The 222,922-nt window shown below is 41.8% G+C and carries 174 protein-coding genes and 1 tRNA gene (1 of these 175 only partly in view); 105 read left to right on the top strand and 70 right to left on the bottom strand.

Annotation, left to right across the window (positions count from 1 at the left end; all coding sequences use genetic code 11):
* The 4 genes in view from Q4574_RS07235 to Q4574_RS07250 are tightly spaced (at most 30 nt apart) and all read left to right on the top strand, a layout consistent with a single transcriptional unit that may run on beyond the window.
* Nucleotides 1-419, top strand: partial view of an NAD(P)/FAD-dependent oxidoreductase gene (locus Q4574_RS07235; protein WP_303473048.1) — the final stretch only. The gene continues 775 nt to the left of window position 1, outside the view; only the last 419 of its 1,194 coding nucleotides appear in the window; its start codon lies beyond the left edge, outside the window; the stop codon is at nucleotides 417-419.
* A gap of 8 nt (nucleotides 420-427) precedes the next feature.
* Complete coding sequence (locus Q4574_RS07240) at nucleotides 428-1,174, top strand: hypothetical protein (RefSeq protein WP_303473050.1); 747 nt, start codon at nucleotides 428-430, stop codon at nucleotides 1,172-1,174.
* 1 nt (nucleotide 1,175) lies between these two features.
* The gene (locus Q4574_RS07245; protein ID WP_303473052.1) at nucleotides 1,176-2,090 is read left to right on the top strand and encodes a polysaccharide deacetylase family protein; all 915 of its coding nucleotides are present in this window, start codon (nucleotides 1,176-1,178) and stop codon (nucleotides 2,088-2,090) included.
* Nucleotides 2,091-2,120: 30 nt separating this feature from the next.
* Nucleotides 2,121-3,647, top strand: coding sequence for an aldehyde dehydrogenase (locus Q4574_RS07250; protein ID WP_303473054.1), 1,527 nt, complete (start codon nucleotides 2,121-2,123; stop codon nucleotides 3,645-3,647).
* Nucleotides 3,648-3,756: 109 nt separating this feature from the next.
* On the opposite strand, the gene leuD is transcribed toward Q4574_RS07250, so the two are convergent.
* The 5 genes from leuD to Q4574_RS07275 form a co-directional block, all read right to left on the bottom strand.
* A complete protein-coding gene (gene leuD / locus Q4574_RS07255; protein ID WP_303473055.1) occupies nucleotides 3,757-4,398 on the bottom strand; it encodes a 3-isopropylmalate dehydratase small subunit in 642 nt (213 codons plus the stop codon).
* Nucleotides 4,398-5,825: a 3-isopropylmalate dehydratase large subunit gene (leuC, locus tag Q4574_RS07260; protein ID WP_303473057.1), complete on the bottom strand. Its 1,428-nt coding sequence runs from the start codon at nucleotides 5,823-5,825 to the stop codon at nucleotides 4,398-4,400. The genes leuD and leuC overlap by 1 nt, the downstream gene beginning before the upstream one ends.
* Nucleotides 5,826-5,932: 107 nt before the next feature.
* Nucleotides 5,933-7,801: a hydantoinase B/oxoprolinase family protein gene (locus Q4574_RS07265; protein WP_303473059.1), complete on the bottom strand. Its 1,869-nt coding sequence runs from the start codon at nucleotides 7,799-7,801 to the stop codon at nucleotides 5,933-5,935.
* Nucleotides 7,802-7,814: 13 nt separating this feature from the next.
* Entirely contained in the window at nucleotides 7,815-9,875 is a 2,061-nt protein-coding gene (locus Q4574_RS07270) for a hydantoinase/oxoprolinase family protein (RefSeq protein WP_303473061.1), read from the bottom strand.
* A gap of 338 nt (nucleotides 9,876-10,213) precedes the next feature.
* Entirely contained in the window at nucleotides 10,214-11,101 is an 888-nt protein-coding gene (locus Q4574_RS07275) for a hypothetical protein (RefSeq protein WP_303473063.1), read from the bottom strand.
* 241 nt (nucleotides 11,102-11,342) lie between these two features.
* Here Q4574_RS07275 and Q4574_RS07280 point away from each other — a divergent pair, with 241 nt between their 5' ends.
* Nucleotides 11,343-12,347, top strand: a complete 1,005-nt coding sequence (locus Q4574_RS07280; protein ID WP_303473065.1) for an alpha/beta fold hydrolase — start codon at nucleotides 11,343-11,345, stop codon at nucleotides 12,345-12,347.
* Between the two features lie 62 nt (nucleotides 12,348-12,409).
* Here Q4574_RS07280 and Q4574_RS07285 read toward each other — a convergent pair whose 3' ends face one another.
* From Q4574_RS07285 to Q4574_RS07295, 3 genes are all read right to left on the bottom strand, one after another.
* Nucleotides 12,410-14,320 carry a PHB depolymerase family esterase gene (locus Q4574_RS07285; protein ID WP_303473067.1) on the bottom strand — a complete coding sequence of 637 codons (1,911 nt, stop codon included), beginning with the start codon at nucleotides 14,318-14,320 and terminating at the stop codon, nucleotides 12,410-12,412.
* A gap of 139 nt (nucleotides 14,321-14,459) precedes the next feature.
* Nucleotides 14,460-15,491, bottom strand: coding sequence for an MBL fold metallo-hydrolase (locus Q4574_RS07290; RefSeq protein WP_303473069.1), 1,032 nt, complete (start codon nucleotides 15,489-15,491; stop codon nucleotides 14,460-14,462).
* 2 nt (nucleotides 15,492-15,493) lie between these two features.
* The gene (locus tag Q4574_RS07295) at nucleotides 15,494-16,123 is read right to left on the bottom strand and encodes a TetR/AcrR family transcriptional regulator (protein ID WP_303473071.1); all 630 of its coding nucleotides are present in this window, start codon (nucleotides 16,121-16,123) and stop codon (nucleotides 15,494-15,496) included.
* Between the two features lie 166 nt (nucleotides 16,124-16,289).
* Between Q4574_RS07295 and Q4574_RS07300 the strand changes: the two genes are divergently transcribed.
* Both Q4574_RS07300 and Q4574_RS07305 read left to right on the top strand, forming a co-directional pair.
* On the top strand, nucleotides 16,290-17,366 hold the full coding sequence (locus Q4574_RS07300) for an efflux RND transporter periplasmic adaptor subunit (RefSeq protein WP_303473073.1): 1,077 nt from the start codon (nucleotides 16,290-16,292) through the stop codon (nucleotides 17,364-17,366).
* A 1-nt stretch (nucleotide 17,367) separates the two neighbouring features.
* Nucleotides 17,368-20,418: an efflux RND transporter permease subunit gene (locus tag Q4574_RS07305; protein WP_303473075.1), complete on the top strand. Its 3,051-nt coding sequence runs from the start codon at nucleotides 17,368-17,370 to the stop codon at nucleotides 20,416-20,418.
* A gap of 78 nt (nucleotides 20,419-20,496) precedes the next feature.
* Here Q4574_RS07305 and Q4574_RS07310 read toward each other — a convergent pair whose 3' ends face one another.
* On the bottom strand, nucleotides 20,497-22,119 hold the full coding sequence (locus Q4574_RS07310; protein WP_303473077.1) for an L-lactate permease: 1,623 nt from the start codon (nucleotides 22,117-22,119) through the stop codon (nucleotides 20,497-20,499).
* 294 nt (nucleotides 22,120-22,413) lie between these two features.
* Here Q4574_RS07310 and Q4574_RS07315 point away from each other — a divergent pair, with 294 nt between their 5' ends.
* A complete protein-coding gene (locus Q4574_RS07315) occupies nucleotides 22,414-24,015 on the top strand; it encodes an ABC-F family ATPase (RefSeq protein ID WP_303473078.1) in 1,602 nt (533 codons plus the stop codon).
* Between the two features lie 87 nt (nucleotides 24,016-24,102).
* On the opposite strand, the gene Q4574_RS07320 is transcribed toward Q4574_RS07315, so the two are convergent.
* Nucleotides 24,103-25,020 (bottom strand): ABC transporter substrate-binding protein, encoded by a 918-nt coding sequence (locus Q4574_RS07320; protein WP_303473080.1) that lies wholly within the window; start codon nucleotides 25,018-25,020, stop codon nucleotides 24,103-24,105.
* 160 nt (nucleotides 25,021-25,180) lie between these two features.
* On the opposite strand from Q4574_RS07320, the gene Q4574_RS07325 reads away from it, so the two are divergent.
* Genes Q4574_RS07325 through Q4574_RS07335 form a run of 3 tightly spaced genes read left to right on the top strand, consistent with a single transcriptional unit; the run spans nucleotide 25,181 to nucleotide 30,965 of the window.
* A complete protein-coding gene (locus Q4574_RS07325) occupies nucleotides 25,181-26,584 on the top strand; it encodes a TolC family protein (RefSeq protein ID WP_303473082.1) in 1,404 nt (467 codons plus the stop codon).
* 4 nt (nucleotides 26,585-26,588) lie between these two features.
* Nucleotides 26,589-27,863 carry an efflux RND transporter periplasmic adaptor subunit gene (locus tag Q4574_RS07330; protein WP_303473083.1) on the top strand — a complete coding sequence of 425 codons (1,275 nt, stop codon included), beginning with the start codon at nucleotides 26,589-26,591 and terminating at the stop codon, nucleotides 27,861-27,863.
* Nucleotides 27,864-30,965, top strand: a complete 3,102-nt coding sequence (locus tag Q4574_RS07335) for an efflux RND transporter permease subunit (protein WP_303473085.1) — start codon at nucleotides 27,864-27,866, stop codon at nucleotides 30,963-30,965.
* Between the two features lie 56 nt (nucleotides 30,966-31,021).
* Here the strand turns inward: Q4574_RS07335 and Q4574_RS07340 are convergent, their stop codons facing one another.
* The 3 genes from Q4574_RS07340 to Q4574_RS07350 all read right to left on the bottom strand — a co-directional run bounded on the left by Q4574_RS07340 (nucleotide 31,022) and on the right by Q4574_RS07350 (nucleotide 35,301).
* A complete protein-coding gene (locus Q4574_RS07340) occupies nucleotides 31,022-32,026 on the bottom strand; it encodes a DUF1838 family protein (RefSeq protein WP_303473087.1) in 1,005 nt (334 codons plus the stop codon).
* An 888-nt stretch (nucleotides 32,027-32,914) separates the two neighbouring features.
* A complete protein-coding gene (locus tag Q4574_RS07345) occupies nucleotides 32,915-33,610 on the bottom strand; it encodes a Crp/Fnr family transcriptional regulator (protein ID WP_303473088.1) in 696 nt (231 codons plus the stop codon).
* Between the two features lie 173 nt (nucleotides 33,611-33,783).
* A complete protein-coding gene (locus Q4574_RS07350; protein ID WP_303473090.1) occupies nucleotides 33,784-35,301 on the bottom strand; it encodes an aldehyde dehydrogenase in 1,518 nt (505 codons plus the stop codon).
* 421 nt (nucleotides 35,302-35,722) lie between these two features.
* On the opposite strand from Q4574_RS07350, the gene Q4574_RS07355 reads away from it, so the two are divergent.
* Entirely contained in the window at nucleotides 35,723-36,226 is a 504-nt protein-coding gene (locus tag Q4574_RS07355; RefSeq protein ID WP_303473093.1) for a VOC family protein, read from the top strand.
* Nucleotides 36,227-36,934, top strand: a complete 708-nt coding sequence (locus tag Q4574_RS07360; RefSeq protein WP_303473095.1) for a hypothetical protein — start codon at nucleotides 36,227-36,229, stop codon at nucleotides 36,932-36,934.
* Nucleotides 36,935-36,984: 50 nt separating this feature from the next.
* Here Q4574_RS07360 and Q4574_RS07365 read toward each other — a convergent pair whose 3' ends face one another.
* The 3 genes from Q4574_RS07365 to Q4574_RS07375 form a co-directional block, all read right to left on the bottom strand.
* On the bottom strand, nucleotides 36,985-38,634 hold the full coding sequence (locus tag Q4574_RS07365; RefSeq protein WP_303473097.1) for an alpha/beta hydrolase: 1,650 nt from the start codon (nucleotides 38,632-38,634) through the stop codon (nucleotides 36,985-36,987).
* 28 nt (nucleotides 38,635-38,662) lie between these two features.
* Complete coding sequence (locus tag Q4574_RS07370) at nucleotides 38,663-40,261, bottom strand: FAD-binding oxidoreductase (RefSeq protein ID WP_303473099.1); 1,599 nt, start codon at nucleotides 40,259-40,261, stop codon at nucleotides 38,663-38,665.
* A 342-nt stretch (nucleotides 40,262-40,603) separates the two neighbouring features.
* Entirely contained in the window at nucleotides 40,604-41,269 is a 666-nt protein-coding gene (locus Q4574_RS07375) for a hypothetical protein (RefSeq protein WP_303473101.1), read from the bottom strand.
* A 318-nt stretch (nucleotides 41,270-41,587) separates the two neighbouring features.
* On the opposite strand from Q4574_RS07375, the gene Q4574_RS07380 reads away from it, so the two are divergent.
* The 6 genes from Q4574_RS07380 to Q4574_RS07405 all read left to right on the top strand — a co-directional run bounded on the left by Q4574_RS07380 (nucleotide 41,588) and on the right by Q4574_RS07405 (nucleotide 49,991).
* Complete coding sequence (locus tag Q4574_RS07380; RefSeq protein ID WP_303473103.1) at nucleotides 41,588-42,229, top strand: glutathione S-transferase family protein; 642 nt, start codon at nucleotides 41,588-41,590, stop codon at nucleotides 42,227-42,229.
* 505 nt (nucleotides 42,230-42,734) lie between these two features.
* Complete coding sequence (locus tag Q4574_RS07385; protein WP_303473106.1) at nucleotides 42,735-43,856, top strand: LLM class flavin-dependent oxidoreductase; 1,122 nt, start codon at nucleotides 42,735-42,737, stop codon at nucleotides 43,854-43,856.
* Between the two features lie 94 nt (nucleotides 43,857-43,950).
* Nucleotides 43,951-44,811: an SDR family oxidoreductase gene (locus Q4574_RS07390; protein ID WP_303473108.1), complete on the top strand. Its 861-nt coding sequence runs from the start codon at nucleotides 43,951-43,953 to the stop codon at nucleotides 44,809-44,811.
* Between the two features lie 278 nt (nucleotides 44,812-45,089).
* Nucleotides 45,090-47,456 (top strand): TonB-dependent receptor, encoded by a 2,367-nt coding sequence (locus tag Q4574_RS07395; protein ID WP_303473111.1) that lies wholly within the window; start codon nucleotides 45,090-45,092, stop codon nucleotides 47,454-47,456.
* 140 nt (nucleotides 47,457-47,596) lie between these two features.
* Nucleotides 47,597-48,979, top strand: coding sequence for an MFS transporter (locus tag Q4574_RS07400; RefSeq protein ID WP_303473113.1), 1,383 nt, complete (start codon nucleotides 47,597-47,599; stop codon nucleotides 48,977-48,979).
* A 40-nt stretch (nucleotides 48,980-49,019) separates the two neighbouring features.
* On the top strand, nucleotides 49,020-49,991 hold the full coding sequence (locus tag Q4574_RS07405) for an alpha/beta fold hydrolase (RefSeq protein ID WP_303473115.1): 972 nt from the start codon (nucleotides 49,020-49,022) through the stop codon (nucleotides 49,989-49,991).
* Nucleotides 49,992-50,036: 45 nt separating this feature from the next.
* On the opposite strand, the gene Q4574_RS07410 is transcribed toward Q4574_RS07405, so the two are convergent.
* Entirely contained in the window at nucleotides 50,037-50,927 is an 891-nt protein-coding gene (locus tag Q4574_RS07410; RefSeq protein WP_303473117.1) for a LysR family transcriptional regulator, read from the bottom strand.
* A 446-nt stretch (nucleotides 50,928-51,373) separates the two neighbouring features.
* Between Q4574_RS07410 and Q4574_RS07415 the strand changes: the two genes are divergently transcribed.
* Both Q4574_RS07415 and Q4574_RS07420 read left to right on the top strand, forming a co-directional pair.
* A complete protein-coding gene (locus Q4574_RS07415; RefSeq protein WP_303473119.1) occupies nucleotides 51,374-52,480 on the top strand; it encodes an LLM class flavin-dependent oxidoreductase in 1,107 nt (368 codons plus the stop codon).
* Between the two features lie 33 nt (nucleotides 52,481-52,513).
* Nucleotides 52,514-53,092 carry an NADPH-dependent FMN reductase gene (locus Q4574_RS07420; RefSeq protein WP_303473121.1) on the top strand — a complete coding sequence of 193 codons (579 nt, stop codon included), beginning with the start codon at nucleotides 52,514-52,516 and terminating at the stop codon, nucleotides 53,090-53,092.
* Between the two features lie 101 nt (nucleotides 53,093-53,193).
* Here Q4574_RS07420 and Q4574_RS07425 read toward each other — a convergent pair whose 3' ends face one another.
* A complete protein-coding gene (locus Q4574_RS07425; protein ID WP_368411637.1) occupies nucleotides 53,194-53,697 on the bottom strand; it encodes a phosphotransferase in 504 nt (167 codons plus the stop codon).
* Nucleotides 53,698-53,911: 214 nt separating this feature from the next.
* Between Q4574_RS07425 and Q4574_RS07430 the strand changes: the two genes are divergently transcribed.
* Nucleotides 53,912-54,688: a FadR/GntR family transcriptional regulator gene (locus tag Q4574_RS07430; protein ID WP_303473123.1), complete on the top strand. Its 777-nt coding sequence runs from the start codon at nucleotides 53,912-53,914 to the stop codon at nucleotides 54,686-54,688.
* 324 nt (nucleotides 54,689-55,012) lie between these two features.
* On the opposite strand, the gene Q4574_RS07435 is transcribed toward Q4574_RS07430, so the two are convergent.
* Nucleotides 55,013-56,089, bottom strand: a complete 1,077-nt coding sequence (locus Q4574_RS07435) for an enoyl-CoA hydratase/isomerase family protein (RefSeq protein ID WP_303473125.1) — start codon at nucleotides 56,087-56,089, stop codon at nucleotides 55,013-55,015.
* A gap of 270 nt (nucleotides 56,090-56,359) precedes the next feature.
* On the opposite strand from Q4574_RS07435, the gene Q4574_RS07440 reads away from it, so the two are divergent.
* Nucleotides 56,360-57,253 (top strand): AraC family transcriptional regulator, encoded by an 894-nt coding sequence (locus tag Q4574_RS07440; protein WP_303473127.1) that lies wholly within the window; start codon nucleotides 56,360-56,362, stop codon nucleotides 57,251-57,253.
* Between the two features lie 39 nt (nucleotides 57,254-57,292).
* Here Q4574_RS07440 and Q4574_RS07445 read toward each other — a convergent pair whose 3' ends face one another.
* From Q4574_RS07445 to Q4574_RS07485, 9 genes are all read right to left on the bottom strand, one after another.
* A complete protein-coding gene (locus Q4574_RS07445) occupies nucleotides 57,293-57,724 on the bottom strand; it encodes a hotdog fold thioesterase (protein WP_303473129.1) in 432 nt (143 codons plus the stop codon).
* Nucleotides 57,725-57,832: 108 nt separating this feature from the next.
* Entirely contained in the window at nucleotides 57,833-58,723 is an 891-nt protein-coding gene (gene mmsB / locus Q4574_RS07450; RefSeq protein ID WP_303473131.1) for a 3-hydroxyisobutyrate dehydrogenase, read from the bottom strand.
* Nucleotides 58,724-58,752: 29 nt separating this feature from the next.
* Nucleotides 58,753-60,255 carry a CoA-acylating methylmalonate-semialdehyde dehydrogenase gene (locus tag Q4574_RS07455; RefSeq protein WP_303473133.1) on the bottom strand — a complete coding sequence of 501 codons (1,503 nt, stop codon included), beginning with the start codon at nucleotides 60,253-60,255 and terminating at the stop codon, nucleotides 58,753-58,755.
* A 312-nt stretch (nucleotides 60,256-60,567) separates the two neighbouring features.
* A complete protein-coding gene (locus Q4574_RS07460) occupies nucleotides 60,568-61,419 on the bottom strand; it encodes a fumarylacetoacetate hydrolase family protein (RefSeq protein ID WP_303473136.1) in 852 nt (283 codons plus the stop codon).
* A 128-nt stretch (nucleotides 61,420-61,547) separates the two neighbouring features.
* Nucleotides 61,548-62,324 (bottom strand): SDR family NAD(P)-dependent oxidoreductase, encoded by a 777-nt coding sequence (locus Q4574_RS07465; protein WP_303473137.1) that lies wholly within the window; start codon nucleotides 62,322-62,324, stop codon nucleotides 61,548-61,550.
* Nucleotides 62,325-62,360: 36 nt separating this feature from the next.
* Nucleotides 62,361-63,224, bottom strand: a complete 864-nt coding sequence (locus tag Q4574_RS07470) for an amidohydrolase (protein ID WP_303473138.1) — start codon at nucleotides 63,222-63,224, stop codon at nucleotides 62,361-62,363.
* A gap of 18 nt (nucleotides 63,225-63,242) precedes the next feature.
* Nucleotides 63,243-64,274: an aldo/keto reductase gene (locus Q4574_RS07475; protein WP_303473139.1), complete on the bottom strand. Its 1,032-nt coding sequence runs from the start codon at nucleotides 64,272-64,274 to the stop codon at nucleotides 63,243-63,245.
* Entirely contained in the window at nucleotides 64,264-65,439 is a 1,176-nt protein-coding gene (locus Q4574_RS07480) for an alpha-hydroxy acid oxidase (protein ID WP_303473140.1), read from the bottom strand. Before Q4574_RS07480 ends, Q4574_RS07475 begins: the two co-directional genes overlap by 11 nt.
* Nucleotides 65,439-66,770 (bottom strand): L-fuconate dehydratase, encoded by a 1,332-nt coding sequence (locus Q4574_RS07485; RefSeq protein WP_303473141.1) that lies wholly within the window; start codon nucleotides 66,768-66,770, stop codon nucleotides 65,439-65,441. The genes Q4574_RS07480 and Q4574_RS07485 overlap by 1 nt, the downstream gene beginning before the upstream one ends.
* 209 nt (nucleotides 66,771-66,979) lie before the next feature.
* On the opposite strand from Q4574_RS07485, the gene Q4574_RS07490 reads away from it, so the two are divergent.
* The 9 genes from Q4574_RS07490 to Q4574_RS07530 all read left to right on the top strand — a co-directional run bounded on the left by Q4574_RS07490 (nucleotide 66,980) and on the right by Q4574_RS07530 (nucleotide 82,265).
* Entirely contained in the window at nucleotides 66,980-67,777 is a 798-nt protein-coding gene (locus Q4574_RS07490; RefSeq protein ID WP_303473142.1) for an IclR family transcriptional regulator, read from the top strand.
* A gap of 229 nt (nucleotides 67,778-68,006) precedes the next feature.
* Nucleotides 68,007-70,763, top strand: coding sequence for a TonB-dependent receptor (locus Q4574_RS07495; RefSeq protein ID WP_303473143.1), 2,757 nt, complete (start codon nucleotides 68,007-68,009; stop codon nucleotides 70,761-70,763).
* A gap of 82 nt (nucleotides 70,764-70,845) precedes the next feature.
* Complete coding sequence (locus Q4574_RS07500) at nucleotides 70,846-73,236, top strand: PDZ domain-containing protein (protein ID WP_303473144.1); 2,391 nt, start codon at nucleotides 70,846-70,848, stop codon at nucleotides 73,234-73,236.
* A gap of 81 nt (nucleotides 73,237-73,317) precedes the next feature.
* Nucleotides 73,318-74,799: a sulfatase-like hydrolase/transferase gene (locus Q4574_RS07505; protein WP_303473145.1), complete on the top strand. Its 1,482-nt coding sequence runs from the start codon at nucleotides 73,318-73,320 to the stop codon at nucleotides 74,797-74,799.
* Entirely contained in the window at nucleotides 74,792-76,765 is a 1,974-nt protein-coding gene (locus Q4574_RS07510) for an arylsulfatase (RefSeq protein ID WP_303473146.1), read from the top strand. Before Q4574_RS07505 ends, Q4574_RS07510 begins: the two co-directional genes overlap by 8 nt.
* Nucleotides 76,766-76,800: 35 nt before the next feature.
* Nucleotides 76,801-78,204 (top strand): L-fucose:H+ symporter permease, encoded by a 1,404-nt coding sequence (fucP, locus tag Q4574_RS07515; protein ID WP_303473147.1) that lies wholly within the window; start codon nucleotides 76,801-76,803, stop codon nucleotides 78,202-78,204.
* Nucleotides 78,205-78,240: 36 nt separating this feature from the next.
* A complete protein-coding gene (locus Q4574_RS07520; RefSeq protein WP_303473148.1) occupies nucleotides 78,241-78,591 on the top strand; it encodes an L-rhamnose mutarotase in 351 nt (116 codons plus the stop codon).
* 262 nt (nucleotides 78,592-78,853) lie between these two features.
* On the top strand, nucleotides 78,854-81,640 hold the full coding sequence (locus tag Q4574_RS07525; protein WP_303473150.1) for a carbohydrate-binding domain-containing protein: 2,787 nt from the start codon (nucleotides 78,854-78,856) through the stop codon (nucleotides 81,638-81,640).
* A gap of 70 nt (nucleotides 81,641-81,710) precedes the next feature.
* Nucleotides 81,711-82,265, top strand: coding sequence for a hypothetical protein (locus tag Q4574_RS07530; RefSeq protein ID WP_303473152.1), 555 nt, complete (start codon nucleotides 81,711-81,713; stop codon nucleotides 82,263-82,265).
* A gap of 104 nt (nucleotides 82,266-82,369) precedes the next feature.
* Here Q4574_RS07530 and Q4574_RS07535 read toward each other — a convergent pair whose 3' ends face one another.
* Nucleotides 82,370-84,532: an ammonia-forming cytochrome c nitrite reductase subunit c552 gene (locus Q4574_RS07535; protein WP_303473154.1), complete on the bottom strand. Its 2,163-nt coding sequence runs from the start codon at nucleotides 84,530-84,532 to the stop codon at nucleotides 82,370-82,372.
* A gap of 219 nt (nucleotides 84,533-84,751) precedes the next feature.
* Nucleotides 84,752-85,759: a substrate-binding domain-containing protein gene (locus Q4574_RS07540; RefSeq protein ID WP_303473156.1), complete on the bottom strand. Its 1,008-nt coding sequence runs from the start codon at nucleotides 85,757-85,759 to the stop codon at nucleotides 84,752-84,754.
* 186 nt (nucleotides 85,760-85,945) lie between these two features.
* On the opposite strand from Q4574_RS07540, the gene galE reads away from it, so the two are divergent.
* The 3 genes from galE to galK all read left to right on the top strand — a co-directional run bounded on the left by galE (nucleotide 85,946) and on the right by galK (nucleotide 89,342).
* On the top strand, nucleotides 85,946-86,956 hold the full coding sequence (gene galE, locus Q4574_RS07545; RefSeq protein WP_216049255.1) for a UDP-glucose 4-epimerase GalE: 1,011 nt from the start codon (nucleotides 85,946-85,948) through the stop codon (nucleotides 86,954-86,956).
* 183 nt (nucleotides 86,957-87,139) lie between these two features.
* Nucleotides 87,140-88,195 carry a UDP-glucose--hexose-1-phosphate uridylyltransferase gene (locus tag Q4574_RS07550; RefSeq protein WP_216049406.1) on the top strand — a complete coding sequence of 352 codons (1,056 nt, stop codon included), beginning with the start codon at nucleotides 87,140-87,142 and terminating at the stop codon, nucleotides 88,193-88,195.
* A complete protein-coding gene (gene galK, locus Q4574_RS07555) occupies nucleotides 88,182-89,342 on the top strand; it encodes a galactokinase (RefSeq protein ID WP_303473159.1) in 1,161 nt (386 codons plus the stop codon). Before Q4574_RS07550 ends, galK begins: the two co-directional genes overlap by 14 nt.
* Before the next feature lie 112 nt (nucleotides 89,343-89,454).
* On the opposite strand, the gene Q4574_RS07560 is transcribed toward galK, so the two are convergent.
* Nucleotides 89,455-91,443, bottom strand: coding sequence for a glycoside hydrolase family 127 protein (locus tag Q4574_RS07560; protein WP_303473160.1), 1,989 nt, complete (start codon nucleotides 91,441-91,443; stop codon nucleotides 89,455-89,457).
* Between the two features lie 151 nt (nucleotides 91,444-91,594).
* On the opposite strand from Q4574_RS07560, the gene Q4574_RS07565 reads away from it, so the two are divergent.
* The 5 genes from Q4574_RS07565 to Q4574_RS07585 all read left to right on the top strand — a co-directional run bounded on the left by Q4574_RS07565 (nucleotide 91,595) and on the right by Q4574_RS07585 (nucleotide 96,970).
* A complete protein-coding gene (locus tag Q4574_RS07565; protein ID WP_216049252.1) occupies nucleotides 91,595-93,163 on the top strand; it encodes an MFS transporter in 1,569 nt (522 codons plus the stop codon).
* A 10-nt stretch (nucleotides 93,164-93,173) separates the two neighbouring features.
* The gene (locus Q4574_RS07570; RefSeq protein ID WP_216049251.1) at nucleotides 93,174-94,073 is read left to right on the top strand and encodes a 2-dehydro-3-deoxygalactonokinase; all 900 of its coding nucleotides are present in this window, start codon (nucleotides 93,174-93,176) and stop codon (nucleotides 94,071-94,073) included.
* Nucleotides 94,074-94,085: 12 nt separating this feature from the next.
* Nucleotides 94,086-94,727 (top strand): 2-dehydro-3-deoxy-6-phosphogalactonate aldolase, encoded by a 642-nt coding sequence (locus Q4574_RS07575; protein ID WP_303473164.1) that lies wholly within the window; start codon nucleotides 94,086-94,088, stop codon nucleotides 94,725-94,727.
* A gap of 111 nt (nucleotides 94,728-94,838) precedes the next feature.
* Entirely contained in the window at nucleotides 94,839-95,594 is a 756-nt protein-coding gene (locus Q4574_RS07580) for a FadR/GntR family transcriptional regulator (protein ID WP_216049249.1), read from the top strand.
* A gap of 374 nt (nucleotides 95,595-95,968) precedes the next feature.
* Nucleotides 95,969-96,970 (top strand): family 16 glycosylhydrolase, encoded by a 1,002-nt coding sequence (locus tag Q4574_RS07585; protein WP_303473167.1) that lies wholly within the window; start codon nucleotides 95,969-95,971, stop codon nucleotides 96,968-96,970.
* 84 nt (nucleotides 96,971-97,054) lie between these two features.
* On the opposite strand, the gene Q4574_RS07590 is transcribed toward Q4574_RS07585, so the two are convergent.
* The gene (locus tag Q4574_RS07590; protein WP_303473169.1) at nucleotides 97,055-99,478 is read right to left on the bottom strand and encodes a glycoside hydrolase family 42; all 2,424 of its coding nucleotides are present in this window, start codon (nucleotides 99,476-99,478) and stop codon (nucleotides 97,055-97,057) included.
* Between the two features lie 268 nt (nucleotides 99,479-99,746).
* Between Q4574_RS07590 and Q4574_RS07595 the strand changes: the two genes are divergently transcribed.
* From Q4574_RS07595 to Q4574_RS07625, 7 genes are all read left to right on the top strand, one after another.
* On the top strand, nucleotides 99,747-101,273 hold the full coding sequence (locus Q4574_RS07595; protein ID WP_303473171.1) for a sulfatase-like hydrolase/transferase: 1,527 nt from the start codon (nucleotides 99,747-99,749) through the stop codon (nucleotides 101,271-101,273).
* A gap of 27 nt (nucleotides 101,274-101,300) precedes the next feature.
* A complete protein-coding gene (locus tag Q4574_RS07600) occupies nucleotides 101,301-102,749 on the top strand; it encodes a sulfatase-like hydrolase/transferase (RefSeq protein WP_303473173.1) in 1,449 nt (482 codons plus the stop codon).
* 110 nt (nucleotides 102,750-102,859) lie between these two features.
* Nucleotides 102,860-104,770 (top strand): CRTAC1 family protein, encoded by a 1,911-nt coding sequence (locus tag Q4574_RS07605; protein ID WP_303473174.1) that lies wholly within the window; start codon nucleotides 102,860-102,862, stop codon nucleotides 104,768-104,770.
* 299 nt (nucleotides 104,771-105,069) lie between these two features.
* On the top strand, nucleotides 105,070-106,233 hold the full coding sequence (locus Q4574_RS07610) for a mandelate racemase/muconate lactonizing enzyme family protein (RefSeq protein WP_303473380.1): 1,164 nt from the start codon (nucleotides 105,070-105,072) through the stop codon (nucleotides 106,231-106,233).
* A gap of 68 nt (nucleotides 106,234-106,301) precedes the next feature.
* Nucleotides 106,302-110,000, top strand: a complete 3,699-nt coding sequence (locus Q4574_RS07615) for a TonB-dependent receptor (RefSeq protein ID WP_303473177.1) — start codon at nucleotides 106,302-106,304, stop codon at nucleotides 109,998-110,000.
* A gap of 77 nt (nucleotides 110,001-110,077) precedes the next feature.
* Nucleotides 110,078-111,841 carry an Ig-like domain-containing protein gene (locus tag Q4574_RS07620; RefSeq protein WP_216049242.1) on the top strand — a complete coding sequence of 588 codons (1,764 nt, stop codon included), beginning with the start codon at nucleotides 110,078-110,080 and terminating at the stop codon, nucleotides 111,839-111,841.
* Nucleotides 111,842-112,134: 293 nt separating this feature from the next.
* Nucleotides 112,135-114,012, top strand: coding sequence for a VCBS repeat-containing protein (locus Q4574_RS07625; protein WP_216049241.1), 1,878 nt, complete (start codon nucleotides 112,135-112,137; stop codon nucleotides 114,010-114,012).
* 9 nt (nucleotides 114,013-114,021) lie between these two features.
* On the opposite strand, the gene Q4574_RS07630 is transcribed toward Q4574_RS07625, so the two are convergent.
* Nucleotides 114,022-114,996 (bottom strand): family 16 glycosylhydrolase, encoded by a 975-nt coding sequence (locus Q4574_RS07630; RefSeq protein WP_303473187.1) that lies wholly within the window; start codon nucleotides 114,994-114,996, stop codon nucleotides 114,022-114,024.
* Between the two features lie 368 nt (nucleotides 114,997-115,364).
* Between Q4574_RS07630 and Q4574_RS07635 the strand changes: the two genes are divergently transcribed.
* Both Q4574_RS07635 and Q4574_RS07640 read left to right on the top strand, forming a co-directional pair.
* Nucleotides 115,365-116,813 carry a sulfatase gene (locus Q4574_RS07635; RefSeq protein ID WP_216049239.1) on the top strand — a complete coding sequence of 483 codons (1,449 nt, stop codon included), beginning with the start codon at nucleotides 115,365-115,367 and terminating at the stop codon, nucleotides 116,811-116,813.
* 53 nt (nucleotides 116,814-116,866) lie between these two features.
* Nucleotides 116,867-118,297 carry an aldehyde dehydrogenase family protein gene (locus tag Q4574_RS07640; RefSeq protein ID WP_252729294.1) on the top strand — a complete coding sequence of 477 codons (1,431 nt, stop codon included), beginning with the start codon at nucleotides 116,867-116,869 and terminating at the stop codon, nucleotides 118,295-118,297.
* A 266-nt stretch (nucleotides 118,298-118,563) separates the two neighbouring features.
* Here the strand turns inward: Q4574_RS07640 and Q4574_RS21490 are convergent, their stop codons facing one another.
* Both Q4574_RS21490 and Q4574_RS21495 read right to left on the bottom strand, forming a co-directional pair.
* A complete protein-coding gene (locus Q4574_RS21490; protein WP_368411638.1) occupies nucleotides 118,564-119,082 on the bottom strand; it encodes an MFS transporter in 519 nt (172 codons plus the stop codon).
* Entirely contained in the window at nucleotides 119,083-119,232 is a 150-nt protein-coding gene (locus Q4574_RS21495; protein ID WP_354667880.1) for a multiheme c-type cytochrome, read from the bottom strand.
* A gap of 237 nt (nucleotides 119,233-119,469) precedes the next feature.
* Here Q4574_RS21495 and Q4574_RS07650 point away from each other — a divergent pair, with 237 nt between their 5' ends.
* Nucleotides 119,470-121,023, top strand: a complete 1,554-nt coding sequence (locus Q4574_RS07650; protein WP_303473195.1) for an amidase — start codon at nucleotides 119,470-119,472, stop codon at nucleotides 121,021-121,023.
* Between the two features lie 28 nt (nucleotides 121,024-121,051).
* On the opposite strand, the gene Q4574_RS07655 is transcribed toward Q4574_RS07650, so the two are convergent.
* From Q4574_RS07655 to Q4574_RS07670, 4 genes are read right to left on the bottom strand one after another with little or no spacing between them, the layout of a single operon-like run.
* Nucleotides 121,052-121,828 carry an alpha/beta fold hydrolase gene (locus Q4574_RS07655; RefSeq protein ID WP_303473197.1) on the bottom strand — a complete coding sequence of 259 codons (777 nt, stop codon included), beginning with the start codon at nucleotides 121,826-121,828 and terminating at the stop codon, nucleotides 121,052-121,054.
* A 7-nt stretch (nucleotides 121,829-121,835) separates the two neighbouring features.
* Nucleotides 121,836-123,041, bottom strand: coding sequence for a 3-oxoadipyl-CoA thiolase (pcaF, locus tag Q4574_RS07660; RefSeq protein ID WP_368411639.1), 1,206 nt, complete (start codon nucleotides 123,039-123,041; stop codon nucleotides 121,836-121,838).
* Nucleotides 123,038-123,856, bottom strand: coding sequence for a CoA-transferase subunit beta (locus Q4574_RS07665; RefSeq protein WP_303473200.1), 819 nt, complete (start codon nucleotides 123,854-123,856; stop codon nucleotides 123,038-123,040). Before Q4574_RS07665 ends, pcaF begins: the two co-directional genes overlap by 4 nt.
* A 1-nt stretch (nucleotide 123,857) precedes the next feature.
* Complete coding sequence (locus tag Q4574_RS07670) at nucleotides 123,858-124,736, bottom strand: CoA transferase subunit A (RefSeq protein WP_303473202.1); 879 nt, start codon at nucleotides 124,734-124,736, stop codon at nucleotides 123,858-123,860.
* A 147-nt stretch (nucleotides 124,737-124,883) separates the two neighbouring features.
* On the opposite strand from Q4574_RS07670, the gene Q4574_RS07675 reads away from it, so the two are divergent.
* A complete protein-coding gene (locus Q4574_RS07675) occupies nucleotides 124,884-125,663 on the top strand; it encodes an IclR family transcriptional regulator C-terminal domain-containing protein (RefSeq protein WP_303473204.1) in 780 nt (259 codons plus the stop codon).
* 50 nt (nucleotides 125,664-125,713) lie between these two features.
* On the opposite strand, the gene Q4574_RS07680 is transcribed toward Q4574_RS07675, so the two are convergent.
* Nucleotides 125,714-126,613: a LysR family transcriptional regulator gene (locus Q4574_RS07680; protein WP_303473206.1), complete on the bottom strand. Its 900-nt coding sequence runs from the start codon at nucleotides 126,611-126,613 to the stop codon at nucleotides 125,714-125,716.
* A 102-nt stretch (nucleotides 126,614-126,715) separates the two neighbouring features.
* Here Q4574_RS07680 and Q4574_RS07685 point away from each other — a divergent pair, with 102 nt between their 5' ends.
* The 4 genes from Q4574_RS07685 (at nucleotide 126,716) to Q4574_RS07700 (ending at nucleotide 130,150) form a co-directional block, all read left to right on the top strand.
* Nucleotides 126,716-127,831, top strand: a complete 1,116-nt coding sequence (locus Q4574_RS07685; protein WP_303473208.1) for a muconate/chloromuconate family cycloisomerase — start codon at nucleotides 126,716-126,718, stop codon at nucleotides 127,829-127,831.
* A 15-nt stretch (nucleotides 127,832-127,846) separates the two neighbouring features.
* Nucleotides 127,847-128,125, top strand: a complete 279-nt coding sequence (gene catC / locus Q4574_RS07690) for a muconolactone Delta-isomerase (RefSeq protein WP_303473210.1) — start codon at nucleotides 127,847-127,849, stop codon at nucleotides 128,123-128,125.
* A gap of 30 nt (nucleotides 128,126-128,155) precedes the next feature.
* The gene (gene catA, locus Q4574_RS07695) at nucleotides 128,156-129,091 is read left to right on the top strand and encodes a catechol 1,2-dioxygenase (protein WP_303473212.1); all 936 of its coding nucleotides are present in this window, start codon (nucleotides 128,156-128,158) and stop codon (nucleotides 129,089-129,091) included.
* Between the two features lie 303 nt (nucleotides 129,092-129,394).
* Entirely contained in the window at nucleotides 129,395-130,150 is a 756-nt protein-coding gene (locus Q4574_RS07700; RefSeq protein WP_303473214.1) for a nidogen-like domain-containing protein, read from the top strand.
* A gap of 339 nt (nucleotides 130,151-130,489) precedes the next feature.
* Here the strand turns inward: Q4574_RS07700 and Q4574_RS07705 are convergent, their stop codons facing one another.
* The gene (locus tag Q4574_RS07705) at nucleotides 130,490-130,981 is read right to left on the bottom strand and encodes a hypothetical protein (protein ID WP_303473216.1); all 492 of its coding nucleotides are present in this window, start codon (nucleotides 130,979-130,981) and stop codon (nucleotides 130,490-130,492) included.
* A gap of 146 nt (nucleotides 130,982-131,127) precedes the next feature.
* Complete coding sequence (locus Q4574_RS07710; protein WP_303473218.1) at nucleotides 131,128-131,349, bottom strand: hypothetical protein; 222 nt, start codon at nucleotides 131,347-131,349, stop codon at nucleotides 131,128-131,130.
* A gap of 268 nt (nucleotides 131,350-131,617) precedes the next feature.
* On the opposite strand from Q4574_RS07710, the gene Q4574_RS07715 reads away from it, so the two are divergent.
* Nucleotides 131,618-133,252 carry a hypothetical protein gene (locus tag Q4574_RS07715; RefSeq protein WP_303473219.1) on the top strand — a complete coding sequence of 545 codons (1,635 nt, stop codon included), beginning with the start codon at nucleotides 131,618-131,620 and terminating at the stop codon, nucleotides 133,250-133,252.
* 93 nt (nucleotides 133,253-133,345) lie between these two features.
* On the opposite strand, the gene Q4574_RS07720 is transcribed toward Q4574_RS07715, so the two are convergent.
* Nucleotides 133,346-134,527, bottom strand: coding sequence for a hypothetical protein (locus Q4574_RS07720; protein WP_303473221.1), 1,182 nt, complete (start codon nucleotides 134,525-134,527; stop codon nucleotides 133,346-133,348).
* Between the two features lie 464 nt (nucleotides 134,528-134,991).
* Here Q4574_RS07720 and Q4574_RS07725 point away from each other — a divergent pair, with 464 nt between their 5' ends.
* Nucleotides 134,992-136,422, top strand: a complete 1,431-nt coding sequence (locus Q4574_RS07725) for an IS1182 family transposase (RefSeq protein WP_303473223.1) — start codon at nucleotides 134,992-134,994, stop codon at nucleotides 136,420-136,422.
* Nucleotides 136,423-136,661: 239 nt separating this feature from the next.
* Here Q4574_RS07725 and Q4574_RS07730 read toward each other — a convergent pair whose 3' ends face one another.
* Nucleotides 136,662-137,111: a hypothetical protein gene (locus tag Q4574_RS07730; RefSeq protein WP_303473225.1), complete on the bottom strand. Its 450-nt coding sequence runs from the start codon at nucleotides 137,109-137,111 to the stop codon at nucleotides 136,662-136,664.
* Between the two features lie 451 nt (nucleotides 137,112-137,562).
* Here Q4574_RS07730 and Q4574_RS07735 point away from each other — a divergent pair, with 451 nt between their 5' ends.
* Entirely contained in the window at nucleotides 137,563-137,859 is a 297-nt protein-coding gene (locus Q4574_RS07735) for a hypothetical protein (protein WP_303473227.1), read from the top strand.
* A gap of 94 nt (nucleotides 137,860-137,953) precedes the next feature.
* Here Q4574_RS07735 and Q4574_RS07740 read toward each other — a convergent pair.
* From Q4574_RS07740 to cyaY, 10 genes are all read right to left on the bottom strand, one after another.
* A tRNA-Arg gene (locus tag Q4574_RS07740) sits at nucleotides 137,954-138,030 on the bottom strand.
* A gap of 261 nt (nucleotides 138,031-138,291) precedes the next feature.
* Nucleotides 138,292-138,876 carry a TetR/AcrR family transcriptional regulator gene (locus Q4574_RS07745; RefSeq protein ID WP_303473229.1) on the bottom strand — a complete coding sequence of 195 codons (585 nt, stop codon included), beginning with the start codon at nucleotides 138,874-138,876 and terminating at the stop codon, nucleotides 138,292-138,294.
* Between the two features lie 228 nt (nucleotides 138,877-139,104).
* On the bottom strand, nucleotides 139,105-140,277 hold the full coding sequence (locus Q4574_RS07750) for a heme biosynthesis HemY N-terminal domain-containing protein (RefSeq protein WP_303473231.1): 1,173 nt from the start codon (nucleotides 140,275-140,277) through the stop codon (nucleotides 139,105-139,107).
* The gene (locus Q4574_RS07755) at nucleotides 140,274-141,503 is read right to left on the bottom strand and encodes a uroporphyrinogen-III C-methyltransferase (protein ID WP_303473232.1); all 1,230 of its coding nucleotides are present in this window, start codon (nucleotides 141,501-141,503) and stop codon (nucleotides 140,274-140,276) included. Before Q4574_RS07755 ends, Q4574_RS07750 begins: the two co-directional genes overlap by 4 nt.
* Nucleotide 141,504: 1 nt before the next feature.
* Entirely contained in the window at nucleotides 141,505-142,239 is a 735-nt protein-coding gene (locus tag Q4574_RS07760; RefSeq protein WP_303473234.1) for a uroporphyrinogen-III synthase, read from the bottom strand.
* 5 nt (nucleotides 142,240-142,244) lie between these two features.
* On the bottom strand, nucleotides 142,245-143,171 hold the full coding sequence (hemC, locus tag Q4574_RS07765) for a hydroxymethylbilane synthase (RefSeq protein ID WP_303473236.1): 927 nt from the start codon (nucleotides 143,169-143,171) through the stop codon (nucleotides 142,245-142,247).
* Nucleotides 143,172-143,288: 117 nt separating this feature from the next.
* The gene (locus tag Q4574_RS07770) at nucleotides 143,289-143,735 is read right to left on the bottom strand and encodes a YHS domain-containing (seleno)protein (protein ID WP_303473237.1); all 447 of its coding nucleotides are present in this window, start codon (nucleotides 143,733-143,735) and stop codon (nucleotides 143,289-143,291) included.
* A 215-nt stretch (nucleotides 143,736-143,950) separates the two neighbouring features.
* The gene (locus tag Q4574_RS07775) at nucleotides 143,951-145,432 is read right to left on the bottom strand and encodes a DASS family sodium-coupled anion symporter (RefSeq protein WP_303473239.1); all 1,482 of its coding nucleotides are present in this window, start codon (nucleotides 145,430-145,432) and stop codon (nucleotides 143,951-143,953) included.
* Between the two features lie 564 nt (nucleotides 145,433-145,996).
* A complete protein-coding gene (locus Q4574_RS07780) occupies nucleotides 145,997-146,668 on the bottom strand; it encodes an alpha/beta hydrolase (protein WP_303473240.1) in 672 nt (223 codons plus the stop codon).
* 24 nt (nucleotides 146,669-146,692) lie between these two features.
* The gene (gene cyaY, locus Q4574_RS07785) at nucleotides 146,693-147,007 is read right to left on the bottom strand and encodes an iron donor protein CyaY (protein WP_303473242.1); all 315 of its coding nucleotides are present in this window, start codon (nucleotides 147,005-147,007) and stop codon (nucleotides 146,693-146,695) included.
* An 80-nt stretch (nucleotides 147,008-147,087) separates the two neighbouring features.
* Here cyaY and gmk point away from each other — a divergent pair, with 80 nt between their 5' ends.
* The 6 genes from gmk to Q4574_RS07815 all read left to right on the top strand — a co-directional run bounded on the left by gmk (nucleotide 147,088) and on the right by Q4574_RS07815 (nucleotide 152,799).
* Nucleotides 147,088-147,732: a guanylate kinase gene (gene gmk / locus Q4574_RS07790; protein WP_303473244.1), complete on the top strand. Its 645-nt coding sequence runs from the start codon at nucleotides 147,088-147,090 to the stop codon at nucleotides 147,730-147,732.
* A gap of 106 nt (nucleotides 147,733-147,838) precedes the next feature.
* On the top strand, nucleotides 147,839-148,108 hold the full coding sequence (gene rpoZ, locus Q4574_RS07795; RefSeq protein WP_303473246.1) for a DNA-directed RNA polymerase subunit omega: 270 nt from the start codon (nucleotides 147,839-147,841) through the stop codon (nucleotides 148,106-148,108).
* A gap of 108 nt (nucleotides 148,109-148,216) precedes the next feature.
* Nucleotides 148,217-150,334, top strand: coding sequence for a bifunctional GTP diphosphokinase/guanosine-3',5'-bis pyrophosphate 3'-pyrophosphohydrolase (gene spoT, locus Q4574_RS07800; protein WP_303473248.1), 2,118 nt, complete (start codon nucleotides 148,217-148,219; stop codon nucleotides 150,332-150,334).
* Nucleotides 150,335-150,345: 11 nt separating this feature from the next.
* Entirely contained in the window at nucleotides 150,346-150,732 is a 387-nt protein-coding gene (locus Q4574_RS07805; protein WP_303473250.1) for a RidA family protein, read from the top strand.
* Nucleotides 150,733-150,779: 47 nt separating this feature from the next.
* A complete protein-coding gene (gene trmH / locus Q4574_RS07810; RefSeq protein ID WP_303473382.1) occupies nucleotides 150,780-151,469 on the top strand; it encodes a tRNA (guanosine(18)-2'-O)-methyltransferase TrmH in 690 nt (229 codons plus the stop codon).
* A gap of 700 nt (nucleotides 151,470-152,169) precedes the next feature.
* The gene (locus Q4574_RS07815; protein WP_303473252.1) at nucleotides 152,170-152,799 is read left to right on the top strand and encodes a peroxiredoxin-like family protein; all 630 of its coding nucleotides are present in this window, start codon (nucleotides 152,170-152,172) and stop codon (nucleotides 152,797-152,799) included.
* Nucleotides 152,800-152,869: 70 nt separating this feature from the next.
* On the opposite strand, the gene Q4574_RS07820 is transcribed toward Q4574_RS07815, so the two are convergent.
* Entirely contained in the window at nucleotides 152,870-154,192 is a 1,323-nt protein-coding gene (locus Q4574_RS07820) for a mechanosensitive ion channel family protein (RefSeq protein WP_303473253.1), read from the bottom strand.
* A gap of 655 nt (nucleotides 154,193-154,847) precedes the next feature.
* Here Q4574_RS07820 and recG point away from each other — a divergent pair.
* The 8 genes from recG to Q4574_RS07860 all read left to right on the top strand — a co-directional run bounded on the left by recG (nucleotide 154,848) and on the right by Q4574_RS07860 (nucleotide 166,543).
* Nucleotides 154,848-156,923, top strand: coding sequence for an ATP-dependent DNA helicase RecG (gene recG / locus Q4574_RS07825; RefSeq protein ID WP_303473256.1), 2,076 nt, complete (start codon nucleotides 154,848-154,850; stop codon nucleotides 156,921-156,923).
* Nucleotides 156,916-157,680, top strand: a complete 765-nt coding sequence (locus Q4574_RS07830) for a class I SAM-dependent methyltransferase (protein WP_303473258.1) — start codon at nucleotides 156,916-156,918, stop codon at nucleotides 157,678-157,680. The genes recG and Q4574_RS07830 overlap by 8 nt, the downstream gene beginning before the upstream one ends.
* Before the next feature lie 18 nt (nucleotides 157,681-157,698).
* Nucleotides 157,699-158,172: a peroxiredoxin gene (locus Q4574_RS07835; RefSeq protein WP_303473260.1), complete on the top strand. Its 474-nt coding sequence runs from the start codon at nucleotides 157,699-157,701 to the stop codon at nucleotides 158,170-158,172.
* A 584-nt stretch (nucleotides 158,173-158,756) separates the two neighbouring features.
* Nucleotides 158,757-159,320: an RNA polymerase sigma factor gene (locus Q4574_RS07840; protein ID WP_303473262.1), complete on the top strand. Its 564-nt coding sequence runs from the start codon at nucleotides 158,757-158,759 to the stop codon at nucleotides 159,318-159,320.
* Entirely contained in the window at nucleotides 159,320-160,309 is a 990-nt protein-coding gene (locus tag Q4574_RS07845) for a FecR domain-containing protein (protein WP_303473263.1), read from the top strand. The genes Q4574_RS07840 and Q4574_RS07845 overlap by 1 nt, the downstream gene beginning before the upstream one ends.
* A gap of 66 nt (nucleotides 160,310-160,375) precedes the next feature.
* Nucleotides 160,376-163,498: a TonB-dependent receptor gene (locus Q4574_RS07850; RefSeq protein ID WP_303473265.1), complete on the top strand. Its 3,123-nt coding sequence runs from the start codon at nucleotides 160,376-160,378 to the stop codon at nucleotides 163,496-163,498.
* Nucleotides 163,499-163,576: 78 nt separating this feature from the next.
* Entirely contained in the window at nucleotides 163,577-164,725 is a 1,149-nt protein-coding gene (locus Q4574_RS07855) for a M14 family metallopeptidase (RefSeq protein ID WP_303473267.1), read from the top strand.
* 636 nt (nucleotides 164,726-165,361) lie between these two features.
* Nucleotides 165,362-166,543, top strand: coding sequence for an NAD(P)/FAD-dependent oxidoreductase (locus Q4574_RS07860; protein ID WP_303473269.1), 1,182 nt, complete (start codon nucleotides 165,362-165,364; stop codon nucleotides 166,541-166,543).
* Between the two features lie 124 nt (nucleotides 166,544-166,667).
* Here the strand turns inward: Q4574_RS07860 and Q4574_RS07865 are convergent, their stop codons facing one another.
* Both Q4574_RS07865 and Q4574_RS07870 read right to left on the bottom strand, forming a co-directional pair.
* On the bottom strand, nucleotides 166,668-168,404 hold the full coding sequence (locus Q4574_RS07865; RefSeq protein ID WP_303473271.1) for an EAL domain-containing protein: 1,737 nt from the start codon (nucleotides 168,402-168,404) through the stop codon (nucleotides 166,668-166,670).
* 22 nt (nucleotides 168,405-168,426) lie between these two features.
* Nucleotides 168,427-169,458: a hypothetical protein gene (locus tag Q4574_RS07870; protein WP_303473273.1), complete on the bottom strand. Its 1,032-nt coding sequence runs from the start codon at nucleotides 169,456-169,458 to the stop codon at nucleotides 168,427-168,429.
* A 190-nt stretch (nucleotides 169,459-169,648) separates the two neighbouring features.
* Between Q4574_RS07870 and Q4574_RS07875 the strand changes: the two genes are divergently transcribed.
* The 4 genes from Q4574_RS07875 to Q4574_RS07890 are packed head-to-tail and all read left to right on the top strand — an operon-like array spanning nucleotide 169,649 to nucleotide 174,022.
* Nucleotides 169,649-170,212, top strand: coding sequence for a response regulator (locus tag Q4574_RS07875; protein ID WP_303473275.1), 564 nt, complete (start codon nucleotides 169,649-169,651; stop codon nucleotides 170,210-170,212).
* 24 nt (nucleotides 170,213-170,236) lie between these two features.
* Nucleotides 170,237-171,073, top strand: coding sequence for a phosphate/phosphite/phosphonate ABC transporter substrate-binding protein (locus Q4574_RS07880; RefSeq protein WP_303473277.1), 837 nt, complete (start codon nucleotides 170,237-170,239; stop codon nucleotides 171,071-171,073).
* Nucleotides 171,073-172,734 carry an ATP-binding protein gene (locus Q4574_RS07885; protein ID WP_303473279.1) on the top strand — a complete coding sequence of 554 codons (1,662 nt, stop codon included), beginning with the start codon at nucleotides 171,073-171,075 and terminating at the stop codon, nucleotides 172,732-172,734. Before Q4574_RS07880 ends, Q4574_RS07885 begins: the two co-directional genes overlap by 1 nt.
* A complete protein-coding gene (locus Q4574_RS07890; RefSeq protein WP_303473281.1) occupies nucleotides 172,727-174,022 on the top strand; it encodes a response regulator in 1,296 nt (431 codons plus the stop codon). The genes Q4574_RS07885 and Q4574_RS07890 overlap by 8 nt, the downstream gene beginning before the upstream one ends.
* On the opposite strand, the gene Q4574_RS07895 is transcribed toward Q4574_RS07890, so the two are convergent.
* Together Q4574_RS07895 and Q4574_RS07900 are read right to left on the bottom strand one after the other, a co-directional pair.
* Entirely contained in the window at nucleotides 174,019-175,512 is a 1,494-nt protein-coding gene (locus Q4574_RS07895) for a sensor histidine kinase (RefSeq protein ID WP_303473283.1), read from the bottom strand. The two genes, Q4574_RS07890 and Q4574_RS07895, sit on opposite strands and share 4 nt — an antisense overlap.
* Nucleotides 175,509-176,057 carry a heme NO-binding domain-containing protein gene (locus Q4574_RS07900; RefSeq protein WP_303473285.1) on the bottom strand — a complete coding sequence of 183 codons (549 nt, stop codon included), beginning with the start codon at nucleotides 176,055-176,057 and terminating at the stop codon, nucleotides 175,509-175,511. Before Q4574_RS07900 ends, Q4574_RS07895 begins: the two co-directional genes overlap by 4 nt.
* A 453-nt stretch (nucleotides 176,058-176,510) precedes the next feature.
* Here Q4574_RS07900 and Q4574_RS07905 point away from each other — a divergent pair, with 453 nt between their 5' ends.
* From Q4574_RS07905 to Q4574_RS07925, 5 genes are all read left to right on the top strand, one after another.
* Nucleotides 176,511-177,257 carry an SDR family NAD(P)-dependent oxidoreductase gene (locus Q4574_RS07905; protein WP_303473287.1) on the top strand — a complete coding sequence of 249 codons (747 nt, stop codon included), beginning with the start codon at nucleotides 176,511-176,513 and terminating at the stop codon, nucleotides 177,255-177,257.
* A gap of 438 nt (nucleotides 177,258-177,695) precedes the next feature.
* Nucleotides 177,696-180,020 carry a chondroitinase-B domain-containing protein gene (locus Q4574_RS07910; protein WP_303473289.1) on the top strand — a complete coding sequence of 775 codons (2,325 nt, stop codon included), beginning with the start codon at nucleotides 177,696-177,698 and terminating at the stop codon, nucleotides 180,018-180,020.
* Nucleotides 180,017-180,262, top strand: coding sequence for a hypothetical protein (locus Q4574_RS07915; protein ID WP_303473291.1), 246 nt, complete (start codon nucleotides 180,017-180,019; stop codon nucleotides 180,260-180,262). The genes Q4574_RS07910 and Q4574_RS07915 overlap by 4 nt, the downstream gene beginning before the upstream one ends.
* 51 nt (nucleotides 180,263-180,313) lie before the next feature.
* Nucleotides 180,314-181,606 (top strand): MFS transporter, encoded by a 1,293-nt coding sequence (locus tag Q4574_RS07920; protein WP_303473293.1) that lies wholly within the window; start codon nucleotides 180,314-180,316, stop codon nucleotides 181,604-181,606.
* A gap of 111 nt (nucleotides 181,607-181,717) precedes the next feature.
* Complete coding sequence (locus Q4574_RS07925; protein WP_303473295.1) at nucleotides 181,718-182,749, top strand: polysaccharide lyase family 7 protein; 1,032 nt, start codon at nucleotides 181,718-181,720, stop codon at nucleotides 182,747-182,749.
* Nucleotides 182,750-183,064: 315 nt separating this feature from the next.
* On the opposite strand, the gene Q4574_RS07930 is transcribed toward Q4574_RS07925, so the two are convergent.
* The 3 genes from Q4574_RS07930 to Q4574_RS07940 form a co-directional block, all read right to left on the bottom strand.
* Nucleotides 183,065-184,540 carry a polysaccharide lyase family 7 protein gene (locus tag Q4574_RS07930; RefSeq protein WP_303473297.1) on the bottom strand — a complete coding sequence of 492 codons (1,476 nt, stop codon included), beginning with the start codon at nucleotides 184,538-184,540 and terminating at the stop codon, nucleotides 183,065-183,067.
* Between the two features lie 372 nt (nucleotides 184,541-184,912).
* Nucleotides 184,913-185,914 (bottom strand): sugar kinase, encoded by a 1,002-nt coding sequence (locus Q4574_RS07935; RefSeq protein ID WP_303473299.1) that lies wholly within the window; start codon nucleotides 185,912-185,914, stop codon nucleotides 184,913-184,915.
* Between the two features lie 25 nt (nucleotides 185,915-185,939).
* A complete protein-coding gene (locus Q4574_RS07940) occupies nucleotides 185,940-186,275 on the bottom strand; it encodes a cupin domain-containing protein (RefSeq protein ID WP_216050586.1) in 336 nt (111 codons plus the stop codon).
* Between the two features lie 272 nt (nucleotides 186,276-186,547).
* Between Q4574_RS07940 and Q4574_RS07945 the strand changes: the two genes are divergently transcribed.
* The 5 genes from Q4574_RS07945 (at nucleotide 186,548) to Q4574_RS07965 (ending at nucleotide 191,430) form a co-directional block, all read left to right on the top strand.
* Entirely contained in the window at nucleotides 186,548-187,279 is a 732-nt protein-coding gene (locus tag Q4574_RS07945; RefSeq protein WP_303473306.1) for a FadR/GntR family transcriptional regulator, read from the top strand.
* 595 nt (nucleotides 187,280-187,874) lie between these two features.
* Entirely contained in the window at nucleotides 187,875-189,527 is a 1,653-nt protein-coding gene (locus Q4574_RS07950) for an ABC transporter ATP-binding protein (RefSeq protein ID WP_303473308.1), read from the top strand.
* A gap of 67 nt (nucleotides 189,528-189,594) precedes the next feature.
* A complete protein-coding gene (locus Q4574_RS07955) occupies nucleotides 189,595-189,870 on the top strand; it encodes a PqqD family protein (RefSeq protein WP_303473309.1) in 276 nt (91 codons plus the stop codon).
* A 50-nt stretch (nucleotides 189,871-189,920) separates the two neighbouring features.
* Nucleotides 189,921-190,400: a lasso peptide biosynthesis B2 protein gene (locus Q4574_RS07960; RefSeq protein ID WP_303473310.1), complete on the top strand. Its 480-nt coding sequence runs from the start codon at nucleotides 189,921-189,923 to the stop codon at nucleotides 190,398-190,400.
* 583 nt (nucleotides 190,401-190,983) lie between these two features.
* Nucleotides 190,984-191,430, top strand: coding sequence for a transposase (locus Q4574_RS07965; RefSeq protein WP_303473312.1), 447 nt, complete (start codon nucleotides 190,984-190,986; stop codon nucleotides 191,428-191,430).
* 76 nt (nucleotides 191,431-191,506) lie between these two features.
* Here Q4574_RS07965 and Q4574_RS07970 read toward each other — a convergent pair whose 3' ends face one another.
* Complete coding sequence (locus tag Q4574_RS07970; RefSeq protein ID WP_303473314.1) at nucleotides 191,507-193,360, bottom strand: asparagine synthetase B family protein; 1,854 nt, start codon at nucleotides 193,358-193,360, stop codon at nucleotides 191,507-191,509.
* 306 nt (nucleotides 193,361-193,666) lie between these two features.
* Between Q4574_RS07970 and Q4574_RS07975 the strand changes: the two genes are divergently transcribed.
* From Q4574_RS07975 to Q4574_RS08050, 16 genes are all read left to right on the top strand, one after another.
* Entirely contained in the window at nucleotides 193,667-194,338 is a 672-nt protein-coding gene (locus tag Q4574_RS07975; RefSeq protein WP_303473316.1) for a PEP-CTERM sorting domain-containing protein, read from the top strand.
* A 30-nt stretch (nucleotides 194,339-194,368) separates the two neighbouring features.
* The gene (locus tag Q4574_RS07980) at nucleotides 194,369-194,530 is read left to right on the top strand and encodes a putative RiPP precursor (protein ID WP_303473318.1); all 162 of its coding nucleotides are present in this window, start codon (nucleotides 194,369-194,371) and stop codon (nucleotides 194,528-194,530) included.
* 66 nt (nucleotides 194,531-194,596) lie between these two features.
* Nucleotides 194,597-195,676, top strand: coding sequence for a hypothetical protein (locus Q4574_RS07985; protein WP_303473320.1), 1,080 nt, complete (start codon nucleotides 194,597-194,599; stop codon nucleotides 195,674-195,676).
* Nucleotides 195,677-195,696: 20 nt separating this feature from the next.
* Nucleotides 195,697-197,100 (top strand): undecaprenyl-phosphate glucose phosphotransferase, encoded by a 1,404-nt coding sequence (locus Q4574_RS07990; RefSeq protein WP_303473322.1) that lies wholly within the window; start codon nucleotides 195,697-195,699, stop codon nucleotides 197,098-197,100.
* Between the two features lie 17 nt (nucleotides 197,101-197,117).
* Entirely contained in the window at nucleotides 197,118-198,122 is a 1,005-nt protein-coding gene (locus Q4574_RS07995) for an NAD-dependent epimerase (RefSeq protein ID WP_303473324.1), read from the top strand.
* 82 nt (nucleotides 198,123-198,204) lie between these two features.
* Nucleotides 198,205-199,719 (top strand): hypothetical protein, encoded by a 1,515-nt coding sequence (locus Q4574_RS08000; protein WP_303473325.1) that lies wholly within the window; start codon nucleotides 198,205-198,207, stop codon nucleotides 199,717-199,719.
* 3 nt (nucleotides 199,720-199,722) lie between these two features.
* The gene (gene wzy, locus Q4574_RS08005; protein ID WP_303473327.1) at nucleotides 199,723-201,096 is read left to right on the top strand and encodes an O-antigen polysaccharide polymerase Wzy; all 1,374 of its coding nucleotides are present in this window, start codon (nucleotides 199,723-199,725) and stop codon (nucleotides 201,094-201,096) included.
* Nucleotides 201,093-201,593 (top strand): DapH/DapD/GlmU-related protein, encoded by a 501-nt coding sequence (locus tag Q4574_RS08010; RefSeq protein WP_303473329.1) that lies wholly within the window; start codon nucleotides 201,093-201,095, stop codon nucleotides 201,591-201,593. The genes wzy and Q4574_RS08010 overlap by 4 nt, the downstream gene beginning before the upstream one ends.
* Nucleotides 201,590-202,660, top strand: a complete 1,071-nt coding sequence (locus Q4574_RS08015; protein ID WP_303473332.1) for a glycosyltransferase — start codon at nucleotides 201,590-201,592, stop codon at nucleotides 202,658-202,660. The genes Q4574_RS08010 and Q4574_RS08015 overlap by 4 nt, the downstream gene beginning before the upstream one ends.
* A complete protein-coding gene (locus Q4574_RS08020; RefSeq protein WP_303473334.1) occupies nucleotides 202,650-203,450 on the top strand; it encodes a sulfotransferase domain-containing protein in 801 nt (266 codons plus the stop codon). The genes Q4574_RS08015 and Q4574_RS08020 overlap by 11 nt, the downstream gene beginning before the upstream one ends.
* Nucleotides 203,447-204,544, top strand: a complete 1,098-nt coding sequence (locus tag Q4574_RS08025) for a glycosyltransferase family 4 protein (protein ID WP_303473336.1) — start codon at nucleotides 203,447-203,449, stop codon at nucleotides 204,542-204,544. The genes Q4574_RS08020 and Q4574_RS08025 overlap by 4 nt, the downstream gene beginning before the upstream one ends.
* On the top strand, nucleotides 204,525-205,094 hold the full coding sequence (locus Q4574_RS08030) for a putative colanic acid biosynthesis acetyltransferase (RefSeq protein ID WP_303473338.1): 570 nt from the start codon (nucleotides 204,525-204,527) through the stop codon (nucleotides 205,092-205,094). The genes Q4574_RS08025 and Q4574_RS08030 overlap by 20 nt, the downstream gene beginning before the upstream one ends.
* 430 nt (nucleotides 205,095-205,524) lie before the next feature.
* The gene (locus tag Q4574_RS08035) at nucleotides 205,525-206,772 is read left to right on the top strand and encodes a WcaI family glycosyltransferase (RefSeq protein ID WP_303473340.1); all 1,248 of its coding nucleotides are present in this window, start codon (nucleotides 205,525-205,527) and stop codon (nucleotides 206,770-206,772) included.
* Nucleotides 206,769-207,890 carry a GDP-mannose 4,6-dehydratase gene (gmd, locus tag Q4574_RS08040; protein ID WP_303473342.1) on the top strand — a complete coding sequence of 374 codons (1,122 nt, stop codon included), beginning with the start codon at nucleotides 206,769-206,771 and terminating at the stop codon, nucleotides 207,888-207,890. The genes Q4574_RS08035 and gmd overlap by 4 nt, the downstream gene beginning before the upstream one ends.
* A gap of 781 nt (nucleotides 207,891-208,671) precedes the next feature.
* A complete protein-coding gene (locus tag Q4574_RS08045; protein WP_303473344.1) occupies nucleotides 208,672-209,631 on the top strand; it encodes a GDP-L-fucose synthase in 960 nt (319 codons plus the stop codon).
* 25 nt (nucleotides 209,632-209,656) lie between these two features.
* On the top strand, nucleotides 209,657-210,109 hold the full coding sequence (locus Q4574_RS08050) for a GDP-mannose mannosyl hydrolase (protein WP_303473346.1): 453 nt from the start codon (nucleotides 209,657-209,659) through the stop codon (nucleotides 210,107-210,109).
* Between the two features lie 282 nt (nucleotides 210,110-210,391).
* Here the strand turns inward: Q4574_RS08050 and Q4574_RS08055 are convergent, their stop codons facing one another.
* The 7 genes from Q4574_RS08055 to Q4574_RS08085 all read right to left on the bottom strand — a co-directional run bounded on the left by Q4574_RS08055 (nucleotide 210,392) and on the right by Q4574_RS08085 (nucleotide 218,581).
* Nucleotides 210,392-211,504: a nucleotidyltransferase family protein gene (locus Q4574_RS08055; RefSeq protein ID WP_303473349.1), complete on the bottom strand. Its 1,113-nt coding sequence runs from the start codon at nucleotides 211,502-211,504 to the stop codon at nucleotides 210,392-210,394.
* A complete protein-coding gene (locus Q4574_RS08060) occupies nucleotides 211,497-212,897 on the bottom strand; it encodes an O-antigen ligase (RefSeq protein ID WP_303473352.1) in 1,401 nt (466 codons plus the stop codon). Before Q4574_RS08060 ends, Q4574_RS08055 begins: the two co-directional genes overlap by 8 nt.
* The gene (locus Q4574_RS08065) at nucleotides 212,894-213,607 is read right to left on the bottom strand and encodes a hypothetical protein (protein WP_303473354.1); all 714 of its coding nucleotides are present in this window, start codon (nucleotides 213,605-213,607) and stop codon (nucleotides 212,894-212,896) included. The genes Q4574_RS08060 and Q4574_RS08065 overlap by 4 nt, the downstream gene beginning before the upstream one ends.
* Before the next feature lie 53 nt (nucleotides 213,608-213,660).
* Entirely contained in the window at nucleotides 213,661-214,413 is a 753-nt protein-coding gene (locus Q4574_RS08070; RefSeq protein WP_303473356.1) for a tyrosine-protein phosphatase, read from the bottom strand.
* Between the two features lie 27 nt (nucleotides 214,414-214,440).
* Nucleotides 214,441-216,681, bottom strand: a complete 2,241-nt coding sequence (locus tag Q4574_RS08075; RefSeq protein WP_303473358.1) for a polysaccharide biosynthesis tyrosine autokinase — start codon at nucleotides 216,679-216,681, stop codon at nucleotides 214,441-214,443.
* A gap of 125 nt (nucleotides 216,682-216,806) precedes the next feature.
* A complete protein-coding gene (locus Q4574_RS08080; RefSeq protein ID WP_303473360.1) occupies nucleotides 216,807-217,361 on the bottom strand; it encodes a polysaccharide biosynthesis/export family protein in 555 nt (184 codons plus the stop codon).
* A 32-nt stretch (nucleotides 217,362-217,393) separates the two neighbouring features.
* Nucleotides 217,394-218,581, bottom strand: coding sequence for an outer membrane beta-barrel protein (locus Q4574_RS08085; RefSeq protein WP_303473361.1), 1,188 nt, complete (start codon nucleotides 218,579-218,581; stop codon nucleotides 217,394-217,396).
* 322 nt (nucleotides 218,582-218,903) lie between these two features.
* Here Q4574_RS08085 and Q4574_RS08090 point away from each other — a divergent pair, with 322 nt between their 5' ends.
* From Q4574_RS08090 to Q4574_RS08100, 3 genes are all read left to right on the top strand, one after another.
* The gene (locus tag Q4574_RS08090) at nucleotides 218,904-219,326 is read left to right on the top strand and encodes a hypothetical protein (protein ID WP_303473364.1); all 423 of its coding nucleotides are present in this window, start codon (nucleotides 218,904-218,906) and stop codon (nucleotides 219,324-219,326) included.
* A 465-nt stretch (nucleotides 219,327-219,791) separates the two neighbouring features.
* Nucleotides 219,792-221,198 (top strand): TolC family protein, encoded by a 1,407-nt coding sequence (locus Q4574_RS08095; RefSeq protein ID WP_303473366.1) that lies wholly within the window; start codon nucleotides 219,792-219,794, stop codon nucleotides 221,196-221,198.
* Nucleotides 221,198-222,922: efflux RND transporter periplasmic adaptor subunit (locus tag Q4574_RS08100; RefSeq protein WP_303473369.1), on the top strand; the 1,725-nt coding region annotated here is incomplete at its 3' end. The genes Q4574_RS08095 and Q4574_RS08100, both read left to right, overlap by 1 nt.

Below are 222,922 nucleotides of genomic sequence, written 5' to 3' on the forward strand. Positions count from 1 at the left end.
AAACTGAACACCGAACGATTTATCGGGTACATCAGCGCGTTGCCAAGAAATTTAATCATGGTCGAGTTTGTTTAGTGGGTGACGCTTGTCACATGAATAACCCATTAGGTGGCTTTGGCATGAACAGCGGTATTCATGACGGTTGGAATTTAGCAGATAAAATTAAGTTAAACCTTACCGAAGGTCACGATGACGCTAATTTTGAATTGTATGACGCCCAACGTCGTCCAGTTACCCATAGTTTTATTCAGGCGCAAACCATGCAGAACAAAAAGTTGTTAGAGCATAGCCCTGAAGAAAACCATGCTATGCGTTTACAAGAAATGCACGATATCTGTAATGATGACGAAAAACGTTTAGCTTTCCTTAGACGACAAGCCATGTTTACCAGCCTTGAAGAAGCAAACAAAATCAAATAGGAATAATTATGAAAGACGCACTCGGATATCGAGCTAAATTTGGTGTGTTAGGTCCATCAACTAATACTATTGTACAACCTGAATTTGATGATATGCGCCCAGCAGGAGTGACAAATCACTACAGTCGTATCGTGATTGAAAACGCCAATGCGGTCTCTAATGAGAGTTTTATGGCGGGCACAAATTTAATCGACCAAGGTACAGAAGAAGCTGTAAGAGGCGTACTTACCTGTGCCCCTGACTACCTTGTAATGGGAATGTCGGCTGTAACATTTTACGGCGGAGCAAAAGGCGCAGAGGCTTGGAAAAATCGTATCGAATCTTTCTCGGGCTTAAGAATATCTATGGGCTCTGAGTCAGTTGTTGCTGCTATGCAAGCAATTGGTGGGATTAAAAAAGTTGCCTTTTTATCGCCATACTTCCCCGTTGCAAATAAAGAGGTAGCAAATTACCTGAGTGATCATGGATTCGAAACGGTACGTGATATCCCATTAGAAAGACCTAGCTGGTTGAGCATTGCGGAAACTCCGTTTTCATTAACCCGGGAAACTGTGGCAAAACTAAATGGGGATGATGTAGACGCTATTGTGCAAGTTGGAACCAATTTATGTATGGCCAGTCTTGCTCCTAAATTAGAGCTTGAGCTCGGTAAACCTGTTATTGCAATTAATACTGCTACTTATTGGCATGCACTACGCACCTTCGGGATCACGGATAAAGTGACTGGTTTTGGTCGCTTGTTAGAGGAATTTTAAGATGGAATATAATTACGTCCCCATTAGTGAACGTGGCCAATTGAAATGGCCAGATGGTAAAAAAGTCGCGTTAATCCTAACCTTTAATCTTGAAACTTGGGATTTAACCAAAGACACTGATGAGCCATATTATGCGGGTGGCCCTGCAGTATTACCCGACATCCTTCCCGGTAACACCCCAGACTTCCCCAATTATACGTGGCGCGAATACGGTCAACGAGTAGGTATCTGGCGTTTATACGAATTATTTGATGAGTTAAAGGTGAAAGCTAGTTGCACGACTAACGCGGTTACGTTTGAGCGTCGTGGGGCAATGGTACAAGCCTGCCTGGACCGCGGATGGGAACTGATTACCCACAATTACGAACAAGGCGAACTGCTGACTAACTTCGCCCATGAACCCGAAAAAGAACAAGAAGTGATTTCCCGTTCAATCAGTATGTTTGAAGAGTATGTAGGACGTCGTCCTGTTGGATGGTTGTCATCATCTCTACGGGGTACACTTAATACGCCGGCGATACTCGCTAAAGAAGGTTATAAGTTCTATTGCGACATTATGAATGATGATCAACCCTTCATGATCCGCACAGATAATGGGCCTATAGTGTCGGTGCCTTATTCAAATGAAATCAACGATTTTACTATCATCACCCGACGTGGCCACACCACTGATGAATACCGAGATATTTTAATTGAAGAGTTGAATGTATTGTATAAAGAAGGTGCGACTCAGGCGCGTATTATGAACGTAGGCTTACATCCACATGTTACAGGACGAGCCTATCGCATTAGAGCTATCCGTGAGTTTATAGAATACGCAAAAACGTTACCCGATGTGTGGTGGACTACGCGAGAAGAGATTGCTGATTGGTACTTAGAACATCAGCAAGCCCATCATATTCCTGGCCAAATATAAGTCGATTTGACATCCAATAAGGAGCCTTTTATGACTACTGCAACATTAAACGACGACGTGATTCCAGAGCCGCAAACCCAAGCTGTTCGCGATTTGCTTGCGACAACACCGGATAAACAACTGTTCATTAACGGTGAGTATTGCGCTCCCAAAAGTGGCCAGTATTTAGAAACCAGCGACCCTGCTACAGGTAAGGTGATCGCGCGTATCGCCAATGCAAATCAGGCTGATGTGGATCATGCCGTCGCCGCAGCGCAACAAGCATTAAAAGGTCCTTGGGCAACCATGACACCCATGGAACGGAGTATGATTTTAAATCGTATTGCGGATCTGGTTGATCAACATATGGATGAATTGTGCGAATTAGAAGTACTTGACCAAGGTAAACCTTGGTTTGTAGCTCGTTGGGCAGAAGTGCCTGCAGTTGCTGGACAGTTTCGATTTTTCGCCGGACAAGCACTTACCTTAGACGGCAATACGTTAAATCCGTCAGTTAATTATCAACCTGAAGGTAAACAAGTTCATGCTTGGACCGTTCGTGAACCTGTCGGTGTGGTTGCTGCAATCACGCCATGGAATTCACCCTTAATTCTAACTGCCATGAAGCTAGCACCTGCCCTTGCTGCAGGCTGTACCATTGTACATAAACCCGCTGAATTAACCTCCCTAACTGCGTTGCGTTTAGCTGAGTTAATTACCGAAGCGGGCGTACCGCCAGGTGTGATGAACGTAGTAACAGGGGATGGCGCTCAGTGTGGAAGCGTACTAGCTAGCCATTCAGGTGTTGATAAAGTGGCGTTTACAGGTTCAACGACCACAGGTCGTGCAATTGTTGAAGCCAGTAAACAAAACCTAACCCGTGTCACTTTGGAGCTGGGGGGAAAATCGCCCGCCATAGTGCTACCAGATGCTGACTTAGATCTAGCTATCCCGGGAATTGCCAATGGTATCTTTTTCAATGGTGGTCAAGTATGCGTAGCCAATTCCCGTACCTATATTCACCGCTCTATTTTTGACCAAGTGGTTGAGGGTATTGCAGCGTATGGTGCTGGATTGAAAGTGGGTCATGGTTTAAACCAAGAAACCCAAATGGGACCGGTTGTGTCATCCCAGCAAGGGGAGAAAATTGAACAGTACATTCAAGGTGCGAAGGCTGAAGGTGCCACTATTCTAACCGGTGGGGAACGTTTTGGTCGTGCAGGTACTTTTATTCAACCCACAGTAGTAACAGGTACGAAAACCACCAGTCCCATCCATTGCCAGGAAGTTTTTGGACCTGTGCTAGTGGCAGAACCGTATGACGATATTAATGAAGCGTTGCAATGGAGTAACGATAACGAATATGGTTTGGCGGCCAGTGTTTGGACGCAAGATTTATCCAGTGCTCATCGATTGTCTCGACAAATTGAAGCTGGCACTGTGTGGATTAATACCCATTCCATGTTTGACCCTGCCATGCCCATTGGTGGCATGAAGAGTTCTGGTTATGGCCGTGATAGTGGAAAGCAAGCGATGGATAACTATCTTGAATGGAAAACCATCTGCGCAGTGTTGTAGCGCTATTTAGAGCCGCTGGGCTAATAAAAAACGGATATTGACTAGTCAATATCCGTTTTTTTTTGCTTGCCTTAACCTCATGTTTTGTGGCTAAGGCAGTAATTGCAGTTTACTGGCTGAACAACCACTCTTCGGAGGATTTCAAGTTGTTTTCAAAATCTTGAATGGCCGCTGTTTGTAATAAAGTAATTGAAATCTCATCATGACCTTGCAACAAATTTTGGCGTCTCGATTCATCTACTGTAAATGACCAACTTTGTTCATTTCCATAGCTAACTTTACAATTCTCTAAATCAACAGTCAGCTGAATACTTTCATGTTGGGCCGTTAACTTGAATAAGCTATCCACCACATTGGCCGGCAATACAACGGGTAAAACACCGTTTTTGAAGCAGTTGTTGTAAAATATATCCGCAAAGCTAGGGGCAATGACTACCCTAATCCCATAACCCTTTAACGCCCAAACAGCGTGTTCTCTGCTCGAACCACAGCCAAAGTTCTCACGGGCAAGTAATATATTGGCATTTTCAAATTGGGGTTTGTTTAGCACAAAGTCTGGGTTAATTTTGCGGGTTGTGCAGTCTGTTCTAACATCACCCGGATCCAAATAACGCAAGTCATCAAATAGCCAATCGCCAAAGCCAAATTTGCTTATGGATTTCAAATATTGTTTTGGCAAAATCGCATCAGTATCAACGTTACTACGATCAAAAGGTAACACTTTTCCAGTGTGAGATAAGAATTTTTTCATTACAGAACTCCGTCTTGAGTGATATCGACAAAGTGACCAGCAATGGCGGCAGCGGCTGCCATTGAAGGACTGACTAGATGAGTACGTCCACCACTACCTTGGCGGCCTTCAAAATTACGATTGGAGGTGGAAGCACAGTGTTCACCTGACATTAAACGGTCGGCGTTCATTGCTAAGCACATGGAACAGCCGGGTTCCCGCCACTCGAAACCTGCATCTAAAATAATCTTATCCAGACCCTCATCTTCAGCTTGTTGTTTCACTAAACCTGATCCGGGTACCACTAATGCTTGTTTGATTGTTTTAGCAACTGTTTTGCCTTCTACCATTTGTGCAACGGCGCGAATGTCTTCGATGCGGGAATTGGTGCAAGAGCCAATGAACACCCGATCTAGGGTGACATCTGTGATGGCTTGACCAGCGGTTAAACCCATGTAGTTAAGGGCTTTTTGATAATCTTCTGATTTTTGTTCAAATAATGCCGGGTTAGGAATGAGTTTATCCACTGACATCACCATCTCTGGCGACGTGCCCCAACTCACTTGTGGTTTAATATCTTCTGCTCTAAATTGATACTGCAGATCGAACTGGGCTCCCTGATCACTATGCAGGTCCTTCCACATGGCGGTCGCTTTATCCCATAACGCGTTTTTAGGAGCGAAAGGACGACCCTTAATATAATCTTCAGTTACTTGATCATAGGCTACTAGTCCCGCTCGCGCGCCCGCTTCAATGGCCATGTTACAGACTGTCATACGACCTTCCATAGTCAATCCGCGGATAGTTGAACCGGCAAACTCAATGGTGCAGCCAGTACCCGCAGCAGTGCCAATTTGGCCAATTACGTAAAGGACGACATCTTTGGCTGTCACCCCTGGGTGCAACTCACCGTTTACTTCAATCAGCATGTTTTTTGCTTTACGTTGCAGTAAACATTGGGTGGCTAATACGTGTTCAACTTCTGAGGTACCTATGCCAACGCCTAAGGCTGCAAATGCTCCATGGGTGGCAGTATGTGAATCACCGCAGACGATGGTCATGCCTGGTAAGGTGAGACCTTGTTCGGGAGAGATAACATGTACGATCCCCTGACGTTTATCCTTCAGATCAAATTGACGAATATTAAAGTCATGGCAGTTATCATCGAGAGTTTTCACTTGAATTCGCGATATATCATCAGCGATCCCTTCTATGCCTGACTCGCGGTCGGTGGTAGGGACATTGTGATCTGGCGTGGCGATAACTGAATCGCGGCGCCAAGGTTGTCGATTTGCCGCGCGTAAACCTTCAAAGGCTTGTGCTGATGACACTTCATGGACAATGTGTCGGTCGATATATATTAACGACATTCCATCTTCCGATGTACTGATACAACGGCGTTCCCAGAGTTTGTCATAAAGGGTTTTAGGGCTATTTTGAGTAACCATGTAATCTGTTCTCCAAATTTCGTGTTTTGGTTATAATTCAGATACATGCCTGAAATGTACCGCCAGCTATAAGCTGGCGGCGTATCTGAATTTAAACTGTTGTTAGGTTAATTCTTCATTTGTTGAAATGATGGTGTTATGGGGGCTGGAAGATGAGTTTCTTGTAAGCAACGGGCTTTAATTTCTTCGATACTGCCACCATGGTTGAACAGCGGAATTTCCCCACGCTGATCACGAAGTTTACTTCTAAGTGCACTAGTCCCTTGTTCATCAACTTGGTTATGGCTGATCACAACGCCATAACGTAGTGCACCTTCAACCGTAACTAAATCGCGGTTTACATCATCAAGGACCTTTTGTGGATCACGGGCGTAAGGGTCTCCCCAGCCGCCGCCACCCCAAGTGTTGAAGTGCAATACATCACCAGCTTTCACTTTAATGTTTTCACATTTCGCTGGCAGCCACTCTTCACTACCGTCAACGCGAACAATACGTTTAGTAGAGCGCATCCCTGGCTCGCCACCGTTTACTCCCCAGGGATGGACCAACCAACGGTCATCATGGATGGCGATTTGCCCATCGCATAAAAAGCGGTAAGCTACCGTTAAACCGTTGCCGCCGCGGTTCAATCCAGCCCCCCCTGAATCGGCGATGGTCTCGTATTTTTCAATACGCATGGGAAAGTAAGATTCAATAAATTCATTAGGAACATTGGTGAATCCTGGCCACAATGAGTGCCCATCGGGTCCATCTCCAACGGGGCGCCCTGGTATACCACCAAAACCAATTTGAAATAACTGGAACCATTCATCTTGGTCGTCATAACCCGAATAAAATAAATGGGGAGAGTCTGAGAAACCGGCAGCATTTAGCAGCTCTTGTGGGGCTCCCATACCCAATAAAGCGCCAAGAATATCAAAAATACGACCTAGAGCATGGGTTCGACCTGAAAGAGCCGCAGGATATTTAGGTTTCAGTAAGGTGCCTTCTGGGATCCGAACATCCACTAAATCGTAGAATCCATCGTTGAAAATAATTTGTGGATCGACAACGTTAATGGTGAATGAACCAAAAAACATTTTGAACATTTCTTCATTCAAATAGAAGTTTACTGAACTTTGCGCTTGGGGATCAGTACCAGCAAAGTCGAAAATGACTTTCTCGCCTTCACGCCACATTTTGCAGTTAATTTTGTACGGCCCCATTCCCATGCCGTCATCACATAAATAATCGGCAAACTCGCGTGGCTCCTCGGGTATAAACATCTTAATAATTTGACCCATTGCCATCTTATTGCGTTCAAGCATGATCTGCATTGTGGAATCAAAGATGTCATCGCTGAATCGTTCGGCTAATTCGTTACAACGCTTGGATGCCGTTTTGCAGGCGGCAACCAGGGCATTTAAGTCGAAACGGTTCCATTGTGGCGTGCGTACGTTGTGTAAAATAAGCTCTAAGATTTCCTCTTGTAGCACCCCTTTTTTATATAGTTTAACCGGCGGGATACGCACCCCTTCTTGAAATATTGAGGTGGCTTCAATTGGCATCGAGCCGGGTACCATACCGCCATTATCAGACATGTGTCCAAACATCGCTGCCCAAGCTATGTGACGCCCCTCTTTAAACACTGGCACTAAAACCAACCAGTCATTTAAGTGGGAAACAGCGGCATTACACATGTAAGGGTCATTGGTTAAAATAATATCGCCTTCTTCCAGCGTTCCGTCGTAGGCATCGGTAAAACCCGTAATAAATGAGCCCATTTGGCCCACTACCATTTTACCTTCGCGATTTGCTATTAGGGGAAAACAGTCTCCTTGTTCTCGTATTCCCGGCGACATGGCGGTTCTAAACAAAACCGCATCCATTTCTTCGCGGGCATTTCGTAAGGCATTTTCAATAATATCGACAGTCACACCGTCAACATCAACTCGTTGTAACGGGGTTTTGTTGGTTTCTAAAATAATTGCGCTCATAAGAATATTCCCCTTAAACAGCCGGATTGATTAATAGGTTGCCTACACCATCAATGCTGGCTTGATAACCTGGTAAAATGACAGTGGTAGAGTCCATTTCGTTAACAATGGCGGGACCTGCCACAACTAATTCTTGATGTAGCTTTTTGCGGTCATAAATCACCCCGTCATGCCATTGACCATCGTAGAAAAAGCGGGTGTCTTGAATTTTGCAGTCACTCAGAGCAAAATCAGCTTGACCGATATTACGCTCTGCAATTGGGCTGGATTGGGCTTTTACCACGGCGCGGATCATCAATATCTCATGACCATTTTCGAGCTTGAAGGTAAATAACTTTTCATGTTCTTTGTCGAAAAACCCGGTTAAAACATCTAGACCCTGATCTTTCAATTGTTGTTCGCTAAACTCCACACTGATTTCAAATGCCTGTCCTGCATAACGTAAGTCAGCCTGATAGATCACTTCTAAATCGTCTTTGCTTATGCCATCGGCAATTAACGACTCTGAAGCACGGTCTTTTAAATCATTGAGGTCAGACAAAAGGGTCTTAGCGTCTGTATCCTGAGCTAAAGTCAAATAGGTGCGAGCAGCTTCATCTTGTACTTGCGTAGTTGCATCACCATAGGCACAGAGTACCCCTGGACCGGGTGGCACAATGACCGGCCAAGCTTCAGTCAGAATTCCTAAGGCATTAGCGTGTAAAGGACCTGCACCACCAAAACCAACCAAGGCAAAATCTCGCGGATCATAACCTTGCTCCACAGACACTAAACGCAAGGCTCCAAACATGGCTTCATTAACAATTTTGATGATACCTTCAGCGGCGTCCATTAAATCGATGCCCATACCATCAGCCACCTTTTGAACCGCTTTAACCGCAGCTTCGCGATCAATGGCCATGGCCCCACCTAGCTGTACGTCTGCTGGTAGGTAACCAAGCACCACATTGGCATCACATACTGTAGGTTCTTCCCCTCCTTTCATATAGGCTGCAGGACCAGGCACTGCACCGGCGGACTCTGGGCCTACCCGAAGAGCTTTGGTGAGTTCAGGAACAAACGCAATTGAACCTCCACCGGCTCCAACCGTACGAACATCTACCGAGGGCGCACGTACTCGAACATCCCCAACGATAGTCTCGCGACGTACTTTGGCTTTTGCGTTTTGAATGAGTGCGACGTCAGTAGAAGTACCCCCCATGTCGAACGTTAGTATGTCGTTATATCCAGCTCGACTACAAAAATAAATGGCACCGGAAACACCACCGGCAGGGCCAGACATTAGCAGATTTACGGGGGAATCAGCAGATGCTCGCCCTGATGCAAGGCCACCATCTGAGCGTAGGATCGATAACTGAACATCTTCGCCCATGCGGTCGATTAACGCATTTTGTAAGTTATTAACGTATTTAGCGACTTCTGGACGAACATAGGAGTTAACAACTGTGGTTTCTGTACGCTCATATTCCTGCATTTCAGGTACCACTTCACTGGAAATGGAAATAGGCATGTCAGCAAAAACTTGTTGAGCGATTTCTTTGGCTTGTTTTTCATGTTCATTATTCAAATAGGAGTTTATAAAGCAAATTGTGATGGCTTCCACTTCTCCTTTATCTGCCAATTTTTGCATGCTTGAACGTAAGGCTTCTTTATCTAATTTGGTTACTACTTTACCGTCTGCGCCGATGCGCTCATTTGCCCCAATAGTGAGCTCTAAAGGCGCTAAAAGGGCTTTTTTCACAAAACTCACCCAGCCACCTAAACCGCCGGGACAAAACGAGCGGGCCACTTGCAAGGTTTGTTCGTAACCTTGTGTTGTGACCAATCCCACCTTCGCGCCTTTTTCCGTTAATACCGCATTGGTTGCTACTGTGGTTCCGTGCATCACCCTATGAATTTGTTTAGGGTCAACGCCGGATTCTTGGCAGATGCGGGCTATACCGTTTAATACCCCCTCTGACGAATCATGGGGTGTGGAAGGTACTTTGGCTGTGTAGGTTTGTCCTGATATTTCATTGATGAGAAGCAAATCAGTGAATGTGCCCCCGACATCAACGCCTAAACGATAACTCATAATTTTTCCCCTTAGGTTTACTCAACTCAGGTGCTTAACTTGTGCGACTAGTGAGTGTTAACTAACTACTGGCTCTATCAGTCTTAATAGCCGTGAAGATTTGAAAACCAGAATAGCGAGGGGGGGGATTCACGCAATGACAAATATCAATGTTGGAACATTTTAATGGCACTGATATGCAGTGCACCCTAAGAATAGGAACCTAACTGAGCAGTTTGTGCTGCTCAAATTAGAGTTCAAATTTAGCAGAGTGTATTTAAGGGGGACACCTGGCCCCGATACTTTGGGAAATTATTGTTTGAGGTGATTGTTAAAACCATCAGATTTTCAGTTATGCACTATTTTCTGCTCAGCATCGTAGGCCCTTCAGAGGAAAGTAAAGAGTTAAGCTGGTTGATTGCGTCTTGCTCAGTGAAAAAATAACCGTTGATAATAAGTTCAGAAATATCACTGACTTGTTTAAGTTCGTCGAGTTGTTTGGGACCTGGTAATTCAGGACGACAAATTGCCCCGCCAAAATAGTGGTCTACATCATCCAACACCAAAGCATAATGATCCATTGTCGCTGGTGCCATCTCATAAGCATCAAGATGTGCCGACCAATCTAATGAAGCGCCCATGGGAATATCATTAGTGCCTGTTTGAATCAAAGCGGGTACCGCTAATCCTGAAAAACCTTGTTTATCAATCAACCCGGGCATTGCAGGGGGGGGAGAATATGCTAACACCATGACAACACGGGGATCTGCTTGGGAAGGCTTCATACCTTCAGGAATCGTTGCCTTTACTCCTCCTTTTACGAGAGCCGTTAGTGCACCATAGCTATGGCCCGCAGCGATATAATGTTCGCCACCGAAGGTGTCTGCTAATAATTGCATGTCTTCCAATCTCGCCTGCCACGACATATTGCGAGAGTATTTATGATTTTCAGGGTGGTCAGTTGAGTCAATATGTAAAGGTGCATAAACGGTCAAACCTTGCTCAATCCATGGTTGGATTAAAGGATCGTACTTCCAAGGTGCAGATAGGGCGCCGTGGGAAAATAGTATGACGCCTTTTTCTTCACCTTTCGCTTGCCATTTCCACACAGAAATATTGCGGTCATTAGCCGTCAGGGTTAGGGTTTCTGAGTCTAATCCAAAACAATGAATTGAAACTGAAAAGATAAGAACTAGACCCAGTATAAACTTGTTGAATAATGGCTGTATGCAAGATGAAAAAAGCAAAGTGTGTATTCCTGATGTTGTTCAATAAAGAGTTTCAGCGACTGGTTTAGGTATAGCACTATTCCGGTCAAAATAATTTGATAACAATCAAAAAAGCGTTTAGTGGACTCGACTAAATAGGGTAGGCCAAGAAATTGTATAAAATTAGTAGAAAAAACTTCTGATAGTTGACATTTGTTAATGCCAGAGAAGATTTTTATCGTTATGTTGAAGGATTAATATCATAAAAAAGGACTAGCAAATGCAAATTAAAAATAGGTTACTCGCCGCAATAGTCAGTATCGGTCTATATGTGATAAATGTTCCTTCCGCTTTTAGTGATACTGAAGTGCCTGAGGTTAAAACCACTCGCGTTCACTCCATGGAAGAAATTCGAGCTAAATATGCTGTTAGTCAGTCTCAGTTTGTTGACTTAGATGGGGTCAACGTACATTACAAAGATGAAGGTAAAGGGCCCGTTATTTTGCTTGTTCATGGAACACTAGGTGATCTATATGATTGGGATGTGTGGACACAAGAACTGTTGAAATCTGGTTTTAGGGTAGTGCGTTTTGATATTCCTGGATTTGGTATGTCTGGCAACATTGCCAATAATAACTATTCCGTTGACCGCACACACACCCTTATCGATAGCTTAATGGATCATGTTGGCGTTGAAAAATTTGGCATTGTTGGCATCTCTTACGGTGGTATGGTCGTTTTTCGTTATGCGGCCACACGTACTGAAAGAGTGACCTCTATGGTATTAATTAATTCTGCAGGTATACAAACTGCGAATGCCGTTAAAAAAGCGCCTAAAAAAGAGGGTGCCTCGCGTAAACGTACTAGCAGCTTTTTGTACTCCCCGGTCGTTACCAAAGACGATCTGGTGTTCTTTTATGACAGCTATATCAATGACAAAACTAAAGTTACGCCTGAATTTCTGCAGCGTAAATTGGATTTTTTAAATATTCAAGATCGTGATAAAACCTCTATTACAACGTTTAAGTTGTATGAAAAGGGTGATCCTCAAAGAGTATTGGCTCATGTCAAAGCGCCAAGCTTGGTTTTATGGGGAACCGCCAATAAAGCCCTCGATACAAGCACAGCGGATGCATTTATTGATGCCTTACCCAATGCCTGTTTAACCAAGCTAGTGACATTTGAAAGTGGCGGTCACTATATTAATATTGAACGTCCGCTGGAAACCGTAAAAGTGGCGCAGTCTTTTTTGTTAGATTTGAAAAACCATAAAAACTGTCATTAGAGTGACTAACAGGAACAAATTGTCAGCGAGCTAAAGGCTCACTGACAATGTTTCAACTAACACTATTGCGGACAAGTGCCAATCGCCCAGTTTTGCGTATCTGTACTGAATAAACTAGTACTTCCCCAAGTCGAGCCTGACATGGCTTCATCACTACCTTGCGCAAAATAATTTGGGGAATATGGATTACCAGAGCTATAAGCGCGTCCAGCGGTTTTATGATAATAATTGTAAGTGCTGTGTTGCTCGCAACTTGCGCTATCGTCATCACCATCGTCATCACCGCCGCCACCATCTGATGTGCTGCATGCCTGAACGGGTCCTGTACAACTGGCGTCGTCATCTTGCCACTGACACTGCTGTGCTGAAGTGCCTATTTCATTAAGTTTAAATGGGTTTGTACTGTATTCTAAATAACAATTTGCATAGTTTGTGTAGTTTAATCTGCCCGCGTTTATGTGTTGGTCTAATGTGGCTGTTTGGCCAGCGTCGATATTGAAGGTTACAGTGTCTGTTGATTGCAAGTTTGTAGCGTCGCTGGCCACAATAGTTGCACTTTGTTGACCTCCAGCTAAATTGCATGCTTGAGCACTGAAGGTATTCCCTTGCAATTGAGCAGTTTCATTGCCGGTTGAAAAGTTAACTATCACGTTGCTTAAGTTTTGATTAATGTCTACGACTTTGCCAGAAACCGTGGCACATTGGTTATTCACCGTGGCTATGATATCCGTTAAGAAAGGGGCTGTAGCTGGAGGTGGTGGCCCAATTCTGACGGTACTTGAAGACACTTCTGATAATGCCCCAAGATCATCAGTAGCAACGGCAGAAACGTTATATAGCTCATCAGGAAGACTGGCACTGGAAATAGAAAAACTGTTATTGGAAAAAGTTTGGGTGGTAAGCGAGTAGGTATTCCCAACCGAGTCTTCTATTTCGAAGTCTATCTGCATTACTTGACCATCAATGTCACTAACTGTGCCACTAATCAAAATGGTTCCGCTATTTTCTTGAGTATTTAGGGTCTCTACCACAGGCGCTTCATTGCGACTTACTCGCTGATTGTTGTCAGCGAAATATTGACCTAAATACATTGCGTAGTTAATGCCTGCGCCGCTAATATAAGAACCGCTTGCACCTTGACCTCCAGACCAAGAATGGTCAACACCATTTAACCAAAGCATGGATACACGGTTATCTTGCCAAAGTGTTTCATCGGCGGTTCTGCCCGCTAGGGTTATCTGTTGACTGCCAGGTATTTGTGATACGCCATAAACAGCGGCCATTCCCTGCGCATTTTGTTGATTGTAGCAGCTGTCTACAGTGGTATCTGCATCGCCATGGGCTATCGATGCAATCTGTGTATCGAATTGAGAAGCAAAAGAACCTGCATAAGTTTGGCATCGACTGGCGACGTTAGCCGATTCGCAACTACCCAAGGCCCCACTCGAGCTCGTTCCGATACTAGGTCCTGCGCTTATTCCCATACCAGCAAAAATATCTGGTGCTAAACAAGCTGTTGTATTAGCGAAAGAAGCACCTGAGGAAAGGCCAGAAATGTACACTTGATCATCATCAATGTTATAACTTGAATCACTGCGCAGGGCAGTGGCTAGGTTGATAAGGTTTTGATAATCCCCAGCGCTTCTGGATTTCGTTCCTTGCCAATACGACCAACATCCAAAGCCGGCTTTATTCATGGCGTTGGGCACCGCAATGACCATTCCGTAAGCTTCGGCAGCTTGTTCAAGTTGTGCATTTAAATAGGCATCAATCGATTGGGTGCAACCGTGCAAAACTAACAACAGTGCCCGTCCCTGACCTACAGAAGAGACGCTATCTGGGGTATATATATGTACTTGGCTAAAGCCACCTACAGATTGATTGTTCTGCCAACTACCGGCATATACCGTTGAGGATAGGATAAAAAACAGGCCAAATAAGCTACTTAAGACTCGATTATTAGCAAATAACATAGGTTTACCTTTTTTGTTAAAAAAATGTAAACGTAGCTTAGGGGGTTGTTGAAAATTTCGCCTTAGTACTTTAGTACAGCGTCAAAAATTTCATTTAATACGAATAAGTGTAGCGACTCGACCTTTTATTTATATCACCTTAAAAGACCCATTTTTGACCTTGTTCTGGAATGATAATCTGCAAGCCTAAATCGTTGGCTTCATCTAATTGACGTTTGATTGTAAGTCGAGGGTTGGTGTTTTCTGCCAAGGTGTATTTTATATGGCTTATGACCACTTTAAGGTTCTGTAGAGGCGTTTCACCACCGATTTTAGAGGCAAAATTATGTAGCTCTTGGAGCAACAACTTTGGTGTAAGGTGACCAAATAAGAGATTGTGCGGGCGTTCATTTTCAAATGAAGCTTCAATAACGATACCGCGTAATTGTTTATGTTTTGCTTGCCCTGCTAGATAAGTCCAAATTGCGTCGAGCTTCCCTTGTTTTTCGACAATATCTGGTCCCGTATCTCCAAAATACACAAACATATCGCTGCCATTCTCAATCACAAAAGCAGTGGACTCCACGGGGTGACTGAGGCTAAAAGCGGTTACTTTTAGTTGCGTGTCGGTAATGCTAACGGGTTCAGCAATGGGAAGATCAACAACGTGATATTTATTCAGGGTCGGTGGGATGCCTCGGTCGGTGAAATTCGCCCATGCTTTACCATTAAAGTAGGTCTCACCAATCATGTTATTTACCGATGCCAATGCATAGATATTTTTATTTGTGTCTTCGGGTGAGGCCACTATCATTCCGTTTATGTGATCAAGGTGGGCATGGCTGATTAGATAGCCTTTAACATGCTCTCTTAAAATGGTTCCTGCTGTTGACCAGCTTTCATTTTTAACAATAGGTAAGTCAGCAAAAGCATTATGTTGCACGCTTTGATTTATACCATTCACTAATGTTCCTGCATCTAAGGCGACATAGTTGCGACTGTTAAGTGAGCGCAGTAAAAATGCACTTAAATTACCATCTTCGATGCCACCACTATCGCCTAAAACGATGAGTTCAAATGCGGCAGTTTGGGAAGTCTCTGTTATGGCAGTATTTTGATTTGCAAAAGTGTTGAGTGAAATTATTAGTGTTAAGGCTAATAAGTGCTTAAAAAGGTATGCAAAATTTTTCATTGTTATTTAGCTTGTTTTCGCGAACTTGAATAATGATCTAGAAAAATATCGACGGATTGCTCTATTACAAACCGTTTTTCATCTTCAGTAAGTTGTGATTGTAACTTAAACACTAAGGGCCAGAAACAACGTCCTTTGACTAAGTCATTTAATTGATCAACCGCAAAATTTACGTCTTTGATTATCAGTGCATTGTCTTTTACTGCGGCTTTAATAAAGCGATGGGCAGCAGTTTCTAAACTAATAAGTCGGTCGATTCCCTTTCTTAGGGTGTCTTGCTCATAAAAAAAGCTGCCTATGGCAACACGAACTAATTCTATGTGTTGTTCATCGCTCATTGAAGTTACTTGCTCTTCCACTAAATTGACAAATTGCTCGTATAGCGGCTTATCGGGATCATAAACCACAGCACTTTTGAGCAATGACGTTTCCCAATTGTCAGTTAACAGATACAAGACTAATTCGGCTTTAGTTGCAAAATGATTATATACAGTTCGCTTTGACACACCCGCAATCTCAGCAAGTCGATCCATGCTGGTGGCTTGCACACCGAACTCTTGAAACGCGCTTTTGGCGGCTTCCACTATTGCTTCGTGCTTTATTTCACTGCGACTCTTTTTTACTTCTGTCATAAACCTACGTAATTAATATTATGATAGCTAAAATTTATGGGAATGGGCACGATTTTGTAGTTTACTTTCAACTAAATGATAATGTAAACTACACCGAGTAGTTTACTTTTAAGCTAAATATTTATCAATAGCTTTATTCGCTTTAAACAATAGAGAAGTACCTCCAATGAAAATATCAATTCGTACGCTGGTTAGCAGTATAGTTTTAACTGCTTCAGTGAGCTTACTTAGTGCTTGTGGCGAAGAAAGCCAAAAACTAGTCGAAGTTGCATCGCCTCGAATGGTAAAGCTAAGCCCTGTAATGTCTTCTGCTATTCAAAATCAATCGACTTTTCCGGCGGTAGTTTCCCCAGTAAAAACTATCGATTTAAGTTTTGAAGTGACAGGGCGTCTTATTTACACTGATATTGTTACCGGAGAAAACGTTAAGAAAGGGCACTTACTGGCCAGCTTAGATCCTAAGCCTTTTGAAAGAAACGTGAAAGAACAGCAAACCAGGCTGCAACAAGCTCAACGGGAGCTAGACCGTATACAATCAATGTTTAGTAAAAAGTTAGTGTCACAAAGTAATTTGGATGATGCTAAAACAGAGTATGAACTAGCTGAAATCGATTTATCCAACGCTCAACAAGACCTTGAATACACCCAACTGCGAGCGCCGTTCGATGCTCTTGTTGCAAATCGTTTAGTTGATAACAATAGTTTCGTTGCCACAGGGCAATCCATAGCACAACTACAAGATGTTTCGCGGATCTATTTTAATATCAATGTACCTGAGCGTGTATTGTCAGCAAATGCAGGCCGTAAGATTATCAAAGCGCAAGGGTCGATTTTAGGCAATCCAGATAGATGGTACGACTTAGTTTATATTGAACACTCCACTCAGCCAGATGCCGTTACCCAAACCTATCAAGCGGTATTTGCACTAGAAAGCAATAGCCAACTTCAAGTTACTCCGGGAGCCCGCGCCGTTGTCAATGTCACTGTAGAAACGCCGAGCAATAATGGCGAGATGTTAATTCCGTTTCGTGCCTTGGTTGGCAATGATGGTGATGGCTTTTTTGTTTGGCGATATGTTGCTGAGAGACAAACTGTTGAGAAAGTACAAGTCAATGTGCTTAGCGTGGAAGAGTCCTTCGTGGTCGTCGATGGTCAACTAAGTGAGCAAGATTTTGTTATCTCCGCAGGCGCAGCTCAAGTCTACGCGGGCATGAAAGTCGAACCTTATCACGGAGAAAAATAAAATGGATATAGCGCGCTATGCCATGCGTACGCCAGTGAATATCTGGTTGCTTATTTTAGTCTTTTCCATCGGTGGTTTAATTGCACTTTCTGAGATTGGGCGTTTGGAAAACCCAGCGTTTACCATCAAACAAGTAAAGGTCATTACCGCGTTTCCTGGTGCAAGTGCTAAGAAGGTGGAAGAGCAGGTTACAGAACCTCTGGAAATCGCCATCCAGCAAATGTCACAACTTTATCGTTTAACGTCTATTTCGTCACCAGGGCAGTCTGAGATTACCGTTGAAGTGCAACCTCACTACGATGGCGATATGTTGCCACAGATTTGGGATGAACTAAGAAAGCGGCTAGGTGATATGAGTGGCTCTTTACCTGTTGGCGCCCAAGAACCTGCGGTCTATGATGACTTTGGTGACGTTTACGGTTTGTACTTTGCGTTGGTTGCCCCCGACTTTAGCCCTTATGAAATGCGAGAATTTGCGCGGATCATTCGCAGACAATTATTAACCACTGAAGGGGTGGCGAAAGTTGAAGTGAGCGGCGTATTGCAAGAGCAAGTTGTAGCCTATATTGATCCTTATTTAATTGCTGGATTAGGTATGAGCTTTCCAGATATTGTGGGGTTATTTGAAGACAATTTAAATCCATTTAATAGCGGTCGGATCCAAGTCGATGGCAAAAAAATCAGATTACTTGTAGAAGAGTCTCCAAATCAATTGGAGGAAATCGGTAATCTAGCATTAGTCATACCTGGTACCAGTCGCTCCGTACGTATTAAAGATATTGCCAGGCTCGAACTCGAACCTGCTGAAATTCAGTCTTCTCTTATTCGCTATCAAGGCAGTGAAGCTATCACCTTAGCGGTATCCGCTATCGATGGCGTGAATATCGTGGAAGTGGGTGAGCACGTTCGTCAAACAGTTGATAGCTTGCTAGATGATTTGCCACTGGGGATGAAGCTGACTCCAATTTATGACCAAGCCAAAATTGTCGATGATTCTGTTGGCGGATTCATTATGAACCTTATTATGTCCGTGGTGGTGGTCACCCTAACACTTTGGTTATTTATGGGCTGGCGATCTTCCGTCATCGTTGGCGCTGTGCTGGTTATTACTGTGCTTGGCACTGTCATGATCATGTGGTTAATGGGAGTGCAGCTGCAACGGATTTCTCTAGGGGCCATGGTGATAGCTATGGGTATGTTGGTTGACAACGCTATTGTTGTTGCAGAAGGTATGATGTTAAAAATTCGTGGCGGAACTAAACCAGTGGATGCCGCTAGTTTTGTGGTAAAACGCACTCAATGGCCTTTACTCGGCGCTACGATTATTGGTATTGCTGCATTTTCCGGTATTGGGTTGTCTGATGACGCCACAGGTGAATTTCTGTATTCACTGTTTTTTGTTGTTTTAGTCTCACTGATGCTGAGTTGGGTGTTAGCCGTAACTGTTGTGCCTGTATTGGGTGGTTATGTGTATAAATCACAAAAGTTTGCTGGAGACCTGGAAAGTATTGGTAAAACGCAAAAAGTATTTTTACATATTTTGCATAAAGCTTTGCGGTTTAGGTGGGTGACACTCACCTCGTTAGTTGTGATCACCGGTATTGCTTTGGCTGGCTTTGGTTATGTGAAGCAAGGGTTCTTCCCTTCATCAAATGCACCTATTTTCTTTATTCATTACTGGGGACCGCAAGATCAAGATATACGCTATACCGAAGATAAAATTGAACAAGCTGAAAAACGAATCTTAACCTTTGACGGCGTGGAATCAGTAACCAGTTTTGTCGGGCGAGGAGCTGACCGTTTTACGCTGACATACGCTCCTGAAGCGAATAATGAAAGCTACGGTTTGTTGTTTATTCGCGTACACGATAAAGACGCAATCGAAGAGTTGGCTCCAGCTATTTTGGCCAAGCTAAAGGATGTTGATCTCGATGCTGATTTTTATATGGAGCGAATGCAGTTTGGTCCAGGTGGTGGTGCTAAACTGCAGGCTCGTTTCTCTGGTCCTGACCCGTTAATTTTGCGGCAGCTAGCAGAACAAGCACAACAGGTATTCAATCAAGACGGGAGTATCCGAGATATTCGTCATGATTGGCGTGAAAAAGGTCTTGCTCTGAATGCTCATTATGATGAGTTTAATGCCGGTATGTCAGGAATATCCCGCTCCGATTTTAATGACGCAATTCAGTATGCCAGTGATGGATTATCTTTAGGGGTAGTGCGCGATGGTGATTATTCATATCCCATCAAAGCGAAGATGGCTACTGTTGGTCAAACTCCCATTGAAGCCATTGAAAATAACCGCGTATGGAGCTCCCAGCAACGGGTATACGTACCATTCCAACAAGTGTCGAAAGAGCTAGAGTTGGTGAATGAAGATGTGCTAATTCAACGTCGAAATAGAATTAGAACAATTACCATTTCAGCCGAGCCTGGTTTTAATGAGACCGCAGGTGAAGCCTTCACGCGTCTTCGACCTAAGGTGGAAGCCATTGATTTACCAGATGGTTATAAACTTGAATGGGGTGGCGAGTATGAAAATGCCAATGAAGCGCAAGAAGCACTAGGCAAAGGCCTACCTGTCGGATTTTTGGTGATGTTTTTAATTTCGGTATTGTTGTTTGGTCGAGTGAAACAACCATTGATCATCTGGATGGTAGTACCCATGGCAGTCGTGGGAGTAGTTGCCGGACTATTAGCGACAGACATGCCCTTTGGTTTTATGTCGCTGTTAGGCTTTTTAAGCCTGTTTGGTATGTTAATTAAAAACGCCATTGTTCTAATTGAAGAAATCGATTTGCTTCTCGAGGAAGGACAAACGCCAAGACTCGCCATTACCAATGCCAGTTTAAGTCGTCTCAGACCTGTCTCATTGGCTGCTATTACCACTATATTAGGCATGGCTCCACTTTTGTTTGATGCATTCTTTGCTGATATGGCTGTGACTATTATGGGAGGGTTAGCCTTCGCCACAGTACTGACATTGATTGCCGTACCTGTTCTGTATAGCGTGTTCTTTAGGATCAGCTTTAGAAAAGCTGAGTCAGCCTAACGGGCAATGGGAGCTTGCTGAATCCCTAACTCGTTATACAATTCGCCTGTTTTAACTAGCCTCAATTCTAAATTGGGGTTAGTTAACAACACTTAACCAAATAAGCGACACTGCACCTGCGAGAAGACAATAAAGCATCATTGGCACGAGTGTCAGCCTGATAACAGAACCTTCCTGGTTGTTCAGACCTACCACCGAACAAGCCGCTACTACGTTTACAACACAAATCATATTCCCTGCATTTGAACCCAACATCTGTAACCCTAAAATCACATTGGGGGCGATTTCTAGCGTTAATGCAGTAGTTTGTTGCAGCTCAGCAAACATCATATTTGAAAAGGTCGCGGATCCAGAAATAAATGCACCTAACGCACCGACGAAAGCGGCAGCCATTGGCCAAGACTGACCAAAAAATTCTGACATCATCATCGCCAACTCTTTAGGCATACTTGTCAATGGGCTGGTGGCAACATCGGAATTAATAAAAACTCTGACTAGGGGGACGGCTGTGGCTAGGGTCAAAAGAGATGGCACTAGCGACTTCACAGATAAGCGAAATGATGTGCTAATTTGCTGTAAGGACATTTTGTGTAAGAAGAAGGTGAGCACACATACCAAAACAAATATAACCCCAGGTAAATACAACGGACTAGCAGAATGGGATATTGAGGTCCCTAAAATATGGTTAAATTCGATTTTTACACCAGTCAATAGGGGTTTAAGTGGTAAGGAGTCTAGTCGAGTGAGTACCAATAAAACTGCGACTACGACATAGGGCATCCAAGCACAGTATATTGACATTTCGGATGCTTTTTTAGGGGGGGGAACCGCTGGTTCAGGCTGCTTATTTGTTGCTTCTTCACCTGCAAATAGCCATACTTTTTTAGGAACTAAAAAATTCAGTTTGACTGCGCCAATAACGATGATTAAGCCTAAAAGCCCACCGAGAATCGACGGGAAATCGGGGCCTAGGATATTGGCTACAAGCCAGGCGGGTAGCAAAAATGCAAGACCGGCAAATACCGCGAAAGGCCAAAGTGCTAACCCTTCTTTGAATGAGCGATTTTCACCCCAGAAACGCGTTAGAATACTTACCATCATCAAAGGGATAAACACACCGACAAACAAATCAATACTAATTGCTGCAGTGGCAATGTGTTGCAGCCTGTCATTGCTAATATGCCCAAGACCTTGATTAATGCCGACCAAAATAGGTGTGCCCACAGCGCCAAAAGAAACCGCCGATGAATCAGCAATGAGTGCTAGGGCAACTGCAGCAAGAGGGTGGAATCCCAGGGCCATAAGAAGCGGAGCGCAGATTGCGGCTGGTGTTCCAAATCCTGAAGCGCCCTCTAAAAAGCCACCAAACAACCAAGCAATAATGATTAATTGAATTCGTCGATCAGGGCTGATGCCAATAAACCCCTGCCGAATAACTGAAATTGCGCCACTCTGTGTAAGTGTATTGAGTAAAAAAATTGCGCCAAAAATAATAACTAAGATAGTGGCAGCTATAATCCAGCCTTCAAGTATAGACGCAAAAATCTGCACATAAGGTACCTGCCAAATTAGCACCGCTAAACTCGCTGTTATCACTAAGCTCACGGCCATTGCCTGCATGGCCGGCCAACGTAATATAACTAAAAATACCAGTACAGATAAGATTGGCATGAGAGATGTAACGGTTTGCAGTAATGTCATTTCAAACCCGAGCTGTTTTCGTTTTACACTTCAGGTTTCATAGTGAGGTAATTTTGCCGTGTTTACTATGCGACTAAGGTAAAAAGTTAAAAATTTGCGCAAGTTTAACTGCAAAGTATTCTTTTCGTTTCGACTCATGTCAGTATGATTTATAATCAAATCCCCTCGACTTTTCCGCTAAATTTATATATAGTGCGCGCCGTTTTGAACTAAGTAGTATTGCGCAGCGACATTGGGCTTTTATTGTGAACCTTGGTTTGTTTTTGTTGCTTTTTTACTATTTGGAATTCCATTTTGATATCTACCGCAAACATCACTATGCAGTTTGGCGCTGAGCCACTGTTCGAAAATATCTCGGCTAAATTTGGCAATGGCAACCGCTACGGCTTAATCGGTGCAAATGGCTGTGGTAAATCCACTTTAATGAAAATTCTCAGTGGTGACTTAGCACCTACTTCAGGTAATGTTTCCATCTCTCCGGGTCAAAAGCTGGGTAAACTAAGCCAAGATCAGTTTGCTTTCGAAAAATACTCTGTTGTTGACACCGTTATTATGGGTGACATGGAGTTGTGGAAAGTAAAACAAGAGCGTGATGAAATTTATGCTAAGCCTGAAATGAGTGAAGCAGACGGTATGCACGTGGCCGAATTAGAAACCCTTTATGCGGAGATGGATGGTTATACAGCTGAATCTCGCGCTGGGGAAATATTGTTAGAAGCGGGTATCGAAGAGCATTACCATTTTGGTTTGATGTCACAAGTCTCTCCAGGTTGGAAAGTAAGGGTATTACTTGCCCAAGCGTTATTTGCCAACCCAGATATATTGTTACTCGACGAACCAACCAACAACTTGGATATTTATACCATTAACTGGCTTGCTGAGGTGTTGAATCAACGTAAGTCCACCATGATCATTATTTCCCACGATAGACACTTTTTAAACTCTGTTTGTACGCATATGGCAGACATTGATTATGGTGAGTTACGTATCTATCCGGGGAACTATGAAAAGTACCAAGAAGCCGCGGCATTAATTCAAGAGCAGTTGTTGCGAGAAAATGCTAAAAAGAGCGAAGAAATAGAAGAACTGCAAGCCTTTGTCGCACGTTTTTCTGCCAATGCATCTAAAGCTAAGCTTGCCACCTCCCGGGCTAAAAAGATGGATAAAATTCAACTAGACGAAGTGAAAAGTTCTAGTCGAAGAACGCCGCGTATTCAACTTAAACAGCATCAGAAGTTGCACAGGCAAGCACTAACCTTAGAAGATATGAGTTTTGGTTTTGAAGATGAACCCTTATTCAAAGGCGCTAACCTGCTACTTGAAGCCGGCGCAAAATTAGCCATCATTGGTGAAAACGGGGTGGGCAAAACCAGCTTCTTGCGTTGTTTGATGGATGACTTGCAAGCCGAAGGTATGGTGAAATGGTCTGAAAACGCCAGCGTGGGTTACTGCCCGCAAGACAGTTCTGCCGATTTTGATTGTGATTTGAGTCTTTTTGATTGGATGTCTCAATGGCGCACACCTAAACATAACGATTTGATGGTCAGAGGTTTGTTAGGAAGTCTGTTATTTAGTGCCGATGACTTCAATAAAAAAGCTAAGGTATGTTCGGGTGGTGAAAAGAACCGTCTATTATTCGGTAAGTTAATGATGGCTGACTTGAATGTTTTGGTGATGGACGAGCCCACCAACCACATGGATATGGAAGCGATTCAAGCACTAAATGATGCTTTGGCGGATTTTGATGGCACACTGATTTTTGTCAGCCACGATCGTGAATTTGTTTCTTCTTTGGCCACTCGGATTATTGAAATTAAAGATCAAGAAGTCATTGATTTTCAGGGAACTTACGAAGAATATCTTGCTCACCAAGGACTCCAACAAGCCGTTGCTTAGCAGCTTATAAAGGGAAAATTAAAATAGTGGTGTTAATCGATAAAGAGCGAGCAAGCTTTGACGCTCTTTATTTCACTGCTTTATTCATTATATTTTCATATTGTTTAGCAGCACATTATAACGCTGAAAAATTTTCTCTATTTCCCCTTCTTTTTTGATTTTTCTAATGGCGGTATTCAATTCGGGTATTAGGTGATCAAATTCGCGGCGCACTCTAAGTACGATGTCGCCACGGGAGTGAATACTAGCTAAGGTAATTTCCAAATTATAATGATTAGCCCAGTGCTGAGCGGTTAAACCTTCAAGGATAGCCACTTCGAATCGACCTTTACTCAAACCCTTAATTAATACATTTTCTGAACTGAAGTCAACTCTCGTGAACATGTCATCATTAAAATAGCTATAGCCTCTGATTGTCCCTACTTGATTGCCATAAATACTATGCGGCGTAGAATATTTCTTAGCGTTTTTAGGTAAAGTAACGTTATATTCAGTTAATTCAAAAATGCCGATGGTTTGCACATAGTCGTCTCCCAGATCGCCATTTTTAAACCAGCTAAGGCTCATAAAGTCGATATCGAGTTGGTCTTTTTCGAATTCTTGAATTGCTCGTTTAGGCGGGTAATAAAAAAATTTATAGGAGAAGTTTGCTTTATTCAAAATTACGTCAATCAGTTCTGCAAAGATGCCTGGGTTTTTGTCATCTCTTGAGTACCCGAAAGGAATCCAAAATTCAGTTCCGCTTAAATTGTATCTTAGAACAATTGGTTTTTTATCGATTGCTTGAGAAGTCGAGATGAAAGCGAAATAAAAAAGTACAAATAAGAGTATCCGAGGGATCATATCGGCGCGAAGAAAAGCTATTTTTATTCTATTGCAACCTGGCATAAAACTTACTCTTGTTACAGATGAATCAGCTGAATAAGTATGACCTTTTAATTTATCTTGTCTTAATAATAGGACACAAGATGTGAAATATCTCTTCGATTTGTCGTTTATTTGCAATAAACTTTCAGGTTGATTCGAAATTTTAAAGGTTCAATAGACGATATTTTGAGTTGAATTGCAAACTTCGTAAAGTTTACGTAAATTCAATTTTTTGTTACTGCATAACCTCTAGACTCACTGTATTATTTTAGACAATATGCCTAATCCACGTAGTTTTATGCTGTCAAAATTCTTTTTATATAACAAAAAAATAGAGCTGTTTTCCTTAACCTTGGTGTTATTTTTTTTGCACGGTTGTAGCTCCGTTGAATTGGATCAAAATAAGGAAGTTCCAGCTTTACCTGAAGAGTGGCAGTTCCAGCATAATGCCAAACAAGTTGACGATAACTGGTTAGCTAATTTTACCTCTAAATCCGATAATCAACATTTAACTGTTCTACTCAATGAAGCCATTGAGGCAAATCAAAGTATTCGTTCACAAGCCTATTTACTAGATATTGCGCAACAGAATTTAATTATCGCAAAAAGTAATTTTTGGCCTTCTCTCGATGCCTCATTTGATGCATCACGCAGCAGCAGTAGTGGAAACAGTTTTAGTCTAGAAGCTCAACTATCTTATGAACTGGATATTTGGGGAGCGTTGTCAGATGCTGAGCGTCAAGCAAAGCTCAGTTATTTACAAACAAAAGCAGAGTTAGAAGAGGCCAGATTGCAATTAGCTGGTGATGTCATCATTGCTTATGCGAATGCTTCTAGGGCGTTTCAGCGCACAGAATTAGCAGCCCAGCAAGTACAGAATTCATCCAATAGTCTAGACATTATTGAACGTGGTTATCAAGCGGGTTTGAACGAATCCTTAGACGTTTATCTTGCTCGAAATGAACTCAACTCAGATAAGTCAACACTGGCAACCAACCAACAAACGTTGTTAGAGAGTGTTAGAGCCTTGGAACGGTTACTGGGTCGCTATCCTAATGGACAACTAGAGGTTGCACAGGTTTTAAACCTGCCTGATGTTGATGTTGCCGTTGGTTTACCCTCGGAACTAGTCACCCGAAAACCTGCTTTACAAGCCAGTTGGTTAGAATTGATGGCGCAAGATGCAGCTTTAGCCATAGCGCACAAAGCACGCTTCCCTTCAGTTAACCTAGCTGCCAGTGGAGGGCCGTCAAGTGACTCGCTATCAGATTTGCTATCCACTTCTGCAGCCTGGTCTTTGGTTGGCGGTATTTCAGCGCCAATTTTTAATGCTGGAAAGCTTAAGGCCAATGAAGAGATTGAATTGTTAACCTTGAAACGTCTTGAAGAAAGTTATTTGGATACGGTATTAAACGCTCTTTTGGAGGTGGAGAATACCCTTTCTGCAGAAGCGAGTTTAATTGAGCGATATGAAGCCACCGTAAAGGCCGAAGAAAACGCTAAATTTGCCAATAAACTGTCTTTTGAGCAATACCAAGCAGGCCTAGTAACTTACACCACTGTGTTAGAGGCTCAGGCGAGGCTTATTGCCGCTCAAAATAACCTCATCGATATTAAAACTGACTTAATTGCGAATCGAGTTCAACTGCATGTTGCTCTCGGAGGAGGAATCAACCTCTACGCCCCAATTCAAGAGCTTTGATTAAATGGTAATTTCTAAAAAAATTGTATTGCCCATCGTTGTTATGCTTATTGCTGCTGTCGCGGTGTGGGTTATCTATAACAATCCTCCTGAAGCCAAACGTCAGCGGCCAAATAATGCTGCGGTGTTGAGCGTGGAAACGCAATTATTGCAACCTGAAAAGTTTCAGATCACTCTAGACAGTTATGGTGTGGTTACCCCACGTACCCAAAGCTCGTTAATGTCTCAGGTTGCGGGGCAAATCGTGTTTGTAGATGATGCCTTTCGTACCGGCGGATTTTTTCAAAAAGGCGACTTGTTACTAGCAATTGACGATAGCGATTACTTAGCTGAAGTCAATATTGCCAAGGCTAACCTTATTACTGCGCAGCAAAGTTTAGCTGAAGAAATGGCGCGCTCTGAGCAAGCAAAAATAGACTGGCAGCGGTTAGGGGGTAAGCAAAAACCCAGTGATTTGGTGTTGAGAATACCCCAACAAGAAAGTGCACAAGCTAATTTAATTTCTGCAAAAGCACAACTGACAAAAGCAGAGTTATCATTAAAACGCACCAAAATAATTGCACCTTATAGTGGCCGAGTGGTAACCCAAAATGTAGATATTGGGACAGTCGTCTCAAACAATACCGAGTTAGCCAGCATTTATGCTACTGACTATTTGGAGGTTCGCTTAGCAATTAATAACAATGATTTGGGCTTCGTAGATCTACCCGAAACCAATATTGACAATTCCCTCGCCACGCCCCCCATAAACGTGACTTTTACGTCTGATCTCATCGGTCAGCAAACCTGGACGGGTAAAATAATACGCACCGAAAGCTCCATAGATTCTGCATCGCGACAATTATATGTGGTGGCGCAAATTGATGATCCCTTTAATCAAGCTATTGAGCGTGGCGTATCGATTAAAATTGGTGAGTATTTAACCGCCGAAATAGAAGGGCAGACTATTGATAACGCTATCGTTATACCTGTTACTGCAATCTATCAAGGTAGTTACGTATATATTGAACAAGACGGTGTACTGCTGAGAAAAGAAGTCGAAGTTGCTTGGCAAAACGATAGCCAGGCGTTAATTAAATCCGGTTTAGAAAGTGGACAAGCCTTAGTGGTAACTCCGTTGGGCCAAGTAAGCTCAGGTACCGCAGTATCTGTCATCAACAATGCCAGTCATTCTCAGAAGCAGAGCAAAGGTGCTGGTAAAAAACGAGACCCCAATTCAAGGCCTGAGCGTCCCAACAGCGAAAGAGGTGCTAATCGACCTCCACGTAAGGAAGGGTAAATGATAGCTTGGTTTGCAAAAAACTCAGTCGCTGCCAACTTGTTAATGATTACCATAGTCGCAGCAGGCTTGTTGAGTTTAAATGGTCGTATTCCTCTAGAAGTTTTTCCATCTTTTGAAATTGATATGGTAACCGTCAGCGTTACCCTTGATGGCGCAACACCTGAAGACATTGAGCAAGGTGTTACTATTCGTATAGAAGAGGCAGTGCAAGATCTCGAAGGTATCACTAAGATTATTAGCCAATCTTCGGAGGGTGGGGGCAGTGTTACCTTTGAACTCGATAGTGACTACGATCGCCGAGATTTACTGGCTGATATTAAAAGTAGAGTCGATGCAATCAATACCTTTCCTGCCAACGCTGAAAACCCAGTCGTTGCCCTTGGGGATCGTAAAAGAGAAGTCATTACCGTGGCTGTTACAGCCCCATATAGCGAGAAAGAGGTAAGGGAATATGCCGAAAATGTGCGTGATGATTTACTAGCTATTGATGGTATAACCCAAGTAGAAATGGATGGTATTCGTGATTACGAAATTGCCATCGAGCTTAGCTTAGACAAAATCCGCGAGCTAGAATTAACCATCAATCAAGTGTCCAATATTATTGACAATAACAGCGTCGATGTGTCCGCGGGTAACTTAAGAACGGAAAGTGGGGACATTCTAATTCGTTCTAAAGGACAAGCTTATCGAAAAGACGAATTTGCTGCCATTCCTATCAAAACCAATCCTGATGGTTCCATTATCCGTCTTGATGATATAGCTAATATACTTGATGGGTTTGAAGAAACCCCAGTTCGCACTCGCTTCAATGGCCAGCAAGGTGCTTTTATTGAGGTATATCGCATTGGTCAACAAAGTGCTATTGAAGTAGCGGATAAAGTAAAAGAATATGTTGATGAGCATCAACAAGGATTACCTCAAGGTTTCAATTTAACCTACTGGGATGATGATTCTGTCATTGTTAAAAGCCGCATATCAAGTCTAACCTCTAATGCAATACAAGGGGGAATTCTCGTCCTTGTACTATTAACCCTATTTTTGCGTCCATCTATCGCCTTTTGGGTATTCATTGGTATCCCAGTCGCCTTCATGGGCGCCTTTATTTTAATGCCATTTTTCGGCGTGACCTTAAATATGATGAGCGTATTTGGCTTCATTTTAGTGTTAGGTATAGTTGTCGATGATGCCATAGTCACCGGAGAAAACATTTACACCCATTTAGGTAAGGCTAAGTCAGGAGAACAAGCTGCTATTCAAGGCACCCTAGAAGTGGCTAAGCCGGTTACTTTTGGCATTCTTACAACCGTTGCTGCGTTTTTACCTTTGGCTTTTATTGAAGGTCGTAGAGGAGATATTTTTGCGCAGATACCCTACGTGGTCATTCCTGTTTTACTATTATCTTTGATTGAATCTAAGTTTATTTTGCCTTCCCATTTGAAGCACCTGAAATTGCGTTCTGAAAAAACTAAGCAAAGTAAGTTTTCCATGTATCAGCAAAAGTTTGCGGATGGTTTTGAACGGGCTATTCTGCGTTTTTACCGACCAACTCTTATCACGACTCTGAGATACAAATGGACAACTATCATGGTTTTCTGTGGTGTATTTGCCGTGATACTGACATTAATCGTAAGCGGTTGGACTCGATTTGTGTTTTTTCCAAGAATTCCCAGTGAAACAGTTCGGGTGTCTCTGAGTATGCCCACAGGAACCGCGTTTGAGATTACAAATAAGTACATCATACAAATTGCTCAGCATGCCCGCGATTTACAAGAGAAATATGTCGACGAAGATACCGGTGAAAGTGTTATTTTAAATGTACTTGCCACTACCGGTGGGAGAGGCGGTTCGACAAATTCAGGTAGTGTTCGTTTTGAGATAAGTCCACCAGAATCGAGAACCTCATCCATTACTTCTGCTCAGCTATTAAATGAGTGGCGTAAGCTTATTGGTGATATACCAGGTGCTGAATCACTGAGTTATCGAGCAGAGTTAGGCCGTTCGTCGGATCCCATAGATGTGCGCTTGAGTTCGAATAGTGTGGCGACCTTAGAAAAGGTTGCTGACAAAGTGATTGAGCGACTCAATACCTATCCTACGGTTTATGATATTGCTGATAGTCTTTCCGATGGTAAGCAAGAATTACAAATCGAATTGAACAAACAAGGGGAGGCTTTAGGTCTTTCCAGAGCTGACGTAACTGGTCAAATACGCAGTGCATTTTTCGGTTCACAAGTGCAGCGTATTCAGCGCGGGCGAGACGACGTGAAAGTGATGTTGAGGCTGCCGCTGAGTGAACGTCAGTCGTTATCCAGTCTAACTAATTTACTTATCGATGTGGGGAATAATGAAACGGTTCCACTTTCCAGTATTGCTACTCTTACACCAGGTCAAAGTCCGTCTACTATTCGTCGGATTGACCGATTAAGAACCATTAGCGTAACCGCAGATGTAGATAAAAATAATACTAATATGACAGTACTACAGGATGATTTGAATAACTACATATCGGAATTACTCTCCCAATACCCGGGGGTGTCTTATGAACTCGAAGGTGAAGCAGAAGAACAGCGAGATTCATTCGGCTCTTTAGGTATCGGCTTGATAATTGTGCTTTTTGTGATTTATGCATTACTTGCCATTCCATTTAAGTCCTATACCCAACCTTTAGTGGTAATGAGTGTAATCCCCTTTGGCGCAATTGGTGCCGTGGTCGGTCACTGGATCATGGGAATGGATTTGACCATTTTTAGTTTATTGGGCTTATTAGCCTTGGTGGGTATAGTGGTAAATGACTCCTTAGTACTTGTAGACTATATCAATACTAAGCGGGAGCAAGGAATGGAGCTGTTAAAAGCAATTCTAACCGCTGGTGCTTCACGATTTAGGCCAGTAATGTTAACCAGTTTAACCACCTTTATAGGACTGATGCCCCTGTTATTCGAAAAATCTACCCAAGCACAATTCTTGATCCCAATGGCTGTTTCTTTAGGTTTCGGTATTTTATTTGCGACTTTTATCACGCTTATTCTAGTGCCAATTAATTATATGCTATTGGAAGGGTCCTTGGAGAAACTCAGGAAAGGGCGACTAGCTAGTTAAAAGATAAAAAAAGCGGCTTGTTAGCCGCTTTTTACTTGTAGGGGTAGGTTCTTATTTTATTTTTTAACTGGGGCTGGTGTTTGTTCACGAGCATAGTGCTCTAGACTCGACAAACTGGGTCCATACCACTCTTTTGGTGCTTCGAAATACTCTGGGAAATGTTTTTCGGCATACGCGCGGATTTTTGGCGACAATATTTCCGAACTGTTATACGCACCCATACTACAGTCGTAGAAACAATGTCCTTCTGCTTGACCCATTAACATCCACGGCAGCCAAGGGGTAATTCGGCTCCACGCCCCAGAATATTCAATACTAGTGACGTCTGGGTTGGCCAAATCGTCTTTATTGATGACATAGTTAAACATCTCAGAAACACGGTTCATTGGGCCGGAAGATTCTCTTGGCCATTCATCTGGCTGCAACGCATTTGGATAAAACAAATGAATATGTGAATTTAACGTCACCGTATTGTTTGGGGTTTCTTTCCATGGGTACAGCATGGGGATTTTTTTCTTTTCGGTTTTATTTAAACCGCCGTAAGAGGGCCCTTGTGGAACATAAGGTGTTAACTTGTAGTTAAAGGGGTCGTTAGCTACAGGCACTACTTTGACTGTTTCGTTGGTATAGGGGTTAGTCCATTCCTCTAAGATATCGCCAGTTCTTAAATCAGTATAAAACCCAACTTCTTTAAGCACTTTTCCATATACGCCATTGCCTTCGTCGATTAATCGAGCGTAAGAAAAACCTTCAAAACCTACTAAAGGTTTTACTTTTTCATTAGGGCGTACGCCGTTTACAATACCTGAAAAGTAACCAAATTTTTGCTTACCGAAATCAAGATCGCCTTGTAAACGAGCCATGGCATCACGGTTCCACTCTGGGTCATTGTAACGCAAGACTTCTGTCGCTTTGGATGCTGATGTACTACTTTCCGTTGCACAACCCGCTAATGCCAAAGTGCCTGACGCTGCGATTCCGCCACCGATTAATAATTTACTAGAATTAACTAGGAAGTTTCTGCGGTCAGAATTTTCAGTATCTTTATTTTGGGGATTCATTTTATTCTCTCTTTCTACTATTTTTACGTTGATACATGACCTATTCCGAGTTAATTCTATGCTATTGGGCTGATTCTTAATCGGAACAACGATATGCCTATTTCGGTAACAGTAGATTAGAAGGAGAAATATTCCAGTTCCTTAACAAATATCAAAAAGTGCATTGATTATTTATTAACTTCAATATTTACAATGAGTTAAGGGTGGAACTATATGTAACAAGTTATTAATGAACAAGTTTTAAGCGGTTGAGTTGATGCAAATCCCCCAAAAAAACCTGTCGTAAACTGAATTTGTTAATTGCAGTTAGGCTAGGCACTGAATATAAGATAAAAAACTAAGAAAAATAACCCGAAAAAGACGATTCCTTTCTTATATCCATTGTTTCGTGCTTTTATCCAAAAGTTTCTTTGGGCTTGTTGCTCAACATGGTTTAACAGATGATTACAATGAGGGCACCTATTTCCTAGATACATAATCAATTGGCAATTGGGGCATCTCGCAGAAGGCGAGAATTCAGCCATTCCCATTATCGTAGGTTTTTTAGGTTTCATGAACGTTAGGATGTATTAGGTTAATAAGCAATGTTGAGTTAGCGAACATCATAAATAGAGTAATCGCTGAATTCAATCTGTTATCTACCTGCAAAACCTACACAAAACAACTATGTGCCAGCATATTTAATCTGGCTGCCAATATCGGACCTGCATCACTGTGGTTGATTTGTTTAGGTGAAAATGTGTTCGAGTTGCGCAATGAATGATCTCTAATAATAGGGTAACTTCAGGATTCAATTGATTCGTTTTAGTATACAAATCAAAGGGTCTAAAAAAATATCGTCAACGATGGAAAGGAGGGCAATTTAGTTGAGTTTATAAGAAGGGGAAATTACGCTGTACTCGCTAAGTCTTCTATTGATTCAAGGTTGAGAATACTAATTGTATTATTTGACGTGATTGAAATCAGTCCATCCCGTTTAAGTTGGCTAAATGTACGACTCACCGTTTCTACTGTAAGTCCTAAATAATCGGCTATATCTGTACGTGTCATGGGCAAATCTATTTTATCAGGTTTGGCGCCAGGCAGACGATTAAGCAATTGAATTAACATAAAGCAAACACGCTCGTATGCTTTTAGTTGGCCCAAAAGGTAGACATGTTCGAAGGTGTGTGTCGTGACGTCAGAACGGATTTCTCTTAAATTCGCACCTAAGGTAGGGAGTTCTTCAGCGAGTGCTAACAGGTTTTGGCGTTTGAATTCATAAACAGTTAAATTGCTAAGACTCTTCACCCCATAACTATATTTCTCAGTGTTAGATAATCCAATCAAATCGCCAGGATAAACAAATGTAAATATTTGGCGACGTCCATTTTCGGATACCTTTTCCATAATGCCAACACCAGAGACAATATTATATAATCTGTCAGAAGGAGCATGCTGGGTAAAAAGATACTGTTGTTTGGTAAGCACTCTCAACCTTGCGCTTTTAGATAAACGATCCAACTCGCACTTACTCATTTGCTTGAATAATAAACAGTCGTCTCCAAAACTAATACTCTTGTACGGACTACTTAATTGCACCATTGTTGAGTCTCTCTATTATTTGACAAGCAAATAAGCCACATCACCATGTAGAACTTATTTTTGACTATATCTAAACTCCTTTTTTCCTGAAATTCCTTGTTAAAAGTTGTAGCAATAAACCATTCAATCTTTGTGAAAATAGGTCAAACTTGTAAAGTTGATGCCTAGGTTAATTAATATTTACCCAGTTGGGCGGTAACTGCCTTAGTTTCTAAAAACGCATCTAGACCCTCTTGACCAAATTCACGTCCCCATCCTGATTGTCCATAACCACCTGAAGGAATATTTGTACCGACTGCGCCATGACAATTAATTGAAACATGACCTGCTCGTATGCGCGCAACTAGTGAATGGGCAGTAGATAGGTTTTGTGTCCAGACGCTACCTGATAAGCCGTAAATAGTGTCATTTGCCAATCGAGCAATCTCGTCTAAGTCCAGAGTGGAAAAACGTTGAACAGTCATGACCGGGCCGAATATTTCGTCTTGTACTATGCTCATATCGGGTGTGCAATCGATGAAAATTGTTGGTTCCACAAAGTGTCCATCGCCTTCGAGTCTTTTTCCTCCGGCAAGCAGCGTTGCCCCTTCATTTAAACCCGCTTCAATATATTTCATCACCTGATCACACTGCTTTTCAGAAATAAGTGGACCCAAGGTTGTCGCTGGATTGATACCGTGCCCTATTACCAATTGCTCCGTGAATAACTTAACTCGTTCGATTAATTCATCATGAACAGAGTCATGAATGAAGATACGAGTTCCGGCCTTGCGATTTTGACCTTGCAGGAAAAATGTCGCCATTGCTATGCCTTTAGTCGCCAGTTCGAGATCTGCATCAGGCATGATTACCACAGGGGATTTGCCTCCCAGTTCAAGGGACACTTTCTTCAGGTTGCTTGTAGCTGCATTGATCACTTCTCGACCGATTTTCGTGGAACCAGTAAAAGAAACCGTATCCACATCGGTATGATGGGAAATAGCTGCCCCCACTTCGCTGCCATAACCATTTACAATGTTTACTACACCTGCTGGGATCCCCGCCTCTAAACAAAGCTGACCAATTAATAATGCGGACAAAGGGGTTTCTTCTGATGGTTTCATTACCACGGTACAACCGGCAGCAAGTGCTGGAGCAAGTTTTAGTACGGCAGTAAACGCTGGTACATTCCAAGGTACAATTAATCCGGCAACACCTATTGGTTCTCGCAACGTATAGGTAAGGGCCTCTGCATGGTCGGTTATATGCCGCGGAGGAGGCGTCGTTGTACCTTCAATCCGTTGTGCGGCTGCGCCGTAATAGTCAAACATCTCTGCGATATTATGAATCGTTAGACGCGCAATATTGGTTGGCATCCCATTGTCTAACACTTCAATTTCAGTCAACAAATCAGTATTGGATTCAACTAATCTTGCTATTCGTGAAAGCAACTTAGCACGTTCAAAATTAGTTAATTTAGACCAAGGACCTTCAAGTGCGTTGCGTGCAGCAATCACCGCCTCGTCAATGTCCTTTTTGCCACCAATGGAAACTTGAGCGATAACTTTATTGGTGGCTGGATCTCTGGTTTCAATGGTTTTACCTTCAATACCATCAACCCATTTTCCATCAATTAATAATTTGTGAGGTTGTTCCAAAAATTGTTCTGTGGCAGCTAAAATATTGATATTTTTGATCGTACTTTTAATCATGTTTTGCATCGTTACCTACTCATCCGCTCAAATTAGTCTTGTTTGCTAGTTTCCATGTCGATGAGGTCAGGAAAGTCGCGTCCAATCACAAGGAGTTTGCCAGTCATTCAAAGTTGAATATGCTTTAAACACGGAGTGAAAGTTTCAACATAGGACTAATTTATAACGAACAATTTCTATTCACTATGATAAATGTCATGGGTAAGCTTATCATTTTTGATTTAAGGTACTCTGTTTTTTAATCATCGATTTTGTTCAATTGTGTATTTGTTAGAGAAACAATACTGGTCACTGGGAAAATTGGACGTGTGAGACAGATTTACCGGCAAGTAAATTGTATACAGGGATTGATTAATATCATGGAGACCTTTTGCACAATTGTCGTAGAGTGTGAGTATCCAGTTTTACGTGATATCCGTTTATGCCAAACCCCAATGTTTCTGCGTTAATACGTGCGACCATCTTTGTTCGTGACTTGCAAATCGCGACTCAGTTCTACCGAGCTTTAGGCTTGTCTGAACGTTATTATCAAGGTGAACTTGACCATCCTTCCGCCAATGCAGTATTGGGCTTCGAGCAGCATCATCCTTATCCAATCAATATTCTCAAAGTTGCAGGCCCGAATTTCGGCATGCTTGGTCTGTTCCAATTATCAAAGGAGCATCAGGCTGAACAGCTTCAAATCGCGACTGGGGCAGCACGCATTGGTGAAGTCGCATTGGTTTTTTACGTGTCTTCTTTGGATGATGTTTTACCAAAATTGAAGGCGCTAGGAGCGGCTTGGGTGCCCGAGCCTGAACTGTTTGAAATGGGACATATATCTCAGCGTGAAATATGCATTAGAGATGCCGATGGTACTTTACTTAATTTGGTTGAGCGAAGCCCTGAGTTTCAAAATTTGGATTCACCAGAGATAGATTTTTAAATGATGCAAACTGACCTCAAGCCCGCGTTACAAAAATATATAAGTGGACGTATAGCCTATTGGAGTGCTGATAAGGTTCTGTTAGGGCAAGAGCGTTTTAATCTTGTTCGTCATGCTCATGGTTATTCATTTCGCGCATTTTGCGAAATGGATGACCTAGCACTATTGCGAGATGTCACAATGTCTCTTAATCAATATTGGCTACCCATTGATGGGTTCTGTCGCCTAACTTCGGCAGGGAAGGTTGTTGCGGCTAACTGGTTCTCTTTCCATAAAGATAATGTGGTTGTTGAAAGTGAAATTGATGGGTTAGGTCGAGTTTCGCAAAAATTTGATAATCAACCGGCCTACACCTATTTAGGCTTACATCCTTTACAAGGAGATGCTTTAGTCACGACACAGGTAGATACGTCTATGCCCGGCGAATATGTACCTGTTCAAGGCTTAACCAATTCTATATCTGAAAATGGTGATCAAGGATTAATTGCGACGCCAGTAACCATTGAAGTGGCTTATTTAGGCAATGAAGAACTCACTGTTACTGCTGGTACCTTTGATGCGCGAAAATACGCTTTGCGCTGGCAACCCGATTGGCCCCCCGCATACGTTTGGGTTAAAGAAGGTGATTATATTTTTCTAAAAATGAAGTGGCAGAAAATTGAAAATTGGTACGAACTCATCGAATTAGAAGAGCCTGAGGCTATCTAATTCGTGGTCTGTTCTTATGTATGGATTTACTCTGTGGGTAGTCTCTCCCGCTACTCAGCTTTTAACAGTTGTGGCCAACGATACATTTCATCTGCAAGTAGAATATAATCGCAAAATAGTATTCGACAAGGAGCGGTGTTGGTAAAAGCAACCTGGGAATCTGGACAGTGAATATAATCTTCGGCATTGAATTGAGAAGCGAGTTTTAGACAAGTTTCTATACATTTGCGAGCTTTTAGTAAGCCTAATAATTCGACTTGTAAAGTATTCGCATCGGGTATTTGAGCATGCTGAATTTGACTGTCTTGGGTTCGTTTATACCAAGGATAATATAAGCGACGATCGCGCAAATAGTGCCACGCTCGGGTTAAATGAGATCCGGCTGAATCCACATTTAAATCAGGTATTTTGATAGCAATAGGTGACGCTGGTTCAGCGCATTGTGGGTTACAAAAAGTGACTTTATCTATTAATTCTGGAAACTGCGTTTTAAGCGCTAACGCGTATGCACTGGCGTTAGCAATGGCAAGAACATCAATTTGCTCTATGTTCATTGTGGTGATCAGTTCAGCAAGCGCTACTGCCATATCAGCGGGGCTAGTGACGTCTGGCCAATCACTTTCACCATGCCCGGGTAAATCTGGCGCTATTACCTTTCTATGTTCGGCCATTGTCATTAATAAGCTATGCAAGGTTTCATTATTAAAACCAATTTCATGTAATACCAACAAGGGGGTGGGATTGGCATTTTGGGGGCTGCAATGGTTTAGCAGTATATGAAAAACTCCATTTGGGGTAGCTAGAAAGCGTTTACTGAGACCAATAGTTTTTAGTAGCGGTTGGCAGTTAAACGCTCCAGATGTTGGGAAATGTTGTTGTTGCGCATAATTTGCCATTGCCTCGGGAATATCATTGAAATCAGGGACAATTTGGGTGACAACACCATTTGGTAAAGGGGGATAATGTTCAACATAGCGAGATAAGGTATCTGCCTTAGCGGCTAATAATAAACTGGGAATCGATAGTCTCACTAAATCATCAACAATGGCATAATCTACAGCTGCCCTATAAGCCAACCGGTAATCGTTACCGGCTTCTAAATAATTCAGCAAATTAGCGTCTATTTCTGTATCTGTAGCAGGCCAGTAGTTAATGTTCTTTGAGGCACGTACATACCAAGGAAAAAAGCTGTGTTGATCCCGTAGTCTTGACCATAAAGAGGTTAAATGTGTACCGTTCCATTTCGTGACATAAGGAGGGAAGTAGTGGTCGCACAAATCTTTACGTTCATCGGCGCTGTTTATAAGCACACCGTTTGCCACTAAGGCTGCGAGCTTTTGCGGATAGCGAGCGGCTAAACGCACGCCTATTATTGCACCTGTATGGCTGCCGTATAACACCGGTTTGTGCAAATTTAAGACCTCAAAAAAGTTCACCAAGGCATCCACAAAATTATCTATCGACGGCTGTTCACCTTTATAGCATAGTGGGTCCGACTGCCCGTATCCCGGTGTGTCTGGTGCAACTACGGTGAAATTTGGAGCTAAATATTCGATAAGCGGAATTAACTCTTTGCTGTTATTCGGAGATTGATGGATTAATACAATTAGCGGTCCATTACCTGCATACCGATAGTGCACTTGTCGTTCCCCAATTAATGCATACTGGCGGGATATTTTGCAATTTGTATTAGTCATCATCTTTTACTCTTTAGAATATAAACACTGATTAAATACCTAAAGTACCAGGCGAAAGTTTATTCTTCGGATCTGTTACTTGTTTTATATTTTTTATCAGATTTAATGTTTGCGGAGAGACCCTTGATGCATAGGGATAAGCTTTGCCGAGCTGGAAGTTGGTGCCGTCGTGTTTAATATAAAGCGCGACAATGTCCTCTTTTAATTGCTGGATATACTCCCTTGCTTCTAGGTTAGCTGGATGCTTCGGTAAATTGGCTAGATAGTCTTGGGGTACAACCTCCCGATGATAAGCCGTGATTTCGTCTGGCCAATATAATGCTATTTCATATAAAAAACCTGAAGAGGCAACAGTGGCAAACATGCCGCCATGCCAAATACCTAAGCGTTGCATATCAGCTGAGCGTTGCCCATAGAATTGCTCAAGCTCTTGATGAAATTTAGCGACCTTCGAGTGGGGAATAATAGCGTGTAAAGGTACCCAACGTTCACCCGCTGGGCCTAACGTATTGAAAAAAGGTGCGAAGGGCATACCGCGTACTATGGCTGGAACTGTCGCGGGTATTTCAGAACCCAAATCAGAGGTCAGCTCTCGGATGCGGTGTAGTCGACTTTTCACTTCAGCATCATGGGTGCCTTCAACAATATAGTGAGTCATGTAAGGTGAGGAGCTAATCACTTTGCGAGCTGAAAATGCAGATTTAATTAGTTGCTTAATGCCGGCTAAGTAGGATGGAGAGCTCGTCAGAATGGATAAGGCTATTTTCATGGTTTGCCCCGCACTATCCTGACGCGCAATTTGCCCTTGAGACAATGCGCCATCCAAAGCAAAGTGGGTATCTTCTAATCGTTCTAAGCTAATTCGGCGCATGGATTCATGCATGCTATTAAAATCTGGAAAAGCAAAGGAAATAACGCGGTGGGCAGGACGACACTTAATCAGCGGGAGTGTAATGCGAGCTTTTATTCCCAGCGCGCCACAATCTCCGGTAAAAAGCCCAGTTAAATCAGGGCCAAAATGACGCATAAAGGGACTTGCACCTGTACTTGCTGAGCCAGTCTGTAATAAGGAGCCATCTCCTAAAACAATGTCCACGGACTGTACAGATTGCGCTGAAATTCCGTATAAGCCTGAACCATGGCTGATGGTGTTTTGTGATACAGAGCCTCCAATAGTCGCTTTCATTCCAGAAAATGGCCCCCAGAATGGGGTTCTGAGATTGCGTTTCCCCAGTTCTTCTTTAAGTTGTGACCAAGTCACTCCTGCTTCAACAGTCACGTAGCCATCTATTTCGTTAATCTCTACTATTTTGTTCAACAAACTTAAATCTATAATTACGACACCCTTTATTGGCGGCAAGTAACCGTCAGTATAGGATGCTCCCCCGCCTCTAATGGTTACACGAATGCCTTGCTCATGGGTAAAGGCGACCAATTGTTGTAATTGTTCAACTGTAGAAGGGCGAACTACTGCATCAGGAACTTCAAGCTGACGATAAACATCGGTGTAAAAAGCGGCGCTTGCAGTACCCGTTAAACACTGAGCGGCTCCAACAATTTCACAAAGTTTATTTTTGATTGTTGGTGCAAGGGAGTCTTGCTGATCTTTTGTCTGAAGTATATTTGTCATGCTTTAACCTATTACCTGTAAGAGTAGGACCTGTTGTGGAATCTTAGCCAAGGTGTTAGTTATCAGTTCAATTCTTAACAGTACGTAAATATTCTGGATTCGAAATTGACGGTATAGCCAGAGTACCCTCCATGTTAAATTCCGTCTTTGATAATTGTCATGCTGACAAAATAGAATCTAGCTTCCCGTAATTTGCGCTTGTCAACCCAACACTCGCAACCCAAGTTTAGCGAGTCAAAATAGTGTTTTAGAAAAGAAGAGGTGAGTCGGGAGAAGTATCCGACTTTTTCGCTGGGTAAATTTAGCTTAGGATGTGAAGTGCAATAGTAGGTATATGCTGTATTAAAGCAGCGGTTTTGCTATGCCTATTGCTGCTGCACCAATCAAACCGGCCCAAATGGTATATACCCATGGTTTAGCCTTGTTCATGGCTTTTAGCATCGCTTTGTTGTCGTAGGCCGTATGTATATCCTGAATAAGGTTAGAATACGCTGGGCCGAAGTCTTTTAATGCGAGCCGAATCATAAGCCCACAAAATACCAGCAAATAAAATATGCAAAGTTTAGCCGCTATCCAAGTATTACCCATTAAGTTGCCATTAATTAGGGCATAAGAGACAGATATTAAACCGATGACTATCAAGGCGCAGCGAAACATAAAATCAAATTTTACTAGTTGATTAATATAAGAAGCATGATGTTTGTAATGTTGCAATAAGACTAAGGCAAGCCAAAAAGGTCCGAGTAACACAATAGCTGCCAGTTGCCACACTGGATGTTCGACATTAAAAAATGTCGTTAATAAGCCACCTGTAGTTAACATTAAGGTCATGCATAGTTTAGGCACTAAATCACACGCAACCATTATTTTACCTGCGACTATTCTCGCTTCGCGGCTGGCTTTTTCATCCACCACTATATTACTGGAATAAAACACGCCAATGTCACCGCCTAGCCAATAACAAAACAGCAAAATATGTATCAGTAAAAGCAGTTCATGTGCGGTCATGGTGAAATTTCCATTATCAATATTATTGTTGAAATTCTGATGCTCAAAGCTGTTTTGTCACCCTAAGGGATATGTGTGGGAAGATATAATAAACAAATTGCCACTAGCTCCAAAAGAGATGTTAGCATAATATTATATCATTGTGATGTAAAGTTCAGCTGTTTAGGAACTGACGTGTTTATGTATTCTGACATCAAGCTTGTTAGATAAGCCGATGTTGAAACAACGGAAGTTGATAAAGACTTATGTATTACTTCGCAAATAACTAATTGAGCGAAAATGTTTTAATCCTCTCACCATCTAGGAAGCTAACAACATATGAAATTATATAGCCTACCTCACTCACCTTATTCTGCTAGAGTGCGAATGCAAATTTATAGCAAACAACTTAATATCGACATATTGCCGCCAGAAATTCCGTTAAAAACAACTGAGTTTAAAGACGCTTATCCTATGGGGAAGGTGCCTATACTTGAGATTTCTGAAACTGAATTAATCCCTGAGGCAACGGCTATCGCTGAGTATTTAGAGGACGAGTTTCCTGAAAATCCATGCCGTCCCAAGTCTTCTTCAAAACTAGCCATGACGAGAGCAACGGTTAGTTTTGCAAATTCTCACTTTGGACCATCTTTATTTCCGCTATTTAAAAACATGGCGGAGAAAGATGCTCACCCCGACAAAAGTACCTTTACACAGCCTCTTTGTACTGAGCTGGAAAAGCTAGATCGTTGGATGGCCATCCATACGTCGGATGCATATGATATTGGTGATTTTGCGTTAGCCACTAACCTTTGGTATGCCACCACGCTAGCTCCTGCCTATGATCAACCAGATATATTAATGCAATATCCCAGAGTGAAAGCTTGGTGGGAAGCAATTAAAAAACAACCTCATGTAGAAAAAGTATTGGATGAAATGGCTGCTGGTTTCGCTGCTTTCGTGAAAAAAAATAAGCAGTAGCCATTTAGGTTGATGCTTTCAGTTAATATCAATTAACTGTCAGCATCTTAATCATTTCATACTTTACCCTGGTCAGATCAAAACAGCCTATTATTTACTCCCTTTCAACCTGATTCTGAGTTGATGCTTCAAATACACCCTTGGCAACTCGCCCTTTCTTTGCTAATTCCCAATCTTTTTTTCAGCCCTCAATTACATTTAAAAAAAGCAATTTAATTTGTATTTATATTATGTCTATATAACATTTATTTTGCGAAAACAGGCTGAAAATCGAAACAGTTGAACACTGAATAAACACCCCTCAAAACGCTAATTTTAAATGTTTTAAATTTTTAACCTTTTGAAAATACTAGATATTATTGAATTACTCAGTTTTAAAAGCTAAGAAAATTGCGTATTTAGCTATACAGAATGTGTATAGCGTATGCGTAAATTCATTTAGGAAAACTATCTTATAAGGCCTAGTATCAAATCAACGAAAAGATACTAATTCACAGGAATTACCATGAATTTTGGAACTTCAGATGACCTAGAAATTATCGGTCTTGTTAATCATCATCCTGGTGGGGTTGGTGATCCGCCTTCTCAGTTAGATTTCGATGCAGAACATATACGCAAGTCTGCAACATCACAAGAAAGTGCAGGGTATGACAGGGTGCTCATTGCCAATGCTGCGGTTATGCCAGAGAGTTTTTCAATTGGCGCATATCTATCCGCTGTGACCTCCTCACTTGGCTTTCTACTTGCCCACCGACCCGGTGTTATTCCCCCTACCGCTGCGGCACGCAACCTAGCGACCTTAGATAGGTTAAGTGGTGGCAGAGCAGCCGTCCACATTATCGCAGGAGCAGATGATAGGGAAGTACAAGCAGACGGACTATTCAATACTAAAGAAGAGCGTTACCACATCGCAGCAGAGTACGTAGAAGTTATGCGCAAAATGTGGTCTTCGCCAGAACCTTTCGATTTTGATGGCGAATTTTATAAATTCCGTGGTGCTTACGCCATGGTTAAACCTGCTAGTGGAGCGGTTCCTGTTTATTGGGCCGGTACATCTGATTTGGCCATCGATCTGTGTGGCAAAGTGGCAGATGTTTACGCCCTAGGAGGCGATACGTTCGAACGTGCAGGAATGTTAGCAAACAAAGCCTATGCAGCCGCAGAAAAGTATGGGCGTGAAATAAAAGTACTGATGACGATGGTAATTATCGTTGGAGATACCGAAGAAGATGCTTGGGCTAAAGCGCAGATGTTGTATGAAAAAGTTGAACTTCAAGTGGCTAATGGTAACGGCGCTATATTGGCCAAGCATGAAAAAATTGGTGATAAGCCAGCGGCAGGTGCTTTTCGGCGAATGATGGACCAATCCAAAGAAGGCGATAGATTAGACCGCTGTTTATGGACAGGCCTGAATAAAGCTTACCAAGGTCGCGGTAATAACAGTGTGTTGGTTGGCAGCGCAGAGCAAATTGCGGATAGCCTTATGGAATACAGACGCTTAGGTGTCACTCGATTTTTACTTCGTGCACCGGATCAGGATACAGATGCGGCAAAAATTGGAAGTACTTTAGTACCCGAGTTACGTGAAAAAATTGCTCAAGCAATGGCACAGAATAAAAGCGCATAGCTGCAATTATTTTGAGCACCTTTAGTTAATAATTCTAATCGTCGCTTAATCAAACTTGAGTGACTGAATTAATTGTAAATATATGGATTCAAATATGATTTTGGTAATCGGCGCCACTGGCAAAACAGGTAGTAATGTTGTTAAAAACTTACTCGACAAAAACTGTTCAGTTCGGGCACTTGTTCGCAGTGAAGAAAAAGCAAGGGCACTCAGGGATGCGGGCGTAGATGTGATTATTGGCGATGTTTCTAGTAAAGACCTTGTCCATAAAGCTATGGACAAGGTGACAAAAGTCTTCTTATTACTGCCAAATGGTCAAGATCAATTAACCTTGGAAAAGAATGTTATTGATGCCGCGGTAGAGGCTAAAGTTTCGCTATTTGTTAAGCAATCTTCTTTAGAATCTGTGGAAGGTACCACTAAACCCATACCAAAAATGCATCTTGCCTCGGAAGCCTATCTAAAGTCCTGCGGTTTAAATTGGGTAATGATACGCCCCACTTTTTTTGCGCAAATGTTACTTACCTGTGCGCCGGCAATTCGAGCTCGTGATGCGCTTACATTTCCAATGGGGCTGGGTAAAGTTGCTGCCACTGATGCCCGAGATGTCGCTGAAGTAGTTGCCAAAGTACTCACTGAAGATGGTCACGAAAACAAAAGTTATGATTTGACTGGGCCAGAACTACTCTCGTTTGAAGAAATTGCGCATATCTTTACTGAAGTGCTTGGACGCAAAATTAGTTACGTTGATCAGCCATTGGCAGATTATCGAGGGATTCTAGAAAAATTCATTCCAGATGCATGGCGAGTGTCTGCGGTATGTGAAGAGTTAAAAGGTTTGGCGGATGGTAGTACCCAGCACACGACTCAAGTAATACAAATCTTGCTCGGTCGTGAGCCGCGTTCTGTTAGGCAATTTTTAACCGAATATGCCAAGGCATTTAGTCCAGATTAGCCTTAAACCAAATGGATAGTTTCAATTGTTTTATTGTTGTGCAAAACAAATTGAAAAATGAATGAGAGCATGTAGCAACAACATTAGTTGTTTCTCGTTCGCAAGTTTCTTGCCTTGTCTGTACCGATAAATATTACGTAATAGGGTAACTTCGACTTGTAAGCTTTATTGTTATTTCATTATAAAGTTATGTATATATGTATTGGCAAGGTTTGAGCGTTTATTCAGAGATTGGAAAATAATCATTAATTAAAAACAATAAAGATGGCGGAAAACTGATGAAAAAAACTAAAACCTTTAAACGAACGCTACTTGCTCAAGCGATGTTGACTCTCGCAAGTGTTGGAGTTTTGACAACAACTTCTGCAGCTCAGGATGTTAATAATACAACAGATGCTGATGTTGAACGAGTCGTAGTAACAGCAAAAAATCGAGTCGAGCCGCTGCAAGAAGTTCCCCTTGCGATTAACGTATTATCGTCTGATGATTTGAAAAATGGTCAAGTTAACGGTTTACGTGACTTGCAAGATGCCGTACCTAATCTTTACTTATCAGCGTCAAACCGTAATGATCCTACTGCCGTTGGTATGCGAGGACTTACACCTAATACCTCTGATGAGCGTTATCAAGGTGTGTCTTTTTTCCTTGATGGTGTTCCTCTTAGTGGACAGTTAGCTTCTTTGGGCTTAAACGGCATAGAACGCGTAGAGGTTATCAAGGGCCCGCAAGCTGCGAGTTTTGGTCGTGCAACATACAGTGGTGCCGTTAACTTTATAACACAAGAGTTAGGTAGTGACGTTGTTACTGGAAGCTTTCGCGCTAAACTTGGCCAAGTGACTGGCGGTCCAGATACCAGCTATTTACTTGAAGGTTCTGTGGAAATGCCATTGATTGAGGATAAACTTTGGTTAAATGTAGCTGGCAGTGTATTCCAAAATGGTGGAGTGGCAGAAGCGACTGACGATGGTACCTCTATCGGTCAAGAACGTTCACAAATTGCCTCATTAGATTTGTTATATAAGCCATCAGACACCCTTTCTATTAAGTTAAAGGGGATGTTTTCACATGATAAAGATCATAGTTCACTTGCTGTTATTCAGCATCCTAGAGAGTGGGTTGAAGCTGGTGTAGATTTGGTTACCTTGCCTCGAGCTTCAGGATCATTTTACCCTTCAGTATTACCCGATCCTGATGTAGACCTAATTGCTAACTTAGGCGCTGATAGTTTTCTTCGTGACCGCTACTTTGCATCTTTGATTGTCAATAAAGAAATTGGTGATTATGAGTTAACCTATAGTGCTGGGTATTACTACAGTGAAGATGACAGAGAGTTTTCTTTTTCTGCTCGTGCTTATTTGCCTGGTCAAGATCCAGTATTTGGTGATTTAGTGGGTACTGATGAAATTGACCTTGGATTTTTTGCTGGATTTACAATTCCTGCTAGTGAAATCTTTGAGAACTACAGCCAACAATTAGTGTTATTGTCGCCTGGTGATTCAGATTTCAGATGGCGTGCTGGGCTTTATTACTTTTATGAATTTGATGAAACTCAATTCACCTCTTTCGCTAGCGACGCAAATCCAGATGGTACGGCTCGTAAAGAAAAACTAGAAAACTATGCCGTTTTTGGTGGCTTCGATTATGATTTGACCGAACAGCTAACGTTAAGTGTTGAAGGTCGAATTGCAGACGAAAAAGTGACTTACATGGCATGCCCAAATTGTACTTCGCCAATTGATACCGCTGGTAGTAATTCTTCTACCGATTTCTCTCCTCGTGTAACCCTTAGTTATAAACTCTCTGAAGATAATATGCTCTACGGTTTGTATTCTTCTGGTGTGAAAAGTGCTCGTCAGAGTCTTGTTCAGGTTAATGGCGAACCTCTAATTGTGGTGGCTGATCCAGAAGAGTTAGATAACTTTGAGCTTGGTTCTAAAAATGAGTTCAACGACGGTCTTATTACCCTAAACATGGCGGCTTTTTATCAACACGTTGAAAATCAACAGTTGGTAAGTTCAATTAATCTACCTATAGGCGACCAACTGATTCCAGTGACTTACGTTAATAACGTTGGTGAGTCAGAAGTGTACGGGTTTGAGTTAGAATCTAGAGTCGCAGTTACGGAAGCCTTTACATTAACAGGCTCGCTTGGTTATGCAGATCATGAATTTGTGAATGATGAACCCTTTGTTATGTCGGCAACCTCGGCTTGGGGATTTGAAGGAGAAGTGGGTGACCCAGTTTCTCTTGATGGTAAAACCCAGACTAACATACCTAAATGGAACGGTACTATTGGCAGTGAATATTATGTTGATGATTTTTATAAAAACATGAGCCTGTCTGTTCGTTTAGATGCCAAATATCGTGGTGAATTCTACGCTGACTTGTCCAATTTGGTTACGGTTAAAAGTGCGTGGACATTTAATGGTCGCATCAGCTTAACAGGCGATGACTTAGAAGTTGCTCTTTATGGTAAGAACATCTTCAATCAAGACCGAGCCATTGGTGCTGGTTTAGCGGGTGCTTCTTCTGGTTGCGCTTTTGTTGAAACAGATACTGCGACTTACGGCAGCAATCAACAATGTTTACAAGCAACAGCACAAAGACCTGCTGAATTTGGTGTTGAAATAGGTTACAAGTTCTAGTTTTTGACTCCCGCTGCTCTGCCAACAGTTCCCAGTTGGTAGGGCTTTTTTGAGTTAAAAATGAATTTTGCACTTCAGGCGGCTGCCAGACAAATAGTAGCGTCTAACAAATAATAACTATAAAACATTGGAGGCTTTACGTGCCTAGTGAAAGTACAATTGACACTCTGCCCGATCCATCGCTAGTGGATAGCGTTCCTGATAAGATAAAGTTTGCTACCTTCTACTCTCTAGGTGGCCGCGTTACTATCATGGCGTTAATTCTAACCGCTGCCCTGTGTACTATGGATCGCATGGTACTTTCAATGGTGGTCGAGCCGTTGCGAGCAGATTTATCCCTTACAGAGACCCAAATTGGCGTGCTGCAAGGTTTTTCCTTTTCGTTACTCTACGCCTTTGCCGGTATTCCATTAGGCTTAATGGCAGATAGATTAAATCGCAACAAACTACTCGCTATGGCAGTTCTTACCTGGAGTGGCGGCACTATTGCTTGCGGTATGGCCAATAGTTTTGAAACCTTGTTTATTTTTCGAATGTTAGTCGGTGCTGGTGAAGCGGCACTGTGGCCCGTAGCCATTTCATTAATTGGCGATATTGCCCCTCAGCGCAATCGTGGATTTTTAATCGGTGGCATTATTCTTGGTCAATTGTTTGGTGCTAGCCTGTCACTTATTATCGGCGGGCAATTATTACAAGCGGCAATGGGGGGAGGCTTAGCTCATTTACCGGTGATTGGTGATATGGAAGCTTGGCGCATGTTATTTATAGTTTATGGCATCGCGGGTTCGTTAGCCATTGTAATGTTATTAATGGGAAAAGAGCCGCCAAGAGAGCGCACCGGTGGAAGTCAATCATCCCACCCTTTAGCGGGATTGGGGGAGTTTTATGAGTTCTTCAAAGTCAATTGGAAGTCTGTCGGTTCACTATATTTGCTGACTATGGTGGTCGCCATTGTTCAATATTCCGGTTTAGCTTGGAATGTGCCTTTATTTCTACGTCGATTCGAATTAGGGCCTCAACAAGTAGGCTTGATTATGGGCGTAGTGATGTTTGCAGCTGGTGGTATTGGTTCATTAGCTGGTGGTTTCGCCTCTAAACTCACAGGTAAGAGTCCTGTAAAACGCCTCAATGTAATGATTTGCGCATACTGTTTGTGTGTGGGTTACGGGCTTATTGCCTTCAATCCTAGTCTTAACGTCAGTATCTTTTTAGTTTCATTCCCAGGTGTACTGTTAGCCATGGCTGGCGTGATGTCGTTAGTGATTATGCAGGACATTGTGCCTTCCCATATGCGCGGTGTAGCCACTTCCGTTAATACTCTTTTTGCTAGTTTGATTGGCGCATCAATGGGACCAATGCTAGTTGCCATGTTAACTCAATATGTATTTGAACAAGACAATATGGTGGGTGTGTCACTTGGTTTAGTTGTTGGGCCGGCTATGGTAATTGCGGTTATTTTAGCTTTCGTACTTAAACGACAAGTCGTCAAAAAATATGCTGGGATGGAAGCAGAAAAAGCATAACTTGCCAGGTTGATAGCTGTAAAATAATTAGGGGTTAATGATGATAAAAAGTGTATTGAAATGGACAAGTAGCGTACTTGCTGTTGGACTGATAGTGTGTGTCGGAATTATTGCAAGTATGCGTGCCGGTTGGTGGAACCCTAGCTTTGAAGATGTGCAGAAAAAGCATGCAACAGCGCCATCTAAGTTTGTTATGGTTGAAGACGTTGAGCTGCACGTGCGGGACGAAGGGCAGGGACCTGTCATTATAATGTTACATAGTTCTATGACGAACTTGCGAATCTATGACGAATGGGCAGATCGGTTAAAAACAGACTACCGTGTTATTCGTATCGATTGGCCTCCGTATGGCTTGTCCACTGATCCTAAACCATCCCAAGGGATGCCAAGTATTGTTAAATTACTAGAAAAATTCGTCGCACAAGAGGGATTAGACAAATTTACCTTAGTGGGAAGCTCCAGTGGTTCGACGATTTCAGTACTGTATACTGCATCCCATCCTGAACAGGTTCGAGCACTTGCTTTGTCAACGTTACCGCTGTCATCGCCACCTACCTCTGAACCACCTGCTACCGTAAAAATAGTACAGTATATTAATCAAAATTGGGTACCTAACTATCTACCGAAATTTTATTACAAATCATCACTGGGATGGCTTTATGGGGTTTCCTCTCGGCTTACACCAGAAACATTAGATTGGTATTACGAAACGAATAATATCGATGGTAAGTTTGCACTGGTTAAACAATATTATGAAGCAAATTTGAAGGCGGTATGGTCTAAAGGTGCAGGAGATGAGGCAGCTCAAATTAAAGTGCCGATTTTACTCCAGTGGGGAGATATTGACCCAGTTTTGCCCATAGACTTAGTTCCAGGTGCGGTAGCCGAATTTAAGAATACTAAAGTAGAAGTGATTCATTACCCAGATGTAGGTCACTATCCAATGCTAGAGTTACCGGATGAAACGGGTCAAGATTTAAAAACTTTTATCGATAAAATTCATGCAATTTAGTAAATCATTCAAAATATTATGATTAGTTGAAACTCTTCGTAAATTCTAAACGCAGACTTTACGAAGAGTCGCAATTACCGACTTTTCACTGTATGAAAGACGTGCTTCGGAGCGCCAGAATATACCTGCAGGGCGGGTATAACTTGATTGTCCAAAGTCCATTTCTTTCAGTTGTCCAGAATTGATTTCTTCGGCATATTCTCTATGATTTCCCATAGAAATCAGATCACTATTAAGTAAGCACCCTTTCATTAGCAGCAAGGATGATGTGCGCAAACCTATTTCTGGCACGGGTAAATCATTATCGAGAAACATTTGCTTCCAGCCCTGTGTAACAACTGCATCGTCAGGAACGATCCAGCGAGCATTAACAATATCTTTTAGCTTCGGTTTCGCTTTTTTTAATAAAGGGTGGCCGGTACGCATGAGCACACTTGCGCCCTCAACAGAGAGTTGTTCGAACGTAAGCCCAGTCAGGTCAATACTTGGAGGTCGGGCACCAAACGCCATGCGGATACTGCCTTCGCGGACATGTTCCAGTAATTCGTGTGTATTATTTTCTACAACTTTAATTTGTAAATGAGGAGCGCTAACCGCCAAACGCGACAAAGCAAGTGGTAGGCGATGCATTATAAACATGGGTTCGGTGCCAATAGTGATCACTTCTTCTCGCCTACCTCTTAGTGAGTTAATGGTCTCTAATGCTCTGTCTCTTTCGGTCATTATAATATGGGCGTGGGGCAGAAGCTCTCTTCCGTTCGCTGTTAAACTAATCCCTTTAGAGCCGCGTTCGAAAAGTTTTATATCAAGTGAGTCTTCGAGTTGTTGGATACTGCGACTCAATGAAGGTTGCGAAACCGCTAATATATCGGACGCTTTATTGAAACTGCCATGTTCAGCAACTGCTACAAAACGTCTTAATTGGCGAATGTCCAAAATATACTCTCCTTGGTAAAAATGACCATGAAACAAGTTTCGGTAAAACCTAAGGTTGCTACTGTATATTCTGTTATAGATTTAATGCATAGGCAATCCATAAATTGATTTAGATATTTTATAATTAAATCGTTATGGTTGAACCTTAATACATTAATGATATAACTCTATAACAATTCTGCTGAGAGGATGCTCAAAGAACGGAACTGGACTTTAGGAAGATAAATATGGAATTTGTTGAATTAAGTTGTGAAGTTACGATAAATGAAGGGTTGCCTAGTATTCCACATCTATTTTTTGGTTATAGAGATCGAAACAATCGCAAGGGCTATCGATGCGCCATTGCCTGTCGGCTTGATTAAGTTCTAGGCCTAATTTTAAACAGTAAAGTATCAGTCCTGATAATAATTAAGGAACTGAAAGTTCCGACCTTTGGAGGTTATCAAATGCCATGTGAAATTGTTGGATTACACTTTCATGCAGACTCTTCAGAATTACACCCTGTTGATAATGTTTTGGATACGGATTTTATTCGCGATTATGCCATTGCTCATGAAGAAGCTGGATTCGATAGAGTATTAATAGGACAAACCGCTACCTGGCCTGACGGATTGACTATTGCCAGTCACATTGCGGCAGTCACTAGCAAGCTCAAGTTTATGGTCGCTCATCGACCAGGGTTTATTGCACCGACCATGGCGGCGCGCATGTTCGCTACGCTAGATCAACTTTCCAATGGTCGGGTCGGTGTACATATTATTACCGGTGCAAGTGATGTTGAAATGCAATGTGATGGTGATTTCCATACAAAAGATGAACGTTATAGACGCAGCCGCGAATATGTTGATGTGCTACGACAAATTTGGCAAAGCGATGGGCCAACCGACTTTGAAGGCGATTGGTATCGTTTTAATCAAGGCTTTTCAAAGATAAAACCTAAACAAACCGCTATTCCGGTTTATTGGGGTGGGGGATCTGAGCTTGCAGTGAAGTTGGGTGCAGAGTGCGCTGACGTATATGCAATCGGTCCAGGTACCGTTGAGCAGACAGCAAAAGTGATTGATGGATTTAAATCTGCTGCAGCAGTGCACGGTCGCAACCCGGGGATCTCAATGTCGATTCGCGTGATTATTGGTGAAACCGAAAAAGAAGCGTGGGACAAAGCCCAGCATGTGCTTGATGTGGTCACTAAAATACAATCTTCAGGCACCAAAATTGGCCGTGATAAAGGCCCTGATGACCAAGGTGCGAAACAAATGTTAGCCATAGCTGAGCAAGGTGACTGCTTAGATGAAAGATTGTGGACTGGGATTACCAAAGCAACGGAAGGTCGTTTACACGCAATGGCCTTGGTGGGGACTGCTGAACAGGTCTCTGACTCATTGATGGCATACTACGAGGTTGGCGTTGACAGATTCCTTATCAACGGATTTGAAACCTTGAGTGACGTTCGACTACTTGGCAAAGGTCTTATTCCGTTAATTCGCGAAAAGGTAGCCATTGCTGACAAAAAATTAAGAATAGTAACCAATATAAATGGCAACCAAGAATAAGTGTTATGCACCATGCAAGCTGAGGAAAAATGAATGACTAAAGGTATCTCTATTGTGGGAATCGGCGGCACGACTTCGCCAAGTTCATCCACCGAAAATGCAATGAAAATAGCATTGCAATCTGCAGAATCTGCAGGCGCATCTGTAACCCATTTTGATGGCGCATTTCTATCCGCGCTGCCCCATTATTCATATGGCGCTCTTGAGTCTTCGCCTGAAGCCCGTGAGTTAGTGGCAAAAATTCGTGAAGCCGATGGCATCATTTTGGCTACGCCTAGTTATCATGGTTCGATTTCTGGCTTGATGAAAAATGCCATCGATTATTTTGAGGAAACATCCAAAGATTCTCGGGTGTATATGGATGGCGTTCCCGTTGGCATAGTGGTGACCGCTTATGGGTGGCAAGCAATTGGCTCAACATTGGGATCTATGCGCTCGATCGTGCATGCATTGCGTGGTTGGCCAACACCGTTTGGTGCAGGTATCCGAGCTGTGCCAGGCATGTTTAAAGAGGGTAAAGTGGACGACGAAAATGTCCAGATGCAACTGAATTTAGTGGGTAAACAAGTGTATGACTTTGCTAAACTCCACTGTATTCCAACATCAGTCTAAATGATTTGATAAGCGTTTAATTGAGATCAAATTGACAGCGTTTTTGGCGGCTATCAGCCATCAGAAGCTGCTGTCACTTAGTTTGTTTTAGTAACTAGATTTCAAGGTTTAACTGCAGCCTGCGCAATCAACTGGTGAGCCCGTTCTAATAACCTAAAGTTGGTTTCATGGAGCATTTCAGCCACATCTTTTGGCGCTTTTCCAGCGCAATATCTCACATAGGTGCCTTCAAGAATTACAGTTAGTTTGAAGCAGCCTAGGACGCCGTACCAAGCTATATTGCTTAAGTCACGTGTCGAATGTTTCCCATAGTGTTTTATAAGCTCTTCGATTGTCGGGAAACCATCGATATCCAGTTCCGAAAAATCAAGGGTTTCTTTACCCTTTGATTCTGGCCAAGTTGCCATTACCCAACCCAAATCAATTAATGGATCGCCAATTGTGGCCAACTCCCAGTCAATTAAAGCGGCAATTTCCGGGCTGTCATTTTCAAACATAACGTTGCCGATATGTGCGTCGCCGTGAATAATTCCGGGTATGAAATTTTCGGGGCAATTGTCTTCCAACCATTTGGCAATAGAGTCAATTCCAGTTGCCTTATCTATGCCCGAGTGCGCTCAAACATCAAGCTTTTCAAGAACATTTTTGGGGGGACTTTAAATCTGTTAATCATTTTAGCCCTAGGATAATATACTCCAATTCGCTTATAGTAAGTCAATCAGTCAGTCTAACAATATTAATTTTAAGCTACAGTAAATGGTATAGGCTCATAATCAATGGCCTAAAAAGGCACTACACCTATTCAGGAGAAAGTTTTAGGTGATTAAAAACGAAAAGCTCACTTCACTTAAACGAGCAACTGCATATCAATTGGTGGAAGAAGCGTTACGCGAGAAAATCATGGATGGGTCATTAGCACCTGGTGATTTACTTCCAGTGGAACATGATCTCGCCGAGCAATTAGGTGTAACCCGTCCAACAGTCCGTGAAGCATTACGTAAGCTGGAGAGTTCAGGCTTGGTGGTTAGGGGGCCACGAAGAAGAATGATGGTATCGGCACCCTGTCCTAGTATTTCTTCCACTGCAATGCAACAAGCTATTGTGCTTCATGGGATCACATATCGTGAACTGTGGGAAGCCAATATGATGATTGAGCCAGTAATTGCGGCTCTGGCGGCTAAACGGATCACTAAAGAACAGTTACAAAAAATTGAAAATAACCTTCAAAAAACCGCTGCTACACTTGATGACCCTATTGAAATGGTAAAAGCTGTTATTGAATTTCACGACCTTGTTGCTGAGGCTGCTGGGAACAAGGCTGTATTGTTAGTGGGAGAACCGATTAGCGGTTTCCTTTTGCCAGCTTTTGGAAAAGTAGTTTCAAAAATGGGGCAGGGTAAACGGCTACTTGAAGTTCACACAAAAATATATAATGCCCTAAAAGAAGGAAATTCAGAACTCGCCAAAGAATGGATGGAAAAGCATTGTCGCGACTTCATTGATTGGGGGACAAAGTCAGGAATTTCGCTAGATGAGCCAATTCGCGAGGTAAACGTTGAGATGGAAATTTTTAAATTTGAACGAAATTACGATTAATACCCTTTCCATTTGGTTTTTCACGCAAAAGCTCCTATTCTAAAATCAATAAAATACCAAATATTTTAGGCAGTATGACTTTGTTTTTATTTGCATTCTAGTTAGCCGAGTTGGTGTTTAAAAACCGAGAATTTAAGTTGATTTATGGTCAATCGACTAGCTCAATACTGAATTGAAGCTCTGATTGGGCAAGGGGCCATGGGGTGGCAGTATTAATGTTCTTTAATTAAGAGTTTTACTCTGCAAATTTCATCATGGCTATTTAAAAGCTCATTAAAATCACAATTCTTCCTGGATTAACAGTATCTAGCCCCTTTTAAGGCGTCATAAATCCGCCAATGGGTTAGTTGGCCATGGTGGGGTTATTAGCTTCTGAAGTACTTGAGAGGGCACTGCTCTGACTGAGTCATATTGCCAGGTAGGTGACTTATCTTTATCAATCAGTAGAGCTCTTACTCCTTCAACAAAATCTGAATTACGAACAATGTTGGTAACTAATATAAGTTCAAACTGAAACACTTCAGCTAAAGACATATGCAAGGTTTTGTTTAATGTTTTATAAATACTGCAAGCACTAATGGGGGAGCCATGAGCGAGTGCCGAAGCCGCCGCTGTCATCCAAGAATCATCAGATTGATAACCAGTTATAGCGTCAACAATGTCATAAAAGTTATTTTGGTCGGTTAGTTGCTGAATTGTCTCATAGTGCACCGCTATATTGTCGGCAGGTCTCGCGTCATGATTTTGTTGCTCGAAATGTCGTAACACTTCAGTGATCTGCTCTTTATGCTGCAGCGCGTCTGGCTGCCAATCAATGGCCACTAATTCAGCTAAAACCGTGTCTTTTTGGGCATTTTCGATAAAACGATCGGCTAATCCAGTGTAAATGCAATCAGCGGCATTCATGTGGGCTGCCGTGAGCCCTAAAAATAAACCAATGCGCCCGGGCATACGATTTAAAAACCAGCTACCGCCAACGTCGGGAAATAGGCCAATGGTTATTTCAGGCATGGCCATGCGAGTTCTTTCGGTCACGATTCTATGGCTGCAACCCGCCATAAGGCCAAGACCACCGCCCATTACTATCCCATGCCCCCAGCAAATAATCGGTTTTGCAAAGGTATGAAGTAAATAATCTAAACGGTATTCATGCTCGAAAAACGTTTCAGCATATTCGCAAGGACCACCGGGTTGACTCAAAGCAGAATGGTAAAGTTGCTGAACGTCACCTCCTGCACAGAAGGCTTTGGGACCGGCTCCGTGCAAAAATACGCAGCTAATTGAATCGTCTTGTTGCCACTCCAAAAGTTGCTTAAACAACAAATCAACCATTTCTAGGGTGAGAGAATTTAAGGTTTTCTCAACATTTAGCGTCGCAATGGCAATTTTTTTGTTTGCCATTGAAGCTCTTTCTTCAAATAATACAGACGCAGTCATCATTTTAAATATTCTTCCATTTGGGTGCTAGTGATATTGATTGTTGCCGGTTATTGTTTTGAGCGACGGCTAAGTTGATCCACTAACATTGTAAAACTGAACTACCTGATAATAGCAGTCTATATCTTTATGGCTAATTGTTTATCTTGTTGTTGATATGGACTATATTGCGTTATGCAGTATGCTTGCGAATTTACACGGGCAAGTAGCTAGAGTTTTAAGGGATATAGTGACATGAGCAAGACTTCAAATTGGCCATTAAGTAGCGATAGCGAACGTATGGTCTCGCCGGTTGTGATCCGTCAGCAATTACAACAGCACCCCCTTACCAAAGATTGTTACCCTTTGGCTGTAGGTCGCTATGAAAAAGCCCTTTCCCATGAAATGTCACGAAATCGACATGACGATAATATTCTGATCTACTGTTTTTCGGGAAAAGGTTTTTTACACACTCATGACTGGAGTGGAGAAATTCAAAGTGGTGAATTAGTATTATTACCAAGGGGGGTAAATCATCGCTATTGGGCCAATGTTGACGATCCCTGGTCCATTTATTGGTGTCACTTTTCCGGTCATCAAGCCCAGGAATATGTCTATAATATGGACTATAAAAAAGAACTTCCCATACTGAAAGTAGGCCATTCACCTGTGCTAATGGCGCAATTTCGTTCTGTATTGGCTGAGTCTAGCACCGGTTATAATACACCAGCGATGGTCTATGCTGCCAATATGCTTAAGCAGTTACTAGCGTATATTGGAATGTTGGCCCAACAAATTAAGACCCCGGAAAGACAGCAATTTAATCTCGATATTTTACAAGCCTACATGCTTCAAAACCTGAATAAATCTATTGATTTAGATGCGCTGTCTTCGCAGGTCAATTTATCTAAGTTTCACTTTAGTAAAAAATACAAAGAGGCAACGGGTTTCTCACCCGTGCAGCACTTTTTAAAAATGAAAGTTGAATATGCTAGTTATTTATTGGAAACCAGTGAGTTAGCGATACAAGGTATCGCTTCAAGGGTAGGTTACGATGATAGTTTGTACTTTTCGAGGTTGTTTAAGAAGCACACTGGGTTATCTCCATCGGCTTATCGCAAGCGGCAATATAACCAAAGAGCTGTTTAACTAAACCTATCGCAATTACAGCAGTATTAGGCTTTGTGGTTAACGCCTAATTGGTACAACGGCCATGGTTAGTTTCGACAAACAGCTGAGTTTACCTAGGTCATTGTGCATATGGATCTCCCAAATTTGAGAACGTGATCCTAAGTGCACCGCGCGAGCGGTTGCTGTTACTATACCTGTCGATATTGAACGTATATGGCTGGCGCTAACTTCTTGTCCAAACACCTGAAATTTGTTTTTATCTACACATAAATAGCCAGCGATACTTCCCAAGGTTTCTGCTAACACCACATTTGCGCCGCCATGAACTACGCCAAAGGGTTGAAAAGTGCGCTCATCGGCAGGCATGGTTCCTCGAATAAAATCGTCACCTATTTCTGTTATTTCTAACCCAAGGGAACGGTGTATCTGAATGTTTTCCATCAACAGATTTAGATCTTCTAGCTTTGGTGTTTCAAACCAGATACTCATTGGCTTACCTCTACAATCATATCAAAACCTGAATTCCATCATACTAGTCAATTGCTGGTCAAATTGGCGTCACTTATGACTGACTATTACTGTTCTAAGTATTTGAGTTTATTCGTTCCGATATAATGTCATAATACTGGAAAAATCTAACGGACCATTGCCCTTTGATTTGTGCATCGTATACAGGGATTTAGCTTGAGCTCCCATAGGTGTAGCAGCACCACTTTGGTGACTAATATCCATTGCTAAACCCAAATCTTTATACATTAGGTCAACCTGAAATCCACCCTGGTAGTCGTTGGAGGACGGAACCCCTTCCATTACGTTTGGATAAGGGTTGTATTTTTGTAATGCCCAATTATTACCAGAGCTTTGCAGCATTATTTCTGATAGCACAGCAGGATCTAATCCATTTTCGACACCCATGTTGAGTGCTTCGGCTGTACCGGCCATCAATACTGACAACAGCATGTTATTACAGCATTTTGCGATTTGACCTGCACCGCTAGGGCCTGCGTGAAAAATATTCAACCCCATGTTGTCTAAAATGGGTTTAGCTTGGTCAAATTGGTCTTTAGTGCCGCCTACCATAAAGGCTAGGGTACCTGCGGCTGCGCCAGCTACTCCACCGGACACAGGAGCATCAACAAAACTCAATCCCTGCTCAGCTGCAATAGCGGATACTTTTTTTGCTGTTGCTGCATCTATGGTGGATGAATCTATAATTAATACATCTTTTTTTACCACATCAAACAATGGCTGATCTGAGGAAACATATAGACTTTCAACATGTTTTCCTGAAGGTAGCATGGTTATAACAACGTCAGATTCCTGAGCCGCATCTACTGCGCTACCTGCAGCTGTTGCGCCTTGTGTCACAACCTTATCAACCGCTTCTGGAAATAAATCAAACACTTTTACGGTGTGGCCTGCTTTGACTAAGTTGATAGCCATTGGGCCACCCATATTGCCTAAACCTATAAAACCGATAACAGCCATTGCTTTGTCCTTTAATTTACTAAGAAAAATTACTTCAATTCAATTGTGGTATTTACACCAGTATCAATATCATCTTCAAACCAACGTGCAGTGATGGTCTTAGTCTCGGTGTAAAACTTAACAGCTTGTTTACCGTAAGCATGCTGATCACCGTAAAACGATTTCCGCCAGCCGGTAAAAGAGAACATCGGTAGTGGTACCGGAACAGGCACATTGATGCCCACCTGACCCACTTTAATCTCGTGTTGATATTTACGTGCTACTGCACCAGATGAGGTATAGATAGATGTGCCATTGCCGTAAGGGTTTTCATTGATTAGGTTAATGGCTTGCTCTAATGTATCCACTTCCAACACGATTAATACCGGTCCGAAGATTTCTTGCTGATAAATTGACATGTCACGGGTAACATCGGTAAACATGGTTGGTCCCACCCAGTTTCCGTCAGGATATCCAGCTACTTCATAGTCACTACCATCGAGCAGGCAAGTTGCCCCAGCATCTTTTCCTTCTTGAATGAGGCTTAGAACTCGTTGTTTGGCTTGGGGATTAATTAATGGGCCATAACCTGCTTCTGGATCATCCCATACGCCAGGTTTAACTTTTGCCAATGCATCACGCATCTCGCCCACCCATTGTTTGGTTTCGCCCACCAAAACCACCACTGAAATGGCCATACAGCGCTGTCCTGCGGCACCAACGGACGCACCGGCGATGGCATTAATTACTTGGTTTTTAGAAGCATCAGGCATGACAACCATATGGTTTTTTGCCCCTGCAAAGGCTTGCACGCGTTTTAGGTGGTCGGTACCGGTACGATAAATATGCTCTCCCACGGCAACAGAACCAACAAAGGATATGGCTGGCGTATCTTTGTGAGCTAGTAATTGATTTACCACGTCTTTGCCGCCGTGCACTATTTGCAATAGGCCGTCTGGTGCACCCGCTTCTTTGAACAGCGCAGCTAAACGCATTGGCGTTAGAGGGTCTTGTTCTGAAGGTTTCAATACGAAAGTATTTCCGCAAACAATCGCCATAGGGAACATCCACAAGGGGATCATTGCCGGGAAATTAAAGGGAGTAATACCAACGCACACACCTAGCGGTTGGGTAATGCTGTAACAGTCGATTTTGTTTGCCACGTTTTCAAGGATCTCACCCATGCTAAGCGAAGCGATATTACAAGCATGTTCTACTACTTCAATGCCACGCCACACATCCCCTTTGGCGTCCGCAAAGGTTTTACCGGTTTCTTTTGCGAGTAAGCTGGCAAGTTCATCATGATTTTCTTTCAACAAAGCCTGGTAGCGCAACATAAGTCGCGCTCTTTCACCTACAGGAACATCTTTCCAAGACTCAAACGCCACCTTGGCAGCGCTAACAGCGTCTTCGACTTCCTGAGATGTTGCTAAAGGAACTTCCGCTATCACTTGTTGGTCGGCCGGATTGGTAACATCAATCCATTGATCGCTTGCACTTTGCACTAGGCCACCATTAATTAGTAGCGGGACTTTTTGTATTTGTTCAGACATAAATGTTCTCAAGTATGGTTTCAATAACTTAAGACTAGCATAGCTATTGAAATTATAAGATTGATATTATTGTGAACATTATGGACTTTATTGCGATGAAAAATGTAAGTTTGCTGGTTGTCCTAGTCGGTTCTATATTCTTTAATGCTGATTTAGCCTTTGTATTTTAAGGTTAACAGAGGTTTATTAGGCATGTTGTAAAGGAGTTAGACATACCCTGAAGCACGATTTAACTTCATGGATTTTTATCGATACACCATGTGTTTATTCGAAGTGTCTAAACACATGGTAAAACAATTAAAATAATAAAGATTATTTAGCTTGGTAATCAACCACCGTTTGCTGCTGTTTCCCTAGTTTTTCTATGCCTAAACTAATCTTGTCACCGGCATTAAGGTAAATCGGTGGTTTTTGACCTAAGCCGACGCCTGGCGGTGTACCCGTTGAAATAATATCTCCAGGCTGCAAACTCATGAATTGGCTCAAGTAGCTGACAATAAAGGCCGGCTTGAAGACCATCGTACGAGTACTACCATTTTGATAACGGTGGCCGTTTACTTCTAACCACATGTCTAATTGTGTGGGATCGCTTACTTCATCGCTGGTCACTAACCAAGGCCCAATAGGGCCAAAAGTATCGCATCCTTTTCCTTTATCCCATTGATTACCACGCTCAAGTTGGAAAGCGCGCTCAGAGACATCATTACAAACGCAATAGCCTGCAATATAGTCTTCAGCTTCCTCTTCACTAACATATTTTGCTTCTTTGCCGATGACCAGCGCGAGTTCTACTTCCCAGTCTAATTTGGTGCTATTTTTAGGCTTTATGATGTCATCGTCAGGTCCGCAAATAGCGCTGGTAGCTTTGGTAAATACTTCAGGCTCTGTGGGCAATGGCATTCCCGATTCGGCAGCATGGTCACTGTAATTTAAGCCGATACAAATGAACTTACCCACATTACCTACACATGGGCCAATTCTTGTATCCGCTGAGACTAACTTTAGGGAAGTTAAGTCTAGGTCTTTGAGTTTATTTAAACTACTCTTCGCAAGTGTACTATTGGCTATATCATCTACAATACCTTCCAAACTGCGTACATCTCCATTGTCGTCAACAATACCTGGTTGCTCATGACCACTTTTACCAAAGCGTACTAATTTCATTTTTTGATCCTATAAGTTTAGATTTTAGTCTTAGCACTACGAAGTTGCGCAGATTAAATTGCGCCTTGATAGCTAAAACAATAAATTCCCCGTTAGATTTAATTGAAGCTCGCTAAATTTTGCGGCTTCTAGTTGTTTAACGTTACAAAACCTCCATCAATTGGAAAATTTGATCCGGTTATAAATGCCGCTTCATCAGAGCACAAATAGGCAATCAAGCCTGCGATTTCGTCTGCTTTCCCCATTCGTCCAATAGGTTGGCTTTTTGAAAGTTTTTCAAACATCTCATCACGATTGTCAGGGTAGTTTTTAGCTAAAAAATTATCTACAAAAGGAGTGTGCACCCTACCTGGTGCAATACAATTACACCGAATACCTTCGTTTATATAGTCTTTGGCGACGGAATAAGTCATGGTTAATACAGCCCCTTTAGTCATCGAGTAGGCAAATCTGTCAGCGATACCAACAGATGAAGCAACAGATGCTAGGTTAACAATGACCCCACTTTGACGTGCTTTCATAGCCGGTATAACCGCTGATATAGTGTTATAAATTCCTTTTACATTCACTTCATAAAGACGATCTAAGTCTGCCTCAGTGGTATTTTCTATATTACCAACATGGGCGATGCCCGCATTATTAATAAGAATGTCTATGTTGGCTTCTTGGCTGATCTGAGCAACGACTTGTTGAACGCTAGAATTGTCGGCAATATTGCATTGGTAAGCGCTAGCTTGATCTTCTGCTTGGTGAATCAAGCTCACTGTTTCTGACGCTGCTTTTTTATCTAAATCGAGCACTAATACGTGCGCACCAGCAGAGGCCAGACGTAAACAGATGCTTCTGCCAATGCCACTGCCACCACCTGTGACTAGGGCTGTTTTATTCACTAAGTTATTGCTCATTACTTTCCTTGCTTAATCGGTGATAGAAATTGAGAATTAATCTACAATGGTTAAATTATAAAATTTAATGGCGTTTTTAGACCAAATTTGAGCTTGCTGATTTTCCTCGACGTTAGATAGAAATGCCTTAGTTAAACTAACCCATTGTTGATAGTCAGTGGCTAAATTCAACACGGGCCAATCGCTGCCCCACATTAGACGACCAGTGCCGAAGGTATCCAACAAATGCTGCATGTAAGGAATCAAGTTATTGAAATCTGGATTGTGGCCGGCTTCGGTTACTAAACCTGATAATTTACAATACACGTTATCTAAGCCGGAGAATGCTTGTATATCTTCTGCCCATTGTTCTGCTTTATTGCCGGCAATATCTGGCTTAGCGGCGTGATCTATGACTATTTTTAATTTCGGATAGCGTTTTGCTACGGTCAAGAGCGCCTTTAAATGCCGAGGTTTCACTAAGGCATCAAAACACAGGCCAAGTTGCATCAGACAATTAAATGCTGGTTCTAGCTCTTTTTTGAGCATCCAGTTGTCATCATGAATATCCTGAATCATGGGGCGAATACCCTTAAAATAGGAATGTCGAGACAGTTTTGCCAATTGGCTGGGAGCGTCAGTACTTTGCATATCAATCCAGCCGATTACCGCCACAATAAAGTCAGTACTTTGCGCCAAAGACAACATGTACTCTGTTTCCGCGGTATCCGCGGCGGCTTGGATTAAAATAGTTTTATCGATCCCTGACTTCTTCAGGCTTGGACGCAGATCTTCAGGCGAAAAGTCCTTATAGATAGCCCCCATATCCTCAGTAAGCCAGTTGTAATAACCTAATTCCCGCTTCCAAAAATGCTGGTGGCTATCAATACGCATTGTTTTGTTTACTGTTGGCGTTCTCATAATGTTAAATCGTCATGGTTATTGTTTTGGAATAGGCGCATTTTCATCTAATAATCCTGCTTGCTGTAGACTTTGCCAAAACTCACTGGGAATCGTTTGCTGAAATAACTCTATGGTTTTTTGAATTCGCGATATATTGCCAAGGCCTGGAATTACCGACGCAACTGCTGGATGGGCGAGGGGAAACTGCAAAGCCGCCGCCGCTAAAGTCACATCATATTGCTGACAAATGTCTTCAATTTTTGCCACACGGTCGATAATCGCTGGTGACGCTGGTGCATAGTTATAGTAAGGGGTGTTAGTACCATTAACACCAGTAGCTAAAATACCTGAATTATAAGGGCCACCAATAATGATCGAACAATTTTGTTGTTCACATTTAGGTAAGAAGGTTTGTAACGACTGTTGTTCGAGTAAGCTATAGCGCCCAGCCAATAAGAAGCAATCCCAATCACCGTAGTCCAACGCTTGTTCGCAGACTTGGTATTCATTTACCCCTAAACCAATTGCTTTTACCAGGCCTTGGGAACGTAATTCATTCATGGCCTTATAACCACCTTGCATGGCGATAGGGAAGTGTTTGTCATTGGCATCGCCATGGGTGTCACGGCCAATATCATGCATATATAAGATGTCGATACGATCTATACCTAACCGTTGAATACTATCTTCAAAGGACCGCATAATACCGTCGTAGCTATAGTCGTAGTGGATATCGAAAGGCATAGGCGATACGAAACCATGTCGAGTATGGGCATAACCAGCAGGCTTAAGTAGACGACCCACCTTAGTCGATAGTATGTAGTCTTTACCCTGAAGAGGGCGCAACATATCTCCGGTACGACGTTCACTGAGCCCTTGCCCATAATGAGGGGCAGTATCGAAGTGCCGAAAGCCAGCTTGCCATGCTGCAGTTAGAATTGACTTGGCGTCTTCATCGCTGATGGCTTGGTATAAATTACCCATAGGAGCACAACCAAATCCAAGGGTGTCGATTTGTAGCTGAGTCGTGCCTATCTGTTTTTTTGCTATAACTGGTTTATTTGACATAACTATCAGCCTTTACTGGATTGACTAAAAACTGAGGCAAATCATCCACTTTTGCGCAACCAAGTTGATTCATCACTTGTTCAAGCTGAATTTTTAGGCAATTAATCATATGCTCGCCACCTTTTTTGCCTAAAGCGCCGACACTGTATACAAAAGGACGACCTAAGAACGTGAAGTTTGCACCACAGGCTAATGCCGAGGCGATGTTAGTACCTGAACGCAGGCCGCTATCCATAAAAATTTTGATATCTTGGCCATAGTTAGCCGCAGCTAATTGCAAAGGTTTTACGGGGGACTCGCCCACATCTAATTGGCGCGCACCATGATTCGACATAATCACTGCGTCAGCCCCAAGGGAAATAGCCGCAGCCACATCTTCTTGGTTTATTAAACCTTTAATGACTAGCGGGCCTTGCCAAAATTCACGTATAGGTTTGAGCCCTTCAAGATCAACTCGCCCCATTACCGTTTTATTCATAAACGCGGCCAACTGATCTGTGGGCATGTTAGGAGGCATATAGGGCTTTAATGTTTTCATTTCTGGCTTGCCTGCCAATGCGGTTTCGTAAAACCAACGAGGTCGTGAAAGCATTTGTACTATATTTGAAATGGTCATTTTAGGGGGCATAGCCAGACCATTTTTCATGTCACGAGGTCGATAACCAAAGGTAGGTACATCTACAGTGACTACCAATACTTTATAGCCAGCCGTTTTAATTCGATTGAGTAAATCTGTTCGGATAGTGCTATCTGTAGGGTTATAAAGTTGATACCAAGCTTTACCTTCAGAAATCTCGGCAATATTTTCCAAGCTGGCAGAGGAGACCGTGCTGAGTATATATGGCACGTTTAAATCCGCTGCCGCCTTGGCTAAAATTTCTGGGGCTTTAGGCCACATCAAACCCTGCAAGCCGATGGGAGCTATGCCAAAAGGAGCATCATATTTATGACCAAATAACTCCACTGACATATCAGACTTATCGAAAGGCTTGAGCAACTGACTGCGCAACTGAATATTTTGAATATCCTGGCGGTTGCGCTGTAGGCCAAACTCTTCGTGACATCCACCTTCAAGGTAATCAAAGGCAAACCGAGGAATGCGCTTTTTTGCTCGCTGCTTCAATGACGAGGTATCCGGTAATTTATGGTCAAAAAAATTGTTCATTAAGAGGCTAATTTATCTGCTGTTTTAAGACGTTTTTGCCATTCGCTACCACTTGGATAAGTATAATCTGCAAGACTTTCTTCGTACATCTCGATACTGTAACCTGGTGCCGTCGGGGCCACATAAGCGCCATCTTTAATCACGCATGGATCAATGAAATGCTCGTGCAAATGATCCACAAACTCCACAACTCGATCGGTTAAATCGGCAGAAATATGCACATAGTCAATCATAGACAAATGCTGCACATATTCACATAAACCTACGCCGCCAGCATGGGGGCAAACAGGTTTACCAAACTTCGCTGCTAACATATAAACCGCTAGAATTTCGTTTACACTGGCTAGGCGACAAGAGTCGATTTGGACAACGTCGATAGCATCGTTTGCGATAAGCTGTTTGAACATAATTCTGTTATGACAATGTTCTCCGGTGGCGACTTTTATCTCGCCTATATTCTCTTTAATTTTCTTATGACCAAAAATATCGTCTGGACTGGTGGGTTCTTCAATAAACCAAGGCTTTACGTCAGCAAGTTTATTGACCCAATCTATGGCTTCATCTACTTCCCAAATTTGATTGGCATCAATCATGAGTTTTACATCTTCACCAATCACGTCGCGAGCGATTTGACAACGGCGAATATCACTTTGTAAATCCTGGCCAACTTTTAACTTGATATGTTTGAATCCTTGATCCAACGATTCTTTACATAAGCGCGCTAATTTCTCATCGCTATACCCTAACCAACCCGCTGAGGTGGTATACGATGGATAACCATTTTTTTCTAAATAGGCAATGCGCCCTTGCTTACTCGCTTGATTAGCCGTAACCATTTTTAAGGCTTCGTCTTTAGTTAGCGCATCACTAAGATAACGGAAATCGATGCAATTAACGAATTCTTCAGGAGACATATCAGCTAGTAGACGCCATAAAGGCTTACCTTCAAAACGTGCCCACATATCCCATATCGCATTCATAACGCCACCAATTGCCATGTGGATTACGCCTTTTTCTGGGCCCAACCAGCGAAGCTGGCTATCAGAGCGTAAGGCGTCGTAAAACCCGCCAATATCCTGAATAATTTCCTTAAAGTCTTTGCCAACCACTAAAAACTCTAGTGCTTCAATGGCTTTGCAACATATGTCATTACCACGGCCTATTGTGAAAATCAGGCCGTGGCCCTCGTTTCCTTGTTCCGTTTTAATGGTTAAGTAGGCTGCAGAATAGTCAGGATCTTTATTAATAGCATCTGAGCCATCTAAGGATTCTGATGTAGGAAACCGAATATCTCGGGTGACAAGGGATACTATTGAGTCTGATTGGGTCATTATTTTTACTCTATTTCATATTTAAAATTAAATCTCTTATATGAAAATTAATATTTTATTAACATAATGTCAATGCATTCATGGATATTTTTAAATTTATCGCCATATCCTTAGTAGAAGGCATGTTCTTGCTCTAATAATAAATGTAACGCATTATAAGTAACACGCGGCTTTCTGGTGTTTAGCTGGCCCAAACTGGAGAATTTAGAATGACGAAACGGACAATTAGCGAAACGAGTCCTAAGCGAAAAACTTACACCGCACCTGCTTTAGAGAAGGGGTTAGATATCCTAGAGCTGTTGGCTGCTCAAGCAGACGGCATGAATATTGGAGCAATAACCAAAAAATTAGATCGCTCAGTGGGTGAGTTATTTCGTATGTTAGCGGTGTTACAACAGCGGGGTTATGTGTCTGTAGAACCAGGAAGTGATAGATACCGGTTAACATTAAAGATGTTCGGCTTAGCCCATCGCTTTCCACCAGTGAAACGCCTAACCAGTGCGTCAGCTCCTATCCTCCAACGGTTATCATATGATATAGAGCAATCCTGCCATTTAGTTATTTATTATGAAGGTAGGGGACATGTAGTAGTTCAGCAAGATTCTCCTTCAGAGCGCGTATTCAGCGTTAGGTTAGGGGCCGAAGCACCATTGATGAATACATGTTCTGGCCATTTGCTGCTTGCGTTTGCAGATGAAAATACCCGAAGCCAAATGTTAAGTCGAATTCCTGCACATCACCCAGATGTAGATGGTGTAGACATAGATAAGATGGTTAGAAAAGTACTGAGCCAAGGTTATGAAAGTATTCACAGTGCACAAGCACAGGGTATTCAAGATATTGGATATCCTGTATTTGACTACCGTGATCAGGCTGTTGCAGCGCTTATTGTTCCTTTTTTCGATTACTTAGATGGTTCTCATCAGACTACTGCACAAGACGCCCATCAGCTAATTAAACAAGCAGCATTAGATATATCTACCGCTTTAGGTTACGAGCCCAGTTAGGGCTCAATTAAGTCACAGAACAAAAAAAACCTCGCTAACCTGCATCCATCCCTGCAAATATCTTTAAAAATTCTCAAAACAAATATAAAAAATGTTTCCATATGTAAAATAAGCTTGCGGATGTTAATTTAATGTGAGATTCTCCCTTTAGTTTTGTAAATGTAATTACTTTTTACTGATGAAAAAGTTCGTCGGTTGATGAATGACATAACTAATTGGACACATATAGATGAAAACGACTCTTACAAAAAACCCATACAAAAAAAATAAATTAGCTAACATCATTGGTTCGGTATTCAGTGGTTTAGCATTAACTTCCATGGTTTTTGCAACAACGGCTAACGCACAAGAAGCTGACGTTGAAGTGATTCAGGTTGCAGGTATTCGAGGTAGCTTGGAAAAAGCAACGGAAGTGAAGCGTTCCCTAGATGTTGTTGCAGATGTTATATCTGCTGAAGACATTGGTAAATTTCCCGATCAAAATTTAGCTGAATCACTACAACGCGTATCCGGTGTACAGATTTCTCGAAATCGAGGTGAAGGTTCGGATGTGACTATTCGCGGCTTGAGTCCTGACTTTACTAGAGTTAAGTTCAATGGTCGCACACTACCTTCCGCAACGGGCGGACGTAGTTTTGATTTCACTATATTACCTTCAGATTTTGTGAGTGCTTTAGAAGTTTATAAAACGCCTTCTGCCGATATGGAAGAAGGTGCGTTGTCAGCTACTATTAATGTGCGTACCCCTCGACCTCTATCTGCAGGTGAAACGTCCCTAGTCACAAGTGTTAAAGCTGTCTATGAAGATAACTCTGGGGATACTAATCCTGATGTGTCTGCTTTATATACTTTTGTAAATGAAGATAAGTCTTTTGGTCTGACGCTAGGCGCACATTATGATAGCCGTTCGGTTGAGTCACATATATATGAAGCCTTTGGTTTAGAACCTGGGAGTGAAGGAAGTCGAGCTCCAACGTCTACTTTGGATTACAACTTAGATGGGGACACAAATGATTCGTTTCGGTTCAATCACGCAACTAACTTCTCCCAGTTAACAGAAGACAGAGAACGCACCACACTATTAGCAACGTTACAATTTCGCCCCACTGCCGATACAGATATTTGGCTTGAAACCATGTATTCAGAGTTTGACGTGGCGGGCGCAATGCCACTTAACTCATTTCGCTGGACGAATGTTTTGGGTTCGGTGGTTGATAGCAGCATTACAACTGACACTTTAGGTTCAGATGGTTTAATTGAACGATTAGAAATTGCTGGGGTAGATAACCGTAATAATGCGCGCACAACAGACTCAAACGACAAGTTAACCAGCTTTTCGTTAGGTACGAAACATACCATTGATGAAAACTGGGTGATTGAAGCCGAGCTATCTTATGCTAAATCAGAAAATAAAATTTCGACTTTATCCCATGAAGTCATTGGTCGAGCGAATGCATATTATGACTTTAGTAATGATTACGACGGCCTTCCAGAACTAGGTTATACCGACGGTTACGATCCACTAAATGGTAGTAGTTTCCGTTCGCTGGGTTTTAACGGTAGTTTTGATCAACCCACAGAAGATACCAGTACTGATTTTAGAATAGATGTGGATCATGTTGTTGACTGGAAAATAGGTATCTATAGCGTTGAATTTGGTGCCAAGTACAGTGCCCGTGAAAAATACAATGGTTTTAGAAGTATTGGTGTGAGTTCAGAAGTATTAGCAGGCCTGTTAGGTGAGACCTATGATGCGGATATCGAAGGTGGCAGTTTTGATGCTGGCGATTATATGACGGCATACAATCCAAGTGACTTTTTTGATGGATATGGTGGCTCGACGACCTATCCAACTCAATGGTTGTCTTCTGATGTTGGTCTTTTGTTAGATGCGGTTCCGCTATCTACATTGGTGGCCAATGGCACCCTGACTGAAGGTGGCGCTAGTGAAATTAACGTTAAAGAGGATGTCATCGCAGCCTATGCTAAGTTCAACTTTGAAGGAATGGATGACAGGCTAACCGGTAACTTCGGTATTCGTATTGTATCAACTGACCAAGAATCTGACGGAAATATTCCTGATTTTAGTACTATTCGTTTTGACCAAGGCGGGGCCGAAACTTTTGTTGATACCAGCGAAAGCTCAGTAAGTAGAAGCTACACAGAAGTGCTACCTAGTTTAAACCTCAAATATGAACTCACTGATGATGTGGTGCTACGATTTGGCGCAGCAAGAGTTATGTCTCGCCCTGATTTAACCGTGTTATCTCCTGCCACAACAATCAATGTCAATGTTAGAACTATCAATTCAAGTAACCCTGATGTTGACCCTTTCTTAGCCGATCAGCTGGATTTCTCGGTTGAATGGTATTTTGAAGATGGTGGTATGTTCTCGGTGGCTCCTTTTGTTAAGTTTATCGACTCTTTTGTTGTGTCTTCAACTAACCAAGAAGAAGTTACCTATAGTGATTTAGATGGTAGCAATTCGGTTACCACCACCTTCACCCGTTTCTTACCTGACAATGGTAAAGGAAGTGATTTGACAGGGATTGAGTTTAATTGGCAGCAGCCGTTAGATGTAATCATCGAGGGGTTAGGTTTTTCTGCAAACTATACCATAGTCGATGCGGATGAAATTCAGGCCTCAGAAGATGGCCCATTACTTACCCTAGATGGTCTATCTGAGACTAGTTATAACCTAGTGGCATATTACGAAAATGATACTTTCGGTGCCCGCTTTGCCTACAACTATCGAGATGAATTTGTTAACAACGGGACTAACTACTTTGGTGATGGGTCGTTTACAGGTGACTATAGTCAACTAGACTTTTCAGCTAGCTATAACGTGACCGAAAATGTGTCCATTGATTTTGAAGCGTTAAATATTACTGATGAAGTCTTGGTTCAAACTAACTCTTTAGGTATTAACCGTGGCTTAGAAGATGTGGGCAAACGCTTTACATTAGGTGTGCGAGCTAAGTTTTAAATAAAGCTAAACGATGGGCAAAGTGCCGTTAAGCACTTTGCCCATTTTGATATTTTGAGTAAACAGTATGAAAGGGGTATACATGAGATTAGTGCTATTAGCTGTGTTTGCATTGTTAGTCGGATGTTCCGCGAACATTGATGAGCAATCGACAAAAGCAACAGAAATTGAGCGTACTGCACAGCTATTAAAAGTCGGTGAGAATGCCCCTTTTAAAAATCTTCAATCGGCTTTACTAGAAGCTAAACAGCAACTTAACAACAACCAGGCTGTGACAATTGAGCTAGCCGAAGGTAAATATTACCTAGATAGTACGCTTATCCTGGGGTCAGAATTTTCAGGTACTGAGCAATTTCCTTTTGTGATCAAAGGGGCTGCAGGCAAAAAAGTTGTGATTAGTGGTGGTAAACCGTTAATGCTAAATTGGCAGCCGTACGACGACAATATCTATCAAGCGAAAGTTAACCAAGGTGAGTTTTCAAGCCTATTCTTAGAGGGCAAGCGTCAGCCGCTAGCGCGCTATCCAAATTTTGACTCTGAAGTAGTTATTTTTAATGGCTATGCTGCAGATGCTGTTTCTCCTGAACGTGTGGTTACTTGGACTAACCCAGAAGGCGGATACGTACATGCTTTACATGAAGCCAGATGGGGTGACATGCATTACCTTATTACTGGTGTTAACCCCGATCATTCATTGGAGTTGGAAGGTGGATACCAAAATAATCGCCGCTCTCCCATGCACCTTAAATATCGCTTTGTTGAAAATATATTTAGCGAATTAGACACCCCTGGCGAATGGTTTCTCGATAAAAAAACGCAAACTGTCTATTTTTACCCACCACAAGGCACCGATATTCATTCTGCGAATATTGAAGTATCTCATCTAGATAATCTTATCGAGATGCGTGGAACAGAAAATAATCCAGTCAAAAATATCCAAATTCAAGGCATTAAGTTTCAACACACCCAACCTACTTTTATGCAAACTAAAGAACCTTTGCTGCGCAGCGATTGGGCAATTTACCGAGGTGGTGCAGTGATTATTGATGGTGCAGAAAATGTATCACTGAAAGATAGCGAATTTCATATGCTTGGTGGTAACGCGATCTTTATAAGTAACTACAATCGTAACATTATTATTAGCGGTAACCACATTCATGATATCGGAGCCAGTGCTGTGAGTTTTGTTGGAAGCCCGAAAGCTGTGCGCTCGCCTAGTTTTGAATATCATGAATTTGTACCCGAAGCTGAATTGGATTTTGAAGTTGGACCCAAAACCAATGACTATCCAAGTCAATCGTTAGTTTATAACAACCTTATCCACGATATTGGTTTAGTCGAAAAGCAAGTAGTGGGTGTGCAGTTGTCTATGGCTGCTGATATTACCGTTAGTCACAATTCAATTTATCGCGTACCAAGAGCGGGTATCAACGTCAGCGAAGGCACTTGGGGCGGGCATATTATTGAGTTTAATGATGTCTTTGATACGGTGCTAGAAACCGGTGATCACGGGGCATTTAACTCTTGGGGACGTGACCGTTTTTGGCATCCTGATCGCGCTGAAATGGACCGTTTAGCGGCTAAATATCCACAGATGTTTCTACTAGATGCAATACGTCCCACTATTTTACGCAACAACCGTTTCCAATGTGACCATGGTTGGGATATCGACTTAGATGATGGTTCATCCAACTATCAAATTACCAATAACCTGATGTTAAGTGGCGGGTTAAAGCTCCGTGAAGGATTTAAACGCATCGCCACTAATAACATCATTTTGAACAATTCATTTCATCCTCATGTGTGGTTTGAAGGCAGTCAGGATGTGGTTGAACACAATATTTTGTTAAGTGGCCACAAACCTATTCTAAACAACCATTGGGGAACTAGCGTAAATCATAACTTCTTCGTCAATGAAAGTGATTTGCAAGCGGCGCAAGCTCTAGGGTTAGATGAACAATCAAACTATGGTGATCCGCAGTTCGTTAATCCTGAACAGGGTAATTATCAAGTCAAAGAAAGCTCTGCTGCATTAGCAGTTGGATTTAAAAACTTTCCCATGGATCAGTTTGGAGTGATGACGCCAGAACTGAAAGCACTAGCTGAACAACCTGCAATTCGCCCTTTATATTTGAACTCGACACAAGGTCAATCAGGACAAAAGTATGCGCTTCTTGGTGCGACCCTAAAGTCAGTGGAAACCTTGGGTGAACAGTCTGCCTTGGGCATATCTGATATTGCCGGTGCCATGGTCTTAAGTGTGGATAAAGGAAGCAAAATGGACCTCAGTGGATTGCAAACCGGGGATGTGGTGTTACAAGTCCTCGACACCCAGTTTGGTGGCGCGGATGAAATTATTAGTGCTGCTGATTTACTAGCTTCCTATCAGTCAAGGAAGTGGCGGGGTGTATTAGAGGTAGTAATTTCACGTAACCAACAGCAACAGACAATCTCGATTAATTTGATTGATTAGAGTGCTATTCGTCAAGCCCTGTTGGTTACTCACCAGGCATTAACAAACAGTATGGTAAATATCACGATATTTGGAGTTACTATGAGCGATTTATTTAATCGAAATACTAGAAAATATATATTAAGATCAATGGGTTTCTTGCTGTTTTCTGTGGGCTTAACTGCTAGTGCAGTAGCTAAACATGGAAAACCTAATATTTTGTTTATTTTAACCGATGACCAAAGTTACTCTGCAATGGGTGCCGCTGGAAATACCGTCTTAGAAACGCCTAACATTGATCGTTTAGCCCAACAGGGCACGCAAATCACCCACGCATTTAATCAGGGCTCATGGTCACCTGCCGTTTGTGCGCCAAGTCGCGCAATGATTAACACAGGAAGAAACCTATACAGTACCGGCATTACTGACGGTACCTTAAAACTTCAGAAAAAGACGTCATATCCATTGTGGGGTGAAACTTTTAAACAAGCGGGTTATGAAACATTCTTAACTGGAAAATGGCATGTCTCAAAAGAAGCTCTGCTGCGTAGTTTTGATCTAGGCACAGCCATTCACGAAGGTGGAATGACTTATGATCAATACAACGCCAGCATGGTTGACCTGGATAGAGAAACTCACCAATTATCGGCGGTATATCCATCTAAAAAACATAGTAGCGAAATTATTGCCGACGCAGCTGTTGGGTATTTGGAGAAAAAACCGGACATTAACGATAAACCATTTCTAATGTACGTGGGTTTCTTAGCGCCACATGATGCAAGACAGTCTCCACAAAGTTACGTTGATAAATATCCACAAGACGCCATTCCTCTACCAAAGGCATTTAAAAAGCAAAACTCAGTAGATCAGGGGGATTTTTGGGTACGGGATGAAGTGCTATTGGATATTCCGCGCAAACCAGACGAAGTGAAACAGTTTATTGGTGAATATTACGCCATGATCGATCATATGGATACGCAGATAGGGCGCATCCTGGATTCATTGGAAAAGTCTCCCTATGCCGAAAATACCATCATTATCTTTACCTCAGACCACGGACTGGCCGTCGGCAAACATGGTTTGTTAGGTAAACAAAATCAATATGATCATTCTATTCGTGCTCCTTTTATTATTGCAGGTAAAGGGATAGATAAGGGGCAAAAAATTAAAGGCAATATTTATCTAAACAGTATATTTCCAACCACCGCGGAATTGGCTGGTATTGAAGTACCAAACACTGTTCAAGCCTCAAGTTTTATGCCTTTGTTAAGGAAAGAAAAAGATTCTATGAATGAGTTCATATATGGAGCTTACCGTCACTACCAACGCATGGTGAGAAGTGACAACTTTAAACTCATATATTATCCCGTCATAGGTCAAACACAGTTATTTGACCTTAAAAATGATCCTGATGAATTACACAACTTGAGTGCAAAACCTGCGTACAGAAAGCAACTGGCGAGCTTGCAAGATGAACTCCTAAAATTAATGGCCGACCTTGATGATCCAATTGACTTGGATCATCCAGTAATTAGCTTTGAAAGCGTCGGGTATTCCACAGATATATGGAGAAAAGGTGTTTAAAAATTTATCAGTAGTTAGTGTTGCCATTTGGTTGTCATTAATTGGCACACTATTTTGTTTCAGTGGTTGTAGTAAAGTTGTTGAAAACTCACCTACTACTCTAATTGAATCACTCACTTCGACTGAAGTAATAAACAAAGATAATGAGCTACAAAGTGTAAAACCCAATATCATTTTAATTATGACCGATGATCAAGGTTATGGTGATATAGGTGCTCATCAAAATCCGGTGGTTAAAACACCCAATATCGATGAGCTTGCGAAACGAAGTATTCGTTTAACCAACTTCCATGCAGATCCCACCTGCTCTCCAACCCGTGCTGCACTCATGACCGGTAAACACTCTATGCGTGCTGGAGTGTGGCATACCGTAATGGGACGTTCGAATTTAGCCGCTGAACATAAAACGATGGCTGACGTATTGTCGGAAGCTGGATATAACACGGCTATTTTTGGTAAATGGCACCTAGGTGAGAATTATCCATTTCGTCCTCAGGATCACGGCTTTGACAAGTCGGTTATCCATGGTGGAGGAGGAGTCGGACAATCAGGTGATTATTGGGGCAATACACAATTTGACGATACCTATTTTCGTAATGGCGAGCCTGAAAATTTTAAAGGTTATGCGACAGAAAATTGGTTCGATGAGTCTATTCGTTATATTCGTGAACAGGCAGCTTCTTCAACACCGTTTTTTGCTTATATTTCAACAAATGCGCCTCACACGCCTTGGCGAGCACCAGAAACTGAAGTGCAGGCGTATCGTGACCTAGGGCTTCCAGAGCCTATGGCTCGATTTTATGCAATGATTTCCAATATAGACAAAGGCGTTGGCGAAATAAGGTCTGAACTTAATAATTTGGGTATTGATGACAACACTATCCTGATATTTATGACAGACAATGGGACGTCATCTTTAAGGCCTGAGTCATCGATGTATGGTGATCGAGATCCTGAAGAATTTTTGCAGAAGTTTAAATTAAATCCACGTTATGCAAATTGGGTCATTAACGCTGGGATGCGTGGCTATAAAAATGAAGTTTATGAAGGTGGCCATCGAGTACCTTTCTTCATTCATTATCCTAAAGGTAACTTTGGTAAACCCCGAGATATTGCCAGCTTGACCGCCCATTTTGATGTGTTGCCAACCCTGATAGATTTGCTCGACATTGATCCGAAAAAGAGTGAGCTAATAAACATGGATGGTGTGAGTTTATTACCACTTTTGGAAAATGACTCTAATGCAACTGCTAGGTCAGTTTTTGATGATCGAAAAATTGTCATCACTAATCAGCGTGTAAATATTCCCCGAATTGGTCGTCCTATGGCGGTGCTTAGTCGTGATTGGCGTTTTATATCCGAACGTGAGTCAGGAATTGAAGAGCTGTACAATATTACCGACGATCCAGGGCAAATTAATAATGTCATATCCAAACATCTAGACGTTGCCCAACAACACAGAGAGTATTTAAATCGTTGGTGGAAAAGTATCTCTCTGAATATAGGAGAACAAGCCCTGCCGATTGTCGGTAGTTCATTTGAAAACCCAGTACGATTAAATTCAAATGATTGGGCTGATGCTGAATCTACCAGTCAGATTGCTTGGGATCCGGGCTTTAAAACACCCTTATCAAATGAAACTAACACAGGCTGGATAGCCCAACCGGACCAATATGAACCGTTACCTTGGAATGTCCAAGCCGAGAACGCAGGTGATTACCGTATTCGCCTATTTATGTATGACGAGCCTGCTCATTACGCCATAGGTAAGCAATATGCTTATTTAAATATCAATGGTAAAGAATATCGCGCAGAAATGGGCACTGAAGCATCAGGAGCTGAGTTCAATATCCACCTGAAGAAAGGACCAATAAAGTTATTGGGCTGGTTTACAGATAGTGCAGATGCCGGCTCAAAAACAAATCGGTTGCCGAGTTTCTACGCTTATCTCGAATATCTCAACTAAAACATATTTCATATTAATTATTAGGATTAACCATAATGGTAAACAAGCACAATGGGCAGCAAAATTTAATGACTAAGCCGCCAATAATAGCAAAAGAAATGTTAATACCTTTTATTATGGTCGCGTTGCTTTTCCCGTTGTGGGGGTTTGCCAACGATGTAACTAATCCATTAGTTAAAGCGTTTAAAGATATTTTTTTAATAACCAATGCACAAAGCAGTTTGGTGCAATTTGCTTTCTATTTAGGTTATGGCGTAATGGCAATTCCTGCTGCTATATTTATTCGTAAATATTCTTATAAATCAGGAATTCTACTGGGGTTAGGTTTGTACGCTGTTGGCGCGTTGTTATTCATTCCAGCCAGTATAGAGCAAGAATTTAATTTCTTTTTAGCTGCTCTTTGTATTTTAACTTGTGGCTTAGCATTGCTTGAAACCACCGCGAATCCTTACATCCTGTCAATGGGTGATCCCGCTACTGCAACCAGAAGACTAAATTTAGCTCAAGCATTTAATCCTATTGGTTCTTTAACCGGGATGTTTGTGGCGTCCACCCTAATTCTGAATAAGTTACAAGTAGAGGCGTTTCGAGAATCTGAGCGTCTTGCACACCCAGAGTACGCCGGAATGTTGCCTAGTGTAGTGGATGGTAAGTTAACGGCGGCACTAAATAATTTTTCAATAAGCGATCCTGTTGCTCATCAGGCTATGCAAACCGCTGATCTTATTACTGTTAGAGGACCGTATATTGCCATTGCTGTGGTTGTAACCATTCTGTTCCTATTATTTTTAACTGCAAAGCTCCCCCGTACTATTTCTCAAGATACTCCCTTCACCACTCGTGAATTAGGTGCAACTTTTAGTCGACTTTTTCGAAATGGTCGATATGTGGAAGGGGTTATTGCGCAAGCCTTTTATGTTGGGGCGCAGATCATGTGCTGGACATTTGTGATTCATTACGGCATGACCTCTGTTGGTTTAACCGCTGGCGAAGCGCAAGGCTACAATATGGTTGCCATGGCTATTTTCTTAGCCAATCGATTTATATGTACATTTTTACTCGGTTACTTTCGTCCTGGGCAATTGTTAATGTTATTGGCCCTCGGTGGTATGTTGTTGGCTATTGGGACAATATTTTTCGGCGGAATGCTGGGCCTATATTGTTTAATTGGTATTTCAGCCTGTATGTCACTTATGTTTCCAACTATTTATGGTATTGCACTAAAAGATCTCGGCGATGATGCAAGTTTAGGTTCTGCTGGGTTGGTAATGGCCATCGTTGGTGGTGCATTAATGCCGCCTCTGCAAGCAACAATGATTGATGGGCCGAGTATTATCGGCTCAATTCCATCGGTACAAACTTCTTTTTTATTACCTCTCATTTGTTTCGTTGTGATTACGCTTTATGGTTACCGTGCTCACTATAAATACAACGCTTAAATTGATGTAGGTATGAATCCATTGGAATCAAATAATATGACAACGACACACCATGTTTTAACGCTGAGCTTAAATGATGATCCAGAATTAATAAGGTTATATGAACAGTATCATCAACCAGGAAATGTCTGGCCTGAAGTCCTGGCTAGTATTAGAGCTGCGGGAATCGAAAATATGCAGATTTTTCGATTGGAAACGTTGTTAGTCATGGTGTTATCTACCTGCAACGATTTTAGCTTTGAAAAAAAAGCCGAATTAGATAGTAGCAATGCAAAAGTGCAGGAATGGGAGCGTTTGATGGAACGTTTCCAAAAGGTCGATGTTAGTAAAACTGACAGCGCAAAATGGCAATCAATGCCATCCATTTTTAACCTTCTCGATCATTAAAGCCGGCGAGTGTTCTGAATGAAATGATTTTTAACTAGCTGACATATATTAACTAAGTGTTGTAACTAATTTCATACACAGGGTGAATACCATGTGTAGGGAAAGGTGCGTCTTGAATTTGATGATGCGCAAGTAAATGTGTGGTGCTTCGAGCTCATAGTAGTCGCTCATAAAGTACTGACACAAAAGGTTTCCCAGTCAACTTAACGGGATAGTGGCGGGAAAATAAATTTAAGTGAATGACCCTATGAGGTAGAGACAAATGTTTGGATTTTCAGACGTTCTAAGGCGTAAAAAATTACTATTATTGATGTGCGGTCTGTTCCCACTCTCTGTGGTTGCAGATACCAATATTGCACAATCAGGAGATAACCCTATCGTTGTTGATCAAAGTGCTGAAACTGACAATATTGTCTATTTGATGGCAGCCGGTTCAGAACATAATTCAGGTTTATCGGTAAGAAAGGCCTATCCGAAGCACTATTATGTGACTAATTTTGATGATAACACTAATGACTATATGCAATGGACGGTTAACGTTCCCACTGCTGCATTATATTCCGTGAGGGCGTTGCTAAATACCACTGCAAATGTCCCTCTACGATTCTCAGTTGAAGGTACATTTATATCTCTAAATGCAACAACAAAAGATATTGGATGGGACCGTTTTGAAATGGGCAACATATACTTACCAGCGGGTACTCACACATTAAAACTAATTAGAAATGCAGATATTGAAGGTAATATTGAATTTAAATCACTAGAACTTATTCGCGCCTCTGATCTTGCGGCCTATGAAACACGCGTTGCCAACTATAAGAAAGACATGACTTGGCTTTCCGATTCAACTTTTGGGCTTATGTTTCAATACGGTGCTTGGGGATATCCTGAAACTGGTGATCGCAAAAGCTTGGATGATGGTGCGGCGGATTTTGATGTTGATAAGTTCGTCAATATGGTTAAAGAAACTGGCGCTGGATATGTCATTTGGTCAATGACCTGGTGGCAATATTGGGTACAAGCACCAATTGACGCGATTGATAACATTATGGGTGATTCAAGTCTAACCGCTCAAAGAGACCTGATTGGAGAGGTTGCTCAAGGTCTGCAAGATAATGGTATTCGTTTTATGATTTATTATCATCAAGGCTTGCAACAAGAGCCTTCTTGGGCTGCAAAACAGAATTTTCCTGGTCAATTTGATGACACTGGAACCGGTGATCGAACTACGTTTTTCAACAATTGGAAAGCCGTGGTGGCTGATGTTGGCGCACGTTATGGTGAAAATCTAGATGGCTGGTTCTTTGACGATGGTGCCGCTTATTATCCAGCTCCTTTTGAGAGTATGGCGGAGGCTGCCCGTACCGGCAATCCTAATCGCTTGATTTCATATAACAACATTAATGCTGTGCGTTATACCGATTTTCAAGATATGACGTTTGGTGAATCTGAACATGGTGATGTTAAGTATGGAAGTGCTGAAGAAGGTGGGGATGGTATTTATACGGATGGTCCATTAAAAGGATTGTTGCAGCACTCTATGTTTAAAATGGAAAATGGTTGGGGAATTAACGATCGAGATCAAGAAATCAATACATCAATCAGTACATCTTATGCAGTGGCAATTGCCCAAGAAGCCGACGCTAGAAACATTCCACTAAGTTTTAATATGAAGATGTATGAAGACGGTACAGTTTCTCAAGATTCGTTAGATGTCTTGTATGCGGTTAGGGATCGTCCTGAATCGAGTATAAATAATATCATTAATGATACAGATGATGAAATCGTCTACGTTGGCACCTGGTTATATTCCTCAGGTCGCTCTGCAGATGACTATAGACAAGACTTACATTACACCAAAAATGACGGCGACTATTTTGAGTTTACTTTTGAAGGTGAAGCAATCCAATACTTAGCCCCAATGTATCTTAACTATGGTGAAGCAGATGTCTATCTGGATGGTGAGTTTCAAGAAACCGTGAGTGCTTATTCTGATATTTACCTTTCGCAACAAACTTTATTCAGCGCTTCAGATTTAATCCCAGGTACGCACACTCTCAAAGTCGTTAAGAAGAATGGTGCCTACATGCAACTAGATGGTTTAATTGTTGATGGTGAATTATTGGTAGGCCAGTCCGCATATGTGTTAACAACCATTCCCGGCATTATAGAAGCTGAAAATTATGATGAAGGTGGCCCTGATGTTGCCTACCTAGATACAACATTAGGTAATAGCGGTGATGTGTATCGCCTAGATGGCGTAGATATTCAAGTATCGGAAGATGTGGGCGGTGGCTATAACGTTGGTTGGACAGCAGACGGAGAATGGTTGGAATACACCATCTACGATGTTATCGCCGGTACCTATAAAATTGATTTAAGAATTGGTGTTAATACCGATGTTACTGATAAGTCCATTGTGGTTATTCTTGATGGAAAACCCCTGGGTACAGTTGATTTAGTTCATACAGGTGGATGGCAGAACTGGCAAACCGTTTCACTTGAAAATGTCGATATTGAAGCCGGATCCGACCAAATATTACGTTTAGAGTTTGTCGGAGGCGGAGTAAATCTAAATTCAATTGAATTTATTGCTGAGGCGACTGAATCTGCAAACGCCGCATTAGGTAAAGAAGCAACCCAATCTTCAACGGGTTATGATAGCCCTGCAAGTCTTGCTGTAGATGGGAATACCAATGGTATTTGGGTTAATGGTTCAGTGACTCATACTTTAACTAATGAGCAAGCTTGGTGGCAAGTTGACTTAGGTAGCTTGACCGATATCGACACAGTGAATGTTTGGGGGCGAACAGATTCTTGCTGTGCTAGTCGGTTAACTAATTTTTACGTCTTTGTTTCAGATGAACCGTTTATTTCTAATGATCTAGATGAAACATTAGGGCAAGACGATGTTAGTGCTTATTTAACAACTGCTACAGCCGGGAGCCCAACAATAATCGATGTAGACAGGTCAGGTCGTTATGTTCGAGTGCAACTGGTAGGAACCGAGGCATTAAGCTTGGCTGAAGTTGAAGTCATGAAGCAATAGTCAATATTCACAAATGGACAGGGTGTATTGCTTTTTACACCCTGAACTTTAAATACCCAAGGAGTTACAAATGTTTTTTAAAAAAATAGTGTTAAGTTTGGTTTTAGTTACCGTTTCATGCCTTTCACAAGCGACCATCATTGACTTTGATGACATTGCTACTAATGGCATGGTAGACGATTATTATCTATCTAATGGTGTTCAATTTCAAACCTATGATTGGTTAGCTACGACGGGGTTTGGTGAAACATCAAGCCCTAACTTCGCCACATCGGTATCTGGCGTTGGGTTTATTAATTTCATTGAAGGTTTCAATAATCAGCTTAATTTTAGTTATGGCGCTTTCGCTAATACTGTCATCAACATTTATGATGATTTAGATGGAACAGGAAACCTGTTAGATAGTGTGGTTTTAAACGCAAATGATATAAGTAACTTTGAGTTTGTTTCTATTGATTTTGCCGGACTAGCTCATTCCGTCGTTTTACAGGGTACACCGGGCACATTTGCTATGGATGACCTTGAGTTTTCCTATGCTCAACAAGTTTCTTCGCCACCTATGTTCGCTTTATTAACTTTAGGGGTAATCTTGCTATTTGCTCGCCGTTGTAGTTCAAAACGCTAGAGTTACCGTCTTAAATACAATGGAAGTAAGGCATAACAACTTTGTCGCCTTACTTCTATATTCAAGATCTGGGCATAGACTGTTTTTTGCTTGCCGTTAATAGTTTACTGCAACTCTTGGAAATAACGGTAAGCAGCTTGATTATTTAGCTTTTGTGAAAAGTTGTACCCCAACTGAATAAGTTGTGGAGCATTGTTGTACTGCCGAATTACCTTTTTCAATTCACTAAGAGCACGCTTTGTCTGGTTAACGCTGTCTAGGGCAATAAAGTAAACATAGGCATATTGCACATTTTGTGCGTCCCATTTTATTGCCTGCTTAAATGAGTTTATGGACTGAACCTTTTGTTGCTGACGAATTAAATGCAATCCTTTGGCATAGTGTAATACTGCTGATTTAGGGTTGGCTGTTAGCCCTTGCTGAAGGGTTTGTTCAACTTTATCGATTTGTTGTGTTGCCCGATACATTTCCACTAAATTAACGTAGTTAATATCAAAGTAAGGATCCACTTCAATGCCATGCACCACTGCATCTATGGCTTTCTGATTTTGTTGGAGTTTCATATACACCTGGCTTTGATTCAGATTTCCTTCACCGCGCCACTGGGTTTGTGCATTGCTGGTAAGCAGTATGTCTAACGCTTGTTTGAATACCGCAGTGGTGTCCAATCCTAAGCCAATTAAATCACTTGCAGCAAACGCTCTTACGGCTTTATATTTATCGTTTAACAGCGTTTGATAGCTTTTTAAACGCTCTGCTGGTGGCAGTAAATGGCCTATTCTGGCGGTAGCCAAGCGAATTAAATCATGTTCTGAGTTTACCCATTTTTGAATATCTGCATCACTCAATTGTTGCACAGAATTTGGTAACATAGAGATGGCACTGGCGCGTTTTATCACGCTCAGCTGTTCATCATTAATCAATCTGAAATGCGCTTGCTGGGGCAAATAGCCTTGATGCATTAAGTCAATATAAGCCTGTTCTCCTTGCGGTAACGACTTAGGTTTGCCGTGCCAGAGTTCGACATTTTTGGCTGCCCATTGGGCTGACTGATCTTGATGGCACTGGTTACACGCATTCGGTGTGTCATAGGTTACCGACAAATCAGGGCGAGGGACGGTTAAGTTGTGGTCGCGCCTATCATCTACACCCATATATGTGGTCTCCGGCATATGACAATTAACGCATTGAGCACCAGCAGAATCCATTGGGTGACGAATATGTTCAGGCTGTTGGTATTCTTGAGGATTGTGGCATTGCAGACATAATCCGTTGCCTTGCACCTTAATCTTCATACTGTGTTGATTATGACAGTCAAGGCAGTTGACTCCAGCTGCAAACATTTTACTTTGTAAAAATGAGCCATAAACATAGACCTCTTCCTTAATATGGCCATCAGCATGATACAAGGGAGGTGATAATAACGTGGGTGAAAATTGATCTAAAAATGCCGTTTCGGAATCGATTCCATCTGTCAGTGGAGCGCGTAACGAGTGGCATGCAAAGCAAGTATCCATAAATTTGTTGTCGCGGGGAGGCCCTTGCCAATGGGCGACCTTATCATCTTTTGTACGCAACCAATTGCCAAACTCCTGCTGTTCTTCTTTGCTTAATAGGGGCTCAGAGCTTGTGGTTTGAGTGGAGTCAGTTTTTGGGTGCTCGGTCATTTTCCCGTGACATGATTGACAGCCAACATTGATGTTGTCCCAATGTGTATCGAAACTGTTGTCAGCCACATTGTAATTACGTTTCAGACCATCAGAATGACAGTCCGCACACATGCCATTCCAGTTCTGCAAAGGTTGTTGCCAATGTAAGCGGTCATTGGGTTTGATGTCTTCTTCGGGATAAATGGGGTACCAACGCTGCCCACCGTTTTGTTCTGTTCTAGAGTCCCAGGCAAAGGGAAAAACCTGCAATCGGCCACCGTCTTTTTCGATGAGGTATTGCTGCAATGGGTAATGGCCAAAGGTGAATTTTACTTCATAATCATTGGTGCTTGCGTTTTCAGTAAAGCGAATACGATAGGTATCATTTTTTGTATAAAATTTGGCGTTTTGTGAATAATGCTCTGCCTCAACGCCGGAAAAGTCACCCAACACACTATGTTTGTTGGCGATGGCCATCGCCTTTGCATGGTCTGACTGATTCCAATCTGACACTGCTTGTTGGTGGCAAGAGACACAATCTGTCGCATTAATCGAGGCGCTAATCTCACCAATATTAGAAAACCACAGCAACAACAAAAGCAAAGGAACAAACTTCATGGATTAAACTCACAATTTACTTATATAAAAATACCTAGACGATGCAGCTAAATTTAAAAACGGCAAACATCTTAAATTAGGGGCTTAAAATACAGGAATTAGTAGTGATTAACACCCTCATATTGCATATTAGTAATTAGGCCATGATCAGACTTTGGTTAGCTAGGTCAAAAACTTTTTTTAGGTATTTATACAAACCTGTCTGGATGGGGTCATAGTTTATTGGTTTGCTTTGGAAACCGATTCTCTTTTTACTATAGTCGGTGCGTACTTAAAAGTTTTTCCTGGCTCAGGCTGAATCCCTGCTGCATATTGCAGCGCAAGTTCGGTCGCTTTGACTGCCATCATTTCTATAGGGTATCGAAGTGTAGTCAATTTAGGTCGACAATATTTGGCAAGTAAAACATCATCGTAACCGATGACTGAGACTTCGTTGGGTATATCAATACTGTGATCTAGTAGCATGGTCATTGCACCTGAAGCCATCGCATCGTTATAGGCTAACACTGCGGTAAATTCTGCTCCCTTAGCGAGAAAATTTTGCATCGCTACTTCGCCACCTTCTTGATCTGGCGTGCTGTACTCAATCATATTAGGTGATAAATCAATACCGTTTGCGTTCAGCTCTTGTTCAATACCTGCAATTCGGTCTACTGGATCGTTTATCTGATATTTACTACTTACAACAACAAGCTTTTTGTGTCCTTGCTTTAGTATGTATCGAGCCATAGTTTCCCCCCCCGCAATATTGTCCAACCAAACGCAACGATTGGCGATTTCTTCGATATAACGATTGATTAATACAAATCCGGGAATGGTATTTGCGAAATCTATCAAAGTGGCATCATCTAGTGCCTTACTATGCACCACCATAGCGTTACAGCGGTGCTCTAAAAGGGTTTCAATTGCTTTTAATTCTGTGGCCTTTTCAATTGATCCTGTGCTCATCAATATTTGAACATTCTTCTTACGGGTTACCGATTCAATGCCATGTGCCATAGTCGCAAAAAATGGATCTGATAATTCTGGTAGTACGATGCCAAAAGAGGCACTTCGCTGGGTAACAAGCGCGCGTGCATTGGCATTTGGCCGATATCCAAGGTCGGCCATGATCTTTTTTACTCTATTGCGTGTTGCCTCTCCCACCTTAGGGCCATTATTGATCACACGAGATACCGTGGCAGACGAAACGCCCGCTTCTTGTGCAATATCTTTAATTGTAGCCATAGCTGGAAGTACCTCTCAAATCCGAAGTTGTTGTGAGCATTAACGCTACTGATAGTAAACTAACTATTGCTACCATCCTAGCTGTTTTTGTGAAAGTTTAACCTGTTTTTCATTTATCTCCATTATATCCCTTTATTTATGTAGGGAAAACGTATAACCTTTATGTTTACCTTAAGGAGTCATAATATGAATATATTGGTTACCGGTGGAGCAGGTTACATTGGCACACATACGCTGATTTCGCTTATCGCGAGCGGTCATGATGTTGTGGTGGTAGACAATCTAATTAACAGTAAAGCTGCAGCTTTGAAGCGCGTCGAAAAAATTACGCAAACAAAAATTCCATTTTATAATGTCGACATTCGAGATGAAAACGGTTTGGATGAAGTTTTTGTTCAACATGATTTTGATGCGGTAATTCATTTCGCTGGATTAAAAGCGGTTGGTGAGTCAGTACAAAAGCCCTTGGCATATTATGACGTTAATATTAGTGGCACTAGGGTGATTTTAGATGTGATGCAAAAACATGGCGTCAATAGTATTGTGTTTAGCTCTTCAGCCACAGTTTATGGTGATCCGCATCAAGTTCCCATTGACGAAGGCTTTCCGCTAAAAGCGACTAACCCCTATGGCCGCACAAAGCTGTTTGTTGAAGAAATGCTAAAAGATGCGGCTATAGCGAATGCAAATCTTAACGCTATTATTCTAAGATACTTCAACCCTGTTGGCGCTCATCACAGCGGTTTGATTGGTGAGGATCCCAATGGCATCCCAAACAACTTGGTACCTTTTATCGCGCAAGTGGCGGTGGGTAAACGTGAGTCGCTGGCAGTATTTGGTAGTGACTATCCAACGGCAGATGGTACTGGAGTACGTGATTATATTCATGTGGTGGATTTGGCTGAGGGTCACGTATCTGCGTTAGAGAAAAAGCACGAACAAGCAGGGGTACATATATATAACTTGGGTACAGGCAATGGCAACAGTGTCCTACAAGTGATTAATGCATTCGAGCAAGCCAGTGGTCAACAGATCAAATATACTATTTGTGACAGACGAGCAGGAGATATCGCTCAATGCTTTGCCTTAGCAAACAAGGCACAGCAGGAACTTGACTGGCAAGCAACAAGAGATATCAACACCATGATGGAAGATGTATGGCGATGGCAGTCTGCTAATCCAGATGGGTATGAATAGATAACTAGGTCTACTCCTATTTGCTAATAAATGTAGATGTATTTATATATTTTCAACGTTAATTTTGTCGTATTTCATTTGCTTAAAAAATAATCTATAGCGACATGTTGCGATCTGTAGGGTAATCGTTTACCCTCCATGGGTTGATAAAATTTACACTAACTATCAAGGTAGAAAAATATGATGGATACCGAATTCGATCCTACTGAACATCCACATCGTCGTTTGAATCCGATGACTGGAGATTGGGTGCTTGTTTCACCTCACAGAGCGAAGCGTCCTTGGCAGGGGCAGTCTGAAGCCGTTGATAACAAACAAAATCCAAGTTATGACGCAGATTGTTACTTGTGTGCTTCTAACACGCGAATAAACGGTGAAGTCAATCCTGATTATAAAAATACCTTTGTATTTGAGAATGATTTTGCTGCATTAAAAGAAGACGTCCCTACTTTTGCAACTGAAGATCCACTTTTTACTATGCAAGTAGAGAAGGGCCGCAGTCGTGTTATTTGTTTTTCTGAAGATCACAGCAAAACTCTACCAGAGCTTTCATTAAACGAACTTGTAGCAGTCGTTGCGACTTGGCAACAACAAGCACTAGAGTTGGGCCGCGAGTATCAGTGGGTCCAGGTGTTTGAAAACAAAGGGGCGATAATGGGGTGTTCTAATCCTCATCCCCATGGTCAAGTGTGGGCTCAATCTCATCTACCGACTCTTGCAATGCGCAAGCGCGATAATTTTACGACTTATTTTGAAAAGTATGGTAACTCACTGTTAAATGATTATGTACAAAAAGAACTAACGCTTAAAGAGCGTATAGTTTGTGAAAATGATGACTGGTTAGTTGTAGTTCCTTATTGGGCTGCATGGCCTTTTGAAACTTTGCTATTACCGAAGTTCTCAATCTCGAGTTTAACTGAATTGAACGAGGTAACTAGCAAAAGCTTGGCAGATATTATTCGCCAAATAACTATCCGATACGATAATTTGTTTAGTACCTCCTTTCCATACTCTATGGGTTGGCATGGTGCTCCATTTGACCAAGAGACACATCCGGAGTGGACGTTGCATGCGCACTTTTTCCCGCCCTTATTGCGCTCTGCTACAGTGAAAAAATTCATGGTGGGATATGAAATGATGGCTGAATCACAACGGGACCTTACCCCAGAGCAAGCCGCACAGCGATTGCGCGATGTTAGTGCAATACATTATAAGGAGTCTCAACATGACGATAAATAATATCTCAGAAAACCTATTTTCAGAACATTTTAATGGCTCTTTAGAGGCCGATATAGTGGCTCCTGGACGCGTAAATTTAATTGGTGAGCATACAGATTATAATCAAGGCTTCGTATTCCCAGTGGCGATAAACTTTGGCACACAAATTCAAGGTGCTAAACGTGATGATAATATTGTTGAAATCGTTGCGCTGGACTACGATTCCGAAAAATCACAGTTTGCTTTGGATGATATTCGGCACGTTGAAACGGCTACGTGGAGCAATTATGTTCGCGGTGTAGTGAGGATCCTTAAAGCTAAATATCCGCAAATTAAAGGTGCAAGCTTGCTGGTAAAAGGCAACGTACCGCAAGGAGCGGGGTTGAGCTCTTCTGCTTCGTTTGAAGTGGCAGTGGTAAAGATATTTAGTGAGTTATATAACTTAGATATTGATGGTGTAAATGCAGCGCTGATTGGGCAAAAAGCAGAGAACGAGTTTGTGGGTTGTGCCTGCGGAATTATGGATCAGCTTATTTCAGCGATGGGAGCTAAAGGCAAAGCAATGTTGCTTGATTGTCAGTCATTATCATTTCGCCATACTCACGTATCAGATGACTTTAAACTGTTGATCATTAATTCCAACGTAAAACGAGGACTAGTTGATAGCGAATATAATCTGCGACGAGAGCAATGCGAAGCTGCTGCACACATCATGGGTGTAGCCTCTTTGCGAGAAGCAAACGTTGCTTTGCTCGAAGCCAACAAAGTCGAACTGGGTGATGTGAATTACAGACGTGCAAAGCACATTATTACTGACAATCAACGCACCTTAGATATGTTTACAGCATTACAACAAAATGACTATAAGACTATCAATAAGCTAATGCGTAACAGCCATAATTCTATGCGTGACGATTTTGAAATTACCACAAGTGAAATAGACTATTTGGTATCTTTAGTTGATCAAAATCTAGGTGAGCTGGGTGGTGTAAGAATGACCGGTGGTGGTTTTGGCGGTTGTGTAGTGGCACTCGTACCAAATGATAAATTAGACGAAATAGTTGACATAATTGATGCCAATTACCAAGTTCAAACAGGTATAAAAGAAAGTGTTTATGTGTGCACTGCTGAACAAGGTGCTTTCTATCAAGAAAGTGCGTCAAGCTAAAATTGTGATAAAAAAACTAACTCTATCAGCTCCTCAAATTTCAATATAGTTAATCAGATTTTTTATGTCAAAGTGGCAACAGTACAAGCACTATTGCCACATACTTGATAGTTTATCTCCACACTATAGGCATAAACACCGTCATTTCAGCCGTGCCTCGATTGCTCCACGAAAAGTACGGTACTAATTGTACTTTATGTCGAAGAAATGTAGGTTTTGTTGATATTGAATGATACATATTTTCTGACGGTTGTTTGCGCATCAACATAGTCGCTTCAATTGTTGTAATACCGCCTAGAAAATCAGTCTTGTGCTCGATTTTAAAATCGGTTTCGCCATCAATGTACGCATCTAAAATTGTTGCATTTTCGGGTAAGTCAGGTGATTCAACACAATAAACGATAGGCCCACGTTTAACTGCCACTTGATTGCGCACTTCTTCTATTCGCGGGTGACCTTCTATAAAAGTCGCTTCCATAGGTAGGTCTATTGTAATGGTGTCGCCTTTCTTCCAGTTCCGCATAATTATGGCATAGGTTCCGGGCTTGGCGGTTACCTCTGCGCTGTGTCCATTCACTTTTATATCTGCACTTTTAGTCCAACCTGGGATGCGAAGCGCAATTTCGAAAGAGTCTGATTTACACTCTTCAATAGTCAGGTTGATAACGCCTTGCCATGGATAATTCGTTTCCTGAACAATCTTAATCGCAGTTCCATCTCGCATATTCGTTGCTAGCTTGTTACCACCGTATAAATTTACATAGATTCCGTTTTCGGACAAGCTGTAAGCCCAGCCTGATAAGTTTGCAATAGTACGAACAAGGTTGGGAGGGCAACAAAAACATGCAAGGTAGCCTTCACGGTTGGGTGTTTCAGTAACATCAGCATGGGAATGATAGTCGCGAGCGTTATGCAGCATTCTAAGTGGATTAGCATAGAAGTAATCTTTACCTTCGATACTAATCCCCGATAATCCACTGTTGTGCATCACCAGCTCGATAATATCCGCATATTTTGCTTGGCCATGGATACCCAGCATTCTGAAGCTAAACATAGCATTACACAAGTTCGCGCAGGTTTCGTTATATGCGGTAAGGTTAGGCATCATATAGTCATCAATAAAGCCTTCTTCTATCATGTCCCGGTTAGCAGAAGCTCCATAATGAGTTTGACCAACCGCGCCTGTTGCGTACATTTTCTTTTGAGTAACACTTTCCCATAAACGATCCAGTGCAGTTAGTAGGGCTTTTTCACCTGTCTCAGCGTACACATCTGCAGCACCTGCGTAATAATATAACGCTAACACAGCGTGACCTACAGGATCAGTCTCTTCGCGCAGCGGAGTGCGCTCTTGCACCATGTCTCCGATTGGGTAGCCTACTGTGGTTGAATCATGCACGATGTTGTATGTACCGCGGCGGTCGATAAATTTTTTCGCAAGGTCCAAATATTTTTTGTCACCTACCGTGCGATATAACTCAACCAAACCCATAATTTGAGTTTGGTTAAAACCAAAGCGTTGGTAATGTTTCGTGTCGGGGAAAAAAATGGTGTACAACAATTCAGCGTGTTTAATCGCAATATCGAGAAAGTTGCGTTTCTCAGTTAAACGAAAATGAGCACAGGCGCTTATGAACAAATGACCCGTATTGTACATTTCATGATATTTGCGGTTCTCGTATCTATCTGCATCTGGGTTTAATTGAATTTGAGTTTGCAAGTAACCGTCCGGTTCTTGCGCTTTTGCAAAAATCTCAATGTATTCATCTATTTCGTTTAATAATGCAGTGTTTTTTGATAACGCATAAGCGTAAGTTTTTGCTTCCACGAATTTATAGAAATCACCGTCATGCCAATACATGCCCTGATGTTTACCTTCTTTCATTCCAGCAGCAATTTTAAAGTTATTGAGTGCGTGACCTATGTCTCCGCATAACACATCGCCCATGTATGGGAGCATTACATCAATTGCTTTTTGGGTTTTGTCTGCCCAAAATCCAGTAGTCCATTGACAGTCAGCAAAATTAGTGGCTTTAAGCTTAACGTGTGGACTATTTGAATTGGCGATAATTGCTTTATTTTGTGAATTAATCGCGCTCATGATTTTACCTCTTTGTCTTTTGGTCTTAACTTTAATTTTGAATAGTGTTCAATTTATTCACACTTTCGATCAGTAATTAAACATTGTATTTTACATCTTTTAAACATACTATGTTTAAATTAGTCTTATGTATAGTGTGTAGTGAAAATTTATGCAAAAAAATCCAGATAGCTTAGTAACCCAGTATTCATTGATTGCTGCATTTGGCGGATTTATATTCGGTTTGGATGCTGCCAATATCTCAGGAGCGATCCGCTTTGTTAGCTCGTTGTTCGAACTAGATAGCATTCAACAAGGTACCGTAGTGGGGTGCGCATTGCTGGGTGTGATTGTAGCACTGCTATTTACTGGCACCCTATGCGACAAGTATGGACGCTACCGCGTATTACTGGGAATTGGTTTTACCTATTCTTTATCGTCCCTTATATCAGCTACAGCGGTGAATTATGAAATGCTGGTTGTTGGCCGCTTTATTGGAGGCGTTGCATTTGCTTCAATAACCGTTTCAGCAATGTATATCGGTGAAATCGCACCTGCTAAAAAGCGTGGAAAGTTTGTTTCCGTTAATCAATTTATGATTGGTTTAGGGTTGCTAGTAGCCTTTGTAGTTAATTATTTCTTGCTAAGCGCTATGGATGATATTAGTTGGATTAACAAAGACAATGTTTGGCGGGTAATGTTAGGAGCCGAGCTAATTGCTAATGCGGTTTGGGTGACTTTATTGTTTCGTGTACCTGAATCGCCACGCTGGCTTATTAAACAAGGCCGGGATACTGAAGCTAGAACAGTTTTTAGCAAAATTGCTTTGCCTGAAAAAATTGAACAATTGATCAACGAAATTAAACACAGTCTCAAGGAAGATGTAAAACTGAATACCCAAGGCCAGCTAAAGCTATTGTTCAGTCCTCGACTACGATTTGTACTCTTGATCGCAGTTTGTTATGCCATCGTGCAAGGAGCAACTGGTATGAATGCGGTGTTATTTTTTGCGCCTATGGTATTTGAGCAAATAGGGATGAGTGTTGAAGATACATTTATGCAAACCATTACTATAGGTGTTGTTGGTTTGGTAGCAACACTTATTGCTATTGGCTTTGTAGAAAAGCTTGGTCGACGTATTTTGACTGTAGCTGGCTTGCTTTTAGTTGTTGTCGCGCATGGTTCCACTTGGTTCGGTTTTAGTCAGGCTAACTATGTTTTTGATGAGACAGCAGTGGGTAGCATAACTAGTCAATTACAACAGCAAGGAATCGAAACAGACAAAATTGAACAACTTCATGGTGAAACTTTTGCCAACGACGTAGCGCTAAAAAGCAAACTAGCTGAACTGTTCAATAATAAAGACCTCCCTATGGTGAGTGGAATTATCATCAAAGCCACCATAAAAGGCGTAAACGCACCTCTTGTTTTGTTTGGTATTTTTGCCTTTTTAGCTGCATTCAATTTGTCAATCGGTCCCATAATGTGGGTCATATTTTCTGAAGTTTTTCCCAATGCGGTACGCAGTGTCGCGCTACCTTTCGCCGCATTAGTGCAAACTATTTCATCTTGGTCTATTCAACAATTCTTCCCTTGGCAGCTAAACAACATGGGAGTCGCAAACATCTTCATGTTATATGCGGTCATTGGCTTTATTGGATTGATAATAATGTATTTCTTTCTGCCAGAAACGAAGGGCAAAACGATCGAAGAAATTGAACGCGAATTAGCAAAAGTCTAAAGGAAAGAACGTGCAAAAAATTGACTGTTTAATTATAGATTGGGGAACCACAAACTTTCGCGCATTTGCTATGTCAGCCAATTATCAACTTGTCGAAACCAAAGAGTTGAACCTTGGGCTATTACAAGTAGAACAAGGTAAATTTGCTGAAACCTTAAAGCTAATGTTGTCACAATGGCTACCTGAGTATCAATCGCTACCGATTTACATGGCAGGCATGGTGGGTTCAGCAAAGGGATGGGTTAACGTTGATTACGCTCACACTGCGGCAGGTTCAAATGAAATCGCAACTAAGGCTCATTGTTTTCATTTACCTTGGGGCCCCGAAGCCGTTATCTTTCCGGGAGTTTGCCATCAATATGAAAAAGAAAAATTTGATGTGATGCGTGGGGAAGAAGTGCAGTTACTCGGTTTGGCAAAACTCCTAAAAAAGGGCAGTTTTACTTCGGTTCTACCTGGTACTCACAGTAAACATGCAGTGGTAGAACAGGGTAAATTGAGCCATTTTTCTAGTTATCTAACTGGTGAGTTTTATGCCTTGCTGTTAAAGCACAGTTTATTAGGCAAAGGCCTCTCACAAAGTCCAGCTTTCGATGAGCGCGCTTTTTATGAAGGGGTTGCAGACGCCAAGGATGCCACGTTGGTTAATCGCGTGTTTTTGGCCTGGACCCATCGTCTTTTTGGTCACTTAAGTGACCAACAGGTTCCCGATTACCTATCAGGACTACTAATAGCACATGAACTTGAAGCCTTATCCACTAAACAACCGATTTATTTAATTGGGGGCGGCAATTTATGTGACCGTTATCAATTGGTTTGCAATAAATTGAATATTAACAACGAAGTTATATCTGGCAACGAATGTTTCCTCGCTGGAATGATCAATCTAATTGAGCTAATTAAAAACTAAACGAGTTTACTTATGACCAAACAAATTGATTTAACAAAGCAATTACCGTTAATTGCAATAATCCGCGGTGTTACACCTGACAACGTCATTGACGTGGCAGGAATACTTATTGAAGAAGGCTTTACAATGATAGAAGTCCCTCTTAATAGCCCCGATCCTCTCACCAGTATTCGCGCTTTGGTAAAGGAATTTGGCTCTGAGTATTTAATTGGTGCAGGAACGGTTACTACGCCAGAGTTAGCCGCTAAAGTTATTGATACTGGGGCTAACCTTGTTGTCACACCTAACTGTGATCCTAAAGTGATCAGCATGTGTGTGAATGCTGGATGTGCTACTTTTCCAGGTGTAGCGACACCAACCGAAGCGTTTACAGCAATCTCAGCCGGTGCCACTGATTTAAAATTGTTTCCAGTTTCTATGTTTGGAATTGAAGGGATGAAAGCGTTAAAATCTGTACTACCTAACGATATCAAGCTTTATCCGGTTGGAGGCATTAACCCTAGTATTGAAAGTATGCAACCTTATATAAAAGCTGGAGCCGCTGGATTCGGGTTAGGCTCAGCCCTATTTAAATCAAGCATGTCTTTGGATGAAATTCGCAAAAGCGCGAGAAGTTTTGTGCATAACTTTCGAGAATGTGTAAATAATCACTGAAATGTCACCAAAAATAAGGATATTTTGTAATATAGAATTATTTATTACTGGAAAGTTAGCGGCTACACAAACATAATATGTTTATTATTTTAAAATAAAAAAGTACAAAATATGAGTGAACTAGTTTATTACGACTTAAAACGTACCGCTAAAATGACACCCAGCTTGTCAATTCAAGTAGCTCGAGAGCTTGGCAGAAGAATTGTCGCTGGTACTTTTGAAACTGGTAGTTTAATCGAAGACGAAAATGCCTTGGCGGAACGTTTTCAGGTGAGTCGAGTGGTGGTGCGTGATGCGGTTAAAATATTGGTCGGCAAAGGGTTGTTGGACGTCCGCCGAGGTATTGGCACTAAAGTACGCCCACGCAATGAGTGGACCTTATTAGACGATGATGTTTTAGCATGGCACATTACTGCCACGCCAAGATTAGATTTTATAAGTCAACTGATGGACATCCGTTTAGCTTTTGAACCCAAATCTTCTCGCTGGGCTGCTGAACGTGCTACCAAAGAAGATATCGCAGAAATTGAAAAGGCCTGTGAGCGAATGGAAGAAGAATCAGGCTCATTAGAGAAGTTTGTTGTTGCCGATGCACTTTTTCATAAAGCAGTATTGCACGCCGCTCACAACGAGTTTTTAACTGCTATGGAAGGTGTGATTTATTCTGCTTTATTGGTCAGTGTTCGTATTACAAATAAGGATCCACGTAAGAACAGTGATTCAGTTGCATTTCATCGTGAAGTTTGTGATGCCATTGCTAGAGGTGATGGGGATAAAGCTGAAAAGCTGACAGAAAAACTATTAAGAGACGCGATTCGTCGACTTAAAGAAGCTTTTGGTAATGATCAGTTTAAAGAATCACTCTAATTCGTCATTCATCCTACTGAATAAACTTATTTGAGCCCTGTTTAGCACATAACGTCAAATCTTCCTTGTGCTGCCTAAAGGGGCTCTAAACTCCCATAAAAGTAAATGCACCTTCAATAAAGTTGCTTTTATCTGTTATTGTTTTTATTTTTAACATCATACCTATGCTATAGTATGATGTTATAGTAGATCTTTATAGTTATTAACCTATTTGACGGTAAGTTACCAGCAAGTATATGAGTAACGATGGTTACGCAAGTAGATAGCAGAATAGAGGTTTAGCATACCTAGAATTTAATTATGGGTTGGTAGGCGGCTGATAAATCGAGTGCCAAATCACTGAAACTGAACTAAAACCTAAAAGCAGGTCAACGATGAGTAATAAACAATATTTTAAAAGAACACTTATTTTCAGCGGTCTAACGTTCACTTCAATGCTGGTTGACGCAAGCGCGTTACTGCCGTTATCAGATCAAAACAATACTGGTGGATGGGTACTAAATACCGATGTAAGTGATGAGTTCGACCATGAAACATTAGACGAAAACCGCTGGTTTATCGTCGGAAAGTTTAAAAACGGCAAGCCGCAATACATTCATCCAGATAAACCTGACAAATGGGTATGGAAAGGCCGAGCACCCTCACAGTTTTCCGGCCGAAATTACCGCCTAGAAGAGGGGATGTTAATGTTGGAAGCGCGCTGGGAGCCGGAATTTCCGTTTACAGAAGAGGTCAGAAAGCCAGTATTCGGTAAGCCAATGAAACATGAAAATATTACAGTCCCGTGCTTAATAAATCGACGCGCTTTTACCTATGGATATATTGAGATTAAAAGTAAATCGGCGGATGCTGAAATTACTAGTGGTTTTTGGTCAATGGGACCCGGCTTAGAAATCGACTTTTTTGAGTCTTTTGGTGATAGTCGAGAAGATCCTAAAAAAGACCATCTAGATAGTCAGTTGTGGTGGTCAATTCGTGATTGGAAAAAACCCCTTGGCGGCAAGCCAAGTTACACAGAAAGAAAAGATCTTGGTTTTAGAATGGCGGATGATTTTCATGTCTACGGTATCGAATGGGATGAAAATGGTATGAAATATTATGTAGATGGAAAGTTACTATCAAGTGTAACTGCAGAGCAAGTCACGCAATGGGCCAAAGAAAACAGAGATGACTTACCCGAGAACTATAATGGTTATGTGGCTACTCAACCAATAAACCTTTGGTTAGACATGGAAACATTTGCTTGGCATGGCTATCCGAATAGCAAAGAAGATTTAGAATTGAATAGTCCTGAAGGTGAAAAAGATGATGGGGTTGTTGATTTTGCCGTTGAATATATTCGTGTCTGGCAAAAACCATCTCATTTAGGTAAATAGTACAAAAGCCTTTTTTAAAAAATTGGCAGCGGATATTCTATTGTATTTCTACATGATATCCGCTGCCAAAGACTTCATTCAATATTACTGCGCCTTTACTTCCAATAACAACACGCCCTCTGAAGGTAATTCAAAAGTAGCGTCCATTGAATTGCCAGTCATCATATTCTGAACCGATACCGGTTGGTTATTATGCAATGACAGCTTTAGTTTGGCGGTATTGTGACCGACATTGAGTATATTAACCAGGTAACTTCCATCCGGCTGAGAAATAGTGCGCCACATGGTTGTTTTGTGACCTAGTTGATTGTCTTCCTTAATAATTACATCCGGCTTACTGCTATCTTTAATTTCGGCAAGTGCAGCTTGTTTTATTTCTGCAATGTCTGTCGTGCCTATAGTAATCAGTTTACCTTTACCCGAATCTAAACGTTTAGTGCGTTTCTGGCCATATTCGTTTAAAGATAATGCTTTTTGAGTATCAAGAATAATTGTTCCACCACTATCTAGGTATGACTGTAATGTTTCAAATTCCGCATCGGTAACAAAATTATTTCTGTAGACAACGATCACGTCCCAACTACTATTATCTTGTTTTTGAATAATGTTCTTGGTGGCAAAACCTAGAGGAAAGCCTTCGAAAAACATGGACTCATACAGTTTGTAGCTTTGTGACATATAATCGTCGATGTTAATTGCAGTCGTTTCTGAATAGAAAAAACGTAAAGGGCGACGTTGTTCGCGCAAAGCCACAATCTCTTCTGAAAAACTATTTAAGTCATACATAACCTGCGTAACTTCGTTAGTAACATGAGGTTGCATATTGTTTGAACCTGCATAAGCTCCCCCAAGACCTGGGTCGAAAAAGTTTAGTTCTCCTTCTAAACGGTCCTCGGGCGACCCATCGGGATCGCGAGCCCAGAACCATCCCATATTTGCATCCATTCCAAGTAAAGTGGCTAACCAATACACACTTCTAACATAGCTCGTACGCGTATCTAAATCACGCCATTGACCAGAGGATAAAAAGTGAGATTCAGAGTTAACGTTTATTTTGTCAGGAGCCACTGATTCCATAAAGTCATGGAACATGGCGACGAGTCCCCAGTGGTAAGAGTATTTTTCCAACCATTCCGATGATTTGCCTGGACGGATATTTTTGCTGCCAAAGGATTTGGCATCATGGCCAACCATTGTCGTAAGTTCCGCTAAAGCTTCGGTATCTATACCTCCTGAGCGTGCATTATCCATGAACATCCGCGGCATAATTTTAATATGGGTATCGGCGTCAGGGTTAACAGCATGAAGCTCACTTTGCATAAATGTAAACCAGTCAGTACTTCTGTCCATATTATAACGGGTCCAGTCATACCAAATAGGCTTCCCCTGCAAAGCGGGATCAATGGGAATTTCAATCTCGACTTCATCAAAATTCTTAAATTCACTTTGCCAATTCCCGTTAAGCTTGGCTATATCATTCGCGTATTTTCTATCTAACCAACTACGAAATTTATTTAAAGTGTAAGATGAAATAGAAGTCATTTCTTGGAAGTTATGTGTCCAATGGTTTTTTTCAGCATACCAGTGAGGTTCATTGGCCAAAACAAATCCCAATTCTGTTACTTTCTTGCCTTTCGTTAACTCGCCAGTGCGGCGAATAATTTTACTCCATAATTTGCGTGCAAGTGGATTGTCGATATCAAATCCGGTAAATAGTGACCTACCCTTTCGTACCTCAGGTTCTTTTTCCTCAACCCACTCAGGAATACCCATTATCCAATAGACTAAAAAGCCAATATTGGTATCCGGTATATTTGTTAGCTCCTGCATTAACTCCTGATCAAAAGTCCCATCTTCTTTGAGTAAGAACGAATTGATAGCGCGATCATGGTCAACCGGATATAAATTCTCACCGCCATGATAAAGTGCGCCTAAATGATCGTTGTAAACATCAGTATTGGTGAGAGGTTGCCCCACTGTTTTTGAAAAGTAGTCATAGGGAAATATTGGTTTACCATTACTAACAAACATATTGTCACCGGACTTAGTACCTTGCCAGTCGACCTTATTAACCGGGCGACGTTTAATTTCACCACGTAATTCCTGACCAAGTATGTTAATACCCTTGTCCAAAATTTGAATAACCTTTTTACGTTCGAAATCTGGCAACTCGGCAGCAAGCCTCACCTTGTCTTTTGCATAGTAACGTTCGTAACCAAATGCCTTTTCTAAGGTCTCTGGGTTGGCTTCATCCCAGTTAGCAAATTTCAAAAATTGTTCAGAAAACCAGACGATGGTTTCCTCTCTAGTGACATCTATTCCTTTAGCACGAGCGTCGTTCATCATTGTTTCAAGTTGCTTTAGTCTCACTCGTGCTTGCTGCTCTAAGGAACTTATTTGTTGTTCTGCTACTTGTGCTGTATTCGATTTTGATTCAATGGACTTAGTGCAGCCAGCAGTTAGTAGTAATGCTGAAGCTATCGATGCTGCCAAAAGGTGACGTGTCATGACTTTCCCCCAAATTAAAAATATCAATTTATTCTTTCATGTTAATTTTATGTTTCTTATTTAAACATATCATGTTTAAATAAGTCTCACTAATAAAATTTATTGTTAATCTGTTTATTTTTGTAAAAGTGGCGTAACAACGACGTACCTAGTGAGTTTTATAGTAAGCACACTGATATCGCTGTGAATGTTAAGAATATGTGCCACTAGGTTGCAATGGAATTAGTGAAGTTATCTGAATAAAAATAGTTTAAAAGGTTGGTGGATAATGTTTAGTAAAATTACAAAATTATTGTTGGTTTCTTTTGTGCTGGCGTCTACGTCTTCAAGTATCGTTGCCGCAGAGCCTACATCAGACAGTAATAACATGAAAAAACCCAATGTTTTGATATTGATGTTTGATGACATGCGTTTTGATACTTTTTCCTATCGTGGAGGACCTGTTAATACACCAAATATAGATGCGTTAGCTGCTGAATCAACGCGCTTTGACAATGCTATGACAACAACAGGTTTATGCTCTCCGTCGCGAGCAGCACTTTACACGGGGCGCTGGGGACATAAAACTGGATTAGATGACAATGTTGAATTGTATTCAACCCGTTTAGCTGAGCTTGATCTCAAAGAGGGAGGGGTATTGCGCCGCGCGTCTGATGCTGGCTACTTAGTCGGTCATGTTGGGAAATGGCATTTGGGCGCGCGCGGAACAGAGTTACGTGGTGCAGAAATAGACTTAGCGCACGGACATGAGGCTCGAGAACGTTTTGCACGAGTTTATACCCCATATAGTAAAGTGCCTAAAATAGAGGGATATTATCAAGGAAAATTGGATAGCCGCGGGGAAAAGCACGAGTACTATATGACCTTAGACGGAGGATATGAGGACACTGCGGCCTATCAAAAAGTAGTTGCAGGAAAAAAAATGCTCAAACAAATGGCAGAAGATGATAGACCATTTTTTGGCGTAATTAGTTTTAATCAACCTCACCCAGCCTATCGTGTACCTGAACCTTACGCAAGCATGTACGACCCCGCGTTAGTTGAACTACCTGCAAATCATTTATCAAAGCGTGTATTTAAGCCGCTAGCGCAGGATGGTATTTGGTGGCCTTGGCATGACGTTGGTCATATGTCAGAAACAGACTGGCGCAAAGCTCGTGCTTTTTATTATGGGGCCATGGCGATGGTAGACAGAATTGTAGGGGAATTACTGCAAGCTGCAAAAGATGAGGGTGTTTATGACGATTTGCACATCGTTCTTTGGGGCGACCAGGGCAGTATGTTGGGGGAACACACTTTATATGACAAAGGACCGTATGCATACGATGAACTTATGCGTATGCCGCTGTTAATTAAAGACCCTGAATTACAGCCCAGAATAGTTAAACGTCAAGTATCGGTCTTGGATATTACTGCCACACTTGCTGATTGGATGACATTAGAGGCAGATGGTGACGAAGACGGACATACGTTGATTCCCCTAATGGAACAAGGAGATAAAGCGGAAGAAGGTGAAGTTGACTTATCTTTGTATGCTTATGAATGGTACAACGGCAACTGGTTTGGAATACGTGCAGTACGTACACCTGACTTCAAATTTGTTTGGAATCCTGGGGATAGTCGAGATGAATTTTATGATCTCAAGAATGATCCTGGGGAAGTACACAATCTAATCAAAGATCCTAAGTACAAAAAGCAACGGGCTGACATGGTCAAACTGCTGATATCTGAACTGGAAAGAGTTGCCGATCCCTCATTAGAAAAATTAAATTACCACGCGAAAGCGTATTTATAAGTTAAACCTATTTTAAAGAAGATAAGTATGAAAACTAAATTAAGTAAATACCTTTTCTCTGCCTCAATACTCCTAACTAGCTTTGTTGTGGCTGCTGAGCAAGCACCACGGCCTAACATTCTATTGGTATTAACAGATGATCAAGGTTATGCAGATGTTGGGTTTAGCCAATACGCGAGTAAGGATATTCAAACACCGAATTTAGATGCGCTAGCCAACTCAGGCGTCACATTTGATTCCGCCTATGTAGCACATCCTTTTTGTGGCCCAAGCCGTGCGGCATTAATGACTGGGCGATATCCGCATAAAATAGGTTCTCAATTTAATCTTCCAGTTAACGGTTCCGATACGGGTATAGATACCAATGAAGAGTTTATCAGTAAATCTCTTCAAAAAGCGGGCTACTTTACTGGGGCAATAGGTAAGTGGCATCTAGGTGAGCAGCCACAATATCACCCGAATGTTCGTGGATTCGATGAATTTTACGGTTTTTTAGGGGGCGGGCATAAGTTTTTTCCGGCTGATTATCAACCTAGATATGAACACGTAAAAAGCCAGGGAGTAAAATTTATAAATGACTATATTACACCGCTTGTACACAATGATGTTGAGGTACGTGAAACCGAATATCTAACCGATGCTTTCTCTCGTGAAGCTGTAAATTTTATTACTAAAGCAGCTGATGATAAATCTCAGCCATTCTTTTTGTATCTTGCCTACAATGCACCTCATGTTCCTTTGGAGGCAAAGGAAGAAGATTTAGCTAGGTTTAAACATATAAAAGATAAGAAGCGTCGTACTTATGCTGCAATGGTGTATGCCGTTGATAGAGGCATTAGTGAGATTGTTAAAACCTTGAAAGATACCGGTCAGTATGACAATACCTTTATTGTTTTTCTAAGTGATAACGGTGGAAAAGTTGAATTTGGCGGGGTGAATAAACCATTAAGAGAAGGTAAAGGAAGTGCGCGCGAAGGCGGACACCGAGTACCTATGATGATGCACTGGCCGGCAAAACTGAAACCTGGAAAACGTTATCCTCACCCGGTTTCTTCATTAGATTTTTATCCAACCTTCATGGCGTTAGCTGGGGCTAAAATACCGGAAGATAAAACACTTGATGGCAAAGACATCTGGTCACATATCGAACAGGGTTCCAGTGCGCGGAAGGGGGAGAGCTTATATGTATTGAGGCATAGAAAGGCTGCCCACGATGTGTCGGTAAGACGAGACCAATGGAAAGCAGTTCGAACAAAAGTAACTGGAAAGTGGCAGCTATTTAATATTGAGTTAGATATTGCTGAAAAAAATGATTTAGCCAAACAACACCCCGAAATATTACAAGATTTAGTCAATGATATCGCCCATTGGAGTTGGTCTAACGTCCCACCTAAGTGGTTTCATCAGCATTGGGAAGGAGATCAATGGCGTAAAGACAATATGCCCAAATTTGGTGAAACTTTCACGGTCGACTAATTAATAAAAATAATCGTTATGGAGTTTAGTTTGAACTGACTTTAGTCGTCTATAAGTTGGTGTGAGCTACGGTAATTACGATATTACGTCACTTCAAATGGGAAACTATTATGGTAAATAACTTAGGTGTAAAAAACAGTTTGGCTATGGTTATTTCTGCTGTGTTAATGATAACAGGTTGCGAAAACACAACTATTGAATCAAATATGTCAGAGACAAAACCTTTAAATAATGATTCCGCTTCGCTTTTTACAGAATCAGAATCAATCATGCAACTTGAACAAAATTCACGTAGAAAGTGGGACAACCCCCAAATAGTTGACCTTGATAACGATGGATATTTAGATGTAATAATTACCGAGCATGCTCATGCGGCGAAAATTTTGTGGAATGACGGGGGCAGGTATTCGGAATCAAAACTGCTAATAAGTGGGGATACGCACGGTATAGCTGTTGCTGATTACGATGGCGATGGGCGCATAGATATCATTGTTTCGCAAGGTGGTGGTGGCGGCACAAATCCACGTTTACCGATTAGATTTCAAGTCAATCCAGACCGCACCTTGGAATCACTAGGGGTTTATTCACATTTTGAACGCAGCCGTGGAAGAGCCGTGAAGTTTGTTGATACTAATAATAACGGAGAATTAGATCTAATCACTTCAGCCTTTCCGCTTAAGTCGCAGAAGCAAGGGGGAAATTTTCAATACAGCAAAAATGATAGCAACGAATTCGACTTTATCAATTATCTTCCGCATGCCCAATGGTTGGGATATAAACTTTTAGTCGCTGATCTGAATAACGACAATGATACTGACCTCGTATTTTACGGTGGCAAAAATATGATTGCACTCTTAGGTGCTAATGGTTTGGAATATCAAAATGCCACAAAAGAGCTCTTTGGTGACCTAACCAATATCTCTCATACAAGCAGCATTTCTGCGTTCGATTTTGATAATGATGGTGATCTTGATCTGTTGCTTACCCGTGCAAAACACCAATTTGAGGGGCAAACCTACTTCGATGATAAACGGCGACGCTTCGCTTTTTTTGCTCGCGGAAATAAAATGGATTACGAAGATTTGTTGATAGAGGGTGATCTTATTATTGAAAATTTACAAATGGCCTATCCTGATTTTAGTGTTTTCGTTGGTGCTAATAAATCAAAACTAACATTTGGTGACTCTGATAAACATGGACAAAAAGATTTTCAGTTAACTTCCCTAGAAGCCGCTGGTTTTCCTGAAGATACGACTGAAAGGGGCCTTTATATTGGGTACATTGGCGATGGGTATTGGCGCATAGGTGGGCTGACAAAATCGCCAACGTCCGCGGTAATTCATAATGTGAAATCCACGCCAAAATCTACACAGCAAGAACAACTACCGGTTAAATTATTAGAGAATAAACAGGGTGTCTTTTTAGATGTAACTGAACAATTTGGTATCGACGTCTCTGAACAAACTAGCAGTGCGGCCGTTGCTGATTTTGACAACGACGGATGGTCAGATATTCTAATTATCCGCAATGGTGACTCTTCTCAAGCCAATCAACAAATATTCTATAAGAATATTAATGGTAAGTATTTCGAACTTACTGACAACCACGGTGTTATATCTGCTGAGTTGGGAGCGACAGGGCAAGGCGCTGAAACCTTTGATTTTGATGATGACGGAGATATGGACATTCTCTTTGGAAATCAACGCGGCCGTTGGCATTTATTCGTTAACAATAGTAACGCACTGTCGAAAAACAATTTTCTAAAAATTCGTGTGGGGAATTCGCCGCGTCAAAACAGCTCTGCACAAAATGCAGTCTTACGTTTAGAGGCTTGTGGGAAAAAGTTCATACGCTATGTTGGTGCAAGTTCTGCGGCATTTTCCCAAAGCTTTGACACTAATTTGCACATAGGTCTTGGAAGTTGCAGCACTATTGATAAAGCGACTATTACGTGGAGCAACGGCGAATTGCTTAACTTAACAAGTTTAACTGTTAATCATTCAAACAAAGTGGGTAGCTAATAAACCCAAAAGCCGTCTAACCAATTATTGAGGCAGCGCTACACGTGGTTATGAAACAATGACCATGCTCAGTGTTGCTTTCCCACACCATATTACGTTTTTAGGGTTCTAAAAACGTCCACAATATCAAAAAATCAGACTCAAATTACAAATATGCAACCTTTGAGTAACAATTTGTTGCTAATATAAACATCATATGTTTATATTAATAGCATGGAATCCATTTGTTAATAAATGCTTTAGTAAACGTAGATTTATCTACTGGGTACTTACCACTAAGAAGACAGGCCAAACTAAAAATGAATATAAAGTGCATAAGAACACACCACGTAAGATGCAACTTGGACAACCCTTTTGGATTTTCCCAATGGTACTACGACCAACGTAATGTGTTGATAGTAGAAATCATCGCCGATAATGGCGTGACAGGTTGGGGGGAGTGCTACGGTCCCGCAGCTGTGATTGAAGCGGCAATCGAAAAATTCTATGCGTCAAAAATACTAGGTATGAATATTCTGTCGACCGAAGCAATTTGGCATTTCATGTGGCGCGCTTCATTAGATTTTTCACGTTCAGGAATCATGATGGCTGCAATGTCGGGTATTGACATGGCACTTTGGGATGCAAAAGGGAAAGCTCTAAATCAAAGCGTTGGTCAACTAATGGGTGGCTCAAGTAGAGATAAAGTACCTTGTTACGCGACAGGTATGTATTTCCGAGATTTACCTGAAGATAATCTGCTAGAAGTTTTGGTAGACGAAGCCGTTTCTTATGCAAAACAAGGCTTCAAAGCAATGAAAATCAAAATAGGTAAAAACCCTAATTTTGATGAAAAGCTAATTGTTGCTATGCGTAAAGCGTTACCTAAGACGATCTTAGCTGCTGATTCGAATCACGCCTATGACCTACCAGAAGCAATAAAAATAGCTCGCATATTAGATGATAATGATTATGCGTGGTTTGAAGAACCATTATCGCCAGAACATCCAGATTTGTTTACGAAGTTACATGAAAAATCCAATATTGCTATTGCGACCGGTGAGTGTGAACAAACACGTTATGGTTTCCAGCGACTTATTAGTGCCGGAGGCGTGCAGCTGATTCAGGCTGATTTGGGATATTGCGGTGGTATTAGTGAAGCACTAAAAATTCGCGCTATTGCTTCTTCTAATGGACTCAACATGATCCCACATGTTTGGGGTACTCAATTAAATTTAGCTGCTGCTACCCATTTTTTATCGACTTCTTACAGTGAACCTGGCCGAGCGGAGGAAAAGCCTCTATTCCTTGAATATGACCGAACAGAAAACCCATTGAGAGATGAGCTATACACAACCAATGTGGAAGTGCTGAATGGACACGCGATCGTACCAAAAGGGGTGGGGCTTGGAGTAGAGATTGATGCTAAAAGGTTGAAAGAATTCACTGTTAAGCAAACAGAAAAGGTGTTAGCTGAGGGCTAAAAACCTCTAAACCGTTAAATAGTATTTTGAATATTGAACACGACGATAAACAAACGTGGAGAGACCACATGACACACAATTTTAAACTCAACGCAATATCAGCTGCTGTTATAGCTACTTGCTTTAATCTTCCGGTGTTAGCTCAAGAGCTAGAAGATGATGTAGAAAAAAAAGAACTCGAAAATGAAATAGAAATCATAGAAGTTACTGGATTTAAGGGGAGTATTCAAAAAGCGTTGAACGCCAAGCGCTTTAGTGAAAACGTCAGTGACTCTATACATGCAGAGGATGTAGGAAAGTCAACAGACCAAAATATTGCTGATGCTTTGTCAAGAATTACCGGTGTAACCGTTCAAGAGGATTCCGGTGAAGGAACAAGGATTTCAGTGCGAGGTGCTGGTCCTTCTATGAACCAAATTTCGATTAATGGAGTAGCTCTCACCGGTGGTATAAGTGATCCCTCTGGCAATGGTAGCAACGACAACAGTATAGATTTAAGCTCCTTCTCAGCGGATATCCTTTCTTCCGTTGATGTAGTAAAAACAGCCGCAGCAGATCAAGACGAAGGCTCTTTAGGGGCTAACGTAAACTTGAAAACAGTTCGCCCTTTGAATTTAAACAAACCACGTCGTTCATTTACTGTTGAAGGTCGTCATAACGAGTTTGCAGATGATCAAGACTTTCGGATCAATGCGAGTTTTTCTGACAAGTATTTTGATGATAAGTTTGGATTTATTATTACGGCTTCAAAAGACACTCAGAACACTCGTCAAGACAGAATAAATACTGGTTATGAGCAGGGGGCAATCCCCATTGCCGATTTAGCCGATGCCACTAATTTGCGCAAAGCGACAGATTTGGAATCTGGAATGCCTATACGTGTTTTGGGCTATCAGCGAGATGCAAATGGCGAACTATTACTCGATGCTCAGGGGCAACGACAACTCAATCCTATTGAAAGTTTATTAGATTATGATCCTGCGACACAAAAATTGGTCGAAGGCGATTTATTCGTTTTGGCCAGAGACAGCGTAAATTTTAGTTTAAGTAATAATAAGCGAGAGAGATTTTCAGTCTCTAGCGGTTTTCAGTACCGTCCAACAGACACAACAGATATTCAGCTTGACTTGACCTACAGTAAGCAACAGGTCTACACAGATTATCAAAGTTTGGTTATGAACATTTCACCCGATAATTTAATACACCCAGGAGATGATAATGTTGCGTTGAACGTTGTTGATTTAAATACAAATACGCTCCAACGCTCTACCAGTCGCTCGATTTCGGGGGGCTTTAATCGTACAACAGGGTTACGAGAAATAGATACAAAAGTAGCGACCCTTGATATCAATCATGAACTTACCAACGATTTATCAATGAGCTTTCTAGTAGGTTATTCAAAAACTACTGACGAAACCCCAGATGATAATGAGGCAGATAGATGGTTATCAATTGGAACTGCTACATGGGGTACTGCGGGCAGAACTATTGTTGAAGCTCAACCTAGCGAACGTTTAGAACTTGTGGGTTACGACTGTACTCAGGGAAGCACGAGAGATTGTAATTACTTTACTGGAACTCAAAACGCTATCTTTGATGCTCTTGATGGTTCAACTAACTATGTTACGAGCAGGTTTAACCCTTATGACCTAGAACACAATCATCTTGGAAATCTTAATTTCCGTAAGAATGAATTAGTTGATGAGAATAAATCTGTCTTTTTAGATTTCGATTGGGTTTTGGATTTCGAACACGTAACTAAAGTTGAATTTGGTGTGAAGTGGGCGGATAGGTCACGCTCTGTAAGCATAAACAATACTAATGTAACAAATGGCGCTGAACTGATTGATGTTGATGATCCTTCCGCAAATTTTGAGGTCAGAGGATTAGGGACAATTCGTGTTGCTGATTTTGTTTCAGGAGAGGCTTTCCCATACAACAATTTCGCAGAAGATATTCAAGGCAATCGCAGTAATGCCTTTTTTGGTGGTTGGGCGCAATTAGATGCAGAAAAAGCCTTAGAGCTGGTGGGTGGTAAAGATGCCGGTGAGTTAGGGGTTCGACATTCTAGGGCCGGTACACGAGAGATTGCGACAGAGACTGTAGCCGCATATTTCAAAACTAATTTTGAATTTATGGACGGAAAACTAACAGGTAATATCGGTGTTCGCTATGTTGAGGATAATACTGATGCAACAGGGTTAGGTGGTATAAATTATATTCGCTTCCCACAAATGCTTGACCCCTATGATTTGATTGTAAATAGAGGTTTGGCGAACATGGATAATCCTGCCTGCCCAGAGGCAGTTATTGCAGAAGGAAGTGATACTCGTTATACCCCTGCTAATGATGATCAACTGCGTAATTGTTGGTCATACACTATTACCCACGCTTACAACTTTAATAATGCAGCGACGATTCCGTTTGAATCATCCACTGGTGAATTTGTTATTCCAGGAGCTGATGGTATTCCAGGGCCGGATGTAAACCGAATGCTGTTTGTCGATGCCTCAGGCAATATTATTATGAGTAACGAATTGCCGTCACAGATATACGACCGCAGTGGTAATTTGGTGCCAACCAGTGCTTCAGATTGGGCTCGTTTTAATTCCAACGGATTAATATGGCCATTCCTTGACAGAAGCACAGCGTTTACTGGTCCTAATGGAGATGGACAAGAAGTGCAACAAAGAGAGGCTGCGGTATCTGACAAAGCGAAAAACAAACAATGGTTACCTAGTCTTAATCTAAATTACGCTTTGAATGAAGACACGATTGTTCGTTTTGCGTTAACAAAAACAATGACACGTCCCAATTTTGATTCATTAAATCCAGCTAATACTATTCGCGAAAGTCAATTTAACGCGAGTAATGGTAGAGCCGGAAATACCGGTTTGAAAAATTTAACGTCTAAAAACGTAGACTTTTCCTATGAGTGGTATTTCGACGAATCTGGTTTGTTATCAGCCGCTCTATTTTATAAAGATATGAGTAACTTTGAAGAGAATATTGTGACTCCTTTCCATTATAAGGACGTGCGAGATCAAATACCGCTGGAAAATGCCAATTTGTTGTTAGATTTCGATGCTAATCGCACACCTGGAGATGCGGATAAATGTCACCCTCATCGTTTACCTGCTGGCTTTTTCAATCAATGGACGATTGAATGTGATGTGGCCAATATTAATTTTGTTAAGAATGGTAAAGGTGCCACCATAAAAGGTATTGAAATTGGTTACACACAGAACTACAACGAGCTACCTGGTTTACTTTCTGGATTAGGAGTTAGTGCAAACTATACCTATCAAGATTCAGAACGTGATGTTGAATTAATCGGCACAACTGGTCGAACTTTGCGTCCACTCCCTCAGCCATTTACGCCCAAACACTCAGCTAATTTTACTTTATTTTGGGAAAAAGACGGAACGCAAATGCGTTTAGCACATCGTTACAATGGTGTCCAAGCAGTCTCGCAAAGTGGTTTTGGTGCAGTATGGCAAGATGCAACTAATCGTCTGGATTTTAGTGCTAGCTATAGAATTAATAAGAACTTTTCTCTGACCTTCAACGCATTAAATTTAACTGATGACACAATACGCAATTTCTTTACTGCAAGCGGCACAACCGATGTGACTAACGCGAATTCTCAAGAAGTCGTATTGGACGAAGGAAATGTTCTTGATAACAGCGATGTTACGCGTGACAGAACAGTGGCGGCATTTAAAACAGGGCGGCAGTTCCGCTTCGGTTTGCGCGGTACTTTTTAGTTAATTAGATGAACAATTATTTTAGGGCGCTGAGCTCAAAGCTTCAGCCCAAAACAACAAAATTTTGGAGAAGTAAGATGAAAGAACACTTACTAAAAAATACGCTCATTACCGTTTCTATTGCCGGATTTCTGACAGGGTGTGGAGGTACCGAAGAAGGATATGACTCGGGTTTTAAAGCGCAAGATCCTGTGGTGATTTCTATGCCTGAAATCTCAGCTAGTTTAACTGAAGAAACTGGTATCCAAGAAATAGATTTGTTAGAGGGAGCGACGGCGGGCGGTGAACCTTTAAACGGCAATATCAATATTTCTGATTTAAACTTTTCCGTAGATCAAAATTATCTCACACCTGATGTTCCGTCGGGAGGGGTTGCCAATCAACGAGTTTCTCCTTTTACAGAAAAAAATGGCAAATTAATCGTCGATACCGATATGTTCTCTGATTTCTTAAGTACCTGTGATGATACAGATAGACGAGGTGGACCTAGAGTAGATGGTTCACCAACACCTGATGGCTTTTTAGATTCCCCTCCAGTGGTTACATATACTATTGATTTTGCAGTTGATAATGGTTTTAAACTACAACCGGGCGAGTCACTACCCAGACGCACATTAACGTTAGACGTGAATGCGGTATTTGATGGGGTTGAAGGCATAACTGCGCAACCCGCTAGAATTTTGCTTGGTCAAGAGTTTAAGTTATTTGCAACTGTGTTGCCTGAAAAAGCCTGTGCGCCTGAAGTTGGATTTGAAGTTGCGGATACCGATATTGCCACTATTGATGCTCAAGGTAACGTAACCACAAAAGATGTCGGCCAAACCACAATTACAGTTACAAGCTTGGATGATCCTAGTAAAGCGATCACGGTTGACTTGGAAGTTTATTCAGAATTTATTGTCGCGATCACTAACAAAGATACTGATGAAAATGGTCTAGAAACCGACATGAAAGAAATTCCTGCCTGTGTTTCTGCTGGTTTCGATGTTTCTCCAACACCAGCCGCTGGTGAATCACTCTCTGGTAACTACGCCTATACCTGGGAGTCAAGTAATAACAATGATTTCCCTCTTATTGAAAATATTAGTTATGGTGAAAAGGGCTCAGGTCGATTTTCTACCGGTGATGAAACTAACGTTGGAGACTCTTTCACTGCAACAGTAGGTTTAGCATCTGGTGATACTGGTACTACGGCTTTGGCTAATGTAGAAGCGAAATTAGTAACCGCTACTATTGTAAAAAATGAAATGTGTGAACCGGGTATCTCAGCCCATCCCGCTGGATTTAACTCTGATTTCTTATTGGATTTCTCTGGTGCTAAGTGGGTTGTAGCTAGCGGTGGCGCGTCTGGGGGAGCGGTTGCGCAGTCCGATATCGCGTTGTCTGGAAACTCTGTTGAAATCACATCGTCAACGGAAGATTTCACTGGCATCTTGCAAGGTGTTTTCAATAAGCAGCGTAACTGGGCTAGCGCAACTTATGGTTTAGGAACAACATCCATTGGGAACACATACAGATTTGCAGTTTGGGTGAAGTTGCAGGTTGTTCCCGATACTGAAATACGTGTTGACCACACTTTGTTACCTTGGACCTATGAAGGCGGCCCGTCAGGCCCCGGGTATAATTTAAGAAGACCTGGTGCTGGCATTATGTCGGCCACACTTAAGCCAACAACGGAGTGGCAACTATTAGAATTTACTGATGCCAATGGCAACAGAGAATGGACTGTGCCTGCTATATGGAATGTTGTTACTGATGTATTTGTTACTTGGGATGTTTATGGATTACCAGCTGGTGAGACTATTCTACTTGACGAATATTCAGTGATTAAAGTCAATTAAAATTTGTTGTTATGGGTGCAAATAAGACCACTTGATTGTGAGTGGTCTTTTCCTTCAATTTAGTTGCTAAGTATAGGTGACTAAGGCAAGGAAATATATGCACTATCATCTACAAGCGTTCATCAAGAACTTGTCGCCAAGTAACTTCCGAGAAGATGTTTCCCTTAGTCTGCGAGAATTAGGGTTTCAAAAAGTTGTAAATGTTTACGCAATTCAATATGAAAAAAGAAAAATTTTTTGTTTTGGGGAAGTGTACTAGCGAAACCTCATACCGTTAACAAAATGGATTAAGTATGAAATTAGTTGTTTTACTATCGTTAATTATTTCAGTAATAACCTTTGGCTTGGTTGGATGTAGTTTAACTGAGTTGCAAAGATCACAAGAGGTGGTCAATTCTCACCAGTTGTTTGCTCAGGATGACACTTTTCTAAGTAATCAGAAAAACCTCAGAAAGTGGGATGCACCAACCATTGCTGATTTAGATCAAGACGGATATCCTGATTTGCTCCTAAACGATCATGGATTTAGTGTCAAAATTATTTGGAATAATCAGGGAGAGTTTGACGAGCCTTTCGATTTAATTATGGGGGATATGCATGGTATATCAGTGGCTGACTTTAATACTGACGGAAAATTAGAAGTTATTTTGGCTAGAGGAGGTGGGTCAGGTTCAAATGCGCGTAATTCAGTCATCTTTCAAATCGACAAACAGCGCAACATTGTCCAGCTTGCTGATTTTGATGAACCATTGGCAATGATGCGTGGTAGAACCGTTAAGTTTGTTGATCTCGATAAAGATGGCGATTCTGATTTAATTAACTTCGCTTTCCCATCACAAGAAAAGCAAGGTGCAAGTGAAAACTATCTATATGAAAATGATCAAGGTAAAACGCTTCTCTTAAAAAATACCTTACCAGCCTCTATTCAAAATGGCCAAAAACTATTGTTGACCGATACCAACAACGACGGCTATGTAGATATTTTTATGTATGGTCAGGGTTCAGCAAAGTTATATCGAGGCGGACCCAATTTCATGTTTGAGTTTGCCAGTGAACAAATATTGCCCCCTAATATTCGTGATGTCACTGGGGCAGTAGAAATAGACTTTGATAATGATGGAGATTTCGATTTATTCCTAACTCGAGGCAAGGAATTTGAAGCTGGTCAAACGTTTTATAATGAGCCCACAAAAACCTTCGGATTTTATACCAAAAGAGGAAAGTTTGACTTTTTGCTTGAAGGTGTTGGCGATATTCTTTCACTAGAAAATATCCAGTCACAATGGCCCAACAAAAATATCTATATTGGTGAATCTGGCTACGATTATGTGTTTCCAGGAGAAACACATTCAGGTCGTGATATTCGGTTAGTGAATAGCGACGCGTTAGGATTTCCACAAACGCGCGATAAAAAAGGCACATACATTGGTTACGTCGGTAATCAAAATTGGCGCATTGCGGGTGATATCTTCTCACCCTTCACAGGAATTGTGCACGGTGTTGAATCTCAACCTATTGCTCCTCCTGACAATGGATTAACCAATCTTTTGCTGATTAATAATAAGGGAGCTTTCACTGATGGTACTAAAAACGCCAACCTAATGTTGCTCGAACATAGTATGGGAGTAGCCGTGGGTGATTTAAACAATGATGGCTATGAAGATTTAGTGGTTGTTAAACGAGGCGACTTAGTAAATCAAAATTCTGCCATATTGTATTTCAATATGGGCGATGGGCGCTTCGAGGAAGTAACTGACCATGGAGTTGTGACCACAGAGTTAGGTGCTATCGGAATGGCCGTCGATATTTTTGATTATAATCGTGATGGTCAACGAGATATTTTGATTGGAAATGAAAGAGGAAAATGGCATTTATTTGAAAATCAATCGAAGCAAACCTCTTTTGTCACAATTCAAGTTGGAAAATCGCCTGCTAATCAGGCCAGTCCATTAGGTGCTCGGATTCAACTAAATTCATGTAATGGAACTCAATTGAAAACAGTCGGCTCTACAGGAGCTGCATATTCGTTAAATTACGTCACCAATATACAATTTGGGCTGGGCGACTGCGCCGATGAAGGCGCAGTAAAGGTGCTTTGGAGTAATGGAGAACAGCAATCAATCAAGCTAAGAGATGAATCACTGTATAAGGTAGGGAACTTTGTCAATTGATTTCTTAATTTAGCCTTTGATCCACGTACGAACGTAATCTACGGTCATAGTAGGTGGATCTTGGTTAAACTCCTCGCCGTCGAAGTCTTGAATATGTTGAGTCGGATCTAAGGGGACAAATCCATTACATTTGAATTCAGTAAAGGGCTTTCTTAGCCCTAACGATAATGCAACTTGCATAGGACGTTGCTTCCAAAACATGTTTTTTGATCTACCAACTTCAATATTGTCTACGTACCAAATTATCAACTCTGTGGTCACTTTTGCGCCGTATACATGGTAGGTTTTCCCTGGATCTTGCTGCAAAACATGCACATTCTCTTGCTCATGATATTTACCTGGACGGCGCCATTCTCGACCGGAAGGATTGGCTTTTGCGTTCTCTTTAGTTATTGCAGCATGTAGATTGTGATCGGTAATTTTTTCATTACCTGGAGTGAACGATTGGCGTTGCTGCATTTCAACAACATCTATTTCACTGTAACGCACGCTACCCGCTTCAAGTACAGAGTCATCAAAATTACTATACATCCAAAATGCAGGCGAAAACCCAGGAAATGTTGATACACCTTTTATGCGTGCTTCATAGTAGCCTAAAATTCCAGATGCTTTTGACTGCAGCATGGCAGATTTAAAATATAAAGTACTGTTCGCTATGGTTTTACCTTGCGAGCATGCATTACTAATGGTTCTTTTATGTTTATCATAAACCATTTTAATTTTTAACGAGCCTTGGCTTAATTCGGCATTTTCAGGGTTGTTCCAGGTCCATGTTTGCACATGCTTAGGATCTTCGATCCATTTTGTGTAGTCTAGTTTGTTGTTATTGAACTCGTCTGATCGCAGTTCATCAAGTATCCACTTTTCATCTTCAGTCGCATTCAACGGTCTAAATTCGTCGGCTTTAGCCAAGTTAGCAGACAAAGCACAGGGTAATAATGCGACGAAAATGCCAGTTCGTATTTTATAAATTACGTTGACCATAAATGGCTCCATTAATTAACACCAACATCGATTGCTGCTGGTAAGGGTTGTTCTCGTTTTTCACTACCAATTAGTAACATGCGGCGTTTATTACACTTAGCTGAATTTAGGTAGATTTAAATTTATTATTATGTTGCCATATTGTAAATCAAAACATCATATGTTTAAATACATAATATTAAAGGTTTGTGGGTATTTATTCGGCCTTTTAGTTTCATTCGTAGAGATTGTGAGTAAAGGGAATAGCCTCTAGATAGCGCGTGCAGACCAGCCCTTTTATATCTGCAAGCAACAGTAGTTAAGCAGACCAAAATAAACGAACGTTTGATAGCGCATTATATTTTGGGAACAGGAAAAGGTTATAAACTATGAAAAAAATGTTAATAAAAACTACATTAATCTTCGCAATATCAGGTTTTTTATTGAGCAGTGCTATTGCCAGCGAGCAACCTGTGCACGTAAAAAAACCAAATATTGTTTTCTTGTTCTCTGATGATGCCGGCTTTGCAGATTTTGGTTTTCAAGGTAGCGATACCATGATTACGCCAAATCTAGATAAACTCGCGACTCAAGGTGTGAAGTTTACCCAGGCATATGTCTCTGCTTCCACTTGCGGTCCTTCAAGAGCTGGATTAATGACCGGGCGCTATCAACAACGTTTTGGCTATGAAGAAAATAACGTTCCCGGTTACATGAGCGAAGTTTCAGCGCTCGATGGCGAAGATATGGGCTTGCCACTATCAGAAACTACGATGGGCGAGTACATGAAATCTCAAGGTTATGCTACTGCATTTTTCGGTAAATGGCATTTGGGTGGAACTGATCAGATGCATCCAATGAATCGTGGCTTCGATACTTTCTATGGATTTCGCGGCGGAGATAGAAGCTATTTTGCATATCCGCCTGATGCATCGGCACGTCAACAGGTACAAACATTCTTCGATAAAAAGTTAGAGCAAGGTCTGGGAAATTTTATAGAGCACAATGGTTACCTAACAGATGTGCTTGCAGAACAAGCCAATCAATTTATTAATGATAATAAAGAAAAGCCGTTCTTTGTGTTTCTCTCATTCAATGCGGTACATACGCCAATTGAAGCATTACCAGAGGATTTAGAAAAATTTCCTCAGCTATCGGGCGTCAGAAAACAAGTTGCGGCGATGACTTTATCGCTAGATCGGGCTAGCGGTAAGGTATTAGATAAACTTGAAGAACTTGGTTTGGCAGACAATACAATTATCGTCTACACAAACGATAATGGCGGTCCCACGGATAAAAACGCTTCTTCAAATTGGCCTCTAAGCGGGACAAAATCTAATCATCTTGAAGGTGGAATTCGGGTTCCTTTCTTAATGAAATGGCCTGGCAAGTTACCCCAAGGTAAAACGTATGATAAACCAATTAGTACCCTTGACTTGCTACCAACATTTTATGAAGTAGCGGGTGGAGAGCAATATAAAAAACCAGTTGATGGGGTCAATCTTATGCCATTTCTTATGGGGATGAAGGAAAGCAAACCCCACGAAACATTGTATTGGAAAAAAGAGTCAAGAGCCGCTATTCGTCATAATGATTATAAGCTAATTCGTTTTCCTGATAGGCCTGCAGAACTATACGATTTAAAAAGTGATATATCTGAACTGAACAATATTGCAGCTGAAAAGCCGAAGTTGGTCAAACATCTTTTCAAACAACTTTTTGCGTGGGAGTTAGAGCTTGAAAGGCCCCTGTGGATGTTAAAAAGGGAGTACGAGAAATACGACATTGACCGGATGGATAAATATCGTCTGCAACATGGTGATATCGATAAAAAATAGATGTGAATTTACCTAAATCGTGCGACTTAAAATTAATTTCGGAGTGAATATAAATGATGCTCGATAAATCTCAATATATCGCGGGCAAAATAGTAAAAGGTCCAGTCTTACATGAAGTGATTAACCCTGCGACGGGGTTGAAAACGGGGGTGATACATGCCGCCACAGCTAACGAGGCCAATAATGCGTTAATCGAAGCTCAAAAATGCTTTGTAAATTGGTCTAGTACCGCTGTTGCTGAGCGGGTTGAATGGATGATGAAACTAAAACAAGCCATTATTAACAATGAACATGAATTACGCATGTGTGTGCATTTGGAAATGGGGAAAAGTTGGAGTAGCACTCAAGGCGACTATCAAATGCTAATCGATAGTCTAGATTACTACGCAGACCTGATTAGTAATAGAAAGCACAAGCAAATTCTGGCTAAAGATGGCAAAACTACACATACAATTATGGATGAGCCAATTGGTGTGGTCGCGGCTTTTCTAGCGTGGAACTTTCCATTGTTAAATTTAGCCTATAAATTGGGTCCAGCAATGGCTGCGGGATGTCCAATTGTCATTAAACCTTCAATCAAAACGCCACTGTCAGCCTGTTTGATTGGTGAGTTGTGTGCGTCAATCAACCTACCTGCAGGTGCAGTAAGTATTGTATGTGGTGATGATATTGAAATTGGTGATGCTATTTCAACGTCGACGATACCCGCGTTAATCACGCTAATTGGTTCAACCGAAGTTGGAAAGCATGTTATTGCCAAAGGCTCTACATCTATTAAAAAATATTCAATGGAGTTGGGGGGAAATGCACCCGTTCTCGTTATGCAGGATGCTGATATTGAACTGGCAGCAGATATTGTTGCAACGTTAAAAACAGAAAACGCTGGCCAGATTTGTGTCGCCCCTAATCGTATCTTTGTTCATAAAGATGTCCATGACCAATTCGTGGAAGCGTTGAAGTCTAAATTTGAGGCGAAAAATGTGGGTTTTGACCGTGAAGAGGATATAGATATGGGGCCTGTTATGGATACAGGTGCGTGGTCAAGAATCGATGGGTTAGTGAAAAAAGCAGTCCATCAAGGAGCTACAGTCGTAACCGGCGGCGGACGACCCGAAGGACTCTTAGAGGGATCATTTTATGCGCCAACTCTATTAACAGGAGTCACTAATAATATGGATATTTGTAGAAATGAAATTTTTGGGCCTGTTGCTAGTATTATCGCTTTTGATGAATTGTCTGAAGTTATCACCCAAGCGAATGATACGGATGCCGGTTTGTCTTCGTATATTTTCACTGAAAACTATGATGTCGCTAATAAAATAGCACGACAACTTAGATTCGGTGAGGTACACATTAACAGTGTCAATTATGCTATAAATTTACCGCATTGTGGATTAAATCAATCTGGAGTAGGGGTAGACTGCTCCGAATTGGCATTGGATGATTATTTTGCCACTAAACGCATCTCTGCTTTAAAACACTAACGCTGATATTTTCTTTCTCAATTTTTGACACTGCTGGAGCTGTTCCTCGAGGAAGCTCTAGCAGTGTTAACGTTGACAACACTTCTATTGGAATAACCACAATCGCAGCGCTGGCCTTTAATTCGCATCAATTGGCCATGGTGTATCGACGTTTACGCTATGATCAAATACACCTAAATACTTCCATTTTAAGACCGCCTAGTTAAGGACACCTTTACTTTCTTGACGGTTTAGCATTTTATCTAAACGTTATTTTAACTTTCCTATTATTTGTCAATGTTCTGTTTACGCCAAATTACCCTTAGGTATATAACTGAACACAGTGCCTGAACAAGTACGATATAAACTAGGCTTTCAGGTAACAGTGTCGAAATCCCCGACACTACCCCTGCGATGGTAAATTGAGTTGCACCAAACAACGTCGCCGCAGTCCCACTGTTTTGTTTGAAATAATCCATATAACAACTTTGAATATTAGGGGTAATTACTCCCAATGAGCCAATCGCTACTATCATTGATGTAGCAAACATCCAAAGTGGGGGCTGCAGACTAGTTAGTAGGAGAAGTACGACTAAGGCTACCCCTTGTAACGTCAGGCCCCAACGCAAAATTTGCAATGCGGGAAAATGATTTAACAAACGGCGGTTACTAATGTTAGTGACTATTATTAGCAAAACCTTTGCACTGAGTAACGCAGAAAATTGCGCCGGACTAACTGCAAAATGGTGCTGATATATAAATGATGCGTGGGTTAAAAAACAATTAATACTGAAAACGTCAGGGATTCAATGTGAATAATGCTCTGCCTCAACGCCGGAAAAGTCACCCAACACACTATGTTTGTTGGCGATGGCCATCGCCTTTGCATGGTCTGATTGATTCCAATCTGACACTGCTTGTTGATGGCAAGAGACACAATCGCCTTTAGCTGTTATTTACACATCTTATTTTAAATTAAAGAATTCACCTTGAGAGCATAAATAGCTGATTTATAGCTTATATATTTGTTTTTTAAATTATAGTATTTTGGAATTGCGTATTGGTAAACCTAACAAGTCGGAATCTACCGTCATTATTGCGTCGGAATAGGATTAATAATTTGAGTCATAGTATTCAGTGCTTTCAACGAGTTTGAAAGTGCGATGTATAACCGGAAACTTAAGTGGGAAAGTATGAGTGAACTAACAACGAATAAGACTATAAATTCCTCACGCCGCGCGTTTATGGCAACGTCAGGTAAATTAGGTGCAGCGCTTATTACCACAAGTTTAGGTGCGGGGGCATTCGCTAAGACAAAGTTAAAGCAGAGCACATCGATAACCGAACTCTCGGCCAGTTCCCTTTCGAAAGCTATTAAAAGTCGACAAGTTAGTTGCGTTGAAGTTATGCAGGCTTATTTGTCTAGAATCGAGAAGTATAATCCGATTTACAACGCCATAGTGAGTCTACGAGATAGCGATGAGCTTCTTGCTCAGGCTAAAACTGCAGACGCCGCACTAGCAAAGGGTGAATATCATGGCTGGATGCATGGCATGCCGCATGCAGTTAAAGATCTCTCTGATGTAACTGGAATAGTCACTACCAGTGGCTCGCCGATCCTCAAAAGCAATCTGGCAAAAGCGGACACCATTTTTGTTGAAAGGTTACGCAAACAAGGCGCTATTTTCATTGGCAAAACCAATGTGCCTGAATTTGGCCTCGGCTCTCAATCCTACAACAGTGTATTTGGCGTAACCCGTAATGCGTATAACCCAGCACTGTGTGCGGGTGGGAGCAGCGGCGGAGCAGCAAGTGCTTTGGCTTTGCAGTTACTTCCCGTTGCAGATGGCAGCGATATGATGGGGTCTTTAAGAAATCCTGCTGCATACAATAATGTTATCGGCTTCAGGCCAAGTCAGGGGCGTGTTCCCTATAAAGATAAGAATGGATTCTACCAACAGCTCGGCTATGAAGGGTCAATGGGTCGAAATGTTGAAGATACTAGGTTATTACTAGAAACAATGGCTGGTTATGATGCCCGCGTTCCCCTTAGTTTGCGTGATTCATTAGCAGCCAGTCGTCCTGCCAATTTGTCTGAATTTAAGGTTGGATGGATGGGGGATTACGATGGGCATTTAGAGATGGAGCCTGGTATTCTTGATATGTGCACATCGGCATTATCCGGCCTTAATGGTGAAGGCCTGGTGGTTGAGGATTGTATTCCTAATTATGATTTTAATCGTCTATGGCAAACTTGGTTAACATTGCGTCATTGGACTATTGCTGGCGGTGCTAAAGGACTCTATGACAATCCTAAATTTCGAGCTTTAATGAAGCCCGAAGCCGTCTGGGAGATTGAAGGTGGTTTAGACATAACTGGCTTGGAAGTTTATAAAGCAGGTATGGCTCGCACAGATTGGTACAATTCACTATCTACACTATTTTCCAAATATGACTTTTTAGCCTTGCCATCGGCCCAAGTGTTCGCTTTTGATGCTGATTTGCACTGGCCGAAGAAGATCAACCAGAAATCAATGGAAAGTTATCACCATTGGATGGAGGTTGTAGTGGGCGGAACACTATCTGGCTGCCCAGTGATAAACCTCCCGGTTGGGTTTGACGCCAAAGGTCGAGCCATGGGAATACAAGTGATGGCGCCCATGGGAGAAGACGCCAAACTGCTTGATTTCGCTGCTGCATACGAAGCCAAAACTGACTATTTATCTATACGGCCTAGCTTAAGCTAGGCTGCCTTCGTATGGAACTGCAGGTAAGTTAAATCAGTTTACCCAAAACGGTTTTGGTTTGTTCCGAGGCTTCAACTGATGGTACATGGCCGACATTTTCAAGTTCGATAATGTCGTTTTCGCCCATTAATTTAGCTAATTCTCGAACCAATTCAGGGGGGGTGGCAACGTCGTCTTTACCAGCGATGAAGGTAAGCGGTATATCAATAGAGTGGAGTAAAGTAGTTTGGTCGCGTTCGCCTAACCATTCGCACAATAGGCCATATGAGCGATCATCAGTGGCAGCTAAACTTTGTTGCCATTTTACTTTTAGGCTTGGATCACGTTCAGTGGACTTTGGACTAAACCAGCGCGCGACTATGTCTTCACTCATCTTTTCTAAGCCAATGTTTGCAACATTATCTTTGCGCTCTGCCCAACCTTCAGCACTACCAATTTTGGCACCTGTGTTGGTTAGCGTGAGGCTGAGCAAACGACTGGGATGATGTATCGCAAGTTGTTGACCGATGGTTCCGCCAATGGATGTTCCTGCATAATGGAAGGTATTAATATTGAGATCGTCACAGACTTTAAGGAGTTGATTAACTAGGTCGAGCTCGCTTAGGTGAGCGGCACTTTCAGCCACAGGCTGACTCTTTCCATGGCCGGGTAAATCCCATCTGAGAACATAAAAGTCTTTCGCCATTGCTTGGGCAACGTCATCCCACGCATGTAAATTCATGCCCAGAGGGTGGCCTAAAACCATTGCTGGGTTTGCGGGATCACCTGCTACTTCAAAGTGTGTCATTGGTTCGATATTATTCATAATTTACCTAAGCTCTCTCAATTAACATTGCAATGCCTTGGCCTACACCAATACACATTGTGCACAGAGCATATCGTTGCTGAGTTTGTTGTAGTTGCATAGCTGCTGTTTGCACTAAGCGCGCTCCCGACATGCCCAATGGATGTCCTAGGGCAATAGCACCGCCATTGGGGTTAATACGCTCGTCGTTATCTTGTAAACCGAGCTCGCGAATGCATGCTAATCCTTGGGCCGCAAAGGCTTCATTTAATTCAATGACCGCAATATCTTGAAGTTTAATTTTGGTTCTAGCCAGCAATTTCTTGACCGCATTGACCGGCCCCATTCCCATAAATGCTGGATCAACACCCGCGGTTGCCATACCGATTACGCGAGCAATAGGTTGTAAGCCATAGTTGTTAACCGCAAGTTCACTGGCAACAAGCATTGCTGCAGCTCCGTCATTTATACCCGATGCATTGCCCGCGGTGACGCTACCATTTTCCCGAAACGGCGTTTTTAATTTTGCTAAATCGGCTAATGTAGTTTGTGGGCGTAAATGTTCATCATTAAGTATCTCAACGGCATCACCACGTCTAGGTTGGTAGATAATCGGCGTGATTTCTTTGGCAAAACGGCCTTCAAGCTGTGCCCGGTTAGCTTTTTGTTGTGACTCATAGGCGAATATGTCTTGATCTTCCCGAGAAATTTTATAGCGTTCAGCCACATTTTCGGCTGTCTGTGGCATAGTTTCAGTGCCATATAAGCGGTTAAGCTGAGGATTCACAAAGCGCCAACCCATGGTGGTATCTTCAAACTTCTGGGCGCGATCGAATGCATTCCCCGCCTTTCCCATAACAAATGGGGCACGAGACATGGACTCAACACCGCCAGCAAGATAGACGTCTGCTTCAGAACATGCAATGGCTCTGAACGCGGTGCCAATGGCATCCATACCCGAACCACATAGGCGGTTAATGGTTGCAGCAGGCACGTCAACGGGCAAACCAGCCAGTAGGGTAGACATACGAGCAACGTTACGGTTGTCTTCACCGGCTTGGTTTGCACAACCAAAAATAGCATCATCGATGCGTGTTGTATCTAATTTAGGGGTATCAGCGATAACCGCTTTAATCACTTGAGCTAGCATATCGTCAGGTCTGACGTTTGCCAGCGCACCGCCGTAGCGGCCGATGGCAGAGCGTTTAGGAGAACAGATAAAAGCCGACATTATACTGCTCCTTGAGCACTATGAGCGCGCGCTGTTTTTTCTTTTAATGTACGCAAAACATCCAACTCTTGTGCATTGGGAGTGGGTGTGGTGGTGACGGATTCTAAAAACTTGATAGGCCAACCTGTGGCCGCTATTACTTGTTCTTTGGTGACACCAGGATGCAAGCTGACAACCACCAATTCTTTGCTGTCAGGATCAGGTTTAAGAATACATAAATCGGTAATAACAACAGTCGGGCCTCGACCTATTTGCGGATGTTGATCGCGAACTTTACCATCGCGGCCAAAGCCCACGGTGGTCACAAAATCAACTTGCTCCACAAAAGTACGCGTAGAGTGTTTCACTGTGATAAACACTTCTTTGGCGTTGGTGGAAATCTCGGGTGCGCCGCCGCCACCGGGTAAACGAACCTTAGGGTTAGCGTAACTTGTTTTGCCTTCTTTTACAGACGAATCATCCTTTGCTGCAATAACGGTGGTGTTTAGGTTTGCGTATTTATCTATTTGCGCTGTCCCTAGAAAACCAACATCAATGTGCCCACCTTGTAACCAGTATCTAAACATTTCGGGTACAGAAACCGTAGTAAGTGCTGACTCGCACAATTCACCATCACCAATAGATAGAGGTAAAATTTCAGGTTTGGTTTGAATTGTACCTGATTCATAAATTAGGGTGATGTCGGGTGCGTGGGTCATGCGGGCTACGTTCGCCGCTTCGCTGGGTAAACCGATCCCCACAAAACAGGTCATATTATTCGACAGCGCGCGAGCTGCGGTCACTGTCATCATTTCAGCTGGGGTATAATTGGCTGTCATCTTAGTTTGCTCCCGTTTGCAGAATTTCGTCTTCTAACCATTGATTGAAACGCTCTCTGTCTCTGCTGATCGCATCCCAGTCTAGATAATATTGATTATCCCGTTGATAGTAACCATGGGCATAGGAAGGGTGAGCGCCTTTAGGAGCAACTGCAATTTGGTCAACGGTCCAGCCTGGCAACACACAGGAGTTTGGTCCAGTATTAAGGTCATCAACTATTTCTTCAACGGTGACAATGCTTATTTTTGAACTCAATACGACTTCTTTTTGCACACCAACAATACCTTCTATTAGTACATTACCTTGGCGATCTGCTTTTTGAGCATGAATAATACCGACGTCAGGTTTTATGGCGGGAACACAAGCTAGTTTTTCGCCGGTGAAAGGGCAGGTAACTGAGGAAATAGCGTCATTCACATCGGTGAGTTCACTGCCTATATAACCCCGAAACACCGCCATTGGCAATCCAGCGGCACCGGCTTCATAGGCGTTGGCCATCGCTGCGTGGCTATGCTCAACAGATTCTAAAGCATTGGGATAATTATTTTGAAATGCATCACGAACACGGTGTAAAGAACCTACTCCTGGATTACCACCCCACGAGAAAATCAGTTTTTTGGCGCATCCCGCTCCCACCAATTGGTCATAGATCAAATCAGGCGTCATTCTTATAAGGGTTAAATCACGTTTTTTCTGGCGAATAATCTCATGTCCTGCGGCAAAGGAAATAAGGTGAGTAAAGCCTTCTAACGCAAGGGTATCACCATCTTTAACCGATTCGGATATTGCTTGTTGGAGTGAATTGAAAATAGCCACTTTTGCCTCTTGTTCGTAATACGAATTAATATTCAATATGCGAACAATATAATGTATGCTCACTATACCGTCAAGTTCTACCTGTTGATCTGGGTATTAAAAACAAGTTGTCATAATGATAAAACGGGTTTTAATGGTTTGGATTAGATAGAATGTAATAAGCTCTAAAAAATAAATTAAAGCGCGTATAACGCGAATGAAGCATCGCTAATGAATGAAGAAAAAATATCTGTAGATAACCGAGATTATGTGGGCGCATTAGCCTCAGGACTTGAAGTGTTAAGCGCCTTTGATGTGCAGCATAAAAAAATGACCTTGTCTGAAGTCGCGCAAATAACTGGAATGGACCGAGCCAAAGCTCGTAGGCTGCTATTGACCCTGCACGCCCTAGGATACATTGCTAAAGAAGGCCGTCAGTTTATGCTAACACCTAAGGTATTGCGCCTTGGCTATGCATTTAACGCCACTAATGATCACCTAGACGTAGTGCAACATTATTTGCAGTCGGTCACATCAGAGCTCGGTGAGTCTTGCTCATTGTCGATACTCGACAATGGCGAAATTATTTATTTAGTAAGGTCGTCGGCTGCTCATCGTTTAATGTCAATTAATATCACCCCAGGAACCAGATTGCCCGCCGCCTATACGTCTATGGGAAGAGTGTTACTTGCCGAGTTATCGACAACAGAGCAACAAGAATGGTTGGCAACCGCACAGCTGCATGGGCATACAGACAAGAGTATTCTAGATAAAAATACCTTCATTCATATGCTCAAAGAAGTGAAGCAACAAGGCTATTGCGTGGTTGACCAAGAGTTGGAATTAGGACTTAGATCTGTCGCCGTTCCTGTGTTTGATTATCAGGGGAAGTTGCTTGGTGCAGCAAACATAAGCACTAACTCTCTTAGAGTGTCGATGGATAGCCTAATTAATAAATACCTGCCGGCATTAAAAGAAGCGGCACAATTAATTACCGCCCACGCAAAATAGGGAAATTGGCATAACAGAATCGCTAAATTAGACTAGCGAGTATGGTTTATTTAGTTATGCGAGTCGCTTTTTTGCTTTTCTACCAGCTCATCAAGGATCACTGAGGCTGCTTGCATAATGTCGTTATAGGGTTCTTTGCGTCTGCTGCAAATTACCGGACTGGTAATACTTTTATCTTCTAGTTGAACAAAGACTACATCATCTCGACTTAGACGATTAACCTGTTGCGGCACTAAGGCCACCCCCATTTCGGCTGCGACTAACGCCAATGCGGTTTGAATATCATTTACCTGCTGAGCAATGCGCAGGTTTAATCCATTGCGGGCAAATAAGTCAATACAAATATCCGCAAAATTAGGGCTTTGACCCGCCGGATATAAAATCATTGGTAGTTTTGCCAATTCGGCCATCGTCAGCGTTTTCGATGCTAAAGGGTGCTCTTTGTGGAGGGCCACTAACATCGGTTCTTGGAATAGTGTGGACTGTTCTATTTCTGGATCATTAATGTAAATGCGGCCCAAACCGATATCAATTTTGCCCGCTTTTAATGCGTCTAATTGATCCCGGGTTTTAAGTTCATACAAAATGACTTCCACATTGGTATTTTGCCTTAAGCGTCTGACCATAGTGGGAAATTGACCGTAAAAAACCGAAGGAACAAAGCCAATTCCAAACACCGTTTTGCCACTTTGCGCCACACGTCGAGTATCTTCAATGGTGACCGATACCTTGGATAGAATCTGTTTAGCATGCTGCCAGAAGTACTGCCCGGCAGGTGTTAAAGCCAGTCCACGGGGCTGTCGCTCAAACAAAATAACCCCAATTTCCTCCTCTAACTGTTTGATTTGTCTTGTTAAAGGTGGTTGGGCGATAAAGAGTTTTTGAGCAGCCCTGGTTAAATTCAACTCTTCTGCTACTGCACAAAAATAACGTAAATGCCTTAATTCCATCATACCTCCAAGGTATTGCTTACTACTAATTCAATATTGGTAACGACACAAAATAGCATTTAAATTAAACAAACTTTAACTGCAGGGTAACAAATTTCTAACATGAGTAAGATTACAAGTATCAACACCTTTATTGTGGACATTCCGACAATAAGGCCCCATAAACTGTCGATGACGTCGATGTCAGTACAATCTATGGTAATTGTACGTATAAGTGACGATAACGGTCTTGAGGGTATAGGTGAAGGCACTACTATTGGCGGATTAGCCTATGGTCCTGAAAGCCCTGAAAGCATAAAAACGAATATCGACAAGTACATTGCTCCCCTTATACTCAGCAAACCGATAGACAGCATCAATGCCTTTATGCAACTGCTTAATCAGTCTGTTCGCGGAAATTATATTGCAAAATCGGCAATAGAAACAGCCTTACTCGACTTACGAGGAAAGCAATTGGGCGTGCCAGTCTCCGAATTACTAGGAGGAGCTTGTCATCAAAAATTAGACTGCCTTTGGGTTTTGGCCTCTGGTGATACGGAAAAAGACATCGCCGAGGCGCAAAAAATGATTGCGCAGAGAAGACATTGCCACTTTAAAATGAAAATTGGTGCTCGGGCTGTGGCAGACGATGTTGCACACGTCAAAGCGGTTAAACAGGCACTGGGCAGTGATATCAGTATTCGTGTTGACGTCAATCAAGCATGGAATGAAATTAATGCGGTCAAAGGTATGCAGGCACTGCAAGATGCCGGTATTGATTTGGTGGAACAGCCAACCCCTGCAAAAGATTATGCCGCACTTGTCAGATTGTCTGAAAAATTCAATATTCCCATTCTTGCCGATGAATCAATTGCAGACAGCCAAGACGCTTATTTATTAGCGAAACAAGGATTCTCAGGTTCAGTTGCACTCAAAATAGCTAAAGCAGGTGGACTTAAAGGCGCTCTAGATGTTGCTGCAGTATGTGCCGCATCCGGGATAGATGTGTATGGCGGTACTTTGCTTGAAGGTTCCATAGGCACTGCCGCAGCATTACATGCATGGTCAACCGTACCTAATATGCAATTTGGGACCGAAATGTTCGGCCCCTTATTGTTGCAAGATGATTTTACTAAAACTCCCCTTAAATACCGAGACTTCGGGGTCGAAATCCCCACTTTGCCGGGTTTAGGCTTAGAGATAGACGAAGACAAATTCACTCAATATGTGCGTAAGTAGCGCGAGGATACCAATATGTTATTTCAAGTAAATATGACCGTCATTCCACCAAAAGATATGCCTAAAGAGCAATTTGATGAAATAAAAGCAACAGAAAAGAAATATGCCGAGCAGCTTCAGCAGCAAGGTATTTGGAAGCACCTTTGGCGCGTTGTGGGGCAGTATGCCAATGTTAGTATTTTTGAAGTAAAAGATAACGCGCATCTCCATGAGATTTTGATGGGGCTTCCTTTATATCCCTACATGGAAATGACAGTGACACCTTTGTGCAGTCACCCTTCATCTATCCATTAATCATAATCAATTAGCGTACTTGGAGATTTTATGAGCGTTAAAACAATGCAAACAGAAGCAGTACAAGCTCTATTAAAAAAAGCAGCAGGCCTAGATAAAGAAGGTGGCAATCCGCGCTTTAAAAACATAATGCATCGTTTTTTATCAGACATATACCAAATGATAGAAGACTTAGATATTACCCCAGAAGAATTTTGGCAAGGTGCGAACTACTTAAATGAATTAGGCACCAATAAAGAAGCTGTTTTATTAGCCCCAGGCCTTGGTTTCGATCACTATTTAGATATTCGTGAAGACGCAAAAGATGAATTAGCAGGGATCGCGGGTGGTACGCCACGCACAATCGAAGGCCCACTTTATGTTGAAGGTGCACCCATTATTCAACAAGGTGACAAGATGGACGATGGTAATACACCTGGCCAAGAAATGCTGTTGCATGGTTGCGTTAAAGACGAGCAGGGCAATCCACTTGCCAATGCCATGGTCGATATCTGGCATGCTGATACCAAGGGGGCATACTCATATTTTGATCCAAGCCAAAGTGAATTTAACTTACGTCGCAGAATTCGTACCGACGAAAACGGCCAATACGTAGTTCGCTCAATAGTGCCTAGCGGCTATGGCTGTCCTCCAGGGGGTTCAACCATGAAAGTCCTGGAAAACTTGGGGCGTCATGGCAACCGACCTGCCCACATACATTACTTCGTTTCAAAACCCAACTTTAAACACCTAACTTCGCAAATTAATTTAGCCGGTGACGAATACACATTTGATGACTTTGCCTTTGCCACCCGTGAGGAGCTGGTTGTAGATGCAAATCCAGTAAACGACGCCAAGTTAATCAGTGAGCATGGTTTTAAAGGGGAATATTTGGATGTTGAGTTTGACGTAACCTTAGTCAAAACCGACGAAGAAACCATCCAACAAGCGCATCCCCGTGCCAGAGTATCTTTAGAACAAGCGTAAGCTTGTTCTTTGTTAACCCCCCTACAGTTTACAAAAAGAAGATTATTAAAATCTCGGGAAGTAAACGACGTTGAGCCTAAATTAGGCTCTTTTTTTGTACGTGATATTTTGCCAGTCATGATTCGTCCGCTTTCTTATTGACTTCTCAGCTTTCCCCATTTTTGTGATTTTTAACCTCTTGTGTTGTCAGTATTTTGTACCAATTAGATTTACTGCTTATCAAAATTGAAGCAAAAACAAGATGTTAATATTTGGCCTATGTGTTGCTTAAGCCTTTAACCACAGCACATTTAAGGAAAAATTATGCGATCAAATAAAACGTTTACAGCATTATTCAGTACTCTAGTTCTAGGACTCAGTTTAAACGCACAGGCCAGTCTTATCCCAAATTGGTATAACGACTTTGGTACAGAATTAACTGACTTAACTGATGAAGATGATCTATATCAAGAGGTAGCTTTGAGTCCTATAATGAGTGTCTACGGAGCCTCATACAACAGCGTTTCCGTTAATACCAACGGCTCTTTAAATTTCACTGAAACCACAGATGACTATGATGTTGGCGATGAATTTGAGGATGATTATGGAGTGTCAATTGCGGCTTTTTGGAGTGATCTAGACCCAAGCGAAAATGACGATGCTCGCATTTTTCAAAATACAAGTGTTTTTGATGGTCAGAATGCTTACATTTTTACTTGGTTTGAGATTCCAGATTATGAAGACGAGGACTTGTTAAACACATTTCAAGCTATTATTACCGAAAGTGGCGATATTCAACTCAATTTTTTATCGTTGGATGGTGTAGATCCAGATGAACATCCAGACGAAGGTGTAGTGGGTATCTCTGATGGTTCAGGTAGTAATTTTGACTATCAAACAATGGATACTTGGGATTTTCCTCGCAGTGAGTTTTCAATCGGTTATACATGGGATGGCAACGACTACACAAGAAGTGAATGGTCTTGGGATCAACCGGTTGCAGTTTCTGAACCATCAACACTTATAGTATTGAGTCTTGGCCTGCTTGGTTTAGCGAGATTGAGAAGCAACAAAAAGTAACTTTTTAAAGGGGCGATGACAACATGTCAAAGCCCTATTTTCCATCTACAAGTGTGTAATTTTGCTGGGTACTTCTTCATCTTTAGCTCGTTAGTTTTTGATATTATCCCTCCAACAAAGTGTTTTGAATAATTAGACCATTACACTTTATGCTTCTCGCTGTGAAGAGCGACGCTATAAGTAAGTGTGAACTTTGCCTGTCTTCTGATTCATGGCAGTATTCCAGTAAGTGTTTAATATCATGTTCTGTAAGGTTGTCATACGCACAAGAAAGCTCCTTTTCTTGTCTGAGTTTATGCTTCGATGTCAAAGCGTCATTTTTATTTTGAGAGGACTTATTCACTTTTTGGCCTCTTTGTTCATTGCATGCTTTACTGCAGCTCGGCTTTCTGAAGTGAAACTTATTGTGCGCGCAAGCACTGTTGCAGGAAGCTTCCCAGTGAATAGGCGCGCTTGAATGCGGTCAGGTGCGTATTCAAAGAACAATGAGATATTGTAAATTACGTCTTTTTTGGGGGACAAATGTAAAATAGAATGAAGTGAATAAAGCCAAGCACGCTGTTCTATGTTGGATATGCCCCCTCTAAGCTGTTTTTTGACTGAAGGCGTTAACCCACAAATCAGAGGCATCCAGCCTTCGAAAAACAAATCTTTGTTCTCTTTGGAAAAAGTCGTCAACCTGAACATTCTGTTCAGCAAACGCAATCGAGCTTCACTTATTTTTCGTTCATTGTGGAAGTGAAAGACGAGTTGAGTGAACTCAAACGCTGGCAGCGCTGTGGGATGGCAAGCCAAGACGGTGGAAGAATTTTCAAATTGTAAGTTTTTCATACATAACCTCAACAACAATAATTTTTAATTTTCTTTTCTGTTGTTGTGAGGCTCTATATGAGCTAACTGTAATTATATACAGTATATTTGATTGTGGTCAATAACTATTTTTTGATAGGTCTATTTGCAACACTTCTGCTGAACGGTTAAGTTTTAGAAACGACTGTTATCTTGACTTCTTTGTTTCTTAGCTGGAGGTTCATTAATTCCTCCTCCGTAAGTTGTTCCGCTGCTGCCCTACCGATCTCCGCCCAATTCTCAATAACTTCGGTGGGTGATCGAGGCAGGCGATCAAAATATGCAATTGCAGAATTTATCAATGAGTCATCAAGCTGAATCTCTTTAGTCTTTTTAATATTCTTCGACATTAACTTTCTCCTTGTTTTTAGGAATAAGTACCTCGGACATCGTAGGCTGGAAAACACCTACCCGAGGTAGTGCAGTTATAAAAGGAACAGGTATGGACTGCAAAAGCAGTATGACAGAGAAGTTAATATCGAACAACCCATTGAATAATAACAAATTTATCTTGAATGTCAATATTGATTAATACTTTCCCCTCGTTTATAAATAACAGGAAAAGAAAGTTCTGATAGGTCTTAAATCTGGAATTGAAAACTGAACAAGGCGTGTATGATGAAGTGTGATTGCAAACTTCTTAGTGTTTCAACCATTAGCGAACTAAAAGAGCTCTCGTTCGAGGACTTTAGCGATTGTGTCTTATGTGATAAGTGTGATGTTTTATCGATAGGTGAATTAGCACGCAATATTGGTGTAACTAGGCTTGAGGCGAGGCGTATTAATAAGTCTTCAAGCGACAATTATACTCAGGCTTTAATACACGCGGGATGTGATAAAGAGCTTATATTCGCATTATCCTCAAAAAATTGTACAAAGTTTTTCCTAGAAAATCCTCAAAGGCTTAGAGAATTGATGGAGGCTTGTGCTGAACGCAACAAATGCTCGATAAAAAAACTCAGCCAAAGGATGCTTTTGAACTGTCCAATACTCAAAGCACTTATACCCTCTCAATTAAGACTTACATCTGAATTAAAGGCTAAAGTTTTTGAAAATACTAGCATGATCCAATGCTGTGATGTGCTTCCCCATCGTTATTTCGATCGATATCCACTTCAAGCTAGAGAAGAATTTGAGGCACTAAAGAAAAGAATCTGCATGATAAATAAATGGCCCACTGTAGAAAAAATTAGAAAAGATTCAGTTGGTAGAAAAATGATGGATCACTTCGGTAATAGTGTGAGCAAAATGTGTAACCATTTTAATGAAGTGCACTTTCAAACACACACTGCCGCCCAAGGTAACCTTAATCACTTGGATTATGTAAAGGCATTGATAATTGCAGCAGTTAAAAGAATGGGAGGAAGTCTAAATGAATTGCCTAGTATTACTTTGAGAGAATTGGAAAGATTCACTAACGGTTCTGTTGCCTCCGCAAGTTCCAGAAATCATAAGACTAATTTTGCATCTCTATGCATTCAATTATTCCCAGAGTACAAATTTTCGCCATATCAATTTACCGGAGGCGTAGAGAATTTTCATTGGGTTAACCAAAGGGGTGAGCTTATGAAGGAGAACATCAGAGATGCTGTCTTATGGCTGGTCACGCAAATTACCTCAAAGGAAGAGCATGGCGCTGATCTTGATATGATCCGCTTTTTAAAAAAAGCTGACTTCGTATCACACGGATTGTCATACATTGCCAACTTGCCAAATTATACTTTAGCGGAAGTTCTGAGCTTGTCATTTCCCGAACTGGATTTTTCCGATTTTAGGCGCTACGGAAATGATGATTGTGGCGAACGCCTATATCATTTATTGCACGACTACTTCGATCCCCAAAAAAATATCTTAATTTCTTGTTTGGAAGATAAGCTTTGTTTTGGTCAAAGCGGGACTTGTTATCTCAGAACTGATCTAGTTATTAAGTTTCCTGAACATAAAGTTCACTTTGAAGTTCAAGGACCGCAACATATTGATGAGGTTCATTCGATTCATGCAAATTCGAGATATTCTGATTCTTTCGAGAGACAAATAAAAAACGATAGAATAAAATTTGATCATCATCAGTCAAATAAGAACATCATTATCTATTTAAAACCAGAGCAATTGACAAATACTGCGGTGCTTGCAGAGACTAAGCGGCAAGGTTTCGATATTGTAAATGGAGAATACATTCCAATTTCTAAGAAAAATTTAGCAAATTATCTAATTAAGGGAGGATTTTTGTCATCCGAAGTTTTTGCTCATTGAACTCACAGCCATTAGTGGACATTGGCAAAGTAGGAAAAAAGACTCTATCAAAGCTATTTCGAAGATAAGTGCGTAGCCAGCTTCGCAGAGCCACTATAATTTACTGTCAATGTCTTGAACGTAATTGACAGGGCTTAAATTAAAACGTATGTGAAAGGACTCTCCATCATCATTAAGAAACTTAAAGGATTCTTCAAACGTGAGGACGTTCATCCGACACTCTCTATATGCAGCCATATCAGCCTTGGAACGAACTAGTCTCGGAGAAATGTCGTTACGACGATGCCAGGCATATCTTTTAATTAAGGGGGATTCGTCAAAAGTTTCTGTGCAATCTTGTAATTTTTCCCTAGTATCATCAGATGCCGAGTACAAAATAACAATTGTTTCGGAGCCATCAATTTTGACTAAGTGATGATGGCTACTTTCTTCCAGAATAAAACTGCTGTCTGTTTGAAGATAAACGGGATTTTTGTCATTATTCTTCAAGAGTATTGTCAAAACAAAATCATTTTCATCTACTACAAAACCTTCGATGTAGGGTATTTGAAATTTATTCTCCTTTACAATTCTTATAAACTCTATAGCAACTATAAGACCATAAAAAGCCACTGAAATTACTATAAAAAGAATACCAATACAGAAAACCTTAAACTGATTCTTATAGTTTTCAATATTATTTTTGTAGTATTTAAAAAAGAACATTCCCGGCCATAAAAACGAAAATATAAGGACAAGCGACATTGTTGAAGTAAACGTCATAACGGATTGTTCTGAAATGAAATTACTCAATTTATAAAAAACAAAAAGAACCAGCGGCATTGATAATAACCAATGAGCTAGAGTGTAGAGTAATACAGAGCAATATCTTTCGCTCTTTCCATGAATTTTGTCAAATAAGGATATTAATATTAAAAATATAAAAAATGATGGGAGAACGACCTTAGTAAATTCATTAAGCGACATGATGAGAGAAAATTCACTCAATATGGAAGGTAACTCAGGAAGTGGCACTTTCGTAACATCATAATTTTCGCAGGATCTAAGTAAACTAACAAAGGTAAACAGAAATATTCCTAGAATCCATTTGGTCACTGTTACTGACAGAAAAATATTAACTGCCAACATAACATAGCCATTCAGTTTGTTTTGATAGGATTTTAGTTTATTGGATCTGAACAATAATAAAATTGTTGTTTGAAGGTAGCAAAAAAAGAGATTCACTACAGATACTAATGATTTGTTTACCATTTCTGTAAAGTCATTCTTTTCCATAACTATCCTTACTGATTATCATTAAAATCACAATACAATGATGGTTATTTACACGAATAGTGTATCCCTGCGGATTAAAGCGATTTTCCTAGAATGTGACATTTGATAAAGCCAGCAATCTATGCAATTTAGCCCTTTCTGGATCAATTTCTACATTAACATCTCCTCCGACTAAAAAGTAAACATATTAGAGGAAGATCGTCATACCCTTAAAAACCAACGGCTGAAAATCGCTCCTAGTTGCTATTCAATTGTCACAGCGCCAACGGCACCTATACGTACACAGCAGCCATTCAAACTTCCCAGCTTGAGTGGCTGCTATTGGCACAGACTGTGTAAAAACTATTGATCACCTTTTGGCCTAAGAACAAGCTACTTATGATCAATCAGTCTTAGCCACCGATCCAACTTTATGGCCTAGTTTAGTATAATAAAATGGTAAGCCAAATCAGAGGAAATCTGCAATGTCTCACCATATTATAGGTCAATCAAGACACCAGTCGACGCTCTTCCCAGAAGCAATTGATGACTTTGTTACCGAAGACAATCCAATAAGAGTCATCGATGTGTTTGTAGACCAACTTGATTTACTCGCACTTGGTTTCGAGGCTGTTAATGCTAAGTTAACCGGCCGTACAGGCTATCATCCATCCACGATGCTGAAACTCTATATCTACGGTTACTTAAATCGCATTCAATCATCTCGTCGATTAGAAAAGGAAAGTCACCGTAACGTTGAATTAATGTGGTTACTCGAGCGTTTAAGACCTGATTTTAAAACTATCGCCAACTTTAGGAAAGATAATGGCAAGGGGATTAAAAATGTCTGCCGCAAGTTTGTTGAGTTATGTCGTCAACTCAACATGTTTGACGAGTCGGTCTTCGTCATTGATGGCTGTAAATTCAAGGCAGTGAACAACAAATCAAAAAACTATACACCTAGCAAAGTCCAGTTCCATATCGACCGAGTAGAGAAAAGTATTGAAAAATACCTAAGTCAAATGGACGCCAAAGACGGGGATGAAAAGGATATCGACACCACAGTATCATCTTCAAAATTAGCATGGCTTGAAGCGCGTTTAATTGAACTTAAAGCGCTTGATGAAGAGGTCAACGAACATCCTGACAAGCAAGTATCACAAACGGACCCTGATGCACGTTTAATGAAAACGCCTCACATGGAAAGACAGGTCTGTTATAACGTGCAAAATGCCGTGGACACTAAGCATCACTTGATTGTTGAGCACGATGTCTCCATGACAGTAGACAGAGGACAACTCACCGTAGTGGCAGCGCAAGTCCAAAAAACGTTGGGTAAGAAAGACATCACCATCATCGCCGATAAGGGCTATTTTAGCCGCAACGATATCAAAGCGACACAAGACTTAGGCATGACCGCAAACGTACCACAAACCGATACATCAGGCTCAGCCAAAAAAGGCATATTCAACAAATCGTTATTCAAATACGATAAAAACAAGGATATCTATACATGTCCTGCGGGCGAAGAATTACCACATCGCCGCAATGTGACGGAAGACGGTCTTGAGCAAAAAGTATACGTTAACCATATTGCTTGCCGAGATTGTACTATAAGAGCTAAATGCACAACGTTATTAAAAGAACCAAGAAAAATGAAACGCTGGGTTCACGAAGAGGTGATAGACGCCATGCAGCAGCGGCTCGACGATAATCCAGACACACCCGTTCTGAGAAAACAAACCGTAGAGCATCCATTTGGAACGATTAAAATGTGGATGGGTGCGACACACTTCTTAATGAGAAGTAAAAAGAATGGGAGTATCGAAATGAGCCTAAATGTATTGGCTGACAACCTGAAACGAATGATGACCATAATGGGAACAACTGGATTGATGGAAGCCATCAGTAAATAAAGGTGAATTCAGCTTTCATTTACGCCAAAAATCACGTTAAAACATCATATTTGTCATTATCGACCGACCTCAGCACCACAAAACCAATATGCTGTGCTAACGCTAATAATCGGTGACTAAGTTATTTGACAGATCGGGTATCACATATGACGGAGTTGGGTAGCGGCATTCTTAGTTTTTACACAGTCTGGGCATAAACTTCACCGTCAGGGTAACGCCCAAATCAACACATATACAGATCAGCGCCCTCTATCAACAGTAATAATTGCATCTCCAACGCAAAATTCTAAATCATCTCCTTTTTTCAGATTCAAACTAACAATCACACTCGACGGTACAGCAACAGTCAGTTGGTTGAGAAAATTTGTACTAACTCTGACTGTGTCAGGTACTTTATCTAGGTCTATTGGTTTTGACATTGTGTCTTTGTCCATTTGGCATAGCAAATCGACTATAGATTTATTTTCTTTATCGATTACGTCCTGTATATGGTCATCATTAGCCACAACGGCAAGATCTAATGTTTCCATTTTATTAAACTGTTTCTCAAATGCCTCAATCAGTATTGCAAGAATTTCTAGTTCGTCATATTCTGGAGTGCCTGGAACCGAATTCCACAGTTGATTGACTCGGTTCAGCGCCTTTTGATTATCAGCCTCATTTCTTATGGGTTTGATATTCATACTCATGATTTTCCTTCGTTATTTGTTGATGAGTTTCGTTTGTCTTCTTTAGTTTCTGTGGCATCAATCACTGAGCTTAATGGGACTTCGTAGGTTCTGCCATTTATGTTGAAAAAATAAAAAGTCTGTGTCAGCTAAGTAAAGTTCGTATATGAAAAGTGTCTACAGTTTTAAGGGAAGATCATAGGACATTAAAGAGTTTTATGGAAGCAACTGAGCTGTTCGAATTTAAGGAGGAGATTACGTCAAAGGGTGGTGTGAGAGTGGTTTATAAGTTGGGAAAAATTACAGAGGGTACCCATTTATAGCTTGTAACTGAGTAGCGAAATTACAATTTTTATAAGGAAGGTGATGAGGTGTTACTTATTAAGTCTTCAAACTAGAATCCTTGAAACTTATTTAGTTTCCATTGTACTAAATTAACAAACATCAAAAGTAACCTAATAAGAGCTTAAATATGAATCAACAAAATTTTATTGCTTCTTGTTTCTCGCAACTTGTTGAGACCTTTGAGAATGCAAAATGTCGTAAAAAAGATGATAAGCAAAAGCATAGAACTGAAGGTTTTATTCAAGCTGGTAAAGCACTTGGTTTATTGTCACATAGTGAAGCTACAGAGTTGATGGAGAAGGCTCATCATCAGGTATTTGGGGAATCAATCAAATCTAGAAAATCCCGTAAAGCAAATTTGAAAGAAGCTATTGAACAGGGTGACACAGATTTTATAAATATCCCAGCATGCGAACGGAATTAGGCTAGTTTAAATTAGATATAAGTTTATTTTGGTCACAATCTGGTCACAGAAATATAAAAGTTAGTGCGCACTACTAGTTAAAGTCTTTAGTAAATGGCGCACCCAGCGAGATTCGAACTCACGACCTCTGCCTCCGGAGGGCAGCGCTCTATCCAGCTGAGCTACGGGTGCGCTGGAAGCAGGCATGATCTTAATGAAAACCTAGGAATTTTCCACTGTTATTTTTAATTATCCGATGGATGCTGAATGTTTTTCATTGGATTTGTGCGATATGGTGTTTTTTTGTTCTGAATTTTCTGTAGTAAACGCTTACTTACAAAAAATGGAAGAGGGATTTGTTTCGTCTTGCTTAATTAGGTTGGTAAAACAAGACGAAATTAGCCAGTGTGCCTCGTTGTCATTTCTGAAATGGGCATTTCAATTTAGAGATTCTTAACACTCAAAAGCAGTACAGAAAAATTCTAGGGTGGTATAAAGTTTGTCTTCGTCAGATTCAGATTTTACCGACAGGGCAATGCCGCCCATAAGTGTTATTAAAACATCGGCCAACTCCTCTGGATTTTCTGACCCTAATTTTTGCAAACGATTTTGTAAGCTTGTTTGCAATTCCTTTTGCAGTTTAGATATCTCATTCAGTATGGATTTGTTGCGGCAAAAAAGGTGTCCTTGCAAAATTAAACAACCGCTTCTGCGATTCTCATTTAGGTAAAATTCGAGGCTCATCTCCAGGCTATTTCTAAACATCTCGCTGGGATTTTGAGAGTCGGCTAGCATCTTCTCTAGTCGTTCCCAAAATTGGTCTTTATAAAACCCTAACGCTGCTAAAAAAAGATCTTCTTTATTGCCATATGTGGCATAAATTGATGTGGCGGTGGCATTTAGCGTGGCACTTAATTCAGCCACTGAAACATTCTCAAAACCGTGATCTTGGAATAACGCTAACGCTTTTTTTAGGCCTTCTTTTCGGTCTAGTTTTCTTGGTCTTCCTCGTACTGTGGAATTATTTGTATTATTCACTACAAAATCCTGACCATTGATAGTTTTAATAATTGTATTAAACGCTACAAAAACCTATTTTACAAGGCTCATAGGTGTATTTTAATTAAATTTAATTAGGCTTGCATGAAGTAAATGAATTGCAGGAAAGTAAATAATGTATTAATCACTACAATAATTGAATCAAAGAGGATTGTTAATTATTGTAGTGATCGATATATAAACATTATGAAGGAAAAGCTACCAGCGTTATTCTGGGTTAAAAACAGTTTGTTTATAGAGTTCTAACGCATGAATGTTATCTTTTTGAGCTTCCTTAATTTGCGCTAAAAGAAGCACGTCTCGACGTTCGTGTGCAATTTTAATTGCTTTTGAAAGTGCCTTTTCAGCAAGCATAAAGTCATCGGAATTGTACGCAAGTTGACCAAGGGTAGAGAGCAAATCTACATTAGAATCGTCTTTCTTCAGCCAACCTTCAAGTTGTTTAACTGCACCATTTGTTTGGGTGTTTTTAAGCTGCCGATACAAATTATACAGAACAGGGATGGGCCCACTTTTTTGACTGTTTACTAAAACCGTTTGCGCCTCTTCATACATTTCTTGGTCAATTAATTGCTGTGCATAAGCTGCAACCTGACCAGATTCTTTACGAACTCCTCTGGGCAAAGATTGCCACTTTTCCTTCAGTTTAATCGCGCCTTCTTTACTGGCGATTTCCGCAAACTCACCTTTTGAGGCTTTCAACAACCAATAGTCGTATTCTTCTCCAAGTGGCTTTTTCCACTTTTTAACGTGCTCTTTCAATACCGAAAACTTACCCGTTTGCTCTAACGCTCGCGCCCACAATTTAATAATATTTGGCTCACGTTGGACCTTTTCCGGTGCTTCATTTATGTATGTAAGTGCTTGCTCACCTTGATTTTCGATGACTAGATCACGGATCAGGCATAAATTCGCGGCTAAGTTCGTTTTGTCTTTTTCGGCGGCTTCAAACCATAAATCACGTGCTTCGGACTTGTTATTAAGTTGCGCTTCTACCTCGGCTAAAGCTAATAAGTTAATCCCATCAAAATCTTCATTGCGTATTTTGCTCAAGGACTTTTTAGCATCCAAATAATTACCTTCAGCTAAAAAGATTAAACCATTGGTAAACGCTTTTTGCTTGCGTCTGCTACTAAAACCGAACAACCAATCTTGCGAGCCGGCTAGGATATCTATCAGCTTTTTAATTAGAATGATGGTTAGCCAGGTGGCAAAAAATAGGGTTACAACCAAGACCACAAAACCAAAAATTGAAACTTGGTAAGTTCCACTTTCAAGGGCAATCAAAAAATACCCTTGGTAATTGATTAATCCAGGGCCTGCATATAAGCCGACAATAATCAGCCCAATAATAATTAACAGCAGTAAGATTTTTTTCATAGTTCAAACTTCCCGTTTGAGAAAGCGTTGCTCATTCGGTCTTCTAATATATCTTGCAGTGGTTTTGCCGCATCAAGTTGTTGGGGATATTTACGTGCTACTTCGGTTTCTTCCAAATTACGTAACGCATCCAACATACCAGCTACTTCGGTGGCTTCGAGATCATAATGTTGAACGATTAATCCTATCGCCCGTTGCAAACTTTGTTTAAACAAGGTGTCTTGCTCTTTCATTATGGCGGTTTGTGCTTGCATTAAGGCAAACCGTAACTGCTCTTTGGCTAACCATTGTTGCTGTTGAGATAACAACGGTTCAACAGGGCCTTCATTGGCTTGGTATTTAAAATTGCTTTCAATGTAGGCCCACACTCTGGCCATGCCCGTGAGTTCTTCTGGCTCAAAGCCTTTCACTTCCACTTCTGGTAGAGACAAAGGTAGGTTATTAACCTGTTGCACCATGCCTGATAACGACAGTGCGATAGAAGTCAAAGAAACCTGATTGATTTGTTGAAGATTTTGAATATCGCTGGCAATGAATTGTCTGACGGGCAATAAAGAAGGATCTGCTAAATCTTGTAGCCGACTATCCGCTGCTTGCAACATAGCTACTGCAGTACGCACGTCGTTTTCTAACCATAGTTTACGACCGGCCATACGGACTAAATAATCCGCTTCTGCCAATAACCAGTCTGCAGGACGACGTCCAGACACTTCGGCTAGGTTTTTACTATTGGACTGTGCTTGGGTTAAGGCCTGGTTGACTAAATCGTTCTGTTTTTGAATAGATTCAGAGAGTGTTCTTTGTTGTTCAAGTAATTGTCGACTCAGTTGATCAATACTGCGACCTTGTTCGGAAATGCTTTCACTTTGTGTTGTTAAGGCTGCGTTTTCGGTATTGAGGGTGTTATTCCACTGTTGCCAAAACCAATACCCAGCGGCAGCTAACGCCACTAAACAAAGTAAATTGATTAGTGTAATAAACCATAAAAATCCTGTTTTGGCTTTACCTTTAGAGGCTTGTTCCTTTTTGGGGGCGGATTTAGGTTTGGGCGTATATGGCGGCTTTTCAGTTTTTTGTTCTGAGTTGCTCTGGCTTTTTACGTCAGGCTTTTTGTCTGATTTGGCTTTGGCCTTTGCGGGGGCTTTATCTTCGACATAGGATGCGTTCTCGATTTCCAAGGCTTTCATTTCCTCTTCGAGTGCAGTGATTTTGTCTTTTTCCGTCATTCTAGCGCTCCAAAAATTGATTGATTGCGTCTTTGAGTTGCTCATCTCTTGCACCAGCACTCAGATATACCTGCTGTATACCAAGTTTAGCTGCATAATCGGCAAGACGCTGACTAACCATTATCCAAGGTGTAGATTTTAACCACGTTCGGTCAAACTTGTCCCATGCTGCCTGGATAATTTCGCCACTTGTGGCCACAATACATTGAATCTCTTGTGGCTGCCAAGCTTCTGTTTGCGAATAATCTATACAGGGCAAACGACTATAAAGATTAATATGCTCTACTATTGCACCGCGACTTTGTAGTTCAGTGGGTAATATTTTACGCCCGCCCACGCCTTTCACAAGAAATACCTTTTGATTTGATAACGCTTGCAATTGTGGCAATGACAACAAGCCTTCTGAATTTGCCATATCAGGCACAATAACCTGTTTCGTTAACTGGGTTAAGCTCTCGCCGGTACTTGGACCCACAGCAAAAACCTGAAGTTCAGAGGGCCACTTTTGGACCCCATTAATTACGATCTCAGCCGCGTGTGTGCTAACGAATATACACTTAGTGCGAGCAATTTGCTCGTCATCTAAAGCTAAAATTGACTGTGCAAATTGTTGTAAATTGTGGTGGTTGATGTCGATTTCAATCAGCCCTAAACCTATGGTTTTAATGCCATGGCGTTGTAAATACTCAGTACTTTTTTGGAACTTCTCTTTCGGTCGCAGCAATAAAACAGACATCGATATTACACGTATGCTTCAGCTAAATAGTCTTGCGCGCCTTGTTCTAACAATTTTTCAGCAACAGCGTTGCCCAGTTGTTCAGGCTCCGAAATATCGCCGTACTGATCTGCCATAATTATTTGTTTGCCGGAAATAGAGCCGACCAACCCACGCAAGTGTAGTTGATTGTCGACGATTTCGCAGAAACTGCCAATGGGTACCTGACAGCCACCTTGTAGCTTAGCGTTCAAAGCGCGTTCAGCTACAACACGGGTTGCAGTACCAGGATCATTTAAGGGTTGTAATAGTGCGACTAATTCTGCGTCTTCAGTACGGCATTCAATCCCAACGGCTCCTTGACCCACAGCCGGTAACGAGACCCTGCTGCTAATTTCTTGTCGTATGCGGTCAGCCATGCCTAAACGAATTAAACCAGCAGAGGCTAAAATAATTGCGTCGTATTGACCATCATCAAGCTTCGCTAAACGAGTATTTACGTTGCCACGGAGATCTTTTACTTGAATATCTGGGCGATAAGCTTTGATTTGTACTTGTCGACGTAAACTTGAAGTGCCCACAACGGCGCCTTTTGGTAGGGAAACAATGTCTTCGTATTTATTGGATACAAAGGCATCTAATGGATTTTCCCGTTGGCAAATGGCGTGTAACCCAAAGCCTTCGGGAAACTCCACTGGGACATCTTTCATGGAATGTACTGCAATATCGGCTTCGCCTTTTTGCATTGCCACTTCCAATTCCTTGATGAATAGTCCTTTTCCGCCTACTTTGGCCAGTGGTGTATCGAGAATCACATCGCCTTTGGTTGTCATTGGCACCAATTCAATTGCAATGTGAGGGTGCGCCTTTTCTAATTCAGCTTTCACAAATTCAGCCTGCCAAAGAGCAAGGGCGCTTTTACGGGTAGCAATTTTTATTACTGAGCGAGTCATAAACAATCCGGTTAACCTTTTCATTCCATTTTAAGGTTTTGTGGTCCGGATTGGTACAGCAGAGTTGTAAAAAACCTGATAACCAGGATGATCTACATCAATAGCAACGAAAAAAGTCTAAAACTCCACCACTAATGGGTATTGTTCGTCGGCTTTTCGGATATATTCATCTCTGTTTTCCAGCCATTTCTCCATCACGCTGATGCTGTAATTCAAATACAGTTTTTCCCCTACAATGGTAAAAGCATTCTCATCTATACCTACTAAGTTGCCATCCGCCATCGCGTAAGCACAATATCCACCGTACTGTGGCGCATATTTCTCAGGGTTCGCGACAAACATTGCTTTATGTTCTTCAGTGGAAAAGTGCCATTGGGCTCCTCGCCAATCGTAGGTAATTTGTTTGTTACCTTTTACCGGTTTGTTTTGAGTGAAGTACGCGACAGTATCGTAACCATAAATAGCGTGGTTATTGAAAAAGCCTGTCTCGATGGGATCAGATGCTTTGGCAGTGGTTATAAATAGGCTAGTTATGGCAAATATAAGTACTTTTAAATAATTCATGTTAGATCCGTTTGGAAAGTTCGTTAAGGTTATTTACAGAACCGGTGAAACGGACCAAAAATTTCATCACAAATTTATCACGGCTTAAATTAAAGGGACTAGCAAGGCCTAGGTGGTTACAAATACCTCCTCAAAGTGGTAAGTAAAGAACTAGATTTTACGTTCAATACGATAGTGATAAAAGTGGTAAAGTGAATACTTACTTATTCTACGTGTCAGAGAAATATTAAAGGTGCTAACCAAATAGACACGACACTCAGTAAAACTAAACCGACAATATTTAGCATCACCCCTGCTCGTACCATTTGTGGAATAGTGATAACACCTGAGGCAAAAACAATGGCATTAGGAGGAGTCGCTACGGGCAGCATAAACGCGCAACTTGCCGCTAGTGTAATAGGTATACATAGTAATAATGGCGATACACCTAGCTCTAAAGCAACGGCAGCAACGACCGGCAAAAAAGTCGCTGCAGTTGCAACATTACTGGTGAGCTCTGTTAAAAATATAACTAAAGCGGTGGCTGCCACGACTAGGGTAAATACACCTAATGCTCCTAAAGGCATCAAACTACTGCCTAACCAGCTGGCAAGCCCAGAAGAAGATACCGCAGCGGCTAGACTTAAACCACCGCCAAATAAAATAAGTACCCCCCAAGGTAATCTACTTACGTCCTCCCAAGTCATGATTTGCAATTGCTTTTTATCACCACTGGGTAACAAAAATAATAGCAGAGCTGCCGTCATTACTATGCCAGTATCGGTTAAAAAATCGATACCAAATAGCGCGGAAATTGGGCGTCTAATCATCCAAAGGAGCACTACGGTGGCAAACACAATGGCAACCCGTTTTTCAGCACCGCTCATAGGTCCTAGGTTTTTTCTAAGTTCGTTTAGGTGAAGTTGCACCTCTGGGTTTTTAGGTATATCAATTTTAAAACTCACCCTTGTTAACGACCACCAAGCTAGTGGCAACATAATGAGTGTTACTGGCACGCCAAGGGCCATCCAACTGGCAAACGTCAGTTTGATATCGTAATTTTCACTTAAAAATGCAGCTAACAAAGCGTTAGGGGGTGTACCGACTAAAGTGGCAAGGCCGCCAATGGTGGCCGCGTAGGCTAAACCCAATAACATGGCGATCTGAAAAGTTTTGGTTTGCTGTTTACTCAGATGAGGATTGTGCTCTGCAATAACACGGGTAACGGATAATGCAATCGGCATCAACATCATGGTAGTAGATGTATTTGTCATCCACATTGATAGCAATGCCGCCACAACCATAAAACCGCCAATCAGATTGTTTCCATCTGTACCGGTGTAAGACAAAATTACTAGGGCTATGCGTTTGTGTAAGTCCCAGCGCTCGACCGCAAGGGCTAATATAAACGCCCCCATAAAAAGATAAATAATCGGGTTTGCATAATCAGATGTAGCGTCTGCTAAGGAACTAATGCCTAGAAATGGAAAGGTGACTATAGGTAAAAAAGCCGTAGCAGGAACGGGAATGGCTTCTGTGGCCCACCAAGTTGCCATCCATATGCCTACCGCTGCAACACGCCATGCAGTGGGGTCCATGGCAGTTTGATTGGTGCCCAAAAGCATCATTAAAACGAACAACGCAGGCCCAGCAATAAGACCAATGTTTTGATATCGACCTCGTTTTTGGTCGGTGATATCCGGTAAGCTATTACTCATATTACTGCCTTAACATCGATATGGTTGAAAGTGGAGTCGATATCCATTTGTAGAACCAAATTTAAAGCTCTGTTTCTTAGCCTACGTAAAAATTAGATCTGCAGTCGCTAAAGGCATTGGAAAATAATCCAAGGTTTTTGTTCGCCAGCGGTGCTATTTCATTAATTAAATTTACGCACACCAAGGCGAAGCTATCTTTTTATTGTTTTTAAGCCAACGTATTACTCTATGTGACGATAAACTTAGTTTTTGCTGGTATTTTTTAGGGGCTACCGGCCTCCATAATTGACAGACGTTGAAAAATCAATGAATTTACACGCCAACTAGGAATACGCGAAATGTATTCTTAAGCCGGTTTTCCCCATTGAATGGCAGTCCTTTTTATCGCCTGCGTTTTTCTGCCGCTTTACGAAAGTGAACTAGCAAAGCCTGAGGTTAGCTCGGTAACTGCAACAACTTAAGCAGCTGTTGAGGTTTCGCTTTGTCTCAATTCACTTTCTTTTTAACATATAGCGCGATAATTCATCGCTGACAAGTGTAAGTTATGCTGGCAGCAGTTTGGCTTTACCCCAAACGTTCCTGCAACCATTCTGAAACGTCTTTAATTTCCTGTGGGCAAACATTGTGCTGCATTGGGTACTCTTTCCATTTTACCGGATAACCCAGATCTTCTAAGACTTTGAAGGCGGCATGGCCTAAAAACATCGGAACCACTTCATCTTGCTGTCCATGGGCACACAGTACAGCTGTGTCTCTATTGGCCTCATGAACTTGCTCAGCAAACTTGTCTGGTTCAGACATATAGGTTGAAAGAGCCATAATACCTGCCAGCTTTTCTGGATAACGGGTGCCTAAGTGAAGGGCGATTACCCCGCCTTGTGAAAAGCCTGCCAATACTATCCGATTCGCGGGTATGCCCTTGGCTTTCTCCGCGTCAATCAGTTTTGCTACTTTGGAGGCTGAGTCTAATACTCCTTCCACATCGGCACGATTATTAAAATCCATGGTTTTGATGTCGTACCAAGCTCGCATTGGCATGCCATTATTTATGGTTACCGGTCTCACAGGTGCGTGGGGGAAAACAAAACGAACCGCCATACTTTCAGGTAATTTCAGCTCAGGTACTATGGGGGCGAAGCCATTACCTGAATCCCCTAAACCATGCATCCAAATAACAACTGCATCGTGTGGCTTCTTCGGATTCACTTCTACGTAGGGCAATATCTGCTCATTCATGTAGCTACTTCCTTTGATCTTCTTTTAGGATAATTTTACGTTTTGTTCTGCTTGTTTGCTGGCTGCTTCATCAATAAATGACCAAAACTCAACACCAGTGCGCTCATCAATCCACAGGCCATCTTCATAATTGAAATGATGACCATTAAATTTGGTTGCCACCCAAAGTTGGTGCAAAGGTGCTTGTTTGTTTAAAATTATCTTGGTTTTATTTAAAAACTCGAGGGTTAATATGCCTTCTGCCGATTCATAATCGATATCCACTTCGCACGCGTCTAGCGCTTCTTCCAGTTGGATAAACATGTCATCTACAAGTTGGTGATACTGGCTGTCATTCATTTTGTGATTCGCTAGTTAGGTAAAAAGTCAGAATATGTTAACATTGCAAAAATTTCGCGACAGTTATTTTATAAAAATTTATGGCAAAAGCACCCGGTAACTTATTTATTTTGGCCGCTCCTTCAGGAGCAGGTAAATCTAGTCTCATAAATGCGCTAATCGAAAGGCACAGTGAGTCGACCATGCACAGTAACAAAATGCAGGTTTCTGTTTCTCATACTACCCGCAGCCCTAGGCCCGGAGAGGTAGATGGTCAGCATTATCATTTCGTAAGCAGAGAGGAGTTCGAAAAAAACATTGAGCAACAAGTGTTTTTCGAATGGGCAGAGGTATTTGGAAACTACTATGGAACCTCTCGCGTGGTGATAGAAGAAACACTCAAGCAGGGCACTGATATTTTCTTAGATATTGATTGGCAAGGGGCGCGCCAGGTTAAAGCGCAAATTCCTGACACTGCGACCATTTTTGTCGCTCCGCCTTCACGGGATGAACTCTTTCGACGGTTAACCCAACGCAATCAAGACTCAGAAGAAGTGATTCAACAACGAATGAAAGAAGCCGAGTCAGAAATTTCCCACTACCATGAATTTGACTTTATCGTGGTGAATGATGATTTTGAGTCCGCTTTGAAGGAGCTAGATTCGATAGTAAGTGCTCGCAGACTTAGAAAAGAGAAGCAGGTCGTCCGTCATGCTAGCTTATTTGCCAATTTATTGGGAAAATAAACTAGTTAATGATCGTGAAAGATCTTTCTTTTAGGTCGATAAAAACGTAAACTACTCGACCTTTTTTTGAACACCTTTAGACATATCGACCACCTCGGAGAAATATATGGCTCGTGTAACAGTAGAAGATGCCGTAGATAAAATTGGCAATCGTTTTGATTTAGTATTGGTTGCTGCTAAGCGCGCACGTCAGATTGCTATTGAAGGCAAAGAACCCCATGTACCTATGGGAAATGACAAACCTACAGTAGTCTCTCTTCGTGAAATTGAAGAAGGTTTTGTTGATGCATCAACCATTGCTGCTGAAGCAATTCGTGACCAGCAAGAGCACGATGAAGCAGAGTTTTCGTCAGTTGCGAACATCCTGTCTGAGTAAAATTGAGTCAATCCTGAACTCATCTGAGTTCAGGATGAACTTATTGGCTGACAATCTTACAAATTCCTCGTATTCTTAACTACCAAGTTAACTAAAAGCATGTGTTAAGTGTATTTATTCGAAGGCCTGAAAAACAAACTAAGTGATTATCTACCTCTAAGCACCGTTGAGGGGATTGAGGCTGCCTTTGTTTTGGCTAAAGATGCACATGAAGGACAAATGCGCTCCAGTGGCGATCCGTACATTACTCACCCCGTCGCGGTAGCCGGGATTCTCGCCGATATGCACCTTGATGAAGAAACCATCAAATCTGCATTGCTACATGATGTGATTGAAGACACCCATTACTCCAAAGAAGATTTAGTCGAAGCATTTGGTGAAACGGTGGGAGATTTAGTTGAAGGTGTTTCTAAACTGGATAAAATTCAGTTTAGTACCAAGCAAGAAGCCCAAGCCGAAAATTTCCGCAAAATGATGATGGCCATGGTGCAGGATATTCGAGTTATCCTGATTAAACTTGCTGACCGAACCCATAATATGCGTACTTTAGGCTCATTGCGACCGGACAAGCGTCGCAGAATAGCCAGAGAAACCCTCGAAATTTATGCTCCCATTGCCCATCGTCTCGGTATCCACGATATTAAAAATGAATTAGAAGACTTAGGTTTTCAAGCAATGTATCCCATGCGTCATCGGGCCCTATCGGCAGCGGTGAAACAAGCTCGTGGTAATCGCAAAGAGATCATTGAAAATACCCGCAATGAAGTTGAAACCCGTTTGCAAGCCCATGGCCTTGAAGCGCAAGTGGTTGGCCGCGAAAAACATTTGTATTCCATCTATCGGAAAATGAAGAATAAAGAGTTGTTGTTCAATGAAGTCATGGATATTTATGCGTTTCGGGTAATCGTTAGTTCAGTAGACAATTGCTACCGAGGCTTGGGGGCAATGCACGGTTTATACAAACCCATTGAAGGGCGGTTCAAAGACTATGTCGCTATTCCCCGTACCAACGGTTATCAGTCATTACATACTTCTTTAATCGGACCGCACGGGATCCCTGTGGAAATTCAAATCCGTACTAATGAAATGGATCAAATGGCAGACAAAGGTGTGGCAGCCCATTGGATCTACAAAGATGATGGTGAAACACAGCAGGGAACAACGGCTCAGGTCCGCGCGCGTAAATGGATGCAATCTTTACTAGAATTGCAGCAAAGCGCTAGTTCATCATTCGAATTCATTGAAAACGTTAAAACCGATCTGTTTCCGGATGAAATTTATGTATTTACTCCAGACGGTCGTATTATCGAATTGCCTATGGGGGCCACTCCCGTCGATTTTGCCTACGCTGTGCATACAGACGTGGGCAATTCCTGTGTGGGAGTGAGAGTGGAGCGACGTAACTACTCACTGAATAAACCCTTGCAAAATGGTCAGTTAGTGGAAATTATTACTTCACCAAGGGCAAAACCTAATGCCAACTGGCTGAATTTCGTGGTTAGCGCCCGAGCGCGTTCCAATATACGTCATTATCTTAAGCGTCAGCAGTCAGAAGAAGCCATTAGCATGGGGAATCGTTTACTACGACATGCTTTAGGGGCAAGAAGGCTAGACGATATACCTCAAGAAGATAGAGATCGTGTAGTGGCCGAAACCAAGCACAATTCCTTTGATGAATTACTATCAGAAATAGGTTTAGGGAATGAGCTTAGTGCAATTGTAGCTCGACGCCTGTTAGGTGAAACAGAAGTGTTACCGGAAAAAGGTCGTAATGTTGCTATTCGTGGGACAGAAGGTTTATTAGTCACCTATCCTAAGTGTTGCTACCCAATTCCCGATGATGAAATCATTGCCATTCTTAGCCCGGGGCGAGGCATGGTTATCCATCAAGTGGGCTGCAGCAATATTCGCAAGTTAAGTAAAGAAGAACCGCAACGTGTGTTACCCATGCAATGGGACAGCGAAGCCCAAGGTGAATTTAAAGCCTCAGTGAGAATTGAGCTTATTAATCATCAAGGTACGTTAGCAACCTTAACCAATGCCGTTGCATCTTGTGATTCCAATATTATTGGTTTGCAAACAGAAGAAAAAGAAAGCAATGTTTATTACATTGATATTGAATTAACCACCAAAAATCGCGTACATCTGGCCAAAGTCATGCGCAAAATTCGCTCCATGCCGGAAGTACAAAAAGTCTCTCGTCATAGTAAAATTCGACACAACTAAGGTAAAAAATTATGTCAAAGTCCGTAATTCACACTGACCGGGCCCCGCAAGCTATTGGTACTTACAGTCAAGCGGTAAAATCAGGAACAACCGTGTATCTATCGGGTCAAATCCCATTGGTTCCAGAAACTATGGAAATGGTTTCAGAAGATTTTAAAGCTCAGGCAATTCAGGTGTTTGAGAATGTTACAGCTGTCTGCGAAGCCGCTGGTGGCACCACCAACGATCTGGTAAAAGTGAACATCTTTTTGACGGATTTATCTACTTTTGCCACAGTTAACGAAGTGATGAGCCAATACTTCAAGAAACCTTATCCAGCACGCGCAGCAATTGGTGTGAAAGAGTTACCAAAAGGTTCACAAATCGAAATTGACGGCGTAATGGAATTGCCTGAGTGATAGTGCTTTAGAAAGCTCAGCTTTCAAATTGAGGTTTTTAAGTGTCAGTGTCACCAGAACGTTATCAAAAAATTCGGGATGTTTTATCTAAGCGACAAACAAATTTAACCGTTTGTTTGGAGCAAGTGCATAAGCCCCACAATGTGTCTGCTGTGGTAAGAAGTTGCGATGCCGTTGGTATCCATAAAGTCCACGCGGTATGGGATGATGAAACCAAAGAATTACGCGGTGGCACCGCCATGGGCAGCCAAAATTGGGTGTACATGGAAACCCATCAAAGCATCGGTGAGGCGGTGAGTCATTTAAAAGAACAACAAATGCAGGTATTGGTCACCCATTTGTCTGATGAGGCAGTGGATTTTCGAGACGTCGATTATACTAAGCCAACAGCGATAATTTTAGGCCAAGAAAAGCATGGAGCAACCCAACAAGCCATCGAATTAGCCGATCAAGAAATTGTGATCCCCATGGTAGGTATGGTGCAATCGTTAAACGTTAGTGTGGCTGCAGCCCTTGTATTATATGAAGCTCAGCGGCAACGACAAATAGCAGGAATGTACGATACACAGCATCTTGAAGAGTCAGATTGTCAAAAAATGCTATTCGAACGAGGTTATCCCGAGTTCAGAAGACTTTGTGATGAAAAGAATCTGCCATATCCTTATATCGATGAACAAGGAAGCATAGTCGCCGCCGACGATTGGTGGCAAGCCCTCCAATTCAAAACCGCCACATAAATTCGAACCCAACCACCTGTAGTCGGCGGCTTCAGCCCCGAGAAGGCCCCATGGCCTAACATCCATGATCTAAAGACCATGCTACAAAGCCCCTGTAGCCGGTGGCTTTAGCCCCGAGAAGGCCCCGAGAAAGCCCCATGGCCTAACATTCATGGCCTAAAGACCATCCTACAAAGCGCTTGTAGTCGGCGGCTTTAGCCCCGAGAAGGTCCCGAGAAGGCCCCATGGCCTACATTCATGGCCTAAAGACCATGCTACAAAGCCCCTGTAGTCGGTGGCTTCAGCCCCGAGAAAGCCCCGAGAAGGCCCCATGGCCTAACATCCATGGCCTAAAGACCATGCTACAGGCACCTGTAGTCGGGTGCTTCAGCCCCGAGAAGGCCCCATGGCCTAACACCCATGGCCTAAAGACCATGCTACAAAGCCCCTGTAGTCGGTGGCTTCAGCCCCGAGAAGGTCCCGAGAAAGCCCCATGGCCTAACATTCATGGCCTAAAGACCATCCTACATAGCGCTTGTAGTCGGCGGCTTTAGCCCCGAGAAGGTCCCGAGAAGGCCCCATGGCCTACATTCATGGCCTAAAGACCATGCTACAAAGCCCCTGTAGTCGGTGGCTTTAGCCCCGAGAAACAACCTTTCCCATGTTCTAAATGCCGTGCTACATTGTTATCTTTATCATCCACCTTATAAGGAACACTTGTATGCGATCCCTTCAAATTGTTGGTGTTTTTCTAACCCTGTTTTCGGCACAGCTATTTGCGTTAGATCGCTCGGTCATTGCTGAATCACCAGAAGATGTTACCCCTTTATTGAATGGGCAAACTATTCCCAGTGCGACACTGCGGACTGCAACCGGAGCACCGGTGAGCTTGCAGGCAATGGTTATGCAAAAACCAACGATAATTTTATTTTACCGCGGTGGCTGGTGCCCTTATTGCAGCCGTCAATTGGCAGAATTAAAAGATATTGAGCAGCCGCTAATTGATTTAGGCTATCAAATATTAGCTATATCTCCAGAGTCGCCAGCCCGATTACAAGAGCAAAAGTTGGAAACCGAATTTGCGGTGCAATTACTATCAGATGAGAGTTTGCAAGCCATTAAAGGTTTTGGCATTGGCTTTTACGTCCCCATGGAAACAAAAGCGAATTACAAAGCTAAGAAAAACATAGAATTAACCGCAGAAGCTGGCAGTGACCGCGCAGTATTGCCAGCCCCTTCGGTATTTATTACTGATAAATCTGGCTTAATTAAATTTAACTACGTTAATCCTAATTTTAAAGTAAGACCTTCAGCTGAGCTTCTTCTACAAGCTGCTAAATTGAGTTTGTAAAGACTTACTATCGTATTTTCTCAATAAAATAAAGAGTCGAAATCAAATACTCGATTTCGACTCTGGATAACTAACTTGGGTTTTGACCTTTCAGTAGCTCTTCATTCAGAATCCGAACTTCTCGTTGAGGGAAGGGAATTTCGATACCGTTTTCTCTGAGTGTTTCGAATATAATTAACATTAAATCACCGCCAACACGGTTTTTACCATCATCAATGCCTTCCATCCAAAACTCCACAAACATATTCACCCCTGAGTCGCCGAAGCTGTCGATTTCGCAATCTGGTCGTTCTTCAAACGGCACATCTGAACCACTTATAACCGATGGGTGTTCAGCAACCGCAACTTTTATAAATTCCACCATTGAACGTATGTCTGTGGCATAAGGCACTGAAAAATCAACTCGGTAACGCTGTTTAGGATCTTTATGGGTCCAGTTAACAATTAAATTAGATATGAACTTTTCATTAGGTACGAGTATGTCTTTACCATCATATGTTTCTAACACCGTATAACGCATTCTAAATTCTCGCACAAATCCTTTGCTGCCATCGTCCATTTCTACAAAATCGCCAACGGTTAAAGAGCGATCTAATAAGATAATAATACCCGAGATAAAGTTCGAGGCGATGGATTGCAAACCCAACCCAAGCCCTACACCCACAGCGCCACCGAATACGGCAAGTGCAGTTAGGTTGATGCCCATTACATTCAAGAGTAATAACGCAATAATACAAAAAACAGCCACTTCAAAGAGCTTAGAAAACACTTCTCTGGTTCGAATATCGATGGATTCTTGTTTGCGAATGATATCTTTACCAAAGCTATTAGAAGCGCGACCTAGCCAAAAAAGCACTGAGCCGAAAATAAGCACTCTTACGACACCGTAAGCAGTAATATTGACGTTACCTAAATTAAGGGAAATATCTTCAAGGGACGAAATAACCACATCAAGCATACCAAACAAATGCAGTAGCAATATGGGTAAACCCACCCATTTGAAAAGTTTCGCCGCAACGGTATTGACCACAAACACACGAATCATCGAATAGTAAAAAAGTAGCACAGCTATGGTTAATGCGGTGTCTAAAAGCCAGGTAGAAAAACCGCCGCTTTCTCCGCTCTCTATTATGATTTTTAAGGTCACAAGGGCAATTAACGGATAAACCAAATATCCTACCCGATAGGCGAGTTTACGCATGGGGTGAGCACTTACATCGGGCTCGTGATGGGTAAGGCCAACAGCGTTGCGGATTTTAAGGGCTAGCCAGAATGCCAATACATAAACCGTGATTACGACAGCTATCTGAGCGTAGGTGTTTGGGGTCGTTAATGCACTAAGAATAACGAGCCACAACTGCTCAACATGGGAGGAAATGGTTTCTAAGTTCATATCAATTCACATTTTCTAATTTCTAAACTCACTATGCAGTAATACAGCCTATTCGTATAGCTGATTTAGAGTTTTAGCAAAAATTATAATGGTTGCTTTTATCGGTAGAAAACGCCTGTAGTCGGCGGCTTTAGCCCCGAGAGAGCCCATGGCCTAAAGACCATGCTACAGGACATCCCACCTGTAGTCGGCGGCTTCAGCCCCGAGAAGGTGTTGTGTCACCTCATACCGTTCCATGAAATCCCCGATGGCCTAATCCCTCATGGCCTAACCTCCCCATGGCCTAACCTCCCCATGGCCTAAAGACCATGCTACAGGACATCCCACCTGTAGTCGGCGGCTTCAGCCCCGAGGAGGTGCTTTGTCACCTCGTGCCATTCCATGAAATCCCCGATGGCCTAAACCCCCACGGCCTAAAGACCATGCTACAGGACATTCCACCTGTAGTCGGTGGCTTCAGCCCCGAGGATGTGTTGTGTCACCTCGTGCCGTTCCATGAAATCCCCGATGGCCTAAACCCCCACGGCCTAAAGACCATGCTACGGGTTTTCGCTGGCTTTTAGGGTGGTTTTATTATTTTCCCTTTAAGATAGTTGTATTCTGCTGAACGTAAGGCAAAATAACAGATTGTTAGGTTCTGAATAAAAAGGCTCAGATGCAATCTCTGGCAATAACAAAATTAACCGAATTAAAAGGTGTTGGTAGCAAAGTAGCTGAAAAGCTGGAAAAAATTGGGTTAGTTACCATTCAGGACATGTTGTTCCATTTACCCCATCGTTACGAAGATCGTACTCGCATTTATCCCATTGGTGATTTGCAGCCGTTTTTACATACCAGTATTGAAGCTCAGGTAATGTCTTGCGACGTGCAATTTGGCCGAAAACGCATGTTAGTGGTTCGCGTCAGCGATAATACTGGCACTCTCACTTTACGTTTTTTCCATTTTTCGGCAGCGCAAAAAAATAGTCTGGAAAAAGGCACTACCATTCGCGCGTTTGGCGAAGTGCGAGCGGGAAAATTTGGTCTTGAGATGATGCACCCAGAATATCGGGTAAAACGGGAAGATTCCGTAAGTGAGTTAGAAGAGTCTCTCACTCCAGTGTATCCCACCACTGAAGGTGTAAAACAAATCACATTGCGTAATCTGAGTGAGCAAGCCTTAGCTAAATTAAAACAAGGTGGCTTGGCGGAACTGCTCCCTGATAATCTTTATGGATCCCAAGTTAGCCTAGCTGATGCTCTGAGCTTAGTTCATCGACCGCCGCCAGATGTTGCTTTGAGCTTATTAGAGGAAGGTAAACATCCAGCTCAACAACGCTTGATTATAGAAGAGTTACTCGCTCACCATTTAAGTGTGTTAAAGGTTCGACAGCAAAGTAAGCGCCAACAAACTTTTCCAATCCCGGTATCTAAAGGGTTAATCAAACAATTTTTGGCCAGCTTGCCCTTTTCGCCTACCAATGCGCAATCTCGCGTGGTGGCCGAAATTCAGCATGACATGCAACAAGACTCCCCAATGATGCGCTTAGTACAAGGAGATGTAGGTTCAGGTAAAACCCTAGTAGCGGCATTGACCGCGTTGTCGGCTATCGGAGCTGGTTTTCAAGTGGTAATGATGTTGCCCACCGAACTGCTTGCTGAGCAACATGCTAATAATTTTAATGGCTGGCTGTCACCTTTAAACATAAAAATTGGGTGGTTGGCTGGAAAATTAAAGGGCAAAGCCAGAGAAACCGTTTTAAATGAATTGAAATCTGGCCAGATTGATATGTTAGTGGGCACTCATGCGGTGTTTCAAGAGGCGGTGGAATACCATAAGTTGGCTTTAGTTATCGTTGACGAACAACATAGATTCGGCGTGCACCAACGTTTAGCGTTAAGGGAAAAAGGCGAGCAGCAGGGGGCATTTCCTCATCAATTGATTATGACTGCAACGCCCATTCCTCGTACCTTAGCAATGACCGCTTACGCAGACCTTGATACATCGATAATCGATGAGTTACCACCAGGTCGTACACCCATTACCACTGTGGTATTGCCCGATACACGTAGAGGGGAAGTGATTGAAAGAGTGCGTAATGCGGCTATTAATCAAAAGCGTCAGACCTACTGGGTGTGTACCCTAATTGATGAGTCAGAAGTGTTGCAATGCCAAGCCGCAGAAGACACCGCCATTGCACTGAACACCGCATTACCGGAGCTAAAGGTGGGGCTAGTGCATGGTCGCTTGAAGTCTCAGGAAAAACAACAGATTATGGAGCAATTTAAGCTCGGTGAACTAGACTTATTAGTTGCGACTACCGTTATTGAAGTGGGTGTGGATGTGCCGAATGCGAGCTTGATGATCATTGAAAATCCAGAGCGCCTAGGCTTGGCACAATTGCATCAGTTGCGCGGACGGGTGGGACGAGGCTCAGTAGAAAGTCACTGTGTTTTAATGTACCAAAGCCCACTGTCTAAAACCGCCAGTAAACGCCTGCGTGTTCTGCGCGAGTCTCACGATGGTTTTTATATCGCTCAGCAAGATCTTGAAATTCGTGGGCCGGGTGAGCTTTTAGGAACCAAACAAACTGGATTAGCCGACCTGCGAATAGCAGACTTGATTCGAGATGCCGAACTCATACCAGAAGTACAAAGCATCGCAGCCCACATGTGGGAACATTATCCGTCAAAATCTCAAGCCATCATCAACCGTTGGTTAGGACATAAAGAGCGATATGGCCATGCTTAAGCTACTATTAACTGAACCGGAAAATCCATTATTACAGGAGCACGCCCTTGCTTGGCAAACACAATGGGGAATGGAAGTTGATAATCAACAAAGTAAAGGCTTAGCGTTAGTGTTAGATGAGCACCATTTAGCCCTTAAACAATTGGATGAACCCAAGCTTGGCGCTGTATTCGTCGATTTTGCGTCAGACGTTTTAACATTTCGACGACAGCAAACCAGTGTGCGTAAAGAGTCGATTGCCAAGGCGGTGGGCATTAAAGGTAATGTTTTTCCGCGCGTGTTAGACGCTACAGCAGGGTTAGGGCGAGATGCGTTTATACTCGCAAGTTTTGGATGTCATGTTGATATGATTGAACGATCAACCGACGTGGCTGCTTTACTCAGTGATGGGTTACGACGTGCTAAAACCAATCCTCTACTACAAGATTGGCTACCTCAGCGAATGGCACTTTTTCATGATTCGGCCGTCAACCTTCTAGCCAATTGGCAAGAAATACCGCCCGATGTGGTGTATTTAGACCCTATGTTTCCCCACCGCAAGAAATCTGCGTTAGTGAAAAAGGAAATGCGTTTGTTTCAAACTTTGTTGGGAGCGGACGAAGATGCAGATGATTTATTAGGGCCAGCTTTAGAGTTGGCAAAACAGAGAGTTGTAGTAAAGAGGCCTGAATCAGCTCCTTTTTTACAAAAAAAAGAACCAAATATGTCTATTAAAGGTAAAAAGCTTCGCTTTGATGTTTATTTTACCCAAATTTAAAATTAATTGGAGATCGTTATGATTAGTACTGGAAGCAAGTTACCAGAAGCAGAAACCACCGCAAAAATTGATGGCAAAATGAAAACATTTACAACCAGTGATCTTTTTGAAGATAAAAAGGTGGTGATGTTTGCCGTACCCGGCGCCTTTACTCCAACGTGCTCACAAGCTCATTTGCCGGGTTACGTAGCTTTGAGCGATAAATTCAAAGCTAAAGGAGTCGATACAATCATTTGTTTATCGGTAAACGATGCCTTTGTCATGGATGCCTGGGGAAAACAACAAAATGCCGATGAAATCCTAATGTTAGCCGATGGCGACGGTAATTTTACCAGCGCAATTGGTATGAATATCGACACAGGGACATTCGGTGGCGTACGTTCGTGCCGGTACAGTATGTTAGTGGAAAATGGCGTGGTTAAAATTTTCAACAAAGAAGAACCCGGCACCTTTGAAGTAAGTGACGCCGAAACCATGTTAAACGCAATGTAGTCGGTGGCTTCAGCCCCGAGAGAGCCCCAAGGAATGCCCGAGAGGCCCATGGCCTAACATCCATGGCCTAAAGACCATGCTACAGGACATTCCACCTGTAGTTGGTGGCTTCAGCCCCGAGGTTTGCCCGAGAGAGCCCATGGCCTAACATGCATGGCCTAAAGACCATGCTACAAGACGCTCTATCTGTAGTCGGTGGCTTTAGCCCCGAGGAACGCCCCGAGGTTTGCCCGAGAGAGGCCCATGGCCTAACATCCATGGCCAAATCCCCATGGCCTAAAGACCATGCTACAAGACGCTCTATCTGTAGTCGGTGGCTTTAGCCCCGAGGAATGCCCGAGAGAGGCCCATGGCCTAATATCCATGGCCTAAAGACCATGCTACAGGACGTTCCACCTGTAGTCGGTGGCTTTAGCCCCGAGGAATGCCCCGAGGTTTGCCCGAGAGAGGCCCATGGCCTAACATCCATGGCCTAAAGACCATGCTACGGGTTAAACCCATATTGATTAATTTCAAAAAAAATGGAGGGATTTTTACGCTACTGCGTATTAATAATAATCTTGGGATGAAAAAGAATAAATAGTGTGAAAGTTGTTTATATAAATACACAGTCTGCAATAGCTCAGTCAGCTAAAGATAATGACGTATTGTATGAGCTGACCTATGAACATGAAGCGGCACTTCGACGCTTTATTCGTATTCGCGCAAGAGCGAATTCTTCGGAAACAGAAGATATTCTTCAAGAAATGTACACTAAGCTATTTTCACTCGATGGACTTGCAGCTAAAACAGAAGAGCGGCAAGACACCTTTCGCAGTTTTCTTTTCAAAGTGGTCACTAACCTAATTATAGATAGGGAAAGGCGCGCTAAAGTACGAGCCCAAGAAGAGCACGAATCCTTTTCTGATACCCATTACTCTTCAAAGGCAAATGAACCAGAAGAACAAGCAAATATTGCAGAAAAGTTATCTGACATTGAGAAAGTACTAAACAACATAAATCCGGTGCATAAAACTGCATTTGTACTTTGTCGTGTCGAAGGAAAAGCTTACCGAGAAATAAGCGATATATTGGGGGTTTCTGTCAGCACGGTTGAAAAATACATATCTGCTGCCCTCACCGCTATTCGAAATAAGGTACAAAATTAATGACTACTGCTTTAAGTCATCAAAAGGCAATCAATAAGCAAGCGAGTGAATTCGTGGTTCGTCTGTATTCGGGGGAATTAACCGCCAAGGAAGAAGAACGAATTATCTGTTGGTGTGAGGAAAATGAATTCCATCAGCAGGCTTTTGATCAAGCCTTGTCACTGTGGGATATGTCTGCAGAGTTGTCACCCCATGTGGGCTGGCGACAAAAATTAGAAAAGCGTTTCTATCACCTGCGCTACTTAGCGGCATCTATTCTTGTCTTTATGTTTAGTTTTATGCTGTTTTTCAACACCACCAGCATAGACACTTCTGTGCAACCCCAACTGCCAAGCACTTATCGCACGGCTATTGGTGAGATCAGTAGTGTGGGATTGCCCGATGGCTCGACAATTAGTTTAAACACCAACACTCAAATTAATGTTGAATTTAACGACAATTACCGAGAACTTTGGTTGCAAACAGGGGAAGCTTTTTTCGATATTGCCAAAGATCCTTCTCGCCCGTTTCTCATTCATACCGGCACAAAAACAGTGCGCGTGGTAGGTACCAAGTTCAACATTAAGCTATCTCAATCGGGTTTTGATATTGCCGTTGCAGAAGGCATTGTGGCCGTTGAAGAAAGTGCTAAGAGCGGCTCCAATCAGCAAGTCGAAAAAAGCGAAGGGGTATTTTTAGAAGCTGGAGCAATTGCGTCCTTTAATAATTCCAATGCCATCATCGCCAAGAAAAACGAGGTGACAGTAGAGAAGGCGCAGAGTTGGCGTACTGGCTATTTGCGCTTTGATGATGAACGGTTGGAAAAGGTTATCGCTAGCTTTAATCGATACAGAACTAAGAAAATAGAGATAGACGATAAGTTGGCACATTTGCGCATTAGTGGCGTGTTTAAGTTGTCAGATGGCGATGCCATTTTAACCGCACTCGAGGCAACACTGCCCATAGAAGCGCAAATTGACACTGACCGTATTATTTTATTGAAAAAATAACGGAGGGTTTTGTTTTTGCCTGCGTATTAACTTTATGAGCACACACTAAAAATCAAAGGAGCAGCCATGAAGTTGCCAAAAACAACAATAAGTACAATAGCTTTATGCGTCGCACTGTCATTTAATGGTAGTGTAAACGCTCAACAGGTCGATAATTTATCGATTCAATCTACCACCCTTGATAATGCACTGTTGTCACTAGCACAGCATAGCGAAATTCAGATTCTTTTTTCAGATGAGCGAATCAAAGAGCAGCTTGCACCTAAGCTCGAAGGCAGCATGGATGTGCAACAAGCCCTTGCTACTTTGTTAGAGGGAACAGGTTTTACTTTTAAACAAACCTCGCAAAGAACCTATATTATTACGCCCATTCAAAGCCCCACAAATAATCAGCAAGACGATAGCCCATCGCCAATTGTTACAAACGAGACTGCGAGTGAATCTAGCGTTGAAAGAATTCAAGTGACTGGCTCCAACATCAGAGGTATGGAAGACACAGGGGCACTGCCGGTAACCACCATGTCTGCAGAAGACATTGATGGCTTGGGTATAAGTAGTGGTGCTGAAATATTAGCTGAGCTACCTCAGCAAGGTGCGGTGAACTTTACCAGCGAGCGCGTCGTAGGCGGTGTAAATGATGCTCGTGGCGATGTTTCGTCAGTAAATTTACGTGGAATAGGTACCGGCTATACACTTACATTGTTAAACGGGCGTCGTTTAGTGCTGCACCCAGGAACACAAGCAGAAAATTTAGTTCCTGTGACTACAGTTAACTCGAATACTCTACCGGTTAAAGGCATTAAACGCGTAGAGGTTTTGCGCGACGGTGCGGCTGCAATTTACGGCACCGATGCCATTTCTGGTGTGGTGAACTATGTATTGGATGACAATTACACTGGCGGTGAAATTCAAGCTCAGTATGGAAACAGTCAGGGGACGAGCCGAGACCAAGTTAATCTATCTGGTGCAGGTGGTTGGCTGTTCAATGATGATAAGACTCATCTAACCATCAGTGGTGGCTATTATCATCGTGATATGGTGATGGCGAGCGAAAGAGACTATGCAGCAAGTTCAGATTTACGTGAATTCAATGAAGTTCCTAGCGAGTTCATTGGAGATACTCAGTTAGACAACCGCTCTACGGTTACCCCTTGGGGCGAGTTTTCTTCAGACAGCCTAGGTACCTTTCACTTAGAACCGAGCGCTTATGATGATTGTAGCGCAGTGGTCAACGATGAGGTTTGCGCGTCATCAGGTTCCACACCCCGCGATCTCAGGTTCGATTCAAATTCCCAGCGCAGCCTTAGTTCTGAAGTCGACAGATTAAACTTTTACACCCTAGTGAATCATCAAGTAAACGACCAAATGGAAGTTTATGGAGAGGCGCTGTATTACTCTGCAACAGCAAAACGCTTACGTGAACAGTCGGGTAATCTCACTGCGCAACGTTTTACTATCTCAGCAGATGCTTTTTACAATCCGTTTGATGAAGAGGTGACCTTACGGAGATATCGTCCCATTGATACTGGCCCGCGCAATATAGAGGTGGATGATTATAGTTATCGTTTATTAGTGGGTAGCCGTGGTTATTTCGGCGAATGGGATTATGATACTGGTGTACTTTATTCAAAAGCCAATACCTTAGATAAAGCCAATCGTATAAACACTACTTTGTTCCAGCAAGCCATCAATAGTACTGATGAAAGTACTGCCTACAACGTGTTTAGCGGCGCAAGTGTTACCAATCCCAATACCGTTGATGATACGCCAGTTTCGCAAAGTGTTATCGATAGTTTTACGGTCAATGTTGAGCGTGAATCAGAGACTGAATTGGCCTCAATTGATGCAAAAATTTCTCGTCCCGACTTGTTTTCTCTGCCTGCAGGAGATGTGGGGTTCGCTGCTGGAATCGAGTTTCGCTATGAAAGCTTTTTCGATAAACGTTCTGATGATTTAAACGGTACCTTATATTTTAGCGATTTGGTGGGAGGTACTTCGTCCGAAATTGCCAGCCAAATTTTAGGCAGTAGCCCAACACCCGATGCCAGTGGTAGTCGTAACGTATCATCAGCTTTTGCTGAATTGGCTATCCCCTTAATCGCCGACAAACCTTTAATTGAAAGCTTAAATATGCAATTGGCTGGGCGCTATGAGAATTTCTCTGATGTGGGCAGTGTGTTTAAACCTAAAGTTGCTTTAGCCTGGACAGTGAATGACAAAGCTTTGGTTCGCGGTGCCTATTCTGGAGGGTTCAAAGCCCCTGGTTTGCCGCAGACCACGGCAGTAAATGTGGCCCGTTCAAATACCCGCACAGATCCTGTCACTCAAACGAGTCGAGGAACTTTAGAGCTACGTAACGGTAGCGATACCCTAAGCCCGGAAGAAAGTGAAAACTATTCATTTGGGGTCGTGTTGACGCCAACCAAAGAACTTACCTTGACGGTTGACTGGTGGCGCATCAAACAAGAGAACACCGTGGGTATTTTAGATAGTCGTATTCAAATTCTTTATGATGCACTACTGCGCAGCCAAGGTAGTCAAAATGAAAATGTTGTGCGCGACGAAAACGACGAAATTTTGTATGTGCGAAATGACTACACTAACTTATTGCCCCGAGAAATTTCCGGTATAGATTATAGCGCAACCTATCGTTTAGAAACGGACCTTGGTAAATTCACAATTAAGTTGAATGCAGCTAATTTGCGAAAATTCACCCAAGGAACAGATGCAATTACGGATCTCGTTGTGGCAGCTCAAGAAGCCGGTAACGAAGCGTTGTTGTATGAAGGAGAGCAGGTATCATTGTTTGGTAGCGACGGTGATCTTATCCGCCAAAACGAACGTCCAGAATGGCGAACAAATTTGTCGTTAGCCTACTCTAAAGATGAATGGCGAGCTGGACTTAAATACCGCTATGTTAGTGATGTAGAGGATACTAGTTTAACCTACACAAATGAGGCGGGTGATTTAGTCACTTATGTGGTGGATGATTGGTCTACGGTTGATGCTTACCTGAGCTATCGCTTTAGCGAAGATGCGCTGTTTACTGGTAAGACTAAAGTAACTGTGGGAATGCGCAATATTACCAATGAAGCTCCTCCATTTGCAGACAATACCTTTGGGTATAGTAGCAACTTGCATTCTTCGTTGGGGCGTTACTCTTACATCACCCTAAATCACAAATTTTAACCTATAAACTAAATTTCTATCTCGTTGATTTAGTTAGTATCGCCCACATTCGGTGGGCGATGTTTCCATGGAGGTATCATGATCCGTTTTTTATTGATAGCACTTGCATTTACGGCACCCGTTGCCTTTGGTTGTGAGTTTGAAGGTGTGAGCTTTTCTGCCAAATTTGAGGCAGGTAATTTAGATAATTGTGAACTTAACAAAAATGGCGAATACGTGTTGACGTTCTTGCCTGAAGATAAACCTATTAACCCCAGCCCTTGGTATTATTTTAGTGTGAAATCACCGGTAGCCAAAACCATAAAGGTCTTGCTGACTTTTGATGGCTTTGCACCCAGATACTTACCCAAAGTGAGTGATGACCAAATGTCTTGGCAACCCATTGCATTTGATACAAATGCAAAGGCTATGTCGTTGTCCTTAGATATCAGCAGCAAGGCGTTATACGTAGCAGCCCAGCGACCCGTACTAAATTCTGATTACACTAATTGGTTAGATAGCGCAGCACAAACGTATTCCTTTGAACCTTTTGTTATTGGTAAATCAACCGCAGGTCGCGCTTTGTCGGCGTTCACTCTAAAGAAACCTGAGAATAAAGAGTGGGTGATCTTTGTCGGTCGACAACATCCTCCAGAAGTGACAGGGGCGGTTGCTATGTTTGCCTTTTTAGATGAGTTTCTTGCTTACACCGCATTCAACCGTGATTTTTTATCGCGCTTTAATGTGTTAGTTGTGCCCAACATCAATCCAGATGGCGTTGCAGAGGGGCATTGGCGACATAGTTTAGGTCACAAAGATTTAAATCGAGATTGGAATGTGTTTTCTCAGCCAGAAACCAAAGCGGTGAAAGAGTATTTGGACTCCATTACTGGCAATGGTGGAAAAATTGTCATGGGAATGGACTTCCATTCAACCCATAACAACGTTTTTTACACCATTCCACAGGATGAAAATATTGCGCCAACAGAAATGGTGGTGAATTGGTTGTCGAGTTTACAAGAGCAGACGGCGGGCGTATTTAAGGTGTTTGACAAACCTGGGACATCGCCGGGCAAAGGTGTGTTTAAGCAATTTTTTGCCGATGTCTACCAGGTTCACGGTGTCACTTACGAAGTGGGCGACAACGAACCCGACGAAAAGACCCGTTATGTAGCCAAACATGCCGCAAAAACCTTAATTGAGACACTCAACGCAACCCCACCCGAGGCGTTTTACATTAAAAAATAACCACGAAGTGCTGTAGCCGCGGCTTCCGCCCCGAGAGAGGCCATGGCCTAAAGACCATGCTACAGGACATCCCACCTGTAGTCGGTGGCTTCAGCTCCGAGAGAGCCCATGGCCTAAAGACCATGCTACAGGGCGTATCACCTGTAGTCGGCGGCTTTAGCCCCGAGAAATGTCCATGGTCTACAGCCATGGCCTAAAGACCATACTACAGGGCATCCCACCTGTAGTCGGTGGCTTCAGCCCTGAGAGAGGCCCATGGCCTAAAGACCATGCTACAGGACATTCCACCTGTAGTCGGGTGCTTCAGCCCCGAGAAATGTCCATGGCCTAACACCCATGGCCTAAAGACCATGCTACAGGGCGTCCCACCTGTAGCCGGCGGCTTCAGCCCCGGTAAATGTCCATGGTCTACAGCCATGGTCTAAAGACCCATGGCCTAAAACCATGCTACAGGACATTCCACCTGTAGTCGGTGGCTTTAGCCCCGAGAGAGCCTATGGCCTAAAGACCAGGCTACAAATTTGAATGGGATAAATCCCGTGCTACACCTTCGGGGAAACGATATAATGCTTCCCTACAATTGAGGTGGACTTTTCTGACAGCTCAAATTTCAACCTAGATAAACACGAGAAACTATTGAAACAATTTGACGTTATTGTCATCGGCGCGGGTGCTGCCGGTTTATTTTGTGCAGCTGAGGCGGCTAAGCGTGGTCGGAAGGTACAGGTACTGGATCACGCTAAACGTATTGGTGGCAAAATATTGATGTCAGGGGGTGGGCGTTGTAACTTCACGAACATGTATGCCAGCCCCGAAAACTTTCTCTCCGACAATCCTCATTACTGCAAATCGGCTTTGAGTCGCTACAGTCAGTGGGACTTCATAGGCTTGGTCGCAGAGTACGGCATTGCCTATCACGAGAAAACACTCGGTCAGTTATTCTGTGACGAATCGGCTAAAGATATCCTCAATATGCTGTTGCAAGAATGCGATAAGGCAGGGGCGGGTGTCACCAATCAATGTGAAATTATCGAGGTGGATAAAACCTCTGATGGCTTCACCTTGCAAACCAACAAGGGTGAATACCGCTGTGAATCGCTGGTGGTTGCTACCGGTGGGTTATCCATGCCCAAATTGGGCGCATCGCCGTTTGGTTTCAAAATTGCTGAGCAGTTTGGTTTAACCGTTAAACCAACCCGAGCAGGACTGGTTCCTTTCACATTGCATGAACAAGACAAAAGCGTTTTAGCCGAACTTAGCGGCATTTCCTTAGATGCGCGAGCGAGCTGCAACAATACCAGTTTTAATGAAAATATCCTGTTTACCCACAGAGGACTAAGCGGCCCGGCCGTTTTGCAAATTTCATCTTTTTGGTATCCAGGCCAAGAGGTTGAGTTCGACCTGTTTCCAAACGGTGATTTACTCAATGAATTACAGCAAAGCCAACAGCAATCGCCAGACAGCTTGTTAGCTACCGCCTTATCTAAACATTTTCCCAAGCGATATGTTCAAACGGCATTGCCTTACTTAGGGCTAGAGAACAAACCCCTTAAACAATTTCAAGGTAAGCAGTTAGAACAGGTGGCCAATGCCTTTCATCAATGGCAATTAAAACCTAACGGCACTGAAGGATATCGAACCGCTGAGGTAACATTAGGAGGGGTGGATACAAACCAACTTTCGTCGAAAACCATGATGGCAAACAACCTCGATGGCCTATTTTTTATTGGTGAAGTGGTGGATGTCACCGGCTGGCTAGGCGGCTACAACTTCCAGTGGGCGTGGAGCAGTGCTTGGGTTGCCGGGCAAAATGTATAACCCAAATAGCTCTTAACGCGTTTAACATTATCAACGCTAATTTGTTTTTACTCTTAATGGATGTGCCAAAAGTGTAAAAATCGTCACAATCCCCCAGGCATTTAAGGTTTCGTCTAAAGACGGCTTAAACCTTAAATGGCTGGTTAATCAGTGTTTTTTCAAATTCTGGTTTTTCTAAAGGTTTGCTGTATACATATCCTTGAATATAGTCACAGCCGAACTCTCTTAATATTTTAACTTGGCGCTCGTCTTCAACCCCTTCGGCTACCACGTCTATTTGCATCTTTTGGCATAATTGAATGACACTTCGGATCATCTCGCTCACATCGTTATTAACCCCTAAGTCATCAATTAAAATCTTATCTAGTTTTAATACGTCAACGGGTAATTTGGTTAGGTAGGCAAAGGAGGTATAGCCCGAGCCAAAGTCGTCTATTGCAATGCTTACGCCTAGCCTTTTTAACTTCCAAAGTATCTCGCTGGTTTGGGCGAGATCTTCGATTATACAGCCTTCGGTAATTTCAAGTTCAAGACTGGCGGGGGCTAATCCGGTTTTATCTAGCAAATAAGCTAACTCATCGACGATTTTATTGTTCTTCAGTTGACGGGGTGAAACGTTAATTGCGAGTTTCAAATTATTGCCATACTGTTTTTGCAAACCAATGAGCTGATCAATACTCTTATTTAGCAGCCAGCTGCCTATTTTCTCTATTTGTCCATCCAGTTCACTTAAGGTGATAAACTCTAGGGGCGATACCCACCCCAAAGTGTTATGTTGCCAGCGCATTAACACCTCTGCTGTTTCAACAATACCATCAGATAATCTTACCTTAGGTTGAAAGTACAAACTGAATTGGTCGCTGTTTATGGCTTGCTGTATGCTATTTTGAATGGTTCTTTTACGTTTCTTTTTAGCAACGTAAGAGGCATCTAATTTTACAACGCAGGGTTTTTGGCCATTTAGTTTACTCTCGTGAAAATCTTGCTCCGGTAAATTTCTGATGGAGTGTAATAATTGTTGCGTATCCATCCCTGAGAAAGGCGCAAGTGCATAAGATAAATTGCACTGTAATTTGGGAATATTGGCATCATGCTGTGAGCAAGCCGATAAGGCACCGCTTAACAAGGTTAATTTCGTATGTAATTCCTCGTCGCATTCATTTTCGGGAATAATAATCAGCACCTGATCCACTTCAACTTCAAAGATTTCGCAACTTAAGGGTAAACACGCACGGATGTTCTTAACCACAGACTCAAGGCCTAAAAGTTCTTCGTCTTCCTTTTTTGCCCAATACTGATCGTGCAATGAAATATCAGAAATCATCACCGACGCGAGCGCAAACTTAGCATCTTGTTGGAGTAAAAATTTAATGGTGCTATCGAGCTTCACACGATCAGGTTTCACGTAACGGGCGTTTAACTTATTTTTCGAACTCTGCAAAAGGCGTTGTTCATATTCCCTAAAGCCTTGGTCAATCTCTTCTATTAACTTCTGATTGTTCCAGGGTTTCGTTAGAAATTTATATGCCGCGCCAGAGTTCATCACATCTACTGCTGCATCAAAGTCTGCATACCCGGTAAGAATCATGGAAATGATGTTGGGATAACATTGTTTTATGTTTTTAACTAAGGTGCCGCCGTCAATATCGGGCATACGAAAATCAGACAATACAACTTGAAATTCATGTTGCCTTAGCAACTCTAAACCTTTTTCTGCACTATCGGCTGTGAATACTTGATACTTAGTGCGCCTAAAAGTCCGTGTAATCGCTTTTAAGTTACTTTCTTCATCATCAATAACTAGCAGGTTGCAAAGTTCCGTAGGTGTTTCTGATAGATATTTTTGTACGGCGTTAGACATAATAGTAAGTCCTAAGTAACAGTTAAAATGTATATTTTGTTTCTAATCTGAATCGTACGCTTTGCTCGGCTTCGCCAAGTAAACGCTGTGTTCGAGATAAGCGACCACCTACCCATAAGTTTTTATTCATCTTATGACGTATACGCAAATCCCACCCTTTAAAGTTGCTTGTGGCAAAACGGCTCGACGCATTTTGAGCAAACTCAGTGACTACGGAGAACCTTTCAACGTGTAAATATCTCAGTTGGGTTAAAAAATTCCCGTCTTTTTTCAAGCTGCCATGTTTTAACTCAAAGGCATAGCTTGTTTTTTGATCTGAGAACGCTTCACCCACCTCAGTCGGTGCGCCTTTAATTGATTTGCCAATATCTGCACCTAGTTGCCACTGACCGCGTTTTAGTTTCATGGATAAACGTACAAATTGATTATCATATTGGGTGTCTTTTTTAGCGTAGAGAGCATCAGATTCACCTTGATAATCCACAAGCCAAGGAGACAGCGTTAACTTGCCCCATTTGCTGGCGATTTCATGTTGAAATTGAAAAATCGACATATGGCCCACTGTACCATTGGCCCCGTCGAGGGGCTTAAAGGTAGTAAATTTGAATGCCTGTCCTGCTCCAAGAGCATAGTCAACATGTACGCCAATTGGATTTAAGTGTCTGTCCCAAAACAGGTCGGTGACTTGTGCGGTTTTCCACGGGATCTTGCCCGCAATCAGGTTAAGATTGTCGAATTTTGCCTGAATAAAAAACCGAGTTAAATAAACGTCTTTGTCGCCAGCAGGCTGATCAGTGATTTGATATAAGGTGTTCGCTGGAACATTTTGTTTGTTCTTTAACCCTGTGCGCGCTTGTGCCTTAAATGACCAGGTATCGTTAAATTGACTGGTGATCCCTAACGCTGCAATCATTCTCACTCGTTTGCGCGGAGCCAGATTAATTTGATCCGTTTCATTTTCGTATCTAAGTAATACGCTGGCATCAAATTCTGTTGCCTGAACACTTTGCAATGTCAGTACACAGACAGCCATTAATACATACAGTTTCTTCATTCTTAACATCACCTAATAAAGCCAAACGCCGCTGTTTTTAATGAGCTGTTTGCGTTAAGCAGAAAAACGTTATTCGTTTCGATTGTGCAAATGTAGCAAATGTCACAAATGTCGTGTATTATACTTTAGTCATGTATGACTCATTTGTCTTATGTGATATAAATACCACACTAATTCAGGAAATATGTTTATGGCTAAAGTGAAATCTCTTACTACTGGTGACATTGCAGAATATTGCGATGTCAATTTACGCACAGTAATACGGTGGATTGATAAGGGAAGTTTGAAAGGTTACAAGCTACCAGGAAGGGGCAACAATCGAGTCACTGTGGATAATTTTGTGCTTTTTTTAAAGCAAAACAATATGCCTGTGCCACCAGAACTATTGCCTAAAAGCAAAACGGTTCTAATTGTTGATGATGATAAAGATATGGGAAATGCGATCAAACGTGTTCTCAAAAAGGACGGGTTTGAGTGTGATACTGCCACAAACGGCTTTTTAGCAGGAAGTAAGCTGATGCAGCACAAGCCCAGCATCATGACCTTAGATTTAACAATGCCTGGCCTAAATGGTTTCGAACTTTTGAAGCATTTGCGAGCAGAGGAACAATTTCAAGATTTAAAAATATTAGTTATTTCAGCGTTGGATCAGGAAAGCTTAGATGAAGCACTTGCTTTAGGTGCTAATGCCGCACTTTCTAAGCCGTTTGAGAAAGACAAATTATTAAGTTTAGTTAATGAAATGACCCAGTAACATTGATAAAAGATGAGGTGATTGATGTATAAATTAGCCCTATTGATTGGTTTGCTATTTAGTTTTTCGAGTGTTGTCTCGGCACAACAGAAAACCCTGACGTTTGGTATTGTTCCGCAACAATCCGCAAAACGTCTGGCTGAATTGTGGACCCCAATTTTTCACCACATTAGCCAACAAAGCGATGTCAATATTGTGTTTAGCACGGCCAAAGATATTCCGACCTTCGAAAAACGCCTTGAGTCTGGGGATTATGATTTGGCTTATATGAATCCTTACCATTATATTTTTTATCACAAAATGTCGGGTTATAACGCCTTAGCTAAACAAAGTAATAAAACTATCCAGGGGGTTATTGTTACTCATGCCGATAGCAACATAAAAACCATCCAAGACCTAGTGGGTAGCCGTTTAGCTTTCCCCGCTCCGGCCGCTTTTGCAGCAACTTTATTGCCTCAAGCCGAACTAAATAACTTAGGTGTGGAATTTACGCCTATGTATGTGGGCTCACACGATTCTGTTTACTTAAATGTGTCCAGAGGCTTTTTCCCCGCGGGCGGTGGAATTCAGCGCACCCTTAATAATATGGATGAAGAGGTACAGTCTAGCTTAGTGACGATCTGGAAGAGTGCCAGGTATACCTCACATGCTATTGCCAGCCACCCAGATGTCGATGCAGCCACGAGGGCTAAGGTTCAAGCCGCTTTAGTGAATATGAACAACAGTGAACACGGCAAAGTTTTACTTAAAAATATTAATTTTAACGGTTTTGAAACTGCACTAAACAGCGATTGGGATGATGTAAGAGCACTTAACATCGAAGCGCTGTTCCGCAACAAAGCAACTGGTGCGGTGAATTAATGCACCTTTCTTTACGCAATAAAACCATTGTTAGCATTGCCGTCATTGAGGCCGTGCTGCTGGTTGCTTTGATATTTACAGCAATTAATTTTATGCGTAATACCCTCAATGAAAATTTAGTCAGCCGTTCGACAACGGTAGCGACCTTATTTGCAAGTACAACTAAAAATGCGGTTCTAACTTATGATCTCGCATCATTAGAAACCTACTGTGCAGAGCTATTAAGTAACCCTGATATTCTGTATGTAAGAGTGGTAAACACCGAAAATCAAGTCTTAGCGCAAGCCGGAGACAACAACTTGTTAGCCCGTCAATTTAACCAAGATATTGACGTTAGTAATGTCACTGATGGTGTTTTTGATAGTTTTGTAAATATAACCGAAGCAGAGCAACTTTACGGCCGGGTGGAATTGGGAGTAGATACATTAAATATCCAAGATTCACTAGAAGTGATCAAGAAGTGGACAACCAGTATCGCAATCATTGAGATGGCACTGGTTGCTTTATTCTCATTCTTTTTGGGTAATTATTTAACTAGGCAGTTGGAAAGTTTACGTATAGCGGCGCGCAAAGTTTCGCAAAATGTTGAAAGCGGCTCATTTAATCAAGCCCAATTGCCGGTTAATGGTAAAGACGAACTTGCCGAGGTAACACGTGCATTCAATAAACTTGTTACCACCTTGGAGTATGAAAACTCCCGTAAACAGGCGTATCAGGATGAACTTGAAGAGCTTAATCGCACACTGGAGCAAAAAGTAGCCCAAAGAACCACATTATTACATCAGCGAAATGATGAGTTGGAACAGATAAATCAAGAGTTGCAGGCTACCCAGGAGCAGCTCACCCAAGCGGCAAAAATGGCCTCAATTGGTCAACTTGCCGCAGGCGTGGCCCATGAAATCAATAACCCTATTGGTTTTGTGAAAAGCAATTTAAGCAGTCTCGAAGAATATATCGATATCTATCGTAAAATCAGTGAGAACCTAGTGGTTGTTTACGGCAAAGCGCCTTCAGAATCGGTAGAGTTGTCGAAACAAAATTTAATTGAAATTATAAATAGTGAAGACTTGGCATTCATAAATGAAGATTCTAAAGATGTTCTTGTTGAGTCTGTTGAAGGTTTAGAGCGAGTGACCAACATCGTCAAAGATCTCAAGCAATTTTCGCGGGTAGATGTTGAAGAAAAAAGTTGGTTAGATATAAACGAGTGTATTGAAAGTACGCTCAAAATGGTAAGCAATGAGCTTAAGTATCATTGTGATATTCAAAAAGATCTTTCTGAGGTACCCAAAATTAAGATTAATTTTGGCAAAATTAGCCAGGTGCTCACAAACTTGTTGATCAATGCAGGACAAGCCATTCGTGACAACGGGCAAATTTCAATTTCCACTAAAGTAAAAGATCAGCAAATCTTAATAGCGGTTAAAGACAATGGATCGGGCATCCCCCCTGAAAATCTAAGTAAACTGTTCGACCCATTTTTTACCACCAAAGATGTGGGCAAGGGCACAGGTTTAGGTTTATCCATATCCCACGGCATTATTCAAGAGCATGGAGGGGATATTACGGTAACCAGCAAGGTAAACAAAGGAAGCTGTTTCACCATCACCTTACCTATTTTAACCGAAAACGACAATCTGAAGAGTCCCCCAAATGAGTGAACAACTGTTAGACGCTGACATTGCTATGACGGTACTTTGTGTCGACGATGAAGTGAATATTCTCAAATCATTGAAGCGTTTATTGTACAAACAAAATTATCAACTGATACTGGCTGAAAGTGGTGCCAAAGCCCTTGAAGTAATGGCCCAGAATAAGATCGATCTGATCATCTCTGATATGAAAATGCCCGGAATGTCGGGTGCGGAATTACTCCAGAAAGTGGCGGAATTAACGCCTGACTGTCATCGTATTTTATTAACTGGATATTCTGACATGGAGTCGACCATTGATGCAGTCAACAAGGGCAAAATCCATCGATATTTACAGAAACCTTGGAACAATGAAGAGATCATCCAAACCATTGATGAGGGCCTGGAAAAGGTTAGGTTAAAAAATGAAAATAATCACTTACAGAAGTTAGTAAAAAAGCAAAATTCTCTGCTGAAAAAGCTTAATCAAAATTTAGAAGACAAAGTTAAACTGCGGACTAAGCAAATACAATTGGCGATGCAGCGAATTGAGCACAACAACAGTGCCACACAAAAAGTGCTGTATAACATGATCAGTATTAACCCCAATTTAAGTGGGGGGTTTGCCAATAGCGTGAGTTTACTTGCGAGCCGCATTGCGGAAAAATTAGGGTTATCTCAACAGCAAATTAAAGATGTATCTTATGCTGCACTGTTGTGTGAAATGGGTTTGTTAGGTTTAGATTCAGCAATATATAGCCGTCCTTTCAAAGAGCTAAACTATAATCAACAGCAAGAGTTTTTGGAGCAAATTAACATCGCAAAGTTAGTACTTGCTCCGGCCACTCATCTGCAAAATGTCTCTGATATTATTACCTGCCAATATGAAACCCTCAATGGCGCAGGACCTAAAAAGCTGGAAGATAGCCAAATCCCTATGGGTGCAAAAATTTTGGCGGTCGCCAGAGATTATTGGCGTTACAAAACAGGTCGAATCACTGCTCAAAAGCTAGATGACATCGCCTGTCCAATTGAAATGAAAAAGCTCAAAGGTTCACACTATGATCCCGTGGTTTTAAACATTTTGTTGGAGAACGAAGATATTGTTTCCGATAAGTTTATTGAAAATACGATTCGCACTGAGGAACTTAAGCCAGGAATGATTCTGCGCAACAACATTCTCAATGATAAACACATATTAGTACTGCCAGAAGGACACACTTTCAGTGATGTTACTATCACCAAGTTGATTCAATTTGAAAAAAGCCAGTCTCAAGCTCTTTCGTTAGTTGTTGAAGACAGTCGGGAGGTAATCTAGTCAATTGTCGGAAATTTTATATGAAAGGTTGTGCCTAGGTTTAGCTGGGAGTCAACGGATACTTGTGCGCCGTGGGCCTCTAATATTGCATAGGAAACTGATAACCCTAATCCGGTGCCGATACCAACAGGTTTGGTTGTAAAGAAAGGGGTAAATAACTGGTTAACGGTTTCTTTGTCCATACCGCATCCCGTATCTTGAATATGCAAAACAACACCTTCTTTAATGTGCGTGTAATCGATGGTTAAAACTCCACCCTTTTCCATTGCATGTGCTGCATTAACAAATAAATTAACAAACACCTGCTGCAATTGCCCTGAATTACCCAACACGGGGGGACATTCAGCAGAGATATTGTTTATGACTTTGTGTTCATACTTGAACATATTACCCGCTATTTTAAGGGCAGATTGGATACAATTATTTAATGATGTTGCTACTAAGGCTTCATCACCTGCGTGGGAAAACCCTTTCAGGTTATCGACGATTTCTTTTACTCTATCCAAGCCCTCAATATTTGATTTAAGGAGATCTTCGGAATCTTCTTCTATGTAATCAAGGTCTATTTTTTTACACATTTCTGAGAATTGGCTGGTATCAAGGGTAGTCTGTTCGGTTAAGTTAGTCTGCACTTCTGAGGTTAGTTTTTTGTAGTCATGTAGATAATCTTGCAACACTTCTAAATTAGACCGAATAAAGGCAATGGGGTTGTTGATCTCATGGGCAACGCCAGCTGCCAATTGTCCTAAAGATGCCATTTTTTCAGACTGAATAAGTTGGCGACGGGCTTTCTCGAGGCTACTTATGGAGTCTTGTAACTGTACATTGCGTTGTAGAATTCTAATATCCGTTAAGCGCCTGCGAACCCCACTGACTAAGTGTTCTTTCGAGGTGTTTAATATCACTTCAAGATCTTGATTTAATTCAGCTTCTTGGCTTAAAAAGGCTAACCAACCGATTTTTTTACCTGACCAGGCAACATTGGTGTAGAAAATGGAATTTAACGGCGCGCTCTCATTGAGTTCGTTATTTTTAATTTCAGCGCTTCGCCACGATGCAAGCAGGTCATTATTGCTAACGGGGAGCAGATCCGTTACGAATTCCTTAATGGCGTTGTTTTCTTGCCATCCTTGCTCAGAAATCCAGACTTTGGGGGTTTTTTCAGTTAGCCATTGGCCTTCTTCACTGATGACAAAAAGACCATATCGGGCACAACAAAACTCGCCGGTTAAATCGACAATATTCGAAACCATCTCTCTTAAGGGAATTTCGGAGGCTACGGCGCTGGAGGTGTGGGCTAAGTATTCTAGTTCCAATTGCTTTTGTTCGGAACCTGCTAAGGCTGCTTTCAAAGACTGATTGGCTTCATAAATATCCAAGGAATACTTCTCTAGCTGATTCTCGGCCAGTTGCCTTGCCTTTTTCTCTCTCAAGGCTTTGCGTTCGAGAACGGAAACTCTTTTTTCCAGTTCTTCCTTAGACAGGGTCAAACTTTTACCACTTCCATTACGCAGCGGCTATCACCTTGATGCTGACATTCTGTCTGAGACACTTCCACTGTTTGCCCCGTATGTTCTGCTAAACCGTGCACAATGCCTTCGCAGAAATAGCATAAATTACGCGGTGACTGATAAAGAAAGGTTAAGGTGTTGGGCGTTTCACTTAGAAATTCGAATTCGGGCAATAAGGCATCGGGATTAAGTTTTTTCACTTCTACGTGGATAAAGTCTTGCACCGCATGTAAAAACTCAAAAACGTCTTTAAAGTTATGAGCCCCAGCAGGAGCGGCATTAAGCAGCTCTTTAAATACCCATTTACCGAATGCAAACTGGGCATCTTTAGGGGAGATATTTTTTTGCTCAACTACGAGTCCAATGAGAGTAAACAGCTCTTCATCATCGTAAGTGCCTACCGTTGTGTAAATACCTTCACTGGACAGCTGGGCTTCGTCTAACAAGGTATCCCAAAACTCTTCTCCCCAAAGCTCTTCCACAAACTCATTGAACTTTACAAAAACAATACCTTTCACGGCCATTCCTTCAATCAGACAATTAACACTTACGGCATTTTAAAAACCTACTTATGAATATAGATTGAAACCCTAAAATGATCCTATTTCAATACTGCTTTAGTCGCACAGCACACTAAATAATGGCTATTCCACTGTTACTGAATCAAATTTAATGTGGCTTACAGTACTTGAATTTAGTGCCTTAATTCCGATGACTCGACTAAAATGCTATTTGAACTATAGTTTAAATTAAAACCAATGGTTAATTTTGGTTAGTGCTTTTGGTAATCACAAGTTTGAATTCTTGGTTGACAATGAAATTCTGCTTAGTTACTTTAATTTAACATATGCGGCGGCAACCGCTTTGTTTATATAAGTTGAGAAGCTTACCTAAGCCTAAGTTTTTCGACGATACAACTTAATAATTGCAACGTTTTTACTGGTATAAACTAAATTTTTACTCTTGGAGAATAACGAATGTCAATGACAGGTAAAGTAGCTATTGTAGCTGGCGGTGGTAGAGATATCGGAGCAGCGTGTGCGGTTGAGTTAGCATCTAGAGGGGCAAGTGTTTTGATCACCTATCACGCAAGTGCCACAAGAGCACAAGAAACGGTGGCTAAAATTACTGAAGCGGGTGGAAAAGCGGTTGCACTTCAAGCTGACTTAACTGAACAAAGCAGTGTCGACAAAACCATTAATACGGCGTTAGATGAATTTGGCGCTATTGATTGCCTAGTGCATGTATCAGGCGGCCTGGTTGATCGTAAAAAAATTACTGAGATGGACCTAGCCCACTGGAAGTATGTATTAGACGTTAACCTAACATCGTTGTTTTTAATGTCTCAAGCCGTTATTCCTCACATGAAGCCTGGTAGCACTATCGTGACATTCTCGTCCCAAGCGGCTCGCGACGGTGGCGGCGGTGGGGCTATCCCTTACGCAACCTCTAAAGGGGCAGTATCCACCTTTACACGGGGATTAGCGAAAGAACTTGGGCCTGATATCCGGGTTAATTCGGTGTGTCCGGGCATGATATCTACCGGTTTCCACGATACGTTTACCCCTGATGCGGTTCGCACCAATGTTGCTGGAGCAACTTGTATCAAGCGTGAAGGTACCTCCGAAGAAGTGGCTAAATTAGTAGGCTTTTTGGCAGATGACGACTCATCTTACATGACAGGTAATAACGTTGATATAAACGGTGGTTTACTGTTCTCATAACCAACACGGGTTAGGATCTTGCAAATGTATCATTAGCGATACTTTGCTGGCAGATTGCAAATCATGTGGATGACGTAGTGAAATTAATCACTAAAGTGGAAAATGGGTCTCATTAAATGGGGCCCATTTTTTTAAAAGTTAAACTTGTTTAAAAACAATAGAATAGTATTTGGTATTACCAATAGAGGTATTATTGGTAATAATAAATGTTAATGTGTGGTTGACACAATGTTGTGAAATTGGTTACATTGTCTTTACGATATTCATTACTTTAATTATTGCAATTCAAAGCCTAAGCTTATTTGAGCATAAGTAATAGTGTCAGTAACAAATAATTGATGTATGGTTTCTACAACATGCATTGCCAACCAGGGTTCTGCGTACGAATAGTACTTACAGGGTTCTACTTATTTTTAAAATGGAATTAGGTCGTGTTGAATGTTTGCTAAAAATTTCTCTTTTCCCCGTATCGTTGCACTTACCATGGTGGTGTCCGTTGTAGGTTGTAGCGCGTCTTCTCAAAATGCTGAAAATAGCAGCAAACCAACTAGCCAGATGGCATCAGCAAAGATGCTAAAAACCGCAGATGGCATTTTAATTAACGACCAACAGCAATTTTCACAAGCCGCAGCCTCATTACAACCTGGCGACACCCTTATTTTAGCCGACAAAGAATGGAAAGATTTTGAAATTCTTTTGAAAGGCAAGGGGACGGCTGAGAAACCTATTACCCTTAAAGCGCAAACCAAAGGGAAAGTCATTTTAACTGGCCTTTCCAATTTACGTTTATCAGGTGAATATTTAGTTGTTGAAGGACTGGTATTCAAAGATGGTTACAGTCCTACTGGTGAAGTGATTTCATTCCGCGAAGACGCTGACACCCTCGCTAATCACTCTCGGGTAACGGAAGTCGTTATTGACGGATTTAGCAATACAGACAAATTTAACTCAGATAAGTGGGTGGTGTTATACGGTAAAAATAACCGTTTTGACCACAGCCATTTAGAAGGTAAAAACAACGCTGGTGTAACCATGGCGGTTAGATTAAATAGCGAAGCCAGCCAACAAAACAACCACCGCATTGACCACAACTATTTTGGGCCTCGACCTATTCTAGGCTCTAACGGTGGCGAAACCTTGCGTATTGGTACCAGTAAATATTCCTTAAGTGACTCTCTAACCGTTGTTGAAAATAACTACTTCGAACGCTGCAATGGTGAAGTTGAAATTATTTCCAATAAGTCTGGCAAAAACAAATTCCTCAACAACGTATTTTGGGAAAGCCGCGGCACCTTAACCTTGCGTCATGGCAACGGTAATTTAGTTGAAGGCAACGTATTCTTCGGAAATGGTAAAGACCATACTGGTGGTATTCGCGTAATCAATGCTGATCAAACAATCCGTAATAATTACATGGAAGGCTTAACCGGTATTCGTTTTGGCGGTGGTTTTACTATTTTAAACGGTGTGCCTAATTCATCTATCAATCGCTATCATCAAGTTAAAAATGCCATCATCGAAAACAACACCATTGTAAATGTCGACAACATCAACTTAGCCGGTGGAAGTGATGCAGAGCGCACTGCAACGCCAATTGATAGCAGCTTTTCAAATAACTTAATAATCAATGCAGACGGTAGCAACCCGTTCAAGATATTTGATGATGTTTCTGGTATTACTTTTGCCAACAATATCGCCAGCCAAAGCCCTCAAGATGAAATTGCATCGGGTTTCTCCATTGAAAAGAGTGATCTGAAACGAGGTGCTAACGGCTTACTGCAAAGTGCAAGTGCACAACAAGCCAATGTGGGTGCAGCTGCCTCCCTAGAGCCAATTTCTAAAGACCAAACCGGCGTAAGCTGGTATCCCAAAGCGGATGCGCCAGTGGAGTTTGATTCCGGGGATGTGGTTAATGTTTCTTCAGCCCAAGAGTTGATGAAAACCATTGCTGGGGTAGATGACGGTACGGTTATTTTGCTTGCACCAGGTAACTATGATCTAAACAAACAATTACAAGTTAAATCTGTAGTAACTCTTAAAGCTGCAACGCCTCGTTCAGTTACACTGTATCCCATGCGCTCGTTAACTTTCGAGATAGAAGATGGCGGTAGCTTAAAATTAGACGGACTGAATATCTCTGGTGTTAAAACCCCAGATAATGCCGGTAATGTACTTATTCGAAATACCAAATTACCAACTCTGCATAACTACAAATTGACCATCAACAATACCCATATTACCGACTTAAACGTTAATCATTCGGCCCATGTATTTGATTCAGGTTACCGCAGCATGGCGGAGAACTTGGTGATCACCAATAGTGTGTTCAAGAATATAACCGGTGATGTTTTGCGCTTAGACAAAGAGCAGGATGACTTGGGGATTTATAACGCTGAATATATCACCATCAAAAATTCGAGCTTCGTCAATATTGAAGGAGCGGTGGCCAAAGTGTATCGAGGCGGTACAGATGAAAGTACGTTCGGTCCGCACTTTAGAATGACGGATAGCAAAGTTGAAAATGTGGGTGCTGGAAAACGCAATAAAACAGGTTCGTCTATCTTCTTATTAGGTGTTCAGCAAACCCTGCTTGAAGGAAATGAATTTATTCAGAATAAGGTGATCACCATTGATCATACTGTCGGTGAGCCTCGCACCCAAATATTGAACAATAAGTTTGTGAACACGCCTTTACCTGTCGTCACAGAAACCTTTGCCGGCGGCCCTTCTACTGCAGTCGTGGTAGGAAATGTTTCACAATGAAATGGGCGCAAACGCTTCTCGTCATTCTGATCTTTAGCCCAATGGGTTATGGGTCAGAATACTTGCAACAAGTTAATAAGCAAGTTGAAGCGATGCCAGCGACGACACTGAAATCTAAGTTGTCTGCAGCAGGCGATTGCGCGCATCACCATGGCAATATGCAATTCTGGGTTGGATTAGAAATGCATAGTGAATACCAGAATAGTTTGTACAAAATAAAAAGCGCGATTCAGCAATCGTAATAAAAACGTGAAGAATAATATTCGAAGCATCAGGTATAGGTAAATATAAACATGAAGAATTTAAGATGGTGGGTGATTGCTCTCGTTGCATTAGCAACGGTAGTTAACTATATCGACAGACAATCCTTAAGCGTGCTCTGGCCATTCATGGGTAAAGAAATTTATCCAGAGAAAACTGATGCTGAGCTCAAAGAAGTATACGGCATTATCAGTATTGTCTTCTTATTCTCGTATGCCTTTGGTCAGGCACTATTTGGTAAGATATTCGATTGGGTGGGGACACGAATGGGGTTCGTATTATCCATCGGTATCTGGTCATTGGCCACCATCATGCATGCTTTTGCCCAAGGCATCTTAACCTTTAGTATCTTCAGGTCGATTCTGGGTATTTCTGAGGCGGGTAACTGGCCAGGTGCGGCTAAAGCCAACGCGGAATGGTTTCCAACCCGTGAAAGAGCGTTAGCCCAGGGGATATTCAACTCAGGTGCTGCCATTGGTGGTATTGTGTCTATTCCTCTAATTGCCTATCTTGCTTTGTTTTTTAGTTGGCAAGCGATTTTTGTCATCGTTGGTTGTACTGGTTTGCTGTGGCTTATTCCTTGGATGATCGTTGTCAAATCGCCACCAGGTTCTCACCCTTGGATCACCGAAGAAGAGCGCGAATACATTCTTACGGGTCAGAAAAATGAAGTGAAATGTGAAAATGGCAACACTGCGCCAGAGTACACGCCTACTACTGGTCAGTTATTATCCCATAAACAAAGCTGGGGGGTGATTATCGCCACTGCAGCAATCGACCCAATTTGGTGGTTGTTTATTGTCTGGATCCCCACTTATTTAGTTGAAGTTTATCAAATGGACGTTAAGGGCTTAGCTATTTACGGTTGGGTACCTTACGTTGGCGCGATGTTGGGCGCTTGGTTTGGTGGTTTACTTGCGCAAAACCGTCTTAAAGCCGGTTGGACAGTGAATAAAACCAGAAAACTGGTTATTTCCATGGGCTGCTTAATTATGTTGCCGGCGTTGTTAATGTTATCTGATCCGGGTGGAGAAGTGGCCGCCGTTCTGATTATGGCAACCATACTGTTTGGATTCCAAACCTCCATTGGTAATGTTCAAACTCTGCCAAGTGACTTGTTTGGTGGTAAATCTGTTGGAACCTTGTCAGGTTTCGCTGGGATGGCTGCAAAATTGGCCGCCGGTGTATTGATTTACTTGGTACCTTCACTAACCGCTGATGGTAACTACACTGTGGTATTTGTGATAGGTGCAGCCTTGGCTATTATTGCTATGGCAAGTATTTGGTTCTTATGTCCTAAAATAGCCCCTGTGGAAGCAAAATAAGCATCTAGATTTGGGGTAGAAGTTGCGCCTTGGGAGCCACAGGTTCCTAGGGCGAGTGTTTTTGAAATTCGTAGTTTATGAATTTCGTAGTATTAGCCTGGGGAGAGTGCAATGTTAAGGTTAATTAATACTTGGTGTGGTTCTCTTTCTGGTCGATTATCTTTTACCAAAACGCTATTTTTAATCACGCCTTTGGCTATTGGCTTGACCTCGGCATCAACTAGCTATGCAGAGCAAACCGACCAGCAAAGTTACATGCCAGCGTCTCATAGAGACTTGGCTGACGGCGTTTTACTTGGCAATTTAGACGCCCTGGACGCTAGCAAAAAACCAAGTGAAAACTTTGACTTGTTAGATTGGACATTAACCTTACCCACCGATCTGAACAAAGACAAAAAAGCCGATATTATCTACGAAAAACCCCTAAGTGGTGGCTTTGAGCTAAAACCACTATTTTATACCGCTGAAGACGGGGGCATGGTGTTCGCTTGTCCAAATGTTGGCGCTAAAACCTCCAAAAATACCAAATATGCCCGAACTGAACTTCGTGAAATGCTAAGACGAGGCAACGCTTCTATCAAAACCCAAGGTATTACCGAAAATAACTGGGTGTTTAGCGCAGCCCACGGTTCGGTTAAGCGCAAAGCTGGTGCCATTGAGGGGAGTTTAGAGGCCACCTTGGCAGTTAATCGTGTGTCAACGACTGGCGATGAGAAAAAGGTAGGGCGGGTGATTATCGGCCAGATCCATGCAACTGATGACGAGCCCATTCGCCTCTACTATCGCAAACTGCCGAATAATTCCAAAGGCGTAGTTTACTTCGCCCATGAAATTAACGACGGAGATGACCAGTGGGTGAACTTTATTGGCACTCGCTCCCATACTCTTGCAGACCCAGAAGACGGCATCTCGTTAAATGAAAAATTTAGCTATAAGATCACCGTCGAAAACAACATTTTATTTGTCACCTTGATCCGTCAAGGTAAACCCAATATCACAAAATCTTTTGATATGACTGACAGTGGCTATCATAAAAATAACCAATACATGTATTTCAAAGCCGGTGTATATAACCAAAACAACAGCGGTAACCCAAAAGACTACGTCCAAGCCACCTTCTATCACCTAGACAACCAGCATTAACATACCCGTAGCATGGCCTTTAGGCCATGGCTTATGGTGTTTGCGCGGTGCCCGTAGCATGGTCTTTAGGCCATGGATTGCATTTAGGCCATGGGGCTCTCTCGGGGCTAAAGCCGCCGACTACAGGTGGCACGCCCTGTAGCATGGTCTTCAGGCCATGGGGCTCTCTCGGGGCTAAAGCCACCGACTACAGGTGGCACGCCCTGTAGCATGGTCTTCAGGCCATGGGGTTCTCTCGGGGCTAAAGCACCCGACTACAGGGCGGTATTTCAATTATATGCGCGGGCCCGAAACGCCCGCCGACCGGTTTATTCTTTATTCGCTGGCGCTATACCCTGTGTGGCTGTTCTTAATTTCGTAAAAGGTTGCTTGGGCATATTCGTCAGGATCACTTGAATTGTTCAGATGATAAACGCCAACTTTGAAATAATGATATTGGCCGTCTTCATCAAACATACTTTCGCTCATATCGTAATTTGCCACCAGATCGCTCTTTCCTTCGCGGCTAATGGTCACCGTTAGCAAATTCACATTAACACTAATGTGGTAACTAAACTTTTCATCCAATGCAATGCCATCCGCCGGATTGCTTGCTGAATTGCTCCTTGAACCTATCATCTCTACATAGGTTTCAATATTATCGCCGTCGCTGTCTAATTCACGACTTTCATGGGCGAAATAAATCGAACCCAGGTTATTTCCCGGCAGTTTGCGATAATACAAACGAATAGGTTCATCATCGTTGGCATGTATTTGCCCAATGACCACACGTCCAATTTGGTAATCTTCCCCTGTAGTAGTGACTTTATTGACGGCCAGGGTTACTCGCAAATCGCCGTCTACTCCGCCCGCATTGGCTTGGCCCTCGGCCGAAGCACTAGCAAACACCCAGTTGTTCTTGTTTACTCCTTGGGTGCTAATCGAGCGGTCACCTCTGCGCAGCATCTCACGCAACTCTACACGCACATAGTTGGTATTTTGCGAGGTCTTAAAACCGTAACTTGGAGAGCGCATAACGATGCCGTTATCCTCTGAGGCATAAAAAAATTCAGAATTGGTGTAACCGGCTGCCAGTTCTGTCTCGAAAATCGAGTCGGAGGTGCCACTATTATCTTCATCTGTGGGTACACTTAGATACCAGTCCAACAAATCGATACCAACTTCATTGGGGAGAATATCCGCATACTCGCCCGTGGCTTCTGCACAGCTATGTACTTGTACCTCAACGATGCTATTAAAGGTATTTTCACTATTTCCCATGCCGATAATCTTGATAAATCGCGCCTCTGATTCTTCTAAACTTACTAATTCGAAGCCGCTGTGAGTGCCTGTGGAATCGGCATTTTCTAGTACATCAGTAAAAGTAGCATTTTCCAATGTAGCACTGGCTGAGGTAGCCACAGAAAAACTGGCAGTACGCTGATTACCTTTGTACCACTTAATTGTTAAAGCCTTTACCTCTTTACTGGTGCCTAAATCAAGTATCAACTCTTTGTCTATTCCATCGCTAGACCATCTGGATTCTGGTGTAGTTAGGCCGTCTATAGCGTTACTCGGCGGGTAGCCTGGATCAAAACTGTCGTCATCAGTTGCAGAAGTTACAGCGTATGTTTCATTTACACAGATCTCAGGTTCAGGTTCTGGCTCGACGACAACAGGAGGGATCACTGGTGTTGTTGCGGTGCTGCCACCTCCACCGCCGCAAGCACTGAGCACGGCAATTAAAAGTAAGACCAACGAGAACCGCGATTTTTGACTGTGTTTGTAGTCAAGTATCCAACTAAGAAACATACTTTCCCCTTACCAAATGTAAAATTATTGTTATCTCAATTAAGGGATTATATGTGTAAAAATTGGCAACTCCAATAGTAATGTCATACCAATTGTGATTTTTGGTTAGATTTATTTGGTTAACCAAGAATCGACCGGTTCTGTAGCATGGCCTTTAGGCCATGGATTTCAGGCCATGGGTTTTCAATGGGGCTCTTTCGGGGCTAAAGCCACCGACTACAGGTAGAGTCCTGTAGCATGGCCTTTAGGCCATGGGGTTTGAACGGGGCTCTTTCGGGGCTAAAGCCGCCGACTACAGGTGGAACGTTCTGTAGCATGGTCTTTAGGCCATGGGGTTTAAACGGGGCTTTCTTTCGGGGCTAAAGCCACCGACTACAGGTTTGGTAATTGATAAGACTGCCAGAATGATTCAAATAGGTCTCTAGGCATGATAGCACCAGGGGTTTCTATCACTTTGCTTGCTGCTGCGCTCGCAGCTAGTGCGGAAGTTTTCGGATCGAAACCAGATACCCGTGCACCAAGATAAACACCATTGAAGGCGTCACCTGCGGAGGTTGTATCAACTACATTGTCATTGGCCACGATGGGGACAATTTCTCGTCCTTGCTCATTAACAATAATGACATTTTTTTCGCCCTGCTTCATAACTAGCTCTTTGGGCGAATACTGCATGCACAAGCCAATGCACTCTTCCACGTCGTCGACACCGTAAAGCTTATCAAAATCATCCACACCAGGAAGCAGTACATCTGCCATCTGGAAGGCTTTTTCAATATTCATCTTTGCAATATCAGGCGAACGCCAAAGTTGAGGGCGATAGTTCGGATCGAACACAATCAATACGCCGGCTTGCTGCATTTCTTCTAGTTTCTGCCAGAACAAAGCTCTTTCTTCATCTAACAATATGGCTAAACTAATGCCTGAGAAGAAAAACATGCCTGCTTTATTCAATGCCATGGATTGTTCTGATGACAACGCACTGATCATGCGTTTAGCAGCAGAGTCACTACGCCAATAAATAAAAGAGCGCTCACCAAAATCATCAGTAATGACCATATAACTGCCAATATGATGGCTGGTGATTTTCGGGAGAAACCCAGTACTGATACCTTCACCGTCTAATCGACTGATCAATTCACTACTGAGTCTATCGGTTCCTAAGCACGACATAAATTCGATATCTTGCTCAGGAAACGCCCGCTTTAAATAGACACAAGAATTATATAAATCACCTGCAAAAGACTTTCCAAGCTCATTATCGCTCTTGTTTACCAACTCAAGCATACACTCGCCTGCAAATACTAGCGGCCCGCTTAGTTTACTAAAAAAATCCACTGTCGGGTTATCGCTGGTATTTTCATTCTGATATGTCATTCATTGGTTCTCTAATTAATTAATTTTACAAGAAGTCTTCACGCAAAGGACTGAATACATCGATAAGGATACCAGCCTTTTTACAAACTGCACCATGATCTGCATGAGGAAGCATAAAAAAGCAATCGCCAGCTTTCAACAATTGTTTTTCTTCACCCACTTGTACTTCAAATTCTCCGCTCTCAATATAAGTAACTTGAGAGTGAGGATGGGCGTGAACATAACCAATCGCATTATCGTCAAACCAGATTTTCGCCATCATAATTTGGTCATTGTAACCCATTAATTGACGCTTCATGCCATTACCAATATCTTCAATTGGCTGCTTGTCACCGTAAATAAACGCTTCGCTGTGTGTCATATATTTTCCCCAAGTTAATTTATGCTGATATCTAATCAATATAACCTAATATTGTCAACCATTATCGCCCGTTGTTGTTACCAATTTAAATTTTATTGGTAATAATCTTGGGGAGGTGTATGCTATCCTCATTACCTTAGTTGTTAAGCAAGTGTAAATATCAAAAATGGTTTGTCGTAATAAGTATTAGTACAAACCTAGGTATAAGTAAATCAAACGAAAAAGCGAAATAATAATACTAAAGCTGTTGTGTTTGGGTGAGAGGATTATAGATGAAAAATCGTCGTATGTTTTGGCAGATAGTCGAAAAAATCGAAGCATTAATTGATTCCGGGAAATATCCACCGGGAAGTCGATTACCACCCGAACGAGAATTAGCTGAAACCTTTAACGTTAGTCGTCCTACAATCCGCGAAGCCATTATAGCCTTAGAAGTACGCGAACGAGTTGACGTGAAAACCAGCTCTGGGGTTTACGTACTGGAAAATCCGCAAACCGACGAACCTGAAATCAAAGTTAGTGCCTTTGAATTAACCCAAGCAAGAGCATTAGTGGAAGGCGAGGCTGCTGCGTTGGCCGCGGCGTCTATTACAGAGCAAGAACTTGCCGATTTAGAAGGGACATTAGTTGCCATGGAAAAGGGGGTTCATCCAGAAAAGGCAGACCGCGAATTCCATTTGATTATTTCTAAAGCCACTCGCAACAACGCGGTATGTTTAGCGGTTGAAAAATTCTGGCAATTACGAGATTCAGAACCCGACATAGTCAATGTATATAAAAACGTGTGTAACCGCAGCGACAGCGATCGTTTAGAAGAACATCGTAAAATATACACCGCCTTGAAAAATCACGATTCAGCCGAAGCAAGACAGGCAATGCATTACCACTTCAACCGATTGATCAACACGCTGTTCGAAATAAGCGAAGCCAAAGCCTTAGAAGAAGTGCGCAAACAATCCACCCAAACCCGCGATTTATATTCATTAAACCATTTAGTCGAATAGGCATTTAATCTGTAGCATGGCCTTTAGGCCATGGGCAGTGAAGGTCAATTATCCCTCGAGCCCTGTAGCATGGTCTTTAGGCCATGGGTTTATCATGGGGTTTTGATACCCCTCTCTCGGGGCTAAAGCCGCCGACTACAGGGTGACCGCGCATGGTTTTTTCCTCGGTCCTGTAGCATGGCCTTTAGGCCATGGGCTCTCTCGGGGCTAAAGCCGCCGACTACAGGGTGACCGCGCATGGATTTTTCCTCGAGCCCTGTAGCATGGCCTTTAGGCCATGAAAGGTATGGACGACCATGAATTATCATAATTTTCAATATTGTCTTTTCGGGGCTAAAGCCGCCGACTACAGGGTGACCGCGCATGGATTTTTCCTCGGTCCTGTAGCATGGCCTTTAGGCCATGAAAGGTAAGGACGACGATGAATTATCATAATTTCAACATTGCCTTCTCGGGGCTAAAGCACCCGACTACAGGCCTTGGGTTTACATTCACCTCTCCGCTTGGGGTTTATTTTCAATCGCTGCTGTTAATCGTTCACTAAAATAAGGTAGAGTAGATGCCAATACTCGATTGTTCCTAACCTACTCATTCAATGTCATTTTTATCGCTATTTAAACTACTCCGCTATCATAAAACCGCATTGTGTCTTGCTGTGCTGTTGATGCTTGCAGAAAGTCTGATAAGCCTGAGTATCCCTTATTTTATCGGCCAGTTTTCAATGAGTATCTTGGATCAAGAAAATGCATTTGGCTGGTCAATAGGTCAAATATGCTTAGCTTGGGTAGCCTTGATTATATTGCAAGCGGTATTGCGCTTTGAATCAACCTTTCGCACCAATATCGTCGGCGCTCAAGTATTAAACGACCTAAGTTGCCGGCTTTACGACCACGTACAAATGTTGCCAATGGCCTATTTTAGCAACCGTAAAAAGGGCGAAATTCTCTCTCTCATCAGTAATGACGCCAATGTGCTCAGCTATTTCTTATCCGGCGTGTTAACAGGGCTAGTCCCCGCGGCGCTAATAGTGATAGGTGCGATCATTATGATGGCCAATATCAATTTGAGCATCGCCTTGATAATCGTGGTCACGGTGCCAGTATTTTTAATCACCATAAAAATTGTCGGTAAAACCATCCGCCCTATTTCGGAGCAGGTGATAAAACACCAGGCCGGTGCCATTGCCATCGCCACTGAAAACTTTGGCTCTATGCAATTGGTGAAAGCCTTTAACCGCCAAAGTATTGAGTCGAAAAAATTCCGCAAAAATGCCAAGCAGGTACTCGACCTGCGAACCCGTTTACTGCGCATTCAAGCGCTCATTTCCCCGCTTATTCAAATGATTATATCAATTGGTATTGTCTTCATAGTTGTAGTGAGCGCGTTGCACTATCAATCAGGCGAGCTCACCATTCCCAATTTAATCACCTTGCTGATGTATGGCTTAGTGTTTGCCAAGCCCATGAGTACTTTTGCCGGATTATACGGTCAGCTACAGCAGGCTAGGGGCTCTTCTACACGTATTTTAGAGGTATTTAATGTATCCCCTGAGTCAGATGATAAAGCCGAATTCGACCTGTCTTGCCAAAGGGGCGATATTGAGTTTAATGGTGTTTCTTTTGCGTATCAGCCTGACAGTCCCATTTTAAAAAGCGTCGATGCACGCTTTGACAGCGCTAGTGTGAGTATCATTCTGGGGCCAAACGGCGCTGGAAAAACCAGTTTAATTCACTTACTCATGCGGTTTATGGAACCTCAAAACGGCAACATCTTAATTGATAACCAGGCTATTGCCGATTGCAGCCTAGTGTCTTTGCGCAAGGCAATTGGCTTAGTGTCGCAAGATATCGCCTTATGTGATGGCAACATTTTAGACAATATTGCCTATGGCTTGCCCCAAGCCAGTGAAGAGGAGATTATTGAAGCTGCGAAACTTGCCGGTGCAGATAGTTTTATTACCGATTTGAAAGCCGGCTACTACACCAAAGTGGGTGAAAACGGTGTACTCCTTTCCGGTGGACAACGACAGCGTATTTCCTTGGCGCGTGCCTTAGTGATTAACCCACAAATTTTGCTGTTTGATGAACCCACGTCTTTTACCGATGACGCCGGAAAATTGGAATTTTCTAGGCTTCTAGGGGAGTCATTAAAAGACAAAACCATTATAATTGTGACTCACGACCAACATCTGTGTGAACTGGCAGATAAAGTCTATAAACTAGAACAAGGTTCTCTGGCGCAGGTTTAAAACAAGCTCTAGAATTGAGACAGTAAATTTACCTAGATGAATAAAAAACCAATGAGTAGGACGTAATATGCTGAATAGCGACACTAAATATAAACTTTCAGACAAAGCGTTGTTTCAAAAAGTGGTGGATGAGACGGTCATTTTAGACTCTATTAGCGGCCAGTATTACACCCTCGATCCCATAGGTACGGAAATGATTGAAGCCTTGAATACGGGGCAATCTGTCTCTCAGGTGGTGGCCCTCATCGAGCAAAATTACGACGCCACGGTCGACAATATTCAAGCTGATCTATCAGAGCTTATTGACACAATGAGCGACAAAGGACTGTTAGAAGAAGCCTAGGGCGCAAGCTCCATGTGTAGGACAATGGTTGATTTAGGGAAAACAAACGTATGCAGTTGATCACCTCTTTACCTACCATCGTGCATGCTTATTGGTTATTAGCCAAATGGGATTGGCGCATATCCAACCAGCCCTACAAAAAATGGAAAAAGTATCTCGATAAGAATCTTAGTGTGAGCAATACAAGCAACCAGTTTGATGCCTATCCCCAACACAAATATCTGCAACAAGCCATCTTGTTTGCCAAAGTAACACGACACCATTATCGCCCCATGAATTGTCTGCGCCGTTGCTTGGCTTTACAGGAATTGCTGCTAAGTAAAAATATGCCCTCGACCTTGCACATTGGTGTAAGGTTCAGCTCTGCAAAGCCAACTAACACCCAAGGAAATAACGACAAAACCCTTGAAGCCCATTCATGGCTAACCGTAAACGGTTTTATCATTAACGACAGCAAAGAAGTCGTGAATACCTACACCGAAATCACCAACAAAAGCCAATTCTTCCAAGCCAGCATATCTTCCCTATAACCCCGAGAGGGAAATCCCATGGCCTGACATTCATGGCCTAAAGACCATGCTACAGGCACCTGTAGTCGGTGGCTTTAGCCCCGAGGAATTACCCCGAGAGGGAAAACCCCATGGCCTAAAGACCATGCTACAGCCACTTGTAGTCGGCGGCTTTAGCCCCGAGGAATGTCCATGGCCTAAAGACCATGCTACAGGCACCTGTAGTCGGCGGCTTTAGCCCCGAGAAATGCCCATGGCCTAAAGACCATGCTACAGCCACCTGTAGTCGGCGGCTTTAGCCCCGAGGAATTACCCCGAGAGGGAAAACCCCATGGCCTAAAGACCATGCTACAGGCACTTGTAGTCGGGTGCTTTAGCCCCGAGGAATGTCCATGGCCTAAAACCCCATGGCCTAAAGACCATGCTACAGCCACCTGCAGTCGGAGGCTTTAGCCCCGAGGAATGCCCATGGCCTAAAGACCATGCTACAGGCCCCGAGAAATGCCCCGAGGGGTTCCCCGGAAAATTCCTCCCCAATATTTCTGTACCCCGTCTAAACAATATTCAATCTACACTTAAAATTTGCCATTCAAAGGATTGAACCATGGGCAAAACCCTAACAAAAGGACGCCGCTCTATAATTGGTCAGGTGTATTTAATCACGGCCTGTACAAAACATCGGGAACCATTATTTATCCAATTTACCTTGGCAAGAATCGTGGTGGCATGCATGAAAAAATCCCAACAAAGGGGCAAAATACAGTTCCTAAGTTGGGTGATTATGCCCGACCACGTGCATTTTTTGATGTCGTTAGAAGGTGATTCGAGCCTTAGCGAGGTAATCGGGTATATCAAAGGCACCACGTCCCATCAAATATGCAAACGATTAAACCGAAAGGGGGGAATATGGCAAGCAGGTTTTCATGACCACGCAATACGCAAAGAAGAAAATATAATTGAGGCCGCACGGTACATTGTTGCAAATCCATTGCGGGCAGGAATTGTCAAAAGCCTAAAACAATATCCCCATTGGGATTCCATATACCTGTAGTCGGGTGCTTTAGCCCCGAGAGAGCCCATGGTCTAAAGACAATCCATGGCCTAGCATCCATGGCCTAAAGGCCATGCTACAACATGTGGGTTTGGTACCAGGATTGGGTTAAAATTGCGTACAATAAATCGACGTTTAACGAACCCTTTGGTGAGGCTACTACCTTATCGAAACTGGCTAACAAAATGTCATTATCAACCAACCCTAAATCTTGTAAACCTGGATGGGATAACAACTCACGAAGCTCGGTTTTATTTGCACGCACCAAATTCGCAAAATGCTGATCAAATACGGTTTTGTTCTGGTCCCAACACACGCTTTCTGGCAAATGGCTATCCATGGCTTTACGCAACAAATATTTTGGATATCGCCCCTGGATGTGCAATTTTTGCGGCACCGCAAAACTAAACTCCGCTAGCTGCTTGTTGAAAAACGGATGATGTACTGCAATCCCTAAAGGATCGCAAACATGCTGATAGGAACGCATGCTATTAAAAGTGGAGGTAGTAAATAAGCCCTCATAGCGAGCTCGTTTTGCCCATTGCTTACTTTGGGCAAAGGGATTGTGCTTCTCAACCGACTTCAACATGGCCTGTTGTTGAGGCCCTAACCACTGGGGAAAGTGGTCGGCATCTACTGGCTGCTTGCCTAACAAGGATAACAGTGACTGAGGCAATAATGGCTTAACCAGTACTTGCAGCATGATCCTCATGGGTGACATACCCAACTGTTGAGCAGAATTAAACACCTCTTTAATGACTCCAAGATCACCACTGGCTAATCTGTCCCGATAAGCAAAGCTGTGACCCCAACACATTTCGTCACCGCCATTGCCGGTAAACAAGTCGTGCCCCCCTAACCGCTGAATCATTTCAGCTTCCTGTTGGTACTTAGGTGAAGCCACCACGCCAGGGTTCTGCAACTGAGTAGGGTACACCTGGGCAAACGAAAGATTGGTAAATTGGTCTAGCTCAACAAAGTGACTATGTTGAAGCTTCAAAAAGTCCCGCATTGCATCAATCTTTTCTATCTCGTCACAACTCTGGGTATTCCGATAAGTATGAGAAATGGAATGTAATTCAAACCCAAGGGGATCTGCGTCTTTACCACCATGCTCACTCAATGAATGTAAAATAGAGGTGATAGAAGTTGAATCCATACCACCGCTCATCTGGCTGAAAATAGGTTCAGGCCGCTTACCCTGTGAACTCAGTGGCAACGCCCCTGCGACACTTTGTTTTAGCACATCGTAAAAAGCCTGCTCATACTCCACTTCATTGGCAAACTTTAGTGAGTGGTTGGGTTGGATATCCCAAAATCGCCTCACAGTTAATTGATTTTCGGCAGATAAACAGGCGCTGTGAGCGAAGGGTAGCTGATCAATGTTGCTGAACATAGATCGATTCGGATCCGGCCGTCCCGCCAGCCACTGCAGAATCGAAATGTTATCCACTTTCGGGGTGAGCAGGGTCGTCATCAACTGCAAATCAGTGGTCACCACAAAGCAACCCTCTAACCACCCATAAAATAGGGTACGGGGATTAAACGCAGCGCTACAAAATCGTAACTCGCCAGCATCTGGATGCCAGGAAATGAGGGTAAAATCACCGTCTAGCTGCTCAATGGTTTTCGAATAATCGCTATCGATCAAATCCCAAAGATCGCGATCTTTTAGTGCACCATCGCACACCAAAGGTGCATTTTTTAAACAAAATCGCCCTGCACTCACAATCTTCAGGGGGACGGGTGTATCGGTTTTTAACACCCCATCGGCATCGGCCACCTTACCCAAGAAAACACTAGAATCTGCACCACCGATCGAGCTGTAACTGTCTGATATTACTTGTTTATTTGAATTTTCATAGTAGCCCTGAATCGCCTCAAAATAACGAGGCGCTTTAGAACCAAATAGAGCAAACAATGTATTCATATAATATTTAGACCTAAATAAAGCTTTCGAACACCGGTAAATTAAGGGTACTATATGCCAAATGTCACTCTACTGTAACAACAAATGACAATATAACCTTTTGTTTACATTAGGTTTTTTCTGTCAGGAATTTTTACAGATCATTTTAGAGTTAACAAGCCATTAACATTCAATTTTGTTAACTGCATGATTTTTAAAGAAAAAATATATCTGGAATGGCTTTTGCAGTTATTTCTGCAGTAGTAATAGCATTAAGTGCATATTCAAGAGAATTTTAAGTTCGTAGAACTAAATAAGGAGCATCACATGATTAAGAAAATTATTGCGGGATTGTCATTAATAGGTATGAGCCTTAGCGCTCAGTCAGCTCTTTTAATCGATGAGTCAAACATCACTGGTGCTGATATGGGCGGTATCTCTGTAACAGCAATGTTCAGTGATGGAACTACAGATACAGGTATTTGGTCAGCATTTCCTGACGTTGTTTTAGGTACTGGCGACCCAATTGCTGATGCTCAAGGTTTCTCAGGTGGTGTAGTAACATCAACTTGGTCTTTGACTCAACAAGGTTTCAGTAGCGGTAACGTTGCTCCAAGTGGTGATATTTATGGTGCATGGACACTAACTAACTTAGCTTCTGCATCTGCAATTGTCGGCTTTAGCATTGATGGTTCTGTTGCTAATGTTGCTTTTGATATCGACTCTGGTAGCGAAAATACACCTTACTCAAGCATTGGTGTTGCATTTGCTTCAGCAACAAGCGTTGATTCAGTAACGTATAGCGATCAACTAAATGCAGCTTACGGCGATTTGTTTTTTGCACTTGAAGTATTATTCGGTTCATCAGAACTAGCGATTGATGACGAACTAGTTTTTGTAGCTGATACAGATACCATTAAAGTACCAGAGCCAGCTACTACTGCAATGATCCTAACTGGTTTGTTGTTTGGCGCAGCGCGTCTACGTTCTAGAAAATAGTATCAGATTAAATAATTAGGGAGACACGTCATGAATGAAGTAAATGTAAACGATAACGTTAGTGGCAAGAAGCCCTATACTAAGCCAGAGCTAAACAATCCAGGTAACCTAGCTGAATTGACTCAAGGTTATGCGGGTAGCATTCCTGATGAGCAAGGCGGACACACAAAGCGTAATCCTTTTACGGGTTAATCTTTAGTCTGCGAAAGCGACTACCTTAGATTCAAATCAGGGATTGAACAGAGGCATTAGTCACCAATGCAAGATAAATATTATTCAACGCCGCTTCATGGCGTTGAATGTTTTTTAGCTGATGCTACTTGCACTGGTGATAAAACTGAACTCTGTGAATTGGCTGTTGAACTCGCTTTTGAAGCGGTTAGCCTTGACGCAAATCAGCAGCCAATATGGACGTTAAAAGATCAGGGATTGAGATACTTCAGTGAGTTAAATCTCTACCCGCATACTTGTCCCCCAGATGTTTCAAATCCATCGCTTTCTAATGCTGACAATACAAGCCAAGAAGTAAAGCAGACAACGCCAGCACTTCCAAGCTACATACTTAGCGTTAATTGTGAAGGCAAAGGTCGCTTTCTCATCCAGCAACACAAAATAACCATTGATTGGGATGAAGGTACATCTTCCTCCCATTATTTTCAGACCCTAGCGTTAGCGCTCTGGTTAGAAACTCAGCATGTACCTTGTATACATGCAAATGCCTTAAAGCGAGCAGATAAAACCTTTGCGCTAGTAGCAAATAGCGGCACAGGTAAATCAACTTTAAGTGCAAAGTTACAACAAACTGGATGTGACTGGCTAACTGATGATATGATCGCGCTGCATCAAATTGGTGCAAGTACATTATCAGGGAACGCCCCAAAAGTTTACCCCAGTTGGCCAATTGCTCGAATGTGGCCCGATTCAGTCGAAAATGCCCTCGGCGGTGAGGTAGCTGTATTAAGGAAAGTACATAACCGCTTTGATAAACGTTTGATTGAAATGCCAGAGTTGACCGAAGAAAGTAAACATTCTTCAGAATTATCAACAATATATATTCTTAATAGAACTGTAACAGATAACCACGATAATAAACCGCACTGTCGAATTGAAACTATCAATTCAAGTCAGGCATTAATCTTGCTTTTACAGAACAGTATACTGGGAAATGCCTATTCGGCATTAGAACTAGAAGCCGACAGAATACGCCAACTGTCCATTTTGGTTCAAACAACAAAAGTAAAAATGATCACTTACTCTAGTGGTAAGGAAAATTTGGATTTCGTAAGTAAGGCTATTTTAGAAGACTTGGATACACTCCAACCTCATTCAACTTCTTAAAAAGTAAAGGAACTAGATAAATGAACATGCAAAGAGGTATGGTTAAAAACAATACCAACAAGTTTGCGGCTGCTTATCGACTTGTTGACGTAGTAGTGATTCAATTTGCACTTTTTTGTGCGGTATTTGTCTATGGCTTAGATTATTCAAAAGATTATTTTACTCTTTCTCTTATCGGTTCGGTGAGCTTTGCGTTAGTTGCCGAATCTTTTGCCCTATATCGTTCTTGGCGTGCTGGCTTTTTCAAACAGATCGTATTTTATACATTCCTGTGTTGGGCCTGCGCCTGCATGTTAATTCTTGCCTATTTGTTTTTCTTTAAAATAGCCGAAGACTATTCACGCTTTGCCTTAGCCATTTGGTTTTCCATGGCATTTATGGCGCTAATTGGCTGGCGCATTATGTTCCAGCTATTCCTGCATAACATGCGTCGCAAAGGGTATAACACCCGCAGCATTGCTATTTTTGGTTTGTCTGAAAAAGGCATACGTTTAGCCAATGAAGTCATGAAAAACCCGGAAACCGGTTATCGCCTTTCTGCGGTATTTGATGATCGTGCCCCAGAGCGCCTAGATGACGACTACCACTATTTGCTGCACGGTAATGTAGCAAAAGGCATCGATTGCGCTAAGCGCGGAATTTACGACGTTATCTATATTGCCTTACCCATTAAAGCTCAGCATCGCATACAAGAAATGCTTTATCAATTAGGGGATACCACAGCTAACGTACACGTTGTTCCTGATTTATTTATGTATTGCCTAATGCACGGCGAAATGTCTCACGTAGGTGGCGTACAAACCATCAGTGTGTACGACAACCCTATGCAAGGCGGCGTGGCAATTGTAAAACGCTTAGAAGATATTTTACTCTCCACCGCGATTCTTAGCCTTATCGCCATTCCTATGTTGGCGATAGCGGCTGCTGTAAAGCTCACATCAAAAGGGCCGATTATATTCAAGCAAGACCGCTACGGTCTAAACGGCAAAAAAATAAAAGTGTGGAAGTTCCGCTCTATGACGGTTACCGAAAACTCCGATGACATAGTACAAGCTAAAAAAGGTGACAGCCGAACCACTAAAGTCGGCGCATTTTTACGTAGAACATCACTCGACGAACTACCGCAGTTCATTAACGTGCTAAAAGGCGATATGTCAGTGATTGGCCCTCGTCCTCACGCAGTAAAACACAACGAGGAATATAGAAAGTTAGTGGATTACTATATGCTGCGCCACAAAGTAAAACCTGGCATCACCGGCTGGGCACAAGTGAACGGCTGGCGCGGTGAAACCGATACTGTAGACAAAATGAAAATGCGCATCGAATACGACCTGGAATATATTCGCAACTGGTCACTATGGATGGATTTTAAAATTGTTGTTTTTACCGTGTTTCGTAGTTTTACTGACAAGAATGCGTATTGACTTAAAAGGATTAAAAATTGAAGTTTCTTGTTACTGGCGCAGCCGGCTTTATAGGGATGCATACTTGTATAAGGCTTTTAAAAGAAGGTCATGAGATAGTTGGTTTAGACAACCTAAATGCTTATTACAGTGTTGCTTTAAAAGAATACAGGTTAAAACAGCTTGAGTCTTTTAAATTGTTTCGTTTTATTAAGATGGATATCAGTGATAGGCATGCGATTTCAGACCTGTTCGAAAGAGAAAAATTTCAAAGAGTAATTCATCTTGCAGCGCAAGCAGGTGTTAGATATTCAATTGAAGCACCATTTGATTACGTTGATAGCAACCTCACTGGAATGATGACAATCTTAGAAGGGTGTCGAAATAACGATATTGAGCATCTAATATATGCGTCTTCTAGCTCTGTTTATGGAATGAATCCAAAAGTTCCTTTCTCAACGGATGATAGTGTAGATCATCCCGTTTCGCTCTACGCAGCGACTAAAAAATCGAACGAGTTGATGGCACATTCGTATTCCCATTTATATAACATTCCTACGACAGGACTACGATTTTTTACTGTATATGGTCCTGCTGGTAGACCTGATATGGCTCCGTGGCTTTTTACTGAAGCGATTATTAAAGGGGAGCCAATTAAGGTATTCAATAATGGAGAAATGGAAAGAGATTTTACATATATTGATGACATAGTGGAGGGGATTACTCGAATTCAAAACGAAGTACCTATTAACGATATTAATAATGATTTAAGAAGTCTTTCTTCTAGCACCGCACCTTATCGAGTTTTCAATATTGGTAATAACAATAGTGTAAAGCTTAGTGATTTTATTTCTGCTATAGAAACTTCCTGTGGGAAAGAAGCAGAAAAGATCATGTTGCCGATGCAACCCGGCGATGTGAAGAAGACTTATGCTGATATTGCTAGTTTGATGAAAGTTATTAATTATAAACCTAAAACGAATATCTGCGATGGCGTTTCAGAATTCGTTAAATGGTATAAGTCATATAGTACATATCGATAAAAATATATTAAACGTTATAAATACACTGGCAATAATGCGTAATAAAATTAACCCAGTCCTCCAACTAAGTGAAGTAATGTAAGTGAAAAGTCGTCAACTCAGCGAAAAGCGGAAAATGTTATATAATGCAACTACAAATTACATTTACTTCTTCCTATTTGCTTTTCTCAATTTCTTACTTAACCCTATTTTTGTAGGGCTTCTCGGTACTTATTATTTTGCTATTTGGAAAACTTCTCTAAAGGTATTTGATTTTTTAACGATGTTTGATGGTAGGGCTTCCCAGTCTATAAAATGGGTAATAGCTCAACAAAGGAAAAATAAGTTACTAGAGAAACAGTTTAAAACAGCCGTATTTGAAGCCTTATCGGTAACTCTTAAAGCGCTTCCTTACTATATTCTAGTACTTCTAACTTGTTCATTTACTGTTAATTATCTTTTTGAGGACTTTGTTGAAGAGGACTTTCTTCTTGTTTCGATTTTTGGATTGCTATTAAGTTTACATTTTTTGATTAATTTGATGTGTGAAGTTATTGACGGGATTTTTGTCGGTATGAATGAGGCATACAAAAGTAAGGGCTTGAAACTGTTGTTTTTGATTTTCCTTAATCTTTTTATTGTGTTGAATTTGAACGCTGGTTTTGGAATTATCGGTATCGCGTTATCATATTTGATATCGACTACTTTACTTCTACTTATCCTAATACTTTTACTCAAGAGTGAGTTTGATTGGTTTAAATTAAAAAGTCTTGGCGAAATGAATCGCGAAAAGACAGCAATACAACCTTTTAGTAAGTGGATGTCTGTTTGGGGATTTTCCGATAAACTTTTTGTAACTCAAGAGCTTTTCTGTATTTCAATTTTACTTGGTACAACAGCAGTTACTTCTTTTATATTTTCTAGTTTTATCCAAGTTTTTTCTTTGTCAGTTACACTTTTGATTGGTTCAGCGGTTATGCCCTATTTGGCAAATGGACACAAAATAGAGGGGCACTCTAACTTTATAAACGGGATCAAAGTATACAAAGAAATACTATATTTCATCACAAGTATACTTTTTGGTTATATGGTAATCTTTAATGCTAGTTTTGTCTTTTTGTGGATAGGCTCTGATCATTATGTAGGGCAAATAGAAAACTTTTTGCTTAGTTTGCTGTTCGTTTTTATTTCACTAATACGTAGTGATTCTCAAGTAGGTAATTTATCTTTGGACTTAAAGAGTAGAGCGTTATGGTCTTTAATTTTCTGCATTGGAGCTTTTCTTTTTGTTTATATTTTATTCGATTTTTATCCAAGTATGATCACCATTTTGACTGTTATTTTAGTATTTAGATGTCTTTTTTATGTTACACAACGCGAACTCGTATACAAAGAAATAAAAGGGGTAGGTTCAGGCGCTAAACTAGTGTGTGTAATATTCTTTTTATCACCCTTAGTAATGTATTTGGGTAGTAACTATTTAGCCGAGTCATGGTTAAACTTATTTATTATGTCTACTTTGTATTCGGTAATTTTTTGCGCAATATATTATTTGTTCATTCTTGACTCGTCTAGTCGCTCTTTTGTCTTTACGATATTTCGGAAGGTTATTGGTTGAGTTATGGTTATTTTATTAATTTTATTGACGGTTAATTTTGTTACCTTTTATTTTGTTGGTTATGGCGTTTCCGAATACATAGTCTATTCATCAAGTATTATGTTTGGTCTACTATTTATAGCTTTTGCAAAGAATCGTTTCACAGTATTTAAAGCAATTGATACTAAAATCAATGTGCTTGTTTTGTTTACAATATTTTACTTTATATTATTTTATTTGCCCTATCTTACATATTCGTTTGGTTTATCTGACATTTATTACAGTCCGTTTTTTTCTCATACATTTGTAGAGCACTCTAATAAAGCTATTATTCTATCTAATATTGGGTACCTTAGTTTTTTAATAGGAAGAGAAATCCTGCCCAATAAAAGCGCAGATTTAAGTCCAGAGAACCAAAGGGATTATAGTTTTTTTGTTACCTCTGTAATTTACATTTTTTTTTCATTGATATTAATCAATCTTCTAGCAACTCTTCCAAAGATGATTCAGGGGGCATATTCCGGTTCTGATGTTGGAAGTAGTACGGAAAATGGACTTTATTTTTTGTTAAACCATTTTTCACTTTTAGTCGCGGCTATATTTATCGCTAAGAAAGCTCTCGGCCAAAAAATTTCAAAATTACTTATGATTTCTATTTTAGTGGTCTTATTTTGGTGTTTGGTTCTTTTGGTATTAGGAGACCGTAATACTTTCTTTATTCACGGTATAGTTTTACTTGGGGGTTATTTTACATTCTGTCGCAGAATCTCTTATGTGGGCCTTGCTGCAACAGTATTCGTTGGTATTGCATTATATGGAGTAATTGAACAAAGCAGAAAACTCGAAGAGCGTTCTTTTTCTTCTATAGCTTCTTCAATATCAGACTCGGAAGATAACAAAAGCTCTTTTTTCGAAGGGTCATTGAATAACACTACTATTTCTCTAAGAGCTTCAATTTCATATTTGGAAAAAACAGATGAAAGCTTTCAGGGAAAATTTAAAGCAATAGGACTATTGGGTGTAATACCGCTCGTTCGCGGAATGATTGTTGATCCTAATGACCCCTTTACCAATAGTGCAGAAGTTAATACAACAGAAATTCTTGGTGCAAACGCTACTTGGAGTGTTGGGACTAATATAGTATCTGATTCTTATTTAGACTTTGGAGTATATGGGGTAGTCATATTGTTATTCATTGTCGGGCTCTTTACAAAATTTGTTGAAAATGGTGTTCGCCAAAACCATGGCGATCTTCAATATATTGTAATTTACTTATTCTCTTTGGCATTGATCAGTGAGTTACCACGTTATGCTTTTTCCTTTCCAATCAGAAATTTAGTTTGGTTATTTCTACTATTTTTTATATACAAGAAGTTTTTTAAGGTTACAAGAAAATGATTAGACGACTATTTATCTACATATATAAATCACTAAATCCCCTAGGTTACGCTAAGAAGATTGGTGTTCAATTTGGTGATGGGTGTCGGCTAATAAAAGTTGATTTCAGTACTGAACCATACTTGATAAAAATGGGCAATCACGTTAGTGCTACAAAAGTTAGGTTTGAGACACATGATGGCGGTGTTTGGGTATTCCGAAATGAATTACCTAAACTAGATGTCATAAAAGGAATTAATATAGGGGATAACGTTTTTTTAGGTTATGGAGCGGTAATAATGCCTGGTATTACAATTGGCAGTAATGTAGTTGTTGGTGCTTATTCAGTCGTTACTAAAGATCTTGAAGCCGGTTATGTCTATGGTGGCGTGCCAGCCAGAAAAATTAAGTCCTTAAATGAATATAAGAAAAAAGTTATTTCCACGGGAGTTGAAACCAAGCAACTTGAGGAAAGCGAGAAACGCGAATACCTACTTTCTTTGAGCATACAAAAATGAAGAAAAAAATTTACTTTCTAATTAATGGTTTTGGTAAAGGGGGAGCACAAAGACAATGTGTTTATTTGCTTAATCAACTTCAAAAAAATTTGGAGTTGGAAGTACACCTTATTTATTTTTATGAAGGATTTTATTTTCACCTATTAGAAACAGAAGGGCTCATTCTTCATAAAATAAATTATTCAAGTTTCTATGACCCCAGAAACATTGCACGAATAAGTAGCATTTTACCTAACGACAAAGTTATTTTATTTTCTTGGTTAAGATCTTCTGATTTCTATGCTTATTTCTTAAAAAAAATTAAGAGTAACATTTTGTGGATTATGGCAGAAAGAAACTCTAAATATCCTGATAGTTTTTTATTCAACTTGAGAAAGAAATTTGCTAAAAAAGCAAATCATATAATTACAAACTCTGAAAAAGGTGCATCTTACTGGTGTGAAAATAGAATACAAAATGTGAAAATTAGTTTAATAGAAAATGCATTTATTCAAGAAAAAGGAAAAAACGACTATTTTAATGATGACAAATGCAACATCGTGTACGCAGGCAGGCTTGAAGAGCAAAAGAATATTATAAGAACAGCGGAGTTTTTATCCAAATACGTGAGTAAACGTAAGTCAGTGAACTTACATATTTTTGGAGAAGGAAGCCAAGAGGACGTTGTAAAGGAAATCTTTTCGGAATACTTGGGAAGCCAAGTTTTTATGAAACCATTTGAAGAAAAAATAAGCGATATCTTTACATCAACAGATGTATTCATATCATTGAGTAAATATGAGGGTATGCCCAACTCGGTGGTAGAAAATGCAGCATTAGGTAATAAGATGCTGCTTAGCGATATTGACGAACATAAAAATATTGTCGGACGGAAATACAAATATTTGTTACCTATCGAATTTGACATAAACGAATCTTGTTTAATGTTAGATAACCTCATATCTGCTCCGGTGGAAAGTATTAAATTTGAGCACATTGAGGAGATAATGGCGAAGTGCACATTAGAAAAAGTTGCAAACCAATACTTTAATATATTTTGTAAGGTGCTCAATAATTATGATAATTGAAAAAATAGAGAAATGTCTGAGGTCCCGTTGGGAGGTACCGGCTAAACAAAATACTAATGCAGTTTTACTTGCGTCTTTTCCTAAGTCTGGGAATACTTGGTTGAGATTTGTTTTTTCTAATGTCCTTGCAGAAAAGACAAACTTTCCTCAAGAGGTAAACTTCGACAATATACAATTACTGGCCCCTGAAGTTAGGGGAAATAGAAACTTAGACAATGCAATTTTTTCAAATGAATGCCCTACATTTCTGAAAACACATTTTTATAACACTCGTAAGTGTAAAGAATATAAATCTGTAGTCTTATTTCGAGAGCCACAAAAAGCGCTCGTATCTTACTATAAATATATGATTAATGAGCAAGGAAAGAGTTATAGCTCTTTTGAAAGGTTTTTAAATTCATCGAGAGTCGGTATCGATTATTGGTCGTTGTTTCATCGTAGTTGGCTTAGTTCCGAAAACACTATTTTTGTTTCTTATGATGATCTCATTAAAAATCAATTTGTAGGTATTACCCAAATATTAGATTTGCTTGGGTATCAAATCGAAGAAACAATTATTAGTAATAGTTTACTTTTATCTTCTCGTAAAAATATGGCGAAGTTAGAATCGTTGTACGGTGATCCTAATAAAAAAAATACAGACTTTAAATTTGTTTCTAATAATGAAAATAGATACGCAGAGCTATTTAAGGAAAACCCAGAATTGGCGCGAAAAGTTAAAAGTCTTACACCAATTTACGATGCTTTGCTGGCAAGAAAGATTGAAATTTCAGAGGCAGGGGAATCGTGATTGCATTGCTTGACCGAGCCAAACCGATACATGGTATGTCAAATATAAATGAATCGATACTCAAAGAGTTAGGACGGTTTAAACATGTTTATGTCTTAAATACGGTACCTTCCTACGCCGCATCTTTATTCCCTGGAAAGTTGTGGGTACTTATGAAAATATTCCATACAATTGTCGCTTATTTTCGGCTATTGATTACTCTGATTTTTAGTAAGCACAAAACAATATATCGTCCAATCAATGGTGGTTCAGGTCAGATATTTGACGTTGTATTTTTTGCAATTTGTAAAGCTTTCAATTCACACTTTTATATCCATCATCATTCGTTCAATTACCTCAATAACAAAAGTAGATTGTTTACTATTTTGAATAGCCTCTTGGGTGACAAAACTGTTCACGTCGCTCTAGGTGCCAAAATGAAGGAAAAACTTATAGAGCTTTATGCTATTCCTGAAAATAATATTGTGGTGTTATCCAATCTAGCCTTTTTTCCTAAATCAGTAGAGTCGAGCGTTACCAAAAGTAATAGAAAATTAGTGATAGGGCATCTTGCTAATTTGAGTATCGATAAAGGTTTAGATATTTTTATCGATGTTTGTAAAGCGCTCAAAGAAGCAGGCGTTGATTTTCATGCGAGGGTGGCTGGGCCCTTCTCAACTGAAGCAGAAAAAATTCTTTTAGATAGAGCATTAAACGATTTGAAAGAGATAGAGTATGTTGGTTCTGTTTACGGACATGAGAAACAAAAATTTTTTCAATCATTAGATTGTTTCGTATTTCCGTCGAAATATCAAAATGAAGCTGAACCACTTGTATTGTATGAAGCAGCTCAATTTGGTGGACTCTTAATTGGTTCTCAAAGGGGGTGTATGAAAGATGTAATTGATTGTTTCGGTGGGTTTTCTTTTGAAGAAAATAAAAACTTAGCCGAAGAAATTGTTCTTTCAATCCTAAATGCTCAAGAATGTAACTTGTTTGCTAATGAAGCGCGTTTGGCTAGAATAAATCTGTTTAACAAGCAAAAAGAAGTTACAGATGGAACCCTTAGTCAACTTATTAATGGAATGATGCAAGATGAGATACCAGAAGCTTAGTCGTTTTCGAGTACCTGCAGGCTTCCGAGGCCGAAACGCAATTTGGGTGCAATTATGGTGGATAGTGCAATCAAGCTTATTTGCGTGGTCCCCACAGTTTGCCTACAAATGGCGAAATTGGCTGCTTCGTTTATTTGGAGCAAAAATTGGTACTGGAGTTGTGATTCGACCCACGGTAAAAATAACATATCCTTGGAAATTAACTATCGGGGATTATGCGTGGGTTGGTGATGAAGCAGAGCTTTATACTCTAGGTGAAATTACAATTGGTAATAATGCTGTGGTTTCGCAAAAGTGCTATCTCTGTACCGGTTCCCATGACTTTGAAGTGGAAACCTTTGATATCTATGCTAAACCCATAGTAATTGAGCCTGAAGCTTGGTTAGCTACGGATGTATTTGTTGCTCCTGGTATAACTATTGGTGAAGGGGCTTTAATTGGCGCTCGTAGCTCTGTTTTTGAAAATATGCCAAGCGGAATGATTTGTTTAGGTTACCCAGCAAAGCCCATTAAAAAGAGGCCAATATCTAATAAGTTAAATACTAACTAGCTTTTAAATATAAAACTATAAAAAGAAAGTTAAAATCACCATTTTAAAGCAATGTAATGGCTATCAACTAAGTTGAACATTTATGGTGCAATTATTGGTTTGGATGTCATTTAATGAGACAATATTAGTGATGTACTTACTTAGGTTAACCACGCATAAATATTGATTAACCTAAGACATTAAATTCTCAGTTTCTCTTCTAATTCCCAATGAATCTTAGATTTAGAGGCGTTATTTTATATTGGATAAAGTGTTCTTAGAAACGTTGATTGCATTAATTTTAAAAACTTAAAATTATTGAAATAATATACTAGTAAATTTTAGTTTACTGGTAAGGGACTTGCATATAGCTTGCTCAATAGCAAACAAGGGATGATGAAGGCGTGAGACTGCTGAGAAAAATAGATAGGGATATAGCTTGAAGCTGCTTTTGAAAAGTTTAAATTATGCCCCGGAGTTAACCGGAATTGGCAAATACAATGGTGAAATGTGTGAAGCGTTTGCAGAACGAGGCTTAGGTGTAACCGCGGTTGTGGCGCCGCCCTATTATCCTGAATGGAAAATTCATGATGGTTACCGTAAGTTTCTATACCAAACCGAAACTAAAAATGAAGTAGAACTCATTCGATGCCCTTTATATGTCCCTAAGAAAGTCACCACCATTAGACGCTTGCTGCATTTAGCTACTTTTGCTTTTAGCTCCGGTTTGGCACTTTTTAGTCGTCTTTTTAGAAAGCCGGACGTGATTGTTTTGGTTCAACCTACTTTATTCTGTGCGCCTTTAACGTTGTTGTATGCCAAATTAACAAGGACTAAAACCGTCTTACATATTCAAGATTATGAAGTGGATGCTATCTTTGGACTTGGATTAATGGGAGAGGGGAAAGCAGCCAGTGTAGCTAAAAAAATAGAACGTTGGTTGATGGCTGGGTTTGATGCAATCTCTACCATTTCTTTTAGTATGATTGATAACGCTAAAAGCAAAGGAGTACCTGATGATAAGTTGATTCATTTTCCTAATTGGTCGGATACATCTTTTGTTACTCCTGAAACTGATGGCTCTGCATTGCGTGAAGAGTGGGGATTTAGCAAAGAAGATAAAGTTTTTCTCTACGCTGGTAATTTAGGTGCTAAACAAGGTTTAGAAGTCGTATTAGAAGCCGCTGGGCGTTTAAAAGACAACCCTCACATCAAATTTGTATTTGTAGGGGCGGGTGCCAATGTTGATAACCTCAAAAAATTAGCTTATCAACAAAACTTAAGCAACGTGTATTTTAAACCGCTACAACCTTGGGAACTTGTTCCACAAATGCTGGCAATGGCTGATATTCATTTGGTCATTCAGAAAAAAGGCGCAGCTGATGCGGTTTTACCGTCAAAATTAACCAATATTCTGTCTGCTGGTGGGCATGCTATTGTCACCGCGGAAGAACATACAGAGTTGGGGCGCATTGAGCAGCAACAACCTGGGATCTATGAGTGTATTGAACCTGAAAGTGCTGATACACTTGTAGCATCAATCAAAAATGCTATTCAAAAAGATACGAATAAGCACAATAAGGTGGCGCGTCAGTTTGCGTTATCTTATTTAGATAAAAATACCATCATTGATAATTTTTTAAATAAACTAGTAAAAATAACGGAATCGGATTCGGATTTTGTAAAGGAAATAAAATGACAAAAAAAGTCGCATTAGTAACTGGGGTTACAGGTCAAGACGGTTCTTACCTGGCTGAGTTCTTATTAGAAAAAGGTTATGAAGTTCACGGTATCAAACGTCGTGCTTCATTGTTTAATACTCAGCGTGTAGATCATATTTATGAAGATCCACATGTTGAAAATGCTAACTTCAAGTTACATTACGGCGACTTATCTGACTCGTCTAACTTAATCCGCATTATGCGTGAAGTTGAACCTGATGAAGTCTACAACTTGGGTGCTCAGTCTCACGTTGCTGTTTCATTTGAAGCGCCAGAATATACTGCTGACGTAGATGCTTTAGGTACTTTGCGTCTGTTAGAAGCGATTCGTTTCTTAGGTTTAGAAAAGAAAACTAAATTTTACCAAGCCTCTACGTCAGAGCTTTACGGTGAAGTACAAGAGATTCCACAAAAAGAAACCACACCATTCCACCCACGCTCTCCTTATGCCGTGGCTAAAATGTACGCTTACTGGATAGCAGTAAACTACCGTGAATCTTATGGTATTTATGCCTGTAACGGTATTTTGTTTAACCATGAGTCTCCGCGCCGTGGTGAAACCTTTGTAACCCGTAAAATTACTCGTGCTATTGCGAACATTGCCCAAGGTTTAGAAAAGTGCTTGTTCCTAGGAAATATGGATGCATTACGTGATTGGGGTCATGCAAAAGACTACGTTCGTATGCAATGGATGATGTTGCAACAAGACAAGCCTGAAGATTTTGTTATCGCTACCGGTAAACAAATTTCAGTTCGTGAATTTGTGCGTATGTCTGCTGCAGAAGCGGGTATTAGCCTTGAGTTTAGCGGCGAAGGTGTGGATGAAATAGCGACCGTAACGGCTGTTAGCGGTGATGATGCACCAGGTGTAAGCGTAGGTGATGTAATTGTTAAAGTTGATCCGCGTTACTTCCGTCCTGCAGAGGTTGAAACCCTATTGGGCGACCCAACCAAAGCCAAAGAAAAACTAGGCTGGGTACCTGAGATCACAGTAGAAGAAATGTGTGCAGAAATGGTGCGCAATGATTTGGACAAAGCCAAGCAACATGCCTTGTTGAAAGAACACGGCTATTCGTTAGCAGTATCTAGAGAATAGTAAGGCAAAACTCCTTGTAGGCTCGGGCTTTAGCCCGGGCGAAAATTGCATTACCGAAGCTGTTTTTGATATTGGTACTCCATGGGCTAAAGCCCATGCTACAAAAAGAAACGGACGAAAATTCGTTGTAGGCTCGGGCTTTAGTCCGGGTGAAAATTGCAATAGCGAAGCTGTTTTTGATATTGGTGTTCCATGGGCTAAAGCCCATGCTACAAAATGAAACGGATAAGAATTCGTTGTAGGCTCGGGCTTTAGTCCGAGTGAAATATTTCAAATGCCGGTATTGTTTTTGATATTGGCGTTCCATGGGCTAAAGCCCATGCTACAAAATGAAACGGATTAAAATTCGTTGTAGGCTCGGGCTTCAGTCTGGGTGAAAATTACATTACCGAAGCTGTTTTTGATATCGGTATTCCATGGGCTAAAGCCCATGCTACAAAATAAAAGCGGATTAAAATTCGTTGTAGGCTCGGGCTTTAGCCCGGGTGGAATTGCATTACCGAAGCTGTTTTTGAAATCGGTGTTCCATGGGCTAAAGCCCATGCTACAAAATGAAACGGATTAAAATTCGTTGTAGGCTCGGGCTTCAGCCCGGGTGAAATATTTCAAATGCCGGTATTGTTTTTGATCTCGATATTCCATGGGCTAAAGCCCATGCTACAAAATAAAAACGGCCGAAAATTCGTTGTAGGCTCGGGCTTCAGCCCGGGCAGTATTATCGCCTTTTGTATACCGAGGGTTTATCTCGGTGAAATGACTATTATTTAAAGAGTAAATCAACATGAAAAAAGTTTTTGTTGCAGGCCACAGAGGCATGGTGGGTTCCGCCATCGTTCGTCAGCTGACAAAACAAGGTGATGTGGAAATTGTCACCAAAACTCGCAAAGAGCTAGATTTGACTAGCCAAGCCGAAGTCAGCGAGTTTTTTGCTAAAGAAAACATCGAACAAGTGTATTTAGCTGCAGCAAAAGTCGGTGGTATCATTGCTAACAACACTTACCCTGCTGAATTTATTTATGAAAACCTGATGATCCAATGCAACATTATTCATAGTGCCCACGTAGCTGGTGTGCAAGACTTATTGTTTTTAGGTTCCTCTTGTATTTATCCTAAATTGGCTGAACAGCCAATGTCAGAAGATGCGCTGCTTACCGGTACACTTGAACCAACTAACGAGCCTTATGCCATTGCTAAAATCGCCGGCATTAAACTGTGTGAGTCATACAATCGCCAATATGGCCGTAACTACCGTTCAGTCATGCCTACCAACCTGTACGGTGAAAACGATAATTTCCACCCTGAAAATTCTCATGTTATTCCGGCTCTTATTCGCCGTTTCCATGAAGCGAAATTGGAAGGTAAACCTGAAGTCGTAGCTTGGGGCAGTGGTAAGCCAATGCGTGAGTTTTTGCATGTGGATGATATGGCCGCAGCGTCTATTTATGTTATGCAATTAGACAACGCTACTTACGAAGCGAATACTCAGCCAATGCTTAGTCACATTAATGTGGGAACAGGTGTTGATTGCACTATTCGTGAATTAGTTGAGACAGTCGCTAAGGTAACTGGCTATGAAGGTGATATTAGCTTTGATGCGTCTAAACCCGATGGTGCACCACGTAAACTGATGAACGTATCACGCTTAAAAGATTTAGGTTGGCAGTACAGCATTTCATTAGAAGAAGGGTTAGCCAGTACTTATGAATGGTTCTTGGCAAACCAGGATAGTTTTAGAAAATAAGTTTAGTATTAAATAAGAAACCAATATGTTTTTAGATAAACCAACCTTTAGCACTGTCATTGCCAGCACTCCGCTGGTATCTATTGATTTGGTGATCACCAATGAAAACAATGAAGCGCTGCTTGGCCAGCGCTTAAATCGCCCTGCTAAAGGTTATTGGTTTGTGCCTGGCGGGCGAATCCTAAAAGATGAATCGCTGGCCAGTGCGTTTCAACGTCTAACTCAAGAAGAGTTAGGTGAAGCTTTCACCATGGATCAAGCCACTCTGCTCGGCCCATATGACCATTTTTACCAAGATAATGTGTTTGGGGATGAATTTACCACCCATTATGTAGCTATTGCCTACAAGTTAAAATTAACCAACCCATTAAAAAACCTGCCGTTAGATAAACAGCATGGCAGTTATCAGTGGATGCCAATCTCCGAATTGTTAAACAACGATGCCGTGCATAAACATACCAAATGGTATTTTATGTAGCATGGTCTTCAGACCATGTTGGTATTTCATAATCCGCCCAATGTAGCATGGGCTTCAGCCCATGGAATCTATGAATAATTCTTGCGGGGCTAAAGCACCCGCCTACAGGTTGTGAACGTATGACGTTGTAGCATGGGCTTCAGGCCATGGAATATATGAATAATTCTTGCGGGGCTAAAGCACCCGCCTACAGGTTGTGAACGAATCACGTTGTAGCATGGGTTTCAGCCCATGGAATGTATGAACGGTTCTTGCTGGACTAAAGCACCCGACTACAGGTGTTTAATTGACTAGGTGCTTGATAACACCGCCGATCAAACGGCGAATGTAAAAAAATGGCATTAAATAACCCGGCTGTTTTCCGTATTTTTGATAAACTTCTTGCGCTGGTGGAAATACCATTTCTTTTATAAATAACCATTTTTCGCGAACACTTCTGCGCTGTTTCAATGAACGCCAAAACTGGTTAGACCGACTGTCCACCCTTATCAGGTAATCTAATTCAGCGTTTGTAGTTGCACCATTCAGTGTTTCTAACACGTTTTTAAGACTAGCATCCTCGAAGTGCTGGTTGGCTAGATCGAGGGCAAACTTTGCTAGTGTGCCAAGTCCCTTCTCATCAACACATTGACGAAAATGAGCTTTTTCAGAATGGGTCATTTGTCGACAAAGTAGCAGCAAGTCATATAACCAAATCAACTTCACCGCATCACCCACATTGCGGTGATGAAGAAGATGCACTATTGCGTGTATTAGCCCGTGAGATTTACACACTAGAGGAATGTTCCTTAGCGTTTTGGTATCCGCAGCGTCGGCTAATTCATCAAACTTGAGAATGTTTTCTACTCCAAGTTCATTACTTAATCGCAGATGAATATCAAAATCAACGTTTACTCCAGGACTTAAGGTTTTACGCATTGAAAATTGGTTGATAATAGCTGTAGGGTTCCACCCTCTTGGATTAGCAAATCCCATCGACTCAAATGCTGCAACAACAGAGTTTTTATCATCGGTATCGATGATAATGTCCACATCGGCTTTGGTTCGTAATAAGGAATTGGAATAAACAGCGTGACCAAGGGCGTATCCTTTAAGTACCACAAATTGAACCCCAGATTCGGTAAGCTGCATTAAAGTTTGATGGAACTGTTGCTCTAACAATTGATTGCGTAAGCTTTGGTGCATTTGATAATTGATTAAAGAAGCAAAAAACGTTTTTTTAAGCTTATGATGTTCGAGTACTTGAGCAAGCAACGCGGCCACACCATGTTCAATGGCTATGTCGGTTAGCGCTTGCGCATCTTGCATACCTATTGATTGCAAGCTTGTAAGATCTGCAAGAATCAACTTACTAAGCTGTACTAGCTTTGGTGTTGTTTGGGGTGCGTTAAGCACTGGCGCTCCCCCTGCGTTTAGAAGGTTCAACTAACCTTAATCCAATGGCTAACAAGGTAAAAAACAGCGCGGATAAGTAAAAAGTAGCAACGTTATAATCGAAGCTTGAATGCAATAACAACATTAACAAGGATGCTTGGCAGCCCATTAACAGCCCTTGTTGGGTACTCGATTTGCCCATGAATACTTTTTTCAGCATAAGTAAAATTGCAATACTAAATATCAAGATCCCGACGATACCCTGGGTCGCGAGGGTTTCAAGGTAGTCGTTATGAGCTCGTTTCGACATTTCACTGTTACCCAATGACTCAGGTTTATAATGATGTTGAATTAGCGGATAAGTGCCAGGGCCACTACCAAATAGCGGGAAATCAGCTATCACACTTAAAGCGACGCTGTGTAAGTTAGAGCGTGAGCTATCACTAAAACCATATTTTTCGAATCGCTCGAAGGAATTGGAATTCACAAAAATCAGTCCAAGCACCACAATTACGCCAAAAATAGATAAAAGTGACTTTCGTTTATTAAGCTTCTGTTGTTGCCAAAATATATAGCGTGCACATATTCCACAGATAACCAGCATAAATACCAAGTTACCACCTCTAGAGTCGGTTTTGGTTAGTACGAAAAACAGTAACAGTGCGATGCAAAGATAGACAAATATTCGCGAGCAGATGATATAAATCAGCGCCCGTGATAAACGATTATGTTGCCAATTTTTCTTTCGCTTTTTTAGGACATCAAAAGTTAATCCAAGGGCCAGAGGAATGCTCATCGCTAAATAGATGGCATATTGGTTTTTGTAACTAAAGGTGCCCCGTATCACCTTGTTCCAATCGGAATCCCAAGGTGGTATGGCCTTTGAAAGTTGGTATTGTCCCCCAGTGTAATGGTTTACTAGGGAATACAGCGCGGTAGCTGAGGCAACAATTAACAAGCAATACACTAATTTGCTTAATCGCTGTGGCCGTTTTAAAAGTACGTAGGTGAGCAAAAACAGCATCACTAAGGTGGTGAGTTCGAACCACTCGATAGAAGAGGTGCTAGTAGATAAACTAAGGTATCCGTAATCTGTATTCGTATTAAGTTGGTAATAATATGCGCTTTGCGGGCTAATTATCGATAATAATTCCATGGGGATTGGAATTAAATAGATACCCAAATACAGCAACCACAACAACAAAACCAATAGTGGTTTTTGTACCTGCTTAGTCTCCGCAAAAAATTGAGCTTTCCCCAAGACTAAAAAAACTAACCCAATGGTGGTGATTATCGCGATTAAGGAAAGCTCCCAAACCAGTTCAGCTCCGTGTAACCAAGGTGAAACAACGTGTACAGCCAGTAAACATAAAAATGCGCTAGCTGTTAACCAAGTGCTTATGTGTGTTTTCATTGTTGCAGTATCCGCTGTATACGGTCGTTATACCGCGATTTAGCGATCAATCCATGAAATGGCTCAATATTATCGAATTTACGCATATTCATAGCAGCTAACCGTGACATATGGAGTTCATTCAGTGCGGCATGGAGCATATTATTAGCAAGAGCCTTATTCTTCAGAGATAAAGTTGCCCAATGCTCTATAAGTAAAGGAACAAGACGGATCTGGTTCGTCCTTTCGAATGGGCCCAAAGTTAGTGTTTTTGTCAGAGCTGATTGATCTTCCCAATTGTAGTTTTCGTTGTTGACTTTGGATTGTGCAAGTAAAGTCCAACCTAAATAATCTGACGGTGCCTCTTGGGTCAATCGCAAGGCATAGTGTTCTGCTGATATTAAGTTACTTTCGGGGTGCTCCAATAAAGCTAAAGTTAGATAGAGTCGGCTATATAGCTCATTGATTTTCGTAGTATCTCTTAAGCTGATAGGTAAAAATGCCAGTTTTTCTGCGCGCTCTAAACGAGATATAATTGTCAGCGCTTGTGCAGCGTCCACTGGCTGTTTTTTATTTTCCCACTGACTAATTGTTTGTTCCGGTTTTACAATCAGAATGGATGAGATAAAAAACTGACAGGCGAGAATGAGGACAAAACTTAAAAAAACAATACATGCTAGTTTGCTGATTTTAGCTAGTTTGTTGGTGGAATGCTTAGACGAACTAGTCATGATTGAATTCACTGCAATTTAGAGAGATAAAATAATTTATTGGCTGTGAGCCACTAAAAAATAGCATCTACATTACTAAGTCGAGTTTCATTACCGTCGAAAAGGGATTGTGGATTATTTAACACTAGGTTATTGAGCTTATCTTGGCCAATAATCGCTGGTAAATCTGCAATACTAGGTTTTAAATCCGGCGCACGCCCTTTCAAATTATGGCAATCAGAAGCGATAGCAAAGGCTTTATCTTGTTCAACTAATTCTAATGCCATCTGCTTAACATCATCACCAAACTTACCGGTTAAACTGCTGGCGGTAATTTGTAGTGGGCAACCCATATCGGTAAAAATTTGTAATTTATGAGGATGGTTTAAAAAGGTTTTGTTCCGCTCAGGGTGCACTATGATGGGAATAATGTCTTTTTGCAGTAGCCAGCGGACTAAATTATCGCTGCCATGGGGCACATCGATGCGGGGAAATTCCAATAAGAAAGTTTTACTGCCCTGATAAGTGCCCAGCCAAGGAATTTGGTCTTGTTGCACCAGTTGCATAAGCTCAGTGCCAATTCGGATCTCGGCACCTAAGCGTAATTCAATATCAATATTGGCATCAATAACCTGTTGTTGAAATTGCGCAAAACGATTGATTAAATCGGCTTTGGTATTTTCATAACGACCATAATGAATGTGTGGGGTGAGCACTTGAGTTTTCACCCCCTGATCCACAGCCATTTTTAACATGTCCAGCGCTTCAGCCAGAGTTTTTGCTCCGTCATCTACTCCCGGTAATATATGGCTGTGAATATCTATCATAGCTGGTGTTCCTTCAACCTATACTGCTCAGCTTTTAACGTTTTCAGGTTGAACCACAGTACCGTAATATTCACCTGAATAATAATGATCACCGTAGTAACTCATCTTCTGAGGTTCGGCCACTGTCAGCACTGCGCCTATAACGTTGGCATGTAGCTTCTGCAAACGTTTAACCGCTTCTTTAGATACTTTAATTTTAGTCTCTTCTGCTCGTACTGCGACTATCACACCATCAACTTTAGTCCCTACAATGCAGGCATCGCTTACTGGTAAAGTGGGGGGCCCATCTAATATAATGTGATCGAAGTGGGTTTTTAACGACTGCAAGGCTTTAGCAAACTTTTCTGAAGACAACAGTTCAATAGGGTTGTGTGGAATAGTCCCGCAAGGCATTACATTGAACTGTTTATTGTCGGTAGGATTAACAATGCAATCAGCGAAATTCACAGTTCCAGCTAGAAGATCCGTTAATCCATGGCGAGATTGGATTTTAAGGTTTTTTGCAATGCTCGGCTTACGTAAATCCACTTCTAACAACAGCGTTTTGCCAATTTGGCTATAGGCCGCCGCTAAATTCATAGCTAAAGTCGATTTACCTTCAGAGCCGGTAGCTGAGGTAACCAATAAGATTTTAGGCGGATTATCAATATTCGAAAACTGCAATCCGGTACGTATACTGTTAATGCTCTCAGCAAAAACAGAGCGGGTATCCTGAGAGTACTCCATTTCTGGAATAGTGTGAGTATCTTTTTTCTTCAAGGCCATGGTAATGCCCAGCGCTGGAATATTTAGATTTTCTTCCAGTGCATCTGGTGTGCGATAAGTATTGTGTAGTGCCTCTTTTACAAAGGCTAATACCACGCCAAAAAACACGCCCATAAACACTGACAAGGCTAAAATCAACTTAACATTAGGTTTAATAGGGAAACTAGGTACAGTTGCTGTATCTATTACTTGTACATTAGAGGCAGTAAAGTCACCGCGAATATTGGTTTCCATCAAGCGATTAATAAATGACTCATAGATACGGCGGTTATTCTCCACTTCACGTTCCAAGGAAGTAAGAGTGAAGTTTGAACCTTGCAACGATTGAATTTCATCTTTTTCATTGCTAATTAACCGTTGAATATTGTTAACTTGCTGGCTCGCTAGTCGGTAATCACTTTCAATGCGATCAACAATTTTAGCAATTTCGCGAGATAAACTATCGCGCACACTTTTCAGTTCAGTACGGGCTGATATCATTTTAGGGTGTTTTTCTTTATAACGCTCAAACAGTTCATCTACTTTACTTTGCAATCTGGCTTCTTCTTTCACCAAGTCACTAGCGGTTTTATTTTGTAACACAGGCCCTAGTGAATAAAATGCTTTGGAATCAGGTTTTACACCTTCCACCTGTCTATATAGCTCTTCTGCAGTACTGAGTTCAGTTTGTGCGCTGATTAACTGGTTATTTAACGATTGTAAGCGCGAGTTTGAATCCCGCTGTTGCAAGGAGCTATCGACAATGCCTTGCTGCAGTCTAAATTGACGCAGCTTCTCTTCAGAGGCACTTAACTGCGCTTTTAGCTCTGATGATTGTTCCGACAGCCATTTTTCAGTATTTTTCACATCACCCAAGCGGGACTCTAAACCAAACTGAATATAAGCTTCACCCAAAGCATTAATAATATCGGTAGCTAACTGTGGATCATCCGACTGATAACTAATATTGATAATTTGGCTTTGTTTACCACCACTCACCTTTAGCCCTGCTTGAATGTCTGCAGCCAACTTTACCTTAATGTCGTGGTCAGAGCGTTTTTTAGCAGGAGCGGCACTCTCATCCTTGCCAAAAAGTGCAGCGATTTCTTGTTTTATTTCAGTAATGGTGGCCGATAATCCACTGGCTTTTTTGCCTTTATTTGCTAGTTGTTCTTTTTTGTATTTTTCTACCAGATCAAGTTTGTCGACAACGGTTTCGGCAATGGCTCTAGATTGTAAGATTTCATACTGAGTTTCATAAAACAAAAATACTAAGGCCGAAGCTATATATTGCTCTTCTCTTGCAGCATTAGGTTGCTGGGGATCTGCGAGTATTTTTGAGCTAGCTTGATAAATGGGCGTTGCGGTAGCCGCAATATAACCACCAATTAACAGACAAACCAAAGTCACTGCAGCAATTAACCATTTGGCGCGTTTAATGGTGCGCCAGTACTGGCTCAAGTCTAACGTCTCTTCGGCGCTATCGTTAGTTAAAGTGGGGTTCAAGCCTTGTTGTGATGTCATTTTTTCACTGTTCCATTTCTATTGCGCTTATTTTGCGCTACCTATCATCTTTGCTATATTCAAAACGCTACTATTGTGACTATTGCTCATGAAGCTAATGGCTGCTGAGCTTTAACATATAGTGCTTAGAAAAAGCTTTCTTCCACTGTAATTACATCGCCCGGTTTAACCGTGGCATTTAAATCGACTTTTTTTCGTTCGCTATGCTGGGCTTGGTTTAACAAGTAAATATTGCTTTTTGATGCCCGCTCAGTAAACCCACCTGCAATAGTTACTGCAATTTGTACCGTCATCTTGGTTCTAAACGGGTAGCTTCCTGGTTTTTTCACTTCACCATTAATGTAAAACGGGCGGTATTCGGCAATACTTACTGACACGCTGGGCTTTTTCAGGTAGTCGTCACCAAATAGCTTAGTCAACAAGGCTTCCACTTCAGGTACGGTTTTGCCTTGCACTACTACTTGGCCCAACAGTGGCACAGATATAGTGCCTTCATCGGTTATTTGCGCTTCTTTTAGGCCTAATTCTGGCTCATCAAATACCGTGACAGATATGGAATCACCGGTTGATAATCGATAGGTAGTGTCGGTGTCACTTGTATTTTCAACGCTTTGTGCAAACACATTTACACTAAGTGCTGTCCATAAAATGCCAATGAACAAAAGAATACGTTTTTTCACTTAATAGTTCCTTTTCAAAATCTGTAAATTGACTAATCGATTAACCAGTCAATGCCTAACATATAAATATTTGAGTCATAATCAAAAAGCACAAATTCAGAGCTGCGTTTTTTATTAGTGTAATCGGCATAGACTTCTAAATTGCGTTTAATCGAATAAGTGTACTTAGCCTCTATGCCACTTAAACTGTCCTTTCTAGAAAGGGTGCTTCCAAGATCGTCTTTACGGTAACGATAACTAATACTGATTTTACTTTTCGCGCTAAATTTATGGTCGAGCCCAATAGAATAGCTTTCACTGATGAAGCTAGGTAACCCTTCTACTGCACTTTCTCTAGTGGAACGATCTGCCCCTAACTTTATGCTTGAATAGGTATTGGGTTTCCAAACCATATCTAGATAATAAGCTAGACCAGATATATCATCGTAAATTTCGTTGTCATAATTTATGTCTTGATAACCGACTTTGAAAATACCAGTAGATTTAGCCGTAGCTGTCCACTCTACACCCATCAAATATCGATTTTGGCTAGCTGAGAGGTCAAAAAACACGGTGTTTTCATAACTTAGGTCGTCTAAGCTGGCTTCCAATAAAAGTCGGGTTTTAGGCGCTAATCGATAGAAAAATGTACCCGTTAATCGATTCGAATCGTAATCCCGAAACGATTGGCTATTGTTATCATATCGACGTTTATCTAAATCGTAAGCAACTCGTATTTGCCCTATACTTTTTTGTGTACCATAGGTTCCTGCAGCTTTTAACGAAGATGATGAAACTTCGGTAAACTCATCCAGTACACTGGTCGCTGCATTAGTTACGCCTGGCTCTTCTATTTTATTTGAGTAGCCCAAGGTTAATTCTGATGTGAACTTAGCAGTGTGTTTATACTGACCTTTCAAAGATGCCTCATGTTCGGCATAACTTAGGTCGCTCAAATCATTATATTGACGATAATTGCCCTTATATTGTGCATCGAGTTGCACAGACTCATAAAGCTCGGTCAATTTTAGTGCAGGGGCAAGTTGCAAAAACTGATCAGATAGTTCTTCTGAGCTACGAAAAATGTTGTCATCATGGCCAATATTAGCGCCAATGACCGCTGAAAAACCTTCGTGCTGTTGCGCATAGGCGGAATTGAAACACGCCGAAACAATAAGCATCAAAATAAGCTTGGGGAAGGATTTCTGTGAACCAGAAATCATATTGTTAAAGTTAATCATACAGCTCTTTCCATAAACTCCGGTCTTCCTCTCATCGGCCGTAAAACGTGCTTTTAGAGAGAATTCCTGCATCACCACAACTAAGCAAGTCGATTAACGCATAATTGCTGGGGAAAATAGCAAACCTCGACGCAAAAATATAGATTAATTGGTAATTAAATTTTTGTGACTTAATCCACATTATTGTTCGTTCAATGGGCAATTTACCCTTCAGTCGTGCAAAAGATATGCACATTTCGCACCAAGGCTATTCTTTTTTTGTGGGTAGCATTCTTCATTCGCTGGGTTTATGATACTGGAGATACTTCATTTAGGTTTATTCATGGTGAAACAACTTGTAACCCCGTTAATGATAATTGCCTTGCTTTTCAGCCAAGGGGTTTCTGCGTTGGTGGCGGTTTGTGACATGGAAAATATGCCTGAAATGAATCATATTGCTGATGTCTCTGATCCTATTATGGTGCAACAACAGGATTCACATCGTGGAATGCAGCATGGTAGCGATGAAGGTGAGCTAGTTGCGCAGATTCCGGTCTTAGATGAAGCCCAGTATCACAGCATGCAATCAAGCCAAGATTGCTGTAACCAAACCTGCGATTGCGAACACGGCACTGCGTTTTCAGCAGCGTTGGTAGTGGCCAATCCATTTCCATATTCGCTGATAAACCATACCGATGTTATCGCCGAGCAATTCAGGGCCCTCGACGCCCACACCTCAAATTTAATCAAACCCCCGATTATTTAATACCCCAAAATAGATCCGCCGTTTTTTCGTCGCACGGGCTTTTCGTATGCCCGTGTAGCATGGCCTTTAGGCCATGGAAAACCCCATGGATACGAATGTGTAGGTTCTTATCCTTTTCGCGGGGCCCGTAGCATGGCCTTTAGGCCATGGAGAAAAACCATGGATACGAATGTGAGATTTTTATCATTTTCGCGGGGCCCTGTAGCATGGCCTTTAGGCCATGGAAAAACCCCATGGATACGAATGTGTAGGTTTTTATAATTTTCGCGGGGCTAAAGCACCCGCCTACAGGTTGGGATTTGCGATTTGTTTCGCGGGGCTAAAGCCGCCGCCTACAGGTTGGGATTTGCGATTTGTTTCGCGGGGCTAAAGCACCCGCCTACAGGTTGGGATTTGCGATTTGTTTTGCGGGGCTAAAGCCGCCGCCTACAGGTTTTGGAATTACATTATGAATAGAGTTTTGACATGTTTAAGCTTAATTATCTAACCCAGATTTTAATTGCAGGTGCTTTTGTGTTTGCGCTGCCTGCGGCTCAGGCTAATCTTGAGGCTGCCGAACGGCAACTGACCTTGCATGATGCGGTGCAGTTGGCCATCGATAATGATCCTTGGCAAAGCGGCAATCAATTAAAACGTCAGGCTTTGGAGTCGCAAAGCTATGCGGCTGATACCTTGCCCGATCCGGTTTTATCTATGGGCTTGCTGAATTTGCCAACCAACGGATTTGCATTCGATCAAGAGGCGATGACGCAGCTTAAGGTTGGTATTGCGCAACAGTTTCCCCGTGGTGATAGTCGTGGAATTCGCAAACGTCAGCTTCAGCAACTTGCGGCTAAACATCCGTTTCTGGCGCAAGATCGCTCAGCGCAAATCGCGGTGACAGTTTCGCAGTTATGGCTCGATGGTTATGGGGCGCAACAAAGCATTCAATTGCTAAAACAAGAAAGTCGTCTTTTTGAACAATTGGCGCAAACAGTTGAATCTCAGTACGCCTCTGGACAAAAGCGTACTCGCCAAGAAGATGTGATACGCGCCAATCTTGAGCTCGCTCGTCTACAAGACCGCTTAACCCAATTACAGAGTGATAAAGAGACAGCCACAGCAGCGTTATATCAGTGGATAGCAAATGAGCATTTTGACCAGAGCAATGTCAGCGCTTTCGATTTTGCATTAAATCAGGCGGTCAGTAATGAAGCCGAGACCAATCAAGCCGAGACAGCCATGTTTCCCGCTATGACAGAGTTTGTATCTGCCCCCTTTGATCGGCAACGTTATGGACAGCTCCTTGGCAAACATCCTGCGGTGCTGGCGTTACAGCAAACCATTCTGGCTGGACAGGTTGGAGTTGAACTAGAGCAGCAAAAATATCAGCCGCAATGGGGCGTGAATGCCAGTTATGCCATGCGAGCAGACGATCAGGCGGGGCAAAGCCGTGCGGATTTCTTTTCTGTTGGTGTGTCTGTGGATTTGCCGCTGTTTACCAATCAGCGTCAAGACAAAGCCGTGCAGGCAGCAAAATACCAAGCTGAATCTTTAAAAACTGAAAAACGTCTGTTGTTGCGCAATATGTTTTCGCAACTTGAATCTTTGCTTTCCCAGCGCCAGCGACTTGCAGATAGGTTAGCGAATTATGACGCGTCCATTTTACCGCAAATGCACGAACAGGCCGAAGCTGAATTGACTGCCTACACCAGTAACAGCGGAGATTTTGGGGAAGTGATGCGAGCTCGAATCGCTGAGCTAAATAGCCGCTTAGAGCGCATATTAATCGCCACTAAAAAACAAAAAGTAAATGCTCACTTACAGTATTTTCTTATACAGGCTAGACCCAGTGACAACCAGCAATCAAAACTGGTTTTAGGAGAACAGTAATGAATCAAACCAACAATCAATCCACAAATAGCAAATCGCAATTAACACCCGTACTTTATTTAGTTGCCGGTTTGTTAGGTGGAGCGCTGTTAACGGGGTTGTATTTCAACTTTAGCGGTCACGGTCAATCAGCATCAGCTAAACAGGATACAAATGTTGAAGCAGATGAAGCGCCGCTTTACTGGGTAGCGCCTATGGATCCTAACTTCAAACGCGATCAACCTGGCAAGTCACCCATGGGAATGGATTTAGTGCCGGTATATGCCAACAATAATTCGACGAATAACGATAGCCCAGGCACGGTTTCTATTGCTCCGAACATTGTCAATAATTTAGGAGTGCGCACCGCCAAAGTAGCGTACAGCAGCATGCATGTGCCGATACAAACAATTGGCTATGTTGGCTATAACCAAGATAGATTAATTCATATTCATGCTCGTGCCCAAGGTTGGGTAGATAAACTTTATGTTACCGCCTCTGGCGAGCCGGTGGAAAAAGACCAGCCTTTATACGCCCTTTATTCCCCCGAGCTGGTTAATGCTCAAGAAGAATATTTACTTGCGGTAAATCGAGGTAATAGCGCACTCACCAATGCTGCGCTATCGCGCTTAGTGGCGCTGCAAATGCCCAAACAAGCCATTCAAACACTCAAGCAGACACAAAAAGTACTGCAAACCGTGGAGTTTCGTTCACCCCAAGCTGGAGTGGTGGATAACTTAAATATTCGAGAAGGCTTTTTTGTGAATCCCGAGCGCACCCTGATGTCGATAGCGTCGCTTGACGATGTGTGGGTAGAAACTGAGGTTTTTGAGCGTTTGGCAGGGCAAGTGGAAGTTGGATTGCCGGTAACCATGAGTTTGGATTACCTTCCTGGTGAAAGCTGGCAAGGTGTAGTGGATTATATTTATCCTACATTGAATGAACAAACGCGCACCCTTCGTGCCCGATTAAGGTTCAGCAATAGCCAGCAAAAACTCAAACCCAATATGTTTGCCCAAGTGGTGATCCATACTAAACCCAGCGCGCGCAGTTTATGGGTTCCTAGCGAAGCGGTGATCCGCACCCGCGCACAAAACCGCGTAGTGCTCGCGTTAGGCGATGGCCAATTTAAATCCGTAGAGGTAAAACTCGGCACAGTAGCTCATGGACAGGCACAAATTCTCGATGGATTAGAACAGGGCGATACCATCGTCACCTCAGCACAATTCTTACTGGACTCCGAAAGCAGCATCAATTCAGACTTTTCACGAATGACGGCACTCTCGAATAAACAAGAAGCAGATAAACAGGACAGCCATGCTAACCACGAGAGCATGGACCACAGCAACATGGACCACAGCAACATGGATCACGGCAACATGGACAGTCATGATATGACGGGCATGGATAAACAGGACAGCCATGCTAATCACGAGGGCATGGACCACAGCAATATGGATCACAGCAACATGGACAGCCATGATATGTCGGACATGGATAAACAGGACAGCCATGCTAATCACGAGAGCATGGACCACAGCAATATGAACCACGGCAACATGGACAGTCATGATATGTCGAGCATGGATAAGCAGGACAGCCATGCTAATCACGAGGGCATGGACCACAGCAACATGGACCACGGCAACATGGACAGCCACGATATGTCGGGCATGGATAAACAGGACAGCCATGCTAATCACGAGGGCATGGACCACAGCAATATGGATCACAGCAACATGGAC

Origin of the sequence: Aliiglaciecola sp. 3_MG-2023, assembly GCF_030548205.1 — a bacterium.
GTDB lineage: Bacteria > Pseudomonadota > Gammaproteobacteria > Enterobacterales > Alteromonadaceae > Aliiglaciecola.

What these genes read in the sequence shown, in the direction of transcription:
- Q4574_RS07490 (WP_303473142.1), top strand. Translation starts at nt 66,980, where the DNA reads ATGACGAAACGGACAATTAGCGAAACGAGTCCTAAGCGAAAAACTTAC.
- Q4574_RS07965 (WP_303473312.1), top strand. Translation starts at nt 190,984, where the DNA reads ATGGGCAAAACCCTAACAAAAGGACGCCGCTCTATAATTGGTCAGGTG.
- Q4574_RS07575 (WP_303473164.1), top strand. Translation starts at nt 94,086, where the DNA reads ATGACCAAACAAATTGATTTAACAAAGCAATTACCGTTAATTGCAATA.
- Q4574_RS08090 (WP_303473364.1), top strand. Translation starts at nt 218,904, where the DNA reads ATGGTGAAACAACTTGTAACCCCGTTAATGATAATTGCCTTGCTTTTC.
- Q4574_RS07335 (WP_303473085.1), top strand. Translation starts at nt 27,864, where the DNA reads ATGATAGCTTGGTTTGCAAAAAACTCAGTCGCTGCCAACTTGTTAATG.
- Q4574_RS07250 (WP_303473054.1), top strand. Translation starts at nt 2,121, where the DNA reads ATGACTACTGCAACATTAAACGACGACGTGATTCCAGAGCCGCAAACC.
- Q4574_RS07700 (WP_303473214.1), top strand. Translation starts at nt 129,395, where the DNA reads ATGCGATCAAATAAAACGTTTACAGCATTATTCAGTACTCTAGTTCTA.
- Q4574_RS07415 (WP_303473119.1), top strand. Translation starts at nt 51,374, where the DNA reads ATGCCATGTGAAATTGTTGGATTACACTTTCATGCAGACTCTTCAGAA.
- Q4574_RS07380 (WP_303473103.1), top strand. Translation starts at nt 41,588, where the DNA reads ATGAAATTATATAGCCTACCTCACTCACCTTATTCTGCTAGAGTGCGA.
- Q4574_RS07435 (WP_303473125.1), bottom strand. Translation starts at nt 56,089, where the DNA reads ATGGCAAACAAAAAAATTGCCATTGCGACGCTAAATGTTGAGAAAACC.
- Q4574_RS07540 (WP_303473156.1), bottom strand. Translation starts at nt 85,759, where the DNA reads ATGGCTACAATTAAAGATATTGCACAAGAAGCGGGCGTTTCGTCTGCC.
- Q4574_RS08050 (WP_303473346.1), top strand. Translation starts at nt 209,657, where the DNA reads ATGTTTTTAGATAAACCAACCTTTAGCACTGTCATTGCCAGCACTCCG.
- Q4574_RS07870 (WP_303473273.1), bottom strand. Translation starts at nt 169,458, where the DNA reads ATGAAGAAACTGTATGTATTAATGGCTGTCTGTGTACTGACATTGCAA.
- Q4574_RS07875 (WP_303473275.1), top strand. Translation starts at nt 169,649, where the DNA reads ATGGCTAAAGTGAAATCTCTTACTACTGGTGACATTGCAGAATATTGC.
- Q4574_RS07890 (WP_303473281.1), top strand. Translation starts at nt 172,727, where the DNA reads ATGAGTGAACAACTGTTAGACGCTGACATTGCTATGACGGTACTTTGT.
- Q4574_RS07980 (WP_303473318.1), top strand. Translation starts at nt 194,369, where the DNA reads ATGAATGAAGTAAATGTAAACGATAACGTTAGTGGCAAGAAGCCCTAT.
- Q4574_RS07585 (WP_303473167.1), top strand. Translation starts at nt 95,969, where the DNA reads ATGAGTAATAAACAATATTTTAAAAGAACACTTATTTTCAGCGGTCTA.
- Q4574_RS07865 (WP_303473271.1), bottom strand. Translation starts at nt 168,404, where the DNA reads ATGTCTAACGCCGTACAAAAATATCTATCAGAAACACCTACGGAACTT.
- Q4574_RS07925 (WP_303473295.1), top strand. Translation starts at nt 181,718, where the DNA reads ATGTTAAGGTTAATTAATACTTGGTGTGGTTCTCTTTCTGGTCGATTA.
- Q4574_RS08020 (WP_303473334.1), top strand. Translation starts at nt 202,650, where the DNA reads ATGATAATTGAAAAAATAGAGAAATGTCTGAGGTCCCGTTGGGAGGTA.
- Q4574_RS07295 (WP_303473071.1), bottom strand. Translation starts at nt 16,123, where the DNA reads ATGACAGAAGTAAAAAAGAGTCGCAGTGAAATAAAGCACGAAGCAATA.
- Q4574_RS07720 (WP_303473221.1), bottom strand. Translation starts at nt 134,527, where the DNA reads ATGGAAAAGAATGACTTTACAGAAATGGTAAACAAATCATTAGTATCT.
- Q4574_RS07285 (WP_303473067.1), bottom strand. Translation starts at nt 14,320, where the DNA reads ATGTTATTTGCTAATAATCGAGTCTTAAGTAGCTTATTTGGCCTGTTT.
- Q4574_RS07340 (WP_303473087.1), bottom strand. Translation starts at nt 32,026, where the DNA reads ATGAATCCCCAAAATAAAGATACTGAAAATTCTGACCGCAGAAACTTC.
- galE (WP_216049255.1), top strand. Translation starts at nt 85,946, where the DNA reads ATGAATATATTGGTTACCGGTGGAGCAGGTTACATTGGCACACATACG.
- Q4574_RS07610 (WP_303473380.1), top strand. Translation starts at nt 105,070, where the DNA reads ATGAATATAAAGTGCATAAGAACACACCACGTAAGATGCAACTTGGAC.
- Q4574_RS07710 (WP_303473218.1), bottom strand. Translation starts at nt 131,349, where the DNA reads ATGTCGAAGAATATTAAAAAGACTAAAGAGATTCAGCTTGATGACTCA.
- Q4574_RS07460 (WP_303473136.1), bottom strand. Translation starts at nt 61,419, where the DNA reads ATGAAATTAGTACGCTTTGGTAAAAGTGGTCATGAGCAACCAGGTATT.
- Q4574_RS07390 (WP_303473108.1), top strand. Translation starts at nt 43,951, where the DNA reads ATGATTTTGGTAATCGGCGCCACTGGCAAAACAGGTAGTAATGTTGTT.
- Q4574_RS07345 (WP_303473088.1), bottom strand. Translation starts at nt 33,610, where the DNA reads ATGGTGCAATTAAGTAGTCCGTACAAGAGTATTAGTTTTGGAGACGAC.
- Q4574_RS07770 (WP_303473237.1), bottom strand. Translation starts at nt 143,735, where the DNA reads ATGAATTATTTAAAAGTACTTATATTTGCCATAACTAGCCTATTTATA.
- Q4574_RS07940 (WP_216050586.1), bottom strand. Translation starts at nt 186,275, where the DNA reads ATGACACACAGCGAAGCGTTTATTTACGGTGACAAGCAGCCAATTGAA.
- Q4574_RS07730 (WP_303473225.1), bottom strand. Translation starts at nt 137,111, where the DNA reads ATGAGTATGAATATCAAACCCATAAGAAATGAGGCTGATAATCAAAAG.
- Q4574_RS07455 (WP_303473133.1), bottom strand. Translation starts at nt 60,255, where the DNA reads ATGTCTGAACAAATACAAAAAGTCCCGCTACTAATTAATGGTGGCCTA.
- catA (WP_303473212.1), top strand. Translation starts at nt 128,156, where the DNA reads ATGAGCGTTAAAACAATGCAAACAGAAGCAGTACAAGCTCTATTAAAA.
- Q4574_RS07655 (WP_303473197.1), bottom strand. Translation starts at nt 121,828, where the DNA reads ATGAATAATATCGAACCAATGACACACTTTGAAGTAGCAGGTGATCCC.
- Q4574_RS07985 (WP_303473320.1), top strand. Translation starts at nt 194,597, where the DNA reads ATGCAAGATAAATATTATTCAACGCCGCTTCATGGCGTTGAATGTTTT.
- Q4574_RS08010 (WP_303473329.1), top strand. Translation starts at nt 201,093, where the DNA reads ATGATTAGACGACTATTTATCTACATATATAAATCACTAAATCCCCTA.
- Q4574_RS07815 (WP_303473252.1), top strand. Translation starts at nt 152,170, where the DNA reads ATGCGATCCCTTCAAATTGTTGGTGTTTTTCTAACCCTGTTTTCGGCA.
- Q4574_RS07725 (WP_303473223.1), top strand. Translation starts at nt 134,992, where the DNA reads ATGTCTCACCATATTATAGGTCAATCAAGACACCAGTCGACGCTCTTC.
- Q4574_RS07360 (WP_303473095.1), top strand. Translation starts at nt 36,227, where the DNA reads ATGATGCAAACTGACCTCAAGCCCGCGTTACAAAAATATATAAGTGGA.
- Q4574_RS07705 (WP_303473216.1), bottom strand. Translation starts at nt 130,981, where the DNA reads ATGAAAAACTTACAATTTGAAAATTCTTCCACCGTCTTGGCTTGCCAT.
- gmd (WP_303473342.1), top strand. Translation starts at nt 206,769, where the DNA reads ATGACAAAAAAAGTCGCATTAGTAACTGGGGTTACAGGTCAAGACGGT.
- Q4574_RS07755 (WP_303473232.1), bottom strand. Translation starts at nt 141,503, where the DNA reads ATGACGGAAAAAGACAAAATCACTGCACTCGAAGAGGAAATGAAAGCC.
- hemC (WP_303473236.1), bottom strand. Translation starts at nt 143,171, where the DNA reads ATGACTCGCTCAGTAATAAAAATTGCTACCCGTAAAAGCGCCCTTGCT.
- Q4574_RS07920 (WP_303473293.1), top strand. Translation starts at nt 180,314, where the DNA reads ATGAAGAATTTAAGATGGTGGGTGATTGCTCTCGTTGCATTAGCAACG.
- Q4574_RS07975 (WP_303473316.1), top strand. Translation starts at nt 193,667, where the DNA reads ATGATTAAGAAAATTATTGCGGGATTGTCATTAATAGGTATGAGCCTT.
- Q4574_RS07240 (WP_303473050.1), top strand. Translation starts at nt 428, where the DNA reads ATGAAAGACGCACTCGGATATCGAGCTAAATTTGGTGTGTTAGGTCCA.
- Q4574_RS07280 (WP_303473065.1), top strand. Translation starts at nt 11,343, where the DNA reads ATGCAAATTAAAAATAGGTTACTCGCCGCAATAGTCAGTATCGGTCTA.
- Q4574_RS07915 (WP_303473291.1), top strand. Translation starts at nt 180,017, where the DNA reads ATGAAATGGGCGCAAACGCTTCTCGTCATTCTGATCTTTAGCCCAATG.
- Q4574_RS07245 (WP_303473052.1), top strand. Translation starts at nt 1,176, where the DNA reads ATGGAATATAATTACGTCCCCATTAGTGAACGTGGCCAATTGAAATGG.
- Q4574_RS07480 (WP_303473140.1), bottom strand. Translation starts at nt 65,439, where the DNA reads ATGAACAATTTTTTTGACCATAAATTACCGGATACCTCGTCATTGAAG.
- Q4574_RS07620 (WP_216049242.1), top strand. Translation starts at nt 110,078, where the DNA reads ATGAAAGAACACTTACTAAAAAATACGCTCATTACCGTTTCTATTGCC.
- Q4574_RS07605 (WP_303473174.1), top strand. Translation starts at nt 102,860, where the DNA reads ATGGTAAATAACTTAGGTGTAAAAAACAGTTTGGCTATGGTTATTTCT.
- Q4574_RS07905 (WP_303473287.1), top strand. Translation starts at nt 176,511, where the DNA reads ATGTCAATGACAGGTAAAGTAGCTATTGTAGCTGGCGGTGGTAGAGAT.
- Q4574_RS07845 (WP_303473263.1), top strand. Translation starts at nt 159,320, where the DNA reads ATGACTACTGCTTTAAGTCATCAAAAGGCAATCAATAAGCAAGCGAGT.
- Q4574_RS07735 (WP_303473227.1), top strand. Translation starts at nt 137,563, where the DNA reads ATGAATCAACAAAATTTTATTGCTTCTTGTTTCTCGCAACTTGTTGAG.
- Q4574_RS07910 (WP_303473289.1), top strand. Translation starts at nt 177,696, where the DNA reads ATGTTTGCTAAAAATTTCTCTTTTCCCCGTATCGTTGCACTTACCATG.
- Q4574_RS07665 (WP_303473200.1), bottom strand. Translation starts at nt 123,856, where the DNA reads ATGACAGCCAATTATACCCCAGCTGAAATGATGACAGTGACCGCAGCT.
- leuC (WP_303473057.1), bottom strand. Translation starts at nt 5,825, where the DNA reads ATGGTTACTCAAAATAGCCCTAAAACCCTTTATGACAAACTCTGGGAA.
- gmk (WP_303473244.1), top strand. Translation starts at nt 147,088, where the DNA reads ATGGCAAAAGCACCCGGTAACTTATTTATTTTGGCCGCTCCTTCAGGA.
- Q4574_RS07805 (WP_303473250.1), top strand. Translation starts at nt 150,346, where the DNA reads ATGTCAAAGTCCGTAATTCACACTGACCGGGCCCCGCAAGCTATTGGT.
- mmsB (WP_303473131.1), bottom strand. Translation starts at nt 58,723, where the DNA reads ATGGCTGTTATCGGTTTTATAGGTTTAGGCAATATGGGTGGCCCAATG.
- Q4574_RS07385 (WP_303473106.1), top strand. Translation starts at nt 42,735, where the DNA reads ATGAATTTTGGAACTTCAGATGACCTAGAAATTATCGGTCTTGTTAAT.
- Q4574_RS07950 (WP_303473308.1), top strand. Translation starts at nt 187,875, where the DNA reads ATGTCATTTTTATCGCTATTTAAACTACTCCGCTATCATAAAACCGCA.
- Q4574_RS07445 (WP_303473129.1), bottom strand. Translation starts at nt 57,724, where the DNA reads ATGAGTATCTGGTTTGAAACACCAAAGCTAGAAGATCTAAATCTGTTG.
- Q4574_RS07405 (WP_303473115.1), top strand. Translation starts at nt 49,020, where the DNA reads ATGATAAAAAGTGTATTGAAATGGACAAGTAGCGTACTTGCTGTTGGA.
- Q4574_RS08070 (WP_303473356.1), bottom strand. Translation starts at nt 214,413, where the DNA reads ATGATAGATATTCACAGCCATATATTACCGGGAGTAGATGACGGAGCA.
- Q4574_RS07365 (WP_303473097.1), bottom strand. Translation starts at nt 38,634, where the DNA reads ATGATGACTAATACAAATTGCAAAATATCCCGCCAGTATGCATTAATT.
- Q4574_RS08095 (WP_303473366.1), top strand. Translation starts at nt 219,792, where the DNA reads ATGTTTAAGCTTAATTATCTAACCCAGATTTTAATTGCAGGTGCTTTT.
- Q4574_RS07420 (WP_303473121.1), top strand. Translation starts at nt 52,514, where the DNA reads ATGACTAAAGGTATCTCTATTGTGGGAATCGGCGGCACGACTTCGCCA.
- Q4574_RS07265 (WP_303473059.1), bottom strand. Translation starts at nt 7,801, where the DNA reads ATGAGCGCAATTATTTTAGAAACCAACAAAACCCCGTTACAACGAGTT.
- recG (WP_303473256.1), top strand. Translation starts at nt 154,848, where the DNA reads ATGCAATCTCTGGCAATAACAAAATTAACCGAATTAAAAGGTGTTGGT.
- Q4574_RS07590 (WP_303473169.1), bottom strand. Translation starts at nt 99,478, where the DNA reads ATGACACGTCACCTTTTGGCAGCATCGATAGCTTCAGCATTACTACTA.
- Q4574_RS07470 (WP_303473138.1), bottom strand. Translation starts at nt 63,224, where the DNA reads ATGAGAACGCCAACAGTAAACAAAACAATGCGTATTGATAGCCACCAG.
- Q4574_RS07780 (WP_303473240.1), bottom strand. Translation starts at nt 146,668, where the DNA reads ATGAATGAGCAGATATTGCCCTACGTAGAAGTGAATCCGAAGAAGCCA.
- Q4574_RS07775 (WP_303473239.1), bottom strand. Translation starts at nt 145,432, where the DNA reads ATGAGTAATAGCTTACCGGATATCACCGACCAAAAACGAGGTCGATAT.
- Q4574_RS07885 (WP_303473279.1), top strand. Translation starts at nt 171,073, where the DNA reads ATGCACCTTTCTTTACGCAATAAAACCATTGTTAGCATTGCCGTCATT.
- Q4574_RS07600 (WP_303473173.1), top strand. Translation starts at nt 101,301, where the DNA reads ATGAAAACTAAATTAAGTAAATACCTTTTCTCTGCCTCAATACTCCTA.
- Q4574_RS07955 (WP_303473309.1), top strand. Translation starts at nt 189,595, where the DNA reads ATGCTGAATAGCGACACTAAATATAAACTTTCAGACAAAGCGTTGTTT.
- Q4574_RS07930 (WP_303473297.1), bottom strand. Translation starts at nt 184,540, where the DNA reads ATGTTTCTTAGTTGGATACTTGACTACAAACACAGTCAAAAATCGCGG.
- Q4574_RS08065 (WP_303473354.1), bottom strand. Translation starts at nt 213,607, where the DNA reads ATGACTAGTTCGTCTAAGCATTCCACCAACAAACTAGCTAAAATCAGC.
- Q4574_RS07960 (WP_303473310.1), top strand. Translation starts at nt 189,921, where the DNA reads ATGCAGTTGATCACCTCTTTACCTACCATCGTGCATGCTTATTGGTTA.
- Q4574_RS08015 (WP_303473332.1), top strand. Translation starts at nt 201,590, where the DNA reads ATGAAGAAAAAAATTTACTTTCTAATTAATGGTTTTGGTAAAGGGGGA.
- Q4574_RS07485 (WP_303473141.1), bottom strand. Translation starts at nt 66,770, where the DNA reads ATGACCCAATCAGACTCAATAGTATCCCTTGTCACCCGAGATATTCGG.
- Q4574_RS08085 (WP_303473361.1), bottom strand. Translation starts at nt 218,581, where the DNA reads ATGATTAACTTTAACAATATGATTTCTGGTTCACAGAAATCCTTCCCC.
- Q4574_RS07560 (WP_303473160.1), bottom strand. Translation starts at nt 91,443, where the DNA reads ATGAGCGCGATTAATTCACAAAATAAAGCAATTATCGCCAATTCAAAT.
- Q4574_RS07305 (WP_303473075.1), top strand. Translation starts at nt 17,368, where the DNA reads ATGGATATAGCGCGCTATGCCATGCGTACGCCAGTGAATATCTGGTTG.
- Q4574_RS07900 (WP_303473285.1), bottom strand. Translation starts at nt 176,057, where the DNA reads ATGGCCGTGAAAGGTATTGTTTTTGTAAAGTTCAATGAGTTTGTGGAA.
- Q4574_RS07535 (WP_303473154.1), bottom strand. Translation starts at nt 84,532, where the DNA reads ATGAAGTTTGTTCCTTTGCTTTTGTTGTTGCTGTGGTTTTCTAATATT.
- Q4574_RS07550 (WP_216049406.1), top strand. Translation starts at nt 87,140, where the DNA reads ATGGATACCGAATTCGATCCTACTGAACATCCACATCGTCGTTTGAAT.
- Q4574_RS08060 (WP_303473352.1), bottom strand. Translation starts at nt 212,897, where the DNA reads ATGAAAACACACATAAGCACTTGGTTAACAGCTAGCGCATTTTTATGT.
- Q4574_RS07580 (WP_216049249.1), top strand. Translation starts at nt 94,839, where the DNA reads ATGAGTGAACTAGTTTATTACGACTTAAAACGTACCGCTAAAATGACA.
- Q4574_RS07835 (WP_303473260.1), top strand. Translation starts at nt 157,699, where the DNA reads ATGATTAGTACTGGAAGCAAGTTACCAGAAGCAGAAACCACCGCAAAA.
- Q4574_RS07855 (WP_303473267.1), top strand. Translation starts at nt 163,577, where the DNA reads ATGATCCGTTTTTTATTGATAGCACTTGCATTTACGGCACCCGTTGCC.
- Q4574_RS07945 (WP_303473306.1), top strand. Translation starts at nt 186,548, where the DNA reads ATGAAAAATCGTCGTATGTTTTGGCAGATAGTCGAAAAAATCGAAGCA.
- Q4574_RS07970 (WP_303473314.1), bottom strand. Translation starts at nt 193,360, where the DNA reads ATGAATACATTGTTTGCTCTATTTGGTTCTAAAGCGCCTCGTTATTTT.
- leuD (WP_303473055.1), bottom strand. Translation starts at nt 4,398, where the DNA reads ATGAAAAAATTCTTATCTCACACTGGAAAAGTGTTACCTTTTGATCGT.
- wzy (WP_303473327.1), top strand. Translation starts at nt 199,723, where the DNA reads ATGGTTATTTTATTAATTTTATTGACGGTTAATTTTGTTACCTTTTAT.
- Q4574_RS07760 (WP_303473234.1), bottom strand. Translation starts at nt 142,239, where the DNA reads ATGTCTGTTTTATTGCTGCGACCGAAAGAGAAGTTCCAAAAAAGTACT.
- Q4574_RS07820 (WP_303473253.1), bottom strand. Translation starts at nt 154,192, where the DNA reads ATGAACTTAGAAACCATTTCCTCCCATGTTGAGCAGTTGTGGCTCGTT.
- Q4574_RS07520 (WP_303473148.1), top strand. Translation starts at nt 78,241, where the DNA reads ATGACAACGACACACCATGTTTTAACGCTGAGCTTAAATGATGATCCA.
- Q4574_RS07310 (WP_303473077.1), bottom strand. Translation starts at nt 22,119, where the DNA reads ATGACATTACTGCAAACCGTTACATCTCTCATGCCAATCTTATCTGTA.
- Q4574_RS07290 (WP_303473069.1), bottom strand. Translation starts at nt 15,491, where the DNA reads ATGAAAAATTTTGCATACCTTTTTAAGCACTTATTAGCCTTAACACTA.
- Q4574_RS07630 (WP_303473187.1), bottom strand. Translation starts at nt 114,996, where the DNA reads ATGGTCAACGTAATTTATAAAATACGAACTGGCATTTTCGTCGCATTA.
- Q4574_RS07850 (WP_303473265.1), top strand. Translation starts at nt 160,376, where the DNA reads ATGAAGTTGCCAAAAACAACAATAAGTACAATAGCTTTATGCGTCGCA.
- Q4574_RS07830 (WP_303473258.1), top strand. Translation starts at nt 156,916, where the DNA reads ATGCTTAAGCTACTATTAACTGAACCGGAAAATCCATTATTACAGGAG.
- Q4574_RS08045 (WP_303473344.1), top strand. Translation starts at nt 208,672, where the DNA reads ATGAAAAAAGTTTTTGTTGCAGGCCACAGAGGCATGGTGGGTTCCGCC.
- Q4574_RS07505 (WP_303473145.1), top strand. Translation starts at nt 73,318, where the DNA reads ATGAGCGATTTATTTAATCGAAATACTAGAAAATATATATTAAGATCA.
- Q4574_RS07270 (WP_303473061.1), bottom strand. Translation starts at nt 9,875, where the DNA reads ATGAGTTATCGTTTAGGCGTTGATGTCGGGGGCACATTCACTGATTTG.
- Q4574_RS07750 (WP_303473231.1), bottom strand. Translation starts at nt 140,277, where the DNA reads ATGAAAAAAATCTTACTGCTGTTAATTATTATTGGGCTGATTATTGTC.
- Q4574_RS07330 (WP_303473083.1), top strand. Translation starts at nt 26,589, where the DNA reads ATGGTAATTTCTAAAAAAATTGTATTGCCCATCGTTGTTATGCTTATT.
- cyaY (WP_303473242.1), bottom strand. Translation starts at nt 147,007, where the DNA reads ATGAATGACAGCCAGTATCACCAACTTGTAGATGACATGTTTATCCAA.
- catC (WP_303473210.1), top strand. Translation starts at nt 127,847, where the DNA reads ATGTTATTTCAAGTAAATATGACCGTCATTCCACCAAAAGATATGCCT.
- Q4574_RS07375 (WP_303473101.1), bottom strand. Translation starts at nt 41,269, where the DNA reads ATGACCGCACATGAACTGCTTTTACTGATACATATTTTGCTGTTTTGT.
- Q4574_RS07300 (WP_303473073.1), top strand. Translation starts at nt 16,290, where the DNA reads ATGAAAATATCAATTCGTACGCTGGTTAGCAGTATAGTTTTAACTGCT.
- Q4574_RS07635 (WP_216049239.1), top strand. Translation starts at nt 115,365, where the DNA reads ATGAAAAAAATGTTAATAAAAACTACATTAATCTTCGCAATATCAGGT.
- Q4574_RS07395 (WP_303473111.1), top strand. Translation starts at nt 45,090, where the DNA reads ATGAAAAAAACTAAAACCTTTAAACGAACGCTACTTGCTCAAGCGATG.
- Q4574_RS08030 (WP_303473338.1), top strand. Translation starts at nt 204,525, where the DNA reads ATGAGATACCAGAAGCTTAGTCGTTTTCGAGTACCTGCAGGCTTCCGA.
- Q4574_RS07685 (WP_303473208.1), top strand. Translation starts at nt 126,716, where the DNA reads ATGAGTAAGATTACAAGTATCAACACCTTTATTGTGGACATTCCGACA.
- rpoZ (WP_303473246.1), top strand. Translation starts at nt 147,839, where the DNA reads ATGGCTCGTGTAACAGTAGAAGATGCCGTAGATAAAATTGGCAATCGT.
- Q4574_RS07990 (WP_303473322.1), top strand. Translation starts at nt 195,697, where the DNA reads ATGAACATGCAAAGAGGTATGGTTAAAAACAATACCAACAAGTTTGCG.
- Q4574_RS07675 (WP_303473204.1), top strand. Translation starts at nt 124,884, where the DNA reads ATGAATGAAGAAAAAATATCTGTAGATAACCGAGATTATGTGGGCGCA.
- Q4574_RS07615 (WP_303473177.1), top strand. Translation starts at nt 106,302, where the DNA reads ATGACACACAATTTTAAACTCAACGCAATATCAGCTGCTGTTATAGCT.
- Q4574_RS07640 (WP_252729294.1), top strand. Translation starts at nt 116,867, where the DNA reads ATGATGCTCGATAAATCTCAATATATCGCGGGCAAAATAGTAAAAGGT.
- Q4574_RS07880 (WP_303473277.1), top strand. Translation starts at nt 170,237, where the DNA reads ATGTATAAATTAGCCCTATTGATTGGTTTGCTATTTAGTTTTTCGAGT.
- Q4574_RS07500 (WP_303473144.1), top strand. Translation starts at nt 70,846, where the DNA reads ATGAGATTAGTGCTATTAGCTGTGTTTGCATTGTTAGTCGGATGTTCC.
- Q4574_RS07325 (WP_303473082.1), top strand. Translation starts at nt 25,181, where the DNA reads ATGCTGTCAAAATTCTTTTTATATAACAAAAAAATAGAGCTGTTTTCC.
- Q4574_RS07625 (WP_216049241.1), top strand. Translation starts at nt 112,135, where the DNA reads ATGAAATTAGTTGTTTTACTATCGTTAATTATTTCAGTAATAACCTTT.
- Q4574_RS07465 (WP_303473137.1), bottom strand. Translation starts at nt 62,324, where the DNA reads ATGAGCAATAACTTAGTGAATAAAACAGCCCTAGTCACAGGTGGTGGC.
- Q4574_RS07525 (WP_303473150.1), top strand. Translation starts at nt 78,854, where the DNA reads ATGTTTGGATTTTCAGACGTTCTAAGGCGTAAAAAATTACTATTATTG.
- Q4574_RS07680 (WP_303473206.1), bottom strand. Translation starts at nt 126,613, where the DNA reads ATGGAATTAAGGCATTTACGTTATTTTTGTGCAGTAGCAGAAGAGTTG.
- Q4574_RS07475 (WP_303473139.1), bottom strand. Translation starts at nt 64,274, where the DNA reads ATGTCAAATAAACCAGTTATAGCAAAAAAACAGATAGGCACGACTCAG.
- Q4574_RS07715 (WP_303473219.1), top strand. Translation starts at nt 131,618, where the DNA reads ATGAAGTGTGATTGCAAACTTCTTAGTGTTTCAACCATTAGCGAACTA.
- galK (WP_303473159.1), top strand. Translation starts at nt 88,182, where the DNA reads ATGACGATAAATAATATCTCAGAAAACCTATTTTCAGAACATTTTAAT.
- Q4574_RS07935 (WP_303473299.1), bottom strand. Translation starts at nt 185,914, where the DNA reads ATGACATATCAGAATGAAAATACCAGCGATAACCCGACAGTGGATTTT.
- Q4574_RS07350 (WP_303473090.1), bottom strand. Translation starts at nt 35,301, where the DNA reads ATGATTAAAAGTACGATCAAAAATATCAATATTTTAGCTGCCACAGAA.
- Q4574_RS07650 (WP_303473195.1), top strand. Translation starts at nt 119,470, where the DNA reads ATGAGTGAACTAACAACGAATAAGACTATAAATTCCTCACGCCGCGCG.
- Q4574_RS07370 (WP_303473099.1), bottom strand. Translation starts at nt 40,261, where the DNA reads ATGACAAATATACTTCAGACAAAAGATCAGCAAGACTCCCTTGCACCA.
- Q4574_RS07495 (WP_303473143.1), top strand. Translation starts at nt 68,007, where the DNA reads ATGAAAACGACTCTTACAAAAAACCCATACAAAAAAAATAAATTAGCT.
- Q4574_RS07355 (WP_303473093.1), top strand. Translation starts at nt 35,723, where the DNA reads ATGCCAAACCCCAATGTTTCTGCGTTAATACGTGCGACCATCTTTGTT.
- Q4574_RS07530 (WP_303473152.1), top strand. Translation starts at nt 81,711, where the DNA reads ATGTTTTTTAAAAAAATAGTGTTAAGTTTGGTTTTAGTTACCGTTTCA.
- Q4574_RS07440 (WP_303473127.1), top strand. Translation starts at nt 56,360, where the DNA reads ATGAGCAAGACTTCAAATTGGCCATTAAGTAGCGATAGCGAACGTATG.
- Q4574_RS08075 (WP_303473358.1), bottom strand. Translation starts at nt 216,681, where the DNA reads ATGACATCACAACAAGGCTTGAACCCCACTTTAACTAACGATAGCGCC.
- Q4574_RS07595 (WP_303473171.1), top strand. Translation starts at nt 99,747, where the DNA reads ATGTTTAGTAAAATTACAAAATTATTGTTGGTTTCTTTTGTGCTGGCG.
- Q4574_RS07565 (WP_216049252.1), top strand. Translation starts at nt 91,595, where the DNA reads ATGCAAAAAAATCCAGATAGCTTAGTAACCCAGTATTCATTGATTGCT.
- fucP (WP_303473147.1), top strand. Translation starts at nt 76,801, where the DNA reads ATGGTAAACAAGCACAATGGGCAGCAAAATTTAATGACTAAGCCGCCA.